This is a genomic window from Variovorax paradoxus NBRC 15149 (assembly GCF_001591365.1).
GTDB classification, from domain to species: Bacteria; Pseudomonadota; Gammaproteobacteria; order Burkholderiales; family Burkholderiaceae_C; genus Variovorax; species Variovorax paradoxus.
The window spans coordinates 1500089-1723996 of sequence record NZ_BCUT01000001.1 but is presented as its reverse complement, the minus strand read 5'-3'; the positions used below and the strand labels follow the sequence as shown (position 1 = coordinate 1723996).

Annotated in this window: 203 protein-coding genes, 2 pseudogenes and 1 riboswitch (2 of these 206 only partly in view); of the genes and pseudogenes, 107 read left to right on the top strand and 98 right to left on the bottom strand. The window is 68.3% G+C overall.

Features of this window, described 5'->3' with window-relative positions; genetic code table 11:
- Both VPA02S_RS08170 and VPA02S_RS08165 read right to left on the bottom strand, forming a co-directional pair.
- Positions 1-810, bottom strand: partial view of a ribonuclease catalytic domain-containing protein gene (locus VPA02S_RS08170; protein ID WP_062363139.1) — the 5' end (the start) only. 1251 nt of this gene lie to the left of the window's left edge; only the first 810 of its 2061 coding nucleotides appear in the window; its start codon is at positions 808-810; the stop codon falls past the left edge of the window.
- 64 nt (positions 811-874) lie between these two features.
- On the bottom strand, positions 875-1468 hold the full coding sequence (locus tag VPA02S_RS08165; protein ID WP_012746087.1) for a YqiA/YcfP family alpha/beta fold hydrolase: 594 nt from the start codon (positions 1466-1468) through the stop codon (positions 875-877).
- A gap of 299 nt (positions 1469-1767) precedes the next feature.
- Between VPA02S_RS08165 and VPA02S_RS08160 the strand changes: the two genes are divergently transcribed.
- The 6 genes from VPA02S_RS08160 to VPA02S_RS08135 all read left to right on the top strand — a co-directional run bounded on the left by VPA02S_RS08160 (position 1768) and on the right by VPA02S_RS08135 (position 9003).
- A complete protein-coding gene (locus VPA02S_RS08160) occupies positions 1768-2511 on the top strand; it encodes a response regulator transcription factor (protein ID WP_012746088.1) in 744 nt (247 codons plus the stop codon).
- Complete coding sequence (locus VPA02S_RS08155; RefSeq protein ID WP_244883406.1) at positions 2508-4373, top strand: sensor histidine kinase; 1866 nt, start codon at positions 2508-2510, stop codon at positions 4371-4373. The genes VPA02S_RS08160 and VPA02S_RS08155 overlap by 4 nt, the downstream gene beginning before the upstream one ends.
- Positions 4374-4405: 32 nt before the next feature.
- Positions 4406-5560: a rod shape-determining protein RodA gene (rodA, locus tag VPA02S_RS08150; RefSeq protein ID WP_028254038.1), complete on the top strand. Its 1155-nt coding sequence runs from the start codon at positions 4406-4408 to the stop codon at positions 5558-5560.
- A 53-nt stretch (positions 5561-5613) separates the two neighbouring features.
- Entirely contained in the window at positions 5614-7074 is a 1461-nt protein-coding gene (gene tldD / locus VPA02S_RS08145; RefSeq protein ID WP_012746091.1) for a metalloprotease TldD, read from the top strand.
- A gap of 47 nt (positions 7075-7121) precedes the next feature.
- Positions 7122-7658, top strand: a complete 537-nt coding sequence (locus tag VPA02S_RS08140) for a hypothetical protein (protein WP_012746092.1) — start codon at positions 7122-7124, stop codon at positions 7656-7658.
- A gap of 226 nt (positions 7659-7884) precedes the next feature.
- A complete protein-coding gene (locus VPA02S_RS08135) occupies positions 7885-9003 on the top strand; it encodes a 3-deoxy-7-phosphoheptulonate synthase (protein WP_012746093.1) in 1119 nt (372 codons plus the stop codon).
- Positions 9004-9012: 9 nt separating this feature from the next.
- Here VPA02S_RS08135 and VPA02S_RS08130 read toward each other — a convergent pair whose 3' ends face one another.
- Positions 9013-9522, bottom strand: coding sequence for a cupin domain-containing protein (locus tag VPA02S_RS08130; protein WP_028254039.1), 510 nt, complete (start codon positions 9520-9522; stop codon positions 9013-9015).
- Positions 9519-10922 (bottom strand): UDP-N-acetylmuramate:L-alanyl-gamma-D-glutamyl-meso-diaminopimelate ligase, encoded by a 1404-nt coding sequence (gene mpl / locus VPA02S_RS08125; protein WP_028254040.1) that lies wholly within the window; start codon positions 10920-10922, stop codon positions 9519-9521. The genes VPA02S_RS08130 and mpl overlap by 4 nt, the downstream gene beginning before the upstream one ends.
- A 102-nt stretch (positions 10923-11024) precedes the next feature.
- Here mpl and VPA02S_RS08120 point away from each other — a divergent pair, with 102 nt between their 5' ends.
- The 7 genes from VPA02S_RS08120 (at position 11025) to VPA02S_RS08090 (ending at position 17365) form a co-directional block, all read left to right on the top strand.
- Positions 11025-11624 (top strand): hypothetical protein, encoded by a 600-nt coding sequence (locus VPA02S_RS08120; protein WP_012746096.1) that lies wholly within the window; start codon positions 11025-11027, stop codon positions 11622-11624.
- The gene (locus VPA02S_RS08115; protein WP_028254041.1) at positions 11625-12173 is read left to right on the top strand and encodes a TlpA family protein disulfide reductase; all 549 of its coding nucleotides are present in this window, start codon (positions 11625-11627) and stop codon (positions 12171-12173) included. It begins immediately after the preceding gene.
- Positions 12174-12272: 99 nt separating this feature from the next.
- Positions 12273-12734 (top strand): acetyl-CoA carboxylase biotin carboxyl carrier protein, encoded by a 462-nt coding sequence (gene accB / locus VPA02S_RS08110; RefSeq protein WP_012746098.1) that lies wholly within the window; start codon positions 12273-12275, stop codon positions 12732-12734.
- A gap of 2 nt (positions 12735-12736) precedes the next feature.
- Entirely contained in the window at positions 12737-14086 is a 1350-nt protein-coding gene (gene accC / locus VPA02S_RS08105; protein WP_012746099.1) for an acetyl-CoA carboxylase biotin carboxylase subunit, read from the top strand.
- A 16-nt stretch (positions 14087-14102) separates the two neighbouring features.
- A complete protein-coding gene (prmA, locus tag VPA02S_RS08100) occupies positions 14103-14987 on the top strand; it encodes a 50S ribosomal protein L11 methyltransferase (RefSeq protein ID WP_012746100.1) in 885 nt (294 codons plus the stop codon).
- Between the two features lie 73 nt (positions 14988-15060).
- Positions 15061-16404 carry a zinc-ribbon and DUF3426 domain-containing protein gene (locus VPA02S_RS08095; RefSeq protein ID WP_062363136.1) on the top strand — a complete coding sequence of 448 codons (1344 nt, stop codon included), beginning with the start codon at positions 15061-15063 and terminating at the stop codon, positions 16402-16404.
- A 58-nt stretch (positions 16405-16462) separates the two neighbouring features.
- Complete coding sequence (locus VPA02S_RS08090; protein WP_012746102.1) at positions 16463-17365, top strand: carbohydrate kinase family protein; 903 nt, start codon at positions 16463-16465, stop codon at positions 17363-17365.
- 82 nt (positions 17366-17447) lie between these two features.
- On the opposite strand, the gene VPA02S_RS31310 is transcribed toward VPA02S_RS08090, so the two are convergent.
- The 8 genes from VPA02S_RS31310 to VPA02S_RS08050 form a co-directional block, all read right to left on the bottom strand.
- Positions 17448-17972 (bottom strand): histone H1-like DNA-binding protein, encoded by a 525-nt coding sequence (locus tag VPA02S_RS31310; protein ID WP_012746103.1) that lies wholly within the window; start codon positions 17970-17972, stop codon positions 17448-17450.
- Between the two features lie 200 nt (positions 17973-18172).
- The gene (locus VPA02S_RS08080) at positions 18173-19348 is read right to left on the bottom strand and encodes a ribonucleotide-diphosphate reductase subunit beta (RefSeq protein ID WP_012746104.1); all 1176 of its coding nucleotides are present in this window, start codon (positions 19346-19348) and stop codon (positions 18173-18175) included.
- Positions 19349-19526: 178 nt separating this feature from the next.
- Positions 19527-22442 carry a ribonucleoside-diphosphate reductase subunit alpha gene (locus VPA02S_RS08075; RefSeq protein WP_062363134.1) on the bottom strand — a complete coding sequence of 972 codons (2916 nt, stop codon included), beginning with the start codon at positions 22440-22442 and terminating at the stop codon, positions 19527-19529.
- Positions 22443-22792: 350 nt separating this feature from the next.
- Positions 22793-23401: a 1,6-anhydro-N-acetylmuramyl-L-alanine amidase AmpD gene (ampD, locus tag VPA02S_RS08070; RefSeq protein WP_012746106.1), complete on the bottom strand. Its 609-nt coding sequence runs from the start codon at positions 23399-23401 to the stop codon at positions 22793-22795.
- Positions 23388-24929: a sigma-54-dependent transcriptional regulator gene (locus tag VPA02S_RS08065; protein WP_012746107.1), complete on the bottom strand. Its 1542-nt coding sequence runs from the start codon at positions 24927-24929 to the stop codon at positions 23388-23390. Before VPA02S_RS08065 ends, ampD begins: the two co-directional genes overlap by 14 nt.
- 25 nt (positions 24930-24954) lie before the next feature.
- Positions 24955-26655, bottom strand: coding sequence for a two-component system sensor histidine kinase NtrB (locus VPA02S_RS08060; RefSeq protein WP_012746108.1), 1701 nt, complete (start codon positions 26653-26655; stop codon positions 24955-24957).
- Between the two features lie 41 nt (positions 26656-26696).
- A complete protein-coding gene (locus VPA02S_RS08055) occupies positions 26697-26957 on the bottom strand; it encodes a PP0621 family protein (RefSeq protein WP_012746109.1) in 261 nt (86 codons plus the stop codon).
- Positions 26954-27766, bottom strand: coding sequence for a cytochrome C assembly family protein (locus VPA02S_RS08050; protein ID WP_012746110.1), 813 nt, complete (start codon positions 27764-27766; stop codon positions 26954-26956). The genes VPA02S_RS08055 and VPA02S_RS08050 overlap by 4 nt, the downstream gene beginning before the upstream one ends.
- Positions 27767-27864: 98 nt before the next feature.
- On the opposite strand from VPA02S_RS08050, the gene ffh reads away from it, so the two are divergent.
- Positions 27865-29253: a signal recognition particle protein gene (ffh, locus tag VPA02S_RS08045; RefSeq protein ID WP_012746111.1), complete on the top strand. Its 1389-nt coding sequence runs from the start codon at positions 27865-27867 to the stop codon at positions 29251-29253.
- Positions 29254-29346: 93 nt separating this feature from the next.
- On the opposite strand, the gene mdoH is transcribed toward ffh, so the two are convergent.
- The 7 genes from mdoH to VPA02S_RS08015 form a co-directional block, all read right to left on the bottom strand.
- Positions 29347-31362, bottom strand: coding sequence for a glucans biosynthesis glucosyltransferase MdoH (gene mdoH, locus VPA02S_RS08040; RefSeq protein ID WP_062363131.1), 2016 nt, complete (start codon positions 31360-31362; stop codon positions 29347-29349).
- A 7-nt stretch (positions 31363-31369) separates the two neighbouring features.
- The gene (locus VPA02S_RS31305; RefSeq protein WP_012746113.1) at positions 31370-31573 is read right to left on the bottom strand and encodes a hypothetical protein; all 204 of its coding nucleotides are present in this window, start codon (positions 31571-31573) and stop codon (positions 31370-31372) included.
- 193 nt (positions 31574-31766) lie between these two features.
- The gene (locus VPA02S_RS08035; RefSeq protein WP_012746114.1) at positions 31767-33155 is read right to left on the bottom strand and encodes a sigma 54-interacting transcriptional regulator; all 1389 of its coding nucleotides are present in this window, start codon (positions 33153-33155) and stop codon (positions 31767-31769) included.
- 34 nt (positions 33156-33189) lie between these two features.
- Positions 33190-33801, bottom strand: coding sequence for a hypothetical protein (locus tag VPA02S_RS08030; protein ID WP_230537741.1), 612 nt, complete (start codon positions 33799-33801; stop codon positions 33190-33192).
- Positions 33802-33919: 118 nt separating this feature from the next.
- Complete coding sequence (locus VPA02S_RS08025) at positions 33920-35347, bottom strand: sensor histidine kinase (protein ID WP_012746116.1); 1428 nt, start codon at positions 35345-35347, stop codon at positions 33920-33922.
- Positions 35347-36711, bottom strand: a complete 1365-nt coding sequence (gene miaB, locus VPA02S_RS08020) for a tRNA (N6-isopentenyl adenosine(37)-C2)-methylthiotransferase MiaB (RefSeq protein ID WP_062363128.1) — start codon at positions 36709-36711, stop codon at positions 35347-35349. Before miaB ends, VPA02S_RS08025 begins: the two co-directional genes overlap by 1 nt.
- Positions 36712-36805: 94 nt before the next feature.
- Positions 36806-37201, bottom strand: coding sequence for a hypothetical protein (locus tag VPA02S_RS08015; RefSeq protein WP_230537739.1), 396 nt, complete (start codon positions 37199-37201; stop codon positions 36806-36808).
- A gap of 324 nt (positions 37202-37525) precedes the next feature.
- Here VPA02S_RS08015 and VPA02S_RS08010 point away from each other — a divergent pair, with 324 nt between their 5' ends.
- Both VPA02S_RS08010 and VPA02S_RS08005 read left to right on the top strand, forming a co-directional pair.
- Positions 37526-38653 carry an efflux RND transporter periplasmic adaptor subunit gene (locus tag VPA02S_RS08010; RefSeq protein ID WP_012746119.1) on the top strand — a complete coding sequence of 376 codons (1128 nt, stop codon included), beginning with the start codon at positions 37526-37528 and terminating at the stop codon, positions 38651-38653.
- The gene (locus VPA02S_RS08005; protein ID WP_012746120.1) at positions 38650-41820 is read left to right on the top strand and encodes an efflux RND transporter permease subunit; all 3171 of its coding nucleotides are present in this window, start codon (positions 38650-38652) and stop codon (positions 41818-41820) included. The genes VPA02S_RS08010 and VPA02S_RS08005 overlap by 4 nt, the downstream gene beginning before the upstream one ends.
- Here VPA02S_RS08005 and VPA02S_RS08000 read toward each other — a convergent pair.
- The 5 genes from VPA02S_RS08000 to VPA02S_RS07980 are packed head-to-tail and all read right to left on the bottom strand — an operon-like array spanning position 41817 to position 45311.
- A complete protein-coding gene (locus tag VPA02S_RS08000; RefSeq protein ID WP_012746121.1) occupies positions 41817-42464 on the bottom strand; it encodes a histidine phosphatase family protein in 648 nt (215 codons plus the stop codon). The genes VPA02S_RS08005 and VPA02S_RS08000 overlap by 4 nt on opposite strands.
- A 21-nt stretch (positions 42465-42485) precedes the next feature.
- Positions 42486-43106 (bottom strand): DUF4136 domain-containing protein, encoded by a 621-nt coding sequence (locus VPA02S_RS07995; RefSeq protein WP_062363125.1) that lies wholly within the window; start codon positions 43104-43106, stop codon positions 42486-42488.
- Between the two features lie 46 nt (positions 43107-43152).
- The gene (ttcA, locus tag VPA02S_RS07990) at positions 43153-44082 is read right to left on the bottom strand and encodes a tRNA 2-thiocytidine(32) synthetase TtcA (protein ID WP_018903621.1); all 930 of its coding nucleotides are present in this window, start codon (positions 44080-44082) and stop codon (positions 43153-43155) included.
- 57 nt (positions 44083-44139) lie between these two features.
- Positions 44140-44514 carry a dihydroneopterin aldolase gene (locus tag VPA02S_RS07985; protein WP_012746124.1) on the bottom strand — a complete coding sequence of 125 codons (375 nt, stop codon included), beginning with the start codon at positions 44512-44514 and terminating at the stop codon, positions 44140-44142.
- A gap of 8 nt (positions 44515-44522) precedes the next feature.
- Positions 44523-45311, bottom strand: a complete 789-nt coding sequence (locus tag VPA02S_RS07980) for an SDR family oxidoreductase (RefSeq protein WP_012746125.1) — start codon at positions 45309-45311, stop codon at positions 44523-44525.
- Positions 45312-45370: 59 nt separating this feature from the next.
- Here VPA02S_RS07980 and VPA02S_RS07975 point away from each other — a divergent pair, with 59 nt between their 5' ends.
- Positions 45371-46453 carry a class I SAM-dependent methyltransferase gene (locus tag VPA02S_RS07975; protein WP_012746126.1) on the top strand — a complete coding sequence of 361 codons (1083 nt, stop codon included), beginning with the start codon at positions 45371-45373 and terminating at the stop codon, positions 46451-46453.
- 59 nt (positions 46454-46512) lie between these two features.
- Positions 46513-47376: a TauD/TfdA dioxygenase family protein gene (locus VPA02S_RS07970; protein WP_062363122.1), complete on the top strand. Its 864-nt coding sequence runs from the start codon at positions 46513-46515 to the stop codon at positions 47374-47376.
- A gap of 30 nt (positions 47377-47406) precedes the next feature.
- On the opposite strand, the gene VPA02S_RS07965 is transcribed toward VPA02S_RS07970, so the two are convergent.
- On the bottom strand, positions 47407-47808 hold the full coding sequence (locus VPA02S_RS07965) for a DUF5329 family protein (protein WP_012746128.1): 402 nt from the start codon (positions 47806-47808) through the stop codon (positions 47407-47409).
- A 105-nt stretch (positions 47809-47913) separates the two neighbouring features.
- Between VPA02S_RS07965 and hisN the strand changes: the two genes are divergently transcribed.
- The 3 genes from hisN to VPA02S_RS07950 are packed head-to-tail and all read left to right on the top strand — an operon-like array spanning position 47914 to position 49870.
- The gene (hisN, locus tag VPA02S_RS07960; RefSeq protein ID WP_012746129.1) at positions 47914-48690 is read left to right on the top strand and encodes a histidinol-phosphatase; all 777 of its coding nucleotides are present in this window, start codon (positions 47914-47916) and stop codon (positions 48688-48690) included.
- A gap of 9 nt (positions 48691-48699) precedes the next feature.
- Positions 48700-48894, top strand: a complete 195-nt coding sequence (locus VPA02S_RS07955; protein WP_012746130.1) for a DUF2905 domain-containing protein — start codon at positions 48700-48702, stop codon at positions 48892-48894.
- Between the two features lie 49 nt (positions 48895-48943).
- Entirely contained in the window at positions 48944-49870 is a 927-nt protein-coding gene (locus tag VPA02S_RS07950; RefSeq protein ID WP_012746131.1) for an ROK family protein, read from the top strand.
- On the opposite strand, the gene VPA02S_RS07945 is transcribed toward VPA02S_RS07950, so the two are convergent.
- Positions 49843-51396, bottom strand: a complete 1554-nt coding sequence (locus VPA02S_RS07945) for an aminotransferase-like domain-containing protein (RefSeq protein ID WP_012746132.1) — start codon at positions 51394-51396, stop codon at positions 49843-49845. The genes VPA02S_RS07950 and VPA02S_RS07945 overlap by 28 nt on opposite strands.
- Before the next feature lie 173 nt (positions 51397-51569).
- Between VPA02S_RS07945 and VPA02S_RS07940 the strand changes: the two genes are divergently transcribed.
- The gene (locus VPA02S_RS07940) at positions 51570-51911 is read left to right on the top strand and encodes a hypothetical protein (RefSeq protein ID WP_012746133.1); all 342 of its coding nucleotides are present in this window, start codon (positions 51570-51572) and stop codon (positions 51909-51911) included.
- 12 nt (positions 51912-51923) lie between these two features.
- On the opposite strand, the gene otsA is transcribed toward VPA02S_RS07940, so the two are convergent.
- The 4 genes from otsA to VPA02S_RS07920 form a co-directional block, all read right to left on the bottom strand.
- Positions 51924-53309 carry an alpha,alpha-trehalose-phosphate synthase (UDP-forming) gene (gene otsA, locus VPA02S_RS07935; protein WP_012746134.1) on the bottom strand — a complete coding sequence of 462 codons (1386 nt, stop codon included), beginning with the start codon at positions 53307-53309 and terminating at the stop codon, positions 51924-51926.
- 73 nt (positions 53310-53382) lie between these two features.
- The gene (locus tag VPA02S_RS07930; protein WP_012746135.1) at positions 53383-55305 is read right to left on the bottom strand and encodes a glycoside hydrolase family 15 protein; all 1923 of its coding nucleotides are present in this window, start codon (positions 55303-55305) and stop codon (positions 53383-53385) included.
- A complete protein-coding gene (gene otsB, locus VPA02S_RS07925; RefSeq protein WP_230537738.1) occupies positions 55302-56084 on the bottom strand; it encodes a trehalose-phosphatase in 783 nt (260 codons plus the stop codon). The genes VPA02S_RS07930 and otsB overlap by 4 nt, the downstream gene beginning before the upstream one ends.
- Positions 56085-56155: 71 nt before the next feature.
- Positions 56156-57415, bottom strand: a complete 1260-nt coding sequence (locus VPA02S_RS07920) for a multifunctional CCA addition/repair protein (RefSeq protein ID WP_012746137.1) — start codon at positions 57413-57415, stop codon at positions 56156-56158.
- 161 nt (positions 57416-57576) lie between these two features.
- Between VPA02S_RS07920 and VPA02S_RS07915 the strand changes: the two genes are divergently transcribed.
- Positions 57577-58302, top strand: a complete 726-nt coding sequence (locus VPA02S_RS07915) for an OmpW/AlkL family protein (RefSeq protein WP_012746138.1) — start codon at positions 57577-57579, stop codon at positions 58300-58302.
- A 24-nt stretch (positions 58303-58326) separates the two neighbouring features.
- On the opposite strand, the gene VPA02S_RS07910 is transcribed toward VPA02S_RS07915, so the two are convergent.
- From VPA02S_RS07910 to VPA02S_RS07900, 3 genes are all read right to left on the bottom strand, one after another.
- On the bottom strand, positions 58327-59010 hold the full coding sequence (locus tag VPA02S_RS07910) for a glutathione S-transferase family protein (RefSeq protein WP_018903609.1): 684 nt from the start codon (positions 59008-59010) through the stop codon (positions 58327-58329).
- Positions 59011-59105: 95 nt separating this feature from the next.
- Positions 59106-59675, bottom strand: a complete 570-nt coding sequence (locus VPA02S_RS07905; protein ID WP_012746140.1) for an MgtC/SapB family protein — start codon at positions 59673-59675, stop codon at positions 59106-59108.
- 1 nt (position 59676) lies between these two features.
- Positions 59677-61680 carry a lytic transglycosylase domain-containing protein gene (locus tag VPA02S_RS07900; protein ID WP_167313221.1) on the bottom strand — a complete coding sequence of 668 codons (2004 nt, stop codon included), beginning with the start codon at positions 61678-61680 and terminating at the stop codon, positions 59677-59679.
- Between the two features lie 36 nt (positions 61681-61716).
- Here VPA02S_RS07900 and VPA02S_RS07895 point away from each other — a divergent pair, with 36 nt between their 5' ends.
- Positions 61717-62334, top strand: a complete 618-nt coding sequence (locus tag VPA02S_RS07895; protein ID WP_012746142.1) for a 5-formyltetrahydrofolate cyclo-ligase — start codon at positions 61717-61719, stop codon at positions 62332-62334.
- Positions 62335-62340: 6 nt separating this feature from the next.
- On the opposite strand, the pseudogene VPA02S_RS07890 reads toward VPA02S_RS07895, so the two are convergent.
- Positions 62341-63186, bottom strand: a pseudogene (locus tag VPA02S_RS07890) (LysR substrate-binding domain-containing protein); the annotation flags it as partial.
- A gap of 8 nt (positions 63187-63194) precedes the next feature.
- Here VPA02S_RS07890 and VPA02S_RS07885 point away from each other — a divergent pair.
- Positions 63195-63515: a DUF2917 domain-containing protein gene (locus VPA02S_RS07885; RefSeq protein ID WP_012746144.1), complete on the top strand. Its 321-nt coding sequence runs from the start codon at positions 63195-63197 to the stop codon at positions 63513-63515.
- 56 nt (positions 63516-63571) lie between these two features.
- On the opposite strand, the gene VPA02S_RS07880 is transcribed toward VPA02S_RS07885, so the two are convergent.
- Entirely contained in the window at positions 63572-63976 is a 405-nt protein-coding gene (locus VPA02S_RS07880) for a BLUF domain-containing protein (protein WP_012746145.1), read from the bottom strand.
- Positions 63977-64144: 168 nt separating this feature from the next.
- Here VPA02S_RS07880 and VPA02S_RS07875 point away from each other — a divergent pair, with 168 nt between their 5' ends.
- Positions 64145-64837: a Crp/Fnr family transcriptional regulator gene (locus VPA02S_RS07875; RefSeq protein WP_012746146.1), complete on the top strand. Its 693-nt coding sequence runs from the start codon at positions 64145-64147 to the stop codon at positions 64835-64837.
- A 19-nt stretch (positions 64838-64856) separates the two neighbouring features.
- On the opposite strand, the gene VPA02S_RS07870 is transcribed toward VPA02S_RS07875, so the two are convergent.
- Positions 64857-65711, bottom strand: coding sequence for a DUF6279 family lipoprotein (locus VPA02S_RS07870; protein ID WP_230537737.1), 855 nt, complete (start codon positions 65709-65711; stop codon positions 64857-64859).
- A 31-nt stretch (positions 65712-65742) separates the two neighbouring features.
- On the opposite strand from VPA02S_RS07870, the gene glmU reads away from it, so the two are divergent.
- On the top strand, positions 65743-67173 hold the full coding sequence (glmU, locus tag VPA02S_RS07865; protein WP_062363119.1) for a bifunctional UDP-N-acetylglucosamine diphosphorylase/glucosamine-1-phosphate N-acetyltransferase GlmU: 1431 nt from the start codon (positions 65743-65745) through the stop codon (positions 67171-67173).
- Between the two features lie 24 nt (positions 67174-67197).
- Here glmU and VPA02S_RS07860 read toward each other — a convergent pair whose 3' ends face one another.
- Positions 67198-67683 carry an Lrp/AsnC family transcriptional regulator gene (locus VPA02S_RS07860; RefSeq protein ID WP_012746149.1) on the bottom strand — a complete coding sequence of 162 codons (486 nt, stop codon included), beginning with the start codon at positions 67681-67683 and terminating at the stop codon, positions 67198-67200.
- A gap of 139 nt (positions 67684-67822) precedes the next feature.
- Here VPA02S_RS07860 and glmS point away from each other — a divergent pair, with 139 nt between their 5' ends.
- The 6 genes from glmS to VPA02S_RS07830 all read left to right on the top strand — a co-directional run bounded on the left by glmS (position 67823) and on the right by VPA02S_RS07830 (position 73885).
- Positions 67823-69703, top strand: coding sequence for a glutamine--fructose-6-phosphate transaminase (isomerizing) (gene glmS / locus VPA02S_RS07855; protein ID WP_018903607.1), 1881 nt, complete (start codon positions 67823-67825; stop codon positions 69701-69703).
- A gap of 115 nt (positions 69704-69818) precedes the next feature.
- Positions 69819-71414: a Fic family protein gene (locus VPA02S_RS07850; protein ID WP_062363116.1), complete on the top strand. Its 1596-nt coding sequence runs from the start codon at positions 69819-69821 to the stop codon at positions 71412-71414.
- A 56-nt stretch (positions 71415-71470) separates the two neighbouring features.
- On the top strand, positions 71471-72595 hold the full coding sequence (locus VPA02S_RS07845) for a 3-deoxy-7-phosphoheptulonate synthase (RefSeq protein WP_012746152.1): 1125 nt from the start codon (positions 71471-71473) through the stop codon (positions 72593-72595).
- Between the two features lie 8 nt (positions 72596-72603).
- A complete protein-coding gene (locus VPA02S_RS07840; RefSeq protein WP_062363113.1) occupies positions 72604-72960 on the top strand; it encodes a DUF2200 domain-containing protein in 357 nt (118 codons plus the stop codon).
- A gap of 60 nt (positions 72961-73020) precedes the next feature.
- On the top strand, positions 73021-73506 hold the full coding sequence (locus VPA02S_RS07835) for a GFA family protein (protein WP_012746154.1): 486 nt from the start codon (positions 73021-73023) through the stop codon (positions 73504-73506).
- 58 nt (positions 73507-73564) lie between these two features.
- Entirely contained in the window at positions 73565-73885 is a 321-nt protein-coding gene (locus VPA02S_RS07830) for a DUF2845 domain-containing protein (protein ID WP_012746155.1), read from the top strand.
- 47 nt (positions 73886-73932) lie between these two features.
- On the opposite strand, the gene VPA02S_RS07825 is transcribed toward VPA02S_RS07830, so the two are convergent.
- Both VPA02S_RS07825 and VPA02S_RS07820 read right to left on the bottom strand, forming a co-directional pair.
- Positions 73933-74223, bottom strand: a complete 291-nt coding sequence (locus tag VPA02S_RS07825) for a DUF1330 domain-containing protein (protein ID WP_012746156.1) — start codon at positions 74221-74223, stop codon at positions 73933-73935.
- Between the two features lie 56 nt (positions 74224-74279).
- Complete coding sequence (locus tag VPA02S_RS07820; RefSeq protein WP_012746157.1) at positions 74280-74591, bottom strand: hypothetical protein; 312 nt, start codon at positions 74589-74591, stop codon at positions 74280-74282.
- Between the two features lie 156 nt (positions 74592-74747).
- Between VPA02S_RS07820 and VPA02S_RS07815 the strand changes: the two genes are divergently transcribed.
- From VPA02S_RS07815 to VPA02S_RS07800, 4 genes are all read left to right on the top strand, one after another.
- Positions 74748-75026, top strand: coding sequence for a GIY-YIG nuclease family protein (locus VPA02S_RS07815; RefSeq protein WP_012746158.1), 279 nt, complete (start codon positions 74748-74750; stop codon positions 75024-75026).
- A gap of 101 nt (positions 75027-75127) precedes the next feature.
- Entirely contained in the window at positions 75128-76369 is a 1242-nt protein-coding gene (locus tag VPA02S_RS07810; protein WP_012746159.1) for a 3-methyl-2-oxobutanoate dehydrogenase (2-methylpropanoyl-transferring) subunit alpha, read from the top strand.
- A 4-nt stretch (positions 76370-76373) separates the two neighbouring features.
- The gene (locus tag VPA02S_RS07805; RefSeq protein WP_012746160.1) at positions 76374-77387 is read left to right on the top strand and encodes an alpha-ketoacid dehydrogenase subunit beta; all 1014 of its coding nucleotides are present in this window, start codon (positions 76374-76376) and stop codon (positions 77385-77387) included.
- Positions 77388-78626, top strand: coding sequence for a dihydrolipoamide acetyltransferase family protein (locus VPA02S_RS07800; protein ID WP_012746161.1), 1239 nt, complete (start codon positions 77388-77390; stop codon positions 78624-78626).
- Between the two features lie 21 nt (positions 78627-78647).
- Here the strand turns inward: VPA02S_RS07800 and VPA02S_RS07795 are convergent, their stop codons facing one another.
- The 15 genes from VPA02S_RS07795 to VPA02S_RS07725 all read right to left on the bottom strand — a co-directional run bounded on the left by VPA02S_RS07795 (position 78648) and on the right by VPA02S_RS07725 (position 90904).
- A complete protein-coding gene (locus VPA02S_RS07795) occupies positions 78648-79004 on the bottom strand; it encodes a (2Fe-2S) ferredoxin domain-containing protein (protein WP_012746162.1) in 357 nt (118 codons plus the stop codon).
- Positions 79001-79984, bottom strand: coding sequence for a precorrin-3B C(17)-methyltransferase (cobJ, locus tag VPA02S_RS07790; protein WP_012746163.1), 984 nt, complete (start codon positions 79982-79984; stop codon positions 79001-79003). Before cobJ ends, VPA02S_RS07795 begins: the two co-directional genes overlap by 4 nt.
- Positions 79981-80772 carry a CbtA family protein gene (locus tag VPA02S_RS07785; RefSeq protein ID WP_012746164.1) on the bottom strand — a complete coding sequence of 264 codons (792 nt, stop codon included), beginning with the start codon at positions 80770-80772 and terminating at the stop codon, positions 79981-79983. Before VPA02S_RS07785 ends, cobJ begins: the two co-directional genes overlap by 4 nt.
- A gap of 14 nt (positions 80773-80786) precedes the next feature.
- Positions 80787-80987, bottom strand: coding sequence for a CbtB domain-containing protein (locus tag VPA02S_RS07780; RefSeq protein WP_012746165.1), 201 nt, complete (start codon positions 80985-80987; stop codon positions 80787-80789).
- Positions 80988-81024: 37 nt separating this feature from the next.
- Positions 81025-81429, bottom strand: a complete 405-nt coding sequence (locus tag VPA02S_RS07775; RefSeq protein ID WP_012746166.1) for a cobalamin biosynthesis protein — start codon at positions 81427-81429, stop codon at positions 81025-81027.
- Positions 81426-82163: a cobalamin biosynthesis central domain-containing protein gene (locus VPA02S_RS07770; RefSeq protein WP_012746167.1), complete on the bottom strand. Its 738-nt coding sequence runs from the start codon at positions 82161-82163 to the stop codon at positions 81426-81428. The genes VPA02S_RS07775 and VPA02S_RS07770 overlap by 4 nt, the downstream gene beginning before the upstream one ends.
- The gene (cobI, locus tag VPA02S_RS07765) at positions 82153-82950 is read right to left on the bottom strand and encodes a precorrin-2 C(20)-methyltransferase (RefSeq protein ID WP_012746168.1); all 798 of its coding nucleotides are present in this window, start codon (positions 82948-82950) and stop codon (positions 82153-82155) included. The genes VPA02S_RS07770 and cobI overlap by 11 nt, the downstream gene beginning before the upstream one ends.
- Positions 82947-84257 carry a bifunctional cobalt-precorrin-7 (C(5))-methyltransferase/cobalt-precorrin-6B (C(15))-methyltransferase gene (locus VPA02S_RS07760; protein WP_062363110.1) on the bottom strand — a complete coding sequence of 437 codons (1311 nt, stop codon included), beginning with the start codon at positions 84255-84257 and terminating at the stop codon, positions 82947-82949. The genes cobI and VPA02S_RS07760 overlap by 4 nt, the downstream gene beginning before the upstream one ends.
- Positions 84254-85351, bottom strand: coding sequence for a cobalt-precorrin-5B (C(1))-methyltransferase (locus VPA02S_RS07755; protein ID WP_012746170.1), 1098 nt, complete (start codon positions 85349-85351; stop codon positions 84254-84256). Before VPA02S_RS07755 ends, VPA02S_RS07760 begins: the two co-directional genes overlap by 4 nt.
- Positions 85348-86037, bottom strand: a complete 690-nt coding sequence (locus VPA02S_RS07750) for a precorrin-8X methylmutase (protein ID WP_012746171.1) — start codon at positions 86035-86037, stop codon at positions 85348-85350. Before VPA02S_RS07750 ends, VPA02S_RS07755 begins: the two co-directional genes overlap by 4 nt.
- On the bottom strand, positions 86034-86963 hold the full coding sequence (locus VPA02S_RS07745; RefSeq protein ID WP_012746172.1) for a sirohydrochlorin chelatase: 930 nt from the start codon (positions 86961-86963) through the stop codon (positions 86034-86036). The genes VPA02S_RS07750 and VPA02S_RS07745 overlap by 4 nt, the downstream gene beginning before the upstream one ends.
- Positions 86960-87805, bottom strand: coding sequence for a precorrin-4 C(11)-methyltransferase (gene cobM / locus VPA02S_RS07740; RefSeq protein ID WP_018903601.1), 846 nt, complete (start codon positions 87803-87805; stop codon positions 86960-86962). Before cobM ends, VPA02S_RS07745 begins: the two co-directional genes overlap by 4 nt.
- A 159-nt stretch (positions 87806-87964) precedes the next feature.
- A riboswitch (cobalamin riboswitch) is annotated at positions 87965-88228 on the bottom strand.
- 159 nt (positions 88229-88387) lie between these two features.
- Complete coding sequence (locus VPA02S_RS07735) at positions 88388-88696, bottom strand: hypothetical protein (RefSeq protein WP_012746174.1); 309 nt, start codon at positions 88694-88696, stop codon at positions 88388-88390.
- Between the two features lie 96 nt (positions 88697-88792).
- Complete coding sequence (locus VPA02S_RS07730) at positions 88793-89794, bottom strand: tripartite tricarboxylate transporter substrate binding protein (RefSeq protein ID WP_062363106.1); 1002 nt, start codon at positions 89792-89794, stop codon at positions 88793-88795.
- Positions 89795-89839: 45 nt separating this feature from the next.
- Positions 89840-90904, bottom strand: a complete 1065-nt coding sequence (locus VPA02S_RS07725) for a tartrate dehydrogenase (protein ID WP_012746176.1) — start codon at positions 90902-90904, stop codon at positions 89840-89842.
- A 111-nt stretch (positions 90905-91015) separates the two neighbouring features.
- Here VPA02S_RS07725 and VPA02S_RS07720 point away from each other — a divergent pair, with 111 nt between their 5' ends.
- Positions 91016-91945 (top strand): LysR family transcriptional regulator, encoded by a 930-nt coding sequence (locus tag VPA02S_RS07720; protein WP_018903600.1) that lies wholly within the window; start codon positions 91016-91018, stop codon positions 91943-91945.
- Between the two features lie 29 nt (positions 91946-91974).
- Here the strand turns inward: VPA02S_RS07720 and VPA02S_RS07715 are convergent, their stop codons facing one another.
- Positions 91975-92304, bottom strand: a complete 330-nt coding sequence (locus VPA02S_RS07715) for a four-helix bundle copper-binding protein (protein WP_012746178.1) — start codon at positions 92302-92304, stop codon at positions 91975-91977.
- 146 nt (positions 92305-92450) lie between these two features.
- On the opposite strand from VPA02S_RS07715, the gene VPA02S_RS07710 reads away from it, so the two are divergent.
- From VPA02S_RS07710 to VPA02S_RS07690, 5 genes are all read left to right on the top strand, one after another.
- Positions 92451-93767: a lytic murein transglycosylase gene (locus VPA02S_RS07710; RefSeq protein WP_012746179.1), complete on the top strand. Its 1317-nt coding sequence runs from the start codon at positions 92451-92453 to the stop codon at positions 93765-93767.
- A 115-nt stretch (positions 93768-93882) separates the two neighbouring features.
- Entirely contained in the window at positions 93883-95142 is a 1260-nt protein-coding gene (locus VPA02S_RS07705) for a putative Na+/H+ antiporter (protein ID WP_012746180.1), read from the top strand.
- A 42-nt stretch (positions 95143-95184) separates the two neighbouring features.
- On the top strand, positions 95185-96858 hold the full coding sequence (locus tag VPA02S_RS07700; protein ID WP_012746181.1) for an alpha/beta fold hydrolase: 1674 nt from the start codon (positions 95185-95187) through the stop codon (positions 96856-96858).
- A gap of 46 nt (positions 96859-96904) precedes the next feature.
- Complete coding sequence (locus VPA02S_RS07695) at positions 96905-97492, top strand: helix-turn-helix domain-containing protein (RefSeq protein ID WP_012746182.1); 588 nt, start codon at positions 96905-96907, stop codon at positions 97490-97492.
- Position 97493: 1 nt separating this feature from the next.
- Positions 97494-98045, top strand: a complete 552-nt coding sequence (locus tag VPA02S_RS07690) for a GNAT family N-acetyltransferase (protein ID WP_012746183.1) — start codon at positions 97494-97496, stop codon at positions 98043-98045.
- Here VPA02S_RS07690 and VPA02S_RS07685 read toward each other — a convergent pair.
- On the bottom strand, positions 98015-98998 hold the full coding sequence (locus VPA02S_RS07685) for a DMT family transporter (protein ID WP_012746184.1): 984 nt from the start codon (positions 98996-98998) through the stop codon (positions 98015-98017). The genes VPA02S_RS07690 and VPA02S_RS07685 overlap by 31 nt on opposite strands.
- 138 nt (positions 98999-99136) lie before the next feature.
- On the opposite strand from VPA02S_RS07685, the gene VPA02S_RS07680 reads away from it, so the two are divergent.
- From VPA02S_RS07680 to VPA02S_RS07665, 4 genes are all read left to right on the top strand, one after another.
- Positions 99137-100012: a LysR family transcriptional regulator gene (locus VPA02S_RS07680; RefSeq protein WP_012746185.1), complete on the top strand. Its 876-nt coding sequence runs from the start codon at positions 99137-99139 to the stop codon at positions 100010-100012.
- A gap of 89 nt (positions 100013-100101) precedes the next feature.
- Positions 100102-104856, top strand: coding sequence for a CapA family protein (locus VPA02S_RS07675; protein ID WP_062363103.1), 4755 nt, complete (start codon positions 100102-100104; stop codon positions 104854-104856).
- Positions 104857-104861: 5 nt separating this feature from the next.
- Entirely contained in the window at positions 104862-105809 is a 948-nt protein-coding gene (locus VPA02S_RS07670) for an alpha/beta hydrolase family protein (protein ID WP_012746187.1), read from the top strand.
- Positions 105806-106879: an aldose epimerase family protein gene (locus tag VPA02S_RS07665; protein ID WP_062363098.1), complete on the top strand. Its 1074-nt coding sequence runs from the start codon at positions 105806-105808 to the stop codon at positions 106877-106879. Before VPA02S_RS07670 ends, VPA02S_RS07665 begins: the two co-directional genes overlap by 4 nt.
- On the opposite strand, the gene VPA02S_RS07660 is transcribed toward VPA02S_RS07665, so the two are convergent.
- Entirely contained in the window at positions 106876-107814 is a 939-nt protein-coding gene (locus VPA02S_RS07660) for an SMP-30/gluconolactonase/LRE family protein (protein WP_012746189.1), read from the bottom strand. The genes VPA02S_RS07665 and VPA02S_RS07660 overlap by 4 nt on opposite strands.
- A 137-nt stretch (positions 107815-107951) precedes the next feature.
- On the opposite strand from VPA02S_RS07660, the gene VPA02S_RS07655 reads away from it, so the two are divergent.
- Positions 107952-108728, top strand: a complete 777-nt coding sequence (locus VPA02S_RS07655; RefSeq protein ID WP_012746190.1) for an SDR family NAD(P)-dependent oxidoreductase — start codon at positions 107952-107954, stop codon at positions 108726-108728.
- Here VPA02S_RS07655 and VPA02S_RS07650 read toward each other — a convergent pair whose 3' ends face one another.
- Entirely contained in the window at positions 108729-109688 is a 960-nt protein-coding gene (locus tag VPA02S_RS07650) for a LysR family transcriptional regulator (RefSeq protein ID WP_012746191.1), read from the bottom strand. It lies immediately after the preceding gene.
- Between the two features lie 156 nt (positions 109689-109844).
- Here VPA02S_RS07650 and VPA02S_RS07645 point away from each other — a divergent pair, with 156 nt between their 5' ends.
- The 10 genes from VPA02S_RS07645 (at position 109845) to VPA02S_RS07600 (ending at position 122753) form a co-directional block, all read left to right on the top strand.
- Complete coding sequence (locus VPA02S_RS07645) at positions 109845-111296, top strand: aldehyde dehydrogenase family protein (protein ID WP_012746192.1); 1452 nt, start codon at positions 109845-109847, stop codon at positions 111294-111296.
- A gap of 61 nt (positions 111297-111357) precedes the next feature.
- A complete protein-coding gene (locus VPA02S_RS07640) occupies positions 111358-112323 on the top strand; it encodes an ABC transporter substrate-binding protein (RefSeq protein WP_028254012.1) in 966 nt (321 codons plus the stop codon).
- 132 nt (positions 112324-112455) lie between these two features.
- On the top strand, positions 112456-113526 hold the full coding sequence (gene chvE / locus VPA02S_RS07635) for a multiple monosaccharide ABC transporter substrate-binding protein (RefSeq protein WP_012746194.1): 1071 nt from the start codon (positions 112456-112458) through the stop codon (positions 113524-113526).
- 8 nt (positions 113527-113534) lie between these two features.
- The gene (gene mmsA / locus VPA02S_RS07630) at positions 113535-115106 is read left to right on the top strand and encodes a multiple monosaccharide ABC transporter ATP-binding protein (protein WP_028253962.1); all 1572 of its coding nucleotides are present in this window, start codon (positions 113535-113537) and stop codon (positions 115104-115106) included.
- Positions 115093-116307 (top strand): multiple monosaccharide ABC transporter permease, encoded by a 1215-nt coding sequence (gene mmsB, locus VPA02S_RS07625; RefSeq protein ID WP_018903592.1) that lies wholly within the window; start codon positions 115093-115095, stop codon positions 116305-116307. Before mmsA ends, mmsB begins: the two co-directional genes overlap by 14 nt.
- 8 nt (positions 116308-116315) lie before the next feature.
- Entirely contained in the window at positions 116316-117836 is a 1521-nt protein-coding gene (locus VPA02S_RS07620) for a sugar ABC transporter ATP-binding protein (protein ID WP_028253963.1), read from the top strand.
- Between the two features lie 145 nt (positions 117837-117981).
- Complete coding sequence (locus VPA02S_RS07615; RefSeq protein ID WP_028254138.1) at positions 117982-119016, top strand: ABC transporter permease; 1035 nt, start codon at positions 117982-117984, stop codon at positions 119014-119016.
- Entirely contained in the window at positions 119013-120041 is a 1029-nt protein-coding gene (yjfF, locus tag VPA02S_RS07610; protein ID WP_012746199.1) for a galactofuranose ABC transporter, permease protein YjfF, read from the top strand. The genes VPA02S_RS07615 and yjfF overlap by 4 nt, the downstream gene beginning before the upstream one ends.
- A gap of 36 nt (positions 120042-120077) precedes the next feature.
- Entirely contained in the window at positions 120078-121829 is a 1752-nt protein-coding gene (locus VPA02S_RS07605) for an IlvD/Edd family dehydratase (protein WP_028253965.1), read from the top strand.
- A 6-nt stretch (positions 121830-121835) separates the two neighbouring features.
- On the top strand, positions 121836-122753 hold the full coding sequence (locus tag VPA02S_RS07600) for a dihydrodipicolinate synthase family protein (RefSeq protein ID WP_028253966.1): 918 nt from the start codon (positions 121836-121838) through the stop codon (positions 122751-122753).
- 52 nt (positions 122754-122805) lie between these two features.
- Here VPA02S_RS07600 and VPA02S_RS31300 read toward each other — a convergent pair.
- Positions 122806-123672 (bottom strand): annotated as a pseudogene (locus VPA02S_RS31300) (LysR family transcriptional regulator); the annotation flags it as partial.
- Positions 123673-123792: 120 nt separating this feature from the next.
- On the opposite strand from VPA02S_RS31300, the gene VPA02S_RS07595 reads away from it, so the two are divergent.
- Positions 123793-124572: an SDR family NAD(P)-dependent oxidoreductase gene (locus tag VPA02S_RS07595; protein ID WP_028253967.1), complete on the top strand. Its 780-nt coding sequence runs from the start codon at positions 123793-123795 to the stop codon at positions 124570-124572.
- 25 nt (positions 124573-124597) lie between these two features.
- Here the strand turns inward: VPA02S_RS07595 and VPA02S_RS07590 are convergent, their stop codons facing one another.
- From VPA02S_RS07590 to VPA02S_RS07570, 5 genes are all read right to left on the bottom strand, one after another.
- Complete coding sequence (locus VPA02S_RS07590; RefSeq protein WP_018903584.1) at positions 124598-124852, bottom strand: hypothetical protein; 255 nt, start codon at positions 124850-124852, stop codon at positions 124598-124600.
- A 172-nt stretch (positions 124853-125024) separates the two neighbouring features.
- Positions 125025-125534, bottom strand: a complete 510-nt coding sequence (locus tag VPA02S_RS07585) for a hypothetical protein (protein ID WP_028253968.1) — start codon at positions 125532-125534, stop codon at positions 125025-125027.
- Positions 125535-125614: 80 nt separating this feature from the next.
- Positions 125615-126031, bottom strand: coding sequence for a hypothetical protein (locus VPA02S_RS07580; RefSeq protein ID WP_028253969.1), 417 nt, complete (start codon positions 126029-126031; stop codon positions 125615-125617).
- A 170-nt stretch (positions 126032-126201) separates the two neighbouring features.
- Positions 126202-128769, bottom strand: coding sequence for a cyanophycin synthetase (gene cphA, locus VPA02S_RS07575; RefSeq protein WP_018903581.1), 2568 nt, complete (start codon positions 128767-128769; stop codon positions 126202-126204).
- A 16-nt stretch (positions 128770-128785) separates the two neighbouring features.
- A complete protein-coding gene (locus tag VPA02S_RS07570; protein ID WP_012746208.1) occupies positions 128786-131032 on the bottom strand; it encodes a cyanophycin synthetase in 2247 nt (748 codons plus the stop codon).
- Between the two features lie 139 nt (positions 131033-131171).
- Between VPA02S_RS07570 and VPA02S_RS07565 the strand changes: the two genes are divergently transcribed.
- Both VPA02S_RS07565 and VPA02S_RS07560 read left to right on the top strand, forming a co-directional pair.
- Positions 131172-133454 carry a cyanophycin metabolism-associated ABC transporter gene (locus VPA02S_RS07565; RefSeq protein ID WP_028253970.1) on the top strand — a complete coding sequence of 761 codons (2283 nt, stop codon included), beginning with the start codon at positions 131172-131174 and terminating at the stop codon, positions 133452-133454.
- Entirely contained in the window at positions 133454-133930 is a 477-nt protein-coding gene (locus VPA02S_RS07560; RefSeq protein ID WP_028253971.1) for a cyanophycin metabolism-associated DUF1854 family protein, read from the top strand. Before VPA02S_RS07565 ends, VPA02S_RS07560 begins: the two co-directional genes overlap by 1 nt.
- Positions 133931-133942: 12 nt before the next feature.
- On the opposite strand, the gene VPA02S_RS07555 is transcribed toward VPA02S_RS07560, so the two are convergent.
- Complete coding sequence (locus VPA02S_RS07555; protein WP_028253972.1) at positions 133943-135049, bottom strand: acyltransferase family protein; 1107 nt, start codon at positions 135047-135049, stop codon at positions 133943-133945.
- Positions 135050-135199: 150 nt separating this feature from the next.
- Here VPA02S_RS07555 and queC point away from each other — a divergent pair, with 150 nt between their 5' ends.
- Positions 135200-135913, top strand: coding sequence for a 7-cyano-7-deazaguanine synthase QueC (queC, locus tag VPA02S_RS07550; RefSeq protein ID WP_028254139.1), 714 nt, complete (start codon positions 135200-135202; stop codon positions 135911-135913).
- On the opposite strand, the gene VPA02S_RS07545 is transcribed toward queC, so the two are convergent.
- Positions 135910-137691 (bottom strand): ABC transporter ATP-binding protein/permease, encoded by a 1782-nt coding sequence (locus VPA02S_RS07545; RefSeq protein ID WP_028254140.1) that lies wholly within the window; start codon positions 137689-137691, stop codon positions 135910-135912. The genes queC and VPA02S_RS07545 overlap by 4 nt on opposite strands.
- 105 nt (positions 137692-137796) lie before the next feature.
- Complete coding sequence (locus VPA02S_RS07540; protein ID WP_028254141.1) at positions 137797-138357, bottom strand: phosphonate degradation HD-domain oxygenase; 561 nt, start codon at positions 138355-138357, stop codon at positions 137797-137799.
- 129 nt (positions 138358-138486) lie between these two features.
- Here VPA02S_RS07540 and VPA02S_RS32290 point away from each other — a divergent pair, with 129 nt between their 5' ends.
- Positions 138487-138621: a hypothetical protein gene (locus VPA02S_RS32290; protein WP_259347628.1), complete on the top strand. Its 135-nt coding sequence runs from the start codon at positions 138487-138489 to the stop codon at positions 138619-138621.
- 105 nt (positions 138622-138726) lie between these two features.
- Complete coding sequence (locus VPA02S_RS07535; protein WP_062363095.1) at positions 138727-139980, top strand: MFS transporter; 1254 nt, start codon at positions 138727-138729, stop codon at positions 139978-139980.
- Between the two features lie 13 nt (positions 139981-139993).
- Here the strand turns inward: VPA02S_RS07535 and VPA02S_RS07530 are convergent, their stop codons facing one another.
- The 14 genes from VPA02S_RS07530 to gspG all read right to left on the bottom strand — a co-directional run bounded on the left by VPA02S_RS07530 (position 139994) and on the right by gspG (position 154133).
- On the bottom strand, positions 139994-142198 hold the full coding sequence (locus VPA02S_RS07530; protein ID WP_062363092.1) for a phosphocholine-specific phospholipase C: 2205 nt from the start codon (positions 142196-142198) through the stop codon (positions 139994-139996).
- Positions 142199-142224: 26 nt separating this feature from the next.
- A complete protein-coding gene (locus VPA02S_RS07525; protein ID WP_012746218.1) occupies positions 142225-142422 on the bottom strand; it encodes a hypothetical protein in 198 nt (65 codons plus the stop codon).
- Positions 142423-142621: 199 nt separating this feature from the next.
- Positions 142622-143521 (bottom strand): 5'-nucleotidase, encoded by a 900-nt coding sequence (locus VPA02S_RS07520; RefSeq protein WP_012746219.1) that lies wholly within the window; start codon positions 143519-143521, stop codon positions 142622-142624.
- Positions 143522-143545: 24 nt separating this feature from the next.
- Positions 143546-144781: a type II secretion system inner membrane protein GspF gene (gene gspF, locus VPA02S_RS07515; RefSeq protein ID WP_018903572.1), complete on the bottom strand. Its 1236-nt coding sequence runs from the start codon at positions 144779-144781 to the stop codon at positions 143546-143548.
- A gap of 16 nt (positions 144782-144797) precedes the next feature.
- Positions 144798-146189 carry a GspE/PulE family protein gene (locus VPA02S_RS07510; protein WP_012746221.1) on the bottom strand — a complete coding sequence of 464 codons (1392 nt, stop codon included), beginning with the start codon at positions 146187-146189 and terminating at the stop codon, positions 144798-144800.
- Positions 146190-146194: 5 nt separating this feature from the next.
- Entirely contained in the window at positions 146195-148510 is a 2316-nt protein-coding gene (gspD, locus tag VPA02S_RS07505; protein WP_062363089.1) for a type II secretion system secretin GspD, read from the bottom strand.
- A gap of 2 nt (positions 148511-148512) precedes the next feature.
- Positions 148513-149313: a type II secretion system protein N gene (gene gspN, locus VPA02S_RS07500; protein WP_012746223.1), complete on the bottom strand. Its 801-nt coding sequence runs from the start codon at positions 149311-149313 to the stop codon at positions 148513-148515.
- Positions 149314-149323: 10 nt separating this feature from the next.
- A complete protein-coding gene (locus tag VPA02S_RS07495) occupies positions 149324-149857 on the bottom strand; it encodes a type II secretion system protein M (protein ID WP_018903570.1) in 534 nt (177 codons plus the stop codon).
- Complete coding sequence (gene gspL / locus VPA02S_RS07490) at positions 149854-151065, bottom strand: type II secretion system protein GspL (RefSeq protein ID WP_062363085.1); 1212 nt, start codon at positions 151063-151065, stop codon at positions 149854-149856. The genes VPA02S_RS07495 and gspL overlap by 4 nt, the downstream gene beginning before the upstream one ends.
- 136 nt (positions 151066-151201) lie before the next feature.
- Complete coding sequence (gene gspK, locus VPA02S_RS07485; protein ID WP_012746226.1) at positions 151202-152203, bottom strand: type II secretion system minor pseudopilin GspK; 1002 nt, start codon at positions 152201-152203, stop codon at positions 151202-151204.
- Positions 152200-152883 (bottom strand): PulJ/GspJ family protein, encoded by a 684-nt coding sequence (locus VPA02S_RS07480; protein ID WP_062363082.1) that lies wholly within the window; start codon positions 152881-152883, stop codon positions 152200-152202. The genes gspK and VPA02S_RS07480 overlap by 4 nt, the downstream gene beginning before the upstream one ends.
- Entirely contained in the window at positions 152883-153257 is a 375-nt protein-coding gene (gene gspI / locus VPA02S_RS07475) for a type II secretion system minor pseudopilin GspI (RefSeq protein ID WP_018903566.1), read from the bottom strand. Before gspI ends, VPA02S_RS07480 begins: the two co-directional genes overlap by 1 nt.
- The gene (locus tag VPA02S_RS07470) at positions 153254-153718 is read right to left on the bottom strand and encodes a GspH/FimT family pseudopilin (RefSeq protein ID WP_018903565.1); all 465 of its coding nucleotides are present in this window, start codon (positions 153716-153718) and stop codon (positions 153254-153256) included. Before VPA02S_RS07470 ends, gspI begins: the two co-directional genes overlap by 4 nt.
- Entirely contained in the window at positions 153693-154133 is a 441-nt protein-coding gene (gene gspG / locus VPA02S_RS07465) for a type II secretion system major pseudopilin GspG (protein ID WP_018903564.1), read from the bottom strand. Before gspG ends, VPA02S_RS07470 begins: the two co-directional genes overlap by 26 nt.
- 49 nt (positions 154134-154182) lie before the next feature.
- Here gspG and VPA02S_RS07460 point away from each other — a divergent pair, with 49 nt between their 5' ends.
- The gene (locus tag VPA02S_RS07460) at positions 154183-154827 is read left to right on the top strand and encodes a type II secretion system protein N (protein WP_018903563.1); all 645 of its coding nucleotides are present in this window, start codon (positions 154183-154185) and stop codon (positions 154825-154827) included.
- 15 nt (positions 154828-154842) lie between these two features.
- On the opposite strand, the gene ilvA is transcribed toward VPA02S_RS07460, so the two are convergent.
- Positions 154843-156456: a threonine ammonia-lyase, biosynthetic gene (ilvA, locus tag VPA02S_RS07455; protein ID WP_062363078.1), complete on the bottom strand. Its 1614-nt coding sequence runs from the start codon at positions 156454-156456 to the stop codon at positions 154843-154845.
- Positions 156457-156506: 50 nt separating this feature from the next.
- On the opposite strand from ilvA, the gene VPA02S_RS07450 reads away from it, so the two are divergent.
- The gene (locus VPA02S_RS07450) at positions 156507-157637 is read left to right on the top strand and encodes a site-specific integrase (protein WP_062363075.1); all 1131 of its coding nucleotides are present in this window, start codon (positions 156507-156509) and stop codon (positions 157635-157637) included.
- A 92-nt stretch (positions 157638-157729) separates the two neighbouring features.
- Here the strand turns inward: VPA02S_RS07450 and VPA02S_RS07445 are convergent, their stop codons facing one another.
- Positions 157730-158935, bottom strand: coding sequence for a porin (locus tag VPA02S_RS07445; RefSeq protein WP_062363073.1), 1206 nt, complete (start codon positions 158933-158935; stop codon positions 157730-157732).
- Positions 158936-159199: 264 nt separating this feature from the next.
- Between VPA02S_RS07445 and VPA02S_RS07440 the strand changes: the two genes are divergently transcribed.
- Positions 159200-159649, top strand: coding sequence for an OsmC family protein (locus VPA02S_RS07440; RefSeq protein WP_012746235.1), 450 nt, complete (start codon positions 159200-159202; stop codon positions 159647-159649).
- Between the two features lie 12 nt (positions 159650-159661).
- On the opposite strand, the gene coq7 is transcribed toward VPA02S_RS07440, so the two are convergent.
- On the bottom strand, positions 159662-160291 hold the full coding sequence (coq7, locus tag VPA02S_RS07435; RefSeq protein WP_018903559.1) for a 2-polyprenyl-3-methyl-6-methoxy-1,4-benzoquinone monooxygenase: 630 nt from the start codon (positions 160289-160291) through the stop codon (positions 159662-159664).
- Positions 160292-160573: 282 nt separating this feature from the next.
- Between coq7 and VPA02S_RS07430 the strand changes: the two genes are divergently transcribed.
- The 8 genes from VPA02S_RS07430 (at position 160574) to ygiD (ending at position 169967) form a co-directional block, all read left to right on the top strand.
- A complete protein-coding gene (locus VPA02S_RS07430) occupies positions 160574-161818 on the top strand; it encodes a porin (protein WP_018903558.1) in 1245 nt (414 codons plus the stop codon).
- Positions 161819-162016: 198 nt separating this feature from the next.
- Positions 162017-162997 (top strand): ABC transporter permease, encoded by a 981-nt coding sequence (locus VPA02S_RS07425; RefSeq protein WP_012746238.1) that lies wholly within the window; start codon positions 162017-162019, stop codon positions 162995-162997.
- A gap of 1 nt (position 162998) precedes the next feature.
- Entirely contained in the window at positions 162999-164273 is a 1275-nt protein-coding gene (locus VPA02S_RS07420; protein WP_012746239.1) for a M20 aminoacylase family protein, read from the top strand.
- A gap of 33 nt (positions 164274-164306) precedes the next feature.
- Positions 164307-165893 carry an ABC transporter substrate-binding protein gene (locus VPA02S_RS07415; protein ID WP_012746240.1) on the top strand — a complete coding sequence of 529 codons (1587 nt, stop codon included), beginning with the start codon at positions 164307-164309 and terminating at the stop codon, positions 165891-165893.
- An 83-nt stretch (positions 165894-165976) separates the two neighbouring features.
- Positions 165977-166888, top strand: coding sequence for an ABC transporter permease (locus tag VPA02S_RS07410; protein WP_012746241.1), 912 nt, complete (start codon positions 165977-165979; stop codon positions 166886-166888).
- Between the two features lie 24 nt (positions 166889-166912).
- Positions 166913-167983: an ABC transporter ATP-binding protein gene (locus tag VPA02S_RS07405; protein WP_012746242.1), complete on the top strand. Its 1071-nt coding sequence runs from the start codon at positions 166913-166915 to the stop codon at positions 167981-167983.
- Complete coding sequence (locus VPA02S_RS07400; protein WP_012746243.1) at positions 167980-168978, top strand: ABC transporter ATP-binding protein; 999 nt, start codon at positions 167980-167982, stop codon at positions 168976-168978. The genes VPA02S_RS07405 and VPA02S_RS07400 overlap by 4 nt, the downstream gene beginning before the upstream one ends.
- Positions 168979-168986: 8 nt before the next feature.
- A complete protein-coding gene (gene ygiD, locus VPA02S_RS07395; RefSeq protein WP_244883404.1) occupies positions 168987-169967 on the top strand; it encodes a 4,5-DOPA-extradiol-dioxygenase in 981 nt (326 codons plus the stop codon).
- A 10-nt stretch (positions 169968-169977) separates the two neighbouring features.
- Here the strand turns inward: ygiD and zwf are convergent, their stop codons facing one another.
- Positions 169978-171444 carry a glucose-6-phosphate dehydrogenase gene (gene zwf, locus VPA02S_RS07390; protein ID WP_012746245.1) on the bottom strand — a complete coding sequence of 489 codons (1467 nt, stop codon included), beginning with the start codon at positions 171442-171444 and terminating at the stop codon, positions 169978-169980.
- A 144-nt stretch (positions 171445-171588) separates the two neighbouring features.
- Between zwf and VPA02S_RS07385 the strand changes: the two genes are divergently transcribed.
- The 4 genes from VPA02S_RS07385 to VPA02S_RS07370 are packed head-to-tail and all read left to right on the top strand — an operon-like array spanning position 171589 to position 176597.
- Positions 171589-172602, top strand: coding sequence for an ABC transporter substrate-binding protein (locus tag VPA02S_RS07385; protein WP_012746246.1), 1014 nt, complete (start codon positions 171589-171591; stop codon positions 172600-172602).
- Positions 172603-174879: an ABC transporter permease gene (locus tag VPA02S_RS07380; protein ID WP_012746247.1), complete on the top strand. Its 2277-nt coding sequence runs from the start codon at positions 172603-172605 to the stop codon at positions 174877-174879.
- Positions 174876-175925 (top strand): ABC transporter ATP-binding protein, encoded by a 1050-nt coding sequence (locus tag VPA02S_RS07375; RefSeq protein ID WP_012746248.1) that lies wholly within the window; start codon positions 174876-174878, stop codon positions 175923-175925. The genes VPA02S_RS07380 and VPA02S_RS07375 overlap by 4 nt, the downstream gene beginning before the upstream one ends.
- 12 nt (positions 175926-175937) lie before the next feature.
- Positions 175938-176597: an HAD family hydrolase gene (locus VPA02S_RS07370; RefSeq protein ID WP_012746249.1), complete on the top strand. Its 660-nt coding sequence runs from the start codon at positions 175938-175940 to the stop codon at positions 176595-176597.
- Here the strand turns inward: VPA02S_RS07370 and VPA02S_RS07365 are convergent.
- Positions 176584-177264 carry a lipocalin family protein gene (locus VPA02S_RS07365; protein ID WP_012746250.1) on the bottom strand — a complete coding sequence of 227 codons (681 nt, stop codon included), beginning with the start codon at positions 177262-177264 and terminating at the stop codon, positions 176584-176586. The two genes, VPA02S_RS07370 and VPA02S_RS07365, sit on opposite strands and share 14 nt — an antisense overlap.
- Positions 177265-177513: 249 nt before the next feature.
- Between VPA02S_RS07365 and tal the strand changes: the two genes are divergently transcribed.
- The 3 genes from tal to VPA02S_RS07350 all read left to right on the top strand — a co-directional run bounded on the left by tal (position 177514) and on the right by VPA02S_RS07350 (position 180513).
- Positions 177514-178470: a transaldolase gene (gene tal / locus VPA02S_RS07360; protein WP_012746251.1), complete on the top strand. Its 957-nt coding sequence runs from the start codon at positions 177514-177516 to the stop codon at positions 178468-178470.
- A gap of 2 nt (positions 178471-178472) precedes the next feature.
- A complete protein-coding gene (gene pgi / locus VPA02S_RS07355) occupies positions 178473-180035 on the top strand; it encodes a glucose-6-phosphate isomerase (RefSeq protein ID WP_012746252.1) in 1563 nt (520 codons plus the stop codon).
- A 148-nt stretch (positions 180036-180183) separates the two neighbouring features.
- Positions 180184-180513, top strand: coding sequence for a DUF805 domain-containing protein (locus VPA02S_RS07350; protein ID WP_012746253.1), 330 nt, complete (start codon positions 180184-180186; stop codon positions 180511-180513).
- An 8-nt stretch (positions 180514-180521) separates the two neighbouring features.
- On the opposite strand, the gene VPA02S_RS07345 is transcribed toward VPA02S_RS07350, so the two are convergent.
- Together VPA02S_RS07345 and VPA02S_RS07340 are read right to left on the bottom strand one after the other, a co-directional pair.
- Entirely contained in the window at positions 180522-181586 is a 1065-nt protein-coding gene (locus VPA02S_RS07345; protein WP_012746254.1) for a 4-hydroxythreonine-4-phosphate dehydrogenase PdxA, read from the bottom strand.
- 37 nt (positions 181587-181623) lie between these two features.
- Positions 181624-182604 carry a Bug family tripartite tricarboxylate transporter substrate binding protein gene (locus VPA02S_RS07340; RefSeq protein WP_012746255.1) on the bottom strand — a complete coding sequence of 327 codons (981 nt, stop codon included), beginning with the start codon at positions 182602-182604 and terminating at the stop codon, positions 181624-181626.
- 90 nt (positions 182605-182694) lie between these two features.
- On the opposite strand from VPA02S_RS07340, the gene VPA02S_RS07335 reads away from it, so the two are divergent.
- The 11 genes from VPA02S_RS07335 (at position 182695) to xylB (ending at position 194761) form a co-directional block, all read left to right on the top strand.
- Positions 182695-183630, top strand: a complete 936-nt coding sequence (locus VPA02S_RS07335) for a LysR family transcriptional regulator (protein ID WP_230537734.1) — start codon at positions 182695-182697, stop codon at positions 183628-183630.
- 177 nt (positions 183631-183807) lie between these two features.
- The gene (locus VPA02S_RS07330; RefSeq protein WP_012746257.1) at positions 183808-185118 is read left to right on the top strand and encodes an ABC transporter substrate-binding protein; all 1311 of its coding nucleotides are present in this window, start codon (positions 183808-183810) and stop codon (positions 185116-185118) included.
- 154 nt (positions 185119-185272) lie between these two features.
- On the top strand, positions 185273-186130 hold the full coding sequence (locus VPA02S_RS07325) for a carbohydrate ABC transporter permease (protein WP_012746258.1): 858 nt from the start codon (positions 185273-185275) through the stop codon (positions 186128-186130).
- 10 nt (positions 186131-186140) lie between these two features.
- Complete coding sequence (locus tag VPA02S_RS07320; protein WP_012746259.1) at positions 186141-186965, top strand: carbohydrate ABC transporter permease; 825 nt, start codon at positions 186141-186143, stop codon at positions 186963-186965.
- A gap of 17 nt (positions 186966-186982) precedes the next feature.
- Positions 186983-188020, top strand: a complete 1038-nt coding sequence (locus VPA02S_RS07315) for an ABC transporter ATP-binding protein (RefSeq protein ID WP_012746260.1) — start codon at positions 186983-186985, stop codon at positions 188018-188020.
- A gap of 82 nt (positions 188021-188102) precedes the next feature.
- Positions 188103-189494, top strand: coding sequence for a D-arabinitol 4-dehydrogenase (gene dalD / locus VPA02S_RS07310; protein WP_041945447.1), 1392 nt, complete (start codon positions 188103-188105; stop codon positions 189492-189494).
- Positions 189491-190279 (top strand): L-iditol 2-dehydrogenase, encoded by a 789-nt coding sequence (locus VPA02S_RS07305; protein ID WP_012746262.1) that lies wholly within the window; start codon positions 189491-189493, stop codon positions 190277-190279. The genes dalD and VPA02S_RS07305 overlap by 4 nt, the downstream gene beginning before the upstream one ends.
- Positions 190280-190627: 348 nt before the next feature.
- Complete coding sequence (locus tag VPA02S_RS07300) at positions 190628-191299, top strand: transaldolase family protein (protein WP_012746263.1); 672 nt, start codon at positions 190628-190630, stop codon at positions 191297-191299.
- A gap of 20 nt (positions 191300-191319) precedes the next feature.
- A complete protein-coding gene (locus tag VPA02S_RS07295; RefSeq protein ID WP_012746264.1) occupies positions 191320-192288 on the top strand; it encodes a carbohydrate kinase family protein in 969 nt (322 codons plus the stop codon).
- Between the two features lie 13 nt (positions 192289-192301).
- The gene (locus VPA02S_RS07290; protein ID WP_026284346.1) at positions 192302-193240 is read left to right on the top strand and encodes an AraC family transcriptional regulator; all 939 of its coding nucleotides are present in this window, start codon (positions 192302-192304) and stop codon (positions 193238-193240) included.
- A 45-nt stretch (positions 193241-193285) separates the two neighbouring features.
- Positions 193286-194761 (top strand): xylulokinase, encoded by a 1476-nt coding sequence (xylB, locus tag VPA02S_RS07285; RefSeq protein ID WP_012746266.1) that lies wholly within the window; start codon positions 193286-193288, stop codon positions 194759-194761.
- A 74-nt stretch (positions 194762-194835) separates the two neighbouring features.
- Here the strand turns inward: xylB and groL are convergent, their stop codons facing one another.
- The 4 genes from groL to VPA02S_RS07265 form a co-directional block, all read right to left on the bottom strand.
- Positions 194836-196488 carry a chaperonin GroEL gene (gene groL, locus VPA02S_RS07280; protein WP_012746267.1) on the bottom strand — a complete coding sequence of 551 codons (1653 nt, stop codon included), beginning with the start codon at positions 196486-196488 and terminating at the stop codon, positions 194836-194838.
- Between the two features lie 30 nt (positions 196489-196518).
- Positions 196519-196809 carry a co-chaperone GroES gene (locus VPA02S_RS07275; RefSeq protein WP_012746268.1) on the bottom strand — a complete coding sequence of 97 codons (291 nt, stop codon included), beginning with the start codon at positions 196807-196809 and terminating at the stop codon, positions 196519-196521.
- A gap of 191 nt (positions 196810-197000) precedes the next feature.
- Positions 197001-199106, bottom strand: a complete 2106-nt coding sequence (locus tag VPA02S_RS07270; protein ID WP_012746269.1) for a TonB-dependent siderophore receptor — start codon at positions 199104-199106, stop codon at positions 197001-197003.
- Positions 199107-199172: 66 nt separating this feature from the next.
- Positions 199173-200780 carry a phospholipase D family protein gene (locus VPA02S_RS07265; RefSeq protein ID WP_012746270.1) on the bottom strand — a complete coding sequence of 536 codons (1608 nt, stop codon included), beginning with the start codon at positions 200778-200780 and terminating at the stop codon, positions 199173-199175.
- A gap of 181 nt (positions 200781-200961) precedes the next feature.
- Here VPA02S_RS07265 and VPA02S_RS07260 point away from each other — a divergent pair, with 181 nt between their 5' ends.
- From VPA02S_RS07260 to VPA02S_RS07245, 4 genes are all read left to right on the top strand, one after another.
- Entirely contained in the window at positions 200962-203067 is a 2106-nt protein-coding gene (locus tag VPA02S_RS07260; protein WP_012746271.1) for a TonB-dependent siderophore receptor, read from the top strand.
- A 30-nt stretch (positions 203068-203097) separates the two neighbouring features.
- Complete coding sequence (locus VPA02S_RS07255) at positions 203098-204288, top strand: PepSY-associated TM helix domain-containing protein (RefSeq protein ID WP_062363070.1); 1191 nt, start codon at positions 203098-203100, stop codon at positions 204286-204288.
- Positions 204285-204467, top strand: a complete 183-nt coding sequence (locus VPA02S_RS07250) for a hypothetical protein (protein ID WP_028254298.1) — start codon at positions 204285-204287, stop codon at positions 204465-204467. Before VPA02S_RS07255 ends, VPA02S_RS07250 begins: the two co-directional genes overlap by 4 nt.
- A 63-nt stretch (positions 204468-204530) precedes the next feature.
- On the top strand, positions 204531-206660 hold the full coding sequence (locus tag VPA02S_RS07245; RefSeq protein WP_028254299.1) for a TonB-dependent receptor domain-containing protein: 2130 nt from the start codon (positions 204531-204533) through the stop codon (positions 206658-206660).
- A gap of 29 nt (positions 206661-206689) precedes the next feature.
- Here VPA02S_RS07245 and metK read toward each other — a convergent pair whose 3' ends face one another.
- A complete protein-coding gene (metK, locus tag VPA02S_RS07240) occupies positions 206690-207871 on the bottom strand; it encodes a methionine adenosyltransferase (protein ID WP_012746275.1) in 1182 nt (393 codons plus the stop codon).
- 216 nt (positions 207872-208087) lie between these two features.
- Between metK and VPA02S_RS07235 the strand changes: the two genes are divergently transcribed.
- Positions 208088-208984: a lysophospholipid acyltransferase family protein gene (locus VPA02S_RS07235; protein WP_012746276.1), complete on the top strand. Its 897-nt coding sequence runs from the start codon at positions 208088-208090 to the stop codon at positions 208982-208984.
- Positions 208981-209865, top strand: a complete 885-nt coding sequence (locus tag VPA02S_RS07230) for an LpxL/LpxP family acyltransferase (protein WP_028254300.1) — start codon at positions 208981-208983, stop codon at positions 209863-209865. The genes VPA02S_RS07235 and VPA02S_RS07230 overlap by 4 nt, the downstream gene beginning before the upstream one ends.
- Positions 209866-209886: 21 nt before the next feature.
- Here VPA02S_RS07230 and VPA02S_RS07225 read toward each other — a convergent pair whose 3' ends face one another.
- Both VPA02S_RS07225 and yihA read right to left on the bottom strand, forming a co-directional pair.
- Positions 209887-210798, bottom strand: a complete 912-nt coding sequence (locus VPA02S_RS07225) for an alpha/beta fold hydrolase (RefSeq protein ID WP_027730057.1) — start codon at positions 210796-210798, stop codon at positions 209887-209889.
- Between the two features lie 78 nt (positions 210799-210876).
- Positions 210877-211611, bottom strand: coding sequence for a ribosome biogenesis GTP-binding protein YihA/YsxC (yihA, locus tag VPA02S_RS07220; RefSeq protein ID WP_027730058.1), 735 nt, complete (start codon positions 211609-211611; stop codon positions 210877-210879).
- Between the two features lie 70 nt (positions 211612-211681).
- On the opposite strand from yihA, the gene VPA02S_RS07215 reads away from it, so the two are divergent.
- The 5 genes from VPA02S_RS07215 to msrQ all read left to right on the top strand — a co-directional run bounded on the left by VPA02S_RS07215 (position 211682) and on the right by msrQ (position 217771).
- Positions 211682-212350, top strand: coding sequence for a c-type cytochrome (locus tag VPA02S_RS07215; protein WP_012746280.1), 669 nt, complete (start codon positions 211682-211684; stop codon positions 212348-212350).
- 116 nt (positions 212351-212466) lie between these two features.
- A complete protein-coding gene (locus VPA02S_RS07210) occupies positions 212467-214635 on the top strand; it encodes a cytochrome c biogenesis protein ResB (protein ID WP_062363067.1) in 2169 nt (722 codons plus the stop codon).
- The gene (ccsB, locus tag VPA02S_RS07205; RefSeq protein ID WP_018907492.1) at positions 214632-215948 is read left to right on the top strand and encodes a c-type cytochrome biogenesis protein CcsB; all 1317 of its coding nucleotides are present in this window, start codon (positions 214632-214634) and stop codon (positions 215946-215948) included. Before VPA02S_RS07210 ends, ccsB begins: the two co-directional genes overlap by 4 nt.
- Positions 215949-216063: 115 nt before the next feature.
- Positions 216064-217074 (top strand): protein-methionine-sulfoxide reductase catalytic subunit MsrP, encoded by a 1011-nt coding sequence (msrP, locus tag VPA02S_RS07200; protein WP_018907493.1) that lies wholly within the window; start codon positions 216064-216066, stop codon positions 217072-217074.
- Positions 217075-217102: 28 nt separating this feature from the next.
- On the top strand, positions 217103-217771 hold the full coding sequence (gene msrQ / locus VPA02S_RS07195; RefSeq protein WP_018907494.1) for a protein-methionine-sulfoxide reductase heme-binding subunit MsrQ: 669 nt from the start codon (positions 217103-217105) through the stop codon (positions 217769-217771).
- Between the two features lie 30 nt (positions 217772-217801).
- Here the strand turns inward: msrQ and lysA are convergent, their stop codons facing one another.
- Complete coding sequence (gene lysA / locus VPA02S_RS07190; protein ID WP_062363065.1) at positions 217802-219085, bottom strand: diaminopimelate decarboxylase; 1284 nt, start codon at positions 219083-219085, stop codon at positions 217802-217804.
- Positions 219082-219303, bottom strand: coding sequence for an LPS translocon maturation chaperone LptM (gene lptM, locus VPA02S_RS07185; protein WP_155736560.1), 222 nt, complete (start codon positions 219301-219303; stop codon positions 219082-219084). The genes lysA and lptM overlap by 4 nt, the downstream gene beginning before the upstream one ends.
- A gap of 63 nt (positions 219304-219366) precedes the next feature.
- Here lptM and cyaY point away from each other — a divergent pair, with 63 nt between their 5' ends.
- Positions 219367-219699, top strand: a complete 333-nt coding sequence (cyaY, locus tag VPA02S_RS07180; RefSeq protein WP_012746287.1) for an iron donor protein CyaY — start codon at positions 219367-219369, stop codon at positions 219697-219699.
- A 19-nt stretch (positions 219700-219718) separates the two neighbouring features.
- Here the strand turns inward: cyaY and VPA02S_RS07175 are convergent, their stop codons facing one another.
- Positions 219719-222127, bottom strand: a complete 2409-nt coding sequence (locus VPA02S_RS07175) for a penicillin-binding protein 1A (RefSeq protein ID WP_026284348.1) — start codon at positions 222125-222127, stop codon at positions 219719-219721.
- Between the two features lie 238 nt (positions 222128-222365).
- On the opposite strand from VPA02S_RS07175, the gene VPA02S_RS07170 reads away from it, so the two are divergent.
- Positions 222366-223445 carry a pilus assembly protein PilM gene (locus tag VPA02S_RS07170; protein ID WP_012746289.1) on the top strand — a complete coding sequence of 360 codons (1080 nt, stop codon included), beginning with the start codon at positions 222366-222368 and terminating at the stop codon, positions 223443-223445.
- Positions 223442-223908, top strand: partial view of a PilN domain-containing protein gene (locus VPA02S_RS07165; RefSeq protein WP_012746290.1) — the 5' portion only. The gene runs 154 nt beyond the window's last position; only the first 467 of its 621 coding nucleotides appear in the window; the start codon lies at positions 223442-223444; its stop codon lies off the right edge, out of view. The genes VPA02S_RS07170 and VPA02S_RS07165 overlap by 4 nt, the downstream gene beginning before the upstream one ends.

The following is a 223908-nucleotide window of genomic DNA, read 5'->3' as shown; positions in this document are numbered from 1 at the left end:
CGTGACGGTGCCGCTGCCAAGGCCCTGCACCGACAGCGCGTCGTCGATTTCGGTGGTCTGCGAGTCGTCGATCGAGAACGCCTGCACGCCTTCGGCCAGCGGCAGGTCGTCCCCGATGGGCGGCGCGGCGAGCGCCGGGAAGCCCGTGCCCTTGGGAAAATTCTCGAACAGGAAGCGCCGCCAGTGGAACTGGTAGGGCGAGTCGATGGCGCCGGCGCGTTCCAGCAGTTCGAGCGGCGGGCGCTGGGTGGCGCGCGCGGCGTCGACCACGGCCTTGTATTCGGGCGCGTTCTTGTCGGGCTTGAACAGGATCTTGTAGAGCTGCTCGCGGATCGGCTGCGGGCAGATGCCCTCGGCCAGCTGGGCGGCCCATTCGACGATCTGCGCCTGCACCACTTTCTTCTTCTCGATGGCGGCCAGCGCCTGCTGCAGGATCTCGGCCGGTGCCTTCTTGAAGCGCCCCTTGCCCGCGCGGCGGAAGTAGTGCGGCGCCTCGAACAGCGCGAACAGCGCCGCGGCCTGCTGCGCGAGCGTGGGCTTGTCGCTGAAATAGTCGGATGCGAGATCGGCAAAGCCGAATTCGCCCTCCGGCGCGAATTCCCAGGCCAGGTCGAGGTCCATCGTGGCCGCGAGCGCGCGCGCCTCGACGATCAGCTCGGCCGGGGCCGGCTTCTCGAAACGCAGAACGATGTTGGCGCCCTTGACCTTGACGCGCTTGCCGGTGTCGAGCTCGACCTGCGCCGATGCTTCGGCCTCCGACAGCACGCGGCCGCCGAGGTACTTGCCGGCTTCTTCAAACAATACAAACATGCCCGGATTGTCCCAGACTTGGGGACGCGCACGGGCCTGGCCGCTGCGCGATGCCTGCCGGGCCTCAGACGGGATTGATGAACGCGATCACGTCGTCGAGGTGGTTTTCCTCGAAATCGGACAGAGCATGGTCGCCGCCCTCGATCAGCTTGATGTTGCTGTCGGGATAGCGCGCCGAGGTTTCGTGCCAGTCGAGCGCTTCGTCGCCCTTGGCGATGATGGCCAGCACGCGCTCGGGGCGGGTGAGTGCGCCGACCTCCATGGTGCGCAACTCCTGGATGTATTCGGGCTTGAAATAGAAGTGCTCGGCCGGGTCGTGCCAGGCGGTCTGGTCGCCGATGTAGCGCGCCAGGTCGCGCGCCGGATGCACCGCCGGATTCAGCAGCACGGTGCGGCAGCGCGTCATGCCGGCCACGTAGGTGGCATAGAAGCCGCCGAGCGAGGAGCCCACCACGGCCATCGACTTGCGCGGCCAGTCCGCGATGCCCTTCATCACCATGTCGATGGCTTCGCGCGGCGAGGGCGGCAGTTGCGGACACCACCACTGCAGGTCGGGGTGCTCCCGGGCCACGCGCGCTGCCATCAGCCGCGCCTTGGTGGAGCGGGGCGAGGAGCGGAATCCGTGCAGGTACAACAGGTGAGTGGTTTGCGGGTCCATGCGGGGCGGAGACTGGAAGTGGTGCGGTCTACACAGCTCCCTGGAAGGAGCCGGTTGATTTTGCATGAGGACCGTGCGCCCGACGCGGTCCTCGGCGCACGAGGCTTCGATATGAGGGCTTACTGCACGGAGGTGTTGGTTTGCCACAGGGTCCATGGACGATGCCAAGAAGCAAAAAGTATTCAACCGGAGCGCGCGACCGGACTCGCAAGTCAACGCGAGTTTCAACGGCCCGCGCCGGTGTCCGCATCCCATGAAAACGGGAGGTCCGCCGGCCCTTTTGCGTTGCGCCGAAGCTTATGCTCAAGCCCATGAACATCGAGGCAACGGACACCGGGAAGACGCACCGCTGGGGCGTGCTCGTGGTCGAGGACGACAGCCGCGCGCGCGCCTTCTTCGAGGCGAGCGTGCAGCGCAGCGCCAGCCTTTTCTGGCTCGGAAGCGCCGGCACGGTGCACGAGGCATTGGCGTGGATGGCCCAGGCCACCATCATTCCCGACGTGCTGCTGGTCGATCTCGGCATGCCCGACGGCAGCGGGCTCGACGTGATCCGCGAGGCCGTGGCGCGCTTTCCGGGTTGCGAGCCGCTGGTGATCTCGGTCTTCGGCGACGAGGAAAACGTGCTGGCCAGCATCGAGGCCGGCGCCGTCGGCTACATCCACAAGGACGCCGCGCCGGAAGACATTGCGCAGACCATCGTCGAGATGAAGGCCGGCGCCTCGCCGATCTCGCCCATGATCGCGCGGCGCGTGCTGGCCAAGTACCGCAGCCTGCAGCTGGCCGGAACGCTCGCCGCCGCGCCGCCCGAGGCGGCCCTCGGCAACACCACCACGGCGCCCAGCCTGCTGTCCGCGCGCGAGCACGAGGTGCTGACCTTGATCGCGCGCGGTTTTTCCTATGCCGAGATCGCACGCCTCAAGGGCCTGAGCGTGCATACGGTGCAGACGCACATCAAGAATCTCTACGGCAAGCTGGCCGTGCACTCCAAGAGCGAGGCCGTGTTCGAGGCCACGCGCCTCGGCCTGCTGTCCCATCCGGGGTGAATCGCGTGGCCGGACGCATGTTCGGGCGGGCGGGCAGGGCTCTTGCCGCGCTGTGGCTCGCGGCAACTCTGCTGCTGGCAGCGCAGCCGGCGGCGGCCGCGGCGGCCGAGGGCACGATCGAACTGCGCCGCGGCACCGTGTGGACCACCGTCGACGGCGCCACGCACAAGGCGCCCGTCGAACTCTCCTACCACTGGGACCGCCAGCACGGCGGACGCCCCGGCTACGCGACCTTCGAGCTGCCGTTCACGCTCGACGCCGAGCCCGAGGTGCCCTGGGGCATCTTCGTTCCGCGCGCCGGCAGCGTTCTGGAGGTCTGGCTCAACGACGCGCTGCTGCAGGTCTATGGCGACCTCGCCAGCGGCAACGGGCCGGACTACGCCAAGGCGCCGCTCTACGTGCCGGTGCCGGGGCACCTGCTGAAGCCCGGCGAGAACCGCCTGCAGGTCCGCATACGCGCCGACAGCGCCCGCAGGGGCGGGCTGTCGCGCGTGACCATCGGGCCGGCGACACCGGTGCGCACCGATCTCTTCGAAAGCGCCTATGCCTGGCGCTTCACCGGCTCGGTGCTCCTGACCGCCTTCAGCCTGATCGTCGGCAGCATCGCGCTGGCGCTGTGGCTCACGCAGGTGGATGCCGCCGCCACCGGATGGCGCCGGCGCGACAGCCTCTATTTCTGGGCCGCGCTGGCCGAGTTCTGCTGGGCGATCCGCGTGGCCGACGGCGTGATCGCCGAACCGCCGCTGCCCTGGGGCGCCTGGGGCGTGCTCATGGCCACCTGCTATGCGGGCTGGGCCACGTCGGCCATGATGTTCTGCTACCACCTCGCGGGCTGGCACCGCCGCCCGCGCATGCGCTGGCTGCGCTGGCCGATGGCCGGCGTGGTGCCCGGAACCGTGGTGGCCACCGCCCTCGCGCTTCACCGCGAGGAGCCCTACTGGCTCACCGGCTGGCTCGCACTGGAGATCGGGTTCGTCGCGCTGTTCGTCGGCGCCTTTGCCGTGGCCACCATCCGGCGGCCGAACGTGGGCCGCCTGCTGGTGGCCGCCGCCGCGCTGGTGACGCTGGGCTTCGGCACCCGCGACTGGCTCGTGATCCGCCTGAGCGACGCCTACGGCGAGACCACCTGGGTGCGCTATTCCTCCGTGTTCTTCGGCATCGCGCTGCTCTTGATCGTGCTGCGGCGCTTCCATGCCGCGAGCGTGCAGGCGCGCGGCTCGGTCGCGGCCCTGGCCGAGCGCGTGGCGCAGCGCGAACGCGAACTCGCGTCCACCTTCGCCGCGCTCGAGCAGGTGGCGCGCGACCAGGCGCGCACCCACGAGCGCGAGCGCATCCTGCGCGACATGCACGACGGCGTGGGCTCGCACATCAGCTCGGCCATCCGTCAGCTGCAGTCGGGCCAGGCGAGCCCCGAGGAATTGCTGCGGACGCTGTGCGACTCGCTCGACCAGCTCAAGCTGGCGATCGACTCCATCCACCTGCCGCCGGGCGACGTCGGCGCGCTGCTGGCGGCGCTGCGCTACCGGCTGGAGCCGCGGCTGGCGGCCGCGGGCATCCAGTTCGAGTGGGCGGTGGACGAGGTGCCCGACGTGAAGCGGCTCGACGCGCAAGCCATGCGGCAATTGCAGTTCCTGCTGTTCGAGGCGATTTCCAACGTGCTGCAGCATGCCCAGGCCCGGACGCTCAGGATCGAGGCCGAAGCGCCGGCCGGCGCCGTGCAGCTGCGCGTGATCGACGACGGCCAGGGCTTCGACGCGCAGCAGGTGCCCAGGGCGCTGGCCGAGCGTGCCGCGGCCATCGGCGCACGGCTGGCGCTCGAAAGCCGACCGGGGCGCACGGTCGTTCAGCTCGGCTTCGCCTGAAATGCCCGGCGGGGCGCGGATAATCCGCCCCCATGTCCGCAGTGTTCAACCAGCCCTCCCTGGCGCGCCGGGTCGCGCCCATCTTCCAGGGCTTCGACGGCTTTCTGGCTTTTGCCGTGCTGCTGCTGGCCTTTGCCGGGCTGCTGACCATGTATTCGTCGGGCTACGACCATGGTTCGCGCTTTGCCGACCACGGCCGCAACATGCTGCTGGCCGGCTTCATCATGTTCGTGGTGGCCCAGGTGCCGCCGCAGCGGCTGATGATGTTCGCGGTGCCGCTCTACGCGACCGGGGTGGCGCTGCTGGTCGCGGTGGCGCTGTTCGGCATCACCAAGAAGGGCGCGCAGCGCTGGATCAACGTGGGCGTGGTGATCCAGCCGAGCGAAATCCTCAAGATCGCAATGCCGCTGATGCTGGCCTGGTGGTTCCAGCGCCGCGAGGGCCAGCTGCGGCCGCTCGACTTCGTGGTGGCCACGGTGCTGCTGGCGGTGCCGGTCGGGCTCATCATGAAGCAGCCCGACCTGGGCACCTCGCTGCTGGTGCTGGCGGCTGGCATGGCGGTGATCTTCTTTGCCGGGCTGCCCTGGAAGCTGATCGTGCCGCCGGTGGTGATCGGTGCCGTGGCGGTCGCGCTGATCGTGGGCTTCGAGTCGCAGCTGTGCGCCGACGGCGTCGACTGGCGCGTGCTGCACGACTACCAGAAGCAGCGCGTGTGCACGCTGCTCGACCCCAGCAAGGATCCGCTGGGCAAGGGCTTCCACATCATCCAGGGCATGATCGCCATCGGCTCGGGCGGGGTCGGCGGCAAGGGCTTCATGCAGGGCACGCAGACGCACCTCGAATTCATCCCCGAGCGCACCACCGACTTCATCTTTGCCGCCTATTCCGAGGAGTTCGGCCTGGTGGGCAACCTGTCGCTGATCGCGGCCTTCATCTTGCTGATCTTCCGCGGGCTGGCCATTGCCGCGGCGGCGCAGACCCTGTTCTCGCGCCTGCTGGCGGGCGCGGTCACGATGATTTTCTTCACCTATGCCTTCGTCAACATGGGCATGGTGAGCGGCATCCTGCCGGTGGTGGGCGTGCCGCTGCCGTTCATCAGCTATGGCGGCACCGCCATGGTCACGCTGGGGCTGGGGCTGGGCATCCTGATGTCGATCGCCCGGGCCCGAAAGCTCGCCCAGAACTAGCGCCAGTGCCCTTGGGCCCGGCACGGAAGAGGGCGGCTGCCTAGAATGGCGCAATGATCTCCCGCGAACCCACCATCGAGCGCCTCGCCACGGCGCAAAAGCTCCTGCTCACGCCCTTCGGCCTGGACGAATCGCACCTGAGCAAGGCCCTGGCCGAGATCACCGCGCACCGGGTGGACGACGCCGACCTGTACTTCCAGTACACGCGCAGCGAAGGCTGGAGCCTGGAAGAGGGCATCGTCAAGACCGGCAGCTTCAGCATCGACCAGGGCGTCGGCGTGCGCGCGGTCAGCGGCGAGAAGACGGCCTTTGCCTATTCGGACGACATCTCCGAGGCTTCGCTGCTCGACGCGGCCCGCACGGTGCGCTCCATTTCCTCGGCGGGCCGCACCGGCCGCGTGAAGACGGCCACCCGCAAGATCGCCTCGAGCCGCTCGCTCTACAACGGCGTCGACCCCATTTCCACGCTCGACAGCACGGCCAAGGTCAAGCTGCTCGAAAAGGTCGAGAAGCTCGCGCGTTCGCGCGACCCGCGCGTGGCGCAGGTCATGGCGGGCCTGGCGAGCGAATACGACGTGGTGCTGGTGGCGCGCGCCGACGGCACGCTGGCGGCCGATGTGCGGCCGCTGGTGCGCCTGTCGGTCACCGTGATCGCCGAGCAGAACGGCCGGCGCGAGGTCGGCTCGGGCGGCGGCGGCGGGCGCTTCGGCCTGGCCTACTTCAACGACACGCAGATCGCCGAATACGTCGACCAGGCCGTGAAGGCCGCGCTGACCAACCTCGATGCACGCCCGGCGCCTGCCGGCGAGATGACCGTGGTGCTCGGCTCCGGCTGGCCCGGCATCCTGCTGCACGAAGCCATCGGCCACGGCCTGGAGGGCGACTTCAACCGCAAGGGCTCGAGCGCGTTCTCGGGCCGCATCGGCCAGCGCGTGGCGGCCAAGGGCGTGACGGTGCTGGACGACGGCACCATTGCCGACCGCCGCGGCTCGCTGAACGTCGACGACGAAGGCAACGCGAGCCAGCGCAACGTGCTGATCGAGGACGGCATCCTCAAGGGCTACATCCAGGATTCGCTCAACGCGCGCCTCATGAAGGTCAAGCCCACGGGCAACGGCCGCCGCGAGAGCTACGCCCACGTGCCGATGCCGCGCATGACCAACACCTACATGCTCGGCGGCGACAAGGACCCGAAGGAAATCGTGGCCAGCATCAAGAAGGGCCTGTACGCCACCAACTTCGGCGGCGGGCAGGTCGACATCACGAGCGGCAAGTTCGTGTTCTCGGCCAGCGAGGCCTTCTGGGTCGAGAACGGCAAGATCCAGTACCCGGTCAAGGGCGCGACCATCGTGGGCAACGGCCCCGACGCGCTCACCCGCGTGACCATGATCGGCAACGACATGAAGCTCGATTCGGGCGTGGGCACCTGCGGCAAGGAAGGCCAAAGCGTGCCGGTCGGCGTCGGCCAGCCCACCCTGCGCATCGATGGTTTGACCGTAGGCGGAACGGCCTGAGGCCTTGCTAAGCTCCGCTCCTCGATTTTTACAAAGAGGAGCATTCGATGAAGAGGATCAGGATCAATTCGTCTGCGGCCCTGTGGGCCGCGGCTGCCGCAGTGGCGCTCGCAACCGCAGGCTGCGCTTCGCGCGGCGGTTCGGGCGGCAGCCAGCCCGCGGCGGCACCTGCTGCCGCGCCGGCAGCACCGGCCCGCGGCGGCGCCAAGGCCGGCATGGATGCCCAGGGCAACGTGGTCGATTCCTCCAAGGTCGAAGCCGGCAGCGGCCGCACCGTCAAGGGCCTGAATGGCTACGAAGGCGAGATCACCGGCAACCCCGCGCGCAACAGCAGGTTCACGCGGCTGCAGATCGGCATGAGCGCCAAGCAGGTCACCGACCTGGCCGGTCCGCCGACCGACCAGGGCGCCTACGTCACGGGCAAGGCCTTCATCCCGTTCTATTTCGGCAGCGACCGCCACCGCTACGAGATGACCTACAAGGGCCAGGGCCGCCTGGTCTTCGCGGGCGGCGGCATGGGCGACTACTCCAGCGGCAACCTGATCTGGATCATCCACAACCCCAACGAATCCGGCTACCGCTGAGCCCTTCGGAGCCGGGCCTTTTTCCCGGCTCTTCGTTTTCCGTGCTACATTCCGCCCACATGTCCGCCCTCCGCGCTTATTTCTTTGCCTACTTTTGGTTCCCGGTTTCCGGCGGACGAGAGGCGAGCGCGTAAAGCAAACGAACACCCTCCCAAAACCGCCGGCGCCTCGAGCCCCGGCGGTTTTTTTATGCCCTGACGATATCCACTCCAACAAGGAAAGCACCATGAGCACGAACACTGCCCCCGCCAGCGACAGCTGGTATGCGAGCGTCGAAAAAACCAGCAAGACCGACGACGAACGCATCAAGGACATCAACGTGCTGCCCCCTCCCGAACACCTGATCCGCTTCTTCCCGATCCGCGGCACGCCGGTCGAGACGCTGATCGAAGGCACCCGCCGCAGCATCCACAACATCATGGCGGGCAAGGACGACCGGCTGCTGGTGGTCATGGGCCCCTGCTCGATCCACGACCCGGCCGCGGCGCTCGAATACGCCCGCCGCCTCAAGGTGGAGCGCGAAAAGTACGCCGGCACGCTCGAGATCGTGATGCGCGTGTACTTCGAGAAGCCGCGCACCACGGTCGGCTGGAAGGGCCTCATCAACGACCCGTACCTGGACGAGAGCTACCGCATCGACGAGGGCCTGCGCATGGCGCGCCAGCTGCTGATCGACATCAACCGGCTCGGCCTGCCGGCGGGCAGCGAGTTCCTCGACGTGATCTCGCCGCAGTACATCGGCGACCTGATCGCCTGGGGCGCGATCGGCGCGCGCACCACCGAAAGCCAGGTGCACCGCGAACTGGCCTCGGGCCTGTCGGCGCCCATCGGCTTCAAGAACGGCACCGACGGCAACATCCGCATCGCCACCGACGCCATCCAGGCGGCGGCGCGCGGCCACCACTTTCTCTCGGTGCACAAGAACGGCCAGGTCGCGATCGTGCAGACCAACGGCAACCGCGACTGCCACGTGATCCTGCGCGGCGGCAAGGCGCCCAACTACGACGCGGCCAGCGTCGAGGCGGCCTGCAAGGACCTCGAGGCCGCCAAGCTGCCGCCCACGCTGATGGTCGACTGCAGCCACGCCAACAGCTCCAAGCAGCACCAGAAGCAGATCGACGTGGCCAAGGACATCGCCGGCCAGATCGCCGGGGGTTCGAACCGCGTCTTCGGCGTGATGGTCGAAAGCCACCTGCAGGCCGGCGCGCAGAAGTTCACGCCGGGCAAGGACCAGCTCTCGGGCCTCGAATACGGCAAGAGCATCACCGACGCCTGCCTGGGCTGGGACGACTCGGTGCAGGTGCTGGACACCCTGTCGCAGGCGATCAAGCAGCGCCGGGGCTGAACAACAGGCTCAAAGCATCCCGGCCAGGTCCGGCCAGTGGTGCCGCATGGCGGCGGCTTCATCGCTGTCCGGCAGCACCAGGGAGAAGTCGGCGAAGTCGAAGCCCGGGCCGACCATGCAGGCGACCAGCGTGTAGTCGCCGCTCGCGTGGCCCTGGATCGGCCGGGCGGCCTGCCACTGGCCGGCCGGCACCACATGCTGGGGGCGCGTGCCGTGCGCATCGACCGGGCCCAGCCGCACATGGGCCGGCGCCGTGCGCAGCGCGGCATCGCAGGTCCAGAGCGCGAGCGGCACGCCTTCCAGGTGCACCCACACTTCGTCCGACAGCACCCGGTGCCAGCGCGAATGCTGGCCGGCCTCGAGCAGGAAGTAGATGCTGGTGAGCGCGCTGCGCGGCGTGCGGCCGTCGGTGGGAACGACGCTCGCCGCCGAGCGGAACACCTCGCTGTACCAGCCACCCTCGGGGTGGGGCTGCAGCTTCAGGCTCTCGATCAGCTCGCGGGCACGCATGGCCGTCATGCTGCGCTGGCCGCGCGCAGCGCCGCAAGCAGTTTGTCGTGCACGCCGCCGAAGCCGCCGTTGCTCATGCAGACGATGTGGTCGCCGGGCCTCGCCGCGGCGACGATCTGCGCCACCAGCGGTTCGACGGCGCCGGCCACCTGCGCGCGCTCGCCCATCGGGGCCAGGGCCGCGGCGGCGTCCCAGTCGAGCCCGGCCGTGTGGCAGAACGACAGGTCGGCCGCTTCCAGGCTCCACGGCAGCTGCGCCGCCATGACGCCCAGCTTCATCGTGTTGCTGCGCGGCTCGAAGGCCGCGAGGATGCGCTCGCCCTGCCGGCCGGCGTCGTCGAGCTTCTTGCGCAGCCCGTCGAGCGTGGTGCGGATGGCGGTGGGATGGTGGGCGAAATCGTCGTAGACGGTGATCGCGCCGCCGCTGCGCTCGACGCTGCCGCGCAGCTCCATGCGCCGGCGCACGTTCCTGAAGCCACCGAGCGCGCGGGCCGCATCGGCCGGCGCCACGCCCACATGCTCTGCCGCCGCGATGGCGGCCAGCGCGTTCATCTGGTTGTGAAGGCCCGAGAGTTCCCACTCGACCCGGCCGACCGCCTCGCCCTGGCGCAGCACGTCGAAGGCGTCATGCGTGCCCCGGGCCTGCCATTCACCGCCGGCGCCGAAGCGCGCCAGTTCGCTCCAGCAGCCCTCTGCCAGCACGCGCTGCAGGCTTTCTTCCGTGGCGTTCACCACCAGCCGGCCGGTGCCGGGCACCGTGCGCACGAGGTGATGGAACTGGCGTTCGATGGCGGCCAGGTCGTCGAAGATGTCGGCGTGGTCGAACTCCAGGTTGTTGAGGACCGCGGTGCGCGGGCGGTAGTGCACGAACTTGCTGCGCTTGTCGAAGAAGGCCGTGTCGTACTCGTCGGCCTCGATGACGAAGGCCGAACCCTTGCCGAGCCGCGCCGAGACGCCGAAGTCCAGCGGCACCCCGCCCACGAGGAAGCCCGGCGCCTTGCCGCCCTGTTCGAGCACCCAGGCCAGCATCGAGGTGGTGGTCGTCTTGCCGTGGGTGCCGGCCACGGCCAGAACATGGCGGCCCTGCAGCACATGCTCGGCCAGCCACTGCGGTCCGCTGGTGTAGGGCCTGCCGGCGTCGAGGATGGCCTCCATCAGCGGAAACTTGGGCGTGCCGTCGGCCAGCCGGGCCCTCGAAACCACGTTGCCGACCACGAAGACGTCGGGTGAAAGCGCGAGCTGGTCCGCGCCGAAGCCCTCGATCAGGTCGATGCCGAGCGACCGGAGCTGGTCGCTCATGGGCGGGTACACGCCGGCGTCGCAGCCCGTGACCCGGTGGCCTGCCTCGCGCGCCAGGGCGGCCAATCCGCCCATGAACGTGCCGCAGATGCCAAGAATATGAATGTGCATCGGCCGATTCTAGGGAGGCGGCAAGCGGTGTCCGCACCCTGGCCCTCGTCCCTTGTACTGATGTTTGTGCGAGGGGCGCCGTACTGCGGGCAAAATGTCCCGATGGACACGTCCACCAAGCGCGAGATTGCCGCCGCCGCAGCCCGCCTCGTCGTCGAGGAGGGGCTGGAGTACGGCCCGGCCAAGCGCCGGGCGCTGCGCGACCTGGGCCTGTCCTCGCGCACGGCGCTGCCGAACAACGACGAGGTGGAGGCCGAGGTGCGCGACTACATCGCGCTCTATTGCGCCGACACCCAGCCACAGGAACTGCGTGCGCTGCGGCTGCTCGCGCTCGAATGGATGGAGCGCATGGCGGCGTTCCGCCCGCATGTGGGCGGCGCGGTCTGGCACGGCACCGCCACGCGGTTGTCAGACATTTATATTCAATTGTTCTGCGATGATTCCAAGTCGGCCGAGATTGCCCTGATCGACCACCACGTGGACTACGAGCCGCGCATGGTCACCGGGTTTCACGGCGAGCAGGTGGAAGCGCTGAGCGTGCATGCCGCAAGCCGCGCATTGGGCGAGGAAATCGGGGTGCACCTGCTGGTGTACGACCTTGACGACCTGCGCGGCGCGCTCCGGCCCGACGCCCAGGGCCGCACGCCGCGTGGCGACCTCGCGGCGCTGCGGCGGCTGATCGAAAGTGAAAAGGACAAGTGAATGACTTCTTCGCCCACACGGCGAGGCCTCCTTTATGGCGGCGTGGCGGTCGCGGCCGCTGCGGCCGGACTGGGCGGCGCATGGTGGCGTGAGCGCGGCAGCAGCAGCCCGAAGGGCGAAGTGCTGGCCGCGAGCTTCTGGGCGCAGCGCTTCGAGCGGCCGGAAGGTGGCGAACTGGTGTTTTCCGATTTGCGCGGCAAACCGCTGCTGCTCAACTTCTGGGCCACGTGGTGTCCGCCGTGCGTCGAAGAAATGCCGATGATCGACCGCTTCTTCCGCGAAAATGGCGCGAACGGCTGGCAAGTCGTGGGTTTGGCCATCGATCAGCCGAGCGCGGTGCGCAAGTTCCTGCAGAAGACGCCGGTCAGCTACCCCACGGGCCTGGCCGGCCTGCAGGGCACGGAGCTGGTCAAGAATCTCGGCAACACGGGCGGCGGGTTGCCGTTCACGCTGGTCCTGAACGGCACGGGCGAAGTGGCGGCCCGTAAAATGGGCAAGCTCGAAGCGGCCGACCTGGACGCTTGGCGGCGTGAACTGGTTCACGGTTAGAATCAGATACACACTCGGCATTAGCCGCCAATCGCTGAAAATCACCGATTTTCAGACAAGTTACATCCTATTGACCGGCAAAGTCGGCACTGGAGCTCCATGGATCTGCGCAAACTCAAGACACTGATCGATTTGGTGTCGGAATCCAATATTTCCGAACTGGAAATCACTGAAACCGAAGGCAAGGTTCGCATCGTCAAGGGCGGCGGCGCTGCCCCGGTGCAATATGTACAGACCGTGGCGGCTGCACCCGCTGCTGCTCCTGCCGCCGGCGCACCGGCGGCACCCGCGCTTCCCAGCGCCCCCGCACCTGAAGCGGCACCCGCCGGCCATGCGATCAAGTCGCCGATGGTGGGTACTTTCTACCGCTCTTCCAGCCCGGGTGCCCCGGCCTTCGTCGAGATCGGCAGCAAGGTCAACGAGGGCGACACGGTCTGCATCATCGAAGCGATGAAGATCCTCAACGAAATCGAAGCTGACAAGTCCGGCACGATCACCCAGATCCTCGGCGAAAACGGTCAGGCGGTCGAATACGGCCAGCCACTGTTCATCATCGAGTGACCATGTTCAAGAAGATCCTGGTTGCAAACCGGGGGGAAATCGCCCTCCGGATCCAGCGCGCCTGCAGCGAGCTCGGCATCAAGGCCGTGATGGTCTATTCCGAAGCCGACCGCGACGCAAAGTACGTCAAGCTTGCGCAGGAGGCCGTGTGCATCGGCCCGGCGCCCTCGTCGCTGAGCTATCTCAACATGCCGGCCATCATCTCGGCGGCCGAGGTGACCGACGCCGAGGCCATCCACCCCGGCTACGGCTTCCTGAGCGAGAACGCGAATTTCGCCGAACGCGTGGAGCAGAGCGGTTTCCAGTTCATCGGCCCGACGCCTGAAAACATCCGTGTCATGGGCGACAAGGTCTCGGCCAAGCAGGCCATGATCAAGGCCGGCGTGCCGTGCGTGCCGGGCTCCGAGGGCGAGCTCTCGGACGACGCCACCACCAACAAGCGCATTGCCCGCGCCATCGGCTACCCGGTCATCATCAAGGCGGCCGGCGGCGGCGGCGGCCGCGGCATGCGCGTGGTGCACACCGAGGCCGCGCTGATCAACGCGATCCAGATGACCAAGGCGGAAGCCGGCGCTGCATTCAGCAATCCGGCCGTGTACATGGAGAAGTTTCTCCAGAACCCGCGCCACGTCGAGATCCAGATCCTGGCCGACAAGCACAAGAACGCGGTCTACCTGGGCGAGCGCGACTGCTCCATGCAGCGGCGCCACCAGAAGGTGATCGAGGAATCGCCGGCACCCGGCATCCCGCGCAAGCTGATCGAGAAGATCGGCGAGCGCTGCGCCGCGGCCTGCAAGAAGATCGGCTACCGAGGCGCCGGCACCTTCGAGTTCCTCTACGAGAACGGCGAGTTCTATTTCATCGAGATGAACACGCGCGTGCAGGTGGAGCATCCGGTGACCGAGTTCACCACCGGCATCGATATCGTGAAGACGCAGATCATGGTGGCGGCCGGCGAGAAGCTGCCGTTCACGCAGCGCCAGATCGAGATGCGCGGCCACGCCATCGAGTGCCGCATCAACGCCGAGGACGCCTGGAAGTTCACGCCGTCGCCGGGCCGCATCACCATGTGGCACCCGCCTGGCGGCCCTGGCGTGCGCGTCGATTCGCACGCGTACACCAACTACTTCGTGCCGCCCAACTACGACTCGATGATCGGCAAGATCATCGTCTACGGCGACACGCGCGAGCAGGCCATGGCGCGCATGCGCACGGCGCTGAACGAAACCGTGATCGAAGGCATCCAGACCAACATCCCGCTGCACCGCGAGCTGATGGTCGATGCCAAGTTCATGAGCGGCGGCACCAACATCCACTATCTGGAAGAGTGGCTGGCGGCGCACAAGCGCTGACCCACGAAACGACGCCATGTTCGAACTTCGCCTGATGGCGCCGGAAGACCGGGTCGAAACGGTCAGCGACGCGCTCGACGCACTCGATGCGCTGAGCGTGTCGGTGGAAGACGCCGATGCGCAGACCGATGCCGAGCAGGCGCTGTTCGGCGAGCCCGGCATGCCGCCGCCCAAGGAAGGCTGGCAGCGTTCGCGCGTGATTGCGCTGTTTGCCGATGAAGCGCTTGCGAAAGAGGCGGCGTCGGTGCTTGCGCTGCAGGACTTCTTCGAAGGCTGCGCGGTGCTCGGCGTGGCACCGGTGCCCGAGCAGGACTGGGTGCGGCTCACGCAATCGCAGTTCGCGCCGGTCGAGATCACGCCCGAATTCTGGATCGTGCCCACCTGGCATGAGCCGCCCGCGCAGGCAAGGCAGGTGATGCGGCTCGACCCGGGGCTGGCCTTTGGCACCGGCACCCATCCCACCACGCGCATGTGCCTGCGCTGGATCGCAAGGCAGGGTTCGTTCGCCGGCCAGCGCGTGCTCGACTACGGCTGCGGCTCCGGCATCCTGGCCATTGGCGCGGCGAAGTTCGGCGCGACCGACATCGATGCCGTCGACATCGACGAGGCGGCAGTGTCGTCGACCCGCCTCAACGCCGAAGCCAACGGCGTGCGCCTGAACGCCGGCCTGCCCGAAGCGGCCAAGGGCAACTACGGCACCGTGCTGGCCAACATCCTGGCCACGCCACTCAAGGTGCTTGCGCCACTGCTGCGCAGCCACGTGGCGCCCGGTGGATCGCTGGTGCTGGCCGGCATCCTCGAGCGCCAGGCCGACGAGCTGAAGGAAGCCTATGCGCCTTATGCCGCGCTCGAAGTCAGCGACAGCGAGGACGGCTGGATCCTCATGACGGCGCGCTGCTGAGGACGCACGCGCCTGCCGTTTCGCGTTTGATCCCACTGGCGCGGCGGGGGCCCAACCCTACAATCGCCCCGTCATGAGCCTCGTCACGCGCTGCCCCGCCTGTGCCACCACCTTCAAGGTGGTGCGTGACCAGCTTCGCATTTCGGATGGCTGGGTGCGCTGCGGACGCTGCAGCCACGTGTTCGACGCCACGCTCGACCTGCACGAGGCACCCGATGGCCCGCCGGCCGCGAGCGCTGCCCCTCCACCCGCGCCGGCACCCGCCGCGCCGACCGAGCCGCCGTCCTCCTCCGATGCGATCGAAGAGGCGGATTTCTTCGACGACGAACCCGAGGATCGCGAACCGCCGGAGGCTGCGGCTTCCGAGGCCGAGCCGCCGCCAACACCGGAGCCCGTGCCTGCATCGGCACCTGTCTCCACGCCCGCGCCCACCTTCGCCTTGCCGGCACACGGCATCGTCGCCGACGAGCTGTGGACCGACTTCGAAGCCAACGAGCCCGAATGGCGGCCGCCGGCGAGTTCGCTGCCGCCGTTTCCGAACATCGACCTGAATCTGGCGGCCCCGCCTTCGCCGCCGCCGCCGCCCGCGCCGCCGTTGCCGGCCCTGCGCCTCAAGGCGCGCGAGATGGCGGCAACGGCCAGCGAGGAAGACGAAAAGCACGCGCCCGAACAAGACCGCGACCAGGTGCAGATGCAAAAGGCGCTGCGCCGGGCCCGCATCAAGTCGGCCAAGATCGCGAGCGCCAAGGCGCGCGACGAGCGCGCCGCCGCAAAGATGTCAGCCTCGATGGTGCGGGAGGCGAGCGAGCCCGAGCCGGGCCTGCTCCCTTCGCCTCTGCCGTCGGTCCGCGGCGATGCGGAAGATTCGGAGCGGCTTCCTTTTTCCGACGGCAACGAGAACCCGGCCCATGGCGCCGCGGGTGCCTGGCAGCGGCCCGGGGTGCGGCGCTGGCTCTGGCTGCTGGCCGTGCTTGCCGTCCTGCTTCTGGTCGTGCAGGTCCTGCGCCACGAACGCGACGGCATCGTTGCGCGCCAGCCGAACCTGCGTCCCGCATTCGCGGGCCTGTGCCGCGTGACCGGCTGCGAGCTCACCGCGCTGCGGCAGATCGGCGACATCGTGATCGAGGGCGCGGCCTTCGCGCGCGAAAAAACCGGCAACAGCGACTACCGGCTCAGCTTCACGCTGCGCAATGGCGCGGCCGTTCCCCTGGCCATGCCGGCCATCGAGCTTTCATTGCTCGACACGCAGGAGCGCGCCGTGGTGCGACGCGTGCTGATGGCGGCGGACTATGGCGCACCGGCGGTGCTTGCGGCGCGCTCCGACCAGGCCGCGTCATTGCCGATGAGCTTGTCGGCAGCGGAGGCGGCCGCGCTGCCGCCCATTGCAGGCTACCGCGTCGAAGCGTTCTATCCTTGAGGCCTGGCTCGCGCCCGCCTTTTCATTCATCCACCCATTCCTACCCAACGGCTCACCCATGGCAGCAGTGATTTGCGGTTCCCTCGCGTTCGACACCATCATGACCTTCGAGGGCCGGTTCGCCGACCAGATCCTTCCGGACCAGCTGCACATCCTCAATGTGTCGTTCCTCGTGCCGGGCCTGCGGCGCGACTTCGGCGGCTGTGCCGGCAACATCGCCTACAGCCTCAATGCGCTGGGCGGCACCGCGCTGCCGATGGCCACCCTCGGCAGCGACGGCGCCGACTACCTGGAGCGCATGCGCATGCTGGGCATCAGCACCGAGTTCGTGCGCCAGCTCGACGACACCTTCACCGCGCAGGCGATGATCATGAACGACGTCGACAACAACCAGATCACCGCGTTCCACCCCGGTGCGATGCAGCAGGCGCACCTCACGAAGATCGCCGCGCGCGAAGACATCCGCGTCGGCATCATCGCGCCCGACGGCCGCGAGGCAATGCTGCAGCATGCGGAGCAGTTCGCCGCGGCCGGCATTCCGTTCGTGTTCGATCCGGGCCAGGGCCTGCCGATGTTCGACGGCGAGGCGCTCAAGCACTTCGTCGACCTGGCGAGCTGGGTCGTCGTCAACGACTACGAAGGCAAGATGCTGTCGCAGCGCACCGGCTGGAGCCTGGCCGAGATCTCGAAGCGCGTGCGCGGCCTGGTCGTCACGCTGGCGGCGGAAGGCTGCGAGGTCTGGATCGACGGCGAGCGCGAGCATGTGCCGGGCGTGACGCCGACGGCGGTGGTCGAGCCCACCGGTTGCGGCGATGCCTGGCGCGGCGCGCTGCTATTCGGCCTCGAAAAGGAATGGCCGCTTGCGCAGTGCGCGGCGCTCGGCAACCGCATCGGTGCGCTCAAGATCGCGCAGCGCGGGCCGCAGAACTACCAGATCGACCTGAAGGCGCTGGGCCTCTGAGCCACCCGCTGGCAGGCGCCCATAAAAAAAACCCGGCACCGTGAGGTGCCGGGTTTTTTGCCGTCAAGGCCGCTGAGCAGACTCAGGGCTTGCTGGCCGTCGGAAACGGCCAAGCTGCCTGGGGGTTCAGCGTCGTTTGCGCAGCAGGAGCAGGCGCTACGGCAGGAGCCTTGGCAGCCTTCTTGGCAGCAGGCTTCTTGGCAGCAGCGGCAGGCTTGGCAGCGGGCTTTTTCGCGGCTTTCTTGGCCGCAGCCTTTTTGGCAGGAGCCTTCTTGGCGGCAGCCTTCTTCGCAGGGGCCTTCTTGGCAGCGGCCTTCTTTGCCGGAGCCTTCTTCGCCGCCGCCTTCTTGGCAGGAGCCTTCTTCGCTGCGGCCTTCTTCGCCGGAGCCTTCTTGGCAGCGGCCTTCTTTGCCGGAGCTGCCTTCTTGGCGGCTACCTTCTTCGCAGGCGCCTTCTTGGCGGCTACCTTCTTCGCTGCGACCTTCTTGGCCGGAGCCTTCTTCGCAGCTACCTTCTTGGCGGGAGCCTTCTTAGCGGCCGCGACCTTCTTTGCCGGAGCCTTCTTTGCAGCGGCTTTCTTAGCCGGCGCTTTCTTTGCAGTTGCCATTTCTATTTCTCCTTGATCAAGTTGAAAAAATCAACCTATTGAAGCACTCCACGCACGTTGGTAGCGTGAAGCGATCCATGGCGTTGGAATCTGAGCTCCAGCACCATGAACACCTGAGCCCTCGTCCATGCCGCGCTCTTCGGCGCGATCGGTGGCAAGGGCAATTCTTGAATTCATTAATTCTTGTCGAAAGATTCGATTCAATCCCAGGAGAGCGCACCACCCGACTGGTATTCGATCACGCGGGTTTCGAAGAAATTGCGCTCTTTCTTCAGGTCAATCATTTCGCTCATCCAGGGGAACGGGTTTTCCTCGTTCGGGAAGAGCGTTTCGAGGCCGATCTGCTGCGCGCGCCGGTTGGCGATGTAGCGCAGGTAGCCCTTGAACATGGAGGCGTTCATGCCGAGCACGCCACGCGGCATGGTGTCTTCGGCGTATTTGTACTCGAGCTCGACGGCCTTCAGGAAGAGGGCCTTGATCTCGGCCTTGAACTCGGGGGTCCAGAGGCCGGGGTTCTCGAGCTTGAGCTGGTTGATCAGGTCGATGCCGAAATTGCAGTGCATCGACTCGTCGCGCAGGATGTACTGGTACTGCTCGGCGGCGCCGGTCATCTTGTTCTGGCGGCCGAGCGCAAGGATCTGCGTGAAGCCGACGTAGAAGAACAGGCCCTCCATCAGGCAGGCGAACACGATGAGCGACTTGAGCAGGGTCTGGTCGGTCTCGTGCGTGCCGGTCTTGAAGTTCGGGTCGCTGATGGCGTCGATGAACGGGATCAGGAACTGGTCCTTCTCGCGGATCGACGGCACTTCGTTGTAGGCGTTGAAGATCTCGCTCTCGTCCAGGCCGAGCGACTCGACGATGTACTGGTAGGCGTGCGTGTGGATCGCTTCCTCGAAGGCCTGGCGCAGCAGGAACTGGCGGCATTCGGGCGCCGTGATGTGGCGGTAGGTGCCCAGCACGATGTTGTTGGCGGCCAGCGAGTCGGCGGTCACGAAGAAGCCGAGGTTGCGCTTGACGATGCGGCGCTCGTCTTCGGTCAGGCCGTTCGGGTCTTTCCAGAGCGCGATGTCGCGCGTCATGTTCACTTCTTGCGGCATCCAGTGGTTGGCGCAGGTGGCGAGGTATTTTTCCCAGGCCCACTTGTACTTGAACGGCACCAGCTGGTTGACGTCGGTCTGGCCGTTGATGATGCGCTTGTCGGAAGCCTTGACGCGCTGCGCCGCGGCGGGTGCCACGGGCTGTTGTGCAATCGACGAAGTCGGAGCATCCACCGGTCGGCCTGCGGACAGGCCGCTGGTCGATGCGTGGTGTTGCTGCAATCCTTGTTGCATATCCTTTGATAAGGAGGGCTTGACTTCTTCGTCCCAGGTCAACATAGAAAAATCCAATGCTCAATTATCGGAGCAACGATGTGAGTTGCAAAGTGCTCGTTCACGTCGCGCTCCATTTATGTGGTTGTTATGTTGCTCTCATGCATCGCGCGATGTCAGTCGATGCCGTGATCGACTGAGGGTCCGCGCGTCGTGCATGCACCTCTCTCGCTTCACTCGCGCGTCATTGGCATGCTTCGCAAGTCGGATCGTCGACGCCGCAGAACGCGATGTCGGTGGCAGGCATTGCACTCATCTGCGCCTTCGCTGCGGCAGCTGCGGCTTCGAGTGCGCTCATGCCCGAAGAGGCATCGCTGCCCGACGACACCGCGTTGAGGCGGCCCGACTGCACGGTGGATTTCTCGGCGTGCGTCGCGCTCTGCGTGCGCAGGTAGTAGGTGGTCTTCAGGCCGCGCAGCCATGCGAGCTTGTAGGTGTCGTCGAGCTTCTTGCCCGATGCGCCGGCCATGTAGATGTTGAGCGACTGCGCCTGGTCGATCCACTTCTGGCGGCGCGCTGCGGCTTCGACCAGCCAGGTGGTCTCGACTTCGAACGCGGTGGCGTAGAGCGCCTTCACGTCCTGCGGCACGCGGTCGATCGGACGCAGCGAACCGTCGAAGTGCTTCAGGTCCATCACCATCACGTCGTCCCACAGGCCCAGGCGCTTCAGGTCGCGCACCAGGTAGTGGTTGATGACGGTGAATTCGCCCGACAGGTTCGACTTGACCGAGAGGTTGCCGAAGCAGGGCTCGATGGAAGCGTCGACGCCGATGATGTTCGAGATGGTCGCGGTCGGGGCGATGGCCACGCAGTTGGAATTGCGCATGCCGTCGGCCTTGATCTTCTGGCGCAGGGCCTCCCAGTCGAGCGTGGCCGAGCGGTCCACTTCGGCGTAGCCGCCGCGGGCTTTTTCGAGCAGGTCGAGCGTGTCGATCGGAAGGATCCCCTTGTCCCACAGCGAGCCCTTGTAGCTCGAGTACTTGCCGCGTTCGCGGGCCAGCTCGGTCGAGGCCCAGTAGGCGTGGTAGCAGATGGCTTCCATCGACTCGTCGGCAAACTGCACGGCTTCCTGCGAAGCGTAGGGAATGCGCAGTTCGTACAGCGCGTCCTGGAAGCCCATCAGGCCCAGGCCGACCGGGCGGTGGCGCAGGTTCGAGTCGCGCGCCTTCTTCACGGCGTAGTAGTTGATGTCGATCACGTTGTCGAGCATGCGCATCGCGGTCGAGATGGTGCGCTTGAGCTTTTCCTGGTCGACCTTGCCGTCCTTCAGGTGCTGCAGCAGGTTCACCGAACCCAGGTTGCAGACGGCGGTTTCGGTGTCGCTGGTGTTCAGCGTGATCTCGGTGCACAGGTTCGACGAGTGCACCACGCCGGCGTGCTGCTGCGGCGAGCGCACGTTGCAGGCGTCCTTGAACGTGATCCAGGGATGGCCGGTCTCGAACAGCATCGTGAGCATCTTGCGCCACAGGTCCGAGGCCTGGATGGTGCGGGCAGGCTTGATCTCGCCGCGCGCGGCCTTTTCTTCGTAGGCGACATACGCCTTCTCGAAGTCGGCGCCGAACAGGTCGTGCAGGTCGGGCACGTTGGAGGGCGAGAACAGCGTCCAGGTGCCCTTTTCCATCACGCGGCGCATGAAGAGGTCGGGGATCCAGTTGGCGGTGTTCATGTCGTGCGTGCGGCGGCGGTCGTCGCCGGTGTTCTTGCGCAGTTCCAGGAACTCCTCGATGTCGAGGTGCCAGGTTTCCAGGTACGTGCAGACGGCGCCCTTGCGCTTGCCGCCCTGGTTCACGGCCACGGCCGTGTCGTTGACCACCTTGAGGAAGGGCACCACGCCCTGCGATTCGCCGTTGGTGCCCTTGATGTGGCTGCCGAGCGCGCGCACGCGGGTCCAGTCGTTGCCCAGGCCGCCCGCGAACTTGGAGAGCAGCGCGTTTTCCTTGATCGATTCGTAGATGCCGTCCAGGTCGTCGGGCACGGTGGTCAGGTAGCAGCTGGACAGCTGCGAGCGCAGCGTGCCGGCGTTGAACAGGGTGGGCGTGCTCGACATGAAGTCGAAGGACGACAGCACCTCGTAGAACTCGATGGCGCGGGCCTCGCGGTCGATTTCGCCGAGCGACAGGCCCATGGCCACGCGCATGAAGAAGGCCTGCGGCAGTTCGATGCGCGACTTGCGCACGTGCAGGAAGTAGCGGTCGTACAGCGTTTGCAGGCCGAGGTAGTCGAACTGGTTGTCGCGTTCGGCCTTGAGCGCGGCGCCCAGGCGCGGCAGGTCGTACTGCAGCAGCTTCTCGTCGAGCAGGTCGTTCTCGACGCCCTTCTTGATGAACTGCGGGAAGTAGTCGGCGTAGGCGGTGGCGCGCTCGGCGGGCATCACTTCGCGGCCGATGATCTCCTTGAAGATCGTGTGCAGCAGCAGGCGGGCGGTCGCGAAGGTGTAGTCGGGGTCTTTTTCGATCAGCGTGCGGGCCGCCAGGATCGAGGCCTTGTAGACCTCGTCGAGCGGCACGCCGTCGTACAGGTTGCGCATGGTCTCGGCGACGATCGGCGCGGCGGTGATGCTGTCGCCCAGGTTTTCGCAGGCCGATTCGATCAGGCCCTTGAGCTGGTTCAGGTCGAGCGCGACGCGTTCGCCGTTGTCCAGCACGTGCAGCGTGGGCGTGGCGGGTGCTTCCTGCTCGACCTGCTTGGAACGCTCTTGGGTGCGGCGCTCGCGGTAGAGCACGTAGGCGCGCGCGATCTCGTGGTGGCCGCCGCGCATCAGGCCGAGTTCGACCTGGTCCTGCACGTCTTCGATGTGGAAGGTGCCGCCGCCCGGACGCGAACGCACCATGGCGCGGATCACGCCTTGCGTGAGCGCGTCGACCGTTTCGCGCACGCTGGCCGAAGCCGCGCCCTGGGTGCCGTGCACGGCCAGGAAGGCTTTCATCATCGCGATGGCGATCTTGTTGGGTTCGAAGGGAACCACGGCGCCGTTGCGGCGGATGATCTGGTAGTGCGCGAGGTTCTGTCCGGCGGGCGAGCCAGCGGTGTCGCGCTGCTGCTGCGTGGGCGTGGAGGGAACGGCACGCGAGGTCGATGGGGTGTTCAGGGCTGTTTGCATTCGCTTCCTCTCGGTTGGCAATTCTTGTTGGATGGCAACGCCTTGGTTGGGCGTCGCGCCGGCGTTGTTGACCGGACGGAGGACACTATATCTAGGGTCTGAGGGGTGTACAACCCACTAGATGTAGCGTTTTCCAGTGGATACAACCCTGGCCGATATTTCTTTCGGCCTAGGTCACGGCCGTCGATGCCGCATGAATACTGGCCTATGTTGTCGCAACCCGCATGGGCCGTGGCTTGCAGGCCGATTTGGGCTTGCAGGGCGCATGGTTGCTGCATGCAGCGGCTGCAATTTTCTCATTGCTGCGCCGCGGGACCGGCGCATCGCGAGGCGCCGCGCGATTGAAAAAATTAGCGCTGCACCACCTGCGGAGGAAACATCTGTGGACTCCAGCCGAGGTGCCCGCGCAGCAATTGCCAATCGAAGCCGGCGCCGGGGTCCTGTTTTCGGCCTGGCGCAATGTGCTCGTGGCCGGCGATGTGCGCGATGGCGTAGTGCTGCGCGATGGCGGGGCAGAGGCTGGCCAGCGCCTCGTACTGTGCTTCTTCGAAGGGCTGGCCTTCGAGGCCTTCGAGCTCGATGCCGATGGAGTCGTCGTTGCAGTTCTCGCGGCCGCGCCACGACGACACGCCGGCATGCCAGGCGCGATCGTCGCAGCTCACGAACTGCCAGAGCTCGCCGTTGCGCCGCACATAGAAGTGCGAGGAAACCGCAAGGCCGCGGATCGACTGGAAGTAGGGGTGCGCGTCCCAGTCGAGCTGGTTGGTGAAGAGCTGCTGCACGGCCTCGCCGCCGTATTCGCCGGGCGGCAGGCTGATGGAGTGCAGCACGATCAGGTCGGTCTGCGCGCCCGCGGGCCGGGGCCCGAAATTCGGCGAGCGCAGCGCCTTGGCAAAGCGGTACCAGCCGGCGTGCCAGAGCCCGTCGTCGTTGCTTGCCGGTGCTTCAGTCGTCGGCATGGCTGGTGCTGCTGGCACCTTCGTCGCCGCCGGGCGTGGTGATGCCCAGCCGCGCGATGCGGTAGCGGATCTGGCGCAGGCTCATGCCGAGCCGCGCGGCGGCGGCCGTTCGATTGAAGCCGCTTTCGTGCAGCGCGCGCACGAGGATCTCGCGCTCCTGCTGATCGAGGTAGGCCTGCAGGTCCGAGGGGAGGGCGGGCGCCACAGGCTTGGATTCCGCGGCGGGCGCAGCGGCCGCCCGAGGCGCTTCGCCGCCGGCCGCGGCGGCAGAAGAGGGCGCGGGTTCGGCGATGGCCGTCTCGGCCGGTGCCTCGGCAGCCTCCGGCCGCGGCGCCATCAGGTCCAGGTGCAGTTCGTCGCCGTCGTTGAGCGCCACCGCGCGGTGCAGCAGGTTCTCGAGCTCCCGCACGTTGCCGTCGAGCCGGTGCTGGGCCAGGCGGCGCAGCAGTTCGGCGGAAAGATGCGGCACCGGCAGCCCGCCGTCCTGCGCAATGCGCGCGAGCAGCGCGGCGCAAAGCGCGGGCAGGTCCTCGCGCCGGTCGCGCAGCGCGGGTACCGCGATCTCGATCACGTTGAGCCGGTAGAACAGGTCCTGCCGGAAGCGGCCGGCCTGGACTTCGGCATGGAGATCCTTGTGGGTGGCGCTCACGATGCGCACGTCGACCGCGTCTTCCTGCGTCGAGCCGATGGAGCGCACGCTGCGCTCCTGGATCGCACGCAGCAGCTTGGACTGCATCGCCAGCGGCAGGTCGCCGATTTCGTCGAGAAAGAGCGTGCCGCCGCGCGCGGCCTGGAAGTAGCCGTCGCGGTCCTGCGACGAGCCGGTGTAGGAGCCCTTGCGGGCGCCGAAGAACTCGGCCTCGAGCAGGTTCTCGGGAATGGCGCCGCAGTTGACCGCGACGAAGGGGCCCTCGCTGCGCTGGCTGCAGGCATGCACGGCGCGCGCCACCAGTTCCTTGCCGGTGCCCGATTCGCCGCGCACCAGCACCGGCGCCATGCCGCGCGCCACCTTGGCGATGCGCGACTTGACCAGGCGCATCGGCTCCGAGTCGCCCACCAGCCGCTCGAGCGCGGCGACGCCGCTGTCCGGAACGGCCGGCGCGCCGGCGCGCAACGGGTCCGCGGGCGCCGCCTGCCAGGCCTTGGCCGGCGCTGCCTGCTGCGCCTGCACCGCGGACGCGACCACGGCGCGGAACTGCTTCAGGTCGACCGGCTTGGTCAGGTAGTCGAAGGCGCCGGCCTTCAGCGCCTCGACCGCGTTCTCGGCCGAGCCGTAGGCCGTCATCACCACGCAGCGCTCGCTGCGCTGGTTCTTCTGGATGCGGTGGATGATTTCCATGCCCTGTCCATCGGGCAGCCGCATGTCGGTGATCACCGCATCGAACTGCCCCGCCTCCAGGTGCTGCCAGGCTTCCGACACGCTGCCGGCGGCCTCGACGCGATAGCCTTCGCGCAGCAGGGTCAGTTCGTACAGCGTGCGCAGGTCGGGCTCGTCATCGATGACCAGGATGTTGGCCGGGCGCTGCATGGAGGGATGGGGAGTGCTCACAACGCTATTGTGTCAGCCGGTTTTCGCTCGGCGCAAAGCTGACGAAGAATTCATTGCCCTCGGGCCCCCCCGCCACCAGCGCGCGCCGCTCGTAGCCGATGGTGGCGCCGTGGCGCCGGCACAGCTCGCGGCACAGGAAGAGGCCGAGCCCGCTGGAGCGGCTCTCGGATGAGAAAAAAGGCTCGAACAGGTGGCGCTGCACCGCCGGCTCCAGCGGCGCGCCGTCGCTCCACACCTGCAGGCTGGGGCGGCCGGCGCTGCCGCGCTGCGTGGTGGTGACGACCTGGATCGCGCCCGCGCGGCTGCTCGCGTAGCGCGCTGCGTTGTCCAGCAGGTTCACGAGCAGGCGGCGCAGGTGCTCGACATCGAAGCGCACCTCGGCGTCGGCGGCGTCCAGCGCGATCAGCACGCCCTGGCGCTGCGTCTGGCGCACCCACTCTTCGGCCAGCGCCTGCACCGCGGGATCGAGCACGACCTGCTCGCCGAGCGAAAGCACGCGCTGCTGGCGTGCGCGCGAGACGTCGAGCACGTCGTCCACGATGCGTGCGAGCCGCTGCGCGTTGTGCTGCACCATGCTGGTCAGCTTGCGGTGCGCGGGGTCGGTGAGGTCTTCGTTGAGCAGCGCGCTGGCCTGCGTGATGGCCGCGAGCGGATTGCGGATCTCGTGCGCCACCGCGGCCGACATCCGGCCCATCGCGGCCAGCTTCTCGGTGCGGATGCGGGCCTCGAGTTCGCGCAGGTCCTGCAGGAACATCACGCAAAGGCTGTCGACGTGCCGGCTGCTGGTGGGCGTGAGCCGCGTGCGCACGCGCACCTCGCGCGCGGCGCCGCGCGCCTGCGCCACCGGAATTTCCTCGCTTTGCGGCGCGCGCCGCGCAAAGGTCTGGCGCGCCAGCGCAGCCAGCGCATGCCAGGCGGGCTGCGCATGCAGCGCGAACGGCAGGCCGAGCCGGGCCAGCCCCTGGCCGAGGATCGCGTCGGCCGCCGGATTGGCCGCATGCACCATGCCTTCGGCGTCGATCACCAGCACGCCTTCGCTCAGCGTCTCGATCACCAGGTCGTTGACCTGCGCCTGCATCTGCGCGCTGCTGCGGTTGCGCAGCGCGGTTTCCTCCTCGCGGGCCAGCCGGCGCGCCAGCTCGTGCGCCAGCAGGGCCACCACGAAGAGCCCGGTGCCGGTGAGCGCCGCCTGCACGAAGCGGGTGGAGGAATCGCCGGGCTGCTGCAGCAGCCAGTGCCAGCCGGCATCGGCGAGCAGCAGCAGCGTGACCGTGGCCGTGGTGCCCAGGCCCACGGTCACCGTGCCCAGCACCGCGCTCATGAGCACCGGCAGCGCGAACAGCGGCGTGTAGTTGATGCTGCCGCCCTGGAGCACCTGCAGCGCGGTGAAGGTGCCCAGGTCGATGCCGATGGTGAGGAACCACAGCATGCCGAAGGCGCGGATCGGCGGCGTGAAATGCGCGTAGCGGGCGCCCAGCCAGGTGGCAGCCAGGTAGCCGGCCGAAAGCGCCACGGCCAGCGGCTGCACCGTCTGGCCGAGCGCCATGGCCACGCCCTGCAGCAGCACGAGCACCAGCGCAACGAAGCAGCGCGCCGCCATGAAGCCGCGCCACAGCCGCAGCAGCGCGGCGCTTTCGCCGGGGCCCGGCTCGAGCGTGCTCCAGTCGGTGGCGGGTTCGCCGCGCGACCATGGGGAAGAACTCACGGATGCACCCTTGGCGCTGTGCTCATCGATGCAGCGCCCGCTCAGCCGCGCTCGGCAGCCTGGCGGTGCGCCGCGCTGCAGTAGACCGCGCCGCCCGGTCCCGCGATTGCATCGCTTGCAGGCAGGTGCAAGCCGCAATGGGCGCAGCGCAGCATGGCCTGCGGCGAAGCCGGCGCGGCGGGCGGGCGCCTGGCGGCGCGCGCCGCCTCTTCGCGCAGGGTCTCGCGCATTTCCTCCCGGCGGTTCTTGCGCCAGAGCCAGATCGCCACCCAGAGCACCGCGAGAACGAGCAGGTATTTCATGTCGCGCCGCGCGCCAGCACCACTTCGAGCACGAAGCGCGAGCCCACATAGGCCAGCAGCAGCAGGGCGGAGCCGGCATACAGCACGCGCCGCGCCGTGCGGCCGCGCCATCCGAAGCGGACCCGGCCGATCAGCAGCACCGCGAAACTGATCCAGGCGAGCACCGAGAACACCGTCTTGTGGTCCCACTTCCAGCCGCGCACGCTCGCGCCGTACAGCGTTTCGCTGAACAGCAGGCCCGCGAGCAGCGTGGCGGAAAGCAGCACGAAGCCGGCCATCACGAAGCGGAAGGTGAGCCGTTCGAGCGTGAGCAGCGGCACGCCGCTCTGCGGCTCGGCGGCGGCAAGGCGGATCTGCTTTTCGGCCCGCGTGATCAGCCAGGCATGGACCACCGCGGCGCCGAACAGGCCGTACGAGGCAATGCCCAGCGCAAGGTGCAGCGGCAGCCAGGGCGAAGCCGACACATGCAGCGGCGTGCCGGGAAAGAGAATGGCCAGCAGCACGGCGGCCGCGCCAAGCCAGGCCAGCGCGCGGCGCACCTTGAGCTGCGGGTACATGCGGCTTTCGACCGCGTAGACCGTGAGCACCAGCCAGGCCGTGACCGAAAGCGCCGGTGCAAAGCCGAATTTCGGCTGGCTGCCGACGAGGCCATGGCCCAGCACCGCGGCATGCAGAAGCCACGCCAGCCCGAGGGCCCACTGGGTGGCCTTGCGGCTCAGCCGGGCGCCCGCGGCAGCGGCAAATCCATAGGCAGCCGCGGTGGCGATGCCCAGCGCCACGGCAAGTGGGGAGGGGATCGCTAAAATCATTGCCGGAGTTTATCTCCCCCAGGCTTGCGCACTTCGCGTCGCGGCGCCAACCCCCCTTTCCAATGACCCGCCGCGGCGGGCAGCAAGGCATCTCCTTCATGGCCACCGCCCTCACAGAAAAGTTCTCCCGCCTCGTCAAGACGATGAGCGGCCAGGCGCGCATCACCGAAAGCAACGTGCAGGACATGCTGCGCGAAGTGCGCATGGCCCTGCTCGAAGCCGACGTGGCGCTGCCCGTGGTGCGCGATTTCGTCGCCCGCGTGAAGGAAAAGTCGCTCGGCCAGGAAGTGTTGGGCTCGCTCAAGCCGGGCCAGGCGCTGGTCGGCATCGTCAACCGCGAGCTCGCCGCCACCATGGGCGAGGGCGTGTCCGACATCAACCTGGCGGCGCAGCCGCCAGCCGTGATCCTCATGGCCGGCCTGCAGGGCGCGGGCAAGACCACCACCACCGCCAAGCTGGCCAAGCACCTGATCGAGAAGCGCAAGAAGAAAGTGCTCACCGTGTCGGGCGACGTCTACCGGCCCGCCGCCATCGAGCAGCTCAAGATGGTCACCAAGCAGGCCGGCGCCGAATGGTTCCCGAGCACGCCGGACCAGAAGCCGCTCGACATCGCACGCGCCGCGCTCGATCACGCCAAACGCCACTTCTTCGACGTGCTGCTGGTCGACACCGCGGGCCGCCTGGCCATCGACGAAGTGCTGATGACCGAGATCAAGCAGCTGCACGGCGCGCTCGATCCGGTCGAGACGCTGTTCGTGGTCGACGCCATGCAGGGCCAGGATGCGATCAACACGGCCAAGGCCTTCAAGGAAGCGCTGCCGCTCACCGGCATCATCCTGACCAAGACCGACGGCGATTCGCGCGGCGGTGCGGCGCTGTCGGTGCGGCAGGTGACGGGCGTGCCGATCAAGTTCGCGGGCACCAGCGAGAAGATCGATGGCCTCGAGGTGTTCGACGCCGAGCGCCACGCGGGCCGCATCCTCGGCATGGGCGACATCGTCGCGCTGGTCGAGCAGGTCACGGCCGGCGTCGACGTGGCGGCGGCGCAGAAGCTCGCGGCCAAGGTCAAGAGCGGCGCGGGCTTCGACCTGAACGACTTCCTCGGCCAGCTGCAGCAGATGAAGCAGATGGGCGGCCTCTCCAGCCTGATGGACAAGCTGCCGCAGCAGATGGCCGCCAAGGCCACAGAGGCCGACATGACTCGCGCCGAGCGCGACATCCGCCGCAAGGAAGGCATCATCCAGAGCATGACGCCGCTGGAGCGCCGCAAGCCCGAGCTGCTCAAGGCCACGCGCAAGCGCCGCATCGCGGCCGGCGCGGGTGTGCAGGTTCAGGAAGTGAACCGCCTGCTCAACGAGTTCGAGCAGATGCAGGGCATGATGAAGAAGATGAAGGGCGGCGGCCTCATGAAGATGATGAAGAAGATGGGCGGCATGAAGGGGATGGGCGGCATGGGTGGCCCTGGTGGGCCGAAGCTGCCGTTCTAATTAAATAGAGCGATGGCTGCTGCTTCGGCAGCCGCGCAATAAAAAAGCCGGCCTCGTGGCCGGCTTTCTTGTTTGCGGTGGAGCTTCAGCGCATCAGGCCGTTGCCAGCGCCGCAGGGCGCGCCAGGCGCAGCGCATGCATCCAGGCGCGGCGCAGCACGGCGGGCGAGCGCGATTCCTCGGGGATCAGCAGGAAGCCGCGGTCGCGAAGCGAGGTGCCCAGCGCGATCTGGCTGGTCAGCACCGTGAGCGGAATGGCCAGCAGCAGCGGCAGGCCCACTGGCATGAGCCAGATCAGCGCGCTCGGATCGATCATCGCAACGCCCAGGGCCAGCGCGCCGACCACCACGCTCATGGGAGCGAGCTGCGACACGGCGACCTTCCACGGCACGGCGGCGGCTTCGCGCGGGGGCGACTTCCAGTCGAGCTTGATGCCGGTGAGGGCGACCAGCACGAACAGCGAATGGGCCAGCATGCGAACCGGCGCCTGCACGATGGCCAGGCCGCTTTCGAGCACCGAGCTCTTCACCAGGCCCCAGAGGCCGCCGTACTGGCGCTGCTCGCCGCGCATCAGCACGGCCGCGATGCCGAGCACGCGGGGCAGGAACAGGAGGCACAGGGTCCAGACCCACAGGCCGGCCAGTTCCGCCGGCAGCACGCTCCAGCTGGAGATCAGGCTCGAGCCGCTCAGCCACAGCGCGGTGCCGAGCGTCAGGAATGCGAGCCACAGCGGCGCCGAGACGTAGGCCATGGTGCCGGTCACGAACATCGCGCGGTGCACCGGGTGGATGCCGGGCTCGGCCATCAGGCGGGCGTTCTGCAGGTTGCCCTGGCACCAGCGGCGGTCGCGCTGCAGTTCGGCCAAGAGGTCCGGCGGCTGCTGCTCGTAGCTGCCGACCAGGTCGGCGCAGAGCCACACGTTGTAGCCGGCGCGGCGCATCAGCGCGGCCTCGACGAAGTCGTGCGACATGATGCCGCCCGACATGCCGCCGGTGCCCTTGATGGGGGCCAGCGCGCAGTGCTTCATGAAGGGCTCGACGCGGATGATCGCGTTGTGGCCCCAGTAGTGCGATTCGCCCAGTTGCCAGAACTGCATGCCCAGCGTGAACAGGCGGCCCGTCACGCGGGAGGCGAATTGCTGCGCGCGGGCATGCAGCGTCACGTGGCCGATGGCCTGCGTGGCGGTCTGGATGATGCCGGCGGTCGGGTTGGCTTCCATCAGCTTGACCATCGAGGCCAGGCAGTCGCCGCTCATCACGGAGTCGGCGTCGAGCACGACCATGTAGCGGTAGTCCTTGCCCCAGCGGCGGCAGAAGTCGGCCACGTTGCCGGCCTTGCGGTGGGTGCGGCGGGTGCGCAGGCGGTAGTACACCTCGACCTGCGGCTGGTTGGGGCTGTCGGCCAGCGCGGCGCGCAGGTCTTCCCAGGCGGCGCGCTCGGCGGCGGCGGTTTCGGGCGAGTAGCTGTCGGACAGCACGAACACGTCGAACTGTTTCGCGTGGCCGGTGGCCGCGACCGATTCGCAGGTGGCGCGCAGGCCGGCGAACACCGTGGCAACGTCTTCGTTGCAGATCGGCATGATGATCGCGGTGCGTGCCTCGGGGTTCATCGGGTGGTGGGCCACCTGCTTGACCGAGAGCGCGTGCTTGTCGCCGCGCACCGAGACATAGAAGCCCATGAGCGCGGTCACGAAGCCGGTGACGACCCAGCCCGAGAGCAGGCCGTACAGGCCGATCTGGCCGTATTCGAGCCAGACGTTGTCGTAGTCGGGTTGCACGCCGGCAAACAGCACGGACGCGATCACGGTGCTCAGCAGCGTGAGCGCCATGAAGGCGAAGCGGCGCTGGGCCGCGGCGCGCTGCCAGGGCTGCTTTGCCTGGGCGCCGGCTTCGGCGGTCTGGCTTTCCGGCTTGCCGCCGGCGCCGAGCTTGACCAGCAGGGCCGTGCCGATGCTGTTCCAGAAGCCGCGCCAGGGGCGGGGCGTCATGGAGCCGCGGTTGACCGGCGGAGCGGTCACGGAATTGGGATGGCGTTCTTCGCGCACCGGGCTGCGGTGCGAGAAGTCGGCTTCGGTCAGCACGTTCAGTTGGGAGAAGTCGTTCGGCTTCATGTGTGTTTTACCAACGTTGCTTGTCGAGGGAAGGGGTGTCGCCAATGGCAGGAAAGCGCTTGATCACGCAATCCGGTTCGGCGCCGCCCGCACTTGCGAGCGCGGCCACCGAATGACCGGCGGCACGGGGCCGCACGGGGGAAAACTGCTTTTGACGCAGGCCGTCGCGCTGCTGGCGCAGTGCGAAAGATGGGCTGGTGAGTGCTGTCATGCCTGTACAGGGGCAAACCCTGTGCCAGGCTGGAAAAATGCTTTCAGATCAACGACTTAGGGCGATCTGGATGCCGTTTTCAGGGCTGGAGCCGTCTGGAAGGCCCCGAAACCCCGGTTTTTGTCGCCGAATCCCGACAAGCCCGCGAGGCTGGTGGAAAATGGCCTTTTAAATCAACAACTTAGGGGCGTCGCTAGTCGGCGACAGGCTCATTGCCCGGAGCGACAGCGTCGGCCTTGAAGTGGCCCGGCGTGAGTTCGTGCTTCTGCAGCAGGCGGTAGAACTCGGTGCGGTTGCGGTCGGCCAGCCGGGCGGCGTCGGCCACGTTGCCGTCGGTCAGCTTGAGCAGCCCGACGAGGTAGTCGCGCTCGAAGCGCTGCTTGGCCTCGGCATAGGTCTGAACCTCGACCGTGGGCACGCGCAGCGCCCGCTGCACCAGCGCCAGCGGGATCAATGGCGAGCTCGACAGCGCGCAGACCTGTTCCACCACGTTGTAGAGCTGGCGCACATTGCCGGGCCAGGCCGCGGTGGCCAGCGCCTTGAGCGCCTCGGGCGCGAAGCCGGACAACCGCTTGCCGTACTTGGTCGAGAGCTTCTGCAGGAAGTGGTTGGCCAGAAGCGGAATGTCCTCGCGCCGGGCCGACAGCGGCGGCAGCGTGAGCGTGACCACGTTGAGCCGGTAATAGAGGTCTTCGCGGAACTGGCCGGCTTCCATGGCGACGTCCAGGTCGCGGTGGGTGGCCGAGATGATGCGCACGTCGACCTCGATCGACTGGCTGGCACCCAGCGGGCGCACCGCGCGCTCCTGCAGCACGCGCAGCAGCTTGACCTGCAGGGCGGGCGGCATGTCCCCGATTTCGTCGAGCAGCAGCGTGCCGCCGTCGGCCTGCTGGAACAGGCCCTTGTGGTTGGCATGGGCGTCGGTGAAGGCGCCCTTCATGTGGCCGAACAGTTCGGATTCGAGCAGCGCCTCGGGGATGGCGCCGCAATTGACGGCCACGAAAGGCTTGTCGGCGCGCGCGCTGGCGCGGTGGATGGCGCGCGCCAGCAGTTCCTTGCCGGCGCCGCTGTCGCCGCGCAGCAGCACCGAGGCGTCCGACTTGGCGACCATGCGCGCCTCGGCCAGCAGCTCGGACATGCGGTTGCTGCGGCTCACGATCTCGGCGCGCCAGCTTTCGTCGCCGGCCTTGGCGGGCGTGCTGGCCGGTGCGCCCAGCGCCAGCGCCTGCGCGATCTTGTCGAGCAGTTCGCGCCCGTCGTAGGGCTTGGTGAGATAGGTGAACACGCCGCGCGCGGTGGCCTCGACCGCATCGGGAATGGTGCCGTGGGCGGTGAGCAGGATCACCGGCAGCGAGGGATGGCGCTTGCGAATCTCGTCGAACAGCTGGAGCCCGTCGCGGCCGGGCAGCCGCACGTCGCTGAGCACCAGCTGCGGGTGCTCGATCTCGAGCTGCGTGAGCGCGGTTTCGGCCGAGGTCACGGCCGTGACCTGGTAGCCGGCCGAACTCAGCCGCATCGAGAGCAGCCGCAGCATGTCCGGGTCGTCGTCGACCACCAGCAGGCGCGCGCCGGTCGTGCTCATCGATGGGGTTCCTTGGGCAAACGCCGGCTGCGGTTCATGGATTGGGCCTGGTGCCGCCGGGCGGAGGGAGGGTCGGCGGCGGCACGTTGTTGGGACGCGCAAAGCTGCGCTCGATGGCGCGCAGCGCCTCGATGCGGTCGTTCAGCTGGTCGATGCGGCGCTGGCTTTCGCGCACCTGCTGCGCCTGCTTGTCGCGGTCGTCCTCGACGCGGCGCTGCTCCACGTAGCGCGCGGCCAGTGCGCGCGCCAGCGGCTGCAGCGGCTGCGCCTCGGGCGAGGGGTTGGAGATCACGCGCTGCATCAGGCCCAGCGCGCGCGCCAGGTCGGCCGGCACGCGGGTCTGCGCGAGCAGCAGCGCGAGCTGCATCTGGGCGGTGGGCGAATCGCCGGGATCGCCGGCGCGGGTGATTTCGGCGGCCAGCTCGGCGCCGCCCAGCGGGCGGACCTTGTCGGCATAGGCCAGCATGGCCGCGGCCGGGCCCTGGGTCATCAGCGTGAAGAGCGAGGCGGGCTGCGTGGCGGGCGCCTTGGGCTCGGCCTCGACCGGCATCACGCGCGGCACGGCGGGCGGCGGCGGCAGGGCCTCGGCCTCGGCGGGTGGTGCGGGCTGCGTCGCGCAGGCGGCCAGCAGCAGGACGAAAGGCATGGCCACCGCCCCGGACAGGGTCGAACTGCGGACGAACGGAAAAAGCATGGATTGAAGAAAAGGCAAGAGGCGGTGTTTGTTTTCAGGTGTGTGCCTGGGGGGCTTCACGGTGGGTTGTTCAGGCCGTGCGCGGCAGTTCGATGCGAAAGCGCGCGCCGGGCCCCTCTGGCAGCAGGGTGATGCGGCCCCCATGGGCAGCAATGTACTCCTGCACGATCGAAAGGCCGATGCCCGTGCCCTTGACGGCATGCTCGGGCTGGCGTTCGCCCCTGTAGAAAGGCTCGAAGATCCGGTCCCGGTCTCCCTCGGCAATACCCGGGCCGGCATCGTTGATATCGATGCACGCGGTGGTGGGCGTGCCCGACACCACGATGGAAATGACGCCGCCGCGCGCCGAATAGCGGATCGCGTTGGACAGCAGGTTGGCCACCGCCGTGCCGAGCTTGGCGCGGTCCACCGGGAGCGTGATCGACTCGCCCTCGGCATGGACGCGCAGGCCGTGGGCCTGCCACTGCAGGCGCTGCGCCTCGATCTGCTCTTCGACCAGCGGCAGCAGGTCGGTGCGTTCGCGGCGCAGTTCGCGCGCCTCGAAGGCGGCGGCGTTGAAGCGCAGCAGCGCCTCGATCTGGCCCTGCAGCGAAACGGTGTTCTGGTTCAGGATCTGCGCCACTTCGAGCTGCGCCGGATTGAGCGGACCCGTCACGCCGTCTTCGAGCAGCGAGACGCCTTCGCGCAGCGCCGCCAGCGGCGTCTTGAGCTCGTGCGAGACGTGGCGCAGGAAGCGTGCCTTGTCGGCATCGAGCTCGGTCAGGCGCAGGCGCAGCCACTCGAGCTGCTGCGACAGGCGCCGCACGTCGGCCGGGCCGCGGATGTCGATCGGCTCGTCGAGCCGGTTCTGGCCGAGCCCGACGATGGCGTGCTCCAGCCGTTTGAAAGGACGCGCGAGCCAGATGCCGAAAGCCAGCGCCAGCGACACCGCCAGGATGCTGGCGGCCACCACTTCGCGCATCAGCCGGCGGCGCGCGTTCTCGATGCGCTTGGCCAGCGCGTCGTTCTGCATTTCGATCAGGAACTGGGCCTGCTGCGCCAGGTTCGTGTTCAGCGAATCGAGCTCGCGGAACTGCATGGCCATGCCGCTTTCGCGCGAGAGCGCGCTGTCGGCGCTGCCGCTCATCAGCCCCTCGATCACGCCGAGCTGGGCGCGCCACAGCTCGATGCCCGACGGCGCGAGGCCGTTCCGCTCGAGCCGTTCGAGCACCTGGTGCGCTTCGCGCGCGGCATCGTCGAAGCGGCGGCGCAGCACGGCGTCGTTCAGCACCAGCGACTGGCGCCCGGCGCGCTCCATGGCGGCACTGCGCTCGGCCAGCGACTGGGCCGCACCCGAGAGCCGCAGCGCGCGGGCCGCCGCATCGCGGCTCTGGGTCATGAGCGCGTCGTACTGGAACACCGAGCGCAGCGCCACGCCCACCAGCAGGGCGGTGATCAGCAGGAACGCGAAAAGCAGGAGCTGCTGGAACGAGCCCCGTCTGGACGGCCGCTTCGCCATCAGGCGGCGAGCGCGGCGGGAACCGGCACCGTCGACGATTCGCGCGTGGCCACCTCGCCGCGCAGCGTGTAGGCCAGCGAGCGCGTGATGCGCAGGTCGGCCATCTGCCCGACCAGGCGCGCGTCGCCTTCGAAGTTGACCACGCGGTTGCAGGCGGTGCGGCCCATCAGTTCGTTCGCATCCTTGCGGGAAGCCCCCTCGACCAGCACGCACTGCGTGGTGCCGACCAGCGCATCGCCGAAGCGGCGCACGTTGCCGTCGATCACGCGCTGCAGCGTCTGCAGGCGAGCCAGCTTCACCGCATGGGGCGTGTCGTCCTGCAGCGCCGCGGCGGGCGTGCCGGGGCGCGGGCTGAAGATGAAGCTGAAGCTGTTGTCGAACTGGCAGTCGTCGATCAGCTTCATCATCTTGGCGAAGTCTTCGTCGGTCTCGCCCGGGAAGCCGACGATGAAGTCGCTGGAGAGCGCGAGTTCGGGCCGGATGGCGCGCAACTTGCGCACCGTGCTCTTGTATTCCATGGCGGTGTAGCCGCGCTTCATGGCCATCAGGATGCGGTCGCTGCCGTGCTGCACCGGCAGGTGCAGGTGGCTCACCAGCTGCGGCACCTTGGCATAGGCCTCGATCAGCCGCGGCGTGAACTCGTTGGGGTGGCTGGTGGTGTAGCGGATGCGCTCGATGCCCGGAATCTCGGCGACGTATTCGATGAGCAGCGCGAAGTCGGCGATCTCGGCCGTGTCTCCCATGCGGCCGCGGTAGGCGTTCACGTTCTGCCCCAGCAGCGTGACTTCGCGCACGCCCTGGTCGGCCAGGCCGGCGATCTCCACCAGCACGTCGTCCAGCGGGCGGTTCACTTCCTCGCCGCGGGTGTAGGGCACCACGCAGTAGCTGCAGTACTTGGAGCAGCCTTCCATGATCGAGACGAACGCCGTCGCGCCCTCGACGCGCGCGGGCGGCAGGTGGTCGAATTTTTCGATCTCGGGAAAGCTGATGTCGACCTGGGGCCGGTCCAGCCGCTCGCGGTCGTTCAGCATCTCGGGCAGGCGGTGCAGCGTCTGCGGGCCGAACACGATGTCGACGTAGGGGGCGCGCGCGATGATGGCCTCGCCCTCCTGGCTCGCCACGCAGCCGCCCACGCCGATCTTCACGCCCTTGGCCTTCAGGTGCTTCACGCGGCCGAGGTCGCTGAACACCTTCTCCTGCGCCTTCTCGCGCACCGAGCAGGTGTTGAACAGGATCAGGTCGGCTTCGTCCACGTTCTGCGTCGGCTCGTAGCCCTGGGCGGCGTGCAGCACGTCGGCCATCTTGTCCGAGTCGTACTCGTTCATCTGGCAGCCGAAGGTCTTGATAAATACTTTTTTGCTCATGGGGTGCTTTCCTGGCCCTTCCCGCCGGGAAGGCCGATGCAGGGCGCTTGCGTCGTCCTGCGGCGCGGCGGGCGCGGCCCGCCGGCCTCTTTATTTATTGCGTGTTGACGGTGTCGTTCGAAGTGAACGGCCAGATGTTCAGGAAGGGCTTGTTCAGCGATTCGCGGCTGGCCGTGGCCTCGCCCGGCGTGAGGATCCACACCTCGCGCAGCAGGCCGGCGGCATCGCGCGTGTAGTTCACCAGGTATTTCTGGCCGACGATGCCGCCCGCCATCACCAGCATGTTCTGTTCGCTGCGGATGCGGGCGCCGGGCGCCAGGCGGTCGACCTGGCCGTCGAGCTCGACATCGGGCGCATTGATCACCATGAACTTGCCGCGCAGCGTGCCGACCGGGAAAGTGCGCCCGCCCACCAGCGATTCGTTCTGGGTCTGCGGCCGCGGCACTTCGGACTGGGCTGCGGCGCCGATGGAAAAAAGGCTCGCAGCCACTGTGCAAAGCGCTATGAAAGTGAGAGCATTCGTGGGTTTCTTGCAGCGGTTCATGGGGTATATCCAGAGGCTGTGGAGCGGCGATTTTAGCGGCGGGGTGAAATCATCCCTGGCGCCTGCCACAGCGGGTTGTACATGGGCCCTGGCATTGCGGCTTTACTTATCTTTACGGCACTCACGGACACTGCGAGTCGACGGCTGCTCCAATAGCCGCTGTCAGCCCAAAGTGCACAAGAACCCATGAAGAAAAAAATCGTCCTCGCTCTTGCAGGTGTGTTGATCGTAGCCGTCGCGGGATGGTGGTGGAGCGGGTCGGGCGATCGCATGGCGGCAAAGAACGCCAGGCCAGCCGCCGCCGGTGGCGCCCCCGCAGACGGCGCGCCGGCCGCGCTCGTCACGCTTGCCACCGCCGAGCGGCAGGACGTGCCGGTCACGGTGCAGGTCAACGGCAGCGTGGTGTCGCTCAACAGTGTCGATCTGCGGCCGCAGGTGACCAACACCGTGGCGGCGGTGCACGTGAAGGAAGGGCAGTTCGTCAAGGAGGGCCAGCTGCTCTTCACGCTCGACGACCGCAACGACCAGGCCAACCTGGCCCGCGCCCGCGCCCAGCAAAAGCGCGACGAAGCCACCCTGGCCGACCTCGAGCGCCAATACAAGCGCAGCCAGGAACTGCTGGCGCAGAACTTCATTTCCAAGAGCGCCACGGACGCCACGCTGTCGCAGCTGGAAGCGCAGCGCGCCGCGGTGGCGGCCGACCGCGCCGCGGTGCAATCGGCGCAGGTGGCGCTGGGCTACGCCACGCTGCGCGCGCCCATTGCGGGGCGCATCGGGGCCGTGAACATCTATCCCGGCACGCTGGTGCAGCCGACGCTGTCGCTGGTCACCATCACGCAGCTCGATCCCATCGCGGTGAGCTTCCCGGTGCCGGAGGCCAACCTGCAGGACCTGCTGGCGGCGGCGCGCAGCCGGGCCAAGGTGGAGGCGCTGGTCGTCGGACGCCGCGAGCCGCTCAGCGGCGTGCTCAATTTCGTCGACAACACGGTCGATCCGCAGATCGGCACGGTGCGCGCCAAGGCGGTGTTCGACAACGCCGACCAGAGCCTCTGGCCGGGCCAGTTCGTCGGCACCCGGATCACGGTTCGCACGCTCTCCGGCGCCACGGTGGTGCCGGCCGCGGCGCTCATGATGCTGTCCGAGGGCGCTTCGCTCTACGTGGTCGACCAGGCCATGAATGCCAAGCGCCGCAAGGTGCAGGTGCTCCACACCTTCGGCACCAAGGTGGCGGTGAGCGGCGTCGAGCCGGGCGAGCAGGTGGTCATCGAGGGCAGCCAGAACGTGCGCCCGGGCGGCAAGGTCAGGGCCGATAAAAAGGCCGCGCCGGCCGGTACCACCGGCGTCACGCCGGGCAGTGCGGCCTCCTCGGACACCCAGGCTCCCCGGGAACGCGCATGAACATCTCGGAGCTGTGCATCCGTCGTCCCGCGATGACGGTGCTGTTGTCCGCGGCGGCGGTGGTGGCGGGCATCTTTGCCTACTTCAGCATCCCGGTGGCCGCGCTGCCGAGCTACAACACGCCGGTCATCAACGTGAACGCCCAGCTGCCGGGCGCGAGCCCGGACACCATGGCTTCGTCGGTGGCGCTGCCGCTGGAGAAGCAGTTCTCGACCATTCCGGGCCTGCAGACCATCAGCTCGGTCAACACCCAGGGCGTGAGCTCGATCACGCTGGAATTCGTGAGCAGCCGCGACATCGATGCCGCCGCGGTCGACGTGCAGGCCGCGCTGCTGCGCGCCCAGCGACAGCTGCCGCAGGAACTGACGCAGCTGCCTTCGTACCGCAAGGTCAATCCGGCCGACGCGCCGGTGCTGTTCATCGCGCTGATCTCGCCGTCGATGAATCCGGCCGAGCTCAACGACTACGCCGAGAACCTGATCTCGCCCACGCTTTCCACCATCGACGGCGTGGCGCAGGTGGGCGTGTACGGTCGCAAGGCCTTTGCGGTGCGCATCAAGGCCAATGCCGACCTGCTCAATGCGCGCAACATCACGCTCGACGAGCTGGCCAAGGCAGTGAATTCGGCCAACGCCAACACGCCCGTCGGCGTGCTCGACGGGCCGCGCCAGACGCTCACCATCCAGGCCAACCGGCAGCTCACGAGGGCGGAAGATTTCGCCAAGCTGATCGTCGGGCAGCGCAACGGCGCGCCGGTGCGGCTGGACGAAGTGGCCACCATCGAGGACAGCTTCGAATCGGTCAAGACCGCCAGCAGCTTCAACGGCCAGAGCTCCATCTCGCTGGCCGTGCAGCGCCAGCCCAACGCCAACACCGTGCAGGTGGTGGATGCGGTGCGCGCACTCATTCCGCGCTTCAAGGCGGAGCTGCCGCAATCGGTCGAGATCCACATGGTGAACGACCGCTCGCTGTCCATCCGCGAAGCCGTGCACGACGTGCAGCTCACGCTGCTGGGCACCGTCGCGCTGGTGGTGCTGGTAATCTTCCTGTTCCTGCACCGGCTGGTGGCCACGCTGATTCCGGCGGCCACCATTCCCATTTCGCTGATCGGCGCGGTGGCGCTGCTCTATGCCTTCGGCTACAGCCTGGACAACGTCTCGCTGCTGGGCATCACGCTGGCCGTGGGGCTGGTGGTGGACGATGCGATCGTGGTGCTCGAGAACATCATGCGCTACGTCGAGAAAGGCATGGAGCCGATGGCCGCGGCGCTGCGCGGCGCGCGCGAGGTGGGCTTCACCATCATCTCGATCTCGATCTCGCTGGTGGCGGTGTTCATTCCCATCTTCTTCATGCCGGGCGTGATCGGCCTGCTGTTCCATGAGTTCGCGGTGGTGGTGGCGCTGGCGGTGCTGGTGTCGGCCATCGTGTCGCTCACGCTGGTGCCGATGCTCGCGAGCCGGCTGCTCAAGCACGTGCCGCGCAAGGATGGCGCGCTCGACCACGAGGAAGAGCACCCCGAGCCCGGCACCGCCGTGGGACGCGCCTTCGAGCGCGGCTACCGCTGGGTGCATGCGAACTACATGCGGACGCTCGACTGGACGCTCGCGCACCGCAAGCTGATGCTGCTGTTGGCCGGCGGCACCTTCGTCGTCACGGCCTGGCTGTTCGTCTCCATTCCGAAGGGCTTCTTCCCCGAGGAGGACATCGGGCAGATCCAGATCACCACCGAAGCGGCCGAGGACATTTCCTTCACCGCCATGAACGCGCTGCAGGAACGCGTGGCCGCTTCGCTGCAGGCCGATCCGAGCGTGGCCTACGTGAGCTCGTTCGTCGGCGTGGGCGGTCCCACCGCCACGCAGAACTCCGGCCGCCTGTTCGCGGTGCTCAAGCCGCGCAGCCAGCGTCCCAAGATGGCCGCGGTGCTCGAATCGCTGCGCCAGCGCTTCCGCGAGATCCCGGGCATCGCGGTCTACATGCAGCCGGTGCAGAACCTGCGCCTGGGCGGCCGCCAGAGCAAGGCGCGCTTCCAGTACACGCTGCAGAGCGTCAATGCGGGCGAGATGGTGCCCTGGGCCACGCGGCTCATGGAGCGCATGCGCGCCGATCCGGCCTTCCGCGACGTCACCAGCGATTCGCAGAACCGCGGCCTGCAGGCCACGCTGGAGATCGACCGCGACAAGGCCGGCGTGCTCGGCGTGGCCGTGGGCGACCTGCGCACCGCGCTCTACAACGCGTACGGCGACCGGCAGATCGGCAGCATCTACGGCGCGAGCAACACCTACCAGGTGATTCTCTCGGCCGCCGACAACGACCGGCAGTTCGAGGACGACGTGTCGCGCCTGTCGGTGCGCAGCACCAGCGGCCGGCTGGTGCCGCTGTCGGCCTTCTCGACCGTCAAGCGCACCGTGGGGCCCACCTCGGTCAACCACCAGGGGCAGCTGCAGGCGGTGACGGTGTCGTTCAACCTCGCGCCCGACGTGCCGCTGGGCAACGCGACCGCGAAGATCGACCAGTTCAAGGAAGAGCTGAAGATGCCGCAGTCGATCATCACCACCTACGGCGGCGATGCCGCGGTGTTCCAGAGCTCGCAGGCCAGCCAGGCCGTGCTGCTGGTGCTGGCCGTGCTCGTGATCTACGTCCTGCTGGGCGTGCTGTACGAAAGCTACATCCACCCGCTGACCATCCTGGCCGGGCTGCCGTCGGCGGCCGTGGGCGCCTTGCTCTCGCTCAAGATCTTCGGCTTCGACCTGACGCTGATCGCGACCATCGGCATCCTGCTCCTGATCGGCATCGTGAAGAAGAACGCGATCATGATGATCGACTTCGCCCTTGATGCGCAGCGCACCGAGGGCATGAAGCCGGTCGATGCGATCCGCGAGGCCTGCCGGCTGCGCTTCCGCCCGATCCTCATGACCACGCTGGCCGCGCTGATGGGCGCGCTGCCGCTCGCATTGGGCCTGGGCGCCGGCGCCGAGCTGCGCCAGCCGCTGGGCGTGGCGGTGGTGGGCGGGCTGATCTTCTCGCAGGTGATCACGCTCTACATCACGCCCGCGATCTACCTCGCGCTCGACCGCTACAGCGGCACCGGGCCGATGGTCGACCTGCCGGGCGAGGCCAAGGCCGAGGCTGGTGGCGGTGCCGCGGGGCACGCGGCCTCGCACGCCTAGGTTGTGGTCTCGTCGAGAACGTCGTCGTCCGCCGCCAGGTGGGCGGTATCGCTCCAGCCCACGAGGCTGAAGCCCTCGGGCGTCCACAGCATGCGGTTGATGGCGGCGTTCCCGAGCTGCCAGGTGCGCGGCGCCTGCAGCTCCTGGCGCGTGGCGGCGCGGTAGAGCACGTCCATCACGCCGCCGTGCGCCACCAGCGCCACCAGCTGGCCCGGATGGCGCGCGGCCAGTTTCGATGCGATGCGCGTCACCCGCTCGCGAAAGACCAGCAGGCTCTCGCCGCCCTCGGGCTGGAATTCGGGGTCGCGCTCGCGCCAGCGCCGGGCCTGGTCGGGCAGGGTGGACTCGATCTCGGCAAAGCTCATGCCCTCGAAGCGGCCGAAGGCGCGTTCGCGCAGGCCGGGCTCGGGCTGCACCATGAGGCCGTGGGGCCTGGCGATCTCTTGCGCGGTCTGCCAGGCGCGCGACAGGTCGCTGGCGTAGATCGCGCCGATGTCCTCGTGCGCCAGCGCCTGCCCGACGCGCCGGGCCTGCCAGAGCCCGGTGTCGTTGAGCCCGATGTCGAGCTGGCCCTGGATGCGCGTGTCGACGTTCCAGGCGGTTTCGCCATGGCGAACGGCAATCAGGCGGGTGGCTTCTTCCATCTGCTGGATTCTAGGAGCGCGTCATTTCTTCTTTGCGGCGGACAGCTCGATGTTCACCCGGCGCTCGCCCGGCGGCGGGTTCGGAAAGCCCTGCAGCGCCGCCTCGAACATCACCGGCAGGATGGTCGCGCTGACGTTGTACGGGCCCTCGTTGCGGGCCCGCGTTTCGTAGACCACGCGGTTCGTGCCGATGTCGCGCAGCACGATGCTCACTTCGCGCTCGTACCAGGGATTGGCCGCGGGTGGCATGAAGGCCGGGCCGCCGTACCAGCCGCCGCCGTACCACCGGCGCGCATAGCCGGGATAGCCGTAGCCATAGCCCCAGGGGCCGTCGAAGAGCCACGGGTCGGCCCAGGGCGAGAGGCCGGCCGCGACGCGGGCGCCGATCTGCGCGCTGTACTGCGGCCTGGCGTCGTCGCGGCGCAGGCCCACTTTTTCGAGTGCGGCGGCGGCCATGGCCTCGAGCGATTCCTGCCGGGCGAGGTCGGCCTGCTGCGACGGCAGGCGCTCGAAGCGGTAGCTGGCGCCCGGCGCCACGGTGGCGAGCGACGAGAAGCTTTTCACATCGCTGTCGACCACCCAGGAGGTGGCGCAGCCGCTCAGGCTTGCTATCAGAAGAAGAGCTGAAAACGCACGTTTCATGAGGATCTCCGGGCTCCGCGGCCCAAAATTCCCCTGGGTTGCCCGCTCAGCCCTGGAGGATGCGCAGGGCTGCAGGTGCCTGGGAGAGCAGGTCGAAGGAGGGCGTGTCGAAGGCCTTGTCGCCGTCTTCGTCGGCCACGCCGGTCGCCTTCAGACCCTTGAAGTCGTGCTGCGTTCCGTCGAGCAGGTGCGAGGGCACCACGTTCTGCAGCGCGGTGAACATGTTCTCCACGCGGCCGGGGTGCTTCCTGTCCCACTCGCGCAGCATTTCGCCGACCTGCTTGCGCTGCAGGTTTTCCTGGCTGCCGCAGAGCGTGCACGGAATGATCGGGAATTCGCGGTGCTGGGCCCAGCGCACCAGGTCTTTCTCGGCCACGTAGGCGAGCGGGCGGATCACGATGTGCTTGCCGTCGTCGCTCACCAGCTTGGGCGGCATGCTCTTGAGCTTGCCCGCGAAGAACATGTTGAGGAAGAAGGTCTGCAGCATGTCGTCGCGGTGGTGGCCGAGCGCGACCTTGGTGGCGCCCAGTTCGTCCGCCACGCGGTACAGGATGCCGCGGCGCAGCCGGCTGCACAGGCCGCAGGTGGTCTTGCCCTCGGGGATCACGCGCTTGACGATGCTGTAGGTGTCCTGGTTCTCGATGTGGAAGTCCACGCCGAGCTCGCTCAGGTATCTGGGCAGCACCTCTTCGGGGAAGCCGGGCTGCTTCTGGTCGAGGTTGACCGCGACGATGTCGAAGTGGATCGGTGCGCGGGCCCTGAGCTTGAGCAGGATGTCCAGCATGGCGTAGCTGTCCTTCCCGCCCGAGACGCACACCATGACCTTGTCGCCCTCCTCGATCATGTTGTAGTCGACGATGGCGCGGCCGACTTCGCGGCACAGGCGCTTCTCGAGCTTGTGCGTTTCGCGCTCGATCTTCAGGGAATTGGTGGCGGCGCCGGCGACGGGCGCCTCGTCGATCCAGACGGCGTTCATGGGTGGGCTGCTTCGGTCAGGCAAATCGGGGGGAGGAGGGCCCGATTTTGCCTCGGTTCACCATTCCCCGGCTTCCATGCGGATAGCCACCTCGCAGTCGTCGAAGATCTCGAGCTTGGCGATCTTCACCCGCACGCCGACCACGCCGGGCAGCTGCAGCAGGCGCTGCGCGAGCTTGCCGATGAGCGTTTCGAGCAGGTTCACATGCTCGGCCGTGCACTCGTCGATGATGATGCGGCGCACCTTGCGGTAGTCCAGCACGTGGTAGATGTCGTCGTCCTTCGGCAGCAGCGGCTGCGCGCCCAGGTGCAGCTCGGCATCGACCTGGATCGGCTGCGGGGCCGTCTTTTCCTGGTCGAGGATGCCCAGGTTGGCGTCGAAGCGCAGCCCCTGCAGGGTGAGTGTCTGGCGGCCGATCGGGTTGGAGGGCATGGTGGGGCTCACATCAGCGAGAAGTCGCGGTCGAATTTCATGAGGTGCTGGCCGCCGTCCACCACGAGCGTGGTGCCGGTGATCGAGTTGTTCTCCAGCGCGAACTTCACCGTGGCCGCCACGTCGGCCGGCGTCGAAGAGCGGCCCAGCGGCGAGAGCGTGTGCAGCTTCGAGAACCTGTCCTCGTCGAGCATGTGGCTGGGCAGCGTGAGGCCGGGCGCCACGCCCACCACCCGCACGCGCGGCGCCAGCGCCAGGGCCAGCATGGGCGTGGCGGCCTCGAGCGCGGCCTTCGATAGCGTGTAGCTCAGGAAGTCGGGGTTCGGGTTCCAGAGCTTCTGGTCGAGCATGTGCACCACCGCGCCCTGCGCGTCGCCGCGCAGCGCCAGGTGGTCGTGCAGCGCCTGCGCCAGCACGATGGCCGCACCGGTGTTGCTGCGCGCATGGCGCTCCATGAGCGCGTAGCTGAAGCTCGCGGCGTCGTCGTGTTCGAAGAGCGCTGCGCTGTGGACCACGGCATCGACGCTGCCGAAGTGCGCCGCCACGCGCGGCAGCAGGGCGCGGGTGGCGCCTTCGTCGAGCAGGTCGGCCTCGAAAGGCGCCGAAGTGCCCGAGAGGGCCGCGCAATCGGCCGCCGTCTGCTCGGCCTCGGCGCGCGAGCTGCGGTAGTGCACCGCCACCTGCCAGCCGCCCGCGGCCAGCGCCAGCGCGATCTCGCGCCCCAGCCGGCGGCCGGCACCCGTGACGAGGACGGTGCGGCGGGCGGGCGTAACAGGAGGAAGGGGCGCTGTGCTCATGCGGGCAGAGAAGGGAGAATCGGCGGGTGACGACAAAAACGACGACAAACAGTTTACCCATGGCCCTCGACATCCTGATTGCCCGTTCGGTGGAACGGGCGGGCGGATGGATCGGCTTCGACCGTTTCATGGCGCTGGCCCTGTATGCGCCGGGGCTGGGCTACTACGCCAACAGCTCGGCCAAGTTCGGCCACATGCCGTCTTCGGGCAGCGACTTCGTGACGGCGCCGGAGCTCACGCCCATGTTCGGCCAGGCGCTCGCGGCGCAGGTGGCCGAGGCGCTGGAGAAGACCGGCACCGACACGGTCTGGGAATTCGGCGCCGGCACGGGCGCGCTCGCCGTGCAGCTGCTGCATGCGCTCGACGAGATCGGCCGCGGCGACGTGCGCTACCGCATCGTCGACCTGTCCGGCACCCTGCGCGAGCGCCAGCAGCAGGCACTCGCGCGCTACACGGACCGCGTCGAATGGCTCGGCGAACTGCCCGAGGCGATGCAGGGCGTGGTGGTCGGCAACGAGGTGCTCGATGCGATGCCGGTGCAGCTCTTGGCCCGCGTGGGCGGCCAGTGGTTCGAGCGCGGCGTGGTGCGCAACGTGCGCGCCGACGGCTGGGCCTGGGCCGACCGCGAGACCGCGCTGCGGCCGCCGTTCGAGGTGCCCGGCGAGCACGACTACCTGACCGAGATCCATCCGCAGGCCGAGGCCTTCGTCGCGACCCTGGCGGACCGCCTGAAGAGCGGCGCGGCCTTCTTCATCGACTATGGTTTTCCGGAGCGCGAGTACTACCACCCGCAGCGCCACATGGGCACCGTGATGTGCCACCGCGCGCACCAGGCCGACGGCGATCCGCTGTCGGATGTGGGCTACAAGGACATCACGGCGCACGTCAATTTCACCGGCATCGCGCTCGCGGGGCAGGAGGCCGGGCTCGAGGTGCTGGGCTACACCAGCCAGGCGAGGTTCCTGCTGAACTGCGGGCTGCTCGAGCGGATGGGGCAGGGCAGCACGGCAGAAAGAGGCATGGCGGCTCGGCTCGTCCATGAGCATGAGATGGGGGAGCTGTTCAAGGTGGTGGGGTTTGCGGTGGGGGAGGGGTGGGAGGCGATGGGGTTTGCTGAGGGGGATCGGAGTCATACGCTCTGACATAAGCAACCAACAAAGATTTCGTTGAGAACCCCCTCACTAAAACCTACATTGGCGCAATGACCGCCCCCCAGCACTTCGAAGTGCGCCCCTTCAACGCCCCCGTCGGCGCGGAAATCGTCGGCCTCGACATCTCGAAGCCCATCAACGACGAAGACTTCGCGCGCATCCACCGCGCGCATCTGGACCACCACGTGCTGGTGTTCCGCAACCAGCAGATCACTCCGGCCGAGCACATCGAATTCAGCCGCCGCTTCGGCCCGCTCGAGATCCATGTGCTGCACCAGTTCCATCTGAAGAACCATCCCGAGATCCTGATCGTCTCCAACATCAAGGAGAACGGCGAGCCCATCGGCCTGGGCGATGCGGGGGTCTACTGGCATTCGGACATCTCGTACAAGCCCCAGCCCAGCCTGGGCTCGCTGCTGCATGCGCAGGAGCTGCCGAGCGAAGGCGGCGACACGCTCTTTGCCGACCAGCATCTTGCGTGGGAAACGCTCTCTCCCGAGCTGCAGCAGCGCATCCTGCCGCTCAAGGCCGAGCACAGCTACCTTGCCAAGTACGAGGCGCTGCGCGCAAAGAACCCTTGGCGGCCCAAGCTCTCGCAGGAGCAGATCGACCAGGTCGCGCCCGCCGTGCAGCCGGTGGTGCGCACGCATCCCGAGACCGGCCGCAAGGCGCTGTTCGTCAGCGAGCATTTCACGACGCGCATCGTCGGCCTGCCGCCGCAGGAGAGCGACGCGCTGCTGGCCGAGCTGTTCGCGCACAGCGTGAAGCCGCAGTTCGTGTACCGCCACCAATGGGCGCCGCACGACCTCGTGTTCTGGGACAACCGCTCGCTGATGCACCTGGCGGCCGGCACGCCGGACCATCTGCGGCGCCGCCTCAATCGCACCACCATCGTGGGCGACACACCCTTCTGATGGCTTCTTCCTTGGCCCGATGCAGCCGGGTCAACCGGCGCCAGGCTTGCCGCTGCCGCCGCCCTGGCGCAGCGTGCGCAATTCGGCGTTGAGGAATTCGTTGGCGTCCCGCATCGAGCCGTTCGGCATCTTGATCTTGTAGGGCTTGCCCGTCATCTCCGAGCGGGAGGCGCAGCGGTCGATGAAGTCTTCCGCCGTGGTGATCTCGTCTTTGAAGTGGTCGAACTTGGCCTGCATGTGCTTGGCGGCATCGGCGGCGTTGTGCTCGTCGCCGTTGCGCATGAAGGTCATCGTCGTCATCTTCGAGACGCGCAGGATCAGCGTGTCGATGAGCTTTTGCTCCGACGCGGAAGGGGTGGCCTGGGCCAGCGCGGCCGCAGGGCCGAGCACCAGCGCCAACAGGGCGCGACGCGGAAGTTGAAATGAAGCCATGTGGTCGATGTGGCAATTTCCGGACCATGCTAGGGCGGTGGCCCCATGCGTGTCAAACCGGGCCCGGCTCGGGTCTAATCGCAGTTTTGGCACGCTTGGTTTCCCATGAGCTCTTCCGCCCCCGATCTGCTGTCGATCGCGCACCTTCTGGCCGATGCCGCCGCCGCGCAGTCGATGCGCTATTTCCGCACGCCGCTGGACATCATCACCAAGGCCGACGAGAGCCCCGTGACGCTGGCGGACCGCGCCGCCGAGACGGCCATGCGCGAGATCCTTGCCGTGCGCGCCGCGGCGGACGGCATCTTCGGCGAGGAGCACGGCCTCGAGCGGCTCGACGCCGAGCGCGTCTGGGTGCTCGACCCGATCGACGGCACGCGCAGCTTCATCACCGGATCGCCGCTGTGGGGCACGCTGATCGGTGTGCTGCGGGGCTCGCGCGTGGTGCTGGGCATGATCGACATGCCGGTGCTCAAGGAGCGCTGGGTCGGCCAGGCCGGCCAGGGCGCGACGCGCGACGGCCAGCCGGTGCACGCGAGCAGCTGTACCGAGGTGGCCAAGGCGCGCATCGTCACCACCTCGCCCGACATCTTTGCGCCGGCCGACTGGCAGGCCTTCGACCGGCTGAGCCGGCAGTGCGCGATGCGGCGCTTCGGCGGCGACTGCTACGGCTATGCGCAGCTCGCGGGCGGCACCATCGACCTCGTGGTGGAAACCGGCCTGCAGCCCTACGACTACCTGGGCCCGGCGGGCGTGATCGAGGCCGCGGGCGGCGTCATCACCGACTGGCAGGGCCAGCCGCTGGGGCTGGAGTCCGATGGCCGGGTGATTGCGGCCGCAACGCCCGAACTTCACCGACAAACCATGGCCATCCTTGCGGCCTAGACTGTTCCCATGATCCGCTGGCTGATCGTCGTCGTCCTTGCCCTGGTGCTCATGAGCGGCCTCACGGCCTGGCTGCGCCGGTTCGGCTTCGGGCGGCTGCCCGGCGATTTCGAATTCCGCGCCTTCGGCCGCGAATGGCAGCTGCCGATCTCGAGCACGCTGGTGCTCAGCATGATCGCGGCGCTGGTAGCGCGCTTCGTCTAGCGCCGTTGTTGATGAACCCGTCCTGAGACCCAGAGAGAAGAACCACGCGATGAGAGCCTGCGTTGACATCGGCGGCACCAAGGTGGCCGTGAGCCTTTCCCCTTCGAGCGATGCGCCGCTGGCCGGCCGCCGCAGCGAGCCGACGGCCAAGACCGGCGACAACGACGCCGTGGCGGTGCAGATCATGCGCATGATCGACGAGGTCTGCGCCGAGCAGGGCATCGCGCCGGCCGACATCGACCGCGTGGGCGTCTCGTCCACCGGCCCCTTCGAGCTGCGCGACGGCATGGTGGAGCTGGCCACGCCCAACATCTGCGGCGGCATTGCGGGGCCGGCGCGCGGCCTGCCCAACAACTGGATGACGGCAATCATCGAAGCCCCGCTGGCCCGGCGCTTCGGCCGCGTGCGGGTCGAGAACGACGCCGTGGCCGCGCTCGAGGCCGAGCGCCACTGGGGCGCGCTGCAGGGCCTGGACCACTGCGCCTACGTCACCTGGAGCACCGGCGTGGGCGTGGGCCTGTGCGTGGACGGCCGTGCGCTGCGTGGCAAGAACGGCAATGCCGGCCATGCGGGCCACAGCTTCGTGGTGGACGACGCCAGCGGTGCGCTCTGCGGCTGCGGCAACCTCGGCGACGTGGAGGCGCTGGTGGCGGGCAACTCCATCGCGCGCCGCTTCGGGCAGCCCGCGCCCGACCTGTTCGCGGCCGCCTCGGACGGCGAGCCGCACGCCGTCGAGATCGTCGATGCGCTGTGCCGCGTGATGGGCCGCATGATCTACAACCTGATTGCCACGCTCGATCTCCAGCGCATCAGCCTGGGCGGCAGCGTGTTCTGGCACCACCGCGACTTCCTGCTGCCGCGGCTGCAGGCGCAGGTCGACGGCAAGCTCAAGCCGCTCACGCGCGGCGTGCTGCTGGTGCCCGCGGGGCTTGGCGAAAAGGTCGGCGACTACGCCGCCCTGGCACTGCTCGACTGAAGCTGGCGCCCCTGGGGCGACTGGATGGGAACCGGGGGCGATGCCGGCCGCATGGGCAGCGGCGCCGCAGCCGCGCCGGCATCACCGCGGCCCATCAGCGTCTCGATGATCTGGCCCAGGCGGCGCAGGCCCGTGTCGACCGCCTCGCCATACGGCCAGCCGCAGTTGATGCGCAGGTAGTGATCGAAGCGCGAGGAGTTGGAGAACAGCGTGCCGGGCGCCACCACGATGCGCTCCGCGAGCGCCGCATCGAAGACCCGCGACGACGACAGGCGCTCGGGCAGCTCGACCCACAGCTGCAGCCCGCCAGGCGGCAGGTTGATGCGCGTGCCGGCCGGAAAGTAGCCGGCGATCGCATCGGCCGTCTGCTCGCGCTGCGTCTTCAGGCAGCTGCGCAGATGGCGCAGGTGGCGGTCGTAGGCGCCGGTGGCCATGAACAGGCCGGCCCCGCTTTGCGAGAGGCCTTCGTTGTTGCGGGTCTGCGCGTACTTGAGCATCTCCACCCGCGCGTGCCAGCGCCCGGCCGTGATCCAGCCCAGGCGCAGGCCGGGCGCGAGGATCTTGTGCAGCGAGGCGCAGTGGATCACGTTGCCGCCAGTATCCCAGGACTTGAGCGCGCGCGGCGGCGTCGGGGCGTCGACCAGCTCGCTGTAGGTGTCGTCCTCGATCAGCGGAATCGCGTGCCGCTCGCACAGCTGCGCGAGCCGCGCCTTGTGGGCATCGGGCATCACGCTGCCCAGCGGGTTCTGCAGGTGCGGCACCACCACCACGGCCTTGATGTTGTCGTAGGTGCGGATCGCGAGCTCCAGCGCTTCGATCGAGAGGCCGGTCTGCGGACTGGTCGGGATCTCCAGCGCGCGCATGCCCAGGCTCTCGAGCACCTGCAGCAGGCCGTAGAAAGTGGGCGACTCCACCGCCACCGTGTCGCCCGGCTGCGCCACGGCACGCAGCGCGAGGTTGAGCGCCTCGATGCAGCCGTTGGTGACCAGGATGTCTTCCGGCGAGATCGCCATGCCCACGCGCAGGCTGCGTTGCGCGAGCACCTCGCGGAACTGGCGGTGGCCCTTGAGCGGCGCCGCAATCGTCAGCATGTCGGGCTGCTGGCGCAGCATGCGCGTCATCGCATTGCGCAGCGCCTCGGCCGGATACAGCTCCGGCGCGCCGCGCGCGATGGAAAAGTTGAGCTTCTCGGGGAGCTGCCGGCGGCGCGCCACGAAGTCCGACACCTTGGCGTGGATGCCCACGTACTGCGCCGGGTCGGGCGGCACGCCGGCCGGGGGCTCCTCCATCGGCGCAATGGCAAGGCGCCGCGGCCGGCGCACGAAGTAGCCCGAGCGGTCGCGCGCCTCGACCCAGCCGTCGCTTTCCATCGTGCGGCACAGCTGCAGCGCAGTCGACAGGCTGATGCCGTGCAGGCGCATGAGGCTGCGCAGCGAGGGCAGCTTGTCGCCCTGCTTGAGCGAGCCGGTGTGGATCGCGTCCACGTAGTGCGCTGAGAGCTGGCGGTAGAGCGGTAGCGAATCCATGGCCTCGATGCTCCCCCTGTCGCGCATCCAAAAACAGATGCAGTTGCGAAGGAAAACGACCATAACAGATGCGCCGCGGCCACCGCTGTTCCGGTGCGAATCGCCTGGGTGTGTGCCTGTTTTATGGGCGCCCGAATTCCTACGATGGGCGCATCCACTCCAGAAGGCGCGCCATGTCCCCCACCACCCTCGACCGACTGCCCGATACCGTCGTCCTGCAACCGGGCGAGGCCCTGCGCGCGGCGCTCGATCCCGCCACCTGGCTCGAGATGCTGGAGGGCCGCGCGCTGCTCGTGTCGCCGCCCTCATGGTTCGGCGAAACCGTGTTCACCGCGAAGACCGTGCTGAACGAGGGCGACGTGCATCGCCTGGAACGCGGCGGCTGGATCGAGCTGTCGGCGCTGGCGCCGGTGCGGCTGCGCGTGCATGCGCAGGCACGGCAGCAGACAGCGGCGGTTCGGCCCGCGGAGCCCCGGCCGGTGATGCGGCTGGTGCGGCTTCTGACCGGAAGCTGAGCGGTCGGCTTCCTAGCGCTGGCTTGCGGCGTGGCGCAGCGCCTCCAGGAAGCTGCGCCGCCACCAGTGGATGTCCTGCTCGCGGATGCGCGACAGCAGCTTCTGGTGCCGCTCGCGCCGCTCCTCGAGCGGCATCTGCAGCGCCTGCTGCACCGTTTCGGCCGTGCCGTGCGTGTCGTAGGGGTTCACCAGCAGTGCTTCCTTCAGCTGCTCGGCCGCGCCGGCAAAGCGCGACAGCACCAGCACGCCCGGGTCGGCCGGGTCCTGCGCCGCGATGTACTCCTTGGCGACCAGGTTCATGCCGTCGCGCAGCGGCGTCACCAGCCCGACCGCGGCCGCGCGGCACAGCCCCGGCACACGCTTGCGCGCCACCATGCGGTGGATGTAGCGCACCGGCATCCAGTCGAGCTCGCCGTAGTCGCCGTTGATGGCACCGCACAGCGCTTCGAGCTCGCGCCGGATGTCGCCATAGGCATCGACCGTCTCGCGCGTGGGCGAGGCGATCTGGATCAGCGTGGCGCTGCGGCGGTTCTCGGGGTAGTTGGCAAGCAGCTCGCGGAAGGCGCGCACGCGCTGGGGAATGCCCTTGGAGTAGTCGAGCCGGTCGATGCCCAAGAGCAGCCGGCGCTGGGAATACTCGCGCTTCATGGTCTCGAACATGTCGCGCGACTCCTTCGCATGCGTGAGCGCCGCGAATTCGTCCACGTCGATGCCGATCGGAAAGGCGCTGCAGCGCACCGTCTGGCCGTAGGCGCGGTACATCTCGTCGCCCAGGTATTCGCCATGCGCCTCGTTGCGCACGTAGTGCTCGAAATGCTGCACGTCCTGCTGCGCCTGGAAGCCGATCAGGTCGTAGGCGAACAGCGAGCGCATGAGCCACTCGTGCTGCGGAACGGCTGCGATGATGATCTGCGGCGGCAGCGGAATGTGCAGGAAGAAGCCGATGCGCTGCCTGCAGCCCATGGCGCGCAGCTCGGCGGCGAGCGGCATCAGGTGGTAGTCGTGGATCCAGATGACGTCGTCGTCCTTCAGCATCGGCTTGAGCTTGCGCGCGAACAGCTGGTTCACGCGCCGGTAGCCGCCGATGAAGCCGGCGTCGAAGTGGGCGAGGTCGAGGCGGTTGTGGAACACCGGCCACAGCACGTCGTTGCTGTAGCCCAGGTAGTAGCTGTCGTGGTCCTCGCGGCTCAGGTCGATGGTGGCGAGCGTGACCTTGCCGGCCTGCAGCATATGCAGCTCGCCTTCGCCCGTGGGGCCGTTCTCGACGATCTGGCCGCTCCAGCCGAACCACATGCCGCCGCTTTGCTGCAGGCTTTCGCCGAGCGCCACGGCCAGGCCGCCCGCGGCGGGCTTGCGCGGATCGGCCACGCGGTTGGAGACGACAACGAGGCGACTCATTGGTGCACCCCTGGCGCTGCGCGCCTCCCCGCCAAGCGGGGGCGAGCTTGCTTGGGGCGGCCCGGCGCGGCGCTCATATGCACGAGTCCCACGGCGCCGACAGCCGCACAGCGGCATTGATGATGCCCACCATCGAGTAGGTCTGCGGAAAGTTGCCCCACATCTCGCCTGTGACCGGGTGCGTGTCTTCCGACAGCAGGCCGAGCGGGTTGCGCGCCGCCAGCATGGTCTCGAAGATCTGGCGCGCCTCGGCCTTGCGGCCGATCTTGGCGAGCGCGTCGATGCGCCAGAAGGTGCAGATGTTGAAGGCGGTCTCGGGCTTGCCGAAGTCGTCGGCCGCCTCGTAGCGGCGCATGTACGGGCCGTCGCAGAGCGACTTTTCCATGGCGTCGACAGTCGAGATGAAGCGCGGGTCGCGTGCGTCGATCAGCCCCACCTCCACCATCAGCAGGATGCTGGCGTCCAGTTCATGGCCGCCGAAGCTTTCGGCAAAGGCCTGGCGCTCCTCGCACCACGACTTGGCCAGAATCTCTTCTTTCATGCGCGCGGCGTGGCCGTGCCAGTAGGCCGCGCGTTCGGGCAGCGCCAGCGCGCGCGCGATCTTGGCAAGCCGGTCGCAGGCGGCCCAGCTCATGAGCGCGGAGCTGGTGTGCACGCGGGCGCGGGTGCGCAGCTCCCACATGCCCGCATCGGGCGTGCCGTAGACGCGGATCGCCTGCTCGCCCACGGCCTCGAGGTGCGGAAACTCGGCCCGGCCCGCGCGCGCGAGCAGCCGGTGGTCGTGGAAGGCCTGCGCCGCGCCGAGCACGATGTTGCCGTAGACGTCGTGCTGGAAATGCTCCTGCGCCTGGTTGCCCACGCGCACCGGCCCCATGCCGCGGTAGCCCGCGAGGTTCTCGACCATCGACTCGGGCAGCTCGCGCTCCAGACCGATGCCGTACAGCGGCTGGATGTGCTCGCCGTGCGAGCCGATCACCACGTTGCCGAGCCAGCGCAGGTAGTCTTCCATGGTGCCCACCTCGCTCAGCGAATTGAGCGCGCGCACCACGAAGAAGGCATCGCGCAGCCAGCAGTAGCGGTAGTCCCAGTTGCGCTGGCTGCCCGGCGCCTCGGGAATGCTGGTGGTCATGGCGGCGACGATGGCGCCGGTGTCCTCGTAGAGCGAGAGCTTGAGCGTGATGGCCGCGCGGATCACCGCGTCCTGGTATTCGAACGGAATCGCGAGCCGCTTGCTCCAGGTGCGCCAGTAGGCGATGGTCTCCTGCTCGAAGCTGCGCGCGGTGTCGGCAATGCCGTCGAGCAGGGTTTCGTCGACGCCGAACATGAAGTTGTATTCGCGCGAGATCACGAAGGGCTGGCGCGAAAGGATGTGCGAGATCGACGCGTCGGTGTTGAGCCGCAGCGTCACGTCGGGCCCCACGTAGCGGATGTGGTTGCTGCCGCGCGTGACCTCCAGCGGCCCCGAGGCGCCCCACTGGAAGCGCGGATCGAGCGCCACGCGGATGCGCGGCGCGCCGGCAATCGGCCGCACGCGGCGCACCATCATCAGCGGCCGGAAGTAGCGCGAGCGGCTGTAGAAGCGCGGCGCGAAGTCGGTGATCTCGATGCCCTGGCCGGCGCTGTCGAACAGCTGCGTGCGCAGCACCGCGGTATTGGGTTCGTACCACTGCTTGCTCGAGGCGAAGTCCTCGATCTCGATGGCCCAGGCGCCGGCCTCCTCGCCCGGGTGCAGCAGCGCGTTGAAGACCGGGTCGCCGTCGAAGCGCGGCAGGCAGCACCACACGGCGCGCCCGCGTGCATCGATGAGCGCGCTGTAGGCGCAGTTGCCGATCACGCCCACGTTGAGCGAGGGCTCGGCCGGCGGCCCGAAGCCGCGCGGCGCACCGGAAGCCGCAACGCGCGGGTCGACCGGCGCCTGGTCGGCGGGCCCGGCTGCCCCGGAAATGGACAGGCCCGCGCGGTCCTCGGGTGCTTTCGACAATTGCAGCTCGCTCATCCATCGCTCCTCGGGGATTCGTTTTTCTTGTGGGCCGGCGCGGCCAGCTGGTCGCGCAGCTGCACCAGCCATTCGAACACCGCGCGCGGCGATTCGAGCCGGTGCAGCGCCAGGCTCGGGCCCGAGCCGACCTTGATGCCGACGCCGCCGCGCGGCTGCACCACCGCGAAGCCGCTCTCGTCGGTGGTGTCGTCGCCGGCAAAGACCGGCAGGCGCCCGGCGAACGGCGCCTCCGTCATGAAGGCCTCGATGGCGATGCCCTTGTTGACCCCGGTGGGCTTGACCTCGAACACGAACTTGCCGTGCAGCAGCTCAAGCAGCGGCCGGCCCGCAATGGCGCGCGACATGGCGTCCCGGCACACGGCCTCCAGCTGCGGTGCGAGCCGGTAGTGCAGCGCAATGGCTGCGTGCTTGCGCTCGACCAGCAGGCCTTCATGCACGCGGGCCAGCTCGTTGGCGATGTCCAGGATGGGCGCGAGATCGGGCGCGTGCTGCTCCTGCATGCGGCCTTGCGCGTCGCGCCGCTGCACGCCGTGCTCGCCCGCGGCGGGCAGGCGCAGCGGCGCGAGGAAGCGGTCGATGGCATCGATCTGGCGGCCCGACACCACGGCCAGCGCGCCGCCGAGCTGGTCGCGCAGGTCTTCGAGCAGGCCCGCCAGGGCGGGAGGAATCTCGATCGCCTCGGGGGTGGGTGCGAGCGCGACCAGCGTGCCGTCGAAGTCGAGAAAGAGGGCGGTATCTCGGCCCAACGGAGGCGGCGACTGGGAGGACATTGGCATTGGTGAAAACCATAGCACGGACCCGGCCATTCCCGTGTCGGCCAAAGTCGGACGTATGCGGCGGCGGAGCTTCAGCCCGGCAAGGCGGCCACCGCCTCCACGCGTGCGCGGTGGATCGCCTCGCCGATCTGCGGCCCGGCGGCGCCGGATTGCTGCGCCGCGCGCGCCACGGCCTCGGTGGGCACGCCCGCGGCGGTGGCGAGCACGGCAAGCAGCCGCTCGCGCTGCGGATAGGGCCGGTCCTCGAAGCCGAGCCGGCCGCGCGCATCGCATTCGCAGGCCAGCAGCACGTCGGCAAAGCGCGCCGGCTTGCGAAACGCATCGCAGCGCTCCAGCAGGCGCACCAGCGCCGCGGCCGCGAGCTCGCCGCTGCGATGGATGTTGCCGTGTTCGCGCGCCACCACCTCGGCGAGCTCGCGGATCTCGACCGGCACGCGCCAGCGGTCGCACACCGCGTGCAGCAGTTCGGCGCTGCGCTTCTCGTGGCCGATGTGGCGCGGCAGCAGCCCAGGCTCGGTCGTGCCCTTGCCGAGGTCATGCATCAGGCAGGCGAAGCGCACCGGCAGCGAGGCCTGCAGCTTCGCGCTGGTGTCGATGACCATCATCAGGTGCACGCCGCAGTCGACTTCGGGGTGGTGGGCCTCGGGCTGCGGCACGCCCCAGAGCCGGTCGACCTCCGGCAGCAGCACCGCCAGCGCGCCGCAGGCACGCAGCACCTCGAACATGCGCGACGGGCGGGTTTCCATCAGCCCGCGCGAGAGCTCCTGCCAGACGCGCTCGGGCACCAGCGCATCGGCTTCGCCGGCTTGGACCATCTCGCGCATCAGCGCCATGGTCTCGGGCGCCACCGAGAAATCGTCGAAGCGCGCTGCGAAGCGCGCCACCCGCAGGATGCGCACCGGGTCTTCGCGAAAGGCGTCCGTGACGTGCCGCAGCAGCTTGTGCTCGAGGTCGCGCCGGCCATGGAAGGGGTCGGCGAGCTTGCCGGCGTCGGGCTCGAAGCGGCCGTCGGTGCCCACGAATTCGGCAGGCAGCGCGATCGCGTTGACCGTGAGGTCGCGCCGCGCGAGGTCCTGCTCGAGCGTGACGTCGGGCGAGGCGTGCACGGTGAAGCCGCGGTAGCCGGGCGCGCTCTTGCGCTCGGTGCGGGCCAGCGCGTATTCCTCGCGGGTCTGCGGATGCAGGAACACCGGAAAGTCGCGCCCCACGGGCAGGTAGCCGCGCGCCGCCATTTCCTCGGGCGTGGCGCCCACCACCAGCCAGTCGTGGTCCGACACCGGCCGCCCCAGCAGCCGGTCGCGCAGCGCGCCGCCGACGAGATAGGTTTTCATGCGCCCAGTGTAGGGATTACTCCAGTTGGAAAAAATAGAACGACCGTTCGATAATTTTCAGGCGAACCGCAGGATCGTTCGCCGATTTGCCCGAAAGGTAGCCGCTGTCGCAGTGGAGGCCGCGCGCTGCAGATTTTTAAACCAAAAGGAGTAATCACGTCATGAAGAAAACAATGCTTGCGCTGACCGCAGTGGGCGCGCTGGCGTCCGGAAGCGCGTGGGCGCAGAACGCTGGAGACTGGGTGGTCGGCGCGGGTTGGCTTCATTTTGCGCCGCAGGACTCGAGCAAGCCGCTCACGCTGACGGCGCCGGTGCGCAGCGTGCTGGCGGGGTCGGGCGCATCGATCAGCGATTCGGACACGCTGGGCTTGAGCGCGGTCTATTTCGTCGACAGCCACTGGGCTGTCGAGGGCGTGTTCGGCATTCCGCCGAAGTTCAAGCTCAACGGCACCGGCACGCTGGGCCGCGTGGGCGAGCTGGGCCAAGCGCGCCAGTGGAGCCCCACCATTCTTGGCAAGTACTACTTCAACGAGGGCAACGCGGCCCTCCGCCCGTTCGTGGGCCTGGGCGCGACCTATGTCTGGTACAGCGACATCGAACTGACGCCGGGGCTGCAGGGCGCGCTGGGCAGCCAGCTGCGCCAGCGGCCGCTCTCCACCTCGACCACCGCCAAGCTCGACAGCTCGTTCGCGCCCGTGCTCAATGCCGGCGTGGCCTACCAGATCGACAAGCACTGGGGCGTGTCGTTCTCGGTCTCCTACATTCCGCTGAAGACCAAGGCCAAGCTCACGACCACCACGATCACCGGGCTGCCGATTGCCACCAGCGAGGCCAGGCTCAAGCTGAACCCGATCGTGACCTACCTCTCGGCGACCTACCGCTTCTGAGCCGGCGGGATTCTTCGAGGAGCCTCAGCGCGCCGTGCGGTAGGGCTCGTTGAACGCCACGAAGTCCTTCTCAGCCAGGGCATCGTCGATCCATGCCTTGACGCCGGGGAGCGCCTGCACGCGCTCGATGTAGGCGCTGATGGCCGGCGGCACCGGCAGGCCGTAGGTCTTGATGCGCGTGCCCACCGGCGCGAAGTAGCTGTCGGCAATGCTGAAGCCGCCGAACAGCAGCGGGCCGCCGTGGGCATCGAGCAGGCCGCTCCACATCTGCACGATGCGGTCGAGGTCGGCCTGCAGGGCGGGGTTGTCCTTCAGGAGCCGTGCGCCGACCTCGGCGAGCGAGGCCTCGATGTTCATGGGACAGAGGCTGCGCAGCTTGCCGAAGCCCGCATGCATCTCGGCGCAGATGCTGCGCGCGCGGGCCCGCTCGGCCGCGGCGCGGGGCCACAGCTGCTTCTCGGGAAAGGTCTCGGCCAGGTATTCGGCAATGGCGAGCGTGTCCCACACCACCAGCTCGCCGTCCACCAGCGCCGGCACCTCGGCCACCGGGTTGATCGCGCCCATGGTCTTCTTGAAGTGCGAGTCGGGCGCGAAGGAGTCGAAGCGGACCTTCACCTCTTCGAACGGGATGCCGGCCTGCTTCATGAGCACCCAGGGCCGCATGGACCAGGACGAGTAGTTCTTGTTGCCGATGTAGAGCTTGCGCATGGTGCGATCCTGCGGTTGGGATGAGAGAGAAAAACCTTCGATGCTAGCCGGGCCGCATCCGCCAATTGATGCCGAAATGCGGCCGGATTGATGCGCTACCGCGGCTGCTCGTCTTCAGGCGAGGCGATCACGCGCGGCGCCGCGCCGGCCTGGTCTTTTTCTTCGCCGTGCGGCGGCCCGACCATGCGCTCGACCAGGTCCACCAGCCGCGGCACCAGCGCGAGCACGGCCAGCGCCAGCAATGCGCTCAGGATGGCGGTGACTTCGCGGCCGAGGCCGCAGGCCATGCCGATGGCGGCCGTCATCCACAGCCCGGCGGCGGTGGTGAGGCCCTGCACATGGTGCTCGTCCTTGCCGCGCTTGAGGATGGTGCCGGCGCAGAGAAAGCCCACGCCCGCCACCAGGCCCTGGATCACCCGGCTCATGTCGGCCGGCTCGATGCCCGTCTGCTGCGGAATCAGCACGAACAGCGCCGAGCCGATGGCCACCAGCATGTGGGTGCGCACGCCCGCCGCCTTGCCCTGCTGCTCGCGCTCGAAGCCGAGCATGAACCCGATCACGGCCGCGAGCATCAGCCGAACGACGATGCGCGTGAGCTGCGCGGCGTCGCCCACGTCCGAGAATTCGGCCGCTACGGTGTCGAGCACCTGGCCGCCCCAGCTCATGTCAGGGGAGATCCTTGTTGGGTTCGGGTTCTGCCGCGTCGCGCGGGCCCACGCGGCCCAGGCGCTCCTTCAGCGACTGCGGCCGCCCGCTGATCAGCGCGGCGTAGTTGGTGGTGTTGGCCAGCACCTTCTTCACGTAGTCGCGCGTTTCGCCGAAGGGCACGTTCTCGGCCCAGATCGCGGCTTCCATCACCGGGCCGTTGCGCCAGCTGCGCGGCCGTCCCGGGCCGGCGTTGTAGGCGGCCGCGGCCAGCGCCATGGAGCCGTCGAAGTCGTCGAGCGCGAGCTTCAGGTAGTTGGTGCCGATGGTGATGTTGGTTTCATGGTCGTTGATCTGCCCGGGCGTGAAGCCGGCCAGGCCGATCTTGCGTGCGGTCCAGCGCGCGGTGGCGGGCATGACCTGCATCAGGCCCGAGGCGCCGACGCCCGAGCGCGCGTCCATGATGAAGCGGCTTTCCTGGCGGATCAGGCCGTAGACGTAGGCCGGGTCCAGGCCGATGTCCTGGCTCTTGCGCAGCACCGTGTCGTGGAAGGGCATGGGGAAGCGCTGCTCGACATCGATCACGCCCTTGGTGCGCTCGCTGGTGTTGATGCAGCGGTCCCAGACCTCGCGCTGGCAGGCGAAGTCGGCCGCGGCCAGCAGCGCGCGGTCGTCCATGCCGCCCTTGTCGTGCAGGTTGGTGGCGTAGTTCCATTCGCGCGTGCCCTCGGAGCGCAGGCCGATCGCAATGGCGTAGAGCGCGCGGTTGAGCGCGATGTTGCTGCGCGCGGCGTTCTTTTCTTCGGGCGTGAGCGGCGCCGGGCGCGTGGGCACCACGGTGCGCTGGCCGAGTTCCTCCAGCGCCAGCATCTCGTAGAAGCCGCGCGTGCCCGCAATGCTCTGGTAGAGCTCGCGTGCCTGCGCGCGGCGGTCGTCGCCGCCCGCCGCGCTGAGTGCGCGCGCCTTCCAGTAGACCCAGGTCGGCTCCAGCTGCGCCGTTTCGCTCATGGCGTTGATGGCGGGCGCCACCTCTTTCCATTGGCCGTTGCGCAGCGCGGCGCGCACGCGCCAGCCGAGCATGTCGTCGGTCAGGTCGCCGTTCTTCGTGACGTTGGCAAAGTAGCTGCCGGCCAGCGGCGAGAGCTTGCTCGCGGCCTGGCGGCCGATGGTGCCCCAGAGCCAGTTGCGCTCCTCGGCCGAAAGCATCGGGCCCCATTTGCTGTCGAGCTGGGTGGCGGCCTGCTCCGGGTCGGCCATGGCGATCTTGATGAGCGCCAGCACCACCAGCTCCTTGCGCGACTTGGCGGCCACGAAGGCGCGGCCGGCCAGGAACTTGGCCGCGCTGGCGTTGAGCTCCTCGAACAGCGGCAGCGCATCGGGCGCGGCAATGGTCACGGCGCCGCGCGCGGCCTGCGGGCGGTTGGTCTCCATGGCCAGGCGCGCCTTCGTCCAGGCATCGTTGGGCGACAGCAGGCGGGCCGCGACCAGGCGGTCGGCCGCGGTGAGGCAGCCGTCGTCCGCCTCTTTCTGCGCGAACCAGTTGCGGCGCACCTCGTTGGCCTGGGCCTGCGTGGCGCTGCCCGATTGCAGGGCCTCGACCAGGATCGCGTAGCAGCGCACCTGCGGATCGTCGCCCATGCGAAAGCCCGCCAGCGCGGCGGAAAAGCCGTCCCAGTCGCGGCGCTGGCCCAGCAGCAGCAGCCAGTCGTTGCGCAGCCGGTCTTCCTGGTAGGTGCCGGGGTAGCGGGCGAAGAAGTCCTGCACTTCGTTCGGCGCGGCTTCCTGCAGGCGGGCCTTGAGTTCCCAGTAGGCGGCCCAGGGTTCGAGCGCATGGCCGCGCGCCTGCGGCAGCAGGGCCGCGAGCCGGCCCTTGTCGCCGCGCTGGAAGGCCTGCTTCATCTGGACCAGGACGTCGTCGTTGCTGTTGGCCTGGGCGGCGGCGGGCTGCTGCGAAAGCAGTGCGGCGGCAGCCAGGACGGCGGAAAAAACCAGCGCGGACGCTGTATTGCGCGGGCGATGCCGCATGGGTGCCAAAATGCTTGGGAACTGCATCGGGGGATTATGGACAAGTCAAAGGATGCCGACACCTCGGCGACCACGAGTTTTCTCAAGGATCAGGTGAGAAAAGCACTGATCGAGCAGCGCCTGGCGATGCCCGACCGGCTCGCCAAGGCCGACCTGCTGCAGCGCGTGATGCGGATCTGGCTGGTGGGCCGGCCCGACACCGTGATCGGCGCCTACTGGCCGATCAAGGGCGAGTTCGATCCGCTGCCCGCGCTGCACCGCTGGAAGGAAGACGGCGAGCTGATCGACGAGCCGCAGCGCCGCCGCATCGGCTTGCCGGTGATGAACAAGGTCCACAAGACGCTGACCTTCCATGCCTGGTACCCGGGCTGCCAGATGGAAGAAGACGCCTACGGCATTCCCAAGCCCAAGGACACCGAGCTGATCGTGCCCACGCTGCTGTTCGTGCCCTGCGTGGGCTACAGCGCCGGCGGCTACCGGCTGGGCTACGGCGGCGGCTTCTACGACCGCACGCTGGCGGCGCTGGAGCCGCGCCCGTTCACGGTGGGGCTGGGCTTCACCAACGGTTTCCTCGAAGACTTCGAGCCCGAGGCGCACGATTTGCCGCTGGACGCGATCCTCAACGACAACGGCGTGGTCTGGCCAACCAGCTGAAGGGGCTCAGTCGATGTTGTCGACGGTGTCCGGATCGGGCACCTCGCCGATGGTCTCGCGCGTGGTGATGGCCTGCACCTGCAGCCAGTCCCAGAAGGCCTTGATCTCGGGCCGCAGCGCATTGCGCGGCCCGGCAATGAGCCAGTAGCCCATCGGCGAATCCATGCGGTGCTGCGGCAGCACCTCCACCAGGTCGCCGTTGGCCAGGCTTTCGGCGATGAGCGAGCTGCGCGCCAGCGTCACGCCCTGGCCGGTGAGCGCGGCCTGCACCATCTGGTAGGCGTAGTTGAAATAGAGCCAGCGCCTGGGCTGCGCGCGTTCCAGGCCGTTGACCTCGAACCAGCGCCGCCAGGTCAGCCATTCGAGGTGCGTGCGGTGCGCGTCGCCGGCCTCGATCAGCGTGAAGCCGGTGATGTCGGCGGGCGTCTTGATGGGCGGGCTGCTCTTGAGCAGCCAGGGGCTCGCCACGGGCGTGAGCGTTTCGCCGAACAGGCGCACGGCGTTGGGCGGCATGACCTCGCGCGTGCCGTAGCGCAGCGCGATGTCGACGTCCGCCACCTCCAGGTCGACCGCCACGTCGCTGGCGTCGATGCGGATGTCGATCTCGGGGTTGTCGCGCTGGAAGGCCTCGAGCCGCGGGATCAGCCACATCGATGCGAAAGACGCAAAGGTGGTGAGCGACACGCTCTTGCGCCCCGCGCTCTGGCGGATCTGGCGCACGGCCGTGTCGATGCGCGGCAGCGACTGCTGCACCGCAAGCAGCAGCTGCGCCCCCGCGCTCGTGAGCTCCACCGCCCGCGTGTGGCGCAGGAACAGCGCCACGCCCACTTCTTCCTCGAGCGACTGGATCTGGCTTCATCATGTCCACCGCCGTCTGCACCACCCAATCGCTTGCTTCCCTGCCGTCTTCCACCCGCACCGCTTCGGCCGTTCCGCCGGCCGTGCGCCGCGGCGCCTGGCAGATCGCGCCCGGCGAGGCGATGAGCCTGAAGGCGCGGTCGGCCAGCGTGCTGCGGGTCAAGCAGGGCCGGGTCTGGGTCACGCCGGACGCCACGTCCGCCAGCGCCAGCGAAGACCTGGTGCTGGCCCCGGGCGAATCGCTGAACGTGGCCGCGGGCCAGCGCATCGTCATGGAAGCATGGGACGGCTACGGTGCCACTTACTCGTGGGACCAAGCCTGAGCGCTGCTCGACCTCCCATGGACGCAAAGGGCGGCTTCGGCCGCCTTTTTCTTTTTTCAGCCGTTGATGTCGAAGCTGGGGCGCAGGGCCAGGAAGTGCGCCAACGCGGCTTCGCCGTCCAGCGCACGGATGCCGGCCATGAGGTCGGGCCCTTCGCTTTCGGCCAGGCCCATGCCAAAGCCGCTGTAGCGGCGTGACGCAAGCGGGCCGCGGCGGAAAATCTTGATGTCGGTGTGCCGGCGGTCCTGTTCGATGCGGCGCATCAGCGTCTCCACCGCCCCATGCGGGCCTTCGAGGTGCTGGCAGAAGCGCATGCCGTCGAAGACGAGCAGGCCGGTGATGCCGTACTGGGCATTGCGTGCGCGGGCCAGGGTCACGATCGAGCCCACGGTGGCCGGCGGCAGGTCCGGCGTGAGCATGCTGCAATAGAAGACTTCGTGGAGAGCTTGCTTTTCTGTCATGCGTTCGGAAGCGGAAGGCGTGCGAAGTGTATGAATCTCCCGGGCCCCGCGAAATGTCAAAAGACACAGGTCCGAAGCCTATAGTGGCGCGTGAAATTCGAGGACCATGCACCCCCCGCCTCGCCCCCTGCGGGCCCCCACCCCTGCGAGCGCTGCGCGCTGCGAAAGATGGAAGCCTTCCTGCCGGTGGCGCCGCAACAGCTCGAAGCCATCGCATCCTTCAGGGCCGGCTCCCGCCGCGTCGCCGCCGGCGCCACCATCATCGACGAGCACCGGCCGAGCGCCGAGCTGTTCACGCTCTATGCCGGATGGGCCTTTCGCTACAAGACGCTGAGCGACGGCCGGCGCCAGATACTGAGCTTTCTGCTGCCCGGCGACTTCATCGGCCTGCAGGACGAGTTTGCCGACGGCCACACGCACGGCGTGGAGGCCGCGAGCGAGGCCACGCTCTGCGTGTTTCCGCGCGGCCGGCTCTGGGAGCTGTTCCATGCCCAGCCGAAGCTCGGTTACGACATCACCTGGCTGGCCGCGCGCGAGGAAAAGCTGGTCGACGACAACCTGGTCACCACGGGCCGCCGCAACGCGGCCGAGCGCGTGGCCATGCTGCTGATGCACCTGTACCGCCGGGCCCAGCGCGTGGGCATGGTGCGCGACGGCTGGGTCGAGTTTCCGTTCAGCCAGCAGCACCTGGCCGATGCACTGGGGCTGTCGCTGGTGCATACCAACAAGACGCTGCGCCGGCTGCAGAGCCTGGGGCTCTACAAGCTCGACGCCGGCTGGCTGCGCATCCTGGAGCCTCGCGCGCTCGAGGCGCTGGGAGACTACTTCGAGCGCCCGATGCGGCCGACGCCGCTGATCTAGCAGCTGCCCGGCGACCGTGCTAGCGCGCGGCCACCAGCTGCCGCAGGTCGTCGTGGTAGGCCTGCAGCCGGCGCACCGCCTGCTCCCGCTGGGCGGCGCTGGCGGTGTTGTGCAGCGCGGCCAGGTTGCGGCAGCCTTCCTGCAGCAGGGCCTGCTGGTGATCGTGCCAGGGGCCGGGCGGCGGCTCGGCGATGCGCATCACGTAGGCATGGATGGCCGCGCGCGCCTCGGCCGCGGAGGGTTTGGCGGCATTGAAGCCGCGCAAGAGCTGCAGCGCCTCCTGCTGGCGCTGGCGGCGCTCGGCATCGGCCAGCCGCGGATCGAACACCGATTGCGCCACCTGCCGCCGCAGCAGCTCGCGCTGCTCCGGGCTCAGCCGGCCATAGAAATCCTCCAGCCGGTCGAGGAAGCGGTCGTAGCGCTTCTCCTGCACATCGGCGGCGCTGCGTTCGAGCCATTCCTTGCGATAGTCGGCATTGTTCTTCGCGTACTTGCGCTCGAGCTGCTGCAGCTGCGCCGCGGTCAGGCTCAATGCCAGCTCGGTGCCCGCCGGCTCGGCGCGCTCGGCGACCGCCAGCAGGCGCTCGCGGATCTGGTCCGCCATGCGGCAGGCCTGGGCCGCGGTCACGTCGTGCGGCGCCAGGGCCTGGGCTTCCTGCAGCAGGCTGGCAATGCGCGGCAGCTCGTTCTGGCGGTGCCAGGTCAGCAGCTGTGCGAGCTCGTCGCGCACCTTGGGCGTCTGCGCGCCGTCGAAATCGAGGTAGGTGTCGAGCCACCAGTAGCTCACCTCGGGCAGGTTGTTGTAGGCCAGCCTGACCGTGCTGCAGCCCGCGAGCGCGGCCGCCGCCAGCAGCGCGCCGATAATCCGCGCCAACTTGGCGCAACGCATTCGGGTAGAAAGAAGCATGAATCAGATTCCGCAAGACAACCAGGGACCGGTCGACGTCGTCATCATGGCGGCCGGCAAGGGCACGCGCATGAAAAGCAGGCTGCCCAAAGTGTTGCACCGTTTGGCCGGACGCGCGCTGCTCGGGCACGTGACCGATACCGCCGCGCGCATCGGCGCGCGCCACGTGGTGGTGGTGACCGGCCACGGCGCGGCCGAGGTCGAGGCCGCCATGGCCGGCAACGCCATCGGCGCCGCCTTGCAGTTTGCGCGGCAGGAGCCGCAGCTGGGCACCGGCCACGCGGTGCAGCAGGCGGCGCCGCTCCTGCCCGACGACGGCACGGTGCTGGTGCTGTCGGGCGACGTGCCGCTGATCGGCGAGGACACGCTGCGCGCGCTGATCGCCGCCAGCGGCGGCCGGCGGCTCGCGCTGCTGACCATCGAGTTCTACGATCCCACCGGCTACGGGCGCATCGTGCGTGCCGAAGGGCAGGCGGGCGGCGAGGTCAAGGCCATCGTCGAGCAGAAGGACGCGACCGAGGCGCAGCGCGGCATCCGCGAGATCTACAGCGGTGTGATGGCCGTGCCCGCCGCGCTGCTCAAGGGCTGGCTCTCGCGGCTGGACAACCGCAACGCCCAGGGCGAGTACTACCTCACCGACATCGTCAAGCTGGCCGCGGCCGACGGCGTGCCCGTGGTCGCGCATGTCATCGACGATGCGCTCCAGGTCGCCGGCATCAACAGCCCCGCGCAGCTGGCGGCGCTGGAGCGCGCCTGGCAGCTGCGGCAGGCCGAAGCGCTGATGGCGCAAGGCGTGCGGCTGGCCGATCCCGCGCGCTTCGACCTGCGCGGCGCGCTGGCCTGCGAGGCCGACGTCGAGATCGACGTCAACTGCGTGTTCGAAGGTTCGGTGTTCCTGGGCGAGGGCGTGCGCGTCGGCGCCAATTGCGTGATTGCCAATGCGCGCATCGAGGCCGGTGCGGTGATCCATCCCTTCACCCACATCGACGGCGAGAAGGCCGGCGTGACCGTGGGCGAAAGGGCGCTGGTCGGCCCCTTCGCGCGGCTGCGGCCGGGCGCGCAGCTGGGCGCCGAGGTGCACATCGGCAACTTCGTCGAGGTCAAGAACTCGACCCTGGCCGAGGGCGCCAAGGCCAATCACCTGGCCTACCTGGGCGATGCCAGCGTGGGCCGACGCGTCAATTACGGCGCGGGCAGCATCACGGCCAACTACGACGGCGCCAACAAGCACCGCACCGTCATCGAGGACGACGTGCACGTGGGCAGCAACTGCGTGCTGGTGGCGCCGGTCACCATTGGCGCGGGCGGCACCATCGGCGGCGGCTCGACGGTGAACAAGTCGACCGAGCCCGGCGCGCTCACGGTGGCGCGCGGCAAGCAGGTCAGTTTTGCGAACTGGAAGCGGCCGCAGAAGCAGCCGAAGGCCTGATCGAAGGGCGCCTGCCGTGGCGCCTCAGGGCGTGAGCGGCACCCTGGGATCGAACTTCGCGCGCTTCAGGCTGAAGAAGGCCTTGACGTTGCGCACATTGCCGTCGGCCGTGAACAGGCGCTGCGCCAGGGCGCTGTAGTCCGGCATGTCGCGCGCCGCCACCACCAGCACGAAGTCCGGCCCCGGCGAGACGCGCCAGCATTGCTGCACGGCGTCGTCGGCGATCACGCGGGCCTCGAAGGCATCGAGGGCCGCGGCGTCCTGCCGGTCCAGCGAAATCTCGACCACCGCCTGCAGGCCGTGGCCCAGCACCGCCGCAAGCCGGTCGGGCGAGAGCAGTGCGACCTGGCGCTCGATCAGCCGCTCCTGCCGCAGGCGTTGCACGCGGCGCAGGCAGGTGGGCGGCGAGATGCCGACCTCGGCGGCCAGCCGCTGGTTGGTCTGCGAGGCATCGCGCTGGAGCGCGTCGAGCAGGCGGAGGTCTATTGCATCGGGGGAAAATGGTTCCATATTCAATGGGATTATGGAATAAAAATCCAACTACCTGAGTCGATGAAAGAAAAGTTCGAAATCCATCGAATTTCGACCGCATATTTTTTCATCCGCTTCCTACCATCGAGCCTCTTCTCCAGATTAAAGGCAGCTCACCATGTGCGGCATCGTCGGCGCAGCGTCCCATCGCAACATCGTTCCGGTCCTGGTCCAGGGCCTGCAAAGGCTCGAATACCGCGGCTACGACTCCTGCGGCGTGGCGGTCCATGCGGGCGGCCTCACGCGGGCGCGCACCACCTCGCGCGTGGCGGACCTCGTCACGCAGGTGCGCGAAGACCATGTCGAAGGCCTGACCGGCATCGCCCACACGCGCTGGGCCACGCACGGCGCGCCTGCCGTGCACAACGCCCATCCGCACTTCAGCCACGGCCCGGGCGCCGACGCGCAGGGCGCGCGGCCAGGCCGCATCGCGCTGGTGCACAACGGCATCATCGAAAACCACGAAACCCTGCGCGCGGCGCTCGAGGCCAAGGGCTACGTGTTCGAGAGCCAGACCGACACCGAGGTCATCGCCCACCTCGTCGACAGCCTCTACGACGGCGACCTGTTCGAGGCCGTGAAGGCCGCGGTGCTGCAGCTGCACGGCGCCTATGCCATTGCCGTGATGTGCCGCGACGAGCCGCAGCGCGTGGTGGGTGCGCGCGCCGGCTCGCCGCTGATCCTGGGCGCGGGCAAGGAGGGCGGCGAGAACTTCCTCGCGAGCGACGCCATGGCGCTGGCCGGCGTGACCGACCAGATCGTCTATCTCGAGGAAGGCGACGTGGTCGACCTGCAGCCCGGCAAGTACTGGATCGTCGACCGCCACCACAAGCCCGTGCAGCGCCAGGTGCGCACCGTGCAGGCGCACAGCGGCGCGGCCGAGCTCGGCCCGTACCGCCACTACATGCAGAAGGAGATCTTCGAGCAGCCGCGCGCCATCGGCGACACGCTCGAGGGCGTGGCCGGCATCGTGCCCGAGCTGTTCGACGGCGTCGGGCAGGACGGCGCCACCGGTGCCAGCGCGCACCGCGTGTTCAAGGACATCGACAAGATCCTCATCCTGGCCTGCGGCACCAGCTACTACAGCGGCTGCACCGCCAAGTACTGGCTCGAGAGCATCGCGAAGATCTCGACGCAGGTCGAGATCGCGAGCGAATACCGCTACCGCGATTCGGTGCCCGATCCGAAGACGCTGGTGGTCACCATCAGCCAATCGGGCGAAACGGCCGACACGCTGGCCGCCTTGAAGCATGCGCGCTCGCTTGGCATGGAACAGACGCTGACCATCTGCAACGTGGCCACCAGCGCCATGGTGCGCGAATGCAAGCTGGCCTACATCACGCGCGCCGGGGTGGAAATTGGCGTGGCCTCGACCAAGGCCTTCACCACGCAGCTGGCCGGCCTGTTCCTGCTGACGCTCGCCATCGCGCAGACCAAGGGGCGCCTGAGCGAAGCCGACGAGGCGCGCTACCTGAAGGAGATGCGGCACCTGCCCGTCGCGCTGCAATCGGTGCTCGCGCTCGAGCCGCAGATCATCGGCTGGGCCGAAGACTTCGCGCGCAAGGACAACGCGCTGTTCCTCGGCCGCGGCCTGCACTACCCGATTGCGCTCGAAGGCGCGCTCAAGCTCAAGGAAGTGACCTACATCCACGCCGAGGCGTACGCCGCCGGCGAACTCAAGCACGGCCCGCTCGCGCTGGTGACCAGCGAGATGCCCGTGGTGGCCGTGGCGCCCAACGACACCCTGCTCGAAAAGCTCAAGAGCAACCTGCAGGAAGTGCGCGCGCGCGGCGGCGTGCTCTACGTGCTGGCCGACGGCGACACCAGGATCAAGGGCAGCGAAGGCCTGCACGTGATCCGCATGCCCGAGCACTACGGCGCGCTCTCGCCGCTGCTGCACGTGGTGCCGCTGCAGTTGCTGGCCTACCACACGGCCTGCGCGCGCGGCACCGATGTCGACAAGCCGCGCAACCTGGCAAAGAGCGTGACGGTGGAGTGAGTGTGGGCTTTGCAAGATAGTCTAGCAATGAATTTGCAATAAAATCTAGCAATCAACTGGCAAAAGAACCTGGCAATCGACTACCAGCTGCCGCCAGCAAAGCGAGACCCTGCACATGGCAACTCCCGTCGCCGTTCGTACAGCCACCCCGGCGCAGCGGCGGCTCGCCACCGCCCTGGAAGCACTGCGGACCTTGCAGGAGCAAGGCCGGAGTGTCTTCAATACGGGCGAGTTCTCTCGCGCGGATCGCGAAGCGTTGGTGGGCGCGGGGTTTCTCCAGCCGGTGATCCAGGGTTGGTACATGTCCGCCAGCCCTTCCGCCAAGGCTGGTGACACGACGCCGTGGATCGCGGGGATGAAGGACTTCATTGCCGCCTACTGCAACGCCCGATTCGGCTCCGACTGGTGCGTGTCGGCGGAATATTCGCTGAAACTGCACGCCGGGACGACCTTGCTGCCCAAGCAGGTCGTCGTGCATGCGCCACTGGGCAAGAACGGCGTGCTCGACTTGCCGAACGGGTTCTCGCTCATGGACTACCAGGCGAGGGATTTTCCAGCGGCCGACCGGCGCGACAGCGTCGGCAATCTCCGTACGATGACACTGGCCCAGGCGCTCCTGAAAGTGCCGGAGAACTTCTTCAGGGCCTCCGCCGAGGACGCGCAAGTCGCGCTGCTGTCCATCAGCGACGCGTCCGAGCTGAGCCGCGTGCTTGCGGAAGGCAACCACGGCACGGTTGCCGGCCGCCTCGCCGGTGCGTTCCGCGCGGTGGGCCGGGACGCGATCGCGGATGACATCGTCGGTTTCATGCGGGCCTTGGGCAATCAGGTCACCGAGGCCAATCCATTCGAAACCCCTCTGCGAATTGTTCCGGGCGACCGCATCGAGTCCCCCTATGTTTCCAGATTGCGGCTCATGTGGGCCTCGATGCGCGACGATGCGGCGAGCGCCTTCCCGCTGAAGGAGCCGGGCCGGCCTGACGACGTTGCCGCATACATGCGCGCGGTCGAAGACGCCTATGTCACCGATGCCTATCACTCGCTGTCCATCGAAGGCTACAGAGTCACGCCGGAACTGATTCGCCGCGTCGCGAACGGAGACTGGAACGAGGACATCCACGAGCAGGACCACCAATCCCGGGATGCGATGGCGGCGCACGGCTATTGGCTTGCGCACAACGAGGTCAAGGCGTCCATCCAGAGTATCTTCGCGGGCGCGAACGCCGGGAACGTTCTCAAGGGCGACCACGGTGCCTGGTTCCGGGCGATGTTCTCGCCCAGCGTGACCGCAGGCCTCCTCGCGGCATCGGATCTCGCGGGCTACCGGGGCCATCAGGTCTACATCCGCAACGCGCAGCACGTGCCGCCCCCGCGCGAAGCGGTGCGCGAGATGATGCCGGTCCTGTTCGAGCTGTTGCGCGACGAGCCCTCGGCCGCCGTGCGCGCGGTGCTGGGCCATTTCATGTTCGTCTTCATTCATCCATACATGGACGGCAATGGGCGGCTCGGGCGCTTCCTCATGAACGCCATGCTGGCCTCGGGCGGGTTCCCCTGGACGGTGTTGCGCCTCGAAGATCGCGATCGCTATATGGCCGCGCTGAACTCAGCAAGCGGCCAGGGCGACATCAAGCCCTTTGCGGCATTCATTGCACAGAGCCTGGGTGCGGCCAGCGGGGCGCAGGCCCGTTCGCCGCGAAGCGACCCGCGCGGTTAAGGTACTTGTGGAAGAGGACAATCCGCCAAGCTCCGTTCGAAACCACAGCCACCACCATGCCCCGCCTCGACGACCCCCTCCACGATGCCGAGATCGGCTCCCGCGACAGCACGCTCGACACCACCCGCATCGACGACGTGCGCATCGGCGCGGTCCGTCCGCTCATCACCCCTGCCTTGCTGCAGGAGCGCGTGCCCGTGCGCGACAACACGCTGGCGCTGGTCGAAGGCAGCCGCGCGGCCATCGCCGACGTGCTGCACGGCCGCGACGACCGGCTGGTCGTGGTGGTTGGGCCATGCTCCATCCATGACCACGACCAGGCCATCGAATACGCGCAGCGCCTGAAGACCGTCGCCGACTCGCTGCAGGACGACCTCCTGATCGTGATGCGCGCCTATTTCGAGAAGCCGCGCACCACCGTGGGCTGGAAGGGCTACATCAACGACCCGCACCTGGACGGCAGCTTCGCGATCAACGAAGGGCTGGAGCGCGCGCGGCGCCTGCTGCTCGAGCTGACCACGCTGGGCCTGCCGACCGGCACCGAGTTCCTCGACCTGCTGAGCCCGCAGTTCATTGCCGACCTGATCGCCTGGGGTGCCATCGGCGCCCGCACCACCGAGAGCCAGAGCCATCGGCAGCTGGCGTCGGGCCTGAGCTGCCCGGTGGGCTTCAAGAACGGCACCGACGGCAGCGTGAAGGTTGCGGCCGACGCGATCCTCGCAGCGCGTGCGCCGCATGCCTTCATGGGCATGACCAAGATGGGCATGGCGGCGATCTTCGAGACGCGCGGCAACGACGACTGCCATGTGATCCTGCGCGGCGGCAAGGCGCCCAACTATTCGGCCGCGGATGTGGCTTCGAGCTGCGAGGCGCTGCTGGCGAACGGCCTGCGGCCGCAGGTGATGATCGACGTGTCGCACGGCAACAGCAGCAAGCAGCACCAGCGGCAGATCGTAGTCGCCGAAGACGTGGCGGCGCAGATCGCGGCCGGCGAGCGGCGCATCACGGGCCTCATGATCGAGAGCCATCTCGAGGAAGGCCGGCAGGACCTGAAGCCCGGCGCGGCGCTGAAGCACGGCGTCTCGATCACCGATGCCTGCATCGGCTTTGCCCAGACGGTGCCGGTGCTCGAGGGCCTGGCGTCGGCGGTCAAGGCAAGGCGGCGCCTGCCGAAGGCTTGAGAGCGGCCATGCCTCAGCATCGAATTTTCGCGATGGCGTTTGCGAAGGTCTATCCGATGTACGTCCAGAAGGCCGAACGCAAGAACCGGACGAAGGAAGAAGTGGATCAGATCATTCGCTGGCTGACCGGCTATGACCAGGCGGGCCTCGCGCGGCAGATCGAACAGGGGAAGGATTTCGAGGCCTTCTTTGCGGAGGCTCCGGCCATGAATCCGAACAGCGCATTGATCAAGGGCGTGGTCTGCGGCGTCCGCGTCGAGGAAGTCGACGATCCGCTGATGCAGAAGATCCGCTACCTGGACAAGCTGGTCGACGAGCTCGCGAAGGGCAGGAAGATGGAGAAGATCCTCCGGCAGCAGGACTGACTGCCAGGCATTGCATCCCATGGCACCTTATCCGCGGCATTGGCACAGGAGGCGATCGGCGTGACGACTCGACGTGATGGAGGGTGCCTGTGCGGGGCCGTGCGCTTCGTCGCCCTGGGCGAGCCCATGCGCACCTTGCAATGCCACTGCAGGTTCTGCCAGCGGGTGACGGGTTCGACCTCATACGCGGAGTCGATGTATCCGGTGGACGCGGTCCAGTTCTCGGGCGAGCCGATGGCAAGGTACTCGCACAAATCGGAAAGCAGTTCGAGGCAGGTGCATGTCCACTTCTGCCCCCGATGCGGCACCACGCTCACGCTCACGTTCGAGCGCTGGCCCGAGTACCGCGGGATCTCTCGCGGGGCGTTCGATGACCCGAATTCCGTGTCGATCAGCTCGCACATCTGGACCAGCTCGGCGCAGACGGGCGTCGTGCTTCCTGCCGGGATCGACTGCTTCCAGTTTGCCCGCGCGGACCTGGCCGGCTTGCCGCAGGCGCCTGCGCGCTTCGATGCACCGCGCATGGCGCGCACGGACAATGCCTGAGCTTCTCTCAAAAAGTTCTCACCCCCACCACTGGAGCCTTTGGCTCGCGGCGGCGTTCATGGCCATCCTTGTTCCGTCCGCCGAAGCTTCCCAGTCGATGGGCTGCAACGGTTCGCTCGTGGGCAAGGGCGATTCGCCCGTGTCGCTGCTTCAGAAATGCGGCGAGCCGATCTATCGCCAGAGCGTCTGCGTGCCGATGCTGCAGCTCGGCTGGATCGTGACGCCCTACCGCGCGGGCAGTCCCCAGGCGATTCTTGCGAACCAGTGCGTTCCCATGGAGGAATGGACATACGACCGCGGTCGCGGTGCATTCCTTGGCGTCGTGCGCATCTACAACGGCGCAATCGAATCCGTGCGCGACGGCGAGCGCAGCCGGTGAAAGCCAGGGCACCGGACATGCCCTGAGAGCCCGATCCCCTGGATGTCTCAGACCCCTTCGATGATCCGCAGGTCCCGTTCCGCGCCGTCGCCCAGCGCGTCAAGCGCGGCCTGGTAGTCGGGGCTGTCGTGCACGGCCCTGGCCTGCTCGACGCTGTCGAACTCGATCAGCACGGTGCGTTGGGACAGGCCGAACTCGTAGACCTCGGCGGGCAGGCCGCGCGCAAGAAAGCGGCCGCCGCCGGCGGTGATGGCCGGGCCGGCCAGTTTTGCGTAGGCCGCGAGTTTGTCGGCGTCGTTGACGGCACGGTACGCGCTGACCCAGTAGGCTTTTGCCATGGTGATTTCTTCTCTGTCTGTTGCTGAGCGCGCAATATAGCTCGCCCGCTGCGCCCTCAGTCCCACGCAGGAAGTTCGTGCAGCGCATCGTTGGGGTGGCCCACGACGTCGACGCCGGTGATGCCGGCGCCGCCCGGCAGGAGCTGGACATCGCAAACCACCTCCCAGGCATGGCTTTCGGTGCGCCGTGCAAGGCACACTTCCTCGCCGGCGGCGAGGAGCTCCACGCATTCGCCGATGCCGATGCGCCGTGCCGCGCCAAGCGCGAATTCGGTCGAGCCGAACTCCTGCTCCACCACCGGGTGAATCGCGACGAGATCGATCTTTCCGTCGCTGAAGTGAACAGCGGTAATTGCATGCTGGGCCATGTTCAACCTCCATTCGTGGAGAGCCCGACAGCGTTCCGGCAACCGCCGTGGGCGTGGGCTCGGCCACCCACTGTACGCCCGCAAATGCGCGTTCCCCTCGCCGCTTTGCCAAAGCCGACTCCAGCGAAGGGCGGCTGCGGCTGCACAATCCGCGCCATGCCCCGATCCCTGCCCGACCCCGATCCCGTGCCCTACTGGCTCTATCTCCTGGAGTGCGAAGGCGGCGTGTACTACGCAGGGATCGCGCTCGACGTGGAGCAGCGCTTCTTCCAGCATGTGTTCGGACTCGGCGCCAAGTTCACGCGCGCGCGTCCTCCGCTGCGCGTGCTTGCAGCGCGCGCCTATCCCGACAAGGGCGCCGCGCTGCGGGCGGAGATCAGGGTCAAGGCATTGCCCCGTGCGCGCAAGCTCGCTTTCTTCGACGCCGAGGACTGACGCGCCCGCAAGAAAAAATACGCGCTTGACCGGCTGCGCTCCCGCCTGAAATTCGCTAGGCTTTGCTGGCGAGCGATTCCATCGAGCGCGGAGACAACGCGATGAGCCAGGGCGTATCTCTTCGTCTGCATGTGCCGGAGCCCACCGGGCGGCCGGGGCATGAGACGGACTTTTCCTATCTCCACCTGTCGCGCGCCGGCGAGGTGCGAAAACCCCCGGTCGACGCGTCGCCGGCCGACACCAGCGACCTGGCCTACACACTGGTGCGCGTGCTCGACGACGAGGGCCGCGCAGTCGGCCCGTGGGCGCCCGAGGCCGACCCCGAGCTGCTGCGCCGCGGCCTGCGCGCGATGATGAAGACACGCGCCTTCGACGCCCGCATGCTGATCGCGCAGCGGCAGAAAAAAATATCGTTCTACATCCAGTGCCTTGGCGAAGAGGCCATTGCCACCGGCCACGCGCTGGTGCTGCAGCAGGGCGACATGTGCTTTCCCACCTACCGCCAGCAGGGCCTGCTGCTGGCGCGCGACGACGTGACGCTGCTCGAGCTGATCTGCGAGCTGATGTCCAACGAGCGCGATCCGCTCAAGGGACGGCAGCTGCCGGTGTGCTATTCGATGAAGCGGGCCGGCTTCTTCTCGATCTCGGGCAACCTGGCCACGCAGTTCATCCAGGCGGTGGGCTGGGGCATGGCCTCGGCGATCAAGGGCGACACGCGCATTGCCTCGGGATGGATCGGCGACGGCGCCACCGCCGAGTCGGACTTCCACACGGCGCTGACCTTCGCGCACGTGTACCGCGCGCCGGTGATCCTCAACGTGGTCAACAACCAGTGGGCGATCTCGACCTTCCAGGCGATTGCCGGCGGCGAGGCCACCACCTTCGCGGCGCGGGGCGTGGGCTGCGGCATCGCATCGCTGCGCGTCGACGGCAACGACTTTCTCGCGGTGCTGGCGGCCTCGCGCTGGGCCGCCGAGCGCGCCCGCAGCAACCTCGGGCCGACGCTGATCGAATGGGTGACCTATCGCGCCGGCGCGCACTCGACCTCGGACGATCCCTCGCGCTACCGTCCGGCCGACGACTGGGCGCATTTTCCGCTGGGCGATCCGATCCCGCGCCTGGCGCAGCACCTGAGGTCCATCGGCGCCTGGTCGCAGCAGGAGCACGAGCAGACGCAGGCCGACCTGGAGGCGCAGGTGAACACCGCGCTGAAGGAGGCCGAGCGCTTCGGCTCCATGGCCGACGGCCACGTCGCCGGCGCCGCGACCATGTTCGAGGACGTCTACAAGGAAATGCCCGAGCACCTGAAGCGGCAGCGCGAGCAGCTCGCGTCCGAGGGCTGACGCCATGGCCTCGATGACCATGATCCAGGCCCTGCGCTCCGCCATGGACGTGATGCTCGAGCGCGACGACAACGTGATCATCTATGGCCAGGACGTGGGCTACTTCGGCGGCGTGTTCCGCTGCACCGAAGGCCTGCAGGCCAAGTACGGCCGCTCGCGCGTGTTCGATGCGCCGATCAACGAGGGCGGCATCGTCGGCTCGGCCATCGGCATGGGCGCCTACGGCCTGCGCCCGGTGGTGGAAGTGCAGTTTGCCGACTACGTCTATCCGGCCTACGACCAGATCGTGTCCGAGGCGGCGCGCCTGCGCTACCGCTCGGCCGGCGACTTCACCGCGCCGATCACCATCCGCATGCCCTGCGGCGGCGGCATCTACGGCGGCCAGACGCACAGCCAGAGTCCCGAGGCGCTGTTCACGCACGTCTGCGGGCTGCGCACGGTGATGCCTTCCAATCCGCGCGATGCCAAGGGCCTCCTGATCGCCTCGATCGAGAACGACGACCCCGTCATCTTCCTGGAGCCCAAGCGGCTGTACAACGGCCCCTTCGACGGCCACCACGAGCGGCCGCTGGTGTCGTGGTCGGCGCATCCGCTCGGCGAGGTGCCCGAGGGCTACTACACGGTGCCGCTGGAGTCGGCCACCGTGTTCCGCCCCGGCGCCGACCTGACGGTGATCAGCTACGGCACCATGGTGTTCGTCTCGGAAGCGGCCGCACGCGAGACCGGCATCGATGCCGAGATCATCGACCTGCGCAGCCTGTGGCCGCTGGACCTGGAGACGCTGGTCGCCTCGGTGAAGAAGACCGGCCGCTGCGTGATCGTGCACGAGGCCACGCGCACCAACGGCTTCGGCGCCGAGCTGGTGGCACTGGTGCAGGAGCATTGCTTCCACCACCTGGAGGCGCCGATCGAGCGCGTGGCCGGCTGGGACACGCCCTATCCGCATGCGCAGGAGTGGGCCTACTTTCCGGGGCCGGCGCGCGTCGGCGCGGCGATGCGCCGCGTCATGGAGAACTGAATGGCCACGCATGCAATCAAGGTGCCGGACCTTGGCGAAGGCATTGCCGAGGTGGAGCTGGTGGCGTGGCGCGTGCAGCCCGGCGACACGGTGGCGGAAGACCAGGTGCTGGCCGACGTGATGACCGACAAGGCCACCGTCGAGATTCCCTCGCCGGTCGCGGGCCGGGTGCTCGCGCTCGGCGGCGAAGTGGGGCAGCAGCTCGCGGTGGGCGCGGAGCTGATACGGATCGACGTGGAGGCGCAGGGTGAGGCGGTGCAGGTGCCGGCCGCGCACGCACGCGCGTCCGCGCCCGTGCCGGCACCTGCACCGGCGGTAGCAGCTGCGGCGACATCCGCTCCGGCCGTGCGCATATCCTCATCGGCCGGCAAGCCGCTCGCCGCACCCGCGGTGCGCCATCGCGCCGCGGTGCTCGGCATCGATCTGCAGCAGGTGCCGGGCAGCGCCGCGGACGGCCGCATCCTGCACGAGGACCTCGACGCCTGGCTGCTCCGCAGGCAGGGCGCGCAGGCGCCGGGCCCGCCGCGTTACGCGGAGCGCCACGACGAGGAGGCCGTGCCCGTGACCGGCGTGCGCCGCCGCATCGCGCAGCGCATGCAGGATGCGATGCGCCGCATCCCGCACTTCACCTACGTCGAGGAAGTCGACGTGACCGAGTTGGAGCTGCTGCGCGCGCGGCTCAACGAACGCTGGGGCAGCGAGCGGGCGCACCTGACGCTGCTGCCGCTGCTGGTGCGCGCCATCGTGCTGGCGGTGCCGCGCTTTCCGCAGGTCAATGCCCGCTTCGACGACGAGACCGGCGTGCTCACGCGCCACGGCGCAGTGCATGCCGGCATCGCGACCCAGACCGCCGTGGGCCTCATGGTGCCGGTACTGCGCCACGCCGAAGCGCGCGACCCCTGGTCCAGCGCAACCGAGATCGCGCGCCTGGCCGAGGCCGCGCGCGCGGGCCGCGCCACGCGCGACGAGCTGAGCGGCTCGACCATTACCGTCACCAGCCTCGGCGCGCTGGGCGGCATCGCGTCCACGCCGATCATCAATGCGCCCGAGGCGGCGATCGTCGGCGTCAACCGCATCGTGCAGCGCCCGGTGATGAAGGATGGCGCCGTGGTCGCGCGCCGCATGATGAACCTGTCATCCTCCTTCGACCACCGCGTGGTCGACGGCCAGCTGGCGGCCGAGTTCGTGCAGGCCGTGCGCGCCTCGCTCGAATGCCCGGCGCTGCTCTTTGTCGAATAGCCGGCGTGCGACTGCAGCGCCTCAGGCGGCCGTGTCTGGCGCGAGGCCCGGTCCCTGGTGGAACACCAGGTCTTCCACCACCACGCCGCCCACCAGGTGCTGCGACAGGATGCGGTCCATGTTCTCCGGCGTGACGTTGTAGTACCAGGTGCCGTCGGGCTGCACGCACATCACCGGCCCGCCCTTGCAGGCCGCGAAGCAGCCGACGCGGCTGCGCTTGACGCGCAGTGCACCCTCGTTCAGGCCCGCGGCCTTGAACTTGTCGCCCAGGCTGTCGAACAGGTCCTGCGAGGCGCCGTCGGGGCTGCAGCGCGGTCCCGTGCAGACCAGCAGGTGGCGCTTGTAGCCGCCGATCTTGGGCTTGACCACCTCGCTCATTCCTGCGTCTCCTCGAGCGGCGCGGCCGCGGGGCTTTCTTCTTCCTCGGCCGGTGCGGCCAGCACGGCCTCGATGTAATCGACGGGCAGGCGGTGCTGCGCCGCCAGCGCGGCGGCGCTCGCGCCTTCGGCATGGTCGGCGCGCAGGTTGGCCATCCAGCCCAGCAGGCCGGTCGACAGCGAGCGGCCTGGCTTCTCGCCGCTGCGCGTGTTGCCGCCATCGTCCAGGTCGTACTTGTTGGCATAGCCGCGCGGCGTGACCATGAGGCCGTGCTGCACGAAGGTGTGGCTGTTGCCGATGAGCACCGTCGTCAGCATGCCGATGTCGCACTCGCTCATGTGGGCAAGCGTGGTGAACTCGATGCGCTCGCGCCGGCGGTAGGCCGACTTGACCACCGCCACCGGCGTGTCCGGCCGCCGGTGCCGCAGGAAGAGCTGCTGCGCCTGCACGATCTGCTGGGTGCGCCGCCCGCTCTTCGGGTTGTAGAGAGCCACCACGAAGTCGGCCGCCGCCACCGCGTCGAGCCGCCGCGCGATCACGGGCCAGGGCGTGAGCAGGTCGCTCAGCGAGATCGAGCAGAAGTCGTGCGTGAGCGGCGCGCCCACCAGCGCCGCGCAGGCGTTGATGGCCGACGCGCCGGGCACCACCTCGACGGCGATGTCGGAGTCCGGCGTCCAGCCGGCCTGGAACAGCACCTCGTAGGTCGGGCCGGCCATGCCGTAGACGCCGGCATCGCCGCTGGAGATCAGCGCCACCTTCTTGCCCTCGCGGGCACATTCGAGCGCATTGACCGCGCGGTCGAGCTCCTCGGTCATGCCCTTGCGGATCACTTCCTTGCCCTCGAGCAGGTCGGCCACCAGCTTGATGTAGGTGCTGTAGCCGACCACCACGTCGGCTTCGGCGATCGCGGCCAGCGCGCGGCCCGTCATGTGGTCGTGGTGGCCGGGCCCGATGCCGACCAATGAAATCTTGCCGCTCATGGATTCACCTCCAGTGCCGGCGCGGTGCGCGAATTGCCGAACGCAGCGGCCAGCACCGGCCGCAGCCAGCGCTCGAAGGCCAGGCCGCAGGCCACGCCCGTCGAGGCCCAGAAGCTCAGCGAGATCCAGGTGGTCACCCAGATGAAGCGCGCATCGAGCGTCCGCAGCGCGGCCTGTGCCTCGGGCCCGAAGCCCGCGAAAGGATCGCCTGCGGCCTGCGGCGCACCCACCACGAAAGGCAGCGCGAGCCAGGCCGCAGCCGCGGGCCAGCGCAAGGCACTGCGCAGGCCCGCGAGCGAGATGCAGGCCAGCGCCGCGCCGGCTGCGGCCAGCACCCACCAGCCCTGGCGCGAACCCAGCCGGGCCGCATCCATGCCGGGGATCTCGGCCGGCAGCCCGAGCGACGGCCAGAAGTGAAAGCTCAGCCAGCCGGCGGCAGACACCAGCAGCGCCAGCGGCAGCGAGCGCATGCGCGTGCCGCGCCAGAGGCAGACGCCCATTGCCGCAAGCACCAGCAGCGCCATGCTGAAGGCATGCAGCATGTTGGCGACCCAGCTCCAGAAGCTGCGCTCGGCGCCGTCCTCGGGCTGCCATTGAACTTCATCCGCGGCAGCGCCGTGGGCATGCGCCGCGTCATGGCCGTGGCCTGCAGGCGCGGCCTTCTGCGATTCGTAGCTTTCGGCCGCCTGGATGATCGGCGTGGCCTGCCACTGCTGCACGCCGGTCTGCACGCTGCCCACCAGCACGGCCGCCGCCAGCGCGGACCAGATCAGTCGTTGGAAGATCATGGGACGCTCCGCGCTCAGTGGCAGGGCTTGACCGTGACGTGGCGCACGTCGTGCGCGGCGTTGTGCGCGAGCGGGCTTTCGGCAAAGGCGACGCCGTACAGGACGAACAGGCCCAGCGCTGCGGCGCCGGCCAATTGCAGCAGCAGGCTGCGCGCCGTGCCGGCATGGGCGAAGCCGCCGGTGTGGGAAGTGGTGTGCGTGGAGGAGGCGTTCATTGCGGGTTCCATTCGAGAGAGTGAGGGTTGGAGTTCATCAGGACATGCGCGCGATCGAGACCGTCGCGTGGCGCCCGTCGGCGCCGCGGTGCTTGTGCTTGGGGACGACCAGCGCCGCCATCGGCAGGCCGCCGCCGGCCAGCAGCGCGGCCGCCTCGCTGACCGAAGGCGTGCCGGTGTGGCGGCGCACCGTTTCCGACGGATGCGGCACGGGCACTTCTGCCAGCTGCGCGGCAGAGTAGAAGCGCAACGCCCAGCCGTGGGCCGCGGCCAGTGCCAGCAGGCCCGGTTCGTCGGCCTTCAGGTCGATGCTGGCTGCCGCCGCCACCTGCGCGAGCTGCGTGCCGATGCCGGCCAGCGCTTCGTCGATCGCCTGCTGCAGCGTGGCCTGCGGCGTGCCGCGGTCGCAGCCCAAGCCGATGGCGTAGCGCACGGTGCTCATAGCGGCGGCCGATAGACGACGAGCCGCTCGGCCAGCGCGCTCCAGCGTTCGGCGCTGACTTCGGCCTGCGTGATCCACAGCACGGCCTTGAAGCGCGCGAGGTCGACCTCGTCGAAGCGCGCGAAGCGGTGGATGTTGGCGGGCAGGGGCGTGGGGCGGGTCCACCAGCCGGCGCTGCCCGCTTCCTGCACCACCGCAATCGGCTCGCCGTTCACCACATGGGCCGAGACGCGCGTGATGTTGATCTTGGGTGCCTCCACCTTCCAGCCGAGCTCGCGGCCGAGGATGTCGACCGGAATCGTCTTGCCCACGTCCGACGCGGTGGTCAGCACCGGCGTGGCGCCCAGCAGCGAAGCGACCTGCTCGGCCATCGCGTTGGCGCCACCCACGTGGCCCGAGAGCACCGGAATCACGAACTGCGCGGCGTCGTCCACCACCAGCACGCCCGGGTCCTCGTCCTTGCTCTTGAGGTGCGGCGCGATCAGCCGCACCACGGCACCGAGCGAGACGAAGAACACGACCTGGTCGAAGTCCGCGAACAGCGCTGCGATCTCGTCGCGGAAGGCGCCCGCGTAGGCGCGCACCGGGTTGGGCAAGCCGGCCATGAGCGGCGCGAACTTGTCCGCCACGCACACGCTGGCCTCCGGCAGCTGGCGGGCCAGGCCGGCGGCCTGCTGCGCGCCATGTTTGGTGATGGCCACAAGCACCACACGGGGTGCGGCTTCATTCGTCATTCGGGTTGTCCTCTTCGATTTCGGTGCTGGTCTTCTTGCGGCAGCCGCGCACCAGTTCGCCGCGTTCGCGGCCGGGGTTCTTCACCAGCAGCAGCGACAAGTAGTTGACCTTGCTGCCCTTCAGGCTGGCCACGTCGTGCACGATGCGTTCGACCGGCGAGCCGGCCTTTTCGATGAAGCGGCTGTGCGCGAGCAGGCCGCGCCGCGCCAGCAGGTCGATCAGGTCGTCGAGCAGCGGCTTGACCTTCATGAGCACCAGCGTGTCGAAGTCGTCCAGCATCTTCTCGACCGCCGCAATGCCGTAGGCCGCCGGCACGATGGCCACGGTGTCGTCCTGCTCCGAGAGCGGCAGCTGCAGGCGCGCGCAGGCCGCGTTGAACGAGGTGACGCCGGGCACCACGTCGATGCGCGCGGCCGGGTCGAGCTCGCGCAGCACGCGCGCCAGGTAGCAGAAGCTCGCGTAGGTGGAGGCATCGCCCTCGACCAGGAACAGCACGTCCTGCCCGGTGGCCAGCAGCGCCTGCACGGTCTCCGCGGCCTTCAGCCAGTGGCGCGCGAGCTTCTCGGCGTCGTGGGTCATCGGGAACAGCAGCGCCTGGTGCTGCGCGGGCGCCGACAGGCCGGCGCGCAGCGCGATGTCGAGCGCGTAGCTTTCCTTGCGCAGGCTGCGCACCGGGTAGGTCCAGACCGCATCGGCGCGCGTCAGCAGGGACCAGGCGCGGCGCGTGATCAGGTCCGGATCGCCCGGGCCGAGCGATACGCCGTGGAGCATGCCGGGTGCCGTCATGCCACACCGCCTGCTTGCGCACAGACCAGCCACACCGGGTTCTCGGCCGCGAGCCGGTGCATGTGCAGGATCGGCTTGCTGCGCGAGGCCTGCAGCTGCAGCACGTCCCAGGCCGCGCCCTGCGCCTTGAGCGCCTCGACCGCAGCCGCGAGGTTCTCGATGGTCACGAAGTTCATCACCAGCCAGCCGCCCGGCCGCAGGCGCCGCAGCACCAGCGCGATGAGCTCTGCCAGCTCGCCGCCGGAGCCGCCGATGAAGACCGCATCCGGATCGGCCCAGGCCGCCAGGCCCTCGGGCGCCTTGCCGTGCACCAGGCTGTGGTTGCTGATGCCCATGGCCTGGCGGTTGCGCACGACGATGGCGCTGTCGTCCGCGTTCTTCTCGATCGCGTAGACATGGCCGCGCCAGCACAGCCGCGCGGCCTCCAGCCCGACCGAGCCGGAGCCCGCGCCGATGTCCCACACCACGCTGTCGGCGCGCAGCTGCATGCGCGCGAGCGAGACGGCGCGCACCTCGTTCTTGGTGATCAGGCCCTTCTCGGGATGGCGCTGCTCGAAGCTCGCATCCGGCAAGCCGAACAGCACCTGCGGCGCGCGCAGCCGCGTGCGCCAGAGCAGCACCACGTTCGGATCGGCAAAGCGCATCTGCGCCGCGGCCGTGATGCGCATGCCGCTGACCACGCGCTCCTCGGGCTGGCACAGGCGCTCGGCCACGGCCATCTCGAAATCGTCGGCCAGGCCTTCGGCCACCAGCATGCGCGCGATGCGGTCGGGCGTGTTGTCGGGGCTGGTGAGCACGGCCAGCCGGTCGTGCTGGCGGATGTCGCGCAGCAGCGCATAGAGGCCGTGCGCGGGCGGCGAGCCGGGGAGCCAGTCGCCCGCATCCTTCGCATGCACGGAGGCAAACTTCATCTCCTGCCACGGCAGGCCGAGCCGCGCGCAGGCCAGCTGCAGCGTCGATACGTTCGGAATGACCTCGATCGCCTCGATGCACAGGCGCGCGGCCAGGAAGGCCGCAATGCCATGGCACAGCGGATCGCCGGTGGCCAGCACGACCACGCGGCGCTCTTCGGCCTGCGCGGCGCGGATCCATTCGGGCACCTGCGACAGCGCGCCCGTGAGATCGCGCTGCACCGCGCCGGGCGCGATGTGCGGCGCGAACAGCGCCAGCGTGCGCGCGGCGCCGATCACCAGTTGCGCCTTTTGCAGGTGGGCCATCGCGCCGCGCCCGAGGCTCGCATCGCCGTCGTCCAGCACGCCGAGGATGCGGCATTTGTTGGTCATGTTGTTGTTCTCGCTGTCGTTCACGGGGCCTCCGCGATCTTTCGGCCTTCGAAGTCGCAGACCAGCACCTTCAGTTCGAACTGGTCGGGGTAGCGCGTGCGCAGCGTCTGGATGACGCGCTGCGCGAGCGCCGTGTGAAAGGCGGTGCCGAGCCCGAGCGCGTCCATGCGCTCGCCGGCATAGCGCGCGGTCTCGTTGCCGCGGATCGCATCGCACACATCGGGCGGCGCGCCGAGTCCGGCGGCCAGGTCGGCCAGCAGGCCGGTGTCGACCTCGGCCCGGCCGGCGTGGGTGATGGTCTCGCCCTGCGCGATCTTGGTGAGCTTGCCGACCATGCCGCCGATCACCACCTTCCGGATTCCGGCCTTGACCGCGGCGCCCATCGCGTAGCGCAGGAAGTCGCCCATCTGCACGAAGGCCGGCTCGGGCAGCTCCGGCATTTCGGCCATCACGAATTTCTCGGTGCGCCCGCCGGTCGTGAGCACGACCACGCCATGGCCCAGCGTGCCCGCCACCTGCACGCCCTGCACCACGCTCGCGCGGTAGGCGGCGGTGGAATACGGCTTGACGATGCCGGTGGTGCCGAGGATCGAAATGCCGCCGAGGATGCCCAGGCGCGCATTGAGCGTCTTCTTGGCCATCTCCTCGCCCTGCGGCACGGAGATCGCGACTTCGAGGCCGACCTCGTCGAGCAGCGCCGCGCCCACCGCGCGCACGTTCGCCTCGATGTTGCGGCGCGGCACCGGGTTGATGGCCGGCCCGCCCACGGCGAGCCCGAGGCCCGGCATGGTGACGGTGCCCACGCCGGTGCCGCCGGCCAGCACCACCTGGCCCGCCAGATCGGGCAGCAGGCGCACGTCGGCCGTGAGATGGGCCTTGTCGGTGCAGTCGGGGTCGTCGCCGGCGTCCTTGATGACCATGGCGTGCGCGCTCGCGCTGTCGACGCGGCCATCGTGTACCGCGAAGCGCACGAGATCACCGTTGGGCAGCAGGCACTCGACGTGGTCGGGCACCTGGCCCGTGACCAGGCCGATCACCGCCGCGCGCGCCGCCGCGGCCGAACACGCACCGGTCGTGAAACCGGTGCGGGTGCCGCGGGGCGCGCCCTTGTCCATCATGCGGCGTGTTCGCGCGCCTCGGCCAGGCCCAGCAGCGCGTGGATCGCGGCCACCACCAGCGTGGAGCCGCCCTTGCGCCCGCGGATCACGATCCAGGGCACCTCGTCTTCGAGCGCGGCCAGGTCCTTCGATTCGGCCGCCGACACGAAGCCCACCGGCATGCCCACCACCAGCGCGGGGCGCGCGCCCTCTTCGCGGATCAGCCGCACGATCTCGATCAGCGCGGTCGGTGCATTGCCGATGCCGACGATCGCGCCGTCGACCAGCCCGAGCCGGTGCGCCTTGCGCATGGCCTGCACCGCGCGCGTGGTGCCTTCGGCCATCGCCTGCGAGATCACGTCCGGGTCGCTGATGAACTGGTGAGTGCCCATGCCGAAGTGCGCGAGGCGCGGCGCCGAGAGGCCGACGCAGATCATCTCGACATCGGCCAGCACGCGGCTGGCGCGCGAGCGGATGGCGGCAATGGCGGCGTCGACTGCCTCCGGGTGGAAGTCGGTCAGGCCGTTGAAGTCGAAGTCGGCGTTCGCATGGATCATGCGGCGCACCACGGGCCACTGGTCGGCCGTGTAGGCATGCGAGGCCACCTCGCGGTCGATCACCGCGAAGGAGTCGTGCTCGATGGCGCGGCCCGCCGCGGTGAGCTGCTCGGTGACGACGTTGGCCGCCGGGGCGTGCGTCGGCTTCATCGCAGCGCCGGCACCGCGTCGTGCGCATGGACGTGGCCATGCGCGTGGTCGTGATCGTGGTCGTGGTCGTGGCCGTGCGCCGCCGCATCGCCATGGTGGTGGCCGCCCAGCCCGTGCTCCACCGCAAAGTCGCGGAACTTGCAGCCGTCGCAAGGCATGAGCGCGGCCGGCGCGCCGCGCCGCAGGTCGTCCACGCGCTGTTCGAGCAGCGCGAAGATCTCGGGCTCGAAGCCGAAGTAGCGCGTGGAAACGAAACGGATCGTCGGGTACTGCGCCTTCAGGTGCTCGACCTGGCGCGCGATGCGTTCGACCAGCGTGCCGTTGAACAGGTAGTAGGGCAGCACCACCACCTGCTTCATGCCCAGCAGGCCCTGGCGCTGCACGGCCTTCTCCAGGCGCGGGTAGGTGATGCCGGTGAAGGCAAGGTCGACCAGCTCGTGGTCGGTCTCCTCCATCAGCCAGCGCGCCATCTTGGCCATGTCGCCATTGGCCTGGCGGTCCGACGAACCCCGGCCCAGGATCACCACGCCGGTGGTGGTCGGGTCGGGCATGTCGAGCGCCTGCATCGCGTCCTTGAGGCGGCGCTTGAGGATCGCGAGGATCGGATCGCAGGCCGTGAGGTGCGGCGCGTAGAGGAACTGCACCATCGGGTACTTGAGCCGGGCGCCGTCGATGGCCTGCGGCACGTCCATCTTCACGTGGCCCGCGGCATTGAGGATGAGCGGCACCACGATCACGCGCCGCGCGCTCTCGGCCGCGCGGCGCAGGCCCTCGCTCATCGTGATCTCGGAGAACTCGATGAAGCAGACCTCGATGCGCCAGCCCGGCTGCCGCTCGCGCCATTGCGCGGCAAAGGCCTCGATCTCGTCGTTGCCGGATTTTTCGCGCGAGCCGTGGCCCACCAGCAGAATGGTTTCGGAGTTCATGGGAGTTCCTGGCGCAGGGTTTGGACGGGAACGCTCGCGCGCCGGAAGCGGTGCGTGAAGCTCGCGTCGTAGAGCTTGGATTTGGCGAGCGTGGTCCACTGCCGCGCGCCCAGCGTGGGGCTGGCGATGATCATCGACTGGCTCGCGATGCGGGCCTCGCGGCACAGCGCCTGGATGGTCGCGACCGTGCCGCGCACGATCTTCTCTTCGCCCGGCCAGCTTGCCTTGTGAACCACCACCACGGGCGCATCGGGCGACCAGCCGGCGGCCGTGAGCGCGGCCGTGACCTTGCCCATCAGGGTGATGCTCAGGAAGATGCACAGCGTGCTGTGGTGCGCGGCGAGCGCCTCGAGCGACTCGCCCTCGGGCATGGGCGTGCGGCCTTCGACGCGCGTGAAGATCACGGTCTGCGTGACCTCGGGCAGCGTGAGGCTTTCCACCGCCGCCGCCGCCGAGGCCATGGCGGAGGACACGCCCGGCACCACGCCGATCGGCACGCCCGCCGCATCCAGCGGCTGCACCAGCTCGATCAGTGCGCCGTACAGGCCCGGGTCGCCGGTCTGCAGGCGCACCACGGTCTCGCAGCGCGCGGCCTGCGCGATCAGCCAGGCCGACATCTGCTCGAGCGTCATGTCCTTGCTGTCGGCAATGGCGCAGTCCGGCCGCGCCCAGCGCATGGCGGTTTCGCTCACGAGCGAGCCCGCGAACAGGATCGCCCCGGCGCGCTCGACGAGGCCGCGGCCCTTGACGGTGATGAGTTCCGGATCGCCCGGGCCCGCACCGACGAACCACACGGTTCCCGGCGTCGGCGCACTGCCTGGAGCGATGGCTCGCTTGTTCATGATGATGATTCCTCCGCGCCCGCCGCGCGATAGATGGTCGGTACGACCGGGCGGGGGGAGAGAAATCGGAGGGGCGCCAGTGGATGCGGTTCCGGCGGATGCACACCTGCATCGAGCCGGACGCCATGCGCCGCCCGCCGATCCTCGCCCACCGCAAGGTCATGCGCTGGTCGTCAGGCCGGTCTCCGGGCTCACGAGCGCAGAGCCATCGGCTCTGCAGCAAGACCACCTTCCCATGTCGTTCGCGGCACAGTGGCGCGGGACCGAATCCCGGGGTCTTGCTTCTTGACTCGTTTACCGTTGCGGGGGCAGCGTCGGCATTGCGCGGTGTTCTCTCCACCGCCGCGCACCGACTTCCCGTTTCACCCTGGCCACCCCGCCGTTTACACGGGGCGCCAGGACACCTGACAACGCGCGCAAAGTGTATCAGCCGCTTGCGGCGGGGCGGCGGGCGATCACCTGTCCAGGCCGAGACGCCCGCGCAGTTCCTTGCGGGCCGCGGCGAAATCGCCCTGGTACGCGGGGTTGTTCTGGATCAGAACAGCCGCGCGTCGGCATGGCTCCCGGGTCTGTGTGGGCAGATCAGCGGGCCGGCCGCAGCCGCAGGCCAACCAGGAGTTCGTTGTAGGACGCGGTCACTGCGGCGTTGCCAGGCAGGTAGCGTTCGAGCGCGGCGCCCAGCTCGTCCTGCTCCGAATGGTTCAGCTCGCTCGCCACGCGCCTGAACTCGGCGTGGTAGCAGGGCAGCATCAACGCCGCCGTGAGCGCGTGGACGTCGTTGCCGCGCGCAAGGCGCTCGTTGCACGCCGCGATGCTTCGATAGATGCCGAGCGCCTGCGCGACGCGGTCGTTCTTGCTGCTGTTCCTGCTGTTCCTGCTGTTGCTGCTCATCGCCGGCTCCTTGTGGCGCGCCGTGGTTGGCGCCGCAAGGCAACTCTAGGGACTGGCGAGCGCAGCGGGGAGTAACAAGATCGTCGTGAATCCGGCCTACTCGACCGCGACCTTCCCCTCCTTGACCAGCCTCGCGAACTTCGCCGTCTCCTCGCGGATGCGGGCCGCCATCTCGGCGGAGCTGTCGCCGATCGGGTCGGCGCCGATCGCGCGCATCCGCTCGGCGAACTCCGGCGACTTGATGATCCTGGCCATCTCGATGTGGAGCTTTGCGGTGATGTCCTTCGGCGTTCCGGCCGGCGCGAGCACGCCGAACCAGGTGCCGATGTCGAAGCCCTTGAGCCCGGCCTCCTCGAGCGTCGGCACCTCGGGCAGTACGGCGGAACGCTTGGCGGTGGTGACGGCCAGCGCGCGCAGCTTGCCGCCCTTGATGTGCTGCAGCACGGGCGTGATGGTGTCGAAGGACATGTCCACCTGCCCGCCCAGCAGGTCGGTGGTGAGCGGACCGCTGCCCTTGTACGGCACGTGCAGCAGCTTGACGCCGGTGCTGGCCTGGAACTGGGTGCCGATCAGGTGTTGCGCCGTGCCGTTGCCGTTGGAGCCGTAGGCCAGCTCCTTCGGCGACGCCTTGGCAAGCGCGACCAGCTCGGCCACCGACTTGGCCGGCGTGAGCGAGGCATTGACCACCAGCACGTTCGGCACCATCGCCACCGTGGTGATCGGCGCGAAGTCTTTCTGGAAGTCGTAGGGCAGCTTCTTGTAGACGCTGGTCGCGATGGTGTGGTGCACCGCGCCCATCAGCAGCGTGTAGCCATCGGGCCTGGCCTTGGCGACGTAGTCGGCGCCGAGCGTGGCGCCGGCGCCCGGCTTGCTTTCCACGATCACGGGCTGGCCCAGGGCCTTGGACAGCGCATCGGCGAGCGTGCGGGCCAGCACGTCGGTGGTGCCGCCGGAAGGAAAGGGCACGACCAGGCTGATCGGCTTGGCCGGCCACGGCTCCTGGGCAGTGGCCCAGGGCGCGATGCAAAGGCCGAGGGCCGCCAGGGCGGTTCCCGCGAGGGCGCGGCGGCGCCCGATGGCGAATGGTTGCTTCAACATGTCTTTGTCTCCTGGCTGACGGTCTGCGCCGTGTGTTTGATTGGGTTACGCGAGCCGTGCGCACACGGCCTGCGTGACCTGCGCGGTGGTGGCGCGGCCGCCGAGATCGCGCGTGTGCAGCGCGGGGTCGGCCGTCACGGCTTCGACCGCCTGCATGACGCGCCGGGCGGCCTCGGCCTCGCCCAGGTGCTCCAGCATCATCACGACCGACCAGAAGGTGCCGACCGGATTGGCCAGGCCCTTGCCCATGATGTCGAAGGCGGAGCCGTGGATCGGTTCGAACATCGACGGGTAGCGCCGCTCGGGGTCGATGTTGCCGGTGGGTGCGATGCCCAGGCTGCCCGCGAGCGCGGCGGCCAGGTCGCTCAGGATGTCGGCATGCAGGTTGGTGGCGACGATGGTGTCGAGCGAGGCCGGCCGGTTGATCATGCGTGCGGTCGATGCGTCGACCAGTTCCTTGTCCCAGGTGACCTCCGGGAACTCCTTCGAGACCTGCAGCGCGATCTCGTCCCACATCACCATCGCGTGGCGCTGGGCGTTGCTCTTGGTGACGACCGTGAGCAGCTTGCGGGGCCGCGACTGCGCCAGTTTGAAGGCGAAGCGCATGATGCGTTCGACGCCGGCGCGCGTCATCATGGACACGTCGGTGGCGGCCTCGATCGGATGGCCCTGGTGCACGCGGCCGCCGACGCCGGCGTACTCGCCCTCGGAGTTCTCGCGCACGATGACCCAGTTCAGATCATGGGGGCCGCAGCGCTTGAGCGGGCCGTCGATGCCGGGCAGGATGCGCGTCGGGCGCACGTTGGCGTACTGGTCGAAGCCCTGGCAGATCTTCAGGCGCAGGCCCCAGAGCGTGATGTGGTCGGGAATATGCGGATCGCCCGCCGAGCCGAACAGGATCGCGTCCTTGCCGCGCAGCGCATCGAGGCCGTCGGCCGGCATCATCGCGCCGTGTTCGCGGTAGTGGTCGCCGCCCCAGCCGAAATTCTCGAACTCGAACGTGAAGCTGCTGCCGGCCGAAGCCAGCGCTTCGAGCACCTGCTGGCCCGCGGGCACGACTTCCTTGCCGATGCCGTCTCCGGGAATGGTTGCGATCTTGTACGTCTTCATGGCGATGCCTGCGGGAGGTTGAAAAAGAGATTCCACTGTAAGAAGCAGCAGCCCGCGGAATCGGCGCTAAAGTGAAGCCATTGTTAACCTGAGTTCAACAGTGGGGCCACGATGAGCAGCGCCATCCTTCCGGCCGATCTCGGCTTCTTTTCCACCCTGGCCAGCGCCGGCAGCCTGAGCGCCGCCGCGCGGGAGCTGGGCATCACCACACCCGCGGTCAGCAAGCACCTGGCGCTGATGGAATCGCGCGCGGGCGTGCTGCTGGTCAACCGCTCCACGCGCCGCATGAGCCTCACGCCCGAGGGCGAGCTGTACCTGGAGCATGCGCGCCGCATCCTCGGCGAGATCGACGGCATGGAGGAGCTGCTGGGCGTGTCGCGCGCCACGCCGCGCGGCCTGCTGCGCGTGAACGCCACGCTGGGCTTCGGGCGCAGCCATGTGGCGCCGCTGATCTCGCGCTTCGTGCGCAAGCATCCGGCCGTGGAGGTGCAGCTGCAGCTGTCGGTCAATCCACCGGCGCCGAGCGAAGACCTGTTCGATGTCTGCGTGCGCTTTGGCGCGCCGCCGGACAGCCGCGTGGTGGCAAGGCACATCGCATCGAACCGCCGGCTGCTGTGCGCATCGCCCGCCTACCTGGCGGCGCGCGGCATGCCCAAGGTTCCGAACGACCTGGCCAGGCATAACTGCATCGGCATTCGCCAGGGCGAGGAAGCCTACGGCGTCTGGCGCCTGACGAGCGGCCGAGGCCGCCATGCGCGCACCGAATCGATCAAGACGCGCGGCAGCCTCGCGACCAACGACGGCGAGATCGCCGTGAACTGGGCGCTCGAAGGCCACGGCATCCTGATGCGGGCGGAGTGGGACATCAACCGCTACCTGCGCAACGGCCGCCTGGTGCAGGTGCTGCCGCAGTACTTCACGCCCGATGCCGACATCTACGCGGTGTATCCGCAGCGGCACCAGCTGGCCGCGCGCGTGCGGGCCTTTGTCGATTTCCTGGCGCTTTCATTCACGCAGCAGGTGGCGTCCGGCAAGGCATAGCCGGACGCGCGCGAGCCGGTCGCGGCAGCTCAGCGTGCCATCGCGCGGCACGCGGCTGCGCAATCGCGGCAGGCCTTGGCGCAGGCCTGGCAGTGCTCGTGCTTGTGCCTGGCGCATTCCTCGCCGCAGGCTTCGCAGATGCCGGCGCACAGCGCGCAGATGGCTTTCGCATGTTCGCTGCCGCGCGCCATGGCGGCCGCGGCAAACTGGCAGGCGGCCGCGCAATCCATGTCGAGCGCGATGCACCGGGCCATCATCTGGACGTCGGGCTCCTTCAGGCAGGACGCGGCGCAGTGATGGCATGCGGTGGCGCAGCCGTTGCACGCCTCGATGCATGCGGCGTAGGTTTGATGTGGCATCACTGTCCCCTTCGAGATTCGAGCCGCGGGAGTTCGCTGCTGCTGACGGCCCATGCTCGCTGGCCCGCCCACCGCAGCTGTAGGAAAGGGGCGCGTCGGTGCGTGAGAACGGCTTGCCGCCGTGCAGCACGGGTGAGAATCCGCGGATGCATCCAACCAGCAGCACCTCATTCCTGCAGTCCACCATCCGGCCCGCCCTTGTGGCCGCAGCCACCGCGGCGCTTGTCGCGGGCTGCGCTTCCGCACCGCCCGGGCCGGCGTCGCAGCCGCCGGGCTCCACGGCGAGTCAGCGGCCCGCAACTGCGCCCGCGCCCGCAGCCCCTGACGCTGCCGCGCTCGAGCAGCAGCGCTTCGCCAAATGGGTGGCAGACTTCCGCGCCACCGCACGCGCATCCGGCATCCGCGAAGCCACCTTGCAAAGCGCCTTCGACCAGGTGCAGTTTCTTCCGCGCGTGATCGAGCTGGACCGCGCCCAGCCCGAGTTCACACGCACGGTCTGGGACTATCTCGACAACACCGTCTCGCCCCAGCGCATTGCCACGGGCCAGGACAAGCTGCAGCAGGTGCGCGCCGAAGCCGATGCGGCCGCCGCGCGCTATGGCGTGCCGGCCACCGTCGTCGTCGCCATCTGGGGCATGGAAAGCAACTACGGCGGCAACTACGGTAGCACCCCGGTCATCGACGCGCTGGCCACGCTCGGCTTCGAGGGCCGGCGCGAAGACTGGGCGCGCCGCGAGCTGCTCGCGGCACTGAAGATCCTCGACAGCGGCGACATCGCGCGCGACCGCATGATCGGCTCCTGGGCGGGCGCCATGGGCCAGACGCAATTCCTGCCGTCGAACTTCCTGGCCTACGCGGTGGATGCCGACGGCGACGGGCGCCGCGACATCTGGGGCAGCATGCCCGACGTGGTGGCCTCGACGGCCAACTTTCTCTCGCGCTCGGGCTGGCAGGCCGGCATGCCGTGGGGCGTGGAGATCAAGTTGCCCGCGGGCTTCGACTACGGCCGCGCCGACATGGCCGTGCGCCAGCCGAGCGCGCAGTGGGCGGCCGAGGGAATCACGAGCATGGACGGCCAGCCGCTGCCGGAATTTGCCGATGGCTCGGTGCTGCTGCCCGCGGGCGCGCAGGGGCCGGCCTTCCTGGTCGGGCCGAACTTTCGCGCCGTGCTGCGCTACAACAACTCGACCAACTACGCGCTCGCCGTGGGCCTGCTCGCGCAGCGCCTGGGCGGCGGCCCCGACGTGCAGGCGCCATGGCCGAGGAACCTGACGGCGCTCTCGCGCAGCCAGATCGCCGAACTGCAGGCCGCGCTCACCCGGCGCGGCTTTGCCACTGGCGCGGCCGACGGCGTCATGGGCCCCGCCACGCGCGAAGGGCTGCGCCGCTACCAGCGCAGCGTGGGCCTGCCCGCGGACGGCTACCCGAGCGCGGAGCTGCTGCAGCGCCTGCAGCAGCCCTAGCCGGCGGGCCCCGTTAAACTGGGGCTGGGTGCGGGGCCGCTTGCTTCTTGTTGGCGGCGCCGCAGGTTCATGCGATGGTCGGGCCGCCACGCGGATCAACCACGCCATCCGTCCCATGCAAGAGCCCACCATCCAGTACCTTGCCGCAGCGATCTTCGCCGTCGCGCTCGTCCACACCTTCGCCGCCAAGCAGTTCGAGCGGCTGTCGCACCGCTTTCCCCGCCATGCCGGCCTCTTTCACCTGCTGGGCGAGGTGGAAGTCGTCTTCGGCTTCTGGGCCATCGTGCTTGTGCTTGCGATGGCCCTGGTCGTTGGCGGCGGGCCGGCACTCGGCTATGCGGAGTCGCGCAACTACACCGAGCCCCTGTTCGTCTTCGTCGTGATGGTGGTGGCCGCCTCGCGGCCCGTGCTGCGCACCGTCATGTCGGGCGTGAGCCTTGTCGCGCGGGTGCTGCCGCTGCCCACGCCCGTTGCGGCGGCATGGCTCGGCCTGGCGGCCGTTCCGCTGCTGGGCTCGCTCGTCACCGAGCCCGCGGCCATGACCATTGCGGCGCTGATGCTCGCGCCGCAGATCTTCAGGCCGCAGGTGCCCGAAGCCGTGAAGTACCTCGCGCTGGGCGTGCTGTTCGTCAACGTGTCGATCGGCGGCACGCTCACGTCGTACGCCGCGCCGCCGGTGCTGATGGTGGCCTCGACCTGGCAATGGGACAGCGCCTTCATGCTTGCCACCTTCGGCTGGAAGGCCGCCGTGGCCGTGCTCGTCAACGCCACCGTGGCCACTTTCGTATTGCGCAAGCACCTGCCCGCGGCTTCGAGCGCGCACGCGGCGCTCTCCGAAGCGCCCGTGCCGCCCGCCGTGGCGCTGGTGCACCTCGTGCTGCTGGCCGGTATCGTGCTGTTCGCACATCATCCGGTGGCGTTCCTCGGGCTCTTCCTGATGTTTCTCGGCTACACGCAAGCCTACGAGCGCCACCAGAGTCCGCTCATCATCAAGGAGGCACTGCTCGTCGGCTTCTTCCTGGCGGGGCTGGTGGTGCTCGGCGGCATGCAGCAGTGGTGGCTGGAGCCGGTCGTATCGAGCCTGCAGCCGCTCGCCTTGTTCTTCGGCGCACTGGGCCTCACGGCCATCACCGACAACGCGGCGCTCACCTACCTGGGTTCGCTGATCACCAACATCTCGGACGAATCGAAGTACATGCTCGTGGCCGGCGCGGTGGCCGGCGGCGGCCTGACGGTGATTGCCAACGCGCCCAATCCCGCGGGCGTCGCGCTGCTCAAGCGCGGCTTCTCCGACGAGACCATCGGCGCCGGCGGACTGCTGCTGGGTGCGCTCGGGCCCACGCTGGTGGCCGCCGCGGCTTTCATGCTGTTGTAGCGATGAAACCGCGCATGGCGCGGATCGAAAGGAGACGAGAACATGCGCACGTTCTTTCGCATCGGCTCGGCCGCAGCTGCGGTGCTCGCGGCGGCCCTGGCCATCGGCGGCTGCTCTTCGCATGGCGGTGCTGTTTCATCCAGGAGCGCAAGGGCGGCACCGCCGCCCACCGATTGCCGCGCCTGGGTCGGCGTCGACCGCAACCACGAACTGCCCGGCTACCGGCTGCCGCAGTCCGATGGCCGCACCGCCTGCGTGCCGTTCGGCGTCAATGCCTACCGCCCGCCAGCGGGCTATGCGGACAGCGACTACTACGTCGACGAATTCACAGATGCGCGGCTGAAGGAGCGCTGGCGCGCCTGCAAGGCCGATGCCGCCTGCTTTGCGCGCATCGATGCGCAGATGCAGCGCTGGCTGCCGCCGAACAAGGCGCGCGCGACGCGCTCGACCGGCGTGGTCGATCCTTCCGGCAGGATCGATCCGGAAGGGCCCGTCGACCTGCGGCAGATCCGGCGTCCGGCCTTCTTCGCCAAGGCGCCCTATGCCGAGGCGATTGCGCGCGCCGATGCCGGCACCTTCGTGGTCGAGTTCACCGTGCCGCGCGACAGCTTCGAGCGCATCGACCTGCAGATGGCCGATCCGGTCAAGCTGCGCGGCTGGTACATCGAAGGCCGCGGCGTCGACGATGGCAAGGGCGGCAGGATGCGCGCGCTGGTCGTCATGGCGCCGGGCGGCGGCGGGCAGCTCACCGCGATCCAGCACCCCGACGAAAAGCCCTACCGCATCGACCCGGCCACGGGCCGCGCGGTCGACGTCAAGTTCCCGAACGCCACCACCGAGACCATGGGCCAGCGCTGGTGGCGCGAGAACCTCGATGCGCTCAACCAGGCGGGCTTCGACGTGCTGGCCTACGACCGGCGCGGCGAGGGCATCTCCGGCGGATTCAGCGACACCCACACGCTGGAGCAGGGCGAGGACGTGTTTCGCGTGCTCGCGCAGTTCGACAGCGGCGACGGCCTGCGGCTGCTCACGCCCGACGGCCGCGTGCTCGAAGGCAAGGAGGCGGCCGGCAAGCTGCTGGGCGGCATGAAGTCGACGCGCATTCCGATCCTGCTTGGCGGCTATTCGCGCGGCTCGATGTCGACCGCATGGGCCATGGCCAAGAACTTTTCGGGCGCGTGCAGCTACGACATGCCGGTGCCCGAATGCCAGCCGCCCAAGGGGCTTTCGAACATCAAGGGCGCCATTCTGTTGTCTTCCTTTGCGAGCGGCGCGGGCTACCTGCCCGCATCGCCCGACCTGGCCGATCGCAACCTGTTCCTTGGCGGCATGGCGGCGGACCACCACATCCTTTTCTATCCGAACTCGGCGCCGCTCGCGGGCATGCACAAGTGGCCGGCCGCCTTCTTCGGCAAGGGCCTGTGGGACCGCGCCGAAACACTCGAAGGCACCATCGCCGCCTACGACCGCATTCGCGGTGCGCGCGAAATCGTGGTGGCCCGCGCGCCCCATTCCATCGAGACCTGGCCCGAGAGCGACAGGCAATACCTGCGCGAGCGGATGGTCGCCTTCGCGAAGGTGGCGATCACGGGCGGCACCACCGTGCCGGGCGCAAAGCCCTGGTCCAACCTCAAGGAGCTGGTCGCGACCACGCCTGATTCTTGGGAGCCGTCGTCGAGGCCGAAGGACGGGCAGGACGCTCCCGCCGGTCGATAACTCGCCTTGACTTCTATTCCATGATGTTGGATATTCATCCGGCATCATGGAAACTCAGCCGCCCAGCCTCAACGACCGCATCGCGCAGCGCGTGCGGGACCTGCGCGCCGACCGCGGCCTTTCGCTCGAGGCGCTGGCGGCGCATTGCGGCGTCAGCCGCTCGATGATCTCGCTCATCGAACGCGGCGAAAGCAGCCCGACGGCGGTGCTGCTCGAGAAACTTGCAACCGGCCTCGGCGTTCCGCTGGCGTCGCTGTTCGAGGCGCCGGTGCCTGCGTCGGGGCCGGTGTCCCGGCTGGCCGACCAGCTGCAATGGCGCGATCCGCATTCGGGCTATGTGCGCCGCAACGTGTCGCCCGGCGGCTCCGCATCGCCGATCCACATCGTCGAGATCCTTTTTCCGCCCAAGGCGCGCGTGGCCTACGAAACCGGCGCGCGGGAACCGCAGGTCCACCAGCAGGTGTGGGTGCTCGAAGGAAGCATCGAAGTCACGCTCGGCGACGAGCGCCACCGGCTCGGCACGGGCGACTGCCTGGCGCTGGTGCTCGACCGTCCCACCAGCTACTACAACCCCACGCGGCAGATCGCGCGCTATGCCGTCGTGATCGCCACCTCGCCCTCTTCCTGGAGATGACATGACCCAACCTGCGGCAACAGACTCCGCGCCACGCATCCGCCTTCTCTCCAGCGTCGGCGACGCGCATGTCCGGCAGCTGGCCGACCTGCTCGTCGACTGCGTCGAAGGCGGTGCCTCGGTCAGCTTCATGCTGCCGCTCACGCCCGAGCGCGCCCAGGCCTTCTGGCAGCGCGTGGCCGAAGGCGTGGCAAGCGGCGAGCGCGCGCTGCTGGTGGCCGAAGACGCGCAAGGCATCGTCGGCACCGTGCAGCTGGTGCTCGGGCAGCCCGAGAACCAGCCGCACCGCGCCGAGGTTTCGAAGATGCTCGTGCACCGGCGCGCCCGGCGCCAGGGCATCGGCGCACTGCTGATGCAGGCCGCCGAACAGCTCGCGCTCGAACACCGAAAGACCCTGCTCGTGCTCGACACCTCCAGCGCCGAGGCCGAGCGGCTCTATGCCCGGCTCGGCTGGACGCGCGTCGGCGTGATTCCGGGCTATGCGCTGCTGCCGGGCGGCGCGCCCTGCGACACCACCTACTTCTATCGCGCGCTGGCGCCGCAGGCGCGGTAGCCCGCGGTGCTGTTGCCGCCCGCGGCGCGCGCTGCGGGTGCGGCTGCCGCCCTGCGGCTCGCGGCCGTATGCAGCAGCAGTCCGCCGACCACCATCGCCATGCCGGCCAGCTCGTGAGCCGATGGCAGCTTGCCCAGCGCGACGCCCATCAGCAAGGCCGACACCGGAACGAAATTCAGGAAGGCCGTGCCGGTGACGGCGCCCAGCGTGCGAACGCCATAGTTGAAGGCCAGCACGGAGATGGCGGAGGGCACCAGGCCCACGAACAGCAGCGCGTGCCACGACAGGCGCAGGCCCTCGGCGCTGGGTGCGTGGCTCGCGCCGAAGGCGGTGGCGAGCAGCGCGCCCGCCAGCAGCAGCGGCCACGAAGCCAGCACCGTGAGCGCCGAATACTCGACCACGTCGAGCGCCGGAAAGCGCGCCGCGCCGCGCGTGTACCAGATCCAGCCCAGCGTGCCGGCAAAGGCCACCGCGTCGCCGAAGAGCGTCGAGCCGGCCGACGAGGCGCCGCCAAAGAGCAGGCCCGACACCATGGCAACGCCCGCGAGCGCCAGCGCCGTTGCCAGCAGCGCCAGCCGCGCGGGCCGCACGCCATCGAAGGCCCAGCGCACCAGCTGCGTAGTCATGGGCGTGGTGGCCACGATCACCGCGCCGTGCGAAGGCACCGAGTGCGCGAGCCCGACGAACAGCATCACGCTGAAGACGCCGAAGCCCGCGGCGCCCCGCAATGCCAGCGGCACCGCATGCAGGCGGAGCTTGCGCCAGGGCACCGCGCCGCGCGGCAGCAGCAGCGCGGCGAACAGCAGGGCCGACATGCTGTAGCGGATCAGCGTGAGCCACATGGGTTCGACGTGGTGCAGGACGTCCTTGCCGACAAGGAACATGGCACCCCATCCGGAGGTGGCGAGCAGCAGCGCGGCAATGCCGAGCGGGCGTGGGTTGGCGGTGGACATGGTGTGCGGGCCTCGTTGCATTGAATCGATGGCACCAAGCTTCGGCTTTTCCGCGCCGCGCGGCCATTCGCTTCTTTGGACCAGGGCCTCCGAAAAAACGAAGGGACGCGGGCCGCGCCAGCGCTCACAATTTGCGCCATGGAGCTCTACCAATTGAAGACCTTCGTCGCCATTGCGAAGGAGGGCAGCCTCACCCGCGCGGCCGAGCGCGTGTTCACCAGCGCGCCGGCTGTCAGCGCCCAGCTCAAGGCGCTGGAGGACGAACTGGGCGTGAAGCTGTTCGAGCGCACGCCGCGCGGCATGGTGCCCACGCAGGCCGGCCGCAGCCTGCTCGAGGAGGCCGAGCGCACGCTGGCCTCGGCCATGCGCATGCGCTCGGCCGCCGAGCAGCTGCGCGGCGCGGCGCAGGGCGTGGTGCGCTTCGGCACCGTGGTCGACCCGGTGGCGCTCAGGCTCGGCGAGGTGCTGGTGAAGCTTGCCGAGCGCCACCCGCAGGTCACGCTGCAGCTGCGGCAAGGCCTGTCCTTCGAGACGCTGGCGGCGGTGCAGCGCGGCGAGCTCGACTGCGCCTACGCGCTCAGCGACAGCGAGCAGGTCGAAGGCATGGAGCTGCTGCGCCTCGTGCCGGTCGAGCTGGTCGTGACGCTGCCGCTGCCGGTTTCCGAGGCCCACCCCGGCCTCACGCTCGACGAGCTCACCCGCCTGCCGTGGGTGGGAACGCCGCCCTCGTGCATCCTGCGCACGCACCTCGAGAAGCTCTTCGCGGGCGCCGGCCGCGACTACCGGCAAGGGCGCACGGCCGACAGCGAGAGCGCGGTGCGCAGCATGGTCGCGAGCGGCATGGGCGCCGGCCTGCTGCGGCTCGACCAGGCCGAGCAGGGCCAGCGCAACGGCGAGCTCGCGATCTGGAACGGCTGGCGCTCGCGCACCTGGCTTTGCTGGCTCGCGGCCGAAGGCCGGCATGCGAGCGCCGTCGAGGCGGTGCGCAGCGCGGTGCTCGAAACCTGGACCTGAGCGGCGCGCGGGGAGGCCGCCGAATTTGCAGCGGGCGCGCGCGGCCTGTCATCATTCGCGCCTGCATGACCCAAGAACCGACTCTTTCCATGGATCTGTTGAACCGCGCCAGGCAGATACTGGCCGCCCCGGACGGCACGCTGCCCGGCGCCGCCGCCACGCCCGAGGCCGGCTGCGTGGTACTGATTGCCATGGGCGACGGCACGAGCCGCGCGCGCGTGGTTGCCGGGCGCGCCGAAAGCGCCGAGCAGGCCTGGCAACAGGCCAGCGATGCAGCAGTTGCGCTCGCACAGCGCATCGGCATGCAGCCGCGCCATGTGCGCGTGGAACTGGTCGACCAGGTCGAGCCCATGAGCTGGGGCGCGCTGAAGGCCCGCCTGGCGGGCACCAGGCGCAACTACTTCAACCATGGCGTGTCCTTCGACGCGAAGTTCGAGGTGGCGCTGCTCGCGCCGGAGATCAACGGCAGCGCCGTCTTCTACAACGGCACCGTGGACCATGCCGAGCCCAATCCGGGCAACCTGCGCCTTCATGCGAAGCGGCGCTTCGGTGCCGAACTCGATTTTCCGCAGGATGACGCGGCGCCGGTGTGGTGCTTCACCACGCGCGCGGCCTATGCCGATACCGAAGGCGCGTGGCCGATCACTCCCGCGGGCCAGTCGGCGGGCTACCGCACGCTGCCCGAGTGGGGCGCCGGCCAGGTGCGCAGCCTCGTGGACAGCGCGAGCGACTATCTTGCGGCGCAGGTCAAGCCCACGGGCGAGTTCCACTACGGATGGTTCCCCTGCTTCGACCGCGCGATTCCCACCTACAACACGCTGCGCCACGCGAGCTCGACCTATGCGTTGCTCGAGGCCTGGGAGCTGACCCGCAGCGACAGCCAGAAGGCGGCCATCGACCGCTCGCTGTCGCTGCTGACGAAGCGGCTGATCCGCCAGGCCGAGCTGCCGGGCGGCACGCGCGCGGCCTACCTGCTGGACGTCGGCGACGAGATCAAGCTCGGCGGCAACGCGGTGTGCCTGCTGGCGCTCGTCAAGTACACGGAGCTCACGGGCGATCCGCAGTACCTGCCGCTGATGGAGCAGCTCGCGCTCGGCATCCAGGCCATGCAGGACCCGGCCAGCGGGCGCTTCGTGCACGTGCTCAACTACCCCTCGCTCGAAGTGAAGGACGCCTTCCGCGTCATCTACTACGACGGCGAAGCCGCCTTCGGCCTGATGCGCCTGTACGGCCTCACGCGCGACGAGCGCTGGCTCGCGGTGGTCGAGAAGGCCTTCGAGCATTTCATTGCCGCGGAGCACTGGCGCGCGCACGACCACTGGCTGAGCTACTGCGTCAACGAGCTCACGCGTGTTCGGCCCGAGACGCGCTACTACCAGTTCGGGTTGCGCAACGTGGCCGACTACCTGGACTTCGTGCTGGAGCGCATCACCACCTTTCCGACCCTGCTCGAGCTCATGATGGCCGCGCGCGAGATGGTGGAGCGCCTGGCCGCCGACCCCGCGCTGCGCCCGCTGCTCGAAGGCTTCGACCGCGCCAAGTTCGACCGCGCGCTCGAGCACCGCGCGCGCTACCTGGCCAACGGCTACTTCTGGCCCGAGCTCGCGATGTTCTTCCGCAACCCGGACCGCATCACCGGTTCGTTCTTCATCAAGCACCACAGCTTCCGCGTGCGCATCGACGACGTGGAGCACTATCTCTCGGGCTACGTGGCTTACCACCGGCTGTTGAAGCACCGCGAAGCATCGGGACTCCCGGCTGCGTGCGGAATTCCCCAAGCCACTTCTGCGCCAGCGCCGGCGGACAGTGGCCGCGCGCCCGTCGCGGTCTGGGGCGGCGACGTGAACCTCGGCCGCCGGCTGCACTACCGCCTGGCAGAGCTCGGCGGCCCGCAGGAGATGCTTGGCGGCATCGCTGCACTTCGCGAGGCGGACCTGCGCATCGCCAACCTCGAATGCGTGGTCGCCACCACCGGCGAACAGGGCGTCGAGAAGGATGAGAGCAGCCCCTACTACTACCGCGCCCGGCCCGAGATGCTCGCGGTGCTGGCCGAAGCGGGCATCGGCATGGTCGCCACCGCCAACAACCACAGCGGCGACTACGGAGCCGCCGCGCTGATGGAGCAGCAGGCGCTGCTGGATGCCGCCGGCATTGCGCACGCGGGCACCGGGCGCAACCTGGATGAGGCGCTGCGGCCGGCCATCGGCCGGGCCGGCGGCGTGCGCGTGGCGCTGTTCTCGCTCGACGCCACGCAGCCGCGCTTCGCGGCAACGGCCGATGCTCCGGGTGCCGCCTGGCTGCCGCTCGGCGATCCCGCCGCCTGGACTGCCACGCTTGCGCCGCGCATTGCCGCCGCGCGTGCCGAGGCCGATGTGGTGCTGGTGGCCGTGCACTGGGGCGCAAACCTCGAAACCGCGCCTTCGCAGGCCGAAATCGATGTCGGCCATGCCATCGTCGATGCCGGTGCCGACGCAATTCTCGGCAGCTCGGCCCATGTGCTGCAGGGCATCGAGATCTACCGCGGCCGGCCGATCCTGCACGATGCGGGCGACCTGCTGTTCGAGTCCATCCGCAACGACCTCGGGGATTCCGGTGTGTTCTCGCTGGCGCTGAGTGTGCGCGGTGTCGAAGAGGTGGTGTTCACGCCCATTGGCGTGGGTTTCGGTTTCTCGCGGCAGCACACGGGCGCGCCGGCCGAGGCCGCGAGTGCGCGCTTCGCCGAGCAATGCCGCGCACTGGGGACCGAAATGGTGCCGGTGGCGGGAGGCCGGTGCGCGGTGAGGCTGTCGCCACCCGAGCGGCGGCCCGCCCTCGCCGCCGCAGCGCCCGCCGCGCGCGCGCCTCGCGCCATCAGGCCGCTCCTCGCGCCCCGGCCCGAATGGATGGCCGATGCGGTGCCGCCCGACGCATGGGTGCCGCCTCTCCAGGCCGGGCCGCTGCGCCTGGTGGGCGTGCGTTGCGCGCCGCGCCAGCTCGTCGGGCGGCGCATGCTGTGGGTGGAGTCTTTCTGGACCGCCGACGCGCCCGTAACGGCCGACCTGCGCATCCAGTTCCGCGCGGTCCCGCTGCGCAGCACCCGCATGCCCGCGTGGGGCGAAGGCATGGACCACGAGCCCTGCGACTGGATGTGGCCGACCAGCCGATGGGAGCCGGGCCGCATCTATCGCGACCGCTACGGGCTGCGCGCGCCTCGCGCCGGCCTGCTGGAGAGCGATGTGCTGCAGCTCGAGCTGCGCGTACGCGGCGCGCTGGCTGGGCTGCCGCCCGCGCGCCGGCTGTCCATCTGGTGCGGCCTGCGCGTGCCCGGTGCGCCGGTGCCATTGCCCGCGCGGCCCGCGCCCGTGCCCGCGGCCCTGCATCCCGGTGCCAGCCCGACCCCGGCGCCGGTCTGGACCGCCGAGCAGCTGCAGCGCATCACGGGCGGCCGATGGCTGGTCGAGCCTCCGCCAGGCTGGTTCGTGAACTCGGTGGTGCGCGGGCCGCGCCATCTGCCGCTGCTGCCGCCGCCTGCGCTTTTCGTCGCGGCCGACTACGACACGCTGGCCGCGCACGAGAACTACAGCAAGCGCCTGCCCGGCAATCCGGACCGCCACGCCGACCTGCCGCCGCTCGAAAAAAAGCTGGCAGGCGCGGTGGTCGCGCATGCGGTGGAAGGACTGGCTCCCGACTTTCCGCTGCTGCAGCTGGACGATCCGATCCGCGGAATGATCGCGCTCGGCGAGGCGGCGCGCGCGCGTTTCAAGGGCTTGGTGGTGGGGGTGACCGGCACGGTCGGCAAGTCGTCCACCATTGCCATGCTGCGCGACCTGCTGCCCGAAGCCGCGCGCGTGCACACCACCGTGGACAACTACAACTCGCGCGTCGGCGTGCCGGCCATGCTGGCCAATCTCGGGTCCGATGCGGACGTGTGCATTCTCGAAATGGCGCAGAGCGGCCTGTGGATGGACCGGGGGCCGATCTCGCTGATGGCGCGGCCGCACGTGGCCATCATCACCGAGGTCGGGCTGTCGCAGACCCGCCAGGCCTCGACCCTCGAACAGACGGCGGCCTTCAAGTCGCGCATCTTCCTGGGGCTGGAGCCTGGCGGCGTCGCGATCGTGCCCGACCACATTCCCTGCCTCGCGCAGGTGGTGCGCGCCGCCGCACTCACGGCGGGCGCCATCTGGGTGGTGGGGCCCGGGCCGGACGCCAACATCCGCGTGCTCGACACGCACCCCGAGCCCGGCGGCGGCTGCCGCGTGCGCATTGCGACGGAGGGCCGCAGCTTCGAGTACCTGTTTCCCATCGCGAGTGCCGGGCTGGTGCGCAACTCGGCCCTGGCGTTTGCCGCGCTGCTGGCGATGGGCTTCGATGCGGATGCCGCCTGCGCGCGCATGCCCGGGGTGCGGCTTCCCGCGTCGGTGATGCAGGTGCGCACGCTGCGCACCCGGGCCGGCATCGAGGCCACGCTGATCGACGACAGCTGGAACGCCGAGGTCATGTCGATGCGCAACGCGATGGAGTTCGTGCGCACCTACCGGCGTGCGGACGATGCGCCGGTGCAGCGCAAGATCGGCGTGCTCGGGCGCATCGTGAACCTCGGGCGCGATTCGCAAGCCCTGCACCGCGGCCTTGCCGAACCGCTGCTGGCCTCCGGCATCGAGCACCTGGTGACGCACGGCGCAGAGATGCGCTGGCTGCGCGAGGATGTACCGGCCGGGCTGCTCGGACCGCACTTCGACGATGCCGAGAAACTCGCGGACTACCTCGGCACCTTCCTGCGCGACGGCGACCTGGTGCTGCTGAAGGGCGACCGCGTCGGTTCCGACTTCGGCACCATCCCCCAAAGGCTGCAGCAGCTGTGACACCCATGGGCGCATGGCGACGGTGCACCCGCTTCGCGTGGCTCCTGCTGGCGCTCGCGCAAGCGGCGTGCGCACAACGCGCAGGCCCCGATCCGCGCGTGCCGGCCGCCTCCAAAGACCAGGCGCTGCAATGGAACCAGCCTGCCGTACGCGCGAACTGCCCCGACCGGCGCGGCTACCTCTGGGTGCAGCCGGCCGAAGGGCCGGCCTGCATCCGCTACTTCGCAAGCGACGAGATCGATGGCGCGCGCGTGGCCATCGTGCAGTTCTCCGGCGACCGCGACGGCGTGATGGACCAGCCGCCCGCGCGCATCCCCGGCAACACCGCGGCGCTGCGCACGCTCGACGCGCAGCGCAGCCGCAACCGCTCCGGCGTGCCGTGGATCTTCATGGCACGGCCCGGCACCTACGGCTCGTCGGGGGACCATCGCAAGCGGCGCGAGCCCGTGGAATTCCATGCCCTCGACGCCGCGCTCGATGCGCTCATGCAGCGCCACCAATTGCAGCGCATCGTGATCCTGGGCCACAGCGGCGGTGCCACGGCCGGCGCGGCGCTCCTCACCATGGGCCGCACGCGCGTGGCCTGCGCGGTGCTGACTTCGGGCGCCTATGGCCTGCTCGAACGCGCGCGCATGCTGGGCATGTCGAGGGGCGGCCGGACCGACACCACCGGCAGTGCGCAGTTCTACGATCCGCTCGAGCATGTGGGCGGCATCGTGCGCGACCCGTCGCGGCGCATCGTGCTGATCGGCAACCGCGACGACCGGAACACGCCCTTCGCCCTGCAGCAGCGCTTTGCCGATGCGGTGGCGCAGGCGGGCCACCGCATCGAGCTGCAGACCCACGCGGCCGAGCCGCCCACCCACCACGACCTCACGGACGGCATCGGCCTGCAAACCGCATCGCTGTGCGCGCGCGAGGCGCTTTTTCCACCAACTCCAGCAACCGAATGAGCAGCAACATCACCACCCGCGAATTCGGCCGCATGCCCGACGGCCGCATCGTGACCGAATACACCCTGGACAACGGCCTGGGCCTGCGCCTGGGTGCCATCAACCATGGCGGCATCGTCACCGCATTGCACGTGCCCGACCGGCATGGGCACAGCGGCAACATCGTGCTCGGCCTGCCGAGCCTTGCGGACTACCTGGGCCCGCATCCGCACCTGGGCACCATCGTCGGGCGCTATGCGAACCGGATCGCGGGTGGGCGCTTCACGCTCGATGGCGCCCAGCACCAGCTCCCGCTGAACAACGGCGCCAACTCGCTGCACGGCGGGCACCGGGGCTTCGGCACGCGCTTCTGGCAGATCGAGCCGGTGCCGGCGGACGGCGCGGCGGGCGAGGAAATCGCCATCGAGCTTCGCTACACCAGCGCCGATGGCGAAGAAGGCTTTCCGGGCGAAGTGCAACTGACGGTGCGCTACGCGCTCAGCACCCGCGAGAACACCTGGCGCATCGACTACCGCGCCGTGACCGACCGGCCCACGGTGCTGAACCTGAGCCACCACGACTACTTCAACCTGGCGGGCGAGGGCGCGGTGCTGGACCATCGGCTCACCATTCCCGCGAGCCGCTACTGCCCCGTGGATGCAGGCCTGATTCCGCTCGGCCTTGCGCCGGTGGCCGGAACGCCATTCGACTTCCGCGCGGCCACGCCGGTCGGCGAGCGCATCGATGCGCCGCACGAGCAATTGCGCGTCGCCGGCGGCTACGACCACAACTGGGTGCTCGACCGCGAGCCCGCCGGCCTGGCGCTGGCGGCGCGGCTCGAGCACCCGCCGTCAGGGCGCGTGATGGAGGTGCACACGACCGAGCCGGCGGTGCAGTTCTATTCGGGCAACTTCCTCGACGGCAGCCTGCGCGGCGCCGATGGCGAGAGCTTGCGGCGCGGCGCCGGGTTGTGCCTGGAAACGCAGCACTATCCCGATTCGCCGAACCAGCCGGACTTTCCTTCGACGGTGCTGCGGCCGGGCGAAGTGTTCAGCAGCAGCACGCTGCACCGCTTCGGCACACTGGCCTAGCCCCCGAACTCGGCCGCAAGCAGGCCGGGGCTGCCGATGCGCACCGCGAACAACCCGCCGGCCAGCGGCTCGGCCTCGAGCTGTTCGGCCGTGAGCCCGCTGCGCGCGGTGCTGATGTAGAGCGTGCACAGGTCCTCGCCGCCGAAGGCGCAGTCCGTGACGTTGCTTGCGGGCAGTTCGATGCGGCACAGCTCGGCGCCGCTCAGCGGGTCGTGGCAGCTCACGCAGTGGCCGCCCCAGCGCGCGATCCAGAGGCGGCCGGCCGCGTCGGTCGTCATGCCGTCGGGCAGGCCATCGCCCTCGGCAAAGCGAAGCCACACCCGCTTGTTGCCCACCGTGCCGGCTGCGCTGTCGAAGTCGTAGGCATAGACGCAGCCTTCCACCGTGGCATTGAAGTACATCGTGCGTTCGTCGAGCGACCAGGTCGGCCCGTTGGTCACGGCAAAGCCGTCGTCGTGGCGCGTGCAGCGGCCGTCGGCGTCGAAGCGGTAGAGCGCGCCGGTCGGTGCCACGCAGTCGAAGTCCATGGTGCCGCCCCAGAAGCGGCCCTGGCGGTCGCACTTGCCGTCGTTGAAGCGGTTGCCGGGCCGGTCGGGCTCGGGCTGGTGCAGGTAGCGCGGCGCCGCATCCACCGCGGGATCGAACAAGGCGAAGCCGCGGCGCATGGTGACGATCAGCCCCGGCGCGTTGGCGCGCTCGGCCAGCGCGGTGATCTCCTCGTCGAACTGCCAGCTGCGCCGCGCGCCGCTGGCCGGGTCGAGCCGGTACAGGCGGCTTTCGAGGATGTCGATCCAGTAGAGCGCCCGTTCGCGCGGCGACCACAGCGTGCCCTCGCCGAGCGTGGCGCCCGCGGGCCACAGGCACTCGGGCTGGCCGAGGATCGATGGCACGCCAAGGGGCGTGGGAGTGGATGCGGTGCGGCCGGTCTGGGTCATTTGTTTTGCGCCTTTGTTGTCTCTGTCCTTGACGCGGCGGATCGTATCAAGGCATATTGATAATAGAAACCAAACTATTTGGCATCAAGTGATATTGATTTTGCAATGTCACCGCCAGCTCTCTGGAGACACGCATCTTGAAGGATTCCCCGCAGCTTTCGATCCATCCCAGCCTGAAGGGCCGCACGGTGTTCGTCACCGGCGGCGGCAGCGGCATTGGCGCGGCCATGGTGGCCGCGTTCGCCGCGCAGGGCGCACGCGTGGCCTTCGTCGACATTGCCGAAGGCGCCAGCGCCGCGCTCGCCCAGCGCATCGCGCAAGAAGGCCATGCCGCGCCATGGTGGCGCGCTTGCGACGTGCGCGACATCGGCGCGCTGCAAAAAGCCATTGCCGACGCGGCCGCCGAGCTCGGCGACTTTGCGGTGCTGGTCAACAACGTGGCAAGCGACGACCGCCACACGCTCGAATCGGTCACGCCCGACTACTACGACAACCGCATGGCCATCAACGAGCGGCCCGCGCTGTTCGCGATCCAGTCGGTGGTGCCGGGCATGCGGCGGCTGGGCTTCGGCTCGGTCATCAACCTGGGCTCCACGGGCTGGCAGACCAAGGGCTCGGGCTACCCCTGCTACGCAATTGCCAAGTCCTCGGTCAACGGCCTCACGCGCGGCCTCGCAGTGGAACTGGGCCGTGACCGCATCCGCATCAACACCGTGTCGCCCGGCTGGGTGATGACCGAGCGGCAGGTGCAGCTCTGGCTCGACGACGAAGGCGAGCAATCGCTCAAGCGCAACCAGTGCCTGCCCGACAAGCTGATGCCCGAGGACATCGCGCGCATGGTGCTGTTCCTCGCGTCGGACGACGCCAGGATGTGCACCGCGCAGGAGTTCACCGTGGACGCGGGCTGGACCTGATCAGTCCATTTCAAGTTTGCGGCCGTAGACGCTCAGGCTCGCGGTCTTCAGCGCCTTCATCATCACCTTGGCCGCCGGCGACAGCAGCCGGTCGGTGCGCGTGATGATGCCGAAGGCGTCCATGTGGCAGGGCATGTCCAGCGGCAGCAGCGACACGATGCCGTGCGCGGCGTAGTAGCGCGCCACGTCGGTCGCGAGCACGGCCACCATGTCGCTCTGCTGCAGCATGCGCGTGATGAAGAGCAGGGCCGAGCTCTCGATGATGTTGTTCGGCGGCACCAGGCCCTCCTCCTGGAACATCAGTTCGAAGCGGTGGCGCAGCACGCTGCCCGCGGGCGGCACGATCCAGCCGGCGCCCACCACGTCGCGCAGCGTGAGGCCGCTCACGCCCAGGAGCGGATGGCCCGGGCGCACCAGCGCGCACACCGGCTCCTCGGCCAGCGCTTCGTAGCGCAGCTGCGACTTGTCGTGCTCGGCGAAGAGCCGCGCCACCAGGATGTCGAGCTTGCCCTGCTCGAGCCGCTCGATCAGCACCGCACTCGTTTCGATCTCGAGCGACACGCGCAGGTCGGGCTGCTCGCGCTTCACCATCGCTACCGCGGGCGGCATCAGCGTGAGGCCGGGCGCGGTGATGGCGCCCACGCCCACCTGGCCGAAGCGGCCGGCCTTGAGCGCGGTGAGTTCGTCGTGCGCCTGGTTCAGGCTGGCCAGCGCCACGCGGGCATGGCGGATCATGGTTTCGCCGTACCAGGTGGGCCGCATGCCGCGCGGCAGCCGGTCGAACAGCGGCACCTCCAGCACGTCTTCCAGGTCCTTCAGCAGCTTGGAGGCCGCTGGCTGGGTCATGTTGAGCACCTGGGCCGCGCGGTGGATGTTGCCTTCCTCCGCCAGCGCCACCAGCAGGAGCAGCTGCCGCGTCTTGAGGCGGGCGCGGATGAACCAATGGTTGTAGTTGGTCATGTCTCGTGGGTTGTTGTTTGTTAAAGCTTTGTGATCAGAGGGTTTTCCAGAATCCAGCGATTGATATGCATTTTGTCGAAAAAATGATTGGATTGATATCAATTCTGTTCATAGACTCGCCGCACTTCCAAAACCAGAGACAAGGTTGGCGCGCAGGTGATTCACGGCGAGATCCATCAGAACGTGCGGCAATACATCAACGGCCGCTGGGAAACCAGCGCGACCACCGGTGTGAGCGCCAATCCTTCGGACACCAGCGAAGTGGTGGCCGAATACGCACGGGCCGATCGCCGCCAGGTGGAGTCCGCGATCCGCGCAGCCGCCGATGCCTTTTCCCACTGGAGCCACAGCACGCCGCAGCGCCGGGCCGACGTGCTCGACCGCATCGGCACCGAACTCCTGGCGCGCAAGGACGAGCTGGGCCTGCTGCTGGCGCGCGAGGTTGGCAAGACCCTGCCCGAGGCCGTGGCCGAGGCGGCGCGCGCGGGGCAGGTGTTCAAGTTCTTCGCGGGCGAGGCACTGCGCGGCGGCGGCGAGAACATGGCCTCGCTGCGCGCGGGCGTGCAGGTCGACGTCACGCGCGAGCCGGTGGGCGTGGCCGGGCTCATCACGCCGTGGAATTCGCCGCTCGCGGTGCCGGCCACCAAGATTGCACCGGCGCTCGCGCACGGCAACTGCGTGGTGTTCAAGCCGGCCGAGCTGGTGCCGGCCTGCGGCTGGACGCTGGCCGAGATCATCAGCCGCGCGGCACTGCCCGCGGGCGTGTTCAACCTCGTGATGGGCAGCGGCCGCGAAGCCGGCCAGGCGCTGGTCGACAGCCCGCTGGTCGATGCCCTGAGCTTCACCGGCTCGGCGCGCAACGGCGAACGCATCCTGCAGGCGGCCGCCGCGCGGCGCGCCAAGGTGCAGCTCGAGATGGGCGGCAAGAACGCGCTCGTGGTGCTGGCCGATGCCGACATCGACCACGCGGTCGACTGCGCGGTGCAGGGCGCCTATTTTTCCAACGGCCAGCGCTGCACGGCGTCGAGCCGGCTGATCGTCGAGGCCGCGGTGCACGATGCCTTCGTCTCGCGGCTTCGCGAGCGGCTCAAGGCGCTGAAGATCGGCCATGCGCTCGAACGCGGCGTCGACGTCGGGCCGCTGGTCGATGAAGAGCGCCTCGCGCGCAGCCTGGCCTGGGTCGGCATTGCGCGCGAAGAGGGCGCTGAGCATGTGTGGGGCGGCGAGCCGCTCCAGCGCGCCACGGCCGGCCACTACATGAGCCCCGCGCTGTTCCTGGCCCAGCCCGGGCACCGCATCGCGCGCGAGGAAATCTTCGGCCCGCTGGCCTGCGTGCTGCGCGCGGCCGACTACGACGAGGCGCTGGCGCTGTGCAACGACACGCCTTCGGGCCTGAGCGCGGGCATCTGCACCAATTCGCTCAAGCACGCGATGCATTTCAGGCGCCATGCCGAAGTCGGCATGACGATGGTCAACCTGCCGACGGCGGGCGTGGACTTCCACGCGCCCTTCGGCGGGCGCAAGGGGTCGGGCTACGGGCCGCGCGAACAAGGGCGCCATGCCGCGGAGTTCTACACGACGGTCAAGACCGGCTACATGCTGGCCTGACCACCACGGACGGTTTTCATCAGCAAGCAAACATAGCACTCAGAAAGAAGGAGACATTCCAATGAAACTCAATCGCCGCACCCTCAATATCGCACTCGCCGCCGCCTCGCTCGGCGGGCTCCTGCCCGCCACCGCGCTGGCGCAGAAGAAGATCGTGCTCGGCTTCAGCCAGGTGGGCGCCGAGAGCGAATGGCGCACCGCCAACACCGAGTCGATCAAGGCCTCGGCCAAGGAAGCCGGCATCGAGCTCAAGTTCTCCGACGCGCAGCAGAAGCAGGAAAACCAGATCAAGGCGATCCGCTCGTTCATCGCGCAGAAGGTGGACGTGATCGCCTTCTCGCCGGTGGTCGAATCGGGCTGGGAGACCGTGCTGCGCGAAGCCAAGGCCGCCAAGATCCCGGTGGTGCTGACCGACCGCTCGGTGAACACCAAGGACGACTCGCTCTACGTGACCTTCATGGGCTCCGACTTCGTCGAGGAAGGCCGCAAGGCGGGCCGCTGGCTGGTCGAGAAGATGAAGGACCAGAAGGGCGAGGTGAACATCGTCGAGCTGCAGGGCACCGTGGGCTCGGCGCCGGCCATCGACCGCAAGAAGGGCTTCGAGGAAATCATCAAGGCCGACCCCAAGTTCAAGATCCTGCGCTCGCAGACCGGCGACTTCACGCGCGCCAAGGGCAAGGAAGTGATGGAAGCCTTCCTGAAGGCCGATGGCAAGAAGATCAACGTGCTCTACGCGCACAACGACGACATGGCCATTGGCGCCATCCAGGCCATCGAGGAAGCGGGCCTGAAGCCGGCCAAGGACATCACGATCATCTCGATCGATGCCGTCAAGGGCGCCTTCGAAGCCATGATCGCCGGCAAGCTCAACGTGTCGGTCGAATGCAGCCCGCTGCTCGGCCCCCAGCTGATGAGCGCCGTGAAGGACATCAAGGCCGGCAAGCAGCTGCCCAAGCGCATCGTGACCGAAGAGACGATCTTCCCGATGGAAGTCGCCGCCAAGGAATTCCCCAACCGAAAATATTGAACTCCCCCAGTCTTCGCGCACTTCGTGTCGCTACGCCAACCCCCTCACCGGGGGCGACACCAGCGGCCCGGCGAAGCCGGTTCCGCGGTGTCCCTGGAAAAGACAGTAATTATTGAAAAAACGGATCGAATCATGAAACGCAACTTCCTCAAGGCCTCGCTCGCAGGCATCGCACTGGCCATCGCCGGCATCGCGCCGCTCGCGCATGCGCAGGACAAGGGCCCGATCGCCATCTCGATGCCGACCAAGTCGTCGGCGCGCTGGATCGCCGATGGCGCCAACATGGTCAAGTACTTCAAGGAGAAGGGCTACAAGACCGACCTGCAGTACGCCGACGACGACATCCCGAACCAGCTCGCGCAGATCGAGAACATGGTGACCAAGGGCTCCAAGGTGCTGGTCATCGCGGCCATCGACGGCACCACGCTGTCCGACGTGCTGCAGAAGGCCGCCGACAAGGGCGTGAAGGTCATTGCCTACGACCGGCTCATCAAGGGCTCGAAGAACGTCGACTACTACGCCACCTTCGACAACTTCCAGGTCGGCGTGCTGCAGGCGCAGTCGATCGAGTCGGCGCTCGGCCTGAAGAGCGGCAAGGGCCCGTTCAACATCGAGCTGTTCGGCGGCTCGCCCGACGACAACAACGCCTTCTTCTTCTACAACGGCGCGATGTCGGTGCTGGAGCCGTACATCAAGAGCGGCAAGCTGGTGGTTCGCAGCAAGCAGATGGGCATGGACAAGGTCGGCACGCTGCGCTGGGACGGCGCGGTGGCGCAGGCGCGCATGGACAACCTGCTGTCGGCCTACTACAGCAAGGACCGCGTCGATGCGGTGCTGTCGCCGTACGACGGGCTGTCGATCGGCATTCTCTCGTCGCTCAAGGGCGTGGGCTACGGCTCGGCGTCGCAGCCGATGCCCGTCGTCTCGGGCCAGGACGCGGAGATTCCGTCGGTCAAGTCGATCCTGCGCAAGGAGCAGACCTCGACCGTGTTCAAGGACACGCGCGAGCTGGCCAAGGTCACGGTGGCCATGGTCGACGCCATGCTGTCGGGCAAGACGCCCGAGGTGAACGACACCAAGACCTACAACAACGGCATCAAGGTGGTGCCTTCCTACCTGCTCAAGCCCGTGAGCGTGGACGGCGGCAACTGGAAGCAGGTGCTGGTCGACAGCGGCTACTACAAGGAAAGCCAGGTCAAGTGAGCGTTGGAATGGCAGCAGCAGCAGCAGCAGCGGACAGCCGCAGCATCCTCGAGATGCGCGGCATCACCAAGACATTTCCGGGCGTGAAGGCGCTCAGCGATGTCAACCTGGCGGTGCGCGCGGGCGAGATCCACGCGGTGGTCGGCGAGAACGGCGCGGGCAAGTCGACGCTCATGAAGGTGCTGAGCGGCGTCTACCCGTGCGACTCGTACACCGGGGAGATCCACTTCGAGGGCGAGCTGCGCCGCTTCAAGGGCATTGCCGACAGCGAGAAGCTCGGCATCATCATCATCCACCAGGAGCTGGCGCTGGTGCCGCTGCTGTCCATTGCCGAGAACATCTTCCTTGGCAACGAAATTGCGCGCGGCGGCGTGATCGACTGGTTCGCCGCCTATGCGAAGACGCGCGAGCTGCTTGCCAAGGTGGGCCTCAAGGAGCCGCCCACCACGCTCGTGACCGACCTGGGCGTGGGCAAGCAGCAGCTGGTGGAGATTGCGAAAGCACTGGCCAAGGAGGTCAAGCTGCTGATCCTCGACGAGCCCACGGCCAGCCTCAACGAGAACGACAGCGACGCGCTGCTGATGCTGCTGCTGGAGCTCAAGCGCCAGGGCATCGCGTCGATCCTGATCTCGCACAAGCTCAACGAGATTGCCAAGGTGGCCGACTCCATCACCGTGCTGCGCGACGGCGCCACGGTGGAGACCATGGACTGCCGCGGCCAGCCGATCAGCGAGGACCGCATCATCCGCGGCATGGTCGGGCGCGACATGGCGCACCGCTATCCGCAGCGCGATCCGAAGATCGGCGAGACGGTGTTCGAGGTGCGCGACTGGCGCGTGCACCATGCGCTGCATGCCGACCGCGAACAGATCAAGGGCGTGGACCTGCATGTGCGCAAGGGCGAGATCGTCGGCATCGCGGGCCTCATGGGCGCGGGCCGCACCGAGCTGGCGATGAGCGTGTTCGGCAAGTCCTACGGCCAGCGCATCAGCGGCACGGTGCTGATGCACGGCCAGCCGGTGGACGTGGGCACGGTGCGCAAGGCCATCGACCATGGCATTGCCTACGTCACCGAGGACCGCAAGGGCCTCGGGCTGGTGCTGGAGGAAAACATCCAGAAGAACGTGAGCCTGGCCAACCTGGAGGCGGTCTCCAGTTCGATGGTGATCGACGACGCGCGCGAATTCAAGGTGGCGAGCGACTACCGCCGGGCACTCAACATCCGTTCATCGGGCGTGGAGCAGCTGGTGGTGAACCTGTCGGGCGGCAACCAGCAGAAGGTGGTGCTCAGCAAATGGCTCTTCACCAAACCCGAACTCCTGATTCTCGACGAACCCACGCGCGGCATCGACGTGGGCGCCAAGTACGAGATCTACACCATCATCGACCAGCTCGCGAGCGAGGGCAAAGGTATTCTCATGATTTCTTCCGAACTGCCGGAACTGCTCGGCATGTGCGACCGCATCTACGTGATGAACGAGGGCCGCTTCGTGGCCGAATTTCCGGCCGCCGAGGCTTCGCAGGAGCGCATCATGCACGCCATCGTGAGCGCGGGGAGTTCCGTCCATGTCGCAGCCTGACGCCAACGCGGTGAACGCCGCCGTCCCCATCGCAGAGGCCGCCCCGAAGCTGCACGCCGGCTTCCTCAAGAACAACCTGCGCGAATACGGCATGCTGATCTCGCTGGTCGCGATCATGGTGCTGTTCCAGGTGCTGACCGACGGCACGCTGCTGCGGCCGCTGAACCTCACCAACCTGCTGCTGCAGAACAGCTACGTCGTCATCATGGCGCTGGGCATGCTGCTGGTGATCGTGGCGGGGCACATCGACCTGTCGGTGGGCTCGGTCTGCGGCTTCATCGGCGCGCTGGCGGCGGTGCTGATGGTGGAGTATGAATGGCACTTCGTGCCGACGGCGATCGTCAGCATTGCGGCGGGCGCGCTCATCGGCGCTGCGCAAGGCTGGTTCGTCGCGTTCCGCAAGATCCCGTCATTCATCGTCACGCTCGCGGGCATGCTGGTGTTCAAGGGGCTCACGCTGGCGCTGCTGGCGGGGCAGTCGGTGGGGCCGTTCCCGGTCGAGTTCCAGCGGCTGAGCTCGGGCTTCATTCCCGATCCGCTGGGCGGTGACACGTTGCGCACCACCTCGCTGGTGGTCGGCGCGCTGGCTGCCGCGGCGCTGGTGTTCTTCAAGCTGCGCGGGCGCGCCAAGCTCGCGGCGCACGGCATGGAGACGGAGCCGTATGTGTTCTTCCTGGTGAAGAACCTGTTCTTCGCGGCCATCATCCTGTTCTTCAGCTACCTGCTCTCGACCTACAAGGGCCTGCCCAACGTGCTGATCGTGATGGCGGTGCTGATCGTGGTGTACGACTTCGTCACCAACCGCACCACCATCGGCCGGCGCATCTATGCGCTGGGCGGCAACGAGAAGGCAGCGCGGCTGTCGGGCGTGAAGACGCAGCGGCTCGCCTTCCTGACCTTCGTCAACATGGGCGCGCTGGCCGCGCTCGCGGGCCTGGTGTTCGCGGCGCGGCTCAACACGGCCACGCCCAAGGCGGGCCTGGGCTTCGAACTCGACGTGATCGCGGCCTGCTTCATCGGCGGTGCCTCGGCCTCGGGCGGCGTGGGCCGGGTGATGGGCGCGGTGATCGGCGCCTTCATCATGGGCGTGATGAACAACGGCATGTCGATCCTGGGCATCGGCATCGACTACCAGCAGGTCATCAAGGGCCTGGTGCTGCTGGCGGCCGTGTTCATCGACGTCTACAACAAGAACAAGTAGGCGAGCGCATGAGCCAGAGCAGCACCAGCCCCGTGCTCGAACTGCGGGGCATCCACAAGCAGTTCGGCGGCATCCCGGTGCTGCGCGACGTGCAGCTGAAGCTCTACCCCGGCGAGATCCATGCGCTCATGGGGCAGAACGGCGCGGGCAAGTCGACGCTCATCAAGGTGCTCACGGGGGTTCTTCCGTCGAGCGGTGGCGAGATGCACCTGGACGGACAACCCATTCATCCCGCCTCGCCGCTGGAGGCGCAGAAGCTCGGCATCAGCACGGTCTACCAGGAGGTCAACCTGTGCCCGAACCTTTCGGTGGCCGAGAACGTGTTTGCGGGCCGCTATCCGCGCTGCGGCGCGGCGCAGGGTTTTCGCATCGACTGGGCGGCGGTGAACCGGCGCGCCGAAGAGCTGCTGGCGCGCATCGGCCTGGACATCGACGTGAGCCGGCTGCTGTCGAGCTATTCGGTCGCGGTGCAGCAGATGGTGGCCATTGCGCGCTCGCTGGGCGTGTCGTCGAAGGTGCTGATCCTCGACGAGCCGACCTCGAGCCTGGACGACGACGAGGTCGAGAAGCTGTTCGAGGTGCTGCGGCGCCTGCGCAGCGAAGGTCTCGCGATCGTCTTCGTGACGCACTTCTTCAACCAGATGTATGCGGTGTCGGACCGCATCACGGTGCTGCGCAACGGCAACTGGGTGGGCGAGTGGCGCGCCGCGGACCTCGGCCCGCAGGCACTGATTGCCGCGATGCTGGGGCGCGAGCTGGCGGCGCAGTCAGCCCGGCCGGCGGCGCTGCCGGCCTTCGATGAAGCGGCGCCCGCCCTGCTGCAGGCCGAGGGCCTGGGCCAGGCGGGCCAGCTGCAGGCCACCGACCTGCGCGTACGCGCTGGCGAGGTGGTCGGCATCGCGGGCCTCTTGGGCGCGGGCCGCACCGAGCTGGCGCGCCTCCTGTTCGGGCTCGAAGCGCCCGACCGCGGCGTGCTGAGCATCGATGGCCGCTCCGTCAGCTTCTCGAACCCTGCCGACGCGATCCGCGAAGGGCTCGCACTGTGCCCCGAAGAGCGCAAGACCGACGGCATCGTGGCCGAGCTCTCGGTGCGCGAGAACATCGCGCTGGCGCTGCAGGCGCGCCTGGGCGTGCGGCGCTTCCTGTCGCGCGCCGAGCAGACGGCGATCGCGGAGCGCTTTGTCGCGTCGCTGGGCATCAAGACCGCGAGCGTGGAAACCCCCATCGGCCTGCTCTCGGGCGGCAACCAGCAAAAAGCCATGATCGCGCGCTGGCTCGCGACCGAGCCGCGCCTGTTGATCCTCGACGAGCCCACGCGCGGCATCGACGTGGCGGCCAAGCAGGAGATCATGGAAGAGATCCTGCGGCTCGCGAAGGCGGGCATGGCGGTGATCTTCATCTCGTCGGAGATGAGCGAGGTGGTGCGTGTCGCGCATCGCATCGTGGTGCTGCGCGACCGGCAGAAGGTGGGCGAACTCCCAGGTGGTTCGACCGAGGACGAGGTCTACGAAATGATTGCCGCAGCATGACGCCTTCTTTGTTTTTCTCCCTCCCCTCCCGGGGGAGGGCAGGGGTGGGGGCACAGCGGCCTTCCGTTGAGCGCTGCCGCATTGCTGGCGCCGCCTGCCCCCATCCCAGCCTTCCCCCGGAAGGGGAAGGAGCAAGGCGGAACACATGACACGCCTCTCCTCCTTCATGAGCCACCGCCTCGCCTGGCCCATCGTCACGCTGCTTCTGCTGCTCGCGGTCAACACCGCGTTCAACGCCAGCTTCCTGCACCTCGAATGGCGCGACGGCCACCTGTACGGCAGCCTGGTCGACATCCTCAACCGCGCGGCGCCGCTGGTGCTGGTGTCGCTGGGCATGACGCTGGTGATTGCCACGCGCGGCATCGACATCTCGGTGGGCGCGGTCGTGGCCATTGCGGCGGCCGTCGCGGCCTGGATGATCGGCGGCTCGGTGGCGAGCGACGTGAGCCGGTTCCCGATGCCGCTTGCGATCCTCGCGGCCCTGGGCGTTGCACTGCTCTGCGGCCTCTGGAACGGAATGCTGGTGGCCAAGGTCGGCATGCAGCCGATCATTGCCACGCTGATCCTCATGGTGGCGGGCCGCGGCGTTGCGCAGCTCATCGCCGACGGGCAGATCATCACCATCTACTACAAGCCCTTCTTCTTCCTCGGCAGCGGCTACCTGCTGGGCCTGCCGTTCTCGCTGTTCATCGTGGCCGCGGTGTTCGTGCTGCTCTACCTGGCCATCACGCGCACGGCGCTCGGGCTCTTCATCCAGGCGGTGGGCATCAACCCGACGGCCGCGCGCGTGGCCGGCGTGCAGGCGCGCAGGCTCGTCGTGGGCGCCTATGCGTTCTGCGGGCTGTGCGCGGGCGTGGCGGGCCTTTTGATCAGCTCCAATGTCAAGAGCGCGGACGGCAACAACGCCGGCCAGCTGCTGGAGCTCGACGCGATCCTGGCCGTGACCTTGGGCGGCACCGCGCTCACGGGCGGACGCTTCAGCCTCATGGGCAGCGTGATCGGCGCGCTCATCATCCAGACGCTGACCTATGCAATCTATTCGCTGGGCGTGCCGCCGGAGATCAACCTCGTCGTGAAGGCGGTGGTGGTGTTCGCGGTGATGCTGCTGCAATCGCCGGAGTTCCGGGCACAAGTGCGCACGCTGGTGCAGCGGCCGGTGCATGAGGGGGAACGGGCATGAGCGCGGTGATCGAAGCGGCACCCTCACCCCAGCCCTCTCCCGCGAGCGGAAGAGGGGGCAGGGCAGGGTTCAATCCCAAGTATTTGCCGCTGGCCGCAACCATCTCGCTCTTCGTGCTGGTGGCCACGCTGGGCTCGGTGTTCTACGACGGCTTCTTCTCGGCGCAGGTGTTCCTCAACCTGCTGATCGACAACGCCTTCCTGATCGTCGTGGCCGTGGGCATGACCTTCGTGATTCTTTCGGGCGGCATCGACCTGTCGGTGGGCTCGGTGATCGCGCTCACCACGATGGTGTCGGCCTCGCTGGTCGAGAAGCACGGCTGGAGCCCGGCGGTGGTCATTCCGCTGGTGCTGGCCATGGGCACGGCCTTCGGCGCGTTCATGGGACTGCTCATCGAGCGCTTCAGGCTGCAGCCCTTCATCGTCACGCTCGCGGGCATGTTCCTGGCGCGCGGGCTTTGCTACCTGATCAGCATCGACTCCATCAGCATCACCAACGCCTTCTATGCCGAGGTCTCGCAGATCCGCATTCCGGTCTGGGGCGAGGCTTCGCTGTCGATCAGCGCGGTGATCGCCATCGGCGTGCTGCTGGCGGCGGTGTTCATTGCGCACTGCACGCCCTTCGGCCGCGCGGTGTATGCCATTGGCGGCAGCGAGCAGTCGGCCCTGCTGATGGGCCTGCCGGTGCGCTCCACCATCATCGGCGTCTACACGCTGTCGGGCTTCTGCTCGGCGCTCGCGGGCGTGATCTTCACCTTCTACATGCTCTCGGGCTACGGCCTGCATGCGCTGGGGCTGGAGCTCGATGCGATTGCGGCGGTGGTGATCGGCGGCACGCTGCTCACGGGCGGCGTCGGCTATGTGGCGGGCACGCTGTTCGGCGTGCTGATGCTCGGGATCATCCAGACGCTGATCTCCTTCGACGGCACGCTGAGCTCGTGGTGGACGCGCATCGTGGTGGGTGCGCTGCTCTTCGTGTTCTGCCTGCTGCAGCGCTTCTTCACTTCGCGTGCGCCACGGCGCTGACGCTTTTTTTCTTTCTCGCTTTCAGGAAACTTCCGCATGCCGGACAACACCCCCAAGAAGAAGCTGCGCTCGACCGAATGGTTCGGCTCGGCCGACAAGAACGGCTTCATGTACCGCAGCTGGATGAAGAACCAGGGCATACCGGACCACGAGTTCGACGGCCGGCCGATCATCGGCATCTGCAACACCTGGTCGGAGCTCACGCCCTGCAATGCGCACTTCCGCAAGATCGCCGAGCATGTGAAGCGCGGCATCTCGGAGGCGGGCGGCTTTCCGGTCGAGTTTCCGGTGTTCTCCAATGGCGAATCGAACCTGCGGCCCACCGCCATGCTCACGCGCAACCTTGCGAGCATGGACGTCGAAGAGGCCATCCGCGGCAACCCGGTCGATGCGGTGGTGCTGCTCACGGGCTGCGACAAGACCACGCCCGCATTGCTGATGGGCGCGGCCAGCTGCGACATCCCGGCCATCGTGGTCACGGGCGGACCGATGCTCAACGGCAAGCTCGACGGCAAGGACATCGGCTCGGGCACGGCCGTGTGGCAGTTGCACGAGTCGCTCAAGGCCGGCGAGATCAACCTGCACCAGTTCCTCTCGGCCGAAGGCGGCATGTCGCGTTCGGCCGGCACCTGCAACACCATGGGCACGGCCTCCACCATGGCCTGCATGGCCGAGGCGCTGGGCACTTCGCTGCCGCACAACGCGGCCATTCCCGCGGTCGACGCGCGGCGCTACGTGCTCGCGCAGATGTCGGGCATGCGCGCGGTCGAGATGGCGAAGGAGGGGCTCACGCTGTCGAAGATCCTCACGCGCGAGGCCTTCGAGAATGCCATTCGCGTCAATGCCGCCATCGGCGGGTCGACCAATGCGGTGATCCACCTGAAGGCCATTGCGGGGCGCATCGGCGTCGACCTGGAACTGGAAGACTGGACGCGCATCGGCAGCAACACGCCGACCATCGTCGACCTGTTGCCCTCGGGCCGCTTCCTGATGGAGGAGTTCTACTACGCGGGCGGCCTGCCCGCGGTGCTGCGGCGCCTGGGCGAGAACGGCCTCTTGCCGCACCCCGGCGCGCTCACCGTCAACGGCCAGTCGATCTGGGACAACGTGCGCGAGGCGCCGAGCCTCAACGACGAGGTGATCCGCCCGCTCGACAAGCCGCTGATCGCCGACGGCGGCATCCGCATCCTGCGCGGCAATTTGTCGCCGCGCGGCGCGGTGCTCAAGCCCTCGGCCGCATCGCCCGAACTGCTCAAGCACCGCGGCCGCGCGGTGGTGTTCGAGAACCTGGAGCACTACAAGGAGCGCATCGTCGACGAGAGCCTCGAGATCGACGCCAGCTCGGTGATGGTGATGAAGAACTGCGGCCCCAAGGGCTACCCTGGCATGGCCGAGGTCGGCAACATGGGCCTGCCGCCCAAGCTGCTGCGGCAGGGCGTGAAGGACATGGTGCGCATCTCGGATGCACGCATGAGCGGCACGGCCTACGGCACGGTGGTGCTGCACGTCGCGCCCGAGGCGGCTGACGGCGGACCGCTTGCGGCGGTGCGCGACGGCGACTGGATCGAGCTCGACTGCGATGCGGGCCGCCTGCACCTGGACATCAGCGACGAAGAGCTGGCCGCGCGCCTGGCTTCGCTCAGCAGTGCCGACGCGCAGCCCATGAGCACGCGCGGCGGCGGCTACCAGAAGCTCTACGTCAACCACGTGCTGCAGGCCGACGAAGGCTGCGACTTCGATTTTCTGGTGGGCTGCAGAGGCTCCGCCGTTCCCCGCCATTCACACTGATCCACCATGACCCCCAGATACCGCGGCATCTTCCCGGTGGTGCCGACCACCTTCACCGAACAGGGCGCGCTCGACCTCGAGAGCCAGAAGCGCTGCGTCGACTTCATGATCGACGCGGGCTCGGACGGCCTGTGCATCCTGGCCAACTTCTCCGAGCAGTTCGTGCTGTCCGACGACGAGCGCGAGGTGCTCACGCGCACGGTGCTCGAGCATGTGGCGGGCCGCGTGCCGGTGATCGTCACCACCACGCACTACAGCACCCGCATCTGCGCCGAGCGCAGCCGGCGCGCGCAGGACATGGGCGCCGCCATGCTGATGGTGATGCCGCCCTACCACGGCGCCACCTTCCGCGTGCCCGAGCCGCAGATCTTCGAGTTCTACGCCGGCCTGTCCGATGCGGTGAACATCCCGATCATGATCCAGGACGCGCCCGCGAGCGGCACGCTGCTGTCGGCGGCCTTTCTCGCGCGCATGGCTCGCGAGATCGAGCACGTCGCCTACTTCAAGATCGAAACGGCCGGTGCCGCGTCGAAGCTGCGCGAGCTGATCCGCCTGGGCGGCGATGCGGTCGAAGGCCCGTGGGACGGCGAAGAGGCCATCACGCTGATGCCCGACCTCGATGCCGGCGCCACCGGCTCGATGACCGGCGGCGGCTATCCCGACGGCATCCGCCCGATCATCGAGGCGCACCGCGCGGGCGACCGCGACAAGGCCTTCGCCCTCTACCAGCAGTGGCTGCCGCTCATCAACTACGAGAACCGCCAGGCGGGCCTCCTGGCCTGCAAGTCGCTCATGAAGGAGGGCGGCGTGATCGCTTGCGAGGCGCCGCGCCATCCGCTGCCGGCGATGCACCCCGAGACGCGCGCCGGCCTGATCGAGACGGCGAAGCGGCTCGACCCGATGGTGCTGCGCTGGGGGCGTTGACAGTGGCGCCGCGCCCCTTGACGAAGTAGGGCGCGACGATCTCGGTCAGCCAGTCCATCACGGCCAGCACGCGCGGTGCGAGCTGGCGCCGGTTGGCATAGAGCAGCGAAACCGGCATCGGGCGCGCGCTGAACTCCGGCATCACCTGCACCAGCCCGCCCGCGGCCAGGCTCGCTTCCAGGCCCGCGAACGGCGCCTGGATCAGGCCCAGGCCGGCCCGCGCGGCCGCCTGGTAGGCGTCGGTGCCGTTCACCGTGACGGTCGCCGCCACGGGCCATGTCCTGTACACGCCATCGGCGGGGTCGAGGTACTCCCAGCCTGCGTCGCTGGAGGCGAGCGTCTGCGCGAAATGAACGACCTGGTGCTGCGCCAGGTCGTCGAGCGTGCGGGGCGTGCCGTGCGCGCGCAGGTAGCCGGGGCTCGCCGCATTGGCCATGCGCAGTGCACCGAGCGGCCGCGCGACGAGTTCCGAATCCCCGAGCATGCCCACGCGCAGCACGCAGTCGAAGCCTTCGTGCACCAGGTCGACACGGCGGTCCGAGGTGCTGATGCCGACTTCGAGCGCGGGATGCCGCGCGAGGAATTCGGGCAGGCGCGGAATGACGAGGTCGCGCGCGATGGCGTTCGGCAGGTCGACGCGCAGCCGACCCGTGAGGCCGCCGGCGTGCGAACGGAACATGGTGGCGAGCTGCTCGCCCTCGGCCAGGTAGTCCTTGCAGCGGTCGAGGAAGCGCGCCCCGTCCTCGGTGAGCCGCACGCTGCGCGTGGTGCGCTGCAGCAGCCGCGTGCCCAGCCGCTCCTCGAGCTGCTGCACGGCCACCGAGACGCGCGCGCGGGTCAGGCCGAGCTGGTCCGCAGCACGGCTGAAGCTCGCGAGCTCGGCCACCCTCGAGAAGATGCGCAATTCATCGGTGTTCATGGCCGAGGATTGTTTCCTTTTTGGTTGACAGTGTGCGCAGTTTCCCGGAATTTATCTTTCTGACGGTAATTTTTAAAGTCCACCCATCGACTCATCGATCAACCCACCAAGGACTTTGAAATGACAGCTTCCACAACCGCCAACCCCTTGCGCATCGCACTCGTCACCGGCGGCAGCCGCGGCCTCGGCCGCAGCGCCGCGCTGGCGCTCGCCGCCGATGGCGTCGACGTGATCCTCACCTACGTGTCGAACGACGCCAGCGCGCAGGCGGTGGTGGCGCAGATCGAGGCGAAGGGGCGCCGCGCCGTCGCCCTCAGGCTCGATGTCGGGGACAGCACGACCTTCGCCGCATTCGCGGATTCGGTGAAGGCGGCGCTGGCTGCCACCTGGCAGCGCGAGCGCTTCGACTTCCTGGTGAACAACGCCGGCGTGGGCCTGCACGCGAACTTCGAGGACACGACGGAAGCCCAGTTCGACATGCTCTTCAACGTGCACTTGAAGGGGCCGTACTTCCTCACGCAGAAGCTGCTGCCGCTCATCAACGACGGCGGACGCATCGTCAACGTATCGTCGGGGCTCACCCGGTTCTCGATCGCCGGTGCATCCGCCTATGCCGCGATGAAGGGCGGCGTGGAAACGCTCACACGCTACCTCGCGAAGGAACTCGGCGCGCGCGGCATTGCGGCCAACACGATCGCGCCGGGTGCGATCGAAACCGACTTCAGTGGAGGCATGGTGCGCGACAACCCGCAGGTGAACGCGATGGTGGCCGGTTTCACCGCGCTCGGACGCGCGGGCCAGCCCGACGATATCGGCGGAGTGATCGCGCTCTTGTTGGGGGAGGGCAGTCGCTGGGTGAATGCCCAGCGCATCGAAGCTTCCGGAGGGATGCTGGTCTGAGCGCGCAGCCCCGGCCGCTTGGGGCTCAGCTCTTCTCGAGCTCGCTCACTTGCAGGGACAGGTCGAACAGCTTCGACTTGCTCGCGTAGTAGCGGTCGAGCCGCCATTCCTTCAGGATGTCCATGGCGAGCTCGAAGCTCTTGTAGTCGAGGCTGTAGAGCGTGACCAGCTCGAAGCTGCGTTCGGATTCGAGCGCCAACACGAGCTGCGCCAGGATTTTGGACGACTCGTTGGCCGGGTCCGTTTCTATGAATCGGCGAGCGACCTTGATGGCATTCATGGGATAGTGTTCCTCGGTAGGCAGAGACCGAGAACTATAGCTAGCACGCCCTCGTGCTTTATGACAGTCGTGTGACATGCGAAGGTCATTGCCCTTGACGGGCATGGCGCATGCATCCACCGCCGCCCGGTGCGGGCGGCGGGGACGCCGCTGGATCGCGTGCTTCAGCGCTTCAGCGCATCGGTGCCGGCATGGGAGCCGGCATCGGCGCCGGCTCCATCGGCGCGATGGGCGCAATGGCCGGCGGCGGGACCCGCGAAGGCGCGGGCATCGGCGCCGGCATCGCGGCGGCGGGTGCCGGCATGACGACGGTGGTGACCGATTCGCGGATCACGCCGCCGCCCATCACGCTGCCATCCACATTGCCGCGGGTGTTGCCGCTGCCGCCCATCACGCGGGCCTCGCAGTCGGCGCGGTCGGCCGGTGGCTGGAGCCCGCAGCGCGCGAGGGCGTTGCGCTGGTAGTCGGGCGCGCTGGTCAGGCCGCCGCGTGCGGCTTCCTGGCGTGCGGCGCCGGCCTCGCGGATGCAGGCCGCGCGGTCCTGCTGGTTGTGGCCGCAGACCGCGAGTTCCTGCTGGTAGGTGGAATCGCCGCGGCGCGGCTGGGCCGAGGCCGAGGTGGCGGCGGCCAGGCCGCCCACGGCAATCAGGGCGGCAATCATCGAACGGGTGGTGCTGTTCATGGGGTGCTCCTTGGAGTGACCTGAAACATGAAACTGTTGGACAAGTCGGGCCGCGCCGGGTTCCTTGCGGCCCCTGCCGGTCAGCGCGCGGGTGCGGCCGGCTGTACCGGCTGTGCCGGCAGCGGTGTCACTGTTTCGCGGATGACGCCGCCGCCCATCACGCTGCCTTCGGTGCTGGTGCGTGCGCCGCCCTGCAGGCGCGCCTCGCAGTCGGCGCGGTCGGCCGCGGGCTGTTCGCGGCAGCGCGCCATGGCATTGGCGTCGTAGCGGCCGGGGCTCGCGCTCGTGAGGCCGTTGCGGCCCGCTTCCTGGCGCGCGGCGCCGGCTTCGCGCAGGCAGGCCGCGCGGTCCTGCTGCACGCCGTCGCAGGTGGCGCGCTCCTGCTGCGCACGTGCGGCCGTGCCGGGCGCCTGCGCTTGTGATGCGCCGGAAAAAAGCAGGCCGCTTGCTGCAAGAAGCGCGGCAGCACAAAGGGTGGAACGAACTGTTGTTGTCATCGGGTGCTCCTGGTTGAGGCGCGCCCTCCGAAAGCGCGACCGGACACGCAGTGTGGTCCGGTGCAGGCCGTGCGGGGTGTGGGACGGCACAGACAGCAGCCCCGGCCGGACTCGCCCTTGCGTGTGGGACGTGTCCGGCATGGGCCGGCGCGCGGCCGGCCCGGTGCGGGTCAGCCCGCCGCGATGCGCTGCGCCAGGTGCGCGAGCGCTTCCTCGACCTGGTCGACCAGGATCAGCGACAGGTCGCCCGGCTGCAGCCGCGCAAGCGCGGTGTCGATGGCGACGAACTCGCCGCGGATCTCGTCGATGTAGCGCGTGCGCGCCGCGCCCTGCAGGCCCTGGCGCAGCAGCGCCATCACCTCGCCGTCGGCACGGCCGCGCTGGGCCGCGTCCTGGTAGAGGATCACGTCGTCGAAGGCCTGGCCGAGGATGGCGGTCTGGTCGCGGATGTCGGAATCGCGCCGGTCGCCCGCGCCGCTGATCACCACCGAGCGCTTGTTGGCCGGCATGGTGTCCACGGCCGAGACCAGCGCGCGCATGGCGTCGGTGTTGTGGCCGTAGTCGGCGATCACGGTGGCGCCGCGGTAGTCCATGACGTTGAAGCGCCCCGGCACGCCGGCCGCGTCGTTCAGGAAGCTCGCGAGGCCGCTGCGGATGGTGTCCCAGTCCAGGCCCACGGCCCATGCGGCGGCCACGGCCGCCATCACGTTGTCGACCTGGAAGCCGATGGTGCCGCCGCGCGTGATGGGCACGTCGCGCAGCGCGATGCGCTCGCGCCAGGAGCCTTCGGCCGCGACCAGCGTGTCCTGGTCGACGTAGACGGTGCGCTTGCCCTGCGCGCGGTGCGTGGCCATCACGGGGTGCTGGCGGTCGGCGGTGAAGAAGATCACGTGGCCCGGGCAGCCGGCGGCCATGGCGGCGACGTTGACGTCGGCGGCATTGAGCACCGCGTAGCCGTCGGGCGCGACGTTGCGCACGATCACGCGCTTGAGCACCGCGAGGTCTTCGACGGTGGTGATGTAGTTCAGGCCCAGGTGGTCGCCGCTGCCGATGTTGGTGACCACGGCCACCTGGCAGCGGTCGAAGCCGAGGCCTTCGCGCAGCACGCCGCCGCGCGCCACTTCGAACACGGCCGCATCCACGTCGGGGTGCATGAGCACGTTGCGCGCGCTCTTGGGGCCGCTGCAGTCGCCGCTGTCGGTCTGGCGGCCGTCGACGTACACGCCGTCGGTGTTGGTCATGCCGGTGCGCAGGCCGCTGGATGCGAGCAGGTGGTTGATGAGGCGCGCCGTGGTGGTCTTGCCGTTGGTGCCGGTCACGGCCACCACCGGAATGCGGCCGTCGTCGCCATGCGCGAACAGCGTGTCCATGACGGCTTCGCCCACCGCGCGGCCGCGGCCGAACGAGGGCGAGATGTGCATGCGCAGGCCGGGCGCGGCATTGACCTCGACCACGCCGCCGTGCTGTTCCTCGAGCGGGCGCAGCACGTTCTCGCAGACCATGTCGACGCCGCAGATGTGCAGGCCGACCATCTGCGCCGCATCGACCGCGCGCGCGGCCACTTCGGGGTGCACGGTGTCGGTCACGTCGGTGGCGGTGCCGCCGGTGGACAGGTTGGCATTGTTGCGCAGTACCACGCGCTGGCCGCGCGCGGGCACGCTGTCGGGCATGAGGCCCTGGGCCTCGAGGCGGCCGATGGCGATGTCGTCCAGGCGGATCTTGGTGAGCGAGGTGGCATGGCCTTCGCCGCGCCGCGGGTCGAGGTTCACGGCGTCGATCAGCTGGCGCACGGTGGCGCTGCCGTCGCCGATCACGTGCGGCGGATCGCGCCGCGCGGCGGCCACCAGGCGGTCGCCCACCACCAGCAGGCGGAAGTCGAAGCCCGGCAGGAATTTCTCGACCATGACCTCGCCATAGGCGGCGGCCGAATCGTAGGCGGCGGTGAGCTGCTCCTGGGTCGTGATGTTGACCGTGACGCCCTTGCCCTGGTTGCCGTCCTGCGGCTTCACCACCACGGGCAGGCCGATCTCCACGGCCGCGGCCCAGCCGTCCTGCGCATCCGAAACCGGGCGGCCCAGCGGCACCGGCACGCCGGCCGCGTTGAGCAACTGCTTGGTGAGTTCCTTGTCCTGCGCGATCGATTCGGCCACGCCGCTGGTGCTGTCGACCTCGGCCGCCTGGATGCGGCGCTGCTTGGAGCCCCAGCCGAACTGCACCAGGCTGCCGCTGGTGAGCCGGCGGTAGGGAATGCCGCGCGCCACGGCGGCATCGACGATGGAGCCGGTGCTCGGGCCCAGGCGCTCGGACTCGTCGAGGTCGCGCAGCTCGGTGATGGCGGCGGCGGCGTCGAAGGCGGTGTCGGCCTGCGCGGCCGCGATCAGCTGTTCGGCCAGTTCGATGGCGCGCCGGCCCACGGCCTCTTCGCTGTACTGGAACACGACCTGGTAGACGCCTTCTTCCACCGTGGGCGAGGTGTGGCCGAAGTTGACCGCGCAGCCGGCCTGGGCCTGCAGCGCCACGGCCGCGTTCTCGAGCACGTGCGCCAGGGCCATCGGCTGGCCCAGCACCATCGGATGCAGCTCGCCGATGTGGGGGAACAGCGCGCGCAGGCGTGCTTCGAAGCCCGGCAGGCGGCTGATGGCGTTCTCGTCGCCTTCGCAGGCAACCACCGCTTCGATGGCGGTGTGGCGGCTCCAGAGGTTGGGGCCGCGCAAGGCGCGGATACGGGTGACTTTCATGGGGCGGCGGTGCGCTTCAGGCGAGTTGCAGTTGGGGGGACGAAAGCGGCTGTGTCTGCGAAAGCTGCAGCGAGGCCAGCGCCGCCTGCAGGTCGGCCTCGAAGGCCTCGACGCCGGCGCCGATGAGGTTCAGCGGAATGCCCAGCGCCCAGGCCGCGGCCACCGCGGCCAGCACGCTCTCCAGGCTCACGCCCGCGTGCGTGGCGCGCCAGACGGTCAGGCGGCCGAGGCCGGGCAGGAAGGATTCGCTGCTGCCGTTGGCCAGCACCACGCGGTCCTGCCGCACCAGCACGGCCTTGCCGCCGGCGGCCTGGTGCGCGGTGAGCGCGGCAGCCTGCGGGTCGGCCGCATAGAGAATGACGGCGCCGTCGCACAGCGGGGCCAGGCCCGCCACGCGCGGATCGCCCGCGTTGAGCACCGCGGTGCCTTCGCCCAGCACCACGTCGACCTGCGTGCGCAGCACCTTGACCATCTGGTCGCTCTCGGTGATGTCGTAGTCGGCCAGCGCCTCGGCGCCTTCGAGGTCGGTCACGATGCCGAGCTCGCAGCGGTCGTAGGCCAGGCCGTCGCGCAGGATGGTCTCGGCGCCGTTCTCGATCACCACGGCTTCCACCGCGCGGTTCACCAGCAGGCGGCGGCCGGCTTCCCAGTTGGCGCTGTCGCGCGCATCGACGCGGCGGCGCTCCAGGAACAGGCCGTCGCGGCAGGCCAGGCCCGTGTGGCGCCCGCCCAGGTTGATGAGCCAGGCGACCAGGCGCGCGAGCACCGCGGTGTCGCGCGAGCCGGCCACGCCGATCACGGGGATGCGGCCCGGCGCATCGCCCGGGAACAGGTGGTCGCAGATCGCGCGGCCCACCGGGCGCGGCGAGCCGACGGCCGGCTTCAGGTGCATCAAGAGGCCGGGGCCGGCATTCACTTCGACGATGGCGCCGCGCTGCGGGCCGAGCGGCTTGCCGATGTCCAGTGCCACCAGGTCGATGCCCGCGATGTCCAGGCCCACCACGCGTGCGGCCAGCACGGCGGCATGCGCGACTTCAGGATGGACCTGGTCGGTGCAGTCGTTGGCCATGTTGCCGTTGCGCTGGATCGTAACCACGCGGCCGGCCGCCGGCACCGAGGCGCCGTCGAGCTCCTGGCGCTTGAGTTCGAGCTGCAGCTTGGCGTCGGTGTCCAGCACGATCAGGTCGAGCGGGTATTCCTCTTCGGCGCCGCGGCGCGGATCGCTGTTGAGCTGCTTGTCGATCAGCTCGGCCACGGTGCTCTTGCCGTCGCCGGTCACGGTGATGATCTCGCCGCGCGCGGCCGCCACCACCTCGCCGCCCACCACCAGCAGGCGGTGTTCGTGGCCGCGGATGAAGCGCTCGACCATCACGTCGCTGCCTTCGGGCTCGGCCACCGCGAAGGCGGCCATGACTTCGTCGCGCGTGGTCAGCTCGAGCGACACGCCGCGGCCGTGGTTGGCGTCCGAGGGCTTCACGACCACCGGCAGGCCGATGTCCTCGGCCGCTTCCCAGGCTTCCTCGGCGCTGGCCACCACCTGGCCCTCGGGCACCGGCACGCCGCAGCTCGCGAGCAGCGACTTGGTCAGCTCCTTGTCGCTCGCGATCGATTCGCCGATGGCGCTGGTGTAGTCGGTCTCGGCGGTCCAGATACGCTGCTGGTTGGCGCCATAGCCCAGCTGCACCAGGTTGCCGCTGTTGAGCCGGATGTGCGGAATGCCGCGGTCGGTGGCGGCGGACACGATGGCCGCGGTGCTCGGGCCGAGGTAGCAGTCCTCGACCTTGGCCTTGACCGCATCGACCGCCTTCTGCACGTCGTCTGCGGTGAAGGGATCGTTGTTGATCGCCGCCATCAGCAGGCGGTGGCCCTGGGCCAGCGCCACGCGGGCCACCTGCTCGTCGCGCGCGCGGAACACCATGCGGTAGACGCCGTGCTCCGAGGTGCTGCGGGTCTGCCCGAAGCCGGTCGGCATGCCGGCCAGGTTCAGCAGCTCGATCACCACGTGCTCCAGCACGTGGCCCGACCAGGTGCCTTCGGTCAGCCGCTGGATGAAGCCGCCGCGCTCGCCCACGCCGCAGTGGTGCTCGATGAGCGCCGGCAGCAGCGCCGTGAGCCGGTCGGTAAAGCCGTCGATCTTGTTGGAGGGGTAGTCCTCCAGCTGGCCCAGGTCGAGCCAGACTTCCAGCACGGGCCGGTAGGTCCAGAGGTTCGGACCGCGCAAATAGTTGATGCGCAGCAGGCGGATGTCGTCGAAACGGGTCATGCAAACGTTCGATGTGCTTTGGCCGAGCACCGCGGCGCCTTCAAGCGCGCCCATGGCAATCGGTCAGAATCGGCGCCCGACAAAGGACGCCATGGCGCGGTCCCTGCGGCCCGCGACGGGCAAGAGTCAAAGAAACACAATGCAACATCACGATCCAGTCGGCACCCGGGAGGGCGAAATCGAGGCGGCCTCAGACGCGCTGAAAAGCCGGCTCGCAGCCGCGGAAAACGTTCTGGTCACACTGCCGGTTGACCTTGACGATGAACTTCTGTTTACCTTTGGGCTCGTGGCCCTCACCGACCGGCGGCTGCTGGCGCTGCAACCGGATGGCCAGTGGTGTGAGTGGACACTATCAGATTCGGCCCTCCGTTTGCATTTGAGCGACCATTCGGGCGTTGGAACGCTCGATCTGGTGGGTGCCGAAGGGCGCCTTGCGCGCTGGCGCTACACGCTGGCGAGCCAGCCGGCCGCGCTGCGGCTACTCAAGCTCTTCGGCCAGCGCGAGAACGGCACTGTCGCCGAGGCGACAGCCGAGCCCGACGGCGACGACCTGGCCCTGCCCGACGCCGAGCTCCAGGCACCGCCCTCCACCTGGGTGCTGCTGCGGCTCGGCCGCTTCGCCAAGCCCTACCGCAAGCAGCTGATCGCAGGCTTCCTGCTGACGCTGGTCTCCACGGCCGCGACGCTGGTGCCGCCCTACCTGACCATCCCGCTGATGGACGACATCCTGATTCCGTTCCAGAACGGGCAGAAGATCGACCCGGCGCGCGTCGGGCTCTACCTGAGCGGGCTGCTGGGCGCGGCGCTGGTCGGCTGGGGCCTGGGCTGGGCGCGCACCTACCTGCTGGCGCTGGTGTCCGAGCGCATCGGCGCCGACCTGCGCACCACCACCTACGAGCACCTGCTCACGCTGCCGCTCGACTATTTCGGCGGCAAGCGCACCGGCGACCTGATGGCGCGCATCGGCTCGGAAACCGACCGCATCAACGTGTTCCTCTCGCTGCACGCGCTCGACTTTGCGAACGACGTGCTGATGATCGTGATGACCGCGGTCATCCTGGTTTCCATCAACCCGCTGCTGGCCGTGGTCACGCTGGTGCCGCTGCCCTTCATCGCCTGGATGATCCACGTGGTGCGCGACCGGCTGCGCACCGGCTTCGAGAAGATCGACCGCGTGTGGTCCGAGGTGACCAACGTGCTGGCCGACACCATCCCGGGCATCCGCGTGGTCAAGGCCTTTGCGCAGGAGCGCCGCGAAGCCGAGCGCTTCCGCGTGGCCAACGCCTACAACCTGCAGGTCAACGACAAGCTCAACCGCACCTGGTCGCTGTTCACGCCCACCGTCTCGCTGCTGACCGAGATCGGCCTGCTCGTGGTCTGGGGCTTCGGCATCTGGCAGGTGGCGCGCGGCAGCATCACGGTGGGTGTGCTCACGGCCTTCATTGCCTACATCGGCCGCTTCTACACGCGGCTCGATTCGATGAGCCGCATCGTCTCGGTCACGCAGAAGGCGGCGGCCGGCGCCAAGCGCATCTTCGACATCCTGGACCACGTGAGCAACGTGCCCGAGCCCGCCAACCCGGTGAAGATCGAGCGCGTGCAGGGCCGCATCGAGATGAGCGGGCTGGGCTTTCGCTACGGCTCGCGCGCCGTGATCCACGACCTCGACCTGACCATCGAGCCCGGCGAGATGATCGGCCTGGTGGGCCACAGCGGCTCGGGCAAGAGCACGCTGGTCAACCTGATTTGCCGCTTCTACGACGTGACCGACGGCGCCATCAAGGTCGACGGCACCGACATCCGCCGCTTTGCCGTGGCCGACTACCGGCGCCACGTGGGGCTGGTGCTGCAGGAGCCGTTCCTGTTCTTCGGCACCATCGCGCAGAACATCGCCTACGGCAAGCCCGACGCCACACGCGCCGAAGTGGTGGCCGCCGCGCGCGCCGCGCATGCGCACGACTTCATCCTGCGCCTGCCGCACGGCTACGACTCGCTGGTGGGCGAGCGCGGCCAGGGCCTGTCGGGCGGCGAGCGGCAGCGCATCAGCATTGCGCGCGCGCTGCTCATCGACCCGCGCATCCTGATCCTTGACGAGGCCACCTCGGCCGTGGACACCGAGACCGAGAAGGAAATCCAGAAGGCGCTCGACAACCTCGTGCAGGGCCGCACCACCATCGCCATTGCGCACCGCCTCTCGACGCTGCGCAAGGCCGACCGGCTGGTGGTCATGGACCGCGGCGAGGTGGTCGAGGTCGGTCCGCACGACGCCCTGATGGAGAAGCAGGGCGCCTACTGGCGGCTCTACCAGGCGCAGCTGCGCCAGGCCGACGAGGAGGCGAGCGAAGGCGCCGTCGACGAACGCGCCGGCGCGCAGCTGCCCCTGGTCATCAGCCATGCGGCCCATCCCGCCGGAGACGCATGATGAACGACACCATTCCCACTTTCGACCTCGAGCGCGATGCCTTCGGCCGCCTGGTGCTGACCGATGCCGAGGGCGAGCGCCACGTGGGCGTGACGCCTGTGCGCGCCTTTCCGCTCAGCGCGCCCGGCGAGGGCGTGTCGCTGGTCGGCAGCGAAGGCCGCGAGCTGGTCTGGATCGACCGCCTCGAGGCCCTGCCGGCGGCGGCGCGCGCGCTGCTCGAACAGGAGCTCGCGGTGCGCGACTTTGCACCCACGCTGCTCAAGTTGCATGGCGTGTCGAGCTTCGGCGTGCCCAGCACCTGGACCGTGAGCACCGACCGCGGTGACACCAGCTTCGTGCTCAAGGCCGAGGAAGACATCCGCCGGCTCGAAGGCGGCGCACTGCTGATTGCCAGCGCGCACGGCGTGCAGTTCCGCATTCCCGACGTGAAGGCGCTCGACCGCGCCTCGCGCAAGCTGCTGGAGCGCTTTCTCTAGACCGCCGCGCGTTCAGGCCGACGCGGCGCCGCCCGATGCGGCCGGCAAGGCAGGCGCCGGCTGGGTGGCCGCCCGGGCCTGCCGGTGGCCCCAGTCGGTGATCGGCTTCTCGAACCGGCGGTAGAGAAAGTCGGAGACAAGCAGTGCCACGCCGAAGGACGCGAACAGCAGCGTCGCCCCCGCCACCGTGGTGGGCGAGATGCCGATCACGGCCTGCGCCGCGAGGTACTGCACCAGGTACATCGCGTACGAGCGGCGCCCCACGAACAGCATGAAGCGCGACGAAAGAAGCCTGCGCAGCCAGCTGTCCGCCGCAACCAGCGAAGGCAGCCACAGGCCCACCAGCACCACGTACACGGCAATCAGCTGCGGCTCGCCGAAGCGCGCGCTGATCGTGAGCGACTTGCGGTGCACCAGGAACAGGGCGAGCGCGATCGCGATGGCGGCCGTCTGCGTCATGAGGCCGCGCATCCATGCGAAGGTCCGGCGCGTGTGCATCGCGATCGCCACCATCGAGCCCACCAGCATGCCAAGGTAGTGCCAGGGCGAGAATCCGGCCGGGTGGGCACCGGTCATCCAGACGGCAACCAGCAGCGCGAGGCTGCATGCAGCGGTCCCGAAGCGCGAGGCGGCGGTGGAACCGAACAGCGTGAACAGCGCCGGCCACACCAGGTAGTACTTCCACTCGACGCCCAGCGTCCAGGTCATCTGCAGCGGCGCGAAGCCGGCAAACTCGTTCAGCAGCGTGAGGTAGTAGGGCGTGGCCGCCTTCATCTGCTCCCAGGCCGCGCCCTGGGCGAGGTAGCTCAGCGCGAGCACCAGCAGGTAGACCAGAAAATAGAGCGGCAGGATCCGGGCCGCGCGCCGGATGTAGAAGGCCTTGAGCGACACCGTGCCGGTGGCATCGCGCTCGCGCAGCAGCAGCGTGGTGATCAGGAAGCCGGAGAGCACGAAGAAGGCATGCACGCCGAGCCAGCCCGAGAACTTGTCCCAGCGCGGACCGCCGAAGTGGAACCCGAAGACAAGAAAGACGGCCACCGCCCGCAGCCCATCGAGCGCTGCGAAATTGCGGGTCTCCAGGTAATCGCCGAGGCCGTGGATCGACCCTTGTTCGCGCATGTTGTGCGTTGCCTCTCCTTCGAATCGCGCGGATTCTGCCCGAGATAGCACTTTGGTGGTGCATCGGCAGGGCCGGACGGCCGCGGCTGTTGGTGCGGCGCCACGTTGCGCCGCCAAGGCTGCGAAAATCGCGGTTTTGAAGAGACGGACATGCCCCTGCACACCACCGCCCTCGTCCTGTTCTCCGGCGGCCAGGATTCGACCACCTGCCTTGCGGACGCGCTGTCCAAGTACCAGCGCGTCGAGACGCTGGGCTTCGACTATGGCCAGCGGCACCGCATCGAGCTCGACGTGCGCGGCACCATCCTTGCCAGGATGCGCGAGCGCTTCCCCGACTGGGCGCCGCGCCTGGGCGAGGACCACGTGCTCACGCTGGCCGCGCTGGCCCAGCTCGGCGGCTCCTCGCTCACCGAGGAGGTGGCCTTTGAAATGCAGGCCGACGGCCTGCCCAACACCTTCGTGCCGGGGCGCAACCTGCTGTTCCTCACGCTGGCCGGCGCGCTGGCCTACCGGCGCGGGCTGCAGGTGATCGTCACCGGCGTCTGCGAGACCGACTTCTCGGGCTACCCCGACTGCCGCGACGACACCATGAAGGCCATGCAGCTCGCGCTCTCGCTCGGGCTGGAGCGCCGCCTGGTGATCGAGACGCCGCTGATGTGGATCGACAAGGCCGAGACCTGGCAGATGGCGCATCGCCTGGGCGGCGAGCCGCTGGTCGAGCTGATCGTGGAAGAAACCCACACCTGCTACCTCGGCGACCGCGAACATCGCCAGGCCTGGGGCTACGGCTGCGGCGAGTGCCCGGCCTGCGAGCTGCGCAAGAAGGGCTGGGAGCGCTACGCCTCGCGCCCCCAGCAGGTCTAGGTGGCCGCAGTCTCCAGCCGGTAGCGCGCGCCGCCCGCCGGTGCGCCTTCGGGCTGGGGCACCAGCGTCCAGCGCTGGTTGTGGAAGTCGCCGACCGCCGCGCGGTGCGCGATCGACACCATGGCGCCGCCCGCGGCCTTCACCCGGTCGGAGAGCCGCTTGTAGAGCACGCCCTCGGCCTCGGCATCGAGTGCGCTGGTGATCTCGTCGGCAAAGAGCCACGACGGCTTCTTCAGCAGCACACGCGCGATCGACAGCCGCTGCTGCTCGCCGCCCGAAAGCTTCTGGCTCCAGGCATCGCTGTCGTCGAGGCGGTCCACGAGGTTGGGCAGCAGCGCATCGGCCAGCGCCTGGCGCAGCTCGGCATCGCTGTAGTTCTCGGCCGGATTCGGATAGGTCAGCGCATTGCGCAGGGTGCCGTCCGGCACGTAGGGCCGCTGCGGCATGAACACCGCGCCCTCGGGCACCTTCACATGGCCGCGTGCGAACGGCCAGATGCCGGCAAAAGTGCGGAACAGGGTCGACTTGCCGCTGCCCGACGGCCCCTGCAGCAGCACGCTGTCGCCCGGCTGGACCGCGAGCGCCGCGCCGGCGAGCAGCGAGGTGCCGTTGGGCAGGGCCACCGTCAGGTCGCCGGTCTGCAGCGCGGGTGCGGTACCGTCGCGCTCGAGCGACTGGCTGCGCGCCGCATGTGCGCGCATCGCATCGTCGAAGCTGGTGAGGCGGTCGGTGGTTGCGCGCCAGACGGCCACGCGGTCGTAGTTGTCGACGAACCAGCTGAGCGAATCCTGCACCTTGCCGAAGGCCGACGAGATCTGCATCAGCTGGCCGAGCTGGATGGCGCCGCTGAAGAAGCGCGGCGCGGCCACCAGGAACGGGAAGATCACGGCCGCCTGCCCGAAGAACGAGGTGAAGGTGATCAGGTTCTTCTGCTGCTTGATCAGCACCAGGTAGTTGCGCAGCACGCTGCCAAAGCGCAGGTCGAGCTGGCCGTGCTCGACCTTCTCGCCCTTGTCCAGCGCAATGGCCTCGCTGTATTCGCGCACCCGCACCAGGTGGTGCCGGAAGTCGGCCTCGAAGCGCTGCTGCCGGAAGTTGGTGCCGATCAGCGGGCGGCCGATGAAGTGCGTGATGGCCGTGCCCACCACGCAATAGGCCACCGCCAGCCAGACCATCGCCCCCGCGATCTGGTAGCTGCTGCCGCCCATCGAGAACGCGAAGCTGCCCGACAGCCCCCAGAGAATGCCCACGAAGCTCACCAGCGTGACCACGGCGTTCAGGAGGCCCATCGACAGCGTCATCGTGTAGTCGGTGAACATCTGCATGTCCTCCTGGATCCGCTGGTCGGGGTTGTCGGGCGCCTGGCCTTCCTTGTTCGCGTAGCGCGCAAGCTCGAGGTGATAGAAGGTGCGGTCGGCCATCCAGCGCGACAGGTAGTCGCGCGTCATCCAGGTGCGCCAGCGCAGCTGCAGCAGCTGCGTCACATAGAACTTGAGCACCTGCACCGCGATGTTGAAGAAGGCGATCCAGCCGAAGACGCCCACCTCGCGCCAGAAGACCGCCGAGTCCTTGTTCTGCAGCCCGTCGTAGAAGCGCCCGTACCACTGGTTGCCCAGCACCGCCACGTACACGTAGAACAGGTTCAGCGCGACGATGCCCAGCAGCATCGCGCGGGCGCGCCATTTTTCCTCGGAACGGAAGTAGGGCGCCGCAAGCGTGAAGACGCGCTTCACTACCTGGGCGAACGTGGCGGCGCGCGCCGTGACGGATAAAGACATGCAGGTTTCCTCGCTGGGCGCGGGTGCGCCGGACTTCGTGAAGAAACGATGGTAGTCAAATGTTCCTTAAGCGGGACTGAACCGGCCCGGCGCCCCGCAAAGTGCTCAGTGCAGCATGACCCGCGCCGCTGCTTCCAGGAAGTGCTTGAGCGGCGGCGTCTCGCGTCCCTGCACCTTCGCTTCCTCGTCCCACAGCCGCAGCCGCACCGCATCGCCGGCCCAGCGCTGCTCGGCGAAGCGCTGCGCCGCGGCCTCGTCCATCACGCCTCCCTGCAGCGCGAGACTGCGCACCGAATCCGCCGAGAGCCGCGAGAAGTAGCCGGGCCGTGTCGCGCAAAGGTAGCGCTTGGCGTCCACGTGCAGCCGGATCGGCTCGCGCACCTCGGCGCCGAAGACGCCGCGCAGGAGCGGCATGGCGATGTACTGGTGGCGGTCGTCGATGCCCAGCTCGGTGGGCGAGCGCGGCAGCGTCTGGTGCTCGGCGATCAGCAGGTGGCCGAGATCGTGCAGCAGCGAGGCCGTGACCAGTGCATCGCCCGCGCCGGCCTGCTCTGCCAGCCATGCGCACTGCAGCGCATGCTCGAGCTGCGACACCGGCTCGCCCGCATACGCAACCCCGCCGCGCTCGGCGAACAGGCGGGCGATTTTGGCGAGGTCGAGTGTCATGGACCCGGCAGCTTCGCGCACCGCAATGACACCCGCATGACGAATCCCATGAGGCGCCATGCAGCCGCGCGGCACGGTCGGCGCGGCGTCCGACTTGACTTGCCAGGCCGCGGGCATAGCATCCGCCGCATGAGAAGCACAGTCCTTGTTCTTCTGCTCTGCATCGGCCTGGTGGCGGCCGGCTGCAACGACAAGCCCAAGCCTGGCGTGCCGGTGCCGAAGGCTTCGGCCGATGTCGTGATGCCGGTCCCGTTCGCGGGCTGATTCGCCCCTCTCGGGCGCGCGGGCGGCCATGCGCCGCCGGGCATTGCGCGCGCTTGCCTTCGCATGTCCGCGCCCGGCGGTATCCTCGGCGCGGAGCAAAAAACAATGAAGACATTCGAGACAAGCGCCCACGAGGCGGATTCGCGCTACGCCATGCTGCGGCTCGGCCTCACGCTGCTGGTCATGACGGTCGGCAGCAGTGGCATGTACGTGGTCTCGGTGATGCTGCCGGCCGTGCAGGCCGAGTTCGGCATCGCGCGCGCCGATGCCTCGCTGCCCTACACGCTGCTGATGCTCGGCTTCGGCGTGGGCGGCGTGCTGATGGGGCGGCTGGCCGATCGCTTCGGCGTGATGTGGCCCCTGCTGATCGGCGCGCTGAGCCTCGGCGTGGGTTATGTCGCGTGCGGCATGGCCGATGGCATCGTGTCTTTCACCCTCGCGCAGGCGGTGCTGGTCGGCCTGCTCGGCAGCGCCGCGGCCTTTGCGCCGCTGGTGGCGGACACCTCGCTCTGGTTCGTCAAGCGGCGCGGCATCGCGGTGGCGGTGTGCGCGAGCGGCAACTACGTGGCAGGCGCCATCGGGCCGCCGATTGCGGAGCACTTCATCGAGACGGTGGGCTGGCGCCAGACCTACATCGGCATGGGCCTCTTTTGCGGCCTGGCAATGGCGGCGCTCGCGCTCTTCTTTCGCGCGCGGCCGCCGGCAGTGGCCGCGGCGCCGGCCAGCCATGCGGGCCATGCCGGGCGGCGGCGCGACATGACGCGGCCCTTCGGCTTCAGCATGGGCACCGCACAGGGCCTGCTGTGCGTGGCGGGCGTGGCCTGCTGCGTGGCCATGGCGATGCCGCAGGTGCACATCGTGGCCTACTGCGGCGACCTCGGCTACGGCCCGGCGCAGGGCGCGCAGATGCTGTCGCTGATGCTGGGCTTCGGCGTGGTGAGCCGGCTGGTGTCGGGCGCGATCTGCGACCGCATCGGCGGGCTGCGCACGCTGCTGCTCGGCGGCGCGCTGCAGGGCGTGGCGCTGCTGCTGTTCCTGCCGTTCGACGGGCTGGTGTCGCTCTATGTGATCTCGGCGCTGTTCGGGCTGTTCCAGGGCGGCATCGTGCCGTCCTACGCGATCATCGTGCGCGAGCATTTCCCGCCCGAGGAAGCCGGCGCGCGCGTGGGCACGGTGCTGATGTTCACGCTGTTCGGCATGGCGTTGGGCGGCTGGATGTCGGGCAAGGTGTTCGACCTGACCGGCAGCTACCACGCGGCGTTCCTCAACGGCATCGGCTGGAACCTGCTGAACGTCAGCATCGCGGCGATGCTGCTGTTCAGGGTCCGGCATCTGCGGCTTCGCACCGCCGCGGCGTAGCTCTCTCGCGCCGTCAGAGATCGGCCAGGCCCATTGCCGGATCGCTCACCGAATGCCGGCCGGTCTCGACGCGGCCGGCAAAGCGCCGCACGAAGCTGGTGTCGGCATCGCATCGCACGGCAAAGTCGTACCACGCGCCGCTCGCTGCCAGGTCCCAGTGCAGCTCGGCCTTGGCGCCGCCTTCCACCGTCGCGGTCCACGGACCGTCGTTGCGGTAGGCCTTGGCACGCACGGTGAACTTGCAGGCGCTCTTGCCGTCGTTGCGCATCTCCAGGTACACGTTGCCGTTGGCGATGTCGTAGCACACGCGCACTTCGGGCACGGCCGCATCGCCGGCGCGAAGCGCGTTCAGGTCGCCCTTGAAGTGGCGGTGAAAGCCGTTGGGCCCGAGCACCCACAGGTCGTAGAAGCCGCTGTCGTCGCGCATCGCGTTCCACGTGTCGTCGAGCGTCTTGCCGGGCTCGACCATGTAGCGGCGCGGCAGGCGGTCGAGGTTGAGCTTGTCGTAGACGTGGAACACGGCGCTGGCGGTGCCGGTGTTCGCGAACAGCAGCTGGATCTTTCCGCCGATGGCATCGGCACGGGCGCTCGTGTGCAGCTCGTAGGGCAGCGCGCGCGAGGGCCGCGTGCCGGTGGCCTGGCGCGGCAGCAGCGGGTCGAGCGGCAGTGCCACTTGCGCCAGGGCCTGCTGGTCGGCACGCAGCTTGTCGGCGTCCGCTTTGGTCGTGCGCCCCGCCAGCGCGGGCAGCGCTTCCGTGTTGGGCGTGGCGAAGTTGAAGGCACTCGTGAGGTCGCCGCACACCGCGCGGCGGAAATCGCTGATGTTGGTTTCCTTCACGCCAAAGCGCGTCTCGATGAAGCGCAGCACCGAGGTGTGGTCGAAGGCCTGCGAGTTGACCCAGCCGCCGCGGCTCCAGGGCGACACCACATACATCGGCACGCGCACGCCGGGGCCGTAGACGCGGCCGTCGGGCGGCGGCTGGTCGGTGGTGCCGGGCGGATTCGGATGGTTGAAGTATTCGGGCGCGAGCGCTTGCACTGGCAGCGTGGTCTTGCCTGCGGGCGTGCCGCCGGCGTCGATCGAAGGCGCGGCCGGCGAAGGAACGTGGTCGAAGTAGCCGTCGTTCTCGTCGAAGTTGATGAACAGCACGGTCTTGCTCCACACCTCGGGCACGGCAGTGAGCGCATCGAGCGTTTCCTGGATGTACCAGGCGCCCTGCACCGGGCTCGACGGGCCGGGGTGCTCCGAATAGGTCGCGGGCGCGACGATCCACGACACCTGGGGCAGCTTGCCGTTCCTGATGTCCTGGCGGAACTGCTCGAGAAAGCCGCCGTCGGGCATGGTGTTGGCAATGCCCTTGTAGAGCGGATTGCCGGCGTCGTCGCTGGCCGGGTCGTAGGCGGGCGAGGCCACGTCGTTGCTCACGGGCTTGCCCGAGGCCTCGTTGGCGAGCCGGTACTGCTTGAAGCCGGCCAGCGAGTTGTCGCCGAAATTCTCGGGCATGTTCTGGTAGACGATCCAGCTGACCTTGGCTTCCTGCAGCCGCTCGGGGTAGGTCTTCCAGCTGTAGCCGTTGGCCGAGCTGTCGATCGAATCCCACTCGTTGTTGACCGTGGCCACGTTCGCGCCGGTGGGGCCGTTGGTGCCGGTCCAGAGGAACATGCGGTTCGAATTGGTGCCGGTGTGCATGCTGCAGTGGTAGGCATCGCAGAGCGTGAAGGCGTTGGCCAGCGCGAACTGGAAGGGCAGTTCCGCCTCTTCGAGATAGCCCATCGACTGCGTGAAAGGCGCCGTCTTCGTTTTCTTGTAGCGCACCCATTCGTACATGCGCCCGCCCGCCCACGCAGCCTGGCCGTCGCTCCAGCTGTGCGGCGTGCCGGCCACGCGCTGCGCGTTGCCCTTGGAGCCGTCCAGGTGGTAGGGCAGCACTTCCTTGCCGGTGTCGTCGAGCTGCTGCCAGACGCTGCGGCCCTGCGGCAGCGGAATGGTGAAGCGGTCGCCGAAGCCGCGCACGCCCATGAGCGTGCCGAAGTAGTGGTCGAACGAGCGGTTCTCCTGCATCAGGATGACGATGTGCTCCACGTCCTTGATGGTGCCGGTCTTGTTGTTGGCGGGAATGGCGAGCGCGCGGCGGATGCTCGGCGGAAAGGCCGAGAGCGCGAGCGCGGCGGCGCCGGTGGTGGCGGTGGCTGTGAGGAAGCTGCGGCGTGAGGTCATGGTGTCGTTCGGATGTGGGAGGGTGTTCAGGGCGCGCAGCGCATCTCGGGCTTTGTCCCGGTGTCGGGCGGCGGTGTGGTGGGCGTGGTCGGTGCCGGCGTGCCCACGCCAGGCAGGCCGCCGAAGAAGCCGCCACCGCCGTTGCTGCCGCCGCCGCAGGCGGAAAGGACGCAGGCCAGGAGCAGCGCGGGAACGAGCCGCGCAGGCAGGGATGAAAGTCGCATGGGTGGATTCCTTGGGAGTCGTCGTTGCGTGGGCGCCCGGAAGAGCGCTGAAGAAAGGCCGCGCGGGCTCGAAGGCGCAACGCCGAAAAGGCATCGCGAAGCACCGCGCAGAGGCAGGCCGCAAGACTAGGGAGATCGCGTTACATCGCCATGAACGGGCGATGACAAGGCTGCGGCGCAGGGCGCGCCGCGCAAGCGCTCAGCGCTCGTTGCTGATGCCGCTGGAGACGTGGCCCGCGGGCACGTGGCGCGCCGCGGCATCGACGTGGCCGGTCTGGTCGTCGAAGAAAAAGTCGGGTTCGAACTCGCGCAGGAATTCGCCCTTGGGCAGGCCGCCGAGGAACATCGCCTCGTCGACGCGGATGTTCCACTTCATGAGCGTGCGGATCGCGCGCTCGTGCGCCGGGGCGCTGCGCGCGGTGACCAGCGCGGTGCGGATGCGCATCTGCGCGTTGCCCGCCATCTGCAGGCGATGCAGCGCCGTCAGCAGCGGCTTGAAGGGGCCTTCGGGCAGCGGCAGGTCGGCCTTGCTGAGTTCGTGCGCCTGGAAGGCATCGAGCCCCTCGGCCTGGAACACGCGCTCGGCCTCGTCGCTGAAGAGCACCGCATCGCCGTCGAAGGCAATGCGCACTTCGTTCGGCCAGGCATCGCTGGCCTTCACCGATTCGACCAGCACCCGCGCGGCCGGAAAGCCCGCGCCCAGCGCTTCGCGCACGTCCTGCGCGTTGACCGACAGGAACAGGTGCGCGCGCAGCGGCCGCAGGTAGCCGAAGGGCGGACGCCCCTGCGTGAACACGCCGCGCTGCAGCTTGATGTCGGCCGCCGCGCTCGAGCGGAAGATGCGCATGCCCGAGACCGGATCGTTGCGCGAAAGAATGACCACCTCGACGCGCTGCACGCCGTCGTCGTTGAAGCGCAGCAGCTTGCGGATCAGCGAGTACGCGATGCCCGGCGCGGCCGGCACGTCGATGCGGTCGAGCTGCAGCTTCATGTAGCCCTCGTTGTCGCCGGCCTCGAAGATCCTGTTTTCTTCTTCGAGGTTGAACAGCGCGCGCGACGAGATCGCGACCACGAGCTTGTCTTCGAGCGTGACGGGCATGGCGTGCAGTGCTTCCTGGCGGACTTACTTGACGAACTGGTTGAGCTGGATGATAGGCAGCATCACGGCCAGCACAATGAGCATCACCACGCCGCCCATGGCCACGATCAGCAGCGGCTCCAGGATGGTGGCCAAGTGCATGGCGCGGCGCTGCACTTCGGCGCCCAGCTGGTTGGCGGCGCGCTGCAGCATCAGGGGCAGCGTGCCGGTCTGCTCGCCCAGCCGCGCGAACATCGAGACCAGCCCGGGAAAGCGTTTTTTCTGCGCCAGCGCCGAGGCCAGCGGCGCGCCTTCGCGCACCAGCACCAGCGCGTCGAGCGCGTCCGCGCGCATGGCGCGGTTGCCCAGCGTTTCGGAGGCCGCCTGCAGCGCGCGCAGGATCGGCACGCCGGCAGTGGCCAGCATGGCCAGCGTGCTGGCAAAGCGCGCCGCGTTGTAGCCGCGCGCAAGCTTGCCCACGAGCGGCAGCCGCAGCCAGGCGGCGTCGAATTTCAGGCGCAAGGCTTCCTGCGCCAGCGCCAATCGCGCGGCGATGGCGGCCAGCACCACGCCGCCCAGCATCCACCAGCCGTAGTTGCGCACCGCCGCGCTCAGCGACAGCATGACGGTGGTGAGGAAGGGCAGCGAGCGCTTGGTGCCCGCGAACACCTGCGCCACCTGCGGCACTACGTAGCTCACGAGGAAGATCACGATCACGATCGCCACCAGCGTGACGATGGCCGGATAGAGCGCCGCGCCGATGAGCTTCTGCTGCAGCGCCTGCCGCTCCTCGAGGTCGTCGGCGAGCCGGTCGAGCACGAGGCCGAGGTTGCCGCTTTGCTCGCCCGCGCCGATCACGGCGGTGTAGATGGGCGAGAACTCGCGCGGATGGGCCGCGAGCGCACGCGCGAAGAGCGAGCCCGCGTTGACCTCGGCGCGCAGCGAAGCGACCAGGTTGCGCTGCGGCTCGGTCTCGGCTTCGTCGGTGAGCGCCGTCAGCGCGCGTTCGAGCGGCAGGCCCGAAGAGACCAGGCCCGCGAGCTGCCGCGTCCAGACCGAAAGGCCGGTGGAGCTGAAGACCCGGGCGCCGCCGCCCAGCCAGCGGCGCAGGCCGCCATTGCCGGTGCCGTTGGCATGGCTGCTGCCCACCGGCGTGACCGACAGCGGAATGAGCGCCTGCGCGCGCAGCAGGCTGCGGGCACTGCGCGCGGTGTCGGCCTCGAGCACGCCTTCGCGCGACTGGCCGCTGGCATCGATGGCTTCGAAGGAATAGGCGGGCATGGTGGTGCCGGGCGGATCAGTCGCGCGTGACGCGCAGCAGCTCGGCGCGCGAGGTGATGCCGGCCTGCACCAGCCGTTCGCCGTCTTCGCGCATCAGGCGCAGGCCGCCGCGCGCGCCGGCCTGGAGCAGTTCGCTCTCGGCCGCCTTGCTGTGGATCAGGCCCTGCACGGTCTCGTCGGCCACCAGCAGCTCGAAGATGCCGGTGCGCCCCTGGTAGCCGGTCTGCCCGCATGCTTCGCAGCCGGCGCCGCCGCAGGCCGTGCAGACCTTGCGCACCAGGCGCTGCGCGAGCACGCCCAGCAGCGACGAGCTCAGCAGGAACGGCTCCACGCCCATGTCGGTCAGCCGCGTGACGGCGCTGACCGAGTCGTTGGTGTGCAGCGTGGCAAGCACCAGGTGGCCGGTGAGCGAGGCCTGGATGGCGATCTGCGCGGTCTCGAAGTCGCGGATCTCGCCGATCATGATCACGTCCGGATCCTGCCGCAGGATCGCGCGCAGCGCCTTCGCGAAGGTGAGCTCGATCTTCGCGTTGATCTGCGTCTGGCCCACGCCCGGCAGTTCGTATTCGATCGGGTCTTCCACCGTCATGATGTTGCTGCGGCTCGCATCCAGCCGGGCCAGCGCGGCGTACAGCGTGGTGGTCTTGCCCGAGCCCGTGGGCCCGGTCACCAGGATGATGCCGTGCGGCTGCGCAATGAGCTTCTCGAAGCGCGCGAGCGTGTCGCCCTGCATGCCGACCGATTCGAGCGTGAGCTTCGATTCGCTCTTGTCCAGGAGGCGCAGCACCGCGCGTTCGCCATGCGCGCTCGGCAGCGTGGAGACGCGCACATCGACTGCGCGCGTGCCGATGCGAAGGCTGATGCGCCCGTCCTGCGGCAGCCGCTTCTCGGAGATGTCGAGGTCGGCCATGATCTTCAGGCGCGAGATCAGCGCGGCGTGCAGCGCGCGGTTGGGCTGCACCACCTCGCGCAGCGTGCCGTCGATGCGAAAGCGCACGGACGAAGTGCGCTCGTAGGGCTCGATGTGGATGTCGCTCGCGCCGTCGCGCGCGGCCTGCGTGAGCAGCGCGTTGAGCATGCGGATGATGGGCGCGTCGCCGGCGCTTTCCAGCAGGTCCTCGACCGCCGGCAGCTCCTGCATCATGCGCGAGAGGTCGGCGTCGCTCTGCACCTCGCTCACCACCGCGGCGGCGCTCGATTCGCCCTGCGCATAGGCCGCGCTGATGCGCTGCGCGAGCGGGCCGTCGGCCAGCACCTCGAAGGCCTGCACGCCGTACTTGCGCGTGACTTCGCCGACCGCGCTGCGCGAGGGATGGCTCGACATCCACAGCGTGTGGCTGCCGTCGTCGGCTTCTTCGAGCAGCAGCTGCTGGCTGCGTGCGAACGCGTAGGGCAGGGGGTGGCGCATGGGCTTCAGGGCAGTTCGCGCGAGCTGGTGGGGTCGGCCGTGGGCGGCAGCGCGCCGCGCAGCGGGCTCGGGCGCAGGGTGCGGGTGTCGGCGGCTGGGCGCGGCGGCGGGATCAGCTGCGTGCCCTGGATGCGGTCGCTGCCGTTGCTGCTGGTGTCGCGGGCACCCGAGCGCGGCAGCGGGGCTTCCGGCAGCACGGGGGCGGCATCCACGCCGCGCAGCATGATGTTGTCGGTGTTCGGCTGGGTCCGCTGCTGCATGCCGCGGATCTCGTCGTAGCGGTCGTAGGCAAAGGCTTCGGTCGAGGCGCCGTCGCGCATGACCGCGGGGCGCAGGAACATCATCAGGTTGCTCTTGTTGCGCGTGCGGATCTCGTTCTTGAACAGGTTGCCGAGCACCGGGATGTCGCCCGCCACCGGCACCTTCTCGATCGTGTTGCCGTAGTCGTCCGACAGCAGCCCGCCGAGCATGACCAGGCCGCCGTCTTCCACCAGCACGCTCGATTCGATCGAACGCTTGTTGGTGGTCGGGCCGTTGGGGTTGTTGATGGTGTTGCCGTCGACGGTCGAGGTCTCCTGGAAGATGGTCATCTTCACGGTGCCGTTCTCGTTGATGGTCGGGCGCACGCGCAGCGTGAGGCCCACGTCCTTGCGCTCCACCGTGGTGAACGGGTTGATGCCCACCGAGCCCGAGGTGCTGGCGTACTGGCCCGTGACGAAGGGCACGTTCTGGCCGATCACGATCTTGGCCTCCTCGTTGTCCAGCGTCAGCAGGTTGGGCGTGGAGAGCACGTTGGCGTCGCCGTCGCTGTTGAAGAAGTTCGCAATGGCGCCCAGGATGTACTGGCCGCCGATCTTGCCGGCAATGCCGAGGTTCAGCCCCGACGACGGCCGCACGTTGGCCACGTCGCGCGTGGCCAGCGCCTGCGTCAGCGCCAGGATGTTGGCGCTGGCCAGGCTCGAATTGGTGCCGATGACCGCGTTGTTGCCCAGCGCGCTCTGCCACTGCACGCCGAAGTTGGCGGCCTTCTTGGCGCTGACCTCGACGATCAGCGCCTCGATCATGACCTGCGCGCGCCGGCCGTCGAGCTTGTCGATCACGGCGCGCATCTGGCGGTACTGCGGCTCGGGCGCCGTGATGATCAGCGAGTTGGTCGACGGGTCGGCCTGGATCTGCCCGCCGGTCGAGGGCTGGTTGGCATTGTTGAGCGGCGCGTTGGCGGCCGCCGAGCCGCCGCCTTGCCCGCTGAGGCTGGTCTGCTGCATGGCCTGCGGAATGTTGGCTTGCGGCTGCGACTGGCCACCACCGCCCGCGGCGCCTGGCGAGCCCGGCGTGCCGGGCAGCTGGTTGGCCGCCATGGCGGCGCGCAGCGTGGCCGCCAGCCGCACCGCATCGGCGTTCTTCAGGTAGACCACGTAGATGTTGCCGGCCGCGCCGTTGCTGCTCTCGGCGGGCGCGCGGTCGAGCTTCTGGACCAGCGTGCGCACCAGCGCCGCGCGCGCCGGGTTGGCCGCGCGCAGGATCAGCGCATTGCTGCGCGGGTCGGCCAGCAAGGTGGTGCGGAACGACGCATCGGCCACACCCGGCGCGGCGGCGCCAGGCGTGGCGCCCGAGCCGCTGCCGTCGACCAGCCGGGTGATCAGCGGCAGCATGTCGGTGGCGATCGAATGCTTGAGCGGGATCACCTCGATGTCGGACGCATTGGGCACGTCGAGCGCCGCGATGATGCGCGCCAGCCGGCGCATGTTGTCCGCGTAGTCGGTGATCACGAGCGAGTTGTTGCCCGGGTTCACGTTGATGGTGTTGTTGGGCGGAATGAGCGGGCGCAGCACCGGCAGCAGGCTGTTCGGCGACTCGTAGTTGAGCCTGAAGATCTGCGTGACGATCTGGTTGCCGGCCACCGAGCCGGCGCTGGGCGTGGCGGTGTTGACGGTCTGGGTCTGGAGCTTGGCGTCGGCCTCGGGCACCACCTTGTAGAGCCCTTCGGCCTCCACCACCGCAAAGCCCTGCAGGCGCAGCGCGGAAGCGAACTGGTTGAACGCCGCGGCCGGCGCGATGGCGCGGTCGGTGACGAGGTTCATCGTGCCCTTGACGCGCGGGTCGACCACCACGTCGCGGCCGGTGACCACCGCCATGGTGCGGGCCACGGCCTCGATGTCGGCGTTGGCGAAGTTGAGCGTGATGGGCTCGCCCCGACGCGGCGCATCGCCGGACTGTGCGAACACGGGCGCGGACTGCAGCAAGGTGGCGGCAACCAGCACCTGCGCTGCGAGTGCAACGGCGGCGAGGCGGCTGCCGGGCGAAGTCAGTGGCTTCATCATGATCAACCCAGGGTGATGATCGAACGCGCGTTGTCGCGCCGCCCGATGATGTTCAACAAATTGGAAAGCGCGTCTTCGCGGCCGGCCGCGGCACTGGCTTCGCCATTGAAGCGAAAGGCGGTGCCGTTCCAGCTGCCGCTGCCGTTCAGCTGCAGGCTGCCTTCGCGCGTGCTCAGCAGCAGGCTCGGGCGGCTGCCGCCTTCGAGCGTGAGGCGGTAGCTGCCCATCGGCTTGAGCGTCGAGAGGCTGGACGACACGTCGGTGGCGTCGAGCGTGGCCTGGCCCGCGATGCGCAGCACGGGGCCGTCCCACTGCATCGAGAGGCCCCGGGTGGAGAGGTCGAGCGTGCCCTCGAGCCTGAGCGTGTTCCAGGGCGCGCCCAGACCGGTCAGCAAAGTGGCGGGCCAGCGCGAACTGCCGTCGCCCCACTGCAGCTGCATGCCGTCCGTGCGCGGGCTGGCCTTGAGCTGGAGCGGCCGCGCCGCGCAGCAGGGCAGGTCGAGCACGGCGAACATGCCGCTCCAGGCCGGGCGCATGCGCCAGTTGAGCGCGCCGGGCAGCGACACCGCCTCGGCGCCGCCGGCGCCGCTGGCAAGCACCACGGCCGCGGTGCCGTTCCAGACCGTGCCGCGCGGGTTGACGAGCAGCAGCCGGCCCTGGCTCCAGTTCGAGAGCGCCGTGGCCAGCCAGCGCGCGGGCGCGAACAGCACCAGCGCCAGCAGCGCCCCCAGCACGATGCCGAGCAGGGCCCAGCGCCAGCCGCGGCGCGGCGCGGATTCGGCAAGGGAGGAGCGCGTCACCATGCGGCCAGGCTCAACGGGCTGCGGGCAGCGCCATCACGAGCGTGCCCTCCCAGCGCACCTTCGCGGGCTGCGGGTCCTTGCTGCCGGCGGCCGGCGGCGCGGCGGCCGCACGGGTCAGGTGGGCCTCGCGCGGCACCGCGTGGGCATTGCCGCGCGCCTGCGCCAGCCACTGGGCCACGGCGTCGGCCGGCGTGGCGCGCATGGTGATGGTGGCGGCGCCATCGCCGCTGGCCGTCATGAGCTGGGCATTGGTGCCCAGGCTCTCGCGCACCGAGGTTTCGAGGGCGCGCAGCGCATCGTCGCGGTTCAGCCGGGGCTGCGCCTGCAGCGCCTTGGCGCGGTTCTGCAGGAGGGCCATCTGCTGCAGCTGCGCATCGAGCTGCGCATGGTCGGCCGGCGCCGCGGCCAGCGTGCGCAGCGCGGGTGCGAGCGCAACCCACCAAAGCAGCGCGAGCACCACGAGCGCGGCCGCGATGGCGACCATGCGCCGCTCGCGCAGTTCGAGCGCGGCCCAGCGGGCCCGGAGCTGTTCGCCGAGGTTCATCGCGCAGCCTCGGCCTGCACCAGCAGCAGGTCGCCTTCGGCGCGCACGCTGTAGCCGCGCGGGCCCATCGCGCCCGAGAGCCGCGTGAGCTCCGAAGGCTGCAGGCCCAGGCCGCGCAGGCGCAGCTGGCCGGCGCTGTAGTCGATGGCGCTGGGCGTCCTGCCCGGCGGAAGATGGGGAGCGAGCGCGCCGATCATCGGTTCGAGGTCGCTGCCCGCGACATCGCCCACGGCCTGCTGCAGCGCCGCGACCTCGCGCGCCATCTGCAGCGGCGCGTCGACCACGAGTTTCACGGAGGGGAAGGTCTGGGTCAGCATGGTCTTCACGGCCTGGCGCTTGGCCTCGAGTGCATTGCGCTCCTTCCAAGCCCAGGCATTGAGGCCGATCAGTTGGGTCAGCAGCAGGGCGACGATGCCCCAGCGCGCGGCGCGCCACTCGGGCGCATAGCGCAGCGTCTGCACCACCGACGCAAATTTCTTGCCGGCGCGGGCACGGCCCGTCACGGCGAGGTCGAACTGCGCGAGCTCCCAGGGCGAGCGCGCCGCCTGCAGCCAGCGCTGCGGCGCCTGCACGATGGGCACGCGGCGCTCGAGCAGGTGCTCGGCGGCTTGCGCGACGGCGGGCTCGGCGCTGATCACGGCGGTGTCCAGCGGCAGGCCGGCGGCCAGCGCCAGCCCGGCACCCGCGAGCGGCAGCGAGACCACGCCGTCGGCATCGCACACCGTGAGCTGCGGCGCCTCGGCTTCGCCGGTGACCTGCAGCAGCGGCGGGCCGTCCGCGGGCTGCGGCGCGAATTCGGGAACGATGCGCACCACGCGCCGCCCGGCCGACTCCAGCCCCTGCACCAGCGTGCGCAGCCAGATGCGGTTGCAGGCCGCCACCCAGACCGGCGCGCCGGCCTTGGCCGCGGGTTCGAGTGCGAAGTGCAGGGCCTCGGGATCGTCGAGCAGATGCTCTTCGAGCAGGCCGTCGAGCACGGCGCGCAGCTTCGACGCGCTGCTCGTGCTGCCCTTGGGCAGCGTGACGCGGTGCCAGGACAGCGCCGCGGCCGGAATGCCGAGCGTGACTTCCGCGCTGGCCGGCAGCAGCGCGAGCAGCGCGCGGCCATGGTTGCGCAGGGCGATGCCGTCGTCGCCAGCCTGGGCCCAGTCGTACTCGCCCGCGGCGTCGGCCGGGGGGAGGGGAGCGATGAGCAGCAGCGGGGTCATTTCGTTTTCAGGAGGGCGGGTGATTGTAGGGGTGCACCGATGGTGCCATTGCTACTCTATTTGTAGCGTTTGACGTAGATGCGACGGGCTCTGGACGATGTATTGATGCAACAGAAATGAAGAAAATCAGCCGCACTCAGGGTTTAGCCGGAGTGGCCGTGGCAAGGCCGGCGCCGCGGTTGCGCCAGATCGTCTTCACCGTGACGCCGTCGCGCTGCAGCAGCGAGCGTTCCTCGACCCAGGTACGGTCGAGCCGCAGCCGGCCGTAGACCTCGAAGAACTGGGTGCCCACGCTGTGCTGCCCGGCGTTGAACTGCGTGCCGCCGTTCGGCAGCGCGGCGTTGGCGTCGGCAATCTGCTTGAAGTACGAGCGCGTGCGCTTTTCCACCAACTGGCGCGCGTCGCTGATGCTCAGCGACGGCAGGCTGGCGCTGATGGCTTCGGCGCTCGCGGTATTGATGTTGAGCGGCGTGCGTATCGGGAGGACCGTCACGTAGGGCTCGAGCGCGGCCGCGGTCGAAGGCGAAAGGCCGAGCCACACCAGCTGCGAAACCTCCTGCGGCATCAGCGGCGCCGCGCCGGCATCGCCGCCGCCGGCGGCATCGGTGCCGGTGGCCAGCGCGCGCGCGAGCGAGGACGTCATCGCGCTGAGCTCCGAGGCCGGCAGGCCCAGGATGTTGAACAGCTTGGTGAAGGTGGCGATGCTGGCGGGCACCGGCTTGTTGCCGTCGACCAGCGACAGCACGTTGAGCTTGGATTGCGCATCGACGATGCGGCCCGACAGGAAGGCATCGGGCAGTCCTTCGAGGTTGTCGCTGGCCACGTTCCTCTCGGCCGACAGAAAGCTCGTGAGCCGGGCCTCCGCGAGAGGCACGGCCCAGGGCTCGGCCAGGTGGTCGGGCCCGCCGGTGAGGGCGTCCTCGCGCAGGATCAGGCGCGACCAGTCGAGCGCGCCGATCAGCACCCACGCCGCCTGCACGCGTCCGCGCTCGGCCGCCTCGACTTCGGACGCGCGCCATTGCTGCCACAGCGCCGCGGCGGAGAAGGTGGCGACCAGCATCACGGTCAGCATGGCCGCGAGCAGCGCGGCGCCGCGCTGGCGTTGCCCGGTTGTTCTGCAAACCGTGGATGCGGTCATGAGCGCGGCGCCCCCACCGTGGGCTTGACCCAGTCGCGCGTGAGCATGCCCGCGAGCCCCTCGCCCGGGGACAGGGTCAGCACCAGCCGAACGCCGTCCGGCATGTTCACGAGGGCGCCGATGGGATTGGCCGGGTTCGCCGGATTGGGCGCGCTGGCCGGCAGCTCGCCCGCGGGCGTCCAGGCGTTCTCGCGGAAGTAGTAGAGCTGCCAGCTCGTGGCCGGCATCAGCGCGACGTCGCCGCCGCCGCCTTCCTGCGCCCACGAGGAGGCCAGGTTCCACGCCTGCTGCCATTCGCCGCGCGTGGTGAAGGGCGGCGACTGCCAGCGCCGCCAGCGGGTGCCGTCGGCACCGGTGCGCAGCGTCCACGCCACCACCAGCATGGCGGGGGCGCCCGCATCGCTGCCGCGGCGCGTGAGCCGCAGCACGCGGCCGTCCCAGTCGATCGGGCGGGTCTGCGCGATCGGGGTCACGGCGTCGAGGTCGGCGCCCCATTGCGAGAGCGTGGTCTGCAGCGCCAGCACCGCGTCGGCGCGCTGCTGGTTCAGCGTGGTGGCGCGCGACATGCTGTCCAGCCCGCGCCAGCTCACGAGCGCGAGCAGCGCCATCACCGAAATGGCCACCAGCAGCTCGATCAGCGTGAAGCCGCCGCGGGCTCCCTGGCTTGCGAAGCGGCGCATCAGAAGCGGCCCACCACGGTCGAGATCCGCAGCACCGGCGCGTTGGCCTCGTCGCGCACCTGCACGTCGACGCGCCGGAAATTGGGGTTGAGCGTGGCGATGATGGAGGTGGTCACGTTGAACGAGACGCCGGCCTGCACGCAGATCGAGCCCGAATCGCCCACCGCGGGCATCTGCCTGGCGAGCCGCGCCTTGGCAAGCTCGTTTTCCGCGCACAGGTCGGCCAGCAGCAGGTCGGACTGGCGCTGCGCATTGCGCGTGAGCGACATCGTGGCCTGCGAGCCCGCCGCGAGCGCCAGCGCGACGATGCCGAGCGCAATCAGCACCTCGATCAGCGTGAATCCGCCGCATGCCGAATTGCGCCTGGATGTCACGGCGTGCTCACGGTGAAGGGCCTGAGGCCGTCGGTGGCAATGCGCAGCGAGCGCGCGGGCGGGCCTTCGGAATACAGCACGATCTGCTGCGCGGCAATGATCGGGTCGGGGCCCAGTTGCACCGCCGCCACCGGCGCGCCGCCGGCCAGCGAAGCCGTGGCGCTGATGCCGCTCGCGGCCCAGCCGCTGGGCAAGGCATCGGGCGGCAGGCCGTCGAACACGAAGCTGCCGCCCTCCACGAGGCGCCACCGCACCGCAACGCCGCTCGCGCGCGATTGGGCACGGGCCGATTCGAGCAGCGCGGCCAGCCGGTCGGCCTCGCGGTCGAGCCGGGCCGCGTTGGTGTCGCGCAGCGCGAAGCTCACGCCGGCCGTTGCGATCGCGATGATCGCGATCACCACGATCAGCTCGAGCAGCGTGAAGCCGCCCGTGCGCCTACTGCCAGCTGCCGATGTCGGCATTCTTGCCCTCGCCGCCGGCCTGGCCATCGGCGCCGAGCGAGAGCACGTCGATTTCGCCCTTGATACCCGGATTCATGTATTGGTACGGATGGCCCCACGGATCGTTCGGCAGCTTCTCGACGTAGGGCTTCCAGTTGGGCGCGGCCGGCCCGGCGGTCGGTCGCACCAGCAGCGACTGCAGGCCCTGCTCGGCCGTTGGGTAGCGCTGGTTGTCCAGGCGGTAGAGCTTGAGCGCCTGCATCAGGTTGTTGATGTCGGTCCTGGCGGCGGTCACGCGGGCGTCGTCGGCGCGCTCGATCACGTTCGGCACGATCAGCGCGGCCAGCACGCCGATGATGACCAGCACCACCATCAGCTCGATCAGCGTGAAGCCGCGCTGGGCAGCGCGGGTGGCGTCGCGTAGGATTTTTTTCATAGCTTGGATGACATGGTTCGGAAGGCGCGCTGCATGATAATCCGCGGCCATGACAAGTCCCTATTCCGCCGCGCACTGGCATGCCCCCGTTGCAACCACGGGCCTGTGGGCGCTGGCCGCGGCAGCGGCGGTGTTCTGGGGGCTGCGGCTCGCGGCGCCGCCCGAGCCCGTGGCCGCGGCGGCCACCATGCCCAGGGCGGCGGTCTCGGCCGACGCTGATGCGGTCGCGCGGCTGCTCGGCGTGGTTTCGGGCGCCGAGGCGGCGCCCGCCGCACCCGAGGCGGCCAGCCGCTTTGCGCTGTCGGGCGTGGTGGCGGATCCGTTCAACCAAGGCGCCGCCCTGATCTCCATCGACGGCAAGCCGCCGCGTCCGTTCCGCGTCGGTTCGCGCGTGGGCGACAACTATGTGCTGCAGTCGGTCGGGGTGCGCGCGGCAACGCTCGGCACCAGTGCACAGGGGCCGGCAGCTTTCACGCTGCAACTGCCGGTGCGCGCGCCGATCAGCATTGGCAGTTCGGTCCCGCCGGGTTTGCCGGCCTCGCCAACGCCGGCGGCCAGGCCGAGCGGGCTTTTCCCGGCCACGGTGCCTCCCGTGGTCGCGCCGCCTGCCGGCGGAGCTGCACCGTCACAGGCATCGCAAGCGCCGCCGTCGGATTCTGCGCAGCAGCCGCCCGCGCAGCCTGCGCAGCAATAAAAGCCGGACGGCCTTTCAGGCCTGCAGGAACAGCCTGTAGGCCGGATTCGCCGTTTCCTCGACGTAGGGATAGCCCAGCGTTTCGAGGAAGTCGTCGAAGGCCGCCGCGTCGCCGGCCGGCACCTGCAAGCCCACCAGGATGCGGCCGTAGTCGGCGCCCTGGTTGCGGTAGTGGAAGAGGCTGATGTTCCAGTTCGGCCGCATCAGGCTCAGGAACTTGAGCAGCGCGCCCGGGCGCTCCGGAAACACGAAGCGCAGCAGCCGCTCGTCATGCGCGAGACCCGTGCGCCCGCCCACCAGGTGCCGCAGATGCTCCTTGGCGAGCTCGTCGTGCGTGAGATCGAGCGCGTCGAAGCCGTGCGCAATGAAGGTCTTGGCGATGGTCGTCGATTCGCCGCGCGTCGAGGTGGTCAGGCCCACGAACACATGCGCCTTGGCCGCGTCGCTGATGCGGTAGTTGAACTCCGTCACGTTGCGCAGCGCGCCGCCGGCCGAGCCCGTTTCCTGCGACTCGCTGGCCGGCATCTCGCCCACCAGCTCGCAAAAGCGGCGGAAGCTGCCGCGCTCTTCGGGAATGGTCACCGCGAACAGCGCCTCGCGCTCCTCGCCGACTTCGGCGCGCTCGGCCACGAAGCGCAGCCGGTCGAAGTTCATGTTGGCGCCGCACAGGATGGCCGCATAGGTTTCGCCATGGCGGCCATGCCCGGCCACGTACTGCTTGATGGCGGCCACTGCCAGCGCGCCCGCCGGCTCCACGATGCTGCGGGTGTCGACGAACACGTCCTTGATGGCCGCGCAGACCGCATCGGTGTCGACCGCGATGTATTCGTCGACCAGGTTGCTGGCGATGCGGAAGGTCTCCTCGCCCACCAGCTTGACGGCAGTGCCGTCCGAAAACAGTCCCACGTCGGGCAGGCTCACGCGCTGGCGCGCCGCCACCGATTGCATCATGGCGTCGGAGTCGTTCATCTGAACGCCGATCACCTTGATCTCCGGGCGCACCGCCTTGATGTAGTTGGCCACGCCCGAGATGAGCCCGCCGCCGCCGATCGCCACGAAGACCGCATCGAGCCGGCCCTGGTGCTGGCGCAGGATTTCCATGGCGATGGTGCCCTGGCCCGCGATCACGTCGGGATCGTCGAAGGGGTGCACGAAGGTCAGGCCCTGCTGCGCCTGCAGCTCGAGCGCATGCAGGTAGGCATCGGAATAGCTGTCGCCATGCAGCACCACCTCGCCGCCGAAGCCGCGCACCGCATCGATCTTGAGCCGCGGCGTGGTCACCGGCATGACCACCACCGCGCGCGCGCCCAGCTTGCGCGCGCCCAGCGCCACGCCCTGCGCGTGATTGCCGGCCGATGCGCAGATGACGCCACTCGCGAGCTGCTCCGCCGAGAGGTGCGCCATCTTGTTGTAGGCGCCGCGCAGCTTGAAGCTGAACACCGGCTGCTGGTCTTCGCGCTTGAGCAGCACGGTATTGCCGAGCCGCTCGCTGAGTGCATTGGCTTTCTCGAGCGCGGATTCGACCGCCACGTCGTAAACGCGGGCGTTCAAAATTTTTCTGAGATAGTCGGCGGGCGTCAGTGCCGGCACAGGTACGTCGCGCACGGTTTTGTCCAAGGGAGTTTTCAATTGATAAATGACGATGATAAGAGGCATCGGGATTGCGTACGGGATATGGCATGGACACAAATGTCATAAACCTCATCCAGAGAGCCCCGGCCGCGAACGATTCGGGTTTTTTTGCGCGCAGCTATCCCGCGAGCGAGGCGCCCGCCAGTCATTTAACAAATGAGCAAAATCTGTTAACCCTTTTTGTCAGCGACCTTTCCAAAGGGTTGATGCAGGCAGAAGCGGCGCGTGTGCAGCGCGGTGAAATAGGACGGCCGACCTGGCAGGTGATGGGCAACAGATTGCGCGCACACATCATTCCTTTGCTGGGTGCTGTGCCGGCGCAGGCATTCGCTACTTCCGATGCGCAGCGCCTGATCGATCACCTTGGAGCGCAGGGCTTCACCAGCACGACGATCGCGCAGTACCTGGTGCTGCTGCGAAAGGTGTTGATGCACGGTGTGAGCATCGGCGTGCTTCGCGATGTACCTGCCTTCCCGAAGGTCAAGGTGCGCAGCCAGCCGCGCGGGAGCTTCAGCGTTGCGGAGTACCGGGCGGTGGTGGCGGCTGCGCGCCGGCTGCGCGGACAGCCGCATCCGGTGCTCGATCAGCTGGCCTCCGGCGAGCGCTTCTGGATCGCTCGCGAGCTGCTCGTCATGCCGCAGGAGCTGCCATGGCTGATCCGCTGGATGGTCAACACCTTCGTGCGTCCGAGCGACATCAAGCTCATGAAGCACAGGCACATCGACGTCGTGCGCGGCAAGCACGTCTACCTGCGGATGAACCTGCCCGAAACCAAGCGGCACAGCCAGCCCATCGTGAGCCTGCGCCCGGCCGTGCGGGTTTATGAATGCCTGCTCGCGCATCGCCGCGAGCAGGGCTTTGGCGGCGCGGACGACTACATCTTCATGCCGCAATTGAAGAACCGCGAGCATGCGCTGGCCGTGCTCAACTTTCTTTTCCACTGGGCGCTGGAAGCGACGTCGCTCCAGAAAGGGCCGCAGGGCCAGTCGAGGACTCTTTATTGCCTGCGCCATACCGCCATCACCTTGCGGCTCTTGTACGGGCAGGGCATCGACATGCTGACCTTGGCGCGCAATGCGCGCACGAGCGTCAACATGGTCGAACGTTTCTACGCTTCGGTTCTGAGCGGAGAAATGAATGTGGGATTGCTGCAAAGCAGGCGTGGCCGCCCGAATTGAGCAAAGCCAAAAAGCCGCCCGGCTTGCGCTGGGCGGCTTGATACGGGATTGATCCGAACTGGCTGAAGCCAGCATTGGGAATCAGGCTTCGATCAGAAGGCGTGGCGGATGCCGAAGTCGTAGCCAGTCGAGGTCTTCGGGGTGAAGATGTCGTTGCTGATGAACTTCGGGCTGAAATCGGGGCTGACCCTCAGGTCTGCACCGTTCTTGTTGCTGATGCGGGCAACCGTTGCGTACAGGGCCGTGCGCTTCGACAGGTTGTGCACGTAGCCCAGTGCCAGCTTGTTGGCCTTCGGATTCGGTTCGTTGAAGAACGGGTTGTTGTCGCCCGACTTGTACTTGACGGCCGAGTACGACGCGCGGATCAGGCCGGCACCGACCGGAACCGTCACGCCCAGCAGCCAGCCATTGAGCTTGTTCGATGCCACGGAAGCCGGGCGGGCGAAGAAGTCGCCGTCGATATCGGTCTTTTCGCGGGCGTGGGACAGTTCGCCGAAGAGCTTTGCAGGACCGAAGTCATACGAAGCGCCGAGGTTGAAGGTGTTGACCTTGGTGGTCGTGCCGGCGTAGTAGTCGTCGCCCACGGTGTTGCTGCCGTAAGCCGCTGCAACGTCGAGCGGACCGTTGGCGTAGCCGAAGCGGCCGCCGATGTAGCGGCCGGTGCGCGAGTTGTCGGCCGCGTGAGGCGTGGCCAGGCCCGGGCTGTACTTGGTCTTCTCGTGGAAGCCGTACATCAGCTGGCCGTAGAAGCCGCCGAGGTTCGGCGGCAGGAAGTAGCTGACCGAGTTGCTGGCGCGCGTGGGATTGCCAAATGCGCTGGTGGCCGTCTGGATCAGGTTGGTGCCAACGCCGTTGGTGCCGAAGGGATCGAAGGTGGAGTTGTTGTGGAACGAGGGGGTCAGGTCGCGGCCGAGGCGGATTTCACCGAAACCACCCGACAGGCTCACCGTGGAACGGCGGGAGAAATTGGCCACGCCTTGACTGCCATCGTCGTTGGCGACCGGCGCTTCGAGCCAGAAGCTCGCGGCCAGGCCGCCACCGAGGTCTTCCGTACCGCGGAAGCCCAGGCGGCTGGTGTTGTAGCCCGAATGGGTCATGCCAACGCTGCTGGTCCGCACGCTGCCCTGATTGACGTAGAACGGGTTATAGGCAACCGGGAAGCCGAAGGCGTTGTACGTCACGCCATGGTTCAGGTCGCGCGAGCTGTTCGAATAGCCGCTGATCGAAGCGTCGACCACGCCGAACAGCGTGACGGACGACTGAGCCGAGGCAACACCGGCAACAGCCAGGGCAGCCAGAGCAACTGCCCTTCAGGGCCCCAAAACTAGAGTGGGCCCGCAACGCCGGGGAACCCAAAGAAAAAAGCCCCGAGCCTTGCAGCTCGGGGCTAAATCCACCAATTGGAAGGGTGGAGGAGACAACCGGTGCGCACGGGTTCATGCGCCATGAAATAAAGTATATCGGTTGTTTGTTGCGTTGCAACAAGCAAGTGACGATTTCCCCACATACCAACGGATGTCGGCGTGATTTTTTGCTGAACATCCCTGAATGGATCTGAACAGATGGAATGCACAGTAAGTTGGACCGGCGATGCCGGAACGCGATCGGCCATGGGTTTCGTGGCCGAAACCGGCAGCGGCCATGTCCTGATGATGGACGGCGCGCCCGATGCCGCCAAACCCGAGAACGGCGGCCAGAACCTGGCGGCCCGGCCCATGGAAACCGTGCTTGCGGGCACGGGTGGCTGCACTGCCTATGACGTGGTGCTGATCCTGAAGCGGGGCCGCCACCGCGTCGAGCGCTGCAGCGTCAAGCTGACCAGCGAGCGCGCGGAAAAGGATCCCAAGGTCTTCACCAAGATCCACATGCATTTCACGGTGGCGGGCAAGGGCATTCCTGCGGCCGCCGTCGAGCGTGCGATTGCCCTGAGCCACGAAACCTACTGCTCGGCCAGCATCATGCTCGCGAAGACCGCCGAGATCACCACCAGCTTCGACCTGATCGAAACCTGAGTCCGCGAGGCCTCAGATCCGGTGCGCCACCGTGGTCATCACGCGGGAGGCGAGCCGCATCAGGGCCTTGGCCGGGGCCGGCAGTTCCGCCGCGCCGGCATCGATGGCTTGCGCGGCGTGCTGCGCTTCGTCGATCTTCATCTGCTCGACCACGGCCCTGGAGGCACTGTCGGCGGCCGGCAGGCGGCCGAGATGGCTCTCCAGGTGGGCTTCCACCTGGCGTTCGGTTTCTGCGACGAACCCGAGGCTCAGCGGGTCCCCCAGGCGCCCCGCCACCAGGCCTAGGCCGAAAGCGCCCGCATACCAGAGCGGGTTCAGCACGGAAGGCCGGGCGCCGAGTTCGTCCAGCCGCTGGCGCGTCCAGGCCAGGTGATCGGTTTCTTCGTGCGAGGCCTCGAGCAGGCGGGCCCGCAGGACCGGGTCGCGCGCCACCGCGGCCTGCGCGGTGTAGAGCGCCTGGGCGCAAACCTCGCCCACGTGGTTCACCCGCATCAATGCCCCGGCCTCGCGCCGCTCCGAATCGGTCATCTCGCCCGGCGCCTGGGCCGGCGCGGGCGCGGCCCTTGTTGCATGGGGCCGGGCAAAAAGGGTGCGCAATGCCGCATCAGCCGCAGTCAGGACGGGGTCGAGCGTGGAAGTCATGCCCGTATTTGAACGTATGCGGAAAGAGCAGCGCGAAACAGTTGCTTCATTTCATATGGTGGTTTGTGAGCGCGCCAAAGTCCTTTGTTGCAGGACTGCAACGAAACGCGTGGGCCGCTGGAGATTTCGGGCGATTTGTTTTGCCCTGCCGCAGCGGCTCTGGTGCAATAGCATCAACTTCCCAAAAGGAGGTTGGCCCGGGGTCCGGTGGGAGCACAAAAGTGCCAGTCACGGTGAGCCCTTCGCACCGGAGCCCTATGTTTAACCTTGGAGAAACTTGCAATGAAAAAATCTCTAGTTGCTCTGGCTGCCCTGGCTGTTGCCGGTGTTGCCTCGGCTCAGTCGTCCGTCACGCTGTTCGGCGTGGTCGACGCGTCGATCAGCGGCTATTCGAGCACCTCGCGTGACCTGAACGGTGCCACGTTCCTGAACCCGTTCTACCTGAACCAAGGCAGCGTCAAGGTCAGCCGTCGTACACTGGCTAACTCGGGCTACAACTCCAGCCGTATCGGCTTCCGTGGTACGGAAGACCTCGGTGGCGGCCTGGCTGCCAGCTTCTGGCTCGAAGCCCCGATCTCCAACGACGACGGCCAGCAAGGTATTGCTACCTTCGCTCGTCGCTCGACCGTGAGCCTGTCGGGTGGTTTCGGTGAAGTCCGCCTCGGCCGTGACTACACCCCGACCTTCTGGAACGACACCGTGTTCGATCCGTTCGGCACCAACGGCGTTGGCTCCAACCTGATCAACACCGCTAACGACGCCTTCGGCACCTTCGGCACCCCCGCAGCTGCAACGGCTCCGTTCACCAACGTTGGCAGCAGCAACTACGTTCGCGCCAGCAACAGCATCGGCTACTTCCTGCCGCCGAACCTGGGTGGTTTCTACGGCCAAGTGCAGTACGCTTTCAGCGAGAAGAACAAGTACAGCCCGGGCACCGCTACGCCGGCTACGCTGAACGCTTCGCGCCAAGGCCGTTACGTTGGTGGCCGCTTCGGCTACGCCAACGGTCCTCTGGACGTTGCGGTTTCTTACGGCAGCAGCACCGTGGGCGACAACTACTACGTTGGCACGACCACCAAGGTCAACACGCTGAACCTCGGCGCTTCGTATGACTTCGGTCCCGTGAAGCTCTTCGGTGAACTGTCGAAGGCCAAGAACAAGATCGACTACGAAGTCGAACCGTTCCTCGGCGGCCGTCCTGACGTGGACCTCACCGGCTACCTGCTCGGCGTGACCGTGCCGGTCGGTGCTGGCCTGATCCGCGCTTCGTACTCGCACGTCAAGTATGACTTCAACGCTCCTGCAGTGTTGTTCGCTCCTGCCGTCGAAGATCCGAAGGCCAACAAGCTGGCTCTGGGCTACGTGCACAACCTGTCGAAGCGCACGGCTCTGTACGCAACGATCGCTCGCGTGAGCAACAAGAACGGTGCAGCCCTGACCGTCGGCGGCCCGGCTTTCATCGCCAACGGCGTCTTCACCCCGAAGACCTCGACCGGCTACGACTTCGGTATCCGTCACGCTTTCTAATTCGAGGCTGGCTTAAGCCAGCTTTGAATCGAAAGACTCAAAAGCCACTCGACGAAAGTCGAGTGGCTTTTTTCATTGGGCGCTTCGCCGATGTTGCATGGGTGCATCCGAAGCGCACCATCCGCGTGCACCCCCGGGGAACCACCGTGCGGGCACGCACCTTGCACTGCTAGCATGCCTGTTCACATTGTTTGCTGAATGATTGCTTTCGTCCTGCGCCGCCTGATCCAGGCCGTGATCGTCATGATCGCGGTCGCGTTCATCGCCTTTCTTCTCTTCCAATATGTGGGCGACCCCGTCGTCTTTCTGCTGGGCCAGGATGCCAAGCCCGAGCAGATCCGCGAGCTGCGCGCCGCATTGGGGCTCGACCAGCCCTTCTTCGTGCAGTTCTGGCACTTTCTCGTCAACGCGGCCCAGGGCGAGTTCGGCCTGAGCCTGCGCCAGGGCGCGAAGGTCTCGCGCCTCATCGGCGAGCGCTTTCCGGCCACGCTCGAGCTCGCGCTGGTGGCGGCCGTGCTGGCGCTGTTCATCGGCATTCCGATGGGCGTGTATACCGCGCTGCGCCGCGGCACTTTCCTGAGCCAGGTGTTCATGACCGTGTCGCTGCTCGGCGTGTCCCTGCCCACCTTCCTGATCGGCATCCTGCTGATCCTGGTGTTTGCGGTGATGCTGGGCTGGTTCCCGAGCTTCGGGCGCGGCGAGACCGTGCAGTTCGGCTGGTGGAGCAGCGGCCTGTTCCGGGCCGACGGATGGCATCACATCATCCTGCCGGCCGTCACGCTCGCGATCTTCCAGCTGACCCTGATCATGCGGCTGGTGCGCGCCGAGATGCTCGAGGTCCTGCGCACCGACTACATCAAGTTTGCGCGCGCCCGGGGCCTCACGAACCGCGCCATTCATTTTGGCCATGCGCTCAAGAACACGCTGGTGCCGGTGATGACCATCACGGGCCTGCAGCTCGGCGGCCTCATCGCCTTTGCCATCATCACCGAGTCGGTGTTCCAGTGGCCCGGCATGGGGCTCCTGTTCATCCAGGCCGTGACCTTTGCCGACGTGCCGGTGATGGCGGCCTACCTGTGCCTCATTGCCTTGATCTTCGTGGTGATCAACCTGGTGGTCGACCTGCTGTACTTCGTGGTCGATCCGCGGCTGCGCGTGGGCAAGGCGGGAGGACATTGAAATGACGGTTGTCGCAGCAGCTGCAGCACCGCGACTGCGGGCCTCGGGCAGGGCGTTTGCGCACATTGCGAGCTTCTATCCGGAGATCACGGCCTTTCGCCGCGACCTGCACGCCCACCCCGAGCTCGGCTTCGAAGAGGTCTACACGGCCGGCCGCGTGCGGGAAGCGCTGCGTGCCTGCGGCGTGGACGAGATCCACGAGGGCATCGGCAAGACCGGCGTGGTGGGCGTCATCCGCGGCCGCTCCACGGCGAGCGGCCGGATGATCGGCCTGCGCGCCGACATGGATGCGCTGCCCATGCGCGAGGACAACGACTTCGGCTGGCGCTCCGCCAACGACGGCCTGATGCACGGCTGCGGGCATGACGGCCACACGGCCATGCTGGTCGGCGCGGCGCGCTACCTGGCCGAGACCCGCAGCTTCGACGGCACCGCGGTGCTGATCTTCCAGCCTGGCGAAGAAGGCTTTGCCGGCGCGCGCGTGATGATCGAGGACGGCCTGTTCGACCGCTTTCCCGTCGACGCGGTCTATGCCATGCACAACTGGCCAGCCATGCCCGCGGGCACCGTGGGCATCAACCGCGGTGCCATGATGGCCGCGGCCGACCGCGTCACGATCGAGATCAAGGGCAAGGGCGGCCACGGCGCCCACGCCTACCAGACCATCGACCCCGTGGTGGTCGCCGCGCACATCATCACGGCCGCGCAGACCATCGTGTCGCGCAGCGTGCGGCCGATCGATGCGGCGGTGGTCAGCATCTGCGCGGTGCAGGCAGGCGACCTGGGCGCGATGAGCGTGATCCCGGGCGAGGCCACGCTGGTGGGCACCGTGCGCACCTTCAGCGCGCGCGTGCAGGCGCAGGTCGAGCAGCGCCTGACCGAGCTCTGCACGGCCGTGGCCGCGGGCTTCGGCGCCACCGCCACCATCAGGTACGAGCGCATCTACCCGGCCACCATCAACACCGCACCGGAGGCGATGTTCGCGGCCGACGTGGCCGAGTCGCTGGTGGGCGCTTCCAATGTCGAGCGCAGCATGGAGCCCAGCATGGGCGCCGAGGACTTCTCCTTCATGCTGCAGAAAAAGGCCGGCGCCTACCTGCGCATCGGCCAGGATGCCAAGTGCGGCGCCTTCCTGCACAACAGCCGCTACGACTTCAACGACGAGATCCTGCCGCTTGGCGCCGCATTGCATGCGGGGCTGATCGAGCAGGGCATGCCGCTGGCTGCCACCCGCAGCCAGCAGCCCGTGAAAGACGCCGCTACCGCGACGCCTTGATGTACTTCAGATTCCAACCCGAGGAGTGTTTCCATGAGTTTTCAGAAGAAGGCGGCCGCGGTCGCAGTTTTGTGCGTGCTGGGCACCGCCAGCCTGGTGGCCGGCGCGCAGACCATCCGCGTGGCGAACCAGGGGGACGCGCTGTCGCTCGATCCGCACTCGCTCAATGAGTCGCTGCAGCTGAGCACCACCGCCAACGTCTATGAAACGCTGGTCGGGCGCAACAAGGACCTGAGCGTTGCGCCGCTGCTGGCGACCAGCTGGAAACAGACCTCGCCCACCGTGTGGCGCTTCGAACTGCGCAAGAACGTCCAGTTCCACGACGGCACGCCCTTCACGGCCGACGACGTGCTCTTCAGCTTCGCGCGCGCCTCGGGCGACGGCTCGGACATGAAGTCCAACACCACCGACATCAAGGAAGTGCGCAAGGTCGACGCGCACACCATCGAGATCGAGACCAAGGGCCCGTTCCCCATTCTTCCCGACGTCATCACGCAGCTCATGATCATGAGCAAGAAGTGGTGCGAGGAGAACAAGGCCGTCACGCCAGTCGACCGGCGCAAGGGCATCGAGAACACCGCCTCGTTCAAGGCCAACGGCACCGGCCCGTTCCGCGTGCGCGAGCGCCAGCCTAACGTGCGCACCGTCTTCACGCGCAACCCGACCTACTGGGGCAAGATCGAAGGCAACGCGCAGGAGATCATCTTCACGCCGATCGCCAACCCGGCCACGCGCGTCGCCGCGCTGATCTCCGGCGAGGTCGACGTCATGGAGCCGGTGCCCGTGCAGGACATCGCGCGCGTCAACGCCAGCCCGACGGCACGCGTCATCTCCGGCCCCGAGCTGCGCACCATCTTCCTGGGCATGGACCAGAAGCGCGACGAGCTGCTGTACTCCAGCGTCAAGGGCAAGAACCCGTTCAAGGACAAGCGCGTGCGCCAGGCCTTCTACCAGGCCATCGACATCGCCGGCATCCAGCGCACGGTGATGCGCGGCGCCTCGCGCCCCACCGCGCTGATGGTCGGCCCCGGCATCAACGGCTGGAACGAAGCGCAGGACAAGCGCCTGCCCTACGACGTCGAGGCCGCCAAGAAGCTGCTGGCCGAAGCCGGCTATCCGAACGGCTTCGAAGTGACGATGAACTGCCCGAACGACCGCTACGTGAACGACGGCCAGATCTGCCAGAGCGTGGCCTCCAACCTGGCGAAGATCGGCGTCAAGATCAACCTCGCGGCCGAGACCAAGGGCACCTACTTCCCGAAGGTGCTGCGCCGCGACACCAGCTTCTACATGCTGGGCTGGACGCCCACCACCTACGACTCGCACAACGCGCTCACGGCACTGATGGCCTGCCCCGACGACAAGACCGGCGCCGGCCAGTTCAACCTGGGCGCCTACTGCAATCCCAAGGTCGACGAGCTGACCAAGAAGATCCAGTCGGAAACCGACAAGCCCAAGCGCGACGCGATGATCAAGGAAGCCTTCGACCTGCACACCGCCGACGTCGGCCACCTGCCGCTGCACCAGCAGACGCTGGCCTGGGGCGTGAGCAAGAAGGTGGCGCTCACGCAGATGGCGGACAACTACATGCCCTTCAAGTGGATGAGCATCAAGCCGTAATACTGCGGGCCGCCCGCCGGCGGGCGGCCTGAGCGGCTCGATCCTGGGCCCGCTTCTTGCGGGCCCATCCTTTTTGCCTCACGATGAAAAAAACATTCGCCCGCTGGCTCGACAGCGACGTCGGCTACAGCTTTCGCACCTCGCCCGTGGCCATGGCGGCGGCGCTCATTGCACTGGCCTGCGTGTTCTGCGCGGTCTTTGCCGGATGGGTGTCGCCGCACAACCCCTTCGACCTGGCGACGCTCGAGCTCGGCGATGCGCGCCTGCCGCCGGCATGGAGCGCCGAAGGCTCTTCCAAGTACCTGCTGGGCACCGACGACCAGGGCCGCGACATCCTTTCGGCCGTGATCTACGGCGCACGCATCTCGCTGATCGTCGGCGTGGTGTCGGTGGCGCTGTCGATCACCGTGGGCGTGGTGCTCGGCCTCCTGGCCGGCTTCCTCGGCGGCTGGCTCGATTCCTTCCTCATGCGCCTGTGCGACGTGATGCTGTCGTTTCCGCCGATCCTCGTGGCGCTGCTGATTGCGGGCGTCGGCCGTGCGCTGTTTCCCAATGCGCATGAGTCGCTGGCCTTCGGCGTGCTCATCATTTCAATCTCGCTGACCGGCTGGGTGCAGTACGCGCGCACGGTGCGCGGCTCCACGCTGGTGGAGCGCAACAAGGAATACGTGCAGGCCGCGCGCGTGACCGGCGTGGCGCCGCTGCGCATCATGCTGCGCCACGTGCTGCCCAACGTGATGGGGCCGGTGATGGTGCTGGCCACCATCCAGGTCGCCACTGCGATCATCACCGAGGCGACCTTGTCGTTCCTCGGCGTCGGCGTGCCGCCGACTTCTCCTTCGCTGGGCACGCTGATCAGCATCGGCAACCAGTACCTGTTCTCGGGCGAGTGGTGGATCACCGTGTTCCCGGGCCTGATGCTGGTGCTGATCGCGCTCAGCGTGAACCTGTTGGGCGACTGGCTGCGCGACGCACTGAACCCGCGCCTGCGCTGAGATGGAAAAAAGGACAACGCCACCATGACGCTGCTCCAGGTCAAGAACCTTGTGGTCGAGTTCCCGCACCGGCGCGGCACGCTGCGCGCGCTCGACGGAATTTCATTCGACATCGCGCCCGGCGAAATCCTGGGCGTGGTGGGCGAGTCGGGCGCCGGCAAGTCGCTCACGGGCGCGGCCATCATCGGACTGCTCGAGCCGCCGGGCCGCGTGGCCAGCGGGGAAATCCTGCTCGAAGGCCAGCGCATCGACAACCTCGGCTTCGATGCGATGCGGCCCATCCGCGGGCGCAAGATCGGCGCGATCTTCCAGGACCCGCTGACCTCGCTGAACCCGCTCTACACCGTCGGCCGGCAGCTGGTGGAAACCATCCGCACCCACCTGCCGGTGACCGAGGCCGAGGCGCGGCGCCGCGCCATCGGCCTGCTGCAGGACACCGGCATTCCGGCCGCCGAGCAGCGCATCGACCACTTCCCGCACCAGTTCTCGGGCGGCATGCGCCAGCGCGTGGTGATTGCCCTTGCGCTGGCGGCCGAGCCCAAGCTCATCGTGGCCGACGAGCCGACCACGGCGCTGGACGTGTCGATCCAGGCGCAGATCATCCAGCTGCTCAAGCGCATCTGCAAGGAGCACGGCGCCGCCGTGATGCTGATCACGCACGACATGGGCGTGATCGCCGAAACCTGCGACCGCGTGGCCGTGATGTATGCGGGCCGCATCGCCGAGATCGGTCCGGTGCACGAAGTGATCCACCAGCCGGCGCATCCCTACACCTCGGGCCTGATGGCCTCGATTCCCGACATGGCGAGCGACCGCGAACGGCTCAACCAGATCGACGGCGCGATGCCGCGGCTCAATGCCATTCCCGAGGGCTGTGCCTATAACCCGCGCTGTCCGCGCACGTTTGCGCGCTGCCTCACCGAGCGGCCCGAGCTCATGCACGCCGGCGCCACGCGCGCCGCATGCTGGCTGCACGATGCCACCGATCCGCACAAGGGCCAGGCCGAGCTGGCGGCCCGGCACCACGATGCGCAGCTGGCCGGCGAGCGCGCCGTGCCCGATGCGGCCGCACCGCTTGCGGAGGTGAGCCGATGAGCGCCGCACCGCTGGTGGTGGCGCACGACCTCGCGCGCACCTTCGACGTTTCGCCGCCATGGCTCAACCGCGTGCTCGAACGCAAGCCGCGCGTGCTGCTGCATGCGGTGGACGGCGTGAGCTTTTCGATCGAGCGCGGCAAGACGCTGGCGCTGGTGGGCGAATCGGGCTGCGGCAAGAGCACCGTGGCGCGCCTCTTGGTCGGCCTGTACGCCCCCACGCGCGGCGGCCTGCAGTTCGACGGGCAGGACGCGCATGCCGCGTTCAAGACCCCCGAAGGCCGCAAGCTGCGCCGGCGCATCCAGATGATCTTCCAGGACCCGTACGCGAGCCTGAACCCGCGCTGGATCGTCGAAGACATCGTCGGCGAGCCGCTGCGCGAGCACGGCATCCTCCGCGGCAAGGCCGAGCTGCGCGAGCGCGTGGGCGAGCTGCTCAAGTCGGTCGGCCTCTCGCCGCTGGACATGAGCAAGTACCCGCACCAGTTCTCGGGCGGCCAGCGCCAGCGCATCTCCATTGCACGCGCGCTCGCCACCGAGCCCGAGTTCCTGGTGTGCGACGAGCCCACCTCGGCGCTCGACGTCAGCGTGCAGGCGCAGGTGCTCAACATCATGAAGGACCTGCAGCGCCAGCAGGGCCTGACCTACCTCTTCATCTCGCACAACCTGGCGGTGGTGCGGCACGTGGCCGACCAGGTCGGCGTGATGTACCTGGGCCGGCTGGTCGAGGTGGCGGACAAGCAGAAGCTCTTCGCCGAGCCGCAGCATCCCTACACGCGCATGCTGCTCGACGCGATTCCGCAGATGAAGCACACCGGCCGCGCGCGCACGCCGGTGCAGGGCGAGGTGCCGAACCCGCTGAACCCGCCGACCGGCTGCGCGTTCCATCCGCGCTGCCCGCATGCGAATGCGCGCTGCTCGGCCGAGCGGCCGAAGCTGCTGAACATCCGGGGCGTGCAGGTGGCCTGCCACGCGGCCGAAGAAGGCCGCATCTAGCTGGAAGCGTGCGTAAACGCACCGACATGCGCGCCAAGGCGGCGCAGAGTGCGGCCATGACCATGAAGAAGAACACAGGCACCGGCGGCAGCCCGGCGATCCCGTCGGCGCTGGGCCGCCGCGGCTTTCTCATGGGTTCGGCGCTGGCGGCGACCTCGACGCTGGCTACGCTTTGTTCGCTGTCGCACGCCGCGGCCGCGGCCGCGTCGCAGCGGATGCCGGTCATCTTCATCGGCCACGGCTCGCCGATGAATGCGCTGGCCGACAACGCCTTCACGCGCCGGCTGGCCGCCTGGGGCGGGGAGCTGCCGCGGCCCTCGGCCATCCTGAGCGTTTCGGCCCACTGGCTGAGCCGCGGCGCCACCGGCGTCGGAATGCAGGAGCGGCCGAAGACGATCCACGACTTCGGCGGCTTTCCGCAGGCGCTGTTCGACATCGAGTACCCGGCGCCGGGCCATCCCGCGCTCGCGCGCGAGGCCATCGGCACGGTGAAGCAGGCCGCGGTGGTCGGCACCCAGCAGTGGGGCCTGGACCATGGAACATGGACGGTGCTGAAGCACCTCTATCCGAAGGCCGACATCCCGGTCTTCCAGCTCAGCATCGACTACGACCAGCCGGCCGCCTTCCACTACGCGGTCGGCCGCGACCTGGCGGTGTTGCGGAGCATGGGCGTGCTCGTGATGGGAAGCGGCAACCTGGTGCACAACCTGCGGGCCACCGACCGCGGCACGCCCGACGGGCCCGTGGCCAGCCGGCCCTGGGCGCAATCGTTCGACGACGCGGTGAAGGCCGCGCTCGCGGGGCGGGACGACCGCGCGCTGGTCGGCTATGAAAGGCTGGCGGGCGCCTCGACCGCGGTGGCCACGCCGGACCACTACTTTCCGTTTCTCTACGCGCTCGGCGCCGCGGGAACGGGCGAGCGCGCGAAAACGGTCTACGAGGGATTCCAGTCGGGCACGCTGAGCATGCGCTGCATCCAGTTCGGCTGAGCGCGCCGGCCTACTGTTCCTCGCTCCACGAGAAGCCGTCGCGCGCAATCATCGCGCTCGAGGCGCTCGGCCCCCAGGTGCCCGCGGCGTAGGGGCGCGGCCCGCCGTCCGATGCCCAGCTGTCGATCAGCGGTTCGACCCAGCGCCAGGCTTCTTCCTGCTCGTCGCTGCGCACGAACAGGTTCAGGCGGCCGTCGATCACGTCGAGCAGCAGCCGTTCGTAGGCGCCCACGCGCTCGGCGCCGAAGCGCTTGTCGAAGTCGAGGTCCAGCTGCACCGGCGCGAGCTGCGCGGCGCTCTGGTGGCCGTTGCTGCGGCGGTTGTCCTGCGCCTGCGCGAGCATGTGCAGCTCCAGGCCGTCGCGGGGCTGGAGGTTGATCACCAGCTTGTTGACGGCGCCGGCCGGTGCGCGGTAGATCGCATGCGGCGTGGGCCTGAAGTTGACCTCGATGCGCGCGTCGCGCGAGGCCAGCCGCTTGCCGGTGCGGATGTACAGCGGCACGCCGGCCCAGCGCCAGTTGGCGATTTCCGTGCGCAGCGCCACGAAGGTCTCGGTGCGGCTTTCGGGGTCGACGCCGGGCTCGTCCTTGTAGCCCGGCACGCGTTCGCCGTACGCCGTGCCGGCGGTGTACTGGCCGCGAATGGCATGCAGCCCCAGTGTCTCGGGCGTCCAGGGCTTGAGCGCGCGCAGCACCTTGAGCTTCTCGTCGCGGATGGCGTCGGCATGCGAGTTGATCGGCGGCTCCATGCCGATCGCGCAGACCAGCTGCAGCGCATGGTTCTGCACCATGTCGCGCAGCGCGCCGGTCTGGTCGTAGAAGGCGCCGCGCTTTTCGACGCCCAGGTCCTCGGCGATGGTGATCTGGATGTTGGCAATGTGCTCGCGGCGCCAGATGGGCTCGAACAGCGCATTGCCGAAGCGCATGGCGAACAGGTTCTGCACCGAGGGCTTGCCCAGGTAGTGGTCGATGCGGAAGACCTGCTTCTCGTCGAGCACCTTGCACACCGCGGCATTGATCGCGCGGTTGGACGCCAGGTCATGGCCCAGCGGCTTTTCGAGCACCACGCGGGTCGACGGGCCGTTCAGGCCGGCTGCGGCGATCTGCTCGACCACCTGCGTGAAGAGCGCGGGCGCCGTGGCCACGTACATCACCACCGTGTCGGCATTGCGCTGCTTGAGCAGGTCGGAAAGGCGTGCGTAGTCGGCCGGCTTGGACAGGTCCATGCGCAGGTAGTGCAGCAGCGAGGCGAACTTCTCGAACTCCTCGGCCGAAGGGCGCTTGGCGCCTTCGACGGCATTGAAGCGCGACTGGATCAGTTCGCGGTACTGGTCGTCCGAGAGGTCGTCGCGGGCCACGCCGACGATGCGTCCGTCTTTCGGGAGGCTGCCATGCCTGAAGGCCTGGAACAGCGCGGGCATCAGCTTGCGCCATGCGAGATCGCCAGTGCCGCCGAACAGAACGAGATCGAAGCTCATGAGTCGAATTTCCTTTTGTCTTGGTGCCGAGTGGGCTCTCCGGTTCAACCGAATGGTACTTGTACCAATTCATGAAACCTGTACGAAAGCTACGCTCAACCCCGGCCGGGAGGCCTATTTTTGTTTTGGAGGCGAGGTTTTCACATGAAGAAGCTTTTTACTGCAGCGGCCTTGGTGGGTTTGTCGGCCGCCGCGTCGGCGCAGGGCACGGTCAACGTGATCTGCTCGGTCCAGGCCGAATGGTGCAACGTGATCGCCACCGTGTATGCACGCACCACGGGTACCCGCATCAACATGTCGCTCAAGGGCTCGGGCGAAGCGCTGGCCCAGCTCATCGCCGAGAAGGACAACCCCAAGACCGACATCTGGTTCGGCGGCACCGGAGACCCGCACCTGCAGGCGGCCGAGCAGGGCCTGACGCTCGAATACAAGTCGCCCACGCTCGCGCATCTGCACCCCTGGGCCCAGCAGCAGGCCAGGCAGTCGGGCTACAGGACCGTGGGCATCTACTCCGGCCCGCTGGGCTTCGGCTACAACCCCGAGCTGCTCGCCAAGAAGAAGCTGCCGGTGCCCAAGACCTGGGCCGACCTGCTCAAGCCCGAATACAAGGGCGATATCCAGGTGGCCAACCCCGCATCGAGCGGCACGGCCTACACCATGATCGCCACGCTGGTGCAGCTGATGGGCGAGGACAAGGCCTTCGACTACCTGAAGGCGCTGCACCGGAACGTGGGCCAGTACACCCGCTCGGGCACGGGCCCGATCAAGGCGGTGGCGCGCGGCGAGACGGCCGTGTCGATCAGCTTCGTGCACGACGGCCCGGGCGAGAAGATGCAGGGCTTCCCGGTCGAGACCATCACGCCCAGCGACGGCACCGGCGCCGAGATCGGCTCCATGAGCATCATCAAGGGCGCCCGCAACCTCGAGGCCGCGAAGAAGTTCTATGAATGGGCGCTCACGCCCGGCGCGCAGGAACTCGGTGCCGCCAACAAGCAGTTCCAGCTGCCGAGCAACGCGAATGCCAAGCTCGACCCGCGCATCCCCGACTTCAAGAAGATCAGGTTCATCAACTACGACTATGCGAAGTACGGTGCCAGCGCCGAGCGCCGGCGCCTGATCGCGCGCTGGGAAAAAGACGTCAATTCGCTGCCGCGCTAAGTGCAAGCCCCTTCCATCGGCGGCGCGCCGGCCAATCCGGCGTCGGTGGCCGCCGCCCGGCGGGCGCAGCGCTGGATCCGGGCGTGGGTGGCGCTGGGTTTTGCGGCCTACCTGCTGCTGCCCTGGTATGCGATCCAGGACGCCACCTGGTACGAAGCCGTTCCGCAGGTCTTCGGCCGGGCCGAGGGTGCCAACGGCCTGATGCAGGCACTCACGCAGGGACGCGGCTGGCTCTTCATCGGGCTTGCAGGCCTGGCGATGTGCGCCATCGGCGCCTGGCGGCCGGCCGGCCGCGCGCAGGGGCGCTGCCTGCTGGCGGGCGGCGCCATCGGTGCCTTGGGCCTGGCGATCACCGGCTTCGCCATCGGCGCGCGCGGCTGGAGCTTCGAAGCGCTCAACACGCAGTTCGGCGAACTTGCGATCAACCAGTTCGGCATCGGCGCGGGCGGCGCCGTGGCGCTCGCGGCGCTCGCGATGCTGGCGGCCTTCGGCATTGCGCGGCTCGGGCTCTTCAAGGGCGACCTGTTCGTGGCGGCCGCGGTCATCGGCTGCGGGGTGCTGATGGCGCTGTTCATCGCCTATCCGGTGAGCAAGGCGCTCGCGGGTGCCTTCCTCGACGAAGACGGCCGCTGGTCGATCACGGCCTTTGCCGCGCGCGTGTTCGCCGAACGCATCTGGGGCGTGGGCTGCCTGGCGGGCGGCGTGCGCTGCGGCGTGGCCTGGAACACGCTCGTGCTGGCGCTGCTGACGGCCGCCGGCACCACCTTCCTCGGCACCCTGATGGCCTTGATGGCCGAGCGCGGCAGCAAGCGCGGCCAGGGCGCGCTGCGGGTGCTCGCGCTGCTGCCGATCATCACGCCGCCCTTCGTGGTGGGGCTCGGGCTGATCCTGCTGTTCGGCCGCGCGGGCATCGTCAACCAGCTGCTCGAGAGCGCGTTCGGCATCGAGCCGACACGCTGGTTCTACGGCATGCCGGGCGTGCTGGTGGCGCAGCTCTTCGCCTTCACGCCCATCGCCTTCATGATCATGCGCGGGGTGGTGCAGGGCATTGCGCCCAGCCTGGAAGAGGCGGCGCAGATGCTGCGCGCCGACCGCCGCCGCACCTTCTTCACCATCACGCTGCCGCTTTTGAAGCCCGGGCTGGCCAATGCCTTCCTGGTCGGCTTCATCGAGAGCATTGCGGACTTCGGCAACCCGGTGGTGGTGGGCGGGCAGTTCTCGGTGCTGTCGACCGACATCTTCTTTGCCATCGTCGGTGCGCAGTACGACCAGGGACGCGCGGCCTCACTGGCGTGGGTGCTCACGGTCTTTGCGCTCGGCGTGTTCGCGCTGCAGCGCGGCGTGCTCGGCCGGCAGAACTACACCACCGTGAGCGGCAAGGGCGACGCGGGCATTGCGATGGCGCTGCCGGACGGCGTGCGGCGCACCATCCAGTGCATCGCGCTGCCGTGGATCGCGTTCACCGCGGTGGTCTACCTGTTCGCCTTTGCGGGCGGCTTCGTGCAGACCTGGGGGCGCGACTACAGCTTCACGCTCGATCATTTCAAGAATGCGTTCGCGCTCGAATGGGGCCAGTTCGGCCTGGTGTGGGCCGGCACCGCGTGGAATTCGCTGCTCACCACGCTCAAGCTCGCGGGCATCTCCGCGCCCATCACGGCCGCGCTGGGCCTGCTGATTGCCTGGCTGCTCGCGCGCAACGAGTTCAAGGGGCAGGGCGTCTTCGAGTTTGGCGCGCTGCTGGCCTTTGCCATTCCGGGCACGGTGCTCGGCGTGAGCTACATCCTGGCCTTCAACGTGCCGCCGTTCGAGCTCACGGGCACCGGGCTCATCATCGTGCTGTGCTTCATGTTCCGGAACCTGCCGGTGGGCGTGCGGGCCGGCACGGCGGCCTTCAAGCAGCTGGACCGCTCGCTCGACGAAGCCTCCCTGATGCTGCGCGCCTCTACGGCCCAGACGCTCTTCAAGGTGGTGCTGCCGCTGCTGAAACCCGCGCTGGTGGCTGCGCTGGTCTACAGCTTCGTGCGCGCCATGACGACGGTGAGCGCGGTGATCTTCCTGGTCACGGCCGAGAACGAACTGGCCACCACCTACATCATCGGCCGCGTGGGCAACGGCGACTACGGCATTGCGCTGGCCTACTGCACGGTGCTGATGGTGCTGATGTCGCTGGCGATTGCGCTGGTGCAGTTCGTGGTGGGCGAGCGCAGGCTGGGGCGGCGCGGCACTGCGCCTCCGCAACAAGGACATCACAAAATGGAAAGCCTGGCGACACCATGAACGGCATCGAATTGCGCAACGTCACCAAGCGCTACGGCACCGACAAAAACGGGCCGCTGGCGGTCAAGGGCATCAGCTTCGAGGTGCCGGCGGGCACGCTCACCACCATCCTCGGGCCTTCGGGCTGCGGCAAGACGACCACGCTGCGCATGATCGCGGGGCTCGAATCGGCCAGCTCCGGCTCGATCTTCATGGGCGGGCGCGACGTGACCACGCTGGGCCCGGCCGAGCGCAACGTGAGCATGATGTTCCAGAGCTACGCGCTGTTCCCGCACATGAACGTGATCGAGAACGTGGGCTACGGCCTGCGCATGAGCGGCGTGAAGAAGGACGAGGCCGCCTTGCGCGCGCGCGGCGCGCTCAAGGGCGTGGGGCTGGTCGGCTTCGACGAGCGGCTGCCGAGCGAACTCTCTGGCGGCCAGCAGCAGCGCGTGGCGCTGGCGCGCGCGCTGGTGCTGGAGCCCGCGGTGCTGCTGTTCGACGAGCCGCTGTCCAACCTCGACGCCCGGCTGCGGCGCGAAATGCGCGAGGAGATCCGCGCGCTGCAGCAGCGCCTGAAGCTCACGGTGGCCTACGTCACGCACGACCAGAGCGAGGCCCTGGCCGTGAGCGACCAGATCATCGTGATGGACCACGGCGTGATCGCCCAGCGCGGCACGCCCGAGCAGCTCTATGCCCGGCCCGAGAGCGAGTTCGTGGCCGGCTTCATGGGCGAGGCGATGGTGTTCCCGGCCACGGCACAGGCCGACGGCAGCGTCGCGCTCGGCCCGCTGCGGCTGCAGCCGCGCCATGCGGTGGCGCCCGGCGCGGTGAAGGTGGCGGTGCGGCCCGAGGCCTGGGAGATCGGTGCCGCCGGCACGGCCGCGGGCCTGCCCGCCACGCTGCGCAAGGCGGCCTACCTCGGCAGCTTCTACGAATACGGCTTCGACACGCCGCTGGGGCCGGTCTTCGTGGTGTCGACCGATCTGTCGAGTCCCCTGGCCGCGGGCGCCGAGGCCACGCTGTCGCTGGCGGCGCATGGCGTGAGCGTGGTGCCCGCCGCGTGAAACAATGGCGCCATGAACGTGGTTTTCGATCTTGGCGCCGTGCTGCTGGCATGGGAGCCCACCCGGCTGGTGCAGACCCATCTTCCCGAGCATGCCCCCACCGAAGCCGCCGCGGCGGCGCTGGGCCGGGCGCTTTTCCACCATGACGACTGGATGAGCTTCGACTGCGGCATGCGCTCGCTGGACGAGGCCATCGCGCGCATGGCCCGGCGGCTGTCGCTGCCGGCGGACCGGCTCGACGCCATGCTCGGCACGCTCGGGGAGCGCCTGGAGCCCATTGCCGCCACCGCGGAACTGCTCGACGGGCTGTTCGCGCGGCGCGAGGCCGGCGAGGCGCTGCGCCTGTACTACCTCTCGAACATGCCGGCGCCCTACGCGCGCGCGGTCGAACGCCGGCACGGCTTCATGCGGCGCTTCGACGGCGGCGTGTTCTCGGGCGACGTGAAGTTCATCAAGCCGGATCGCGAAATCTACGAGCTGCTGGCGGTGCGCCATGCGCTCGAGCCCGCCGAGACGGTGTTCATCGACGACTCGGCCGCCAATGTGGAGGCCGCGCGGGCCTTCGGCTGGCAGGCCATCCACTGCACGCACCCCGCGGCGCTGGCGGCGCAACTGGCGCGCCATCTGCCGGCTGTGCCGGCTGGCCCGGTTGCGCCGGCTATCGGCCGGTGAGCACCACCTTGGAGGTGTCGAAGCCCAGGCTGGCGGCGTAGTCCAGCTCGGCCTGCAGCGCGTCGTCCTCCAGGCGCGGCGCGCGCGAAAGCACCCAGAGGTACTGGCGGTCGGGCGTGCCGACCAGCGCCACCTGGTAGTCGCGGTCGAGCTTCAGGATCCAGTAGTCGCCCCAGACCATCGGCAGCCAGCTGAGCCACGAGGGCGCAAAGCGCACTTCGAGCCGGCCTGCGCCGGGCTGGCCCGCCACCGGCACCACCCGGGCCGTTCCCACCGCCTCGTCGAAATTGCCATCGGGCCGCACGCAGCGGTTGAGCACCTGCATGGTGCCATCGGGCTGGAGCGTGTACTCGGCGCTCACGGGACCGGCGCACTGCTTCTGGAAGCGGTTGGGCAGGCGGGCCTGCTCGTGCCAGATGCCGGCGTAGCGCTGCAGGTCGACCGGCGCCACCACCTGCAGCGGCGCGCGCATGAGCGGTGCGCCATCGGGCGGCCCGGGCAGCTGGGCTCGCCCGGTGCGTCCTGCGCCCATGGCGATCCAGGTGGCGACACCGCCCACCACGAAGGCCGTGGCCAGGGTGCCGATGGCGTGGCTGGTGCGGCGGTCATCGAAGGACGGAGCGCGGCTGGCGGCGGCAGCCGCGGCGGAGCGATGGCGAAGGGGCATGGGCGTGGCACTCCTGTGGTCGGAAGCATCGATCGGAAACGGCCAGCCTAGTCCCGGGCCGGGGCGGCGCGCCGTCAGCGGCGGACCACAGCCGCTGTAGGGCAGCGCGGCCGGCCGGCCCTTACAACCCTGTCGGCGGCAGGCTGATCCAGGGCGGTGAAAACCCGTGCTACGGTGCGCATGAAAACATCGGCCCCGGCGCAACAGCGTGCAGGACTTGTCATCACCCGCACTGGATAATCTTTCTCCATGAATCAACTCGATGCTCTCCGCCAATGGACCACCGTGGTCGCCGACACCGGCGACTTCAAGCAACTTGCCATCTCCAGGCCGCAGGACGCGACCACCAATCCGTCGCTCATCCTGAAGGCGGTGCAGAAGCCCGAGTACCGGCCGCTGCTCGACGAAGCCGTGAGCAAGCATGCGGGCAAGCCGCTCGACGAGGTCATCGACCGGCTGCTGGTGCGCTTCGGCACTGAAATCCTCTCGATCATTCCGGGCCGCGTGTCGACCGAAGTCGATGCGCGCCTTTCGTTCGACACGGCCGCCACCGTGGCGCGCGGCGAGCGCATCGTGGCGCTCTACAAGGCCGAGGGCATCGACACCGAGAAGCGCCTGCTGATCAAGGTGGCCTCCACCTGGGAGGGCATCGAGGCGGCGCGCACCCTGGAGCAAAAGGGCATCCGCACCAACCTCACGCTGCTGTTCTCGTTCGCGCAGGCGGTGGCCTGCGGCGCAGCCGGCGTGCAGCTCATCTCGCCCTTCGTGGGCCGCATCTACGACTGGTACAAGAAGTCGGCCGGCGCCCAGTGGAACGAGGCCGCCAGCGCGGGCGCGAACGACCCCGGCGTCAAGTCGGTGCGCCAGATCTTCGAGTACTACAAGCAGCACGGCATCAAGACCGAGGTGATGGGCGCGAGCTTCCGCAATGTGGGACAGATTCGGGCCCTGGCCGGCTGCGACCTGCTCACCATCAGCCCCGAGCTGCTGGCCGAGCTGGCCGCGAGCAACGAGCCGCTGGCGCATGCGCTCGATGCCAAGGCGGCAACCGGCGGCGATGTCGCCAAGGTCAGCTACGACGAGGCCGGCTTCCGCTTCGCGCTCAACGAAGACGCCATGGCCACCGAGAAGCTCGCCGAGGGCATCCGCGCCTTCGCGGCCGACGCCGTCAAGCTCGAGAAACTCATGCAGGAAAGCGGCAAGTAAGCATGGCCATGACCCAACGCTGCGACCGCGCGCCCGCCTGGGCGCAACTGCAGGCTGCCTTCGAGACCGCGGGCCGCCAGTTCGACGTGCGCCATGCCTTCGTCGACGACGCCGGCCGTTTCGAACGCTTCAGCCAGGAGGCGCCGTACCTGTTTGCCGACCTGTCGAAGAACCTGATCGATGCGCGCACGGAAGAACTGCTCTTCGCGCTGGCCCGCGAGTGCGGCCTCGAGGCGCACCGCGACGCGATGTTCGCGGGCGAGCACATCAACAACACCGAGGACCGCGCCGTGCTGCACACGCTGCTGCGCGCCCCCGCCGATGCCAAGGTGGGCAAGACGGCCGACAAGCTGCGCGAGGTGCACGAAACGCTCGATGCGATGCTGGCCTATGCCGAGAAGGTGCGCGCCGACCACACGATCACCGACGTGGTCAACATCGGCATCGGCGGCTCCGACCTCGGGCCGCAGATGGCGGTGCTGGCGCTGGCCGAGTTCGCCGCGCCCGGCAAGCGCTTCCACTTCGTCTCCAACGTCGACGGCCACGAGCTGGCCGGCGTGCTGCAGGGCCTGGCGCCCGAGCACACGCTGTTCCTCATTGCGTCCAAGACCTTCACCACGGCCGAGACCATGGCCAACGCGCTTTCGGCCAGGCGCTGGTACGAGCAGTCGGGCGGCACCGACATTGCCGGCCACTTTGCCGCGCTCACCACCAACGTCGAGGCTGCGAAGCAATTCGGCATCGACACCACCTTCGGTTTCTGGGACTGGGTGGGCGGGCGCTATTCGCTGTGGTCGGCCATCGGACTGCCGATTGCGCTGGCCATCGGCGCCGACGGTTTCCGCCGGCTGCTGGCGGGCGCGCACGCGATGGACGAGCACTTCCGCAGCGCGCCGCTCGAGCAGAACCTGCCGGTGCGGCTCGGCCTGCTCGATGTCTGGTACCGCAACTTCCACAAGTTCACGAGCCGCGGCATCGCGCCCTACCACAGCGCCCTGAAGCGCCTGCCGGCCTACCTGCAGCAGCTCGAGATGGAAAGCAACGGCAAGCAGGTCGATGCGAGCGGCGCGCCGCTGCCCGCGGGCCTTGGCACCTCGCCCGTGCTCTGGGGTGAGCCCGGCACCAACGGCCAGCATGCCTACTTCCAGATGCTGCACCAGGGCACCGATGTGATCCCGCTCGAATTCGTGGCGGTGCGCGATGCGGCGCACGACCTCGACGGCCACCACCCCAAGCTGCTGGCCAATGCGCTCGCGCAGGCGCAGGCGCTGATGGTCGGCAAGCTCGATGCGGGCGGCCACAAGAACTTCCCGGGCAACCGGCCGAGCAGCTTCTTCGTGTTCGAGAAGCTCACGCCCGAATCGCTGGGCGCCTTCCTCGCGCTGTACGAGCACCGCGTGTTCACCAGCGGCGCGCTGTGGGGCATCAACAGCTTCGACCAGTGGGGCGTGGAACTCGGCAAGGTGCTCGCGAAGGACATCGAGCCGCGCCTTGCCTCGGGCGACATCATGGGGCTCGACGCCTCGACCGCCGGCCTCCTGAAACGCCTCGGCGCGCAGGCCTGATCCGCTGAAAGGCCGGGGCAACACGCCCGGACAGGCCGATCCATAGGCCATTTGTTTGCGAACTGATGGCCGAATTTGCCGTTGAAAGATGCATCGATATGATCGGCCCGGGGAATTTCCCTGGGATTCAATCAAGAGGAGTCGATCAATGGACTTTCAAACAGCGGTCAAGACCTGTTTCAGCAAATACGCCGATTTCAACGGACGCGCATCGCGTTCGGAGTACTGGTGGTTCGTGCTGGCCGAGGTCATCGTTCTCATCGTGGCAAGCCTGATCCATCAGTATGTGTACTTCATCGCGGCGCTGGGCTTCCTGTTGCCCGCGCTGGCCGTGGGCGCGCGCCGCCTGCACGACATCGGCAAGAGCGGCTGGCTCCAGCTGTTGATGATCATTCCGATCGTCAACCTGGTGCTGATCTATTTCTACGTGCAGCCCTCGCAGCCCGAAACCAACCCGCACGGCGCACCCGCCGCCTGAGCCTCGCGTCAGGCTGCAGTTTCCGCGCTGGAAAGCGTGCGCACCGGCCCACCGCTGGCCATGCGCACGCACAGGTCGAAGGCCTGCTGCAGGCCTTCGATCTGCGCGACGCCCTTGCCCGCGATGTCGAAGGCGCTGCCGCTGGCCGAGGTGGCTACCGGCACGGGCAGGCCGCCATGCAGCGTCACGCCCTGCTCGAAGCCCATGAGCTTCATCGCGATCTGGCCCTGGTCGTGGTACATCGACACCACCGCATCCACGTCGCCGCGGCGCGCGCCGATGAACACCGTGTCGGGCGAGAACGGACCGCGCGCGTCGTAGCCCTCGGCGCGCAGCCGCTCGATGGCCGGTGCGATGATCTCGATCTCTTCCATGCCGATCGAGCCGCCGTCGCCCGCATGCGGGTTGAGCCCCGTCACTGCGATGCGCGGCTGTGCCACGCCCGCACGGCGCAGCGCCGATGCAATGATCTTCACCGCATCGCCCACGCCCTCCACCGTGATGTGGCTCGCCACATCCTTCAGCGGAATGTGCGAGGTCACGCGCGAGGTCCAGAGCGAACCCGTGAGGTTGAATTCGCAGACGAAGCCCGTCACCGCGAAGCGCTCCTGCATGTAGCGCAACTCGTCCTCGTGCACGAGGCCACCGAGCCGCAGCGAATGCTTGTTGAGCGGCGCGAAGACAATGCCCTCGGCCTGGCCGCGCCGCACGGCCGCGGTGGCCAGTTCCAGCGCCTCGAAGGAGGCGCGGCCCGAGGCCTCGTTCGACTCGCCGAGCACCGGCTCCCGGCCTTGCATCCAGTCGCGCTGCAGCAGGGTGGGGCGGCCGTGCTCGAAGCGCAGGTCGTCGAGTCCGTCGATCCGCAGCGGATCGAGCTTGACGCCCGCCACGCGCTCGCCCGCGGCCAGCACCACCGGGTCGGCGATCAGCAGCACGCGCGCGGCGTCCAGGTTGCGCTGGCGCGCGAGCAGCTTCACGGCCATCTCGGGGCCGATGCCGCCGGGGTCGCCGAGCAGCACGGCGATGCGGGGCCTGGCGGGGATCAGGTTCGGGGTCTTCGGTGGGGTGGGCATGTGGGCGGGGTTGAAATGATGAAGAAGAAAAGCGGCCTTATTCGGCCTTGATGTTGGCGTCGCGCACGAGCTGGCCGTAGTGGTCGAACTCCTGCCTGTTCATCGCCGCGAAGGCTTCGCCGGTCAGCGAACCGGGCTCGCCGCCCAGGGCCTTGATGCGCGTTTGCACATCGGAAAGCTTCAGCGTGCGCACGAGCTCGGCGTTCAGCCGCTCGACCGCGGGCCGCGGCGTGCCGGCGGTCACGTAGAGGCCGTACCAGGTGGACACATCGGCGCCCTTGATGCCCTGCTCGGCCAGCGTGGGCACGTCGGGCAGCTCGGGCGAGCGCTGCGGCGCGCTCACGGCCAGCGCGCGGAACTTGCCGGCCTTGATCTGGCCCATGGCGGAGGAGGTGCTGTCGAACATCATGTCGACCTCGCCGCCGATGATGTCCACGTGGGCCTGCGAGCTGCCCTTGTAGGGCACGTGGATCGACTTCATGCCGGTCGCCAGGTTGAAGGCCTCGCCGCCCACGTGCTGCGTGCTGCCGATGCCCGACGATGCGTACTTGAAGCCGCCGGGCTTGGCCGCCATGGCCGCCAGCAGGTCCTTCACCGACTTGTAGGGCGAGCTGGCCGAGACCACCAGCACGTTGGGCATCACGGCCACCAGGCCGATCGGCTGCAGGTCTTTCAGCGGGTCGTACTTGAGCTTGAGAATGTGCGGCGCCACCGCCTGCGCGGTGTTGGTGGCCAGCAGCAGCGTGCTGCCGTCGGCCGCAGCGCGCGCCGTGAGCTCGCCGGCAATGGTGTTGGAGGCGCCGGGCCGGTTCTCCACCGTCACGGGCTGCTTGAGCACCGGCGCGAACTTGTCGGCCAGCACGCGCGCCAGGATGTCGGTGCCGCCGCCGGGCGAGGCGCCGACCAGGATGCGCAGCGGCTTGTCGGGATAGGCCGGCTGCTGTGCGCCGGCGGTGGCGGCCATCAGCGCCAGCGCAGCCGCGCCCGCGGCGCGGGCCAGAAGAAAGGATTGCTTCATCGGATGTCTCCTGCTTGTTTGGCGCGAGCTTAGGCAGCTTCGTGCGGCCGATCCAATCGAAAAAGCCCGAAGCTCCATATACTTTTGTGCATGACTTCCGGTCCTGGCCCTGCCGACACATCGCTGATGCTCCATGTGCGGCCGCGCCAGCTGCTGCTCCTGGCGCGGCTCGACACCCACCGCCACCTGGGCCGCGCGGCCGAGGCCATGAACATCAGCCAGCCGGCCGCCACCAAGCTGCTGCAGCAGCTGGAGGATTCGCTCGGCGAAAGGCTCTTCGAGCGCCTTGCGCGCGGCATGGAGCCCACGCCCTACGGCGAGATCCTGATCCGCTACGCCCGCCGCGTGCTCAGCGACTTCGGCAGCGCCCGAGAGGAAATGCTCGCGCTGCGCTCGGGCCTGAGCGGTTCGCTGCGCGTGGGCAGCGTGCCGGGCGCGGTGCCCGAGCTGCTGGCGCCGGCGCTGGTCGAATACCACCGCCGCCATCCGCAGGTGGCCGTGTCGGTGGTGGTGGAGACCAGCGATGTGATGCAGGCGCAGCTGGAGCAGGGCGACGTCGACCTGGTGCTGGGCCGGCTCACCGACAGCCACGACGAGGCCAAGTACGCGAGCGTGCCGCTGCTGGGCGAATCGCAGGTGGTGGTGGTGCGCGCCGCGCACCCGGTGTTCGAGCGCGCCACCGTCACGCTGGCCGAGATGGCGAACTGGTCCTGGGTGCTGCAGCCGCCGGGCTCGCCGCAGCGCGGGCGCTTCGAGGCGGCGATGCGCGAGGCGGGCATCCAGGCGCGGCTCGACATCATCGAAACGGCATCGCCGATCGCCATTACCGCCTTGCTGGAAAACTCCGACATGGCCGCCGTGATGCCGGCTTCGCAGGCCAGCCACTACGCCCGCCTGGGCGTGCTGCGCACGGTGCCGGTGGAGTTGCCGGTGCGCGTGCCGCCGATCTGCCTCGTCACCCGGCAGGACCGCGCGCTCTCGCCGGCCGCGGCGCAGTTCCGGCGCCAGCTGCTGGGCGGCGGCTGAAGCCTTTGGATTGAGTCTTTCCATGCTGTATTGCACCAACTAGGGAATCTCCTAGCCAACTGGTGCATGAAAGTACCAAGGCAAGCAGCCGAAGTACCAAACCCGCAAGCGCGTTTCTCCAGAATCCCGCCACGGCGACCCAAACAGAGCGGGCGTCGCTCACCTCTAGGAGACAACATGAAGCGTTTTCTGAAAGCGGGCCTCGTCCTCGCACTCGCCGGCACGGGGCTCGCCTCCCATGCCGCCACCGAACTCGTGATCGCGACCGTCAACAACGGCCACATGATCGAGATGCAGAAGCTCACGCCCTTCTTCGAAAAGGCCAACCCCGACATCAAGCTCAAGTGGGTCACGCTGGAAGAAGGCACGCTGCGCCAGCGCGTGACCACCGACATCGCCACCAAGGGCGGCCAGTTCGACGTGATGACCATCGGCCTGTACGAAACCCCGATCTGGTCGAAGAAGGGCTGGCTCAAGCCCATTGCCACCGACGCCGCCTACGACGTGGACGACCTGCTGCCCGCCATCCGCAACGGCCTGTCGACCGATGGCAAGCTCTACGCCGCGCCGTTCTACGGCGAGAGCTCGATGCTCATGTACCGCAAGGACCTGGCCGACAAGCTGGGCGTGAAGTTCTCCGACCAGCCGACCTGGGCGCAGGTGAAGGAGTTCGCCGACAAGGCCAACGACCCGAAGGCCGGCGTGTACGGCATGTGCCTGCGCGGCAAGCCGGGCTGGGGCGACAACATGGCCTTCCTGACCACGCTGGTCAATACGCATGGCGGCCAGTGGTTCGACATGCAGTGGAAGCCGCAGATCGACACCAAGCCCTGGAAGGATGCGATCACCTTCTACGTCGACCTGATGAAGAAGGACGGCCCGCCGGGCGCCTCGGCCAACAGCTTCAACGAGAACCTCGCGCTCTTCAACGAAGGCAAGTGCGCGGCCTGGGTCGACGCGACCATCGCGGCCTCGTTCATCAGCGACCCGAAGCAGTCGAAGGTGGCCGACAAGGTGGCGTTCGCGCAGGCACCGACCGCCGCCACGCCCAAGGGCGCCAACTGGCTGTGGTCGTGGAACCTCGCCATTCCGGCCAGTTCGTCCAAGGACGAGGCCGCGCAGAAGTTCATCAAGTGGGCCACGTCCAAGGACTACGTCAACCTGGTGGCCAAGGAAACCGGCTGGGCTTCGGTGCCGACCGGCACGCGCAAGTCGACCTATGCGAACCCCGAGTTCCAGAAGGTCGCCAAATTCGCCGAAGCCGAGAAGAAGGCCATCGATACGGCCAACCTCAGCGACAGCACGCTGCCCAAGTCGCCCTACGTGGGCGTGCAGTACGCGGCCATTCCCGAGTTCCAGGCCATCGGCGTGGCGGTGGGCCAGCAGATGAGCGCGGCGCTGTCGGGCAAGGTCACGGTGGACCAGGCGCTCAAGACCTCGCAGACGGCGGCGGAGCGCGAGATGAAGAAGGCTGGCTACTACAAGTAAGCGGGGCTTACTTTCTTGCTCCCTCCCCTTCCGGGGGAGGGCAGGGGTGGGGGGACGCGGCGCACCAATCACCGCAGCGCCTGATCCAGGAGCCCCCATCCCAGCCTTCCCCCGGCGGGGGAAGGAGCCAGAGACAACGAGAAGGAACTTCCTCATGAAACGACTCCTGCCCCGCGCCCTCATGGCGCCCGCCGTGCTCACGCTCCTTTTGTGGATGATCGTGCCGCTCGCGATGACGTTGTACTTCTCGTTTGTGAACTACAACCTCATGCAGCCCGGCGAGCGCACCTTCGCGGGCATCGAGAACTTTCACTACTTCGTCACCGATCCGGACTTCTGGCCCGCCACCTGGAACACGCTGGTGCTGATCGGCAGCGTGATCGTCATCACCGTGGTGCTCGGCGTGCTGCTCGCGCTCCTGGTGAACGAACCGTTTCCGGGCCGCGGCATCGTGCGGGTGCTGCTGATCTCGCCGTTCTTCGTCATGCCCGCGGTCAATGCGCTGCTGTGGAAGCACATGATGATGAACCCCATCTACGGCATCCTGGCCGACGTGTGGCGCTTCTTCGGCGCGACGCCGGTCGACTGGCTCACCGACGTGCCGCTGTTCTCGGTGATCGTCATGGTGGCCTGGCAGTGGCTGCCGTTCGCCTGCCTGATCTTCATCACCTCGCTGCAATCGCTCGACCGCGAGCAGATGGAAGCCGCGCGCATGGACGGCGCGAGCGCATTCCAGCGCTTCTTCTACCTGACCATCCCGCACCTCGGCCGGCCGATGGCGGTGGTGATCATGATCGAGATGATCTTCCTGCTCAGCGTGTTCGCCGAGATCGCCATCACCACCAACGGCGGCCCGGGCAACGAGAGCACCAACATGACCTACCTGATCTTCAAGCAGTCGCTGATGAACTTCGACGTGGGCGTGGCCTCGGCCGGTGCGCTGTTCGCGGTGGTGCTGGCCAACATCGTGGCCGTGTTCCTGATCCGCATCATCGGCAAGAACCTCGACTGAAGGAACGACCATGCAACCCAGCAACTTCCTTCCGCAACTGCTGCGCACCGCGGGTGCCTGGGCCGTGGCGCTGCTGCTGTTCTTTCCGCTCGGCTGGCTGTTCCTCACGGCCTTCAAGACGGAGCTGCAGGCGATCCACGTGCCGCCGCTCTTCATCTTCGAGCCCACGCTCGGCAACTTCAGCGAAGTGCAGCGCCGCAGCGACTACCTGCTGTATGCGCGCAACTCGCTCATCACCAGCCTGGGCTCGACCGTCATCGGCCTGTTGATCGCGGCGCCCGCGGCGTACTCGATGGCCTTCTTCCGCACGAAGAAGACGCGCGACATCCTCATGTGGATGCTCTCCACCAAGATGATGCCGGCCGTCGGTGCGCTGGTGCCGATCTACGTGCTCGCGCAGACCGCGGGCCTGCTGGACTCGCTCACCGCGCTCACGATCGTGTTCACGCTGTCGAACCTGCCGATCATGGTGTGGATGCTCTACAGCGCCTACAAGGACATTCCGAACGAGATCCTCGAAGCCGCGCGCATGGACGGCGCGAGCCTGTGGACCGAGTTCCGCCACGTCGTGCTGCCGCTGTCGGTGGGCGGGCTCGCATCGACCGGCCTCCTGTGCCTGGTGCTGAGCTGGAACGAGGCCTTCTGGGCGCTCAACCTCAGTTCGGCCAAGGCCGGCACGCTGGCCACGCTGATCGCCTCGTACTCCAGCCCCGAAGGCCTGTTCTGGGCCAAGCTGTCTGCCGCCTCGCTGATGGCCATCGCGCCCATCGTCGTGTTCGGCTGGTTCAGCCAGAAGCAGCTCGTCCAGGGCCTGACCTTCGGCGCCGTCAAGTAAAGAAAGGGAGACACCCCATGGCCTACCTGCAACTCAAAGACATCAAGAAGAGCTTCGGCGACGTCGACATCATCAAGGGCGTCGACCTCGAGATCCAGAAGGGCGAGTTCATCGTCTTCGTCGGTCCTTCGGGCTGCGGCAAGTCGACGCTGCTGCGCCTCATTGCGGGGCTCGAGCCGATCACCAGCGGCAAGTTGCTGCTCGACGGCAAGGACATCACCTGGGCGCCTTCGGGCAAGCGCGACCTGGCGATGGTGTTCCAGAGCTATGCGCTCTATCCGCACATGAGCGTGTACGACAACATGTCCTTCGCGCTCAAGCTCGCGGGCGTGCCCAAGGACGAGATCAAGACCAAGGTGGAGTACGCGGCGAAGACGCTCAACCTCACGCAGTACCTCGACCGCACGCCTAAGGACCTGTCGGGCGGCCAGCGCCAGCGCGTGGCCATCGGCCGCGCGATCGTTCGCGCGCCCAAGGTGTTCCTGTTCGACGAGCCGCTGTCCAACCTGGATGCGGCGCTGCGCGGCAACACGCGCGTCGAGATCCACAAGCTGCACCGCTCGCTCGGCGCCACCACCATCTACGTGACGCACGACCAGGTCGAGGCCATGACGCTGGCCGACCGCGTGGTGGTGCTCAGGGACGGGCTCATCGAGCAGGTCGGCACGCCGCTCGAGCTGTACGACCACCCGGCCAACCAGTTCGTCGCGCAGTTCATCGGCATGCCGTCGATGAACATGGTGGCGGCAAGCGCCATTCCGAGTTTTTCCGCCGCCACCGGCGGTCGCCTGCCGAGCGACGGCTTCCTGGGCGTGCGGCCCGAAGGCCTGCGCGTGCATCCGAAGCAGGCTGCGCCCGCGGGCGTGCCGGGGCGCGTGGAGCTGATCGAGGCGCTGGGCGCCGACACGCTGATCCACGTCGACGTGGGCGGCGTGCCGCTGATCGCGCGCCAGAACGAGCGCACGCCGCTGCATGCAGGCGACGACGTGGCGGTCGAGCTCGATCCGTCGGTGCTTCATTTGTTCAACCGCGAAGGCCGCTCGGTCTCCGCCTGATTTCTTCCGGAACATTCCCGTGACCCTCGCAGCAGCGCCTCTCGGTGCGCCAACCTCACCCCCGGCTCCTTCGGAGTTCGTGGTGCTTCACCTCGGACTCGGCTCGTTCCATCGGGCCCACCAGGCCGTCTACCTGCAGCGGCTGATCGATGCGGGCGACACCCGCTGGTCGCTCTCGGGCGCCAACATCAGGCCCGACATGGCCGAGGTCGTCGCGGCGCTGCAGGCGCAGGGCGGGCGCTACACGCTCGAAACCGTGTCGCCGGCCGGCGAGTACCGCTACGAGCAGATCGAGGCCATCCGCGAAGTGCTGCCGTGGGAGCCCTCGCTGGCCGCGGTGATCGCACGCGGCGCCGCGCCGTCCACGCGCATCGTTTCGTTCACCGTGACCGAGGCCGGCTACTACCTCGACACCAAGGGCCGGCTGGACCTGTCGTTCGCCGATCTGGCAGCCGACATCGAGCGCGCGCGGCGCGGCGATGCTCCCGGCGAGGGCGTGACCATCTACGGCGCCGTCTGCGCGATCCTGCGTGCGCGCAAGGCTGCGCAGGCCGGCGCGGTCACGCTGCTCAACTGCGACAACCTGCGCCACAACGGCGACCGCTTCCGCGCCGGGCTGCTCGAATTCATCGAGCGCGCGGGCGACGCCGATCTGCTGGCATGGGTGCAGGCGAACACCGCCTGCCCCAATGCGATGGTCGACCGCATCACGCCGCGCCCGCCGCCCGAGCTGCGCGCACGCGTGCAGACCGCAACGGGCCGCGACGATGCGGCCGCGATCACCGGCGAGAGCTTCATCCAGTGGGTGATCGAAGACAACTTCGCGTCCGGCCGGCCCGACTGGGGCCGCGTGGGCGTGGAGCTGGTCGAATCGGTGCAGCCCTATGAAGAGGCCAAGATCCGCATCCTCAACGCCACGCACAGCTGCATCGCCTGGGCCGGCACGCTGGCGGGGCTGAACTTCATCCACGAAGGCACGCACGACGCGGCCATCCGCAAGATGGCCTTCGACTACGTCACCGACGACGTGATCCCATGCCTCAGCCCGAGCCCGATCGACCTCGCGGCCTACCGCGACGTGGTGCTCGACCGCTTCGGCAACCCCGCGATCCGCGACACCAACCAGCGCGTGGCGGCCGATGGTTTTTCCAAGATCCCGGGCTTCATCGCGCCCACGGTGCGCGAGCGGCTGGCCGCGGGGCAGCCGATCGACAGCGTCGCGATGCTGCCCGCGCTGTTCCTGGCCTTCCTGCAGCGCTGGCATCGCGGGGCGCTGCCCTATGCCTACCAGGACCAGGGCATGGACGAGGCCGTGGCGCACGCGATCTGCGATGCCGCCGATCCGGTGCTCGCGCTGTGCGCCGACCCGGCACTGTGGGGCGCCGCCGCGGGCGATGCGCGGCTGGTAGGCGCGGTGCGCGCAGCGAGCGCGCGCGTGGCAAATTTCCTGAAGAACCCTGGAGCAACGACATGAGCGAACGTTTGAAGAACCGCCACGTGCTGCTGACCGGCGCCGGTGGCGGCATCGGCCTGGCCGTGGCCGAGGCCTGCATTGCCGAAGGCGCGCGCTGCAGCGTGATCGACCGCGCCGCGGCGGCGCCCGAAGCGGTGCGCGCGCTGCAGCAGCAGCACCCCGACAAGCTCGCCTACATCGCGGCCGACGTGACCGACACGCGGGCCATCGCGCACATGCTGGCCGAGGCGCAGGTCGCCTTCGGTCCGATCCACACGCTGTTCAACAACGCCGCGGTGTTCGACCTGGCGCCGCTGCTCGACAGCGACGAGGCTTCGTTCGACCGGCTGTTCGCGGTCAACGTGAAGGGCATGTTCTTCGTGATGCAGGCCGTGCTGCGCCACATGGTGGAGGCCGGCACGCAGGGGGCGTCGGTCATCAACATGGCCTCGCAGGCGGGGCGGCGCGGCGAGGCGCTGGTGTCGCACTATTGCGCGACCAAGGCGGCGGTCATCAGCTACACCCAGAGCGCCGCGCTGGCCATGGCGCCGCACGGCATCCGTGTCAACGGCATTGCACCCGGTGTGGTCGACACGCCGATGTGGGACCATGTCGACAGCCTGTTCGCCAAGGCCGAGGGGCTGCCGCCCGGCGAGAAGAAGCGCCGCGTGGGCCTGGAGGTGCCGCTCGGCCGCATGGGCGTGCCGGCCGACATCGCGGGCGCGGCCGTGTTTCTTGCCAGCGACGAGGCGCGCTACATCACGGCGCAGACTCTCAATGTCGATGGCGGTAATGTCATGAGCTGAGATGAAGCCTTGTTTTTCTTATCGCGGCGAGGGTCATTCAGGGCGCGCTCCCGCCGACGGGGTACCTTGCTCCGCGAATGTCCTCCGGCCTTCGGCCTCCCCCTTGATTTCGCTGCGCAAGGCACCCCATCGACGGGAGCGTTACGCGGAGCAGTCGTTGATCAGCGATACACCACGAACGTGCCCAAGTGCACAGAGCATCGGGTGCTCCCCGCAGCGAAATAAAGGAGGAGCCCGAAGGGCGGGGGACATTCGCGGAGGGGAGTACCCGGTGATCTGTGCACACGCCCTGAACAACAGCGCCAAGAACAGCAGCACCAAGAACAGCAGCACCAAGAACGCACAGTCATGACCGAAGACTTCCATCTGTACCTGGACAGCGCCGACCTGTCTGAACTGAAGACTTGCCTGCCGCATCCGGTGGTGCATGGCGTGACGACCAACCCCACGCTGCTCAAGCGCGCCGGCATCGGCCGCGGCGAAGTGCCCGGTCTGCTGAAACGCTGCATCGAACTGGGCGCACGCCAGGTGCAGGCCCAGGTGTATTCCAGCGAAGTCGACGGCATGCTCGAAGACGCGGCCGCCTTGCTCTCGCACTTCGACCGGGGCCAGCTGGTCGTGAAGATTCCCGCCACGCGCCAGGGCCTCGACGCCGGCGCGCGGCTCATCGCGCAGGGCGTGCCCGTCACCTGGACCGCCGTGTATGCGCCCGAGCAGGCCCACTTTGCCGCGCAGCTGGGCGCGGCCTACGCGGCACCGTACCTCGGCCGGCTCGACGATGCCGGCGTCAACGGGCTGGCGCTGATCGCGCAGATGCAGGCGCTGGTGGCGCTGCGGCCTTCGTCGGGCACGCGCCTGCTGGTCGCCAGCATCCGCTCGCGCGAGGCCTATCTTGCGTTGCTGGCGCTGGGCGTGGGCGCCATCACGATTCCGCCGCGCCTCTTTGCCGAGCTGCTCGACCACCCCGCCACGCTGGCCGCGGAGCGCGGCTTCCTGGCCGATGCGCGCGCCTTGCCCTGACAGAAGAGAATCCGAGAACCATGCGCATTGCACTCACGGGCGAAGCCCTCATCGATTTCACCGCCAGCGAGGCCGGCGCGCTCGCGTTCCTCGGCCACGAGGGCGGTTCGCCGCTCAACACGGCCGTGGCCTGCGCGCGCCTGGGCCAGCCCACCGGCTTTCTCACGCAGCTGTCGACCGACCTGTTCGGCGAACGGCTGATGCGTTTTCTCGAACGCAACGGCGTCGATACCGGCTTCATCCTGCGCAGCAATGCGCCGTCGACGCTGGCCTTCGTCGAGCGCACGCCCGAGACCAACCGCTACGCCTTCTACACGCGCGGCAGCGCCGATGCCACCTGGGCGCCCGAGCCGCCGCCGCAGCTGCCGGCGGAGTGCCGCTTCCTTCATTTCGGCTCGATCTCGCTGCTGCAGGAGCCGGCCGCCACGCGCATTGCCGAGCTGGTCACGGCCAACGCCGGGCGCCGCGTGATCGTGTTCGACCCGAACGTGCGGCCCAGCCTGATTCCCGACATGGCCGCCTACCGCGAGCGCGTGACGGGCTGGCTGGCCATGGCCGACCTGGTCAAGCTCAGCGACGAGGACGCGGAACTGCTCGCCCCCGGCCAGCCGGTCGATGCGCTGGCCGCGGAGTGCCTCCAGGCCGGCGCGCATGCCGTGATCGTCACGCGCGGCGGCGCGGGCGCCACGCTCTGGCGCACCGGGCATGCGCCGCTTGCCGTGGCGGCGCCGCAGGTCAAGGTGGTCGACACCATCGGCGCCGGCGACACCTTCACGGCCGGGCTTTCGGTGGCGCTGCTTGCGCACGGCGTCGAGCACCCGGCCCGGCTCGGCGCGCTCGGCGACGACGCCTGGCGCGAGGTGATGCGCTTCGCCGCCACCGCCGCCGCCCTCAACTGCACCCGCGAAGGCGCCGATCCGCCCACGCTCGACGCGGTTCACGCCGCGCTGGCGCAGGAAGACAATGAGGCCGTCGCTTCCCGGCCTTGACCCCCGTGCTGCCATGACAACGTCCACACGCAAACGCTCGATTCCCCGTCAGCGCCAACCCGAGCTGGAGCGCGACATCGCGCGCTCCCCGTCGCTGGGCTACGAGGCCCCCGAAACCGGCCTGGTGCGCTGCCTCGCGCACGGCTTTCCGAGCCCGCTGGTGCGGTGGCACTTCCATGAAGACTACGAGCTGCACCTGATCACCGAGACCTCGGGCAAGGCCTTCATCGGCGACTGGATCGGGCCGTTCCAGCCCGGGCACCTCGTGCTCTGCGGGCCGCGGCTGCCGCACAACTGGATCTCGCTGGACGTGCCCGAAGGCGGCGCCGCGGGCCGCGACCGGGTGATCCAGTTCCGCCACGAGCCCATCGAGCGCGCCGCGGCCGAGATTCCGGAGCTGCGCGATGTGATGCAGCTGTTCGAGCGCGCGCGGCACGGCATCGAGTTCTTCGGCATGTCGCAGCAGGCGCAGGCGCACTGGGACAACATCAAGGCCGCGCGCGGCGTGCGCCGGCTCGGGCTGTTCCTCGAGTTCATGGCCGACCTCGCGCAATGCACCGACTACCGGCTGCTCTCCAGCGTGCAGATGCAGGGCGCGCACGGCGTCGAAGGCGATGCGCAGGTCGACCAGATCAACGACATCGTCAACCGCATCACCAGCAACATGGCGGAGCCGATCTCCATGTCGGACGTGGCGGCCGAACTCGGCATGAGCGAAAGCCGCTTCAGCCGCTTCTTCCGGCGCTCCACCGGCAACAGCTTCACCGACTTCGTCAACCGCGTGCGCATCAACAGTGCCTGCCACCTGCTGATGCAGACCGACCACTACGTGACCGACATCTGCTACCAGGTCGGCTTCAACAACGTGGCCAACTTCAACCGGCGCTTCCTCGAGATCAAGGGCATGACCCCGAGCGAGTTCAGGCGCCAGGCCGACACGCGGTTCGGCTGATGCCCACACCAAGCGCTTTCAAGGCACCAATCAGGGAGCACCATCTTGTATCTGGGACTCGATCTCGGCACGTCCGAGCTCAAGGCGCTGCTGCTCGCCGGCGACCACCGCATCGTCGGCGTGGCGCGTGCGCCGCTCACGGTCGAGAGGCCAGAGCCGCTCTGGTCGGAGCAGGCGCCTAGCCAATGGTGGCAGGCGCTGGAGCAGGTGATGGCGGAGCTTCGCGGCGCGCATGCTGAAGCGCTCTCGGCCGTGCGCGCCATCGGCCTGTCGGGCCAGATGCACGGCGCCACGCTGCTCGATGCGGCGGGCGAGGTGCTGCGCCCCGCCATCCTCTGGAACGATGGGCGCAGCGGCCCGCAGTGCGAGGCGCTTGCGCGTGCCGTGCCGCGGCTGGGCGAGATCGCGGGCAACCTCGCGATGCCAGGCTTCACCGCACCCAAGCTGCTGTGGGTGCGCGAGCACGAGCCCGAAATCTTCAACCGCACGGCGCGCGTGCTGCTGCCCAAGGACTGGCTGCGCTTCATGCTCAGCGGCGAGGCCGTCAGCGAGATGTCCGATGCGGCCGGCACGCTGTGGCTCGACGTCGGCGCGCGCGACTGGTCCGACGAACTGCTCGCGGCCGCCGGGCTCACGCGCGGGCACATGCCGCGGCTGGTGGAGGGCAGTGAAGTGTCGGCGCAGCTCAAGCCCGAGCTGGCCGCGCGCTGGGGCGTGGGGAACGGCGCCGCTGCCGTGCTCATTGCCGGTGGCGCGGGCGACAACGCCGCCAGCGCCGTCGGCATGGGGCTGGTGGAACCGGGGCAGGGCTTCGTGTCGCTCGGCACCTCGGGCGTGGTGTTCGTCTCGACCGACCGCTTTTTGCCCAACCCCGCGCAGGCGATGCATGCCTTCTGCCATGCGCTGCCCGGCCGCTGGCACCAGATGTCGGTGATGCTCTCGGCCGCGAGCGCCGTGAGCTGGGCCGCCAAGGCCTTCCGGTTCGCCGACGAGGCCGCGCTGCTCGAAGCGGCAGCGTCGGTCGCGCCCGCGCAGCGCGCGCGCTGCCCGCTGTTCCTGCCATACCTTTCGGGCGAGCGTTCCCCGCACAACAATCCCAACGCGCAGGGCGTGCTGTTCGGGCTCACGCATGCGCACGGCCCGGCGGAGATCGCCTATGCCGTGGTCGAGGGCGTGAGCTTCGGCCTGCGCGACGGCTTCGACACCCTGCGCCTGCCGGCCGGCATGCCGCTGCGCGAAGTGGCGCTGGTGGGCGGTGGCGCGCGCAGTGTCTGGTGGGGCCAGCTGCTGGCCGATATCTTCGAGCTGCCGCTCACGCTGTACGCGGGCAGCGAGACGGGTGGGGCGCTGGGCGCGGCCCGCCTTGCCTGGCTGGCTGACGGCGGCACCGTGGCCGAGGTGTGCACGCTGCCGCCGGTGAAGCAACAGCTGGTGCCTTCGCTTGAAGGTGCCGATGGGCACAAGGCGCGTCATGCGCGCTTCCGGGCGCTCTATACGGCGCTGCGCGACCAGTTCCGTTAATTCGTACGCGCAATGAAAAAGGGCCGCTTTCGCGGCCCTTTCGTTTTGGTGAGCAATAGAGCTCAGCCGGGAAATTACATTCCCATGCCGCCCATACCACCCATGCCGCCCATGTCGGGCATGCCGCCGCCGGCACCGGCTTCTTCCTTCGGTGCGTCGGCGACCATGGCTTCGGTCGTCAGCAGCAGCGAAGCCACCGATGCTGCGTTCTGCAGCGCGGTGCGGGTCACCTTGGTCGGATCCAGGATGCCCAGCTCGAGCATGTCGCCGTACGTGTCGTTGGCGGCATTGAAGCCGTAGTTGCCCTTGCCGGCCAACACGGCGTTCACCACCACCGAGGCTTCGCCGCCGGCGTTGTTCACGATTTCGCGCAGGGGCGCTTCGATGGCCTTGAGCACCAGCTTGATGCCGGCGTCCTGGTCGGCGTTGTCGCCCTTGACCTTGTCGCCCACGGCTTGCTTGGCACGCAGCAGAGCCACGCCGCCGCCGGCCACAACGCCTTCTTCCACTGCAGCGCGGGTGGCGTGCAGGGCGTCTTCGACGCGTGCCTTCTTTTCCTTCATCTCGACTTCGGTGGCAGCGCCGACCTTGATCACTGCAACGCCGCCGGCCAGCTTGGCCACGCGCTCTTGCAGCTTTTCACGGTCGTAGTCGCTCGTGGCTTCCTCGATCTGCACGCGCACTTGCTTCACGCGGGCTTCGATGTCGGCCGCAGCGCCCGAACCGTCGATGATGATGGTGTTTTCCTTGCCCACTTCGATGCGCTTGGCTTGGCCCAGGTCGGCCAGCGTCACCTTTTCGAGCGTCAGGCCCACTTCTTCAGCGATGACCTTGCCGCCCGTCAGGATGGCGATGTCTTCCAGCATGGCCTTGCGGCGGTCGCCGAAGCCAGGTGCCTTCACGGCCACGACCTTCAGGATGCCGCGGATCGTGTTCACCACCAGCGTAGCCAGGGCTTCGCCTTCGACTTCTTCGGCAATGATCAGGAGCGGACGGCCAGCCTTGGCGACTTGTTCCAGCGTGGGGAGCAGGTCGCGGATGTTGCTGATCTTCTTGTCGAACAGCAGCACGAAGGGGTTGTCGAGCAGCGCCGATTGCTTCTCGGGGTTGTTGATGAAGTAGGGCGACAGGTAGCCGCGGTCGAACTGCATGCCTTCGACGACGTCGAGTTCGCTGTCCAGCGACTTGCCGTCTTCCACGGTGATCACGCCTTCCTTGCCGACCTTGTCCATCGCGTCAGCGATGAGCTTGCCGATGGTTTCGTCGCTGTTGGCCGAGATCGAGCCGACTTGAGCGATTTCCTTCGACGTGGTGGTGGGCTTGGAAGCCTTCTTCAGCTCTTCGACCAGGGCCGTCACGGCCTTGTCGATGCCGCGCTTCAGGTCCATCGGGTTGATGCCGGCGGCCACGTACTTGAAGCCTTCGCGAACGATGGCCTGGGCCAGCACCGTGGCGGTGGTGGTGCCGTCACCGGCGTTGTCGCTGGTCTTGGAGGCCACTTCCTTCACGAGCTGGGCGCCCATGTTCTGGAGCTTGTCCTTGAGTTCGATTTCCTTGGCGACCGACACACCGTCCTTGGTGACGGTGGGGGCGCCGAACGAGCGCTCGAGCACCACGTTGCGGCCCTTGGGGCCCAGGGTCACCTTGACGGCGTTGGCGAGGATGTTGACACCCTCGACCATGCGTGCGCGGGCTTCACCGCCGAAGACTACGTCTTTTGCTGCCATGTTTTATTACTCCGAATAGGGATGAATTGATTACTTCTCGACCACGGCAAAGAGGTCGTCTTCCTTCATGACCAGCAGTTCGTCGCCATCGACCTTGACGGTCTGGCCGCTGTACTTGCCGAACAGGACGCGGTCGCCGACCTTGACGGTCAGTGCGGTCAGGTCGCCCTTTTCGGTGCGCTTGCCGGGGCCGACGGCCAGGACTTCACCCTGATCGGGCTTTTCGGCGGCTGCGTCGGGGATGACGATGCCAGAGGCGGTCTTGGTTTCGCTGTCAACACGCTTGACGATCACGCGATCGGCCAAAGGACGAAGTTTCATTGCATCTCCTGGATAAGAAACGGGGTTGTGGTCGGGCGCCGGCGGAAAAGGCCGGCGGCCCATCGACTGGAAGCGAGGCCTTGTTAGCACTCGTCAGCAGCGAGTGCTAATCATAAGGGCAATCGGCGGACTTTCAAGGCCGGGGCGGCCCGCCGGGCTGTAACTGCGCTCGGTTTTTGGTCGCGAGGGCTTCAGAGGTCCAGCTTCAGGCTGGCCACGACGCTGCGCCTGGCGCCCGGAATCACGTACAGGTTGCCCCACGAGGCGGTGTAGAAGTTCCGGTTGAAGAGGTTGTGCACGTCGATCGACACGCGGGCGGTCTTGTTGATCTGCCAGAAGCTCACCAGCTTGACGGTGGTGTAGGCCGGCAGCGAGTAGGTGTCGGCGCTGTTGCCCGAACGGTTGCCCACGTAGTTGATGCCGGCACCCACGCCATAGCGGCTGCCGTCGGCCAGCGCATCCTCGCGGATGGCGAACAGGCCGGCGCTCGTCCTCGGGATGTTCACGATGCGCGTGCCGGGCGCCAGCGTTGCGTCCTTCGAGATGCGGGCGTCGACATAGGCGAAATTTCCGCTCACCCGCCAGTTCCTGTCGATCTGGCCGTAGACGTCTGCCTCGAAGCCGCTGCTCTTGACCTCGCCGGCCGCCACGGAGAAGCCGGGCGTGTCGCTGGCCGTCAGCACGTTGGTCTTCTTGATGTCGAACACGGCCAGGTTGGCGCCCAGGCGCTGGTCCGGCGTCTGCAGCTTCAGGCCGGCCTCCAGCGCGGTGGAACGCTGCGGATCGAAGGCCTGGCCGTTCTTGTCGGTGCCGCTGTTGCCGCGAAACGACTTGCCGGCCGAGACGTACCAGGAGCTCCAGTCGTTCGGCAGGTAGGTGAGGCCGGCGCGCGGCGAAACAGCATCATGCTTCTGGGCGCTGTTGCGGTTCACGCGGTCCTCGATGCGCTGCCTGAAATGGTCGTAGCGGGCGCCCACCAGCAGCTTCCACTGCGGCGAAAGGCTGATCTGGTCCTGCAGGAAAACCGCGCTCGCGCGCTGGTGCTCGTCCGAGCTGGAGGTGAGCGAGGTGAGCGGCGGCCGGGGCTTGCCATAGACAGGCTGGTAGATGTCGATCGGGTAGTTGCCCGAGCGGAGGATTTCGGTGTTCATCCACAGCCTGGACGCTTCCACGCCGACCAGCAGCGTGTGGGCCAGGGCGCCGGTCGCGAACTTGCCTTCCAGCTCCGCCTGGAAGGACGTGTCGCGCGACGGCAGCTGGCGCCAGGTGGCGCGGCGGTTGAGCGTCCGGTTGTCGCTGGCGAGCGAAGTCGCTTCGGTGTAGTTGCCGGAGAAGGTGCTTTCCTTGTAGCTCGCACCGATGCGCGCGCGCCAGTTTTCCGACAGCTGGCGGTCCAGCGTGAGCTGGTGCGTATTGCTGGTGAGCGTCATGTTGCCGTCGTCGGGCTCATTGAGCACACGGTCGCGCGGCAAGGTTCCGAGCAGGCCGCGAACATTGATCAGCCCGCGGTCCAGCGGCGTTTTCGAACGCAGGAATTCGGACTCGTAGTTGAGCACTGTCTTGTCGTCGATGACCCAGGTCAGCGCGGGTGCCACCAGGGTGCGCCTGTTGCTCAGCAGGTCGCTTCGGCTGTCGCCTTCCTCCACCGCCAGGTTCAGCCGGTAGGCCACGTTCCGGCTCAGCGCGCCGGTGCTGTCCAGCGTGCTGCGGCGCAGGCCCTGGCTGCCGATGCTGAAGTCGGCCGTGTTGCGGCGCGTGAACTCCGGCTTCTTCGTGACGATGTTGATGGTGCCGCCCGGCTCGCTGCTGCCGTAGATGGCCGACGCCGGCCCCTTGAGGAATTCGAAGCGCTCGACCGTGGCGGTGTCGCGCGGCGGGTTGTAGCCGCGCGATCCGGGGAAACCGTTGACCAGGAATCCCATGTCGGTACTGCTGAACCCGCGGATGCCGAAGTTGTCCCAGGTGCCGCCGAAGTCGTTGAGGCGCGTGATCCCGCTCACAAGATCCACCGTGTCGGCCAGTCGCGTTGCACCCATGTCCTCGATCAGCTGGCTGGAGACGATGCGCACCGACTGCGGCACCTCTCGCAGCAGCGTGCTGGTGCGCGTGGCACCGCTGCTGGTCGTGGGGTTGTAGCCGCCGGATTCGGGCTCGGCGACCACATGCACTTCGGGCAGCGATGTGCTCGCCGGGTCCGGCTGTCCGTTGCCGGTGCCTTGTGCCATGGAGAGCGGGGAAATGGAAGCGAGGGGGAGCAAGGCAAAGGCGATGCGTGACGACCGGATGCGGAATCTCATTGCAATTTGTTGACGTTTTATTTACAGTTAATGAGAATAACTCTCATTACCTATTGTAGACGTCCGCTACAACTGGTCGGTCGGCACGAACCAGGAGAACAGCAGCAGCTGCAGCCGCGTGAGCAGGCTCGAATCGGGCTCGCTGTCCAGCACCTCGTTGTCCACGTCGCCGGTGCCTATCCATTGCACGTTCTCGCCGTCGGGCATCAGCACGACGCGGTAGACGCCCTCGATGTCGTCCAGCTGGTAGGCATACAGAAGTGCCTGGGTCAGCTCGAAACTCCGCACGCGAACGCCGAATTCGGTGTTCAGCCGCGCCGAGCGCGGGTCGAGGTTCATCGAGCCGAGCAGCACCCACTCGCGGTCGACCAGCGCGAGCTTGGCATGCAGGCGGCCGCGCGCCTTCTTGAGCAGGCTGCGCAGCTGGCGGTTGCGCTTGAGCTGCTGGGTGCTGACCTCGTACAGGTTCACGCCCAGCTTCAGCATGTCGACGCGGTAGCGGTTGTAGTTGATGTTGACCAGCGGCTCGTCGCTGTCGGCCAGCGAATTGGTGATGACGCTGATGCGCACGCCGCGCGCCCGGCCCTCGCGGATGCGGGCCATGCCTTCGTCGCCGGGAATGAAGTAGGGCGAGATCACCACCACGTCCGAGCGCGCCGTGGCGGTCATCTCATGGAAGCGCGCAGCGAGCGATTCGGCGGGCGATGCGAGGATGCCCAGCGCCTTGTTGGGGCTGTCGGCCGCGGCATGGGCGTCGGCGCGCATCCACTTCATGCGGCCGATGTCGGCCAGCTGGACGCCGAGCGGCGGGTCGCCCATCACGTCGGTGCCCTGAAGCGCGGCCGGCGCAGGGGCGTGGACCGCCGAGGTGGCGGCTTCGAATTCCGACTTCAGGGCCTCCGGCGTGCCGCTGGCGCCGGCAACCCGCTGGAGCGGGTAGACCACCTCGCTGTTCCAGTAGGTGTCGAAGATGCGGGCGGCTTCCGGAACCACGGGGCCCGCCATGAGGAGCTCGAAGTCGATGAAGTTGGCATCCTCGCTGCGCAGGAAGTATTCGTCGGCCAGGTTGCGCCCGCCCGCGATGGCCATGGCGCCATCGGCCACGAAGAGCTTGTTGTGCATGCGGTGGTTGAGCCGGCGGAAATCGCCGAAGAACTCGAGCCAGCGCGTGGCCGAGTGGTCGCGGGCGTTGACGAAGGGGTTGAACAGCCGGACCTCGGCATTGGGCTCCGCGGCCAGGCCGAGCAGCAGGCGGTCCATGCCGGTCGTGTAGAAGTCGTCGAGCAGCAGGCGCACCCGCACGCCGCGGCGCGCAGCATTTCGCAGTTCGCGCAGCAGCAGGCGGCCGGTCTTGTCGTTGCCGAGCTGGTAGGTCTGCACGTCCAGCGAGGCCTGCGCGCGCCGCATCAGCTCGAAGCGTGCATCGAGCGCAAAGGAAGCCTCCACCAGCGGCCGGATGCTCGACAGCCCATCGTGCGCGGCGGTGTCCAGGCTGGCCGCGGCGCGGCCGAGCGCGGTGGAGGGCGAGGCGGCGATCGAGAGCGTTGGCGGCTCGGGCGTGCGCGGAGGCAGGCCGGCGCAGCCTGCGAGCACCCCGGCGATGCCAGCGGCCACCAGCCAAAGCGCCAGGCCGCGCAGCGCGGGGAACAAAGAGGCGAGGAACTTGTGGAGCATGGGGCCCGCGAACGCACACGACGTGCGGCCGGATCGTAGCCGCTTTGCCTTGCGCCGCGCCTGCGCCGCGGATGCATGCGGTGGCCGAACGTCCCCTTGCCGAGGCGGGGAAATCGGAACAAATGGGGCTTTATAAATAGAATGCGAATCGTTCTTAATAATGTTTCGGAGTGGAGCGGGAATGGCAAGGTTATTGGCGGGGCGCAGGGTCGCATCGGTTCTGGCAGGCTGCATGGCGGTCTACGTGCATCACCAGGTCCTGGCCCAGACCGCGACGGCGCCCGGCGCCTTGCCGGAGGTGAAGGTCGATGCGAGCGCCGAGGCCGAAACCGCAACCTCGCCGGTGATCGGCTACCGCGCCCGGAACGCCGCCACCGCCACCAAGACCGACACGCCGCTGGCCGAAACGCCCCAATCGATCACCGTGGTCACGCGCGACCAGATGGTGGACCAGGGCGCGGGCAATGTTCAGGACGCGCTCAACTATGCGGCCGGTGTGCGCTCCGATGCCTATGGCCAGGATTCGCGGACCGACTCGGTGCGCATCCGCGGCGCCACGCCCGACGTCTACCTGGACGGCCTGCGCCAGTCCTATGGCTACTACACCAGCACCACGCGCACCGAGCCCTACACGCTGGAGCGGCTCGAAGTGCTGCGCGGCCCGGCGGGCATGCTGTTCGGCGCGGGCACCGCGGCGGGCGTGGTCAACATGGTCAGCAAGCGTCCGCTGCAGGAAACCCAGCGCGAAGTGGGCGTGCAGTTCGGCAGCTTCGGCCGCAAGCAGGTCCAGGCCGACCTCACGGGGCCGCTGAATGCCGACGGCAGCCTGTCGTACCGGCTGATCGCGTTGCAGCGCAAGTCGGACTCGCAGGTCGACCATGTGCCCGACGACCGCAGCGTCATTGCGCCTTCGCTGACCTGGCGGCCCAGCGCGGCGACCTCGCTCACCTTGCAGGGGCTGTGGCAAAAGGACAAGAGCGGCAGCAGCTCGCAGTTCCTTCCGTGGGAGGGCACCTTGCTGCCGAACCCGAACGGACGCATTCCCGCCAGCCGCTTCATCGGCGAGCCGGGCTTCGACTACTACGACAGCGAACGCAAGACCTTCGGCTGGCAGTTCGAGCACAAGTTCAACGAGAACTGGCGCGTGCGGCAGAACTTCCGCTACGCGAAAAACGAGAACGACAACCGCTACCACTACGGCGCTGCCTTCAGCGGGGCCGAAAGCTGGGACGCCACCGATCCGATCTTCAAGCGCGTGCTCGGCCGCTACTACGACAGCTATCTCACGCGCAACCGCACGCAGACGCTCGACAACCATGTCGAGGGCCATTTCGAGACCGGCGCCGTGAAGCACACGCTGCTGGTCGGCGCGGATTTCTCCAGGCAGCGCGAGAACGTCTGGGGCGCGACGACCTTCGACACCATCGACGTCTACGCGCCGGTGTACGGCCACGTCGACCTGCCCGAGCGCGTGGCGCTGCCGCGCACCCGCCAGCGCCAGACCGGCGTCTACCTGCAGGACCAGGTCAAGCTCGACAACTGGATCTTCGTGGCGGGCCTGCGGCACGACAGGGCGGTGTCCAGCGCGGCAGGCAGCGACGAGCAGAAGAGCAGCGCAACCACCAAGCGCTTCGGCCTGATGTACGCCATGCCCTCGGGCTGGTCGCCGTATCTGAGCTACACCGAATCGTTCACGCCGCAGTCGCCGCGCAACGGACAGATCTTCACGCCCTTGCGCGGTGAGCAATGGGAAGCCGGTGTGAAGTACGAGCCGAAGGACCGCGCGCTGGCGTTCAGCGCGGCGGTCTACGATCTGCGGGAGAAGAACCAGATCACCTCGCCGTCGCCGAATGTGTACACGCAAGCCGGCAAGACCAAGACCCGGGGCGTCGAGCTCGAGGCCAAGGGCTCCATCGGCCCCGACCTCGACCTCGTCGCGCACTACAACTACACCGATGCCGACGAGCAGATCGAGGGCCTGCCCAAGCACCAGGCGAGCGTCTGGGCCAAGTACCGCTTCTCGATCGGCGGCGTCAGCGGCTTCTCGGCCGGCGCCGGCGTGCGCGTGATGAGCTCGTTCCGCGACCTGCAATTCGGCGTGGGACCGCGCGTGCCGGGCGTTGCGCTGGCCGACCTCGTGTTTGCCTACGACACGGCGCAGTGGCGCTATGCGCTCAACATCAACAACGTGACGGACAAGGCGTACTTCAGCACCTGCCTGTCGCGCGGCGACTGCTGGTACGGCTCGCGCCGCAACGTCGTGGCCAGCGCGACCTACCGCTTCTAACCGCTCACTTTCGACGAGGGCAGCAACGACATGAACAGCCGAAAGATCAAGACCTGGGCCTGGGTGCACAAGTGGAGCAGCCTCGTATGCACCGTGTTCATGCTGCTCCTGTGCATCACGGGCTTGCCGCTGATCTTCCATCACGAGATCGGCCACCTGCTGGGCACCGAGGTCGAGTCGCCCAGGATGCCCGCGAACACGCCGCGCGTGAGCCTGGACCGCGTGCTCGAAACCGCGCGTGCGAAGCACCCCGACCGCGTGGTGCAGTTCGTTTCGCAGCCCGAGGACGACGATGGCCTCTGGTTCGTCACGCTCACGCCAACGCCCGCACCCACGGACGACTTCAAGTCGGTGGCGGTGGACGCGCGCACCGGCGCCGTGCTTGCGCAGCCCAAGCTCGACGAGGGCTTCATGTACGTGATGTTCAAGCTGCACGTCGACCTGTTCGCCGGCCTCGCGGGCAAGCTGTTCCTGGGTTTCATGGGCTTGCTGCTGCTGGTGGCCATCGTCTCCGGCGTGGTGCTCTATGCGCCCTTCATGCGCAAGCTCGACTTCGGCACCGTGCGGCGCGAGAAGCGCCCGCGCCTGAAGTGGCTCGACCTGCACAACCTGCTGGGCATCGTCACGCTGGTGTGGCTGTTCGTGGTGGGCTCCACCGGCATGATCAACACCTGGGCCGACCTGGTCATCAAGTACTGGCAGTACGACCAGCTCAGCGCGCTTCTCGCGCCCTACAAGGACGAGCCGACGGTGCCCGTGGCCCAGCGCGCATCGGTGCAGCGCTCGATGGAGGTCGCGCTCCAGCAGACGCCCGGCATGAAGCTGTCCTTCGTCGCCTTCCCCGGCACGGCGTTCTCGAGCCCGCACCACACCACCTTCTTCATGCGCGGCAACGAGCCCTTCACGTCGAAGCTGCTGCAGCCGGTGCTGGTCGACGCCAAGACGGCCCAGGTGACCGCCGCGCCGAAGATGCCCTGGTACCTGACGGCGCTGCTGGTGTCGCAGCCGCTGCACTTCGGCGACTACGGCGGCATGCCGATGCAGATCATCTGGGCGCTGCTCGACATCGCGACCATCATCGTGCTGGGCAGCGGGCTGTACCTGTGGCTCAAGCGCGGCAACAGCGTGCCTGCTGCGGCCTCGCCGGCGGGACAGCGGCCGCCGCATGGCGGACCACATCAGCAGCCTGATCCGGCGCCCGCCATGAAGGTGCAGGCATGAAGCAGCGCCATAGCTTCTGGCCCATGTGGGGCTGGCCGATCGTGCTGGGCGTGCTCACCACCTTCGGGCTGATCTCGGCGCTGTTCAGCGACGGCGGCCTGGGTGACATGCTGGCCTGGTTCGCGCTGGGCATTCCCGTTGCCGTGTGCGGCTGGTACGGCTGGCGCAGAAAAGGCTGAATCCGGCCCGATCGGGTTCCTGCTAGTACGGGCAGGGGCGCGCGCCGAAGCAGAATCGGCGCAATGAAGCCTGCACTTTCCGCTGCCGCCACTGCCGCCGTCCGCCTGCTCCTGCTGGGAGCTCCGCTCGCCGCAGCGGCGCAGCAGGCCGACCGCGGCAGCCTGCCCGAAGTCACCGTCTCCACGCCGCGCGGCGAGGTCGCTCCGTTCAACGTGCCGGGCTCGGTGGACCGGGTCGACGGCGCCGAGATGCGCGACAGCCGGCTGCAGGTCAATCTTTCCGAAAGCCTGGGCAGCGTTCCGGGCCTGCAGGTGCAGAACCGCCTGAACTACGCGCAGGACCTGCAGCTGTCGATCCGTGGCTTCGGCGCGCGTTCCACCTTCGGCGTGCGCGGCGTGCGGCTGTATGTCGACGGCATTCCCGCGACGCTGCCCGATGGCCAGGGCCAGACTTCCAACATCGACATCGGCTCGCTCGACCGCATCGAGATATTGCGCGGGCCCTTCTCGGCGCTCTACGGCAATTCGTCGGGCGGCGTGCTGCAGGCCTTCACCGCGTCGGGCGAGGGCGCGCCGCGGCTTTCGTACTCGGCGGCCGGAGGCAGCTTCGGCACCTGGCGCCAGTCGCTCCAGGCCAGCGGATCGCAGGGCGCGGTCGACTACCTGCTGAACGCCAGCCGCTTCCGGACCGACGGCTGGCGCGAACACAGCGCGGCACGGCGCGACATTGCGAACGGCAAGCTCGGCATCGCGCTGGACAACGGCGACAAGCTCACGCTGGTGCTCAACAGCGTGCGCATCAGCGCGCAGGATCCGCTGGGCCTCACGGCCGACCAGTACGCGCTCGCGCCGCGCAGCGCACCGCTCGCCACGCAGTACGACACCCGCAAGACCGTGGAGCAGACCCAGGCCGGCCTGCTCTATGAGCGGCGCATCGATGCCGCGCAGTCGCTGCGGCTCATGGTCTACGGCGGCGAGCGCAAGACCGTGCAGTACCAGTCGATCCCGCCGTCGGCGCAGCAGAACCCGCTGCATGCGGGCGGCGTGATCGACCTCAAGCGCCAGTACGGCGGAGCCGACCTGCGCTGGACCGCCGCGCTGCAACTGGCCGACCGGCCGCTCGAACTGGTGGCGGGGCTGGGCTACGACAGCCTGCGCGAACAGCGCCGCGGCTACGAGAACTACCTCGGCCGCGTGGCCGCACCCGTGCTGGGCGTGCAGGGGCGCCTGCGGCGCAGCGAGCGCAACGAGGTCTGGAACCTCGACCCCTACGCGCAGGCCACCTGGCGCCTTGCGGAGCAATGGACGCTCGAGGCCGGCGTGCGCCGCAGCAGCGTGCACTTCGATTCGCAGGACCGCTACATCGTGGGCGCCAACCGCGACGACAGCGGCAGCGCGCGCTACAGCAAGACGCTGCCCGTGGCTTCGCTGCGCTACCAGGCCACGCCCGATCTCGCGCTGTACGGCTCGATCGGCCGGGGCTTCGAGACGCCGACGCTCAACGAGCTGTCGTACCGCGCAGGCGGTGCCAGCGGGCTCAACTTCGCGCTGCGGCCCTCGGTCAACGACAGCGTCGAACTGGGTGCGAAGGCGAGGCTGGGCGGAGGGCTGCTGACGGCGGCGCTGTTCCAGACCCGCACCCGCGACGAGATCGTGACCGACACCAACACCGGCGGCCGCGCCACGTTCCAGAATGCGGGCCGCACGCGGCGCAACGGCTTCGAGCTGGCCTGGCAGCACGAGACGGCCAGCCACTGGCGCACCCAGCTGGCCTACACCTGGCTCGACGCGCGCTACCGCGATGCCTTCTGCTCGCCGTCGCCCTGCGCGGCATCCAACACGGTGGCGGCGGGCAACCGCATTCCGGGCATTGCGCGGCAGTCGCTCTTCGCATCGCTGGGCTGGGTGCCGCCCGAAGGCTGGCGCGCCGGCGTCGAGATGCGCGCGCTCGGGCGCATGCAGGCCAACGACGCCAACACCGCCAGCGCGCCGGGTTATGCCGTCGCCGCGCTGTACGCCGGCTACCTGAAGAAATGGGAGCGCTGGGAGTTCAACGCCTTTGCGCGCGTCGACAACCTGTTCGACCGCCGCTACGTGGGCTCGCTGATCGTCAACGAGGGCAATGCGCGCTACTACGAGCCCGCGCCGGGCCGCAACTGGACGGTGGGCCTGAGCGGCGCCTACCGCTTCTGAGGCCCAGGCGCCGCCGTCCGCAAGGGTTTTTACAGGCCGGCCGCGGCGCGCAGCGCAGCCGCCTGCGTGGTCGCTTCCCAGGTGAACTCGGGTTCTTCGCGGCCGAAGTGGCCGTAGGCGGCGGTCTTCTGGTAGATCGGGCGCAGCAGGTCGAGCATCTGGATGATGCCCTTGGGACGCAGGTCGAAGAACTCGCGCACGAGCTCGGCGATCTTGGCGTCGGGGATCACGCCGGTGCCTTCGGTGTAGACCGTGATGTTCATCGGCTGGGCCACGCCGATGGCGTAGGCCACCTGGATCTGGCACTGGCGCGCGAGGCCGGCGGCCACGATGTTCTTGGCCACATAGCGCGCAGCGTAGGCGGCCGAGCGGTCGACCTTGGACGGGTCCTTGCCCGAGAACGCGCCGCCGCCGTGCGGGCAGGCGCCGCCGTAGGTGTCGACGATGATCTTGCGGCCCGTGAGGCCGCAGTCGCCCTGCGGGCCGCCGATGACGAAGCGCCCGGTCGGGTTGATCAGGTAGCGCGTGTCCTTGAGCCATTCCTTCGGCAGCACGGGCTTGATGATCTCCTCGATGATGGCTTCATTGAACGAGGCCTTCATCTTGGTGGGCGTTTCGCTCTGGTCGGGGTGGTGCTGCGTGGAGAGCACCACGGTGTCGATGCTGTGGGGCTTGCCGTCGACATAGCGCATGGTCACCTGGCTCTTGGCGTCGGGCCGCAGGAAGGGCAGGCGGCCGTCCTTGCGCAACTGGGCCTGGCGCTCCACGAGGCGGTGCGCGTAGTAGATGGGTGCGGGCATGAGCTCGGGCGTCTCGTCGCAGGCGTAGCCGAACATCAGGCCCTGGTCGCCGGCGCCGGTGTTCAGGTGGTCGTCGCTCGCGTGGTCCACGCCCTGGGCGATGTCGTTGGACTGCTTGTCGTAGCAGACCATCACGGCGCAGCCCTTGTAGTCGATGCCGTAGTCGGTGTTGTCGTAGCCGATGCGCTTGATGGTGTCGCGCGCCACCTGGATGTAGTCGACGTGCGCGTTGGTCGTGATTTCGCCCGCGAGCACCACCAGGCCGGTGTTGGTCAGCGTCTCGGCGGCCACGCGGCTGCGCGGGTCCTGCTCGAAGATCGCGTCCAGGATGGCGTCCGAGATCTGGTCGGCGACCTTGTCGGGGTGGCCTTCGGAAACCGATTCGGAGGTGAAGAGGAAGTCGTTCGCCATTTTGTTCAAAGCTCCTTGAAGTGATTTGGCGCGTTGCCAACTCTGCGGAGCCCTGGCGAACGCTTTAGCAGATGCCGATGAATCGGCGGGGCACAATCGCTTCTGCGCTTGTGTTTGTCGCCCTGCAAGTTGTTCCGTAACTCGGCGACAATTTGCATTCTATTCGAGCCGCGCCAAATCGTGCGCGCGCGTCCTGGTTTTCACTCCCTGTTGCTCATGGTCACCCTGTTCCGCCTGCTTGCCCGCGTACCGATGCCCGTGATGCATCGGCTCGGCGCGCTCTTGGGCTGGATCGTCTGGTATTGCGCGCCGGACTACCGCCGCCGCTTCAAGGCCAATGCCGAGAGTGCCGGATTCACCCCCGGGCAGTACCGCCCCGCCATCGCGGCCGCCGGCCAGATGGCTGCCGAGCTGCCCTGGCTGTGGCTGCGCCCGCAGGGCGAGAGCGTGCTGCGGCGCGTGGTGCGCTGGGAAGGCGTGGAGGCCTTCGAGGCCGCCATGCGGGAGAAGAAGGGCGTGATCCTGGTGGCGCCGCACCTGGGCAGCTGGGAGATGTGCGGCCAGGCGATCGGCGAGCGCTTTCTCGAGACCTTCGGGCCGATCACCGCGCTGTTCCGCCCCGCGCGCAAGAAATGGATGGCCGAGCTCATCGCCGCCGGCTCGCGCGACCGGCCCGGCCTGCAGACGCTGCCCACCAACAACACCGGCGTGCGCGGCCTCATCCGCACGCTGCGCAGCGGCGGCTACACCGGCATCCTGCCCGACCAGGTGCCGCCGCTCGGGCAGGGCGTGTGGGCGCCCTTCCTCGGCCGGCCGGCCTACACCATGACGCTGCTGCCGCGGCTCGCGCAGCAGACCGGCGCCGCCTGTTTCCTGAGCGTGTGCGAAAGGCTGCCGCGCGGCGCGGGCTACGTGATCCGCTTCGAGCCGATCGTGGGCACGCCGCTCACCGATCCGGCCGCGCCCATCGAGGCCGCGGCGGCCGCCATGAACGACGCCATCGGGCGCCTGATCCACAGCCTGCCGGGGCAGTACGTGTGGGACTACGCGCGCTACAAGGAGCCGCGCGGCGAAACCGCGGTGGCGGCCCAGCCCGGGGAGCAGGCACGATGAGTCTCGGTTCCCGGCTCGGCATCGCTTTCATGCGCGCGATCGCGCCGCTGCCGCTGCCGCTGGTGCGCGGTTTCGGCGCGCTGCTCGGCCGCGTGCTGCACACCATCGCCTTGCCGCGGCGGCGCGTGGTCGACACCAACCTGGCGGTGTGCTTTCCCGGCAAATCCGAAGCCGAGCGCCGCCGCATCGCGCGCGAGACCTTCGTGTACGTGGCGCAGTCCTGGCTCGACCGCAGCTGGCTCTGGCATGCACCCGAAAAGGTGGTGGCCAGCCGGCTCAAGGTGGTGGGCGCGGCGGCGGAGATCCGCGAGATTGCCGATGGCGACGAGCCGATGATCCTGTTCGCGCCGCATTTCTACGGCCTCGATGCCGCAGCCACGGCGCTGACCATGCACACGGCAAGGCCCTCGGCCACCATCTACACGACCCAGCGCGATCCGATGGTCGACGCATGGATCCGCGAAGGCCGCACGCGCTTCGGCAACGTGGCGGCGCTCAACCGCGTCGACGGCATCAAGCCGGTGCTCGCGGGCCTGCGCAAGGGCGGCCTCCTGTACCTGCTGCCCGACATGGACTTCGGCCGCGACCAGACGATCTTCGTGCCGTTCTACGGCGTGCAGGCGGCCACGGTGCCCTCGCTCTCGCGCTTTGCGCGGCTGGGCAAGGCGAAGGTGGTGCCGGTGGTCGCGAAGCTCACGCCGGGTGGCTACGAGATCGAAGTGCGGCCGGCCTGGCAGAACTTCCCGACCGACGACGTCGAGGCCGACACGGCGCTCATGAACCAGCGTCTGCAGGGCTACATCGACACGATGCCTTCGCAGTACTACTGGGTGCACCGCCGCTTCAAGACGCGGCCCGAAGGCGCGCCGCCGATCTATTGATGGCTACCCGGCGGCGGCGCTTCAACTGCGCTGCAGGAAGGCCTCGATCTCGCGCGCGACCAGCTGCGGCTGCTCGTGCACGATCCAGTGGGTGGCGTTGGGCACCTTCTTCACCTCGAGCTTCGGCACGTAGTCCTCCAGGCCTTCGAGCAGGCCCGGCAGCAGCGCGGCGTCGTCGAGTGCCCAGAAGACGAAGGTCGGCACGTCGATGGTGAGCCGCTCGCGCGGCAGCACCGGAATGCCGTCGATGGGTTGGCCCGGCAGCGGCGGCTTCATCGGCGTGACGCGATACAGGTTGCAGGCGCCCGTGAGGCCGGCGTTCCACACCTCGCGGTAGCGCTGCTTCACGTCCTCGGTCAGCCAGCCGAAGCCGTCGGATCCGGCCTTCATCAAGGTGAAGAAGGGCCACATGCGCTTGAAGTCGTCGGCCGAGAGCAGGGCCTCGGCATCGGGCCTGGCGAGAAAGTTCATGTAGGCGCTGGCCTGCTGTTGCGCCGGGTTGTGGCGCAGCTCGCGCGTGAAGGTGCCGGGGTGCGGCGAATTGATGATGACCAGCTTGCCGACCTGCTGCGGAAAGGCATTGGCATAGCCCCAGCCGAAAGCGCCGCCCCAGTCGTGCGCGACCAAGGCGGCCATGGTGCCGTCCGCGCTCTCGGTGGCCGCCAGCTGCTGGATGTCCTGGATCAGCAGATGGGCCTTGTATGCGGCCACCTCGGTGGGTGCGCTCGACTTCTCGAAGCCGCGCAGGTTGGGCGCGATGCAGCGGTAGCCGCCGTGTTCAGGCTGGGCGAAGTGCTCGAGCAGTTCGTCCCAGATGAACGCGGCTTCGGGAAAACCATGAAGGAACACCATCAAGGGGCGCCCGGGCGTGCCGGTTGCGCGGCAGCTCAGCGTGGTTCCGTTGGGCAGGCTGCGCTGGAACGTCTCGATCATGCTTTGTCTCCTTCAACTTCCGTTGCTATTGTTTTCATAGTGGATCACGCAGATGAAACGGCCCGCGCCGGTTTTCGCCTAGGTGTCTTGCGGCGCGGCCGCCTCCGGCTTTTCTTCTCCGGGCGGATGCGCCCAGCGCCACAGCAGCTCGGCGGCTTCGCCCACGCCCTGTTTCTTGAGGGCGGAGAACAGTTTGACCTCGCCGCCGCCGGCCTGCAGTCGCGTAATGGACAGCACCTTGGCGCCCTCGCTGCGCGTGAGCTTGTCGGCCTTGGTCAGCAGCACGAGGAACTTGAGCCCCTGCTCCACGCGCGGACGGATCACGTCGAGCAGGATCTCGTCGAGCTCGGTCATGCCGTGGCGCGGGTCGCACATCAGCACCACGCCGCGCAGGTTCTCGCGCGTCATCAGGTAGTTGCCCATGACGCGCTGCCAGCGCAGCTTGGCTTCCTTGGGAACCGCCGCATAGCCGTAGCCGGGCAGGTCGGCCAGCACGGCGTCGTCGGCCTTCTGCTTGCCGACGCCGAACAGGTTGATGTGCTGCGTACGGCCCGGCGTCTTGGAAGCGAAGGCCAGGCGCGTCTGCTGCGTGAGCGTGTTGATTGCGGTCGATTTGCCCGCGTTCGAGCGGCCGACGAAGGCGATTTCGGGCAGGTCGAGCGGGGGCAGATGCTCCAGCTGCGGGGCGCTGGTGAGGAAGTGCGCCGTGTGCAGCCAGCCGAGCGCGATGCGCTCGCGCTCGGCGACAAGGGGGTCCACGGCAGGGGTCGCGCGGGAAGGGGGAGCGGCGTGCTTGCGCGACGGGGTGATCATCAATGAGCTTTCGGAACGGGCTGCCATTGTAGAATCGCGGGGTTTTGCGCCAATAAATCGAGCCCCCGATATGAAGTTGTTTGCCAATTTTCTGCTTGCAGCCCTCATGGGCGTCGCAGCCAGCGCTAGCCTTGCGGCCGACGAGCACGCCGCCGCGCCAGCTGACGGACCCGTCGCGGCCAAGCCGGCCAAGCCCGATCCCGCCAAGGGCGACGCGGTGTTCAATTCCGCCGCCCAGGCCTGTGCTTCCTGCCACAACGCGGACGGCAACTCGGCCATTGCGGCCAACCCCAAGCTGGCGCAGCAGCACCCCGAATACATCCTCAAGCAGCTGCAGGACTTCAAGTCCGGCAAGCGCAAGAGCCCGATCATGCAGCCCATGGCCGCGAAGCTGTCCGACGAGGACATGCGCAACATCGCCTGGTTCGTGGGCTCCAAGAAGATCAAGACCGGCTTCTCCAAGGAGAAGGACCTGGTCGCGCTGGGCGAGAAGATCTACCGCGGCGGCATTGCCGATCGCCAGATCCCGGCCTGCGCCGGCTGCCACAGCCCCAACGGCGCCGGCATGCCCGCGCAGTACCCGCGCCTGGGCGGCCAGCATGCCGACTACACGGTGGCACAGCTTGTTGCTTTCCGGGACAACGTGCGCCAGAACAGCGCTCCCATGACCGGCGTGGCCGCAAAGCTCAACGACCGCGAAATCAAGGCTGTTGCAGATTACATCGCCGGCCTGCGCTGACACCACGCGCTTCAGCGTGAACTAACCGCCGATAAAAAACCCAAACAGAGGGCGGGCCGATCCAGCTGGATGGCCCGCCCTTTGCTTTTTCCCTGTTCCTTTTCTCCCATCGACCGATGTCTGTCTCCACCCACGGCCTTCGCGTTCATCGCGGCCCGCAAGTGCTACGCGCTGCGGTGGAACTGTTTTCGTCGATGCGCTTCGCGATTGCGCTGCTCACCGTCATCTGCATCGCATCGATCATCGGCACGGTGCTCAAGCAGCACGAGTCGATCAACAACTACGTCAACCAGTTCGGGCCGTTCTGGGCCGAGCTGTTCCGCGCGGCCAGGCTCGACTCGGTCTACAGCGCCTGGTGGTTCCTGCTGATCCTGCTGTTCCTGGTGATCAGCACGACGCTGTGCATCGCGCGCAATACGCCGCGCATCTTCATCGACCTCAAGACCTTCAAGGAAGGCATCCGTGCGCAGAGCCTGAAGGCCTTCGGCCAGCGCGCCGAGAGCCGGCTCGACGAGGCGCCCGCCGCGGCGGCCAACCGCATCGGCCAGCTGCTGGTGAGCGGCGGATGGAAGGTCAAGCTCCAGCAGCGCGAAGCCGCGGGCGGCCATGCCGAAGCCGGCTGGATGGTGGCCGCACGCGCGGGCGGCGCCCACAAGCTGGGCTACATCGCCGCCCACAGCGCGATCGTTCTGGTGTGCATCGGCGGCCTGCTCGACGGCGACCTGGTGGTGCGGGCCCAGACCTGGTTCAACGGCAAGAGCGTGTTCACCGGCGGCGGCATGATTGCCGACGTGCCGGCGCAGCACCGGCTGTCGCCGCGCAACCCGACCTTCCGCGGCAACATCCTGGTGCCCGAGGGCGCGCAGGGCAGCGTGGCCATCCTGCAGCAGTCCGACGGCGTGCTGCTGCAGGAGCTGCCGTTCTCGATCGAGCTCAAGAAATTCATCGTCGACTACTACTCGACCGGCATGCCCAAGCTGTTCGCAAGCGAGGTGGTGCTGCACGACCGCGAGACCGGCGAGCAGGTGCCCGCGCGCATCGAGGTCAACCATCCGGCCAGCTACAAGGGCGTGGAAATCTACCAGTCGAGCTTCGACGACGGCGGCTCCAAGGTGAAGCTCAAGGCGGTGCCGGTGGCGGCTGCGGCCAAGCCCTTCGATGTCGAGGGCGTGATCGGCGGGCCCAGCACTGAAATTACCAACGGCCGCGAGAAGCTCACGCTCGAATACGCCGCGCTGCGCGTCATCAACGTCGAGAACTTTGCCGACGGCGGCGCCATGGGCAGCGGCGCCGACGTGCGCAAGGTCGACCTGCGGCACGACATCGAATCGCGCCTGGGCGCCGCCAACAAGACCAGCAAGCCGAAGGTGCTGCGCAACATCGGCCCGAGCATCGGCTACAAGCTGCGCGATGCCGCGGGACAGGCGCGCGAGTACCAGAACTACATGGTGCCGGTCGATACCGGCGACGGCCAGCCGGTGTTCCTGCTCGGCATGCGCGAAAAACCCGAGGAGCCGTTCCGCTACCTGCGCGTGCCGGCCGACGAGCAAGGCTCCATGGACAGCTTCGTGCGCATGCGCACCGCGCTGGCCGATGCCGACACCCGCAACCGCGCGGTGGAGCGCTACATCGCCAAGGCCGTCGATCCCAAGCGGCCCGAGATGGCCGAGCAGCTGCGCGTTTCGGCGGCGCGTGCGCTCGCCCTGTTTGCCGGCAGCGAGCGCGCCAAGGCCGATGCCGCCACGCTGGGCGGCTGGCAGGCGATTGCCGAATTCATGGAAGCCAACGTGCCCGAAGCCGAGCGCGAACGTGCCGGCGCGGTGCTGGTGCGCATCCTCAACGACGTGCTGTTCGAGGTGCTCAATCTGAGCCGCGAGAGCGCGGGGCTCGCGGCACTGCCAAGCGACGAGAAGTCGCAGGCCTTTCTCACCCAGGCGGTGCTGGCGATCAGCGACGCGTACTTCTATCCGGCGCCGGTCGCCATGATGATGACCGACTTCACCCAGGTACAGGCCAGCGTGTTCCAGGTGGCGCGCGCGCCCGGCAAGAACGTGGTCTATCTGGGCTGCCTGTTGCTGATCATCGGGATTTTTGCCATGCTGTACGTGCGCGAGCGCCGGCTCTGGGTGTGGCTCACCCCCGATGGCGCGGGCTCCGGAGACAACACCACGGCCGCCACGATGGCCTTCTCGGTCAACCGCAAGACCATCGACAGCGATCGCGAGTTCGAGCACCTCAAGCACAAGCTGCTTGCCTTGAAGAAAGAAGGACCGGCGTCACCATGAACACCACCACCCTCACGCTGCACGAAAGCTGGTTTTCGCGGCGCAACTTTTTCGACTGGGTGTTTGCGGCGCTGGTGCTGGCAGGCGGCCTTTTTGCGTTCGCCCGGTACGCGGGCTCGATGGATTCCTACGAGAAGCCCATCCTCGGCGCGGCGATGATCTCGGTCATTGCGATCGGCTGGTTCTGGCGCCCGCTGCGGGTGCTGGCCATCGTGGTGGCCGCGGCCTCGCTGCTGGCCATCAGTTCCTACCAGGGCGACCTGGCGCGCGCGGACACGGTGTTCTGGCTCAAGTACTTCCTGTCGAGCCAGTCGGCCATCCTCTGGATGAGCGTGCTGTTCTTCATGAGCACGCTGTTCTACTGGCTCGGTTTCTTCGGCGGCAAGCAGGGCGACACCTTCGACCTGATCGGCTCGCGGCTGGCCTGGGCCGCCATTGCCATGGCGCTCATCGGCACCATGGTGCGCTGGTACGAGAGCCATCTGCTCGGGCCGGACATCGGCCACATTCCCGTCAGCAACCTGTACGAAGTGTTCGTGCTCTTTTGCTGGCTCACGACGGCCTTCTATCTCTACTTCGAATCGCGCTACGGCACGCGCACGCTCGGCGCCTTCGTGATGCTGGTGGTGAGCGCGGCGGTCGGCTTTTTGCTCTGGTACACGCTGGTGCGCAATGCGCACGAGATCCAGCCGCTGGTGCCCGCGCTGCAGAGCTGGTGGATGAAGCTGCACGTGCCGGCCAACTTCATCGGCTATGGCACCTTCTCGCTCGCGGCCATGGTGGCCTTCGCCTATCTCATCAAGGAGCAGGCCGAGGAAACGCGCTGGTACAAGCTCACGCCGATCTGGCTGCTGGGCGTGGCGCTGTGCTTCGTGCCGGTGGCCTTCCGCCAGCGCGTGCAGGAGGCCGGCGGCAGCTACTGGGTGATCTATGCGGGCATCTCCGCGCTGATTGCCGCGGGCATTCTGCTCGGCCGCCGGCGCATTGCCGCTCGGCTGCCGGCCAACGAGGTGCTCGACGACGTGATGTACAAGTCGATCACGGTCGGCTTTGCCTTCTTCACCATTGCCACCGTGCTCGGCGCGCTGTGGGCGGCCGACGCCTGGGGCGGCTACTGGAGCTGGGACCCGAAGGAAACCTGGGCCCTGATCGTCTGGCTCAACTACGCGGCCTGGCTGCACATGCGGCTGGTCAAGGGCCTGCGCGGCACCGTGGCCGCCTGGTGGGCGCTGGGCGGCCTCGCGGTGACCACCTTCGCCTTTCTTGGCGTGAACATGTTCCTGAGCGGACTGCACAGCTACGGCACGCTGTAGGCAGGGTTGCGGCTTTTCGCGAAGAATTGAAGCCACGCGCAGCGATTGCGCGTAACCGGACCAGGGAATTGCACGAACTACCCTGAGCACAACGATTCACGCGAAAGGCCGTCACATGTCGTTCCATTTCCGTCCGCAGGGTCGCAGCAGCGGCTTCATCCACCCGCTTTCGAGCGAGATCACGCCGCGCGCCGTCTACGAGGGCCGGCGAGACCTGCTCAAGCTGATGGCCGGCGGCGCAGCCGGTGCCGCGCTCGCGAGCTTTGCGGGGCGCGAGGCCTTCGCGCAAGCCACGGGACCGCACAAGCTGGCGCTGCTGCCGGGTGCCAAGTCCGCCGTGCCGGGCGCGCAAACGATGGAAAAGCTCACCGAGTACAAGGACGCGACGAGCTACAACAACTTCTACGAGTTCGGCACCGACAAGGGCGACCCGGTCAAGAACGCCGGCACCCTGAAGACCCGCCCCTGGACCGTGGAGGTCGAGGGCCTGGTCAAGAAGCCCGGCAAGTACGGCATCGAAGACCTGCTCAAGCTCAGTGCGCAGGAAGAGCGCATCTACCGCCTGCGCTGCGTCGAGGGGTGGTCGATGGTCATTCCCTGGGTGGGCTACTCGCTGGCGGAGCTCATCAAGAAGGTCGAGCCGCAGGGCAATGCGAAGTACGTCGAATTCGTGACCCTGGCCGATCCCAAGACCATGCCCTTCGTGGGCTCGCGCGTGCTCGACTGGCCCTACACCGAAGGCCTGCGCATGGACGAGGCCATGCATCCGCTCACCCTGCTGGCTTTCGGCATGTACGGCGAGGTGCTGCCCAACCAGAACGGCGCGCCGGTGCGCATCGTGGTGCCGTGGAAGTACGGCTTCAAGTCGGCCAAGTCGATCGTCAAGATCCGCTTCGTCGAGAAGGAGCCGGGCACGGCCTGGAACAAGGCGGCGGCGCAGGAATACGGCTTCTATTCGAACGTCAATCCGAACGTCGACCATCCGCGCTGGAGCCAGGCCACCGAGCGCCGCATCGGCGACGGCGGCGGACTCTTCGCCAAGCGCACCAAGACGCTGATCTTCAACGGCTACGAAGCCCAGGTCGGCCAGCTCTATGCGGGCATGGACCTGAAGAAGAACTACTGAGCCGGCACCGCCACGCGGCCCTTGCCCCATGAACAAGCTGCTCATGCATCCGGCGGCCAAGCCGGTCATCTTCCTGCTGTGCCTGCTGCCGTTCGCGCGGCTGGCCTATGGCGCATTCACCGACGGGCTGGGCGCGAATCCGGCCGAGTTCCTGATCCGCGCCACCGGCGACTGGACCCTGCGCTTCATCTGCATCGTGCTGGCGGTGACGCCGCTGCGCGTGATGGCCAAGGCCAATGCGCTGGCGCGCTTTCGCCGCATGCTGGGGCTGTTCGCGTATTTCTATGTGGTGCTGCACCTGCTGTGCTACAGCTGGTTCGACATGGGCTTCGAGTGGGCCGACATCGCCAAGGACATTGCCAAGCGGCCGTTCATCCTGGTGGGTTTCTCGGCCTTCGTGCTGCTGACGCCGCTGGCGGCCACCTCGTTCAACCGCGCCATCAAGGCCATGGGCGCCAGGCGCTGGCAGATGCTGCACAAGCTGGTCTACCTGATCGCCGGCCTGGGCCTGCTGCACTTCTTCTGGATGCGTGCGGGCAAGAACAACTTTGCCGAAGTGTTCGTCTATGCCGCGATCATCGCGGTGCTGCTCGGATGGCGCGTGTGGAACTACGCGAGCAAGCGCAGGCCGAAGCCGTCGGCCGGCGTGCGTGGCGGCAGCGGCAGCGAGAAGGCACTGCGCAGCAGCACCGGCTGACCGGCGCGAACCACGCCGGTCGCGCGCGGATCAGCCCTCGATCCGCTCGCTGCGCAGCTGGTCTTCCATCGTCTCGCGGCGGCGGATCAGCGTGGCGCTCCGGCCGCTCACCAGCACTTCGGCGGCACGGCCGCGCGTGTTGTAGTTGCTGGCCATGCTCATGCAGTACGCACCGGCGGACAGCACCGCCAGCAGGTCGCCGGACACCACGTTGAGCGCGCGGTCGCGGCCGATCCAGTCGCCGCTTTCGCAAACCGGGCCGACCACGTCGTAGGTGGGCGCATCGCCGGCGCGGATGCGCAGCGGCACGATCTTCTGGAACGCCTGGTACATCGCGGGGCGGGGCAGGTCGTTCATGGCCGCATCGACGATGCAGAAATTCTTGTCTTCGCCCGGCTTGGTGTAGAGCACCTCGGTCAGGCACACGCCCGCATTGCCGACCAGCGAACGGCCGGGCTCGATGACGAGCTTGCGCTGGCCGAAGCCGCGCGCATCGAGCCGCGCGAGCAGCTGCTGCCACAGCGCATCGGCCTTGGGCGGCACTTCGCCGTTGTAGTCGATGCCCAGGCCGCCGCCGAAGTCGAGGTGGTGAATGGGCACGCCGGCCGCCTCGATGGCCTCGACCAGGTCGAGCACCCGGTCGCAGGCGTCCAGGTAGGGCGAGGCCTCGGTGATCTGCGAGCCGATGTGGCAGTCGATACCCACCACCTCGAGCCCCGGCAGCTTCGCGGCATGGCGGTAGGCCTCGACCGCGCGGTCGTGGGCGATGCCGAACTTGTTGCCCTTGAGGCCGGTGGAAATGTAGGGATGCGTCTTCGGATCGACGTTCGGGTTGATGCGGATGCTGATGGGTGCGCGGCGCCCTTCGGCCAGTGCCACTTCGTTGAGCACGTCGAGCTCGGCTTCGCTCTCGACGTTGAAGCAGGCGATGCCGGCGGCCAGCGCCTGCCGCATTTCGGCGCGGGTCTTGCCCACGCCCGAGAAGATGATCTTGGCCGGGTCGGCGCCCACCGCCAGCACGCGCGCCAGCTCTCCGCCCGAGACGATGTCGAAGCCGCAGCCGGCTTCGGCGAACACGCGCAGCACGCCGAGCGACGAATTCGCCTTCATCGCATAGCAGATCAGGGCGCTGCGGCCCTCGAAGCCGCGCTGGTAGGCGGCCAGCGCGTCGAGCATCCATTGCTTCGAATAGACGAACAGCGGCGTGCCATGCTCGCGCGCCAGCGCTTCCAGGCCGAGGCCTTCGACGTGGAGCGCGCCGTCGCGGTGCGCGATGTGGGGGTGGCCCGGGAGGGGCAGGGAAGCGTTCGTCACTTTTGGGTTCCGGTGCTGGGGGTGGCCGGAGCCGGGGCGCTGCTGGCCGCAGCGGGCTTGGGCGCGGCCTCGGTTTCGGAGGCGGGGCGCGGGCCGCCGGGGGTCAGCAGCTGAGGCAGGGTGGCGCGCTGCGCCGCCGCCGGATCGGTCGGCAGGAACAGCGGTCCGCGCTGGCCGCAAGCAGACAAACCGGCCGCCGCCACGGCAAGACTGACCATGAGCACAGCGCGGGCGGGGGCGCTCACTAGAATTTGACGAACATTCAACATAACGAAATTGTAATGACCGACTCCGAATACATGGACCGCGCCGAAGCCGCGCTCGCCGCCATCGAGCAGGGCTGCGACCGCATCAACGACGCAACCGACGCCGACATCGACAACCAGCGCGTGGGCGGCATGATCACGATTTCATTCAAGAACGGCAGCCAGCTGATCGTGAACCTGCAGAAGCCCCTGCAGGAGATCTGGCTTGCCGCGCGCTCTGGCGGCTATCACTACCGCTACGACGGCAAGGCCTGGGTCGACACCAAGACGGGCGAGGAATTCTTCGGAAATCTTTCGCGTGAGGCGAGCCTTCAGGCCGGGCAGCCGCTGGAGTTTGCGGCCGCCTGAGCCGTCAGCGGCGTCTTCTTCAGTTCCTGAAAAGGTCGAGGATGCGGTTGCGCTCCTCGGGCGGCGGGGGCGGGCTCACCGGAACGCCGCTCAGGGACTCGGCCGGCGGGGATGAAGCGGTGTCCACGCCGAGGCTGGGCACACCGCGGCCCGGCGCGTAGTCGTCGTAGTACCACTCGCCGCCCACACTCACGACGCCCGACGGCGGCGTGGCGGAAAGATCGGTCACGGGCACGCCCTTGATCGCCGTTTCCATGTAGTTGATCCAGATCGGCAGGCTCAGGCCGCCGCCGGTTTCGCGGTCGCCCAGGTTGCGCGGCGTGTCGTAGCCGATCCAGGAGATGGCGGTCATCGTGGGCTGGAAGCCGGCGAACCAGGCGTCGAGCGAATCGTTGGTGGTGCCGGTCTTGCCGTAGAGGTCGGGCCGCTTGAGCATGGCCTGGGCCTTGGCCGCGGTGCCGGCGCGCGCCACCGATTGCAGCAGCGTGTCCATGATGAACGCGTTGCGCTGGGGAATGGCGCGGATCGTCTCGTTGAGCAGCGGCGGCTGCTTGTCGACCAGCACCTTGTCCTTGTGGTCGGTGATGCGGGTCACCAGGTAGGGATTGACGCGGTAGCCGCCATTGGCGAACACCGAGTAGGCGGTGGCCATCTGCATCGGCGTGACCGCGCCGGCGCCCAGCGCCATCGGCAGGTAGGCCGGATGCTTGTCCTTGTCGAAGCCGAAATTGGTGATCCATTCCTGGGCGTAGCGCGTGCCGATCGATTGCAGGATGCGGATCGAGACCAGGTTCTTCGACTTCATGAGCGCGGTGCGCATCGACATCGGGCCGTCGTAGCCCCCGCCGTAGTTCTTGGGCTCCCAGGGCTGCCCGCCGGTGGTGCCGGCATCGAAGAACAGGGGTCCGTCATTGATGACCGTGGCCGGCGTGAAGCCCTTCTCGAGCGCGGCCGAGTAGATGAAGGGCTTGAAGCTCGAGCCCGGCTGGCGCCAGGCCTGCGTCACGTGGTTGAACTTGTTCTTGCCGAAGTCGAATCCGCCCACCAGCGCCTTGATGGCGCCATCGCGCGGGTCCATGGCGACGAAGGCGCCTTCCACTTCGGGCAGCTGGGTGATTTCCCAGGTGTTCTTGGGCGTCTTCACCACGCGGATCACCGCGCCGCGCCGGATCTTGATGTTGGGCGGCGCCTTGTCGGCAAGGCCGGACTGCGCGGGCTTGAGGCCCTCGCCCGTGATCTGCACCGGGTCGCCGTTGCCGCGCACGGCCGAGATTTCCTTGGCGTTGGCCTTGAGCACCACGGCCGCCATCACGTCGCCGTTGTCGGGATGGTCGGTCAGCGCGTCGTCGACCGCGTCGTCGAGTTCCTTCGGGTCGTTGGGCAGCTCGACGAATTTCTCGGGGCCGCGGTAGATCTGGCGCCGCTCGTAGTCCATGATGCCCTTGCGCAGGGCCTTGTATGCCGCAGCCTGGTCGGCGGCGACCAGCGAGGTGTAGACCTTGAGTCCGCGCGTGTAGGTGCTGTCGCCGTACTGCGCATACATCAGCTGGCGCACGGTTTCGGCCACGTATTCGGCGTGCAGGCGGTTCGGGTCGGCCGCATCGCGCAGGTGCAGTTCCTCTTTCTTGGCTTCGGCGGCCTGCTCGGCGGTGATGAAGCCTGCGTCCTGCATGCGGTCGATCACATAGAACTGGCGGCCGCGCGCGCGCTGCGGATTGTTGACAGGGTTGTTCGCGCCCGGCGCCTTCGGCAGGCCCGCCAGCATGGCCGCCTGCGCAATGGAGAGCTCCTGCAGCGGCTTGCCGAAATACGCTTCCGACGCGGCCGCGAAGCCGTAGGCGCGGTTGCCCAGGTAGATCTGGTTCAGGTAGATCTCGAAGATCTGGTCCTTGGTGAGCAGGTGCTCCAGCTTGAAGGTGAGCAGCACCTCGTAGATCTTGCGGGTCAGCGTTTTCTCGGAGCTCAGGTAGACGTTGCGCGCCACCTGCATGGTGATGGTCGAGGCGCCCTGGCTCTTCACGCGGTTCATGTTGGCCAGGCCGGCGCGCACCATGCCCTTGTAGTCGACGCCGCCGTGGTCGTAGAAGCGGGTGTCTTCGGCAGCCAACACCGCCTCCTTCACGAGCTTGGGGATTGCCGCGATCGGGGTTAGATTGCGCCGCTCCTCGCCGAATTCGCCAATCAGGATGCCCTCCGCGGAAAAGACCCGCAGCGGCAGTTTCGGCCGGTAGTCCGACAGCTCGGAGATGTCGGGAAGGTTGGGGTAGGCCACAGCCAGGGCGACGGCGATCACGCACAGCAGCGCCAGAACACCGGCCGCGGCGATGCCGAACCCCCAGACCATGAAGCGCAGCAGCCATTTCAGCCAGGCTGGTCGTGTGGAAGGAGGGGTCTTGGCTGGCCCTTTGGGGCGTGAAGTTTCTTGCATGTGGGCCCGGGGAGTCACCGCACATTATAAAAAGCCGCCCCCTTGCCACGGGCCGAACTTGTGTGCATCGTTGCGGGCTAAACCAAAAGTTACTAAATGTGGCTTCAGCGTCAGCTTTTGACAACGGTCCGCCATTTTGCCGGCGCGGGTTGTTTGGCCGCCGCTACGTCTGCTGCTAGCATGCAACCGAACGCAAATTTTTCCATTGGTTACAAATGCAGGGGTAAAGGGACCTAACTTGGCTGCTTTCGGATCATTGTTTCGCCGTCAGAACGCCCCCATGCTCGGCCTGGATGTCAGCTCTTCCAGCGTGAAGCTGGTCGAGCTCGGCCGTGAAGCCAGTGGCAAGCTGGTTCTCGAGCGCTGCGCGATCGAACCCCTGGAACGGGGCTGGATCACCGACGGCAACGTCGAGAAGTTCGACGAAGTGGCCGAAGCCGTCCGCCGGGTCGTGCGCAAGAGCGGCACCCGCACGCGCAACGTCGCGCTGGCGCTGCCTCCCTCGGCAGTCATCACCAAGAAGATCATTCTTCCGGGCGGCATGAGCGAGCAGGAGCTCGAAATCCAGGTCGAGTCCGAAGCCAACCAGTACATCCCGTTCTCGCTCGACGAGGTCAGCCTCGATTTCTGCGTGACCGGGCAGAGCACCGCCTCTGCCGGCGACGTCGAGGTGCTGATTGCCGCGTCCCGCAAGGAAAAGGTGCAGGACCGCGAAGGCCTGGCCGAAGCGGCCGGGCTGAAGGCGGTGATCCTCGACGTCGAGTCCTACGCCTCCCGACTCGCGACCGCCCGCCTGATCGAACAGTTGCCCGGCAAGGGCCTCGATGCCGTGGTGGCGCTTTTCGAAGTGGGTGCCTTCACCACCAGCATGCAGGTGCTGCGCAACCAGGAAGTGCTGTATGACCGCGACCAGGCCTTCGGCGGCGCGCAGCTGACCCAGCTGATCGTGCGCCAGTACGGTTTCTCGGCCGAAGAGGCCGAAGCCAAGAAGCGCAGCGGCGACCTGCCCGACGACTACGGCTCGGGCGTCCTGAAGCCCTTCGTGGAAAGCATCGCGCAGGAAATTGCCCGTGCGCTGCAGTTCTTCTTCACCAGCACGCCCCACAACCGCGTGGACTACGTGCTGCTTGCCGGCGGCTCGGCCTCGCTGCCCAGCCTGACCAGCGCCGTGACGCGCCAGACCTCGTTCGCCTGTTCGCTCGTGAACCCGTTCGACGGCATGGAACTGGGCCCGAACATCCGCGAGAAGAAGGTCCGGCGCGAAGCGCCCTCCTACCTGACCTCTTGCGGCCTGGCCATGCGGAGGTTCGTGCAGTGATCCTCATCAACCTGCTTCCGCACCGCGAAGCCGCACGCAAGCGGCGCCGCGAAGCGTTCTACGGCACCCTGGGCGCGGCCGCCGTGCTGGGCGTGCTGATCGCCGGCCTGGGCTATCTCTGGTTCGAGGCGCAGATCTCGGCCCAGCAGGCCAAGAACAATTTCCTCAAGACCGAGATCACCAAGCTCGAAGTCGAGATCAAGGAAATCTCGACCCTGCAGGAAGAAATTGCCGCGCTGCGCGCGCGCCAGCAGGCGGTCGAAGACCTCCAGGGCGACCGCAACCTGCCGGTGCACCTGCTCAACGAACTGGTTCGCCAGCTGCCCGACGGCGTCTACCTGACCAGCATGAAGCAGGACAACCAGACCGTCACGCTGCAGGGCATGGCGCAGTCGAACGAGCGCGTCTCGGAGCTGCTGCGCAACCTGGGCAACAACAGCCCGTGGCTGGTCAAGCCCGAGCT

Excerpts from the sequence above, each read along its gene's own strand:
- VPA02S_RS08165 (WP_012746087.1), bottom strand. The coding sequence starts at position 1,468 with ATGGACCCGCAAACCACTCACCTGTTGTACCTGCACGGATTCCGCTCC.
- VPA02S_RS08160 (WP_012746088.1), top strand. The coding sequence starts at position 1,768 with ATGCTCAAGCCCATGAACATCGAGGCAACGGACACCGGGAAGACGCAC.
- rodA (WP_028254038.1), top strand. The coding sequence starts at position 4,406 with ATGTCCGCAGTGTTCAACCAGCCCTCCCTGGCGCGCCGGGTCGCGCCC.
- tldD (WP_012746091.1), top strand. The coding sequence starts at position 5,614 with ATGATCTCCCGCGAACCCACCATCGAGCGCCTCGCCACGGCGCAAAAG.
- VPA02S_RS08140 (WP_012746092.1), top strand. The coding sequence starts at position 7,122 with ATGAAGAGGATCAGGATCAATTCGTCTGCGGCCCTGTGGGCCGCGGCT.
- VPA02S_RS08135 (WP_012746093.1), top strand. The coding sequence starts at position 7,885 with ATGAGCACGAACACTGCCCCCGCCAGCGACAGCTGGTATGCGAGCGTC.
- VPA02S_RS08130 (WP_028254039.1), bottom strand. The coding sequence starts at position 9,522 with ATGACGGCCATGCGTGCCCGCGAGCTGATCGAGAGCCTGAAGCTGCAG.
- mpl (WP_028254040.1), bottom strand. The coding sequence starts at position 10,922 with ATGCACATTCATATTCTTGGCATCTGCGGCACGTTCATGGGCGGATTG.
- VPA02S_RS08120 (WP_012746096.1), top strand. The coding sequence starts at position 11,025 with ATGGACACGTCCACCAAGCGCGAGATTGCCGCCGCCGCAGCCCGCCTC.
- VPA02S_RS08115 (WP_028254041.1), top strand. The coding sequence starts at position 11,625 with ATGACTTCTTCGCCCACACGGCGAGGCCTCCTTTATGGCGGCGTGGCG.
- accB (WP_012746098.1), top strand. The coding sequence starts at position 12,273 with ATGGATCTGCGCAAACTCAAGACACTGATCGATTTGGTGTCGGAATCC.
- accC (WP_012746099.1), top strand. The coding sequence starts at position 12,737 with ATGTTCAAGAAGATCCTGGTTGCAAACCGGGGGGAAATCGCCCTCCGG.
- prmA (WP_012746100.1), top strand. The coding sequence starts at position 14,103 with ATGTTCGAACTTCGCCTGATGGCGCCGGAAGACCGGGTCGAAACGGTC.
- VPA02S_RS08095 (WP_062363136.1), top strand. The coding sequence starts at position 15,061 with ATGAGCCTCGTCACGCGCTGCCCCGCCTGTGCCACCACCTTCAAGGTG.
- VPA02S_RS08090 (WP_012746102.1), top strand. The coding sequence starts at position 16,463 with ATGGCAGCAGTGATTTGCGGTTCCCTCGCGTTCGACACCATCATGACC.
- VPA02S_RS31310 (WP_012746103.1), bottom strand. The coding sequence starts at position 17,972 with ATGGCAACTGCAAAGAAAGCGCCGGCTAAGAAAGCCGCTGCAAAGAAG.
- VPA02S_RS08080 (WP_012746104.1), bottom strand. The coding sequence starts at position 19,348 with ATGTTGACCTGGGACGAAGAAGTCAAGCCCTCCTTATCAAAGGATATG.
- VPA02S_RS08075 (WP_062363134.1), bottom strand. The coding sequence starts at position 22,442 with ATGCAAACAGCCCTGAACACCCCATCGACCTCGCGTGCCGTTCCCTCC.
- ampD (WP_012746106.1), bottom strand. The coding sequence starts at position 23,401 with ATGCCGACGACTGAAGCACCGGCAAGCAACGACGACGGGCTCTGGCAC.
- VPA02S_RS08065 (WP_012746107.1), bottom strand. The coding sequence starts at position 24,929 with ATGCAGCGCCCGGCCAACATCCTGGTCATCGATGACGAGCCCGACCTG.
- VPA02S_RS08055 (WP_012746109.1), bottom strand. The coding sequence starts at position 26,957 with ATGAAATACCTGCTCGTTCTCGCGGTGCTCTGGGTGGCGATCTGGCTC.
- VPA02S_RS08050 (WP_012746110.1), bottom strand. The coding sequence starts at position 27,766 with ATGATTTTAGCGATCCCCTCCCCACTTGCCGTGGCGCTGGGCATCGCC.
- ffh (WP_012746111.1), top strand. The coding sequence starts at position 27,865 with ATGGCCACCGCCCTCACAGAAAAGTTCTCCCGCCTCGTCAAGACGATG.
- mdoH (WP_062363131.1), bottom strand. The coding sequence starts at position 31,362 with ATGAAGCCGAACGACTTCTCCCAACTGAACGTGCTGACCGAAGCCGAC.
- VPA02S_RS31305 (WP_012746113.1), bottom strand. The coding sequence starts at position 31,573 with ATGACAGCACTCACCAGCCCATCTTTCGCACTGCGCCAGCAGCGCGAC.
- VPA02S_RS08035 (WP_012746114.1), bottom strand. The coding sequence starts at position 33,155 with ATGAGCACGACCGGCGCGCGCCTGCTGGTGGTCGACGACGACCCGGAC.
- VPA02S_RS08030 (WP_230537741.1), bottom strand. The coding sequence starts at position 33,801 with ATGCCTTTCGTCCTGCTGCTGGCCGCCTGCGCGACGCAGCCCGCACCA.
- VPA02S_RS08025 (WP_012746116.1), bottom strand. The coding sequence starts at position 35,347 with ATGGCGAAGCGGCCGTCCAGACGGGGCTCGTTCCAGCAGCTCCTGCTT.
- miaB (WP_062363128.1), bottom strand. The coding sequence starts at position 36,711 with ATGAGCAAAAAAGTATTTATCAAGACCTTCGGCTGCCAGATGAACGAG.
- VPA02S_RS08010 (WP_012746119.1), top strand. The coding sequence starts at position 37,526 with ATGGCGGCAAAGAACGCCAGGCCAGCCGCCGCCGGTGGCGCCCCCGCA.
- VPA02S_RS08005 (WP_012746120.1), top strand. The coding sequence starts at position 38,650 with ATGAACATCTCGGAGCTGTGCATCCGTCGTCCCGCGATGACGGTGCTG.
- VPA02S_RS08000 (WP_012746121.1), bottom strand. The coding sequence starts at position 42,464 with ATGGAAGAAGCCACCCGCCTGATTGCCGTTCGCCATGGCGAAACCGCC.
- VPA02S_RS07995 (WP_062363125.1), bottom strand. The coding sequence starts at position 43,106 with ATGAAACGTGCGTTTTCAGCTCTTCTTCTGATAGCAAGCCTGAGCGGC.
- ttcA (WP_018903621.1), bottom strand. The coding sequence starts at position 44,082 with ATGAACGCCGTCTGGATCGACGAGGCGCCCGTCGCCGGCGCCGCCACC.
- VPA02S_RS07985 (WP_012746124.1), bottom strand. The coding sequence starts at position 44,514 with ATGCCCTCCAACCCGATCGGCCGCCAGACACTCACCCTGCAGGGGCTG.
- VPA02S_RS07980 (WP_012746125.1), bottom strand. The coding sequence starts at position 45,311 with ATGAGCACAGCGCCCCTTCCTCCTGTTACGCCCGCCCGCCGCACCGTC.
- VPA02S_RS07975 (WP_012746126.1), top strand. The coding sequence starts at position 45,371 with ATGGCCCTCGACATCCTGATTGCCCGTTCGGTGGAACGGGCGGGCGGA.
- VPA02S_RS07970 (WP_062363122.1), top strand. The coding sequence starts at position 46,513 with ATGACCGCCCCCCAGCACTTCGAAGTGCGCCCCTTCAACGCCCCCGTC.
- VPA02S_RS07965 (WP_012746128.1), bottom strand. The coding sequence starts at position 47,808 with ATGGCTTCATTTCAACTTCCGCGTCGCGCCCTGTTGGCGCTGGTGCTC.
- hisN (WP_012746129.1), top strand. The coding sequence starts at position 47,914 with ATGAGCTCTTCCGCCCCCGATCTGCTGTCGATCGCGCACCTTCTGGCC.
- VPA02S_RS07955 (WP_012746130.1), top strand. The coding sequence starts at position 48,700 with ATGATCCGCTGGCTGATCGTCGTCGTCCTTGCCCTGGTGCTCATGAGC.
- VPA02S_RS07950 (WP_012746131.1), top strand. The coding sequence starts at position 48,944 with ATGAGAGCCTGCGTTGACATCGGCGGCACCAAGGTGGCCGTGAGCCTT.
- VPA02S_RS07945 (WP_012746132.1), bottom strand. The coding sequence starts at position 51,396 with ATGGATTCGCTACCGCTCTACCGCCAGCTCTCAGCGCACTACGTGGAC.
- VPA02S_RS07940 (WP_012746133.1), top strand. The coding sequence starts at position 51,570 with ATGTCCCCCACCACCCTCGACCGACTGCCCGATACCGTCGTCCTGCAA.
- otsA (WP_012746134.1), bottom strand. The coding sequence starts at position 53,309 with ATGAGTCGCCTCGTTGTCGTCTCCAACCGCGTGGCCGATCCGCGCAAG.
- VPA02S_RS07930 (WP_012746135.1), bottom strand. The coding sequence starts at position 55,305 with ATGAGCGAGCTGCAATTGTCGAAAGCACCCGAGGACCGCGCGGGCCTG.
- otsB (WP_230537738.1), bottom strand. The coding sequence starts at position 56,084 with ATGCCAATGTCCTCCCAGTCGCCGCCTCCGTTGGGCCGAGATACCGCC.
- VPA02S_RS07920 (WP_012746137.1), bottom strand. The coding sequence starts at position 57,415 with ATGAAAACCTATCTCGTCGGCGGCGCGCTGCGCGACCGGCTGCTGGGG.
- VPA02S_RS07915 (WP_012746138.1), top strand. The coding sequence starts at position 57,577 with ATGAAGAAAACAATGCTTGCGCTGACCGCAGTGGGCGCGCTGGCGTCC.
- VPA02S_RS07910 (WP_018903609.1), bottom strand. The coding sequence starts at position 59,010 with ATGCGCAAGCTCTACATCGGCAACAAGAACTACTCGTCCTGGTCCATG.
- VPA02S_RS07905 (WP_012746140.1), bottom strand. The coding sequence starts at position 59,675 with ATGAGCTGGGGCGGCCAGGTGCTCGACACCGTAGCGGCCGAATTCTCG.
- VPA02S_RS07900 (WP_167313221.1), bottom strand. The coding sequence starts at position 61,680 with ATGCGGCATCGCCCGCGCAATACAGCGTCCGCGCTGGTTTTTTCCGCC.
- VPA02S_RS07895 (WP_012746142.1), top strand. The coding sequence starts at position 61,717 with ATGGACAAGTCAAAGGATGCCGACACCTCGGCGACCACGAGTTTTCTC.
- VPA02S_RS07885 (WP_012746144.1), top strand. The coding sequence starts at position 63,195 with ATGTCCACCGCCGTCTGCACCACCCAATCGCTTGCTTCCCTGCCGTCT.
- VPA02S_RS07880 (WP_012746145.1), bottom strand. The coding sequence starts at position 63,976 with ATGACAGAAAAGCAAGCTCTCCACGAAGTCTTCTATTGCAGCATGCTC.
- VPA02S_RS07875 (WP_012746146.1), top strand. The coding sequence starts at position 64,145 with ATGGAAGCCTTCCTGCCGGTGGCGCCGCAACAGCTCGAAGCCATCGCA.
- glmU (WP_062363119.1), top strand. The coding sequence starts at position 65,743 with ATGAATCAGATTCCGCAAGACAACCAGGGACCGGTCGACGTCGTCATC.
- VPA02S_RS07860 (WP_012746149.1), bottom strand. The coding sequence starts at position 67,683 with ATGGAACCATTTTCCCCCGATGCAATAGACCTCCGCCTGCTCGACGCG.
- glmS (WP_018903607.1), top strand. The coding sequence starts at position 67,823 with ATGTGCGGCATCGTCGGCGCAGCGTCCCATCGCAACATCGTTCCGGTC.
- VPA02S_RS07850 (WP_062363116.1), top strand. The coding sequence starts at position 69,819 with ATGGCAACTCCCGTCGCCGTTCGTACAGCCACCCCGGCGCAGCGGCGG.
- VPA02S_RS07845 (WP_012746152.1), top strand. The coding sequence starts at position 71,471 with ATGCCCCGCCTCGACGACCCCCTCCACGATGCCGAGATCGGCTCCCGC.
- VPA02S_RS07840 (WP_062363113.1), top strand. The coding sequence starts at position 72,604 with ATGCCTCAGCATCGAATTTTCGCGATGGCGTTTGCGAAGGTCTATCCG.
- VPA02S_RS07830 (WP_012746155.1), top strand. The coding sequence starts at position 73,565 with ATGGCCATCCTTGTTCCGTCCGCCGAAGCTTCCCAGTCGATGGGCTGC.
- VPA02S_RS07825 (WP_012746156.1), bottom strand. The coding sequence starts at position 74,223 with ATGGCAAAAGCCTACTGGGTCAGCGCGTACCGTGCCGTCAACGACGCC.
- VPA02S_RS07820 (WP_012746157.1), bottom strand. The coding sequence starts at position 74,591 with ATGGCCCAGCATGCAATTACCGCTGTTCACTTCAGCGACGGAAAGATC.
- VPA02S_RS07815 (WP_012746158.1), top strand. The coding sequence starts at position 74,748 with ATGCCCCGATCCCTGCCCGACCCCGATCCCGTGCCCTACTGGCTCTAT.
- VPA02S_RS07810 (WP_012746159.1), top strand. The coding sequence starts at position 75,128 with ATGAGCCAGGGCGTATCTCTTCGTCTGCATGTGCCGGAGCCCACCGGG.
- VPA02S_RS07805 (WP_012746160.1), top strand. The coding sequence starts at position 76,374 with ATGGCCTCGATGACCATGATCCAGGCCCTGCGCTCCGCCATGGACGTG.
- VPA02S_RS07800 (WP_012746161.1), top strand. The coding sequence starts at position 77,388 with ATGGCCACGCATGCAATCAAGGTGCCGGACCTTGGCGAAGGCATTGCC.
- VPA02S_RS07795 (WP_012746162.1), bottom strand. The coding sequence starts at position 79,004 with ATGAGCGAGGTGGTCAAGCCCAAGATCGGCGGCTACAAGCGCCACCTG.
- cobJ (WP_012746163.1), bottom strand. The coding sequence starts at position 79,984 with ATGAGCGGCAAGATTTCATTGGTCGGCATCGGGCCCGGCCACCACGAC.
- VPA02S_RS07785 (WP_012746164.1), bottom strand. The coding sequence starts at position 80,772 with ATGATCTTCCAACGACTGATCTGGTCCGCGCTGGCGGCGGCCGTGCTG.
- VPA02S_RS07780 (WP_012746165.1), bottom strand. The coding sequence starts at position 80,987 with ATGAACGCCTCCTCCACGCACACCACTTCCCACACCGGCGGCTTCGCC.
- VPA02S_RS07775 (WP_012746166.1), bottom strand. The coding sequence starts at position 81,429 with ATGAGCACCGTGCGCTACGCCATCGGCTTGGGCTGCGACCGCGGCACG.
- VPA02S_RS07770 (WP_012746167.1), bottom strand. The coding sequence starts at position 82,163 with ATGACGAATGAAGCCGCACCCCGTGTGGTGCTTGTGGCCATCACCAAA.
- cobI (WP_012746168.1), bottom strand. The coding sequence starts at position 82,950 with ATGACGGCACCCGGCATGCTCCACGGCGTATCGCTCGGCCCGGGCGAT.
- VPA02S_RS07755 (WP_012746170.1), bottom strand. The coding sequence starts at position 85,351 with ATGATGGACAAGGGCGCGCCCCGCGGCACCCGCACCGGTTTCACGACC.
- VPA02S_RS07750 (WP_012746171.1), bottom strand. The coding sequence starts at position 86,037 with ATGAAGCCGACGCACGCCCCGGCGGCCAACGTCGTCACCGAGCAGCTC.
- VPA02S_RS07745 (WP_012746172.1), bottom strand. The coding sequence starts at position 86,963 with ATGAACTCCGAAACCATTCTGCTGGTGGGCCACGGCTCGCGCGAAAAA.
- cobM (WP_018903601.1), bottom strand. The coding sequence starts at position 87,805 with ATGAACAAGCGAGCCATCGCTCCAGGCAGTGCGCCGACGCCGGGAACC.
- VPA02S_RS07735 (WP_012746174.1), bottom strand. The coding sequence starts at position 88,696 with ATGAGCAGCAACAGCAGGAACAGCAGGAACAGCAGCAAGAACGACCGC.
- VPA02S_RS07730 (WP_062363106.1), bottom strand. The coding sequence starts at position 89,794 with ATGTTGAAGCAACCATTCGCCATCGGGCGCCGCCGCGCCCTCGCGGGA.
- VPA02S_RS07725 (WP_012746176.1), bottom strand. The coding sequence starts at position 90,904 with ATGAAGACGTACAAGATCGCAACCATTCCCGGAGACGGCATCGGCAAG.
- VPA02S_RS07720 (WP_018903600.1), top strand. The coding sequence starts at position 91,016 with ATGAGCAGCGCCATCCTTCCGGCCGATCTCGGCTTCTTTTCCACCCTG.
- VPA02S_RS07715 (WP_012746178.1), bottom strand. The coding sequence starts at position 92,304 with ATGCCACATCAAACCTACGCCGCATGCATCGAGGCGTGCAACGGCTGC.
- VPA02S_RS07710 (WP_012746179.1), top strand. The coding sequence starts at position 92,451 with ATGCATCCAACCAGCAGCACCTCATTCCTGCAGTCCACCATCCGGCCC.
- VPA02S_RS07705 (WP_012746180.1), top strand. The coding sequence starts at position 93,883 with ATGCAAGAGCCCACCATCCAGTACCTTGCCGCAGCGATCTTCGCCGTC.
- VPA02S_RS07700 (WP_012746181.1), top strand. The coding sequence starts at position 95,185 with ATGCGCACGTTCTTTCGCATCGGCTCGGCCGCAGCTGCGGTGCTCGCG.
- VPA02S_RS07695 (WP_012746182.1), top strand. The coding sequence starts at position 96,905 with ATGGAAACTCAGCCGCCCAGCCTCAACGACCGCATCGCGCAGCGCGTG.
- VPA02S_RS07690 (WP_012746183.1), top strand. The coding sequence starts at position 97,494 with ATGACCCAACCTGCGGCAACAGACTCCGCGCCACGCATCCGCCTTCTC.
- VPA02S_RS07685 (WP_012746184.1), bottom strand. The coding sequence starts at position 98,998 with ATGTCCACCGCCAACCCACGCCCGCTCGGCATTGCCGCGCTGCTGCTC.
- VPA02S_RS07680 (WP_012746185.1), top strand. The coding sequence starts at position 99,137 with ATGGAGCTCTACCAATTGAAGACCTTCGTCGCCATTGCGAAGGAGGGC.
- VPA02S_RS07675 (WP_062363103.1), top strand. The coding sequence starts at position 100,102 with ATGGATCTGTTGAACCGCGCCAGGCAGATACTGGCCGCCCCGGACGGC.
- VPA02S_RS07670 (WP_012746187.1), top strand. The coding sequence starts at position 104,862 with ATGGGCGCATGGCGACGGTGCACCCGCTTCGCGTGGCTCCTGCTGGCG.
- VPA02S_RS07665 (WP_062363098.1), top strand. The coding sequence starts at position 105,806 with ATGAGCAGCAACATCACCACCCGCGAATTCGGCCGCATGCCCGACGGC.
- VPA02S_RS07660 (WP_012746189.1), bottom strand. The coding sequence starts at position 107,814 with ATGACCCAGACCGGCCGCACCGCATCCACTCCCACGCCCCTTGGCGTG.
- VPA02S_RS07650 (WP_012746191.1), bottom strand. The coding sequence starts at position 109,688 with ATGACCAACTACAACCATTGGTTCATCCGCGCCCGCCTCAAGACGCGG.
- VPA02S_RS07640 (WP_028254012.1), top strand. The coding sequence starts at position 111,358 with ATGAAACTCAATCGCCGCACCCTCAATATCGCACTCGCCGCCGCCTCG.
- chvE (WP_012746194.1), top strand. The coding sequence starts at position 112,456 with ATGAAACGCAACTTCCTCAAGGCCTCGCTCGCAGGCATCGCACTGGCC.
- mmsA (WP_028253962.1), top strand. The coding sequence starts at position 113,535 with ATGGCAGCAGCAGCAGCAGCAGCGGACAGCCGCAGCATCCTCGAGATG.
- mmsB (WP_018903592.1), top strand. The coding sequence starts at position 115,093 with ATGTCGCAGCCTGACGCCAACGCGGTGAACGCCGCCGTCCCCATCGCA.
- VPA02S_RS07620 (WP_028253963.1), top strand. The coding sequence starts at position 116,316 with ATGAGCCAGAGCAGCACCAGCCCCGTGCTCGAACTGCGGGGCATCCAC.
- VPA02S_RS07615 (WP_028254138.1), top strand. The coding sequence starts at position 117,982 with ATGACACGCCTCTCCTCCTTCATGAGCCACCGCCTCGCCTGGCCCATC.
- yjfF (WP_012746199.1), top strand. The coding sequence starts at position 119,013 with ATGAGCGCGGTGATCGAAGCGGCACCCTCACCCCAGCCCTCTCCCGCG.
- VPA02S_RS07605 (WP_028253965.1), top strand. The coding sequence starts at position 120,078 with ATGCCGGACAACACCCCCAAGAAGAAGCTGCGCTCGACCGAATGGTTC.
- VPA02S_RS07600 (WP_028253966.1), top strand. The coding sequence starts at position 121,836 with ATGACCCCCAGATACCGCGGCATCTTCCCGGTGGTGCCGACCACCTTC.
- VPA02S_RS07595 (WP_028253967.1), top strand. The coding sequence starts at position 123,793 with ATGACAGCTTCCACAACCGCCAACCCCTTGCGCATCGCACTCGTCACC.
- VPA02S_RS07590 (WP_018903584.1), bottom strand. The coding sequence starts at position 124,852 with ATGAATGCCATCAAGGTCGCTCGCCGATTCATAGAAACGGACCCGGCC.
- VPA02S_RS07585 (WP_028253968.1), bottom strand. The coding sequence starts at position 125,534 with ATGAACAGCACCACCCGTTCGATGATTGCCGCCCTGATTGCCGTGGGC.
- VPA02S_RS07580 (WP_028253969.1), bottom strand. The coding sequence starts at position 126,031 with ATGACAACAACAGTTCGTTCCACCCTTTGTGCTGCCGCGCTTCTTGCA.
- cphA (WP_018903581.1), bottom strand. The coding sequence starts at position 128,769 with ATGAAAGTCACCCGTATCCGCGCCTTGCGCGGCCCCAACCTCTGGAGC.
- VPA02S_RS07570 (WP_012746208.1), bottom strand. The coding sequence starts at position 131,032 with ATGACCCGTTTCGACGACATCCGCCTGCTGCGCATCAACTATTTGCGC.
- VPA02S_RS07565 (WP_028253970.1), top strand. The coding sequence starts at position 131,172 with ATGCAACATCACGATCCAGTCGGCACCCGGGAGGGCGAAATCGAGGCG.
- VPA02S_RS07560 (WP_028253971.1), top strand. The coding sequence starts at position 133,454 with ATGAACGACACCATTCCCACTTTCGACCTCGAGCGCGATGCCTTCGGC.
- VPA02S_RS07555 (WP_028253972.1), bottom strand. The coding sequence starts at position 135,049 with ATGCGCGAACAAGGGTCGATCCACGGCCTCGGCGATTACCTGGAGACC.
- queC (WP_028254139.1), top strand. The coding sequence starts at position 135,200 with ATGCCCCTGCACACCACCGCCCTCGTCCTGTTCTCCGGCGGCCAGGAT.
- VPA02S_RS07545 (WP_028254140.1), bottom strand. The coding sequence starts at position 137,691 with ATGTCTTTATCCGTCACGGCGCGCGCCGCCACGTTCGCCCAGGTAGTG.
- VPA02S_RS07540 (WP_028254141.1), bottom strand. The coding sequence starts at position 138,357 with ATGACACTCGACCTCGCCAAAATCGCCCGCCTGTTCGCCGAGCGCGGC.
- VPA02S_RS32290 (WP_259347628.1), top strand. The coding sequence starts at position 138,487 with ATGAGAAGCACAGTCCTTGTTCTTCTGCTCTGCATCGGCCTGGTGGCG.
- VPA02S_RS07535 (WP_062363095.1), top strand. The coding sequence starts at position 138,727 with ATGAAGACATTCGAGACAAGCGCCCACGAGGCGGATTCGCGCTACGCC.
- VPA02S_RS07530 (WP_062363092.1), bottom strand. The coding sequence starts at position 142,198 with ATGACCTCACGCCGCAGCTTCCTCACAGCCACCGCCACCACCGGCGCC.
- VPA02S_RS07525 (WP_012746218.1), bottom strand. The coding sequence starts at position 142,422 with ATGCGACTTTCATCCCTGCCTGCGCGGCTCGTTCCCGCGCTGCTCCTG.
- VPA02S_RS07520 (WP_012746219.1), bottom strand. The coding sequence starts at position 143,521 with ATGCCCGTCACGCTCGAAGACAAGCTCGTGGTCGCGATCTCGTCGCGC.
- gspF (WP_018903572.1), bottom strand. The coding sequence starts at position 144,781 with ATGCCCGCCTATTCCTTCGAAGCCATCGATGCCAGCGGCCAGTCGCGC.
- VPA02S_RS07510 (WP_012746221.1), bottom strand. The coding sequence starts at position 146,189 with ATGCGCCACCCCCTGCCCTACGCGTTCGCACGCAGCCAGCAGCTGCTG.
- gspD (WP_062363089.1), bottom strand. The coding sequence starts at position 148,510 with ATGATGAAGCCACTGACTTCGCCCGGCAGCCGCCTCGCCGCCGTTGCA.
- gspN (WP_012746223.1), bottom strand. The coding sequence starts at position 149,313 with ATGGTGACGCGCTCCTCCCTTGCCGAATCCGCGCCGCGCCGCGGCTGG.
- VPA02S_RS07495 (WP_018903570.1), bottom strand. The coding sequence starts at position 149,857 with ATGAACCTCGGCGAACAGCTCCGGGCCCGCTGGGCCGCGCTCGAACTG.
- gspL (WP_062363085.1), bottom strand. The coding sequence starts at position 151,065 with ATGACCCCGCTGCTGCTCATCGCTCCCCTCCCCCCGGCCGACGCCGCG.
- gspK (WP_012746226.1), bottom strand. The coding sequence starts at position 152,203 with ATGACCGCATCCACGGTTTGCAGAACAACCGGGCAACGCCAGCGCGGC.
- VPA02S_RS07480 (WP_062363082.1), bottom strand. The coding sequence starts at position 152,883 with ATGCGCCGCTTCGCAAGCCAGGGAGCCCGCGGCGGCTTCACGCTGATC.
- VPA02S_RS07470 (WP_018903565.1), bottom strand. The coding sequence starts at position 153,718 with ATGCCGACATCGGCAGCTGGCAGTAGGCGCACGGGCGGCTTCACGCTG.
- gspG (WP_018903564.1), bottom strand. The coding sequence starts at position 154,133 with ATGAAAAAAATCCTACGCGACGCCACCCGCGCTGCCCAGCGCGGCTTC.
- VPA02S_RS07460 (WP_018903563.1), top strand. The coding sequence starts at position 154,183 with ATGACAAGTCCCTATTCCGCCGCGCACTGGCATGCCCCCGTTGCAACC.
- VPA02S_RS07450 (WP_062363075.1), top strand. The coding sequence starts at position 156,507 with ATGGACACAAATGTCATAAACCTCATCCAGAGAGCCCCGGCCGCGAAC.
- VPA02S_RS07440 (WP_012746235.1), top strand. The coding sequence starts at position 159,200 with ATGGAATGCACAGTAAGTTGGACCGGCGATGCCGGAACGCGATCGGCC.
- coq7 (WP_018903559.1), bottom strand. The coding sequence starts at position 160,291 with ATGACTTCCACGCTCGACCCCGTCCTGACTGCGGCTGATGCGGCATTG.
- VPA02S_RS07430 (WP_018903558.1), top strand. The coding sequence starts at position 160,574 with ATGAAAAAATCTCTAGTTGCTCTGGCTGCCCTGGCTGTTGCCGGTGTT.
- VPA02S_RS07425 (WP_012746238.1), top strand. The coding sequence starts at position 162,017 with ATGATTGCTTTCGTCCTGCGCCGCCTGATCCAGGCCGTGATCGTCATG.
- VPA02S_RS07420 (WP_012746239.1), top strand. The coding sequence starts at position 162,999 with ATGACGGTTGTCGCAGCAGCTGCAGCACCGCGACTGCGGGCCTCGGGC.
- VPA02S_RS07415 (WP_012746240.1), top strand. The coding sequence starts at position 164,307 with ATGAGTTTTCAGAAGAAGGCGGCCGCGGTCGCAGTTTTGTGCGTGCTG.
- VPA02S_RS07410 (WP_012746241.1), top strand. The coding sequence starts at position 165,977 with ATGAAAAAAACATTCGCCCGCTGGCTCGACAGCGACGTCGGCTACAGC.
- VPA02S_RS07405 (WP_012746242.1), top strand. The coding sequence starts at position 166,913 with ATGACGCTGCTCCAGGTCAAGAACCTTGTGGTCGAGTTCCCGCACCGG.
- VPA02S_RS07400 (WP_012746243.1), top strand. The coding sequence starts at position 167,980 with ATGAGCGCCGCACCGCTGGTGGTGGCGCACGACCTCGCGCGCACCTTC.
- zwf (WP_012746245.1), bottom strand. The coding sequence starts at position 171,444 with ATGAGCTTCGATCTCGTTCTGTTCGGCGGCACTGGCGATCTCGCATGG.
- VPA02S_RS07385 (WP_012746246.1), top strand. The coding sequence starts at position 171,589 with ATGAAGAAGCTTTTTACTGCAGCGGCCTTGGTGGGTTTGTCGGCCGCC.
- VPA02S_RS07375 (WP_012746248.1), top strand. The coding sequence starts at position 174,876 with ATGAACGGCATCGAATTGCGCAACGTCACCAAGCGCTACGGCACCGAC.
- VPA02S_RS07370 (WP_012746249.1), top strand. The coding sequence starts at position 175,938 with ATGAACGTGGTTTTCGATCTTGGCGCCGTGCTGCTGGCATGGGAGCCC.
- VPA02S_RS07365 (WP_012746250.1), bottom strand. The coding sequence starts at position 177,264 with ATGCCCCTTCGCCATCGCTCCGCCGCGGCTGCCGCCGCCAGCCGCGCT.
- tal (WP_012746251.1), top strand. The coding sequence starts at position 177,514 with ATGAATCAACTCGATGCTCTCCGCCAATGGACCACCGTGGTCGCCGAC.
- pgi (WP_012746252.1), top strand. The coding sequence starts at position 178,473 with ATGGCCATGACCCAACGCTGCGACCGCGCGCCCGCCTGGGCGCAACTG.
- VPA02S_RS07350 (WP_012746253.1), top strand. The coding sequence starts at position 180,184 with ATGGACTTTCAAACAGCGGTCAAGACCTGTTTCAGCAAATACGCCGAT.
- VPA02S_RS07345 (WP_012746254.1), bottom strand. The coding sequence starts at position 181,586 with ATGCCCACCCCACCGAAGACCCCGAACCTGATCCCCGCCAGGCCCCGC.
- VPA02S_RS07340 (WP_012746255.1), bottom strand. The coding sequence starts at position 182,604 with ATGAAGCAATCCTTTCTTCTGGCCCGCGCCGCGGGCGCGGCTGCGCTG.
- VPA02S_RS07335 (WP_230537734.1), top strand. The coding sequence starts at position 182,695 with ATGACTTCCGGTCCTGGCCCTGCCGACACATCGCTGATGCTCCATGTG.
- VPA02S_RS07330 (WP_012746257.1), top strand. The coding sequence starts at position 183,808 with ATGAAGCGTTTTCTGAAAGCGGGCCTCGTCCTCGCACTCGCCGGCACG.
- VPA02S_RS07325 (WP_012746258.1), top strand. The coding sequence starts at position 185,273 with ATGAAACGACTCCTGCCCCGCGCCCTCATGGCGCCCGCCGTGCTCACG.
- VPA02S_RS07320 (WP_012746259.1), top strand. The coding sequence starts at position 186,141 with ATGCAACCCAGCAACTTCCTTCCGCAACTGCTGCGCACCGCGGGTGCC.
- VPA02S_RS07315 (WP_012746260.1), top strand. The coding sequence starts at position 186,983 with ATGGCCTACCTGCAACTCAAAGACATCAAGAAGAGCTTCGGCGACGTC.
- VPA02S_RS07305 (WP_012746262.1), top strand. The coding sequence starts at position 189,491 with ATGAGCGAACGTTTGAAGAACCGCCACGTGCTGCTGACCGGCGCCGGT.
- VPA02S_RS07300 (WP_012746263.1), top strand. The coding sequence starts at position 190,628 with ATGACCGAAGACTTCCATCTGTACCTGGACAGCGCCGACCTGTCTGAA.
- VPA02S_RS07295 (WP_012746264.1), top strand. The coding sequence starts at position 191,320 with ATGCGCATTGCACTCACGGGCGAAGCCCTCATCGATTTCACCGCCAGC.
- VPA02S_RS07290 (WP_026284346.1), top strand. The coding sequence starts at position 192,302 with ATGACAACGTCCACACGCAAACGCTCGATTCCCCGTCAGCGCCAACCC.
- groL (WP_012746267.1), bottom strand. The coding sequence starts at position 196,488 with ATGGCAGCAAAAGACGTAGTCTTCGGCGGTGAAGCCCGCGCACGCATG.
- VPA02S_RS07275 (WP_012746268.1), bottom strand. The coding sequence starts at position 196,809 with ATGAAACTTCGTCCTTTGGCCGATCGCGTGATCGTCAAGCGTGTTGAC.
- VPA02S_RS07270 (WP_012746269.1), bottom strand. The coding sequence starts at position 199,106 with ATGAGATTCCGCATCCGGTCGTCACGCATCGCCTTTGCCTTGCTCCCC.
- VPA02S_RS07265 (WP_012746270.1), bottom strand. The coding sequence starts at position 200,780 with ATGCTCCACAAGTTCCTCGCCTCTTTGTTCCCCGCGCTGCGCGGCCTG.
- VPA02S_RS07260 (WP_012746271.1), top strand. The coding sequence starts at position 200,962 with ATGGCAAGGTTATTGGCGGGGCGCAGGGTCGCATCGGTTCTGGCAGGC.
- VPA02S_RS07255 (WP_062363070.1), top strand. The coding sequence starts at position 203,098 with ATGAACAGCCGAAAGATCAAGACCTGGGCCTGGGTGCACAAGTGGAGC.
- VPA02S_RS07250 (WP_028254298.1), top strand. The coding sequence starts at position 204,285 with ATGAAGCAGCGCCATAGCTTCTGGCCCATGTGGGGCTGGCCGATCGTG.
- VPA02S_RS07245 (WP_028254299.1), top strand. The coding sequence starts at position 204,531 with ATGAAGCCTGCACTTTCCGCTGCCGCCACTGCCGCCGTCCGCCTGCTC.
- metK (WP_012746275.1), bottom strand. The coding sequence starts at position 207,871 with ATGGCGAACGACTTCCTCTTCACCTCCGAATCGGTTTCCGAAGGCCAC.
- VPA02S_RS07235 (WP_012746276.1), top strand. The coding sequence starts at position 208,088 with ATGGTCACCCTGTTCCGCCTGCTTGCCCGCGTACCGATGCCCGTGATG.
- VPA02S_RS07230 (WP_028254300.1), top strand. The coding sequence starts at position 208,981 with ATGAGTCTCGGTTCCCGGCTCGGCATCGCTTTCATGCGCGCGATCGCG.
- VPA02S_RS07225 (WP_027730057.1), bottom strand. The coding sequence starts at position 210,798 with ATGATCGAGACGTTCCAGCGCAGCCTGCCCAACGGAACCACGCTGAGC.
- yihA (WP_027730058.1), bottom strand. The coding sequence starts at position 211,611 with ATGATCACCCCGTCGCGCAAGCACGCCGCTCCCCCTTCCCGCGCGACC.
- VPA02S_RS07215 (WP_012746280.1), top strand. The coding sequence starts at position 211,682 with ATGAAGTTGTTTGCCAATTTTCTGCTTGCAGCCCTCATGGGCGTCGCA.
- VPA02S_RS07210 (WP_062363067.1), top strand. The coding sequence starts at position 212,467 with ATGTCTGTCTCCACCCACGGCCTTCGCGTTCATCGCGGCCCGCAAGTG.
- ccsB (WP_018907492.1), top strand. The coding sequence starts at position 214,632 with ATGAACACCACCACCCTCACGCTGCACGAAAGCTGGTTTTCGCGGCGC.
- msrP (WP_018907493.1), top strand. The coding sequence starts at position 216,064 with ATGTCGTTCCATTTCCGTCCGCAGGGTCGCAGCAGCGGCTTCATCCAC.
- msrQ (WP_018907494.1), top strand. The coding sequence starts at position 217,103 with ATGAACAAGCTGCTCATGCATCCGGCGGCCAAGCCGGTCATCTTCCTG.
- lptM (WP_155736560.1), bottom strand. The coding sequence starts at position 219,303 with ATGGTCAGTCTTGCCGTGGCGGCGGCCGGTTTGTCTGCTTGCGGCCAG.
- cyaY (WP_012746287.1), top strand. The coding sequence starts at position 219,367 with ATGACCGACTCCGAATACATGGACCGCGCCGAAGCCGCGCTCGCCGCC.
- VPA02S_RS07175 (WP_026284348.1), bottom strand. The coding sequence starts at position 222,127 with ATGCAAGAAACTTCACGCCCCAAAGGGCCAGCCAAGACCCCTCCTTCC.